Annotated in this window: 253 protein-coding genes and 2 pseudogenes; 169 read left to right on the forward strand and 86 right to left on the reverse strand. The window is 70.6% G+C overall.

From position 1 onward, the window contains the following. The first annotated feature begins 84 nt into the window (after positions 1-84). The 3 genes from V6N00_RS12450 to V6N00_RS12460 are packed head-to-tail and all read left to right on the forward strand — an operon-like array spanning position 85 to position 812. Positions 85-330 (forward strand): hypothetical protein, encoded by a 246-nt coding sequence (locus V6N00_RS12450; RefSeq protein ID WP_334232755.1) that lies wholly within the window; start codon positions 85-87, stop codon positions 328-330. Then, complete coding sequence (locus tag V6N00_RS12455) at positions 327-680, forward strand: hypothetical protein (protein ID WP_334232756.1); 354 nt, start codon at positions 327-329, stop codon at positions 678-680. The genes V6N00_RS12450 and V6N00_RS12455 overlap by 4 nt, the downstream gene beginning before the upstream one ends. A 9-nt stretch (positions 681-689) precedes the next feature. After that, the gene (locus tag V6N00_RS12460; protein ID WP_334232757.1) at positions 690-812 is read left to right on the forward strand and encodes a hypothetical protein; all 123 of its coding nucleotides are present in this window, start codon (positions 690-692) and stop codon (positions 810-812) included. 8 nt (positions 813-820) lie between these two features. Here the strand turns inward: V6N00_RS12460 and V6N00_RS12465 are convergent, their stop codons facing one another. Further along, positions 821-1,507 carry an 8-oxoguanine DNA glycosylase OGG fold protein gene (locus V6N00_RS12465; protein ID WP_334232758.1) on the reverse strand — a complete coding sequence of 229 codons (687 nt, stop codon included), beginning with the start codon at positions 1,505-1,507 and terminating at the stop codon, positions 821-823. 109 nt (positions 1,508-1,616) lie between these two features. On the opposite strand from V6N00_RS12465, the gene V6N00_RS12470 reads away from it, so the two are divergent. The 23 genes from V6N00_RS12470 (at position 1,617) to V6N00_RS12580 (ending at position 18,737) form a co-directional block, all read left to right on the forward strand. Then, positions 1,617-1,922 carry a helix-turn-helix domain-containing protein gene (locus tag V6N00_RS12470; protein ID WP_334232759.1) on the forward strand — a complete coding sequence of 102 codons (306 nt, stop codon included), beginning with the start codon at positions 1,617-1,619 and terminating at the stop codon, positions 1,920-1,922. 98 nt (positions 1,923-2,020) lie between these two features. Continuing rightward, positions 2,021-2,362, forward strand: a complete 342-nt coding sequence (locus V6N00_RS12475; RefSeq protein ID WP_334232760.1) for a hypothetical protein — start codon at positions 2,021-2,023, stop codon at positions 2,360-2,362. 1 nt (position 2,363) lies between these two features. Next, positions 2,364-3,065 carry a hypothetical protein gene (locus tag V6N00_RS12480; RefSeq protein WP_334232761.1) on the forward strand — a complete coding sequence of 234 codons (702 nt, stop codon included), beginning with the start codon at positions 2,364-2,366 and terminating at the stop codon, positions 3,063-3,065. A gap of 68 nt (positions 3,066-3,133) precedes the next feature. Next, on the forward strand, positions 3,134-3,682 hold the full coding sequence (locus V6N00_RS12485) for a hypothetical protein (RefSeq protein WP_334232762.1): 549 nt from the start codon (positions 3,134-3,136) through the stop codon (positions 3,680-3,682). Positions 3,683-3,764: 82 nt separating this feature from the next. Continuing rightward, positions 3,765-4,097 carry a hypothetical protein gene (locus V6N00_RS12490; RefSeq protein WP_334232763.1) on the forward strand — a complete coding sequence of 111 codons (333 nt, stop codon included), beginning with the start codon at positions 3,765-3,767 and terminating at the stop codon, positions 4,095-4,097. 178 nt (positions 4,098-4,275) lie between these two features. Continuing rightward, complete coding sequence (locus V6N00_RS12495) at positions 4,276-4,569, forward strand: hypothetical protein (protein WP_334232764.1); 294 nt, start codon at positions 4,276-4,278, stop codon at positions 4,567-4,569. A 44-nt stretch (positions 4,570-4,613) separates the two neighbouring features. Next, positions 4,614-5,057, forward strand: a complete 444-nt coding sequence (locus tag V6N00_RS12500) for a hypothetical protein (RefSeq protein ID WP_334232765.1) — start codon at positions 4,614-4,616, stop codon at positions 5,055-5,057. Further along, the gene (locus V6N00_RS12505) at positions 5,054-5,599 is read left to right on the forward strand and encodes a hypothetical protein (protein ID WP_334232766.1); all 546 of its coding nucleotides are present in this window, start codon (positions 5,054-5,056) and stop codon (positions 5,597-5,599) included. Before V6N00_RS12500 ends, V6N00_RS12505 begins: the two co-directional genes overlap by 4 nt. Then, positions 5,596-6,003: a hypothetical protein gene (locus V6N00_RS12510; RefSeq protein WP_334232767.1), complete on the forward strand. Its 408-nt coding sequence runs from the start codon at positions 5,596-5,598 to the stop codon at positions 6,001-6,003. The genes V6N00_RS12505 and V6N00_RS12510 overlap by 4 nt, the downstream gene beginning before the upstream one ends. Positions 6,004-6,137: 134 nt before the next feature. Beyond that, positions 6,138-6,725, forward strand: a complete 588-nt coding sequence (gene orn / locus V6N00_RS12515; protein ID WP_334232768.1) for an oligoribonuclease — start codon at positions 6,138-6,140, stop codon at positions 6,723-6,725. Then, the gene (locus V6N00_RS12520) at positions 6,722-7,597 is read left to right on the forward strand and encodes a nucleoside triphosphate pyrophosphohydrolase family protein (protein WP_334232769.1); all 876 of its coding nucleotides are present in this window, start codon (positions 6,722-6,724) and stop codon (positions 7,595-7,597) included. Before orn ends, V6N00_RS12520 begins: the two co-directional genes overlap by 4 nt. Before the next feature lie 29 nt (positions 7,598-7,626). Continuing rightward, on the forward strand, positions 7,627-8,124 hold the full coding sequence (locus V6N00_RS12525) for a hypothetical protein (protein ID WP_334232770.1): 498 nt from the start codon (positions 7,627-7,629) through the stop codon (positions 8,122-8,124). Positions 8,125-8,169: 45 nt separating this feature from the next. Then, on the forward strand, positions 8,170-8,511 hold the full coding sequence (locus tag V6N00_RS12530) for a hypothetical protein (RefSeq protein WP_334232771.1): 342 nt from the start codon (positions 8,170-8,172) through the stop codon (positions 8,509-8,511). Next, positions 8,508-9,119 carry a hypothetical protein gene (locus V6N00_RS12535; protein ID WP_334232772.1) on the forward strand — a complete coding sequence of 204 codons (612 nt, stop codon included), beginning with the start codon at positions 8,508-8,510 and terminating at the stop codon, positions 9,117-9,119. Before V6N00_RS12530 ends, V6N00_RS12535 begins: the two co-directional genes overlap by 4 nt. Then, positions 9,116-9,997, forward strand: a complete 882-nt coding sequence (locus tag V6N00_RS12540) for a hypothetical protein (RefSeq protein ID WP_334232773.1) — start codon at positions 9,116-9,118, stop codon at positions 9,995-9,997. Before V6N00_RS12535 ends, V6N00_RS12540 begins: the two co-directional genes overlap by 4 nt. 80 nt (positions 9,998-10,077) lie before the next feature. Beyond that, positions 10,078-11,376: a Fic family protein gene (locus tag V6N00_RS12545; protein WP_334232774.1), complete on the forward strand. Its 1,299-nt coding sequence runs from the start codon at positions 10,078-10,080 to the stop codon at positions 11,374-11,376. A 324-nt stretch (positions 11,377-11,700) separates the two neighbouring features. Further along, on the forward strand, positions 11,701-11,949 hold the full coding sequence (locus tag V6N00_RS12550) for a hypothetical protein (RefSeq protein ID WP_334232775.1): 249 nt from the start codon (positions 11,701-11,703) through the stop codon (positions 11,947-11,949). Positions 11,950-12,030: 81 nt separating this feature from the next. Further along, on the forward strand, positions 12,031-16,695 hold the full coding sequence (locus tag V6N00_RS12555; protein ID WP_334232776.1) for a helicase-related protein: 4,665 nt from the start codon (positions 12,031-12,033) through the stop codon (positions 16,693-16,695). A 26-nt stretch (positions 16,696-16,721) separates the two neighbouring features. Beyond that, a complete protein-coding gene (locus V6N00_RS12560; RefSeq protein WP_334232777.1) occupies positions 16,722-17,003 on the forward strand; it encodes a hypothetical protein in 282 nt (93 codons plus the stop codon). Positions 17,004-17,041: 38 nt separating this feature from the next. Then, the gene (locus V6N00_RS12565) at positions 17,042-17,353 is read left to right on the forward strand and encodes a hypothetical protein (RefSeq protein WP_334232778.1); all 312 of its coding nucleotides are present in this window, start codon (positions 17,042-17,044) and stop codon (positions 17,351-17,353) included. Positions 17,354-17,357: 4 nt separating this feature from the next. Continuing rightward, positions 17,358-17,930, forward strand: coding sequence for a metallophosphoesterase family protein (locus V6N00_RS12570; RefSeq protein WP_334232779.1), 573 nt, complete (start codon positions 17,358-17,360; stop codon positions 17,928-17,930). Positions 17,931-17,951: 21 nt separating this feature from the next. Beyond that, positions 17,952-18,365 (forward strand): hypothetical protein, encoded by a 414-nt coding sequence (locus V6N00_RS12575; RefSeq protein WP_334232780.1) that lies wholly within the window; start codon positions 17,952-17,954, stop codon positions 18,363-18,365. A gap of 21 nt (positions 18,366-18,386) precedes the next feature. Further along, the gene (locus V6N00_RS12580; protein ID WP_334232781.1) at positions 18,387-18,737 is read left to right on the forward strand and encodes a hypothetical protein; all 351 of its coding nucleotides are present in this window, start codon (positions 18,387-18,389) and stop codon (positions 18,735-18,737) included. Between the two features lie 4 nt (positions 18,738-18,741). Here V6N00_RS12580 and V6N00_RS12585 read toward each other — a convergent pair whose 3' ends face one another. The 3 genes from V6N00_RS12585 to V6N00_RS12595 are packed head-to-tail and all read right to left on the reverse strand — an operon-like array spanning position 18,742 to position 21,595. Beyond that, positions 18,742-19,296: a hypothetical protein gene (locus tag V6N00_RS12585; RefSeq protein WP_334232782.1), complete on the reverse strand. Its 555-nt coding sequence runs from the start codon at positions 19,294-19,296 to the stop codon at positions 18,742-18,744. Between the two features lie 2 nt (positions 19,297-19,298). Then, positions 19,299-21,236 (reverse strand): alpha/beta hydrolase, encoded by a 1,938-nt coding sequence (locus V6N00_RS12590; protein ID WP_334232783.1) that lies wholly within the window; start codon positions 21,234-21,236, stop codon positions 19,299-19,301. Beyond that, complete coding sequence (locus V6N00_RS12595) at positions 21,236-21,595, reverse strand: DUF6507 family protein (RefSeq protein WP_334232784.1); 360 nt, start codon at positions 21,593-21,595, stop codon at positions 21,236-21,238. Before V6N00_RS12595 ends, V6N00_RS12590 begins: the two co-directional genes overlap by 1 nt. A gap of 137 nt (positions 21,596-21,732) precedes the next feature. Between V6N00_RS12595 and V6N00_RS12600 the strand changes: the two genes are divergently transcribed. The 12 genes from V6N00_RS12600 (at position 21,733) to V6N00_RS12655 (ending at position 25,706) form a co-directional block, all read left to right on the forward strand. After that, positions 21,733-22,020: a hypothetical protein gene (locus V6N00_RS12600; protein WP_334232785.1), complete on the forward strand. Its 288-nt coding sequence runs from the start codon at positions 21,733-21,735 to the stop codon at positions 22,018-22,020. Positions 22,021-22,026: 6 nt separating this feature from the next. Continuing rightward, the gene (locus V6N00_RS12605; RefSeq protein ID WP_334232786.1) at positions 22,027-22,569 is read left to right on the forward strand and encodes a hypothetical protein; all 543 of its coding nucleotides are present in this window, start codon (positions 22,027-22,029) and stop codon (positions 22,567-22,569) included. Positions 22,570-22,638: 69 nt separating this feature from the next. Continuing rightward, positions 22,639-22,920, forward strand: a complete 282-nt coding sequence (locus V6N00_RS12610) for a hypothetical protein (RefSeq protein ID WP_334232787.1) — start codon at positions 22,639-22,641, stop codon at positions 22,918-22,920. A gap of 56 nt (positions 22,921-22,976) precedes the next feature. After that, entirely contained in the window at positions 22,977-23,282 is a 306-nt protein-coding gene (locus V6N00_RS12615) for a hypothetical protein (RefSeq protein ID WP_334232788.1), read from the forward strand. Further along, on the forward strand, positions 23,279-23,647 hold the full coding sequence (locus V6N00_RS12620; protein WP_334232789.1) for a hypothetical protein: 369 nt from the start codon (positions 23,279-23,281) through the stop codon (positions 23,645-23,647). The genes V6N00_RS12615 and V6N00_RS12620 overlap by 4 nt, the downstream gene beginning before the upstream one ends. Positions 23,648-23,650: 3 nt before the next feature. Continuing rightward, positions 23,651-23,947, forward strand: a complete 297-nt coding sequence (locus V6N00_RS12625) for a hypothetical protein (RefSeq protein WP_334232790.1) — start codon at positions 23,651-23,653, stop codon at positions 23,945-23,947. Between the two features lie 59 nt (positions 23,948-24,006). Then, positions 24,007-24,285: a hypothetical protein gene (locus V6N00_RS12630; RefSeq protein ID WP_334232791.1), complete on the forward strand. Its 279-nt coding sequence runs from the start codon at positions 24,007-24,009 to the stop codon at positions 24,283-24,285. Then, positions 24,282-24,521 (forward strand): hypothetical protein, encoded by a 240-nt coding sequence (locus V6N00_RS12635; protein WP_334232792.1) that lies wholly within the window; start codon positions 24,282-24,284, stop codon positions 24,519-24,521. Before V6N00_RS12630 ends, V6N00_RS12635 begins: the two co-directional genes overlap by 4 nt. A 10-nt stretch (positions 24,522-24,531) precedes the next feature. Further along, the gene (locus V6N00_RS12640; protein ID WP_334232793.1) at positions 24,532-24,861 is read left to right on the forward strand and encodes a nucleoside triphosphate pyrophosphohydrolase; all 330 of its coding nucleotides are present in this window, start codon (positions 24,532-24,534) and stop codon (positions 24,859-24,861) included. After that, positions 24,858-25,073 (forward strand): hypothetical protein, encoded by a 216-nt coding sequence (locus V6N00_RS12645; RefSeq protein ID WP_334232794.1) that lies wholly within the window; start codon positions 24,858-24,860, stop codon positions 25,071-25,073. Before V6N00_RS12640 ends, V6N00_RS12645 begins: the two co-directional genes overlap by 4 nt. Then, a complete protein-coding gene (locus V6N00_RS12650; protein WP_334232795.1) occupies positions 25,070-25,357 on the forward strand; it encodes a hypothetical protein in 288 nt (95 codons plus the stop codon). The genes V6N00_RS12645 and V6N00_RS12650 overlap by 4 nt, the downstream gene beginning before the upstream one ends. A gap of 91 nt (positions 25,358-25,448) precedes the next feature. Beyond that, the gene (locus tag V6N00_RS12655) at positions 25,449-25,706 is read left to right on the forward strand and encodes a hypothetical protein (RefSeq protein WP_334232796.1); all 258 of its coding nucleotides are present in this window, start codon (positions 25,449-25,451) and stop codon (positions 25,704-25,706) included. 21 nt (positions 25,707-25,727) lie between these two features. Here the strand turns inward: V6N00_RS12655 and V6N00_RS12660 are convergent, their stop codons facing one another. The 5 genes from V6N00_RS12660 to V6N00_RS12680 form a co-directional block, all read right to left on the reverse strand. Beyond that, a complete protein-coding gene (locus V6N00_RS12660) occupies positions 25,728-26,390 on the reverse strand; it encodes a hypothetical protein (protein WP_334232797.1) in 663 nt (220 codons plus the stop codon). An 11-nt stretch (positions 26,391-26,401) separates the two neighbouring features. Further along, positions 26,402-27,031: a hypothetical protein gene (locus V6N00_RS12665; RefSeq protein ID WP_334232798.1), complete on the reverse strand. Its 630-nt coding sequence runs from the start codon at positions 27,029-27,031 to the stop codon at positions 26,402-26,404. A gap of 28 nt (positions 27,032-27,059) precedes the next feature. Continuing rightward, on the reverse strand, positions 27,060-28,319 hold the full coding sequence (locus V6N00_RS12670) for a pentapeptide repeat-containing protein (RefSeq protein WP_334232799.1): 1,260 nt from the start codon (positions 28,317-28,319) through the stop codon (positions 27,060-27,062). 71 nt (positions 28,320-28,390) lie between these two features. Next, entirely contained in the window at positions 28,391-29,038 is a 648-nt protein-coding gene (locus V6N00_RS12675; RefSeq protein ID WP_334232800.1) for a hypothetical protein, read from the reverse strand. Then, a complete protein-coding gene (locus V6N00_RS12680) occupies positions 29,038-29,694 on the reverse strand; it encodes a hypothetical protein (protein ID WP_334232801.1) in 657 nt (218 codons plus the stop codon). The genes V6N00_RS12675 and V6N00_RS12680 overlap by 1 nt, the downstream gene beginning before the upstream one ends. Before the next feature lie 159 nt (positions 29,695-29,853). Between V6N00_RS12680 and V6N00_RS12685 the strand changes: the two genes are divergently transcribed. From V6N00_RS12685 to V6N00_RS12725, 9 genes are all read left to right on the forward strand, one after another. Next, on the forward strand, positions 29,854-30,213 hold the full coding sequence (locus V6N00_RS12685; RefSeq protein WP_334232802.1) for a hypothetical protein: 360 nt from the start codon (positions 29,854-29,856) through the stop codon (positions 30,211-30,213). 82 nt (positions 30,214-30,295) lie between these two features. Continuing rightward, positions 30,296-30,490, forward strand: a complete 195-nt coding sequence (locus V6N00_RS12690; protein ID WP_334232803.1) for a hypothetical protein — start codon at positions 30,296-30,298, stop codon at positions 30,488-30,490. Next, positions 30,487-30,918 (forward strand): hypothetical protein, encoded by a 432-nt coding sequence (locus tag V6N00_RS12695; RefSeq protein WP_334232804.1) that lies wholly within the window; start codon positions 30,487-30,489, stop codon positions 30,916-30,918. The genes V6N00_RS12690 and V6N00_RS12695 overlap by 4 nt, the downstream gene beginning before the upstream one ends. Then, positions 30,915-31,238: a hypothetical protein gene (locus V6N00_RS12700; RefSeq protein WP_334232805.1), complete on the forward strand. Its 324-nt coding sequence runs from the start codon at positions 30,915-30,917 to the stop codon at positions 31,236-31,238. The genes V6N00_RS12695 and V6N00_RS12700 overlap by 4 nt, the downstream gene beginning before the upstream one ends. 121 nt (positions 31,239-31,359) lie before the next feature. Beyond that, on the forward strand, positions 31,360-31,632 hold the full coding sequence (locus V6N00_RS12705; protein ID WP_334232806.1) for a helix-turn-helix domain-containing protein: 273 nt from the start codon (positions 31,360-31,362) through the stop codon (positions 31,630-31,632). Beyond that, on the forward strand, positions 31,629-33,029 hold the full coding sequence (locus V6N00_RS12710; protein ID WP_334232807.1) for a type II toxin-antitoxin system HipA family toxin: 1,401 nt from the start codon (positions 31,629-31,631) through the stop codon (positions 33,027-33,029). The genes V6N00_RS12705 and V6N00_RS12710 overlap by 4 nt, the downstream gene beginning before the upstream one ends. A 126-nt stretch (positions 33,030-33,155) precedes the next feature. Then, positions 33,156-33,455, forward strand: a complete 300-nt coding sequence (locus V6N00_RS12715; RefSeq protein WP_334232808.1) for a hypothetical protein — start codon at positions 33,156-33,158, stop codon at positions 33,453-33,455. Between the two features lie 16 nt (positions 33,456-33,471). Then, complete coding sequence (locus V6N00_RS12720; RefSeq protein WP_334232809.1) at positions 33,472-33,756, forward strand: hypothetical protein; 285 nt, start codon at positions 33,472-33,474, stop codon at positions 33,754-33,756. 119 nt (positions 33,757-33,875) lie between these two features. Further along, positions 33,876-34,256: a hypothetical protein gene (locus tag V6N00_RS12725; RefSeq protein WP_334232810.1), complete on the forward strand. Its 381-nt coding sequence runs from the start codon at positions 33,876-33,878 to the stop codon at positions 34,254-34,256. A gap of 62 nt (positions 34,257-34,318) precedes the next feature. Here the strand turns inward: V6N00_RS12725 and V6N00_RS12730 are convergent, their stop codons facing one another. Next, a complete protein-coding gene (locus V6N00_RS12730; RefSeq protein ID WP_334232811.1) occupies positions 34,319-35,074 on the reverse strand; it encodes a hypothetical protein in 756 nt (251 codons plus the stop codon). 1,830 nt (positions 35,075-36,904) lie between these two features. Between V6N00_RS12730 and V6N00_RS12735 the strand changes: the two genes are divergently transcribed. The 14 genes from V6N00_RS12735 to V6N00_RS12800 all read left to right on the forward strand — a co-directional run bounded on the left by V6N00_RS12735 (position 36,905) and on the right by V6N00_RS12800 (position 55,055). After that, positions 36,905-39,367, forward strand: a complete 2,463-nt coding sequence (locus V6N00_RS12735) for a type IV secretory system conjugative DNA transfer family protein (protein ID WP_334232812.1) — start codon at positions 36,905-36,907, stop codon at positions 39,365-39,367. After that, a complete protein-coding gene (locus V6N00_RS12740) occupies positions 39,367-40,779 on the forward strand; it encodes a hypothetical protein (RefSeq protein ID WP_334232813.1) in 1,413 nt (470 codons plus the stop codon). Before V6N00_RS12735 ends, V6N00_RS12740 begins: the two co-directional genes overlap by 1 nt. 44 nt (positions 40,780-40,823) lie before the next feature. After that, positions 40,824-41,006: a hypothetical protein gene (locus tag V6N00_RS12745; protein ID WP_334232814.1), complete on the forward strand. Its 183-nt coding sequence runs from the start codon at positions 40,824-40,826 to the stop codon at positions 41,004-41,006. Beyond that, entirely contained in the window at positions 41,003-41,737 is a 735-nt protein-coding gene (locus V6N00_RS12750) for a nuclease-related domain-containing protein (protein WP_334232815.1), read from the forward strand. The genes V6N00_RS12745 and V6N00_RS12750 overlap by 4 nt, the downstream gene beginning before the upstream one ends. A gap of 53 nt (positions 41,738-41,790) precedes the next feature. Next, entirely contained in the window at positions 41,791-47,124 is a 5,334-nt protein-coding gene (locus V6N00_RS12755; RefSeq protein ID WP_334232816.1) for a hypothetical protein, read from the forward strand. Positions 47,125-47,224: 100 nt separating this feature from the next. Continuing rightward, positions 47,225-48,403 carry a Fic family protein gene (locus tag V6N00_RS12760; protein WP_334232817.1) on the forward strand — a complete coding sequence of 393 codons (1,179 nt, stop codon included), beginning with the start codon at positions 47,225-47,227 and terminating at the stop codon, positions 48,401-48,403. A 65-nt stretch (positions 48,404-48,468) separates the two neighbouring features. Continuing rightward, on the forward strand, positions 48,469-49,326 hold the full coding sequence (locus V6N00_RS12765) for a metal-dependent hydrolase (protein WP_334232818.1): 858 nt from the start codon (positions 48,469-48,471) through the stop codon (positions 49,324-49,326). 48 nt (positions 49,327-49,374) lie between these two features. Continuing rightward, positions 49,375-51,774, forward strand: a complete 2,400-nt coding sequence (locus V6N00_RS12770) for an RCC1 domain-containing protein (protein ID WP_334232819.1) — start codon at positions 49,375-49,377, stop codon at positions 51,772-51,774. Positions 51,775-51,860: 86 nt separating this feature from the next. Next, complete coding sequence (locus tag V6N00_RS12775) at positions 51,861-52,553, forward strand: helix-turn-helix domain-containing protein (protein ID WP_334232820.1); 693 nt, start codon at positions 51,861-51,863, stop codon at positions 52,551-52,553. Between the two features lie 52 nt (positions 52,554-52,605). Beyond that, positions 52,606-53,142 carry a hypothetical protein gene (locus tag V6N00_RS12780; protein ID WP_334232821.1) on the forward strand — a complete coding sequence of 179 codons (537 nt, stop codon included), beginning with the start codon at positions 52,606-52,608 and terminating at the stop codon, positions 53,140-53,142. 19 nt (positions 53,143-53,161) lie between these two features. Next, the gene (locus V6N00_RS12785) at positions 53,162-53,752 is read left to right on the forward strand and encodes a hypothetical protein (RefSeq protein ID WP_334232822.1); all 591 of its coding nucleotides are present in this window, start codon (positions 53,162-53,164) and stop codon (positions 53,750-53,752) included. Continuing rightward, positions 53,749-53,979 (forward strand): hypothetical protein, encoded by a 231-nt coding sequence (locus V6N00_RS12790; protein ID WP_334232823.1) that lies wholly within the window; start codon positions 53,749-53,751, stop codon positions 53,977-53,979. The genes V6N00_RS12785 and V6N00_RS12790 overlap by 4 nt, the downstream gene beginning before the upstream one ends. Continuing rightward, a complete protein-coding gene (locus tag V6N00_RS12795) occupies positions 53,976-54,344 on the forward strand; it encodes a DUF4326 domain-containing protein (RefSeq protein ID WP_334232824.1) in 369 nt (122 codons plus the stop codon). The genes V6N00_RS12790 and V6N00_RS12795 overlap by 4 nt, the downstream gene beginning before the upstream one ends. Before the next feature lie 57 nt (positions 54,345-54,401). Continuing rightward, complete coding sequence (locus V6N00_RS12800) at positions 54,402-55,055, forward strand: hypothetical protein (protein ID WP_334232825.1); 654 nt, start codon at positions 54,402-54,404, stop codon at positions 55,053-55,055. Here V6N00_RS12800 and V6N00_RS12805 read toward each other — a convergent pair. Genes V6N00_RS12805 through V6N00_RS12820 form a run of 4 tightly spaced genes read right to left on the reverse strand, consistent with a single transcriptional unit; the run spans position 55,041 to position 57,733 of the window. Further along, entirely contained in the window at positions 55,041-56,081 is a 1,041-nt protein-coding gene (locus V6N00_RS12805; RefSeq protein WP_334232826.1) for a hypothetical protein, read from the reverse strand. The two genes, V6N00_RS12800 and V6N00_RS12805, sit on opposite strands and share 15 nt — an antisense overlap. Beyond that, positions 56,078-56,515, reverse strand: a complete 438-nt coding sequence (locus V6N00_RS12810) for a cytotoxic translational repressor of toxin-antitoxin stability system (protein WP_334232827.1) — start codon at positions 56,513-56,515, stop codon at positions 56,078-56,080. The genes V6N00_RS12805 and V6N00_RS12810 overlap by 4 nt, the downstream gene beginning before the upstream one ends. After that, complete coding sequence (locus V6N00_RS12815) at positions 56,512-56,922, reverse strand: hypothetical protein (RefSeq protein WP_334232828.1); 411 nt, start codon at positions 56,920-56,922, stop codon at positions 56,512-56,514. The genes V6N00_RS12810 and V6N00_RS12815 overlap by 4 nt, the downstream gene beginning before the upstream one ends. Positions 56,923-56,965: 43 nt before the next feature. Then, positions 56,966-57,733 carry an SOS response-associated peptidase gene (locus tag V6N00_RS12820; protein ID WP_334232829.1) on the reverse strand — a complete coding sequence of 256 codons (768 nt, stop codon included), beginning with the start codon at positions 57,731-57,733 and terminating at the stop codon, positions 56,966-56,968. An 86-nt stretch (positions 57,734-57,819) separates the two neighbouring features. Here V6N00_RS12820 and V6N00_RS12825 point away from each other — a divergent pair, with 86 nt between their 5' ends. From V6N00_RS12825 to V6N00_RS17230, 12 genes are all read left to right on the forward strand, one after another. Then, positions 57,820-58,422, forward strand: coding sequence for a 5' nucleotidase, NT5C type (locus tag V6N00_RS12825; protein WP_334232830.1), 603 nt, complete (start codon positions 57,820-57,822; stop codon positions 58,420-58,422). 1,108 nt (positions 58,423-59,530) lie between these two features. Further along, entirely contained in the window at positions 59,531-61,477 is a 1,947-nt protein-coding gene (locus V6N00_RS12830) for a RecB family exonuclease (protein ID WP_334232831.1), read from the forward strand. A gap of 71 nt (positions 61,478-61,548) precedes the next feature. Then, a complete protein-coding gene (locus tag V6N00_RS12835; protein ID WP_334232832.1) occupies positions 61,549-62,190 on the forward strand; it encodes a hypothetical protein in 642 nt (213 codons plus the stop codon). Between the two features lie 133 nt (positions 62,191-62,323). Continuing rightward, a complete protein-coding gene (locus V6N00_RS12840) occupies positions 62,324-62,869 on the forward strand; it encodes a hypothetical protein (protein ID WP_334232833.1) in 546 nt (181 codons plus the stop codon). A gap of 21 nt (positions 62,870-62,890) precedes the next feature. Further along, on the forward strand, positions 62,891-63,952 hold the full coding sequence (locus V6N00_RS12845; RefSeq protein WP_334232834.1) for a hypothetical protein: 1,062 nt from the start codon (positions 62,891-62,893) through the stop codon (positions 63,950-63,952). Positions 63,953-63,958: 6 nt separating this feature from the next. Continuing rightward, a complete protein-coding gene (locus tag V6N00_RS12850) occupies positions 63,959-66,547 on the forward strand; it encodes an ATP-binding protein (protein WP_334232835.1) in 2,589 nt (862 codons plus the stop codon). A 112-nt stretch (positions 66,548-66,659) separates the two neighbouring features. Next, a complete protein-coding gene (locus tag V6N00_RS12855; protein WP_334232836.1) occupies positions 66,660-68,369 on the forward strand; it encodes a hypothetical protein in 1,710 nt (569 codons plus the stop codon). Positions 68,370-68,419: 50 nt separating this feature from the next. Continuing rightward, positions 68,420-70,657, forward strand: coding sequence for an ATP-dependent DNA helicase (locus V6N00_RS12860; protein WP_334232837.1), 2,238 nt, complete (start codon positions 68,420-68,422; stop codon positions 70,655-70,657). A 114-nt stretch (positions 70,658-70,771) separates the two neighbouring features. Next, positions 70,772-71,059: a glutaredoxin domain-containing protein gene (locus V6N00_RS12865; protein WP_334232838.1), complete on the forward strand. Its 288-nt coding sequence runs from the start codon at positions 70,772-70,774 to the stop codon at positions 71,057-71,059. Between the two features lie 105 nt (positions 71,060-71,164). Further along, positions 71,165-71,638, forward strand: coding sequence for a helicase associated domain-containing protein (locus V6N00_RS12870; protein ID WP_334232839.1), 474 nt, complete (start codon positions 71,165-71,167; stop codon positions 71,636-71,638). Next, positions 71,635-72,768 (forward strand): site-specific DNA-methyltransferase, encoded by a 1,134-nt coding sequence (locus tag V6N00_RS12875; protein ID WP_334232840.1) that lies wholly within the window; start codon positions 71,635-71,637, stop codon positions 72,766-72,768. The genes V6N00_RS12870 and V6N00_RS12875 overlap by 4 nt, the downstream gene beginning before the upstream one ends. Before the next feature lie 16 nt (positions 72,769-72,784). Beyond that, entirely contained in the window at positions 72,785-73,102 is a 318-nt protein-coding gene (locus V6N00_RS17230; protein WP_416385088.1) for a zinc-ribbon domain-containing protein, read from the forward strand. Here V6N00_RS17230 and fabG read toward each other — a convergent pair. Beyond that, on the reverse strand, positions 73,099-73,812 hold the full coding sequence (fabG, locus tag V6N00_RS12880; protein ID WP_334232841.1) for a 3-oxoacyl-ACP reductase FabG: 714 nt from the start codon (positions 73,810-73,812) through the stop codon (positions 73,099-73,101). The genes V6N00_RS17230 and fabG overlap by 4 nt on opposite strands. A gap of 93 nt (positions 73,813-73,905) precedes the next feature. Here fabG and V6N00_RS12885 point away from each other — a divergent pair, with 93 nt between their 5' ends. The 4 genes from V6N00_RS12885 (at position 73,906) to V6N00_RS12900 (ending at position 78,337) form a co-directional block, all read left to right on the forward strand. Continuing rightward, positions 73,906-74,982: a zinc-ribbon domain-containing protein gene (locus tag V6N00_RS12885; protein ID WP_334232842.1), complete on the forward strand. Its 1,077-nt coding sequence runs from the start codon at positions 73,906-73,908 to the stop codon at positions 74,980-74,982. 81 nt (positions 74,983-75,063) lie between these two features. Beyond that, complete coding sequence (locus V6N00_RS12890) at positions 75,064-75,363, forward strand: hypothetical protein (RefSeq protein ID WP_334232843.1); 300 nt, start codon at positions 75,064-75,066, stop codon at positions 75,361-75,363. A gap of 7 nt (positions 75,364-75,370) precedes the next feature. Next, entirely contained in the window at positions 75,371-77,659 is a 2,289-nt protein-coding gene (locus V6N00_RS12895; protein ID WP_334232844.1) for a DEAD/DEAH box helicase, read from the forward strand. A gap of 72 nt (positions 77,660-77,731) precedes the next feature. Beyond that, positions 77,732-78,337, forward strand: coding sequence for a hypothetical protein (locus V6N00_RS12900; protein WP_334232845.1), 606 nt, complete (start codon positions 77,732-77,734; stop codon positions 78,335-78,337). A gap of 3 nt (positions 78,338-78,340) precedes the next feature. Here the strand turns inward: V6N00_RS12900 and V6N00_RS12905 are convergent, their stop codons facing one another. Further along, positions 78,341-79,000: a DUF2637 domain-containing protein gene (locus tag V6N00_RS12905; RefSeq protein WP_334232846.1), complete on the reverse strand. Its 660-nt coding sequence runs from the start codon at positions 78,998-79,000 to the stop codon at positions 78,341-78,343. 610 nt (positions 79,001-79,610) lie between these two features. Here V6N00_RS12905 and V6N00_RS12910 point away from each other — a divergent pair. Then, positions 79,611-79,838 (forward strand): hypothetical protein, encoded by a 228-nt coding sequence (locus tag V6N00_RS12910; protein ID WP_334232847.1) that lies wholly within the window; start codon positions 79,611-79,613, stop codon positions 79,836-79,838. 214 nt (positions 79,839-80,052) lie between these two features. Continuing rightward, the gene (locus V6N00_RS12915) at positions 80,053-81,876 is read left to right on the forward strand and encodes a MarR family transcriptional regulator (RefSeq protein WP_334232848.1); all 1,824 of its coding nucleotides are present in this window, start codon (positions 80,053-80,055) and stop codon (positions 81,874-81,876) included. A gap of 45 nt (positions 81,877-81,921) precedes the next feature. Here the strand turns inward: V6N00_RS12915 and V6N00_RS12920 are convergent, their stop codons facing one another. Together V6N00_RS12920 and V6N00_RS12925 are read right to left on the reverse strand one after the other, a co-directional pair. Next, positions 81,922-82,632: a hypothetical protein gene (locus tag V6N00_RS12920; RefSeq protein ID WP_334232849.1), complete on the reverse strand. Its 711-nt coding sequence runs from the start codon at positions 82,630-82,632 to the stop codon at positions 81,922-81,924. A 2-nt stretch (positions 82,633-82,634) separates the two neighbouring features. Then, entirely contained in the window at positions 82,635-83,297 is a 663-nt protein-coding gene (locus tag V6N00_RS12925; RefSeq protein ID WP_334232850.1) for a ParA family protein, read from the reverse strand. Positions 83,298-84,286: 989 nt separating this feature from the next. Here V6N00_RS12925 and V6N00_RS12930 point away from each other — a divergent pair. The 7 genes from V6N00_RS12930 (at position 84,287) to V6N00_RS12960 (ending at position 91,715) form a co-directional block, all read left to right on the forward strand. After that, positions 84,287-85,000, forward strand: coding sequence for an HNH endonuclease family protein (locus V6N00_RS12930; RefSeq protein WP_334232851.1), 714 nt, complete (start codon positions 84,287-84,289; stop codon positions 84,998-85,000). Positions 85,001-85,111: 111 nt separating this feature from the next. Further along, the gene (locus tag V6N00_RS12935) at positions 85,112-86,173 is read left to right on the forward strand and encodes a hypothetical protein (RefSeq protein WP_334232852.1); all 1,062 of its coding nucleotides are present in this window, start codon (positions 85,112-85,114) and stop codon (positions 86,171-86,173) included. Between the two features lie 5 nt (positions 86,174-86,178). Beyond that, a complete protein-coding gene (locus tag V6N00_RS12940) occupies positions 86,179-86,598 on the forward strand; it encodes a hypothetical protein (protein WP_334232853.1) in 420 nt (139 codons plus the stop codon). Positions 86,599-86,681: 83 nt separating this feature from the next. Beyond that, positions 86,682-87,008, forward strand: coding sequence for a hypothetical protein (locus V6N00_RS12945; RefSeq protein WP_334232854.1), 327 nt, complete (start codon positions 86,682-86,684; stop codon positions 87,006-87,008). Positions 87,009-87,081: 73 nt separating this feature from the next. Continuing rightward, on the forward strand, positions 87,082-87,522 hold the full coding sequence (locus V6N00_RS12950) for a hypothetical protein (protein WP_334232855.1): 441 nt from the start codon (positions 87,082-87,084) through the stop codon (positions 87,520-87,522). Then, complete coding sequence (locus tag V6N00_RS12955) at positions 87,519-90,974, forward strand: tripartite tricarboxylate transporter TctB family protein (RefSeq protein WP_334232856.1); 3,456 nt, start codon at positions 87,519-87,521, stop codon at positions 90,972-90,974. Before V6N00_RS12950 ends, V6N00_RS12955 begins: the two co-directional genes overlap by 4 nt. Before the next feature lie 12 nt (positions 90,975-90,986). Continuing rightward, positions 90,987-91,715 (forward strand): hypothetical protein, encoded by a 729-nt coding sequence (locus tag V6N00_RS12960; RefSeq protein ID WP_334232857.1) that lies wholly within the window; start codon positions 90,987-90,989, stop codon positions 91,713-91,715. 61 nt (positions 91,716-91,776) lie between these two features. Here V6N00_RS12960 and V6N00_RS12965 read toward each other — a convergent pair whose 3' ends face one another. The 11 genes from V6N00_RS12965 to V6N00_RS13015 all read right to left on the reverse strand — a co-directional run bounded on the left by V6N00_RS12965 (position 91,777) and on the right by V6N00_RS13015 (position 103,381). Then, positions 91,777-92,487, reverse strand: a complete 711-nt coding sequence (locus V6N00_RS12965; protein WP_334232858.1) for a hypothetical protein — start codon at positions 92,485-92,487, stop codon at positions 91,777-91,779. A 102-nt stretch (positions 92,488-92,589) separates the two neighbouring features. Further along, positions 92,590-94,602, reverse strand: a complete 2,013-nt coding sequence (locus V6N00_RS12970) for a CHAP domain-containing protein (RefSeq protein ID WP_334232859.1) — start codon at positions 94,600-94,602, stop codon at positions 92,590-92,592. 41 nt (positions 94,603-94,643) lie between these two features. Next, positions 94,644-94,943 (reverse strand): hypothetical protein, encoded by a 300-nt coding sequence (locus tag V6N00_RS12975; RefSeq protein WP_334232860.1) that lies wholly within the window; start codon positions 94,941-94,943, stop codon positions 94,644-94,646. A gap of 42 nt (positions 94,944-94,985) precedes the next feature. Next, positions 94,986-95,504: an HNH endonuclease gene (locus V6N00_RS12980; RefSeq protein ID WP_334232861.1), complete on the reverse strand. Its 519-nt coding sequence runs from the start codon at positions 95,502-95,504 to the stop codon at positions 94,986-94,988. Positions 95,505-95,630: 126 nt separating this feature from the next. After that, a complete protein-coding gene (locus tag V6N00_RS12985; protein WP_334232862.1) occupies positions 95,631-96,134 on the reverse strand; it encodes a single-stranded DNA-binding protein in 504 nt (167 codons plus the stop codon). A 150-nt stretch (positions 96,135-96,284) separates the two neighbouring features. Then, complete coding sequence (locus V6N00_RS12990; RefSeq protein WP_334232863.1) at positions 96,285-96,800, reverse strand: hypothetical protein; 516 nt, start codon at positions 96,798-96,800, stop codon at positions 96,285-96,287. After that, positions 96,797-96,961, reverse strand: coding sequence for a hypothetical protein (locus V6N00_RS12995; RefSeq protein ID WP_334232864.1), 165 nt, complete (start codon positions 96,959-96,961; stop codon positions 96,797-96,799). The genes V6N00_RS12990 and V6N00_RS12995 overlap by 4 nt, the downstream gene beginning before the upstream one ends. A 5-nt stretch (positions 96,962-96,966) precedes the next feature. After that, positions 96,967-97,182 (reverse strand): hypothetical protein, encoded by a 216-nt coding sequence (locus V6N00_RS13000; protein ID WP_334232865.1) that lies wholly within the window; start codon positions 97,180-97,182, stop codon positions 96,967-96,969. A gap of 61 nt (positions 97,183-97,243) precedes the next feature. Beyond that, a complete protein-coding gene (locus V6N00_RS13005) occupies positions 97,244-101,827 on the reverse strand; it encodes a PHP domain-containing protein (RefSeq protein ID WP_334232866.1) in 4,584 nt (1,527 codons plus the stop codon). 121 nt (positions 101,828-101,948) lie between these two features. Next, a complete protein-coding gene (locus tag V6N00_RS13010) occupies positions 101,949-102,500 on the reverse strand; it encodes a hypothetical protein (protein WP_334232867.1) in 552 nt (183 codons plus the stop codon). After that, entirely contained in the window at positions 102,497-103,381 is an 885-nt protein-coding gene (locus V6N00_RS13015) for a hypothetical protein (protein WP_334232868.1), read from the reverse strand. The genes V6N00_RS13010 and V6N00_RS13015 overlap by 4 nt, the downstream gene beginning before the upstream one ends. A 100-nt stretch (positions 103,382-103,481) precedes the next feature. Between V6N00_RS13015 and V6N00_RS13020 the strand changes: the two genes are divergently transcribed. Genes V6N00_RS13020 through V6N00_RS13030 form a run of 3 tightly spaced genes read left to right on the forward strand, consistent with a single transcriptional unit; the run spans position 103,482 to position 105,995 of the window. After that, positions 103,482-104,087, forward strand: coding sequence for a hypothetical protein (locus V6N00_RS13020; protein WP_334232869.1), 606 nt, complete (start codon positions 103,482-103,484; stop codon positions 104,085-104,087). A gap of 38 nt (positions 104,088-104,125) precedes the next feature. Continuing rightward, positions 104,126-105,328 carry a DUF2958 domain-containing protein gene (locus tag V6N00_RS13025; protein WP_334232870.1) on the forward strand — a complete coding sequence of 401 codons (1,203 nt, stop codon included), beginning with the start codon at positions 104,126-104,128 and terminating at the stop codon, positions 105,326-105,328. Positions 105,329-105,383: 55 nt separating this feature from the next. Further along, entirely contained in the window at positions 105,384-105,995 is a 612-nt protein-coding gene (locus V6N00_RS13030; protein WP_334232871.1) for an NUDIX hydrolase, read from the forward strand. 22 nt (positions 105,996-106,017) lie between these two features. Here V6N00_RS13030 and V6N00_RS13035 read toward each other — a convergent pair whose 3' ends face one another. Continuing rightward, positions 106,018-106,212, reverse strand: a complete 195-nt coding sequence (locus V6N00_RS13035) for a hypothetical protein (protein WP_334232872.1) — start codon at positions 106,210-106,212, stop codon at positions 106,018-106,020. A gap of 214 nt (positions 106,213-106,426) precedes the next feature. Between V6N00_RS13035 and nrdI the strand changes: the two genes are divergently transcribed. Then, the gene (gene nrdI / locus V6N00_RS13040) at positions 106,427-106,813 is read left to right on the forward strand and encodes a class Ib ribonucleoside-diphosphate reductase assembly flavoprotein NrdI (RefSeq protein ID WP_334232873.1); all 387 of its coding nucleotides are present in this window, start codon (positions 106,427-106,429) and stop codon (positions 106,811-106,813) included. A gap of 29 nt (positions 106,814-106,842) precedes the next feature. Next, the gene (nrdE, locus tag V6N00_RS13045) at positions 106,843-108,969 is read left to right on the forward strand and encodes a class 1b ribonucleoside-diphosphate reductase subunit alpha (RefSeq protein ID WP_334233156.1); all 2,127 of its coding nucleotides are present in this window, start codon (positions 106,843-106,845) and stop codon (positions 108,967-108,969) included. Between the two features lie 71 nt (positions 108,970-109,040). On the opposite strand, the gene V6N00_RS13050 is transcribed toward nrdE, so the two are convergent. After that, positions 109,041-109,574: a hypothetical protein gene (locus V6N00_RS13050; RefSeq protein ID WP_334232874.1), complete on the reverse strand. Its 534-nt coding sequence runs from the start codon at positions 109,572-109,574 to the stop codon at positions 109,041-109,043. A 119-nt stretch (positions 109,575-109,693) separates the two neighbouring features. Between V6N00_RS13050 and V6N00_RS13055 the strand changes: the two genes are divergently transcribed. Next, a complete protein-coding gene (locus V6N00_RS13055) occupies positions 109,694-110,602 on the forward strand; it encodes a hypothetical protein (protein ID WP_334232875.1) in 909 nt (302 codons plus the stop codon). Continuing rightward, on the forward strand, positions 110,599-111,009 hold the full coding sequence (locus V6N00_RS13060) for a hypothetical protein (protein WP_334232876.1): 411 nt from the start codon (positions 110,599-110,601) through the stop codon (positions 111,007-111,009). Before V6N00_RS13055 ends, V6N00_RS13060 begins: the two co-directional genes overlap by 4 nt. 11 nt (positions 111,010-111,020) lie before the next feature. On the opposite strand, the gene V6N00_RS13065 is transcribed toward V6N00_RS13060, so the two are convergent. Together V6N00_RS13065 and V6N00_RS13070 are read right to left on the reverse strand one after the other, a co-directional pair. Next, positions 111,021-111,500, reverse strand: coding sequence for a DUF4429 domain-containing protein (locus tag V6N00_RS13065; protein WP_334232877.1), 480 nt, complete (start codon positions 111,498-111,500; stop codon positions 111,021-111,023). 78 nt (positions 111,501-111,578) lie between these two features. Next, positions 111,579-112,058 (reverse strand): hypothetical protein, encoded by a 480-nt coding sequence (locus V6N00_RS13070; protein ID WP_334232878.1) that lies wholly within the window; start codon positions 112,056-112,058, stop codon positions 111,579-111,581. Between the two features lie 112 nt (positions 112,059-112,170). Between V6N00_RS13070 and V6N00_RS13075 the strand changes: the two genes are divergently transcribed. The 4 genes from V6N00_RS13075 to V6N00_RS13090 all read left to right on the forward strand — a co-directional run bounded on the left by V6N00_RS13075 (position 112,171) and on the right by V6N00_RS13090 (position 116,059). Continuing rightward, positions 112,171-112,803, forward strand: a complete 633-nt coding sequence (locus V6N00_RS13075; RefSeq protein WP_334232879.1) for a hypothetical protein — start codon at positions 112,171-112,173, stop codon at positions 112,801-112,803. Beyond that, positions 112,800-113,648 carry a DNA adenine methylase gene (locus tag V6N00_RS13080; protein WP_334232880.1) on the forward strand — a complete coding sequence of 283 codons (849 nt, stop codon included), beginning with the start codon at positions 112,800-112,802 and terminating at the stop codon, positions 113,646-113,648. Before V6N00_RS13075 ends, V6N00_RS13080 begins: the two co-directional genes overlap by 4 nt. 97 nt (positions 113,649-113,745) lie before the next feature. Further along, on the forward strand, positions 113,746-114,720 hold the full coding sequence (nrdF, locus tag V6N00_RS13085) for a class 1b ribonucleoside-diphosphate reductase subunit beta (RefSeq protein ID WP_334232881.1): 975 nt from the start codon (positions 113,746-113,748) through the stop codon (positions 114,718-114,720). 67 nt (positions 114,721-114,787) lie between these two features. Next, entirely contained in the window at positions 114,788-116,059 is a 1,272-nt protein-coding gene (locus V6N00_RS13090; protein WP_334232882.1) for a M50 family metallopeptidase, read from the forward strand. A 12-nt stretch (positions 116,060-116,071) separates the two neighbouring features. Here V6N00_RS13090 and V6N00_RS13095 read toward each other — a convergent pair whose 3' ends face one another. Next, positions 116,072-116,803, reverse strand: a complete 732-nt coding sequence (locus V6N00_RS13095) for a Fic family protein (protein WP_334232883.1) — start codon at positions 116,801-116,803, stop codon at positions 116,072-116,074. A 248-nt stretch (positions 116,804-117,051) separates the two neighbouring features. Here V6N00_RS13095 and V6N00_RS13100 point away from each other — a divergent pair, with 248 nt between their 5' ends. From V6N00_RS13100 to V6N00_RS13175, 16 genes and pseudogenes are all read left to right on the forward strand, one after another. Then, on the forward strand, positions 117,052-117,654 hold the full coding sequence (locus V6N00_RS13100; RefSeq protein ID WP_334232884.1) for a hypothetical protein: 603 nt from the start codon (positions 117,052-117,054) through the stop codon (positions 117,652-117,654). After that, positions 117,651-118,091, forward strand: coding sequence for a hypothetical protein (locus V6N00_RS13105; RefSeq protein WP_334232885.1), 441 nt, complete (start codon positions 117,651-117,653; stop codon positions 118,089-118,091). The genes V6N00_RS13100 and V6N00_RS13105 overlap by 4 nt, the downstream gene beginning before the upstream one ends. A 470-nt stretch (positions 118,092-118,561) precedes the next feature. Then, entirely contained in the window at positions 118,562-119,149 is a 588-nt protein-coding gene (locus V6N00_RS13110) for a hypothetical protein (protein WP_334232886.1), read from the forward strand. A gap of 141 nt (positions 119,150-119,290) precedes the next feature. Beyond that, entirely contained in the window at positions 119,291-122,086 is a 2,796-nt protein-coding gene (locus V6N00_RS13115) for a hypothetical protein (RefSeq protein ID WP_334232887.1), read from the forward strand. Between the two features lie 65 nt (positions 122,087-122,151). Further along, positions 122,152-122,966: pseudogene (locus V6N00_RS13120) on the forward strand (thymidylate synthase). 164 nt (positions 122,967-123,130) lie between these two features. Further along, the gene (locus tag V6N00_RS13125) at positions 123,131-123,607 is read left to right on the forward strand and encodes a hypothetical protein (RefSeq protein WP_334232888.1); all 477 of its coding nucleotides are present in this window, start codon (positions 123,131-123,133) and stop codon (positions 123,605-123,607) included. 232 nt (positions 123,608-123,839) lie between these two features. Continuing rightward, positions 123,840-124,835, forward strand: a complete 996-nt coding sequence (locus tag V6N00_RS13130; RefSeq protein ID WP_334232889.1) for a hypothetical protein — start codon at positions 123,840-123,842, stop codon at positions 124,833-124,835. Then, complete coding sequence (locus V6N00_RS13135) at positions 124,832-125,431, forward strand: hypothetical protein (RefSeq protein WP_334232890.1); 600 nt, start codon at positions 124,832-124,834, stop codon at positions 125,429-125,431. Before V6N00_RS13130 ends, V6N00_RS13135 begins: the two co-directional genes overlap by 4 nt. A gap of 79 nt (positions 125,432-125,510) precedes the next feature. Continuing rightward, positions 125,511-125,744, forward strand: coding sequence for a hypothetical protein (locus V6N00_RS13140; RefSeq protein WP_334232891.1), 234 nt, complete (start codon positions 125,511-125,513; stop codon positions 125,742-125,744). A 7-nt stretch (positions 125,745-125,751) separates the two neighbouring features. Then, the gene (locus tag V6N00_RS13145; protein WP_334232892.1) at positions 125,752-126,069 is read left to right on the forward strand and encodes a hypothetical protein; all 318 of its coding nucleotides are present in this window, start codon (positions 125,752-125,754) and stop codon (positions 126,067-126,069) included. A 27-nt stretch (positions 126,070-126,096) separates the two neighbouring features. After that, positions 126,097-126,585, forward strand: coding sequence for a hypothetical protein (locus tag V6N00_RS13150; RefSeq protein WP_334232893.1), 489 nt, complete (start codon positions 126,097-126,099; stop codon positions 126,583-126,585). Between the two features lie 70 nt (positions 126,586-126,655). Continuing rightward, the gene (locus V6N00_RS13155; protein WP_334232894.1) at positions 126,656-126,958 is read left to right on the forward strand and encodes a hypothetical protein; all 303 of its coding nucleotides are present in this window, start codon (positions 126,656-126,658) and stop codon (positions 126,956-126,958) included. Further along, positions 126,955-127,425, forward strand: coding sequence for a hypothetical protein (locus tag V6N00_RS13160; protein WP_334232895.1), 471 nt, complete (start codon positions 126,955-126,957; stop codon positions 127,423-127,425). The genes V6N00_RS13155 and V6N00_RS13160 overlap by 4 nt, the downstream gene beginning before the upstream one ends. A 247-nt stretch (positions 127,426-127,672) precedes the next feature. Continuing rightward, complete coding sequence (locus V6N00_RS13165) at positions 127,673-128,203, forward strand: hypothetical protein (protein WP_334232896.1); 531 nt, start codon at positions 127,673-127,675, stop codon at positions 128,201-128,203. Positions 128,204-128,223: 20 nt separating this feature from the next. After that, positions 128,224-128,403 (forward strand): hypothetical protein, encoded by a 180-nt coding sequence (locus V6N00_RS13170; protein ID WP_334232897.1) that lies wholly within the window; start codon positions 128,224-128,226, stop codon positions 128,401-128,403. A 91-nt stretch (positions 128,404-128,494) separates the two neighbouring features. Beyond that, the gene (locus V6N00_RS13175; protein WP_334232898.1) at positions 128,495-129,733 is read left to right on the forward strand and encodes a hypothetical protein; all 1,239 of its coding nucleotides are present in this window, start codon (positions 128,495-128,497) and stop codon (positions 129,731-129,733) included. Between the two features lie 76 nt (positions 129,734-129,809). Here the strand turns inward: V6N00_RS13175 and V6N00_RS13180 are convergent, their stop codons facing one another. Continuing rightward, complete coding sequence (locus V6N00_RS13180; RefSeq protein ID WP_334232899.1) at positions 129,810-130,883, reverse strand: DUF4113 domain-containing protein; 1,074 nt, start codon at positions 130,881-130,883, stop codon at positions 129,810-129,812. Between the two features lie 248 nt (positions 130,884-131,131). Between V6N00_RS13180 and V6N00_RS13185 the strand changes: the two genes are divergently transcribed. The 3 genes from V6N00_RS13185 to V6N00_RS13195 are packed head-to-tail and all read left to right on the forward strand — an operon-like array spanning position 131,132 to position 135,106. Beyond that, entirely contained in the window at positions 131,132-132,172 is a 1,041-nt protein-coding gene (locus tag V6N00_RS13185) for a tyrosine-type recombinase/integrase (RefSeq protein ID WP_334232900.1), read from the forward strand. Continuing rightward, positions 132,169-132,525, forward strand: coding sequence for a helix-turn-helix domain-containing protein (locus V6N00_RS13190; RefSeq protein WP_010155374.1), 357 nt, complete (start codon positions 132,169-132,171; stop codon positions 132,523-132,525). Before V6N00_RS13185 ends, V6N00_RS13190 begins: the two co-directional genes overlap by 4 nt. Beyond that, on the forward strand, positions 132,518-135,106 hold the full coding sequence (locus tag V6N00_RS13195) for a hypothetical protein (protein WP_131940745.1): 2,589 nt from the start codon (positions 132,518-132,520) through the stop codon (positions 135,104-135,106). The genes V6N00_RS13190 and V6N00_RS13195 overlap by 8 nt, the downstream gene beginning before the upstream one ends. 225 nt (positions 135,107-135,331) lie before the next feature. On the opposite strand, the gene V6N00_RS13200 is transcribed toward V6N00_RS13195, so the two are convergent. From V6N00_RS13200 to merA, 5 genes are all read right to left on the reverse strand, one after another. Beyond that, positions 135,332-136,252 carry a cytochrome c biogenesis CcdA family protein gene (locus tag V6N00_RS13200; RefSeq protein ID WP_006947554.1) on the reverse strand — a complete coding sequence of 307 codons (921 nt, stop codon included), beginning with the start codon at positions 136,250-136,252 and terminating at the stop codon, positions 135,332-135,334. Between the two features lie 3 nt (positions 136,253-136,255). Continuing rightward, positions 136,256-136,774, reverse strand: coding sequence for a TlpA family protein disulfide reductase (locus tag V6N00_RS13205; RefSeq protein WP_006947551.1), 519 nt, complete (start codon positions 136,772-136,774; stop codon positions 136,256-136,258). Next, positions 136,771-137,010: a hypothetical protein gene (locus V6N00_RS13210; protein ID WP_010155370.1), complete on the reverse strand. Its 240-nt coding sequence runs from the start codon at positions 137,008-137,010 to the stop codon at positions 136,771-136,773. Before V6N00_RS13210 ends, V6N00_RS13205 begins: the two co-directional genes overlap by 4 nt. An 89-nt stretch (positions 137,011-137,099) precedes the next feature. After that, positions 137,100-137,750 carry an organomercurial lyase MerB gene (gene merB / locus V6N00_RS13215; protein WP_010155369.1) on the reverse strand — a complete coding sequence of 217 codons (651 nt, stop codon included), beginning with the start codon at positions 137,748-137,750 and terminating at the stop codon, positions 137,100-137,102. A gap of 20 nt (positions 137,751-137,770) precedes the next feature. Further along, a complete protein-coding gene (merA, locus tag V6N00_RS13220) occupies positions 137,771-139,195 on the reverse strand; it encodes a mercury(II) reductase (RefSeq protein WP_334232901.1) in 1,425 nt (474 codons plus the stop codon). A gap of 104 nt (positions 139,196-139,299) precedes the next feature. On the opposite strand from merA, the gene V6N00_RS13225 reads away from it, so the two are divergent. Beyond that, positions 139,300-139,689: a heavy metal-responsive transcriptional regulator gene (locus tag V6N00_RS13225; RefSeq protein ID WP_334232902.1), complete on the forward strand. Its 390-nt coding sequence runs from the start codon at positions 139,300-139,302 to the stop codon at positions 139,687-139,689. A 105-nt stretch (positions 139,690-139,794) separates the two neighbouring features. Here the strand turns inward: V6N00_RS13225 and V6N00_RS13230 are convergent. Continuing rightward, positions 139,795-140,046, reverse strand: a pseudogene (locus tag V6N00_RS13230) (Y-family DNA polymerase); the annotation flags it as partial. Beyond that, positions 140,046-140,477, reverse strand: coding sequence for a LexA family protein (locus V6N00_RS13235; RefSeq protein WP_334232903.1), 432 nt, complete (start codon positions 140,475-140,477; stop codon positions 140,046-140,048). The gene V6N00_RS13235 and the pseudogene V6N00_RS13230, both read right to left, overlap by 1 nt. A 158-nt stretch (positions 140,478-140,635) precedes the next feature. Between V6N00_RS13235 and V6N00_RS13240 the strand changes: the two genes are divergently transcribed. The 3 genes from V6N00_RS13240 to V6N00_RS13250 all read left to right on the forward strand — a co-directional run bounded on the left by V6N00_RS13240 (position 140,636) and on the right by V6N00_RS13250 (position 144,663). Beyond that, positions 140,636-141,343, forward strand: a complete 708-nt coding sequence (locus V6N00_RS13240; protein WP_334232904.1) for a hypothetical protein — start codon at positions 140,636-140,638, stop codon at positions 141,341-141,343. A gap of 51 nt (positions 141,344-141,394) precedes the next feature. After that, a complete protein-coding gene (locus tag V6N00_RS13245; RefSeq protein ID WP_334232905.1) occupies positions 141,395-142,684 on the forward strand; it encodes a hypothetical protein in 1,290 nt (429 codons plus the stop codon). 158 nt (positions 142,685-142,842) lie between these two features. Then, entirely contained in the window at positions 142,843-144,663 is a 1,821-nt protein-coding gene (locus tag V6N00_RS13250) for a zinc-ribbon domain-containing protein (RefSeq protein WP_334232906.1), read from the forward strand. Positions 144,664-144,683: 20 nt separating this feature from the next. Here V6N00_RS13250 and V6N00_RS13255 read toward each other — a convergent pair whose 3' ends face one another. Then, a complete protein-coding gene (locus tag V6N00_RS13255; RefSeq protein WP_334232907.1) occupies positions 144,684-145,709 on the reverse strand; it encodes a hypothetical protein in 1,026 nt (341 codons plus the stop codon). A gap of 40 nt (positions 145,710-145,749) precedes the next feature. After that, positions 145,750-147,009, reverse strand: coding sequence for an ATP-dependent Clp protease ATP-binding subunit ClpX (gene clpX, locus V6N00_RS13260; protein WP_334232908.1), 1,260 nt, complete (start codon positions 147,007-147,009; stop codon positions 145,750-145,752). Between the two features lie 680 nt (positions 147,010-147,689). Here clpX and V6N00_RS13265 point away from each other — a divergent pair. The 8 genes from V6N00_RS13265 to V6N00_RS13300 are packed head-to-tail and all read left to right on the forward strand — an operon-like array spanning position 147,690 to position 152,043. After that, complete coding sequence (locus V6N00_RS13265) at positions 147,690-148,619, forward strand: PDDEXK family nuclease (protein WP_334232909.1); 930 nt, start codon at positions 147,690-147,692, stop codon at positions 148,617-148,619. A 35-nt stretch (positions 148,620-148,654) separates the two neighbouring features. After that, positions 148,655-149,026 (forward strand): hypothetical protein, encoded by a 372-nt coding sequence (locus tag V6N00_RS13270; protein ID WP_334232910.1) that lies wholly within the window; start codon positions 148,655-148,657, stop codon positions 149,024-149,026. Beyond that, positions 149,023-149,178: a hypothetical protein gene (locus V6N00_RS13275; protein ID WP_334232911.1), complete on the forward strand. Its 156-nt coding sequence runs from the start codon at positions 149,023-149,025 to the stop codon at positions 149,176-149,178. The genes V6N00_RS13270 and V6N00_RS13275 overlap by 4 nt, the downstream gene beginning before the upstream one ends. Next, entirely contained in the window at positions 149,171-149,518 is a 348-nt protein-coding gene (locus V6N00_RS13280; protein ID WP_334232912.1) for a hypothetical protein, read from the forward strand. The genes V6N00_RS13275 and V6N00_RS13280 overlap by 8 nt, the downstream gene beginning before the upstream one ends. A 32-nt stretch (positions 149,519-149,550) precedes the next feature. Continuing rightward, on the forward strand, positions 149,551-150,021 hold the full coding sequence (locus V6N00_RS13285; RefSeq protein WP_334232913.1) for a hypothetical protein: 471 nt from the start codon (positions 149,551-149,553) through the stop codon (positions 150,019-150,021). Then, positions 150,021-150,224, forward strand: coding sequence for a hypothetical protein (locus tag V6N00_RS13290; RefSeq protein ID WP_334232914.1), 204 nt, complete (start codon positions 150,021-150,023; stop codon positions 150,222-150,224). Before V6N00_RS13285 ends, V6N00_RS13290 begins: the two co-directional genes overlap by 1 nt. Then, positions 150,221-151,528 carry a hypothetical protein gene (locus V6N00_RS13295; protein WP_334232915.1) on the forward strand — a complete coding sequence of 436 codons (1,308 nt, stop codon included), beginning with the start codon at positions 150,221-150,223 and terminating at the stop codon, positions 151,526-151,528. The genes V6N00_RS13290 and V6N00_RS13295 overlap by 4 nt, the downstream gene beginning before the upstream one ends. Beyond that, positions 151,525-152,043, forward strand: a complete 519-nt coding sequence (locus V6N00_RS13300) for an HAD domain-containing protein (protein ID WP_334232916.1) — start codon at positions 151,525-151,527, stop codon at positions 152,041-152,043. The genes V6N00_RS13295 and V6N00_RS13300 overlap by 4 nt, the downstream gene beginning before the upstream one ends. Here the strand turns inward: V6N00_RS13300 and V6N00_RS13305 are convergent. Beyond that, the gene (locus V6N00_RS13305) at positions 152,040-153,674 is read right to left on the reverse strand and encodes a hypothetical protein (RefSeq protein WP_334232917.1); all 1,635 of its coding nucleotides are present in this window, start codon (positions 153,672-153,674) and stop codon (positions 152,040-152,042) included. The two genes, V6N00_RS13300 and V6N00_RS13305, sit on opposite strands and share 4 nt — an antisense overlap. 46 nt (positions 153,675-153,720) lie before the next feature. Continuing rightward, positions 153,721-153,843, reverse strand: coding sequence for a hypothetical protein (locus tag V6N00_RS13310; protein WP_334232918.1), 123 nt, complete (start codon positions 153,841-153,843; stop codon positions 153,721-153,723). Positions 153,844-154,144: 301 nt separating this feature from the next. Here V6N00_RS13310 and V6N00_RS13315 point away from each other — a divergent pair, with 301 nt between their 5' ends. Then, complete coding sequence (locus tag V6N00_RS13315) at positions 154,145-154,309, forward strand: DUF4236 domain-containing protein (protein WP_334232919.1); 165 nt, start codon at positions 154,145-154,147, stop codon at positions 154,307-154,309. A 15-nt stretch (positions 154,310-154,324) separates the two neighbouring features. Here the strand turns inward: V6N00_RS13315 and V6N00_RS13320 are convergent, their stop codons facing one another. The 3 genes from V6N00_RS13320 to V6N00_RS13330 form a co-directional block, all read right to left on the reverse strand. After that, the gene (locus V6N00_RS13320; RefSeq protein ID WP_334232920.1) at positions 154,325-154,654 is read right to left on the reverse strand and encodes a histone-like nucleoid-structuring protein Lsr2; all 330 of its coding nucleotides are present in this window, start codon (positions 154,652-154,654) and stop codon (positions 154,325-154,327) included. A gap of 83 nt (positions 154,655-154,737) precedes the next feature. After that, complete coding sequence (locus tag V6N00_RS13325) at positions 154,738-154,881, reverse strand: hypothetical protein (RefSeq protein WP_334232921.1); 144 nt, start codon at positions 154,879-154,881, stop codon at positions 154,738-154,740. Between the two features lie 10 nt (positions 154,882-154,891). Further along, positions 154,892-155,065: a hypothetical protein gene (locus V6N00_RS13330; protein ID WP_334232923.1), complete on the reverse strand. Its 174-nt coding sequence runs from the start codon at positions 155,063-155,065 to the stop codon at positions 154,892-154,894. 86 nt (positions 155,066-155,151) lie between these two features. Between V6N00_RS13330 and V6N00_RS13335 the strand changes: the two genes are divergently transcribed. From V6N00_RS13335 to V6N00_RS13365, 7 genes are all read left to right on the forward strand, one after another. Then, positions 155,152-155,937 carry a hypothetical protein gene (locus V6N00_RS13335; protein WP_334232924.1) on the forward strand — a complete coding sequence of 262 codons (786 nt, stop codon included), beginning with the start codon at positions 155,152-155,154 and terminating at the stop codon, positions 155,935-155,937. After that, complete coding sequence (locus tag V6N00_RS13340; protein WP_334232925.1) at positions 155,934-156,767, forward strand: hypothetical protein; 834 nt, start codon at positions 155,934-155,936, stop codon at positions 156,765-156,767. The genes V6N00_RS13335 and V6N00_RS13340 overlap by 4 nt, the downstream gene beginning before the upstream one ends. A gap of 5 nt (positions 156,768-156,772) precedes the next feature. Next, the gene (locus tag V6N00_RS13345; protein ID WP_334232928.1) at positions 156,773-157,519 is read left to right on the forward strand and encodes a hypothetical protein; all 747 of its coding nucleotides are present in this window, start codon (positions 156,773-156,775) and stop codon (positions 157,517-157,519) included. Between the two features lie 19 nt (positions 157,520-157,538). Next, on the forward strand, positions 157,539-158,312 hold the full coding sequence (locus V6N00_RS13350) for a hypothetical protein (protein WP_334232930.1): 774 nt from the start codon (positions 157,539-157,541) through the stop codon (positions 158,310-158,312). Between the two features lie 17 nt (positions 158,313-158,329). After that, complete coding sequence (locus V6N00_RS13355; RefSeq protein ID WP_334232932.1) at positions 158,330-159,157, forward strand: hypothetical protein; 828 nt, start codon at positions 158,330-158,332, stop codon at positions 159,155-159,157. A 32-nt stretch (positions 159,158-159,189) separates the two neighbouring features. Next, positions 159,190-160,080, forward strand: a complete 891-nt coding sequence (locus V6N00_RS13360; RefSeq protein ID WP_334232934.1) for a hypothetical protein — start codon at positions 159,190-159,192, stop codon at positions 160,078-160,080. Positions 160,081-160,234: 154 nt separating this feature from the next. Next, entirely contained in the window at positions 160,235-160,519 is a 285-nt protein-coding gene (locus V6N00_RS13365; protein WP_334232935.1) for a hypothetical protein, read from the forward strand. Here V6N00_RS13365 and V6N00_RS13370 read toward each other — a convergent pair. Then, positions 160,510-160,809: a hypothetical protein gene (locus V6N00_RS13370; protein WP_334232937.1), complete on the reverse strand. Its 300-nt coding sequence runs from the start codon at positions 160,807-160,809 to the stop codon at positions 160,510-160,512. The two genes, V6N00_RS13365 and V6N00_RS13370, sit on opposite strands and share 10 nt — an antisense overlap. 140 nt (positions 160,810-160,949) lie before the next feature. Between V6N00_RS13370 and V6N00_RS13375 the strand changes: the two genes are divergently transcribed. From V6N00_RS13375 to V6N00_RS13405, 7 genes are all read left to right on the forward strand, one after another. Next, positions 160,950-161,195, forward strand: coding sequence for a hypothetical protein (locus tag V6N00_RS13375; protein WP_334232939.1), 246 nt, complete (start codon positions 160,950-160,952; stop codon positions 161,193-161,195). A 93-nt stretch (positions 161,196-161,288) separates the two neighbouring features. Next, positions 161,289-161,741, forward strand: coding sequence for a dUTP diphosphatase (gene dut, locus V6N00_RS13380; protein WP_334233159.1), 453 nt, complete (start codon positions 161,289-161,291; stop codon positions 161,739-161,741). 10 nt (positions 161,742-161,751) lie between these two features. After that, a complete protein-coding gene (locus tag V6N00_RS13385; protein ID WP_334232941.1) occupies positions 161,752-162,261 on the forward strand; it encodes a hypothetical protein in 510 nt (169 codons plus the stop codon). A gap of 21 nt (positions 162,262-162,282) precedes the next feature. Next, complete coding sequence (locus V6N00_RS13390; RefSeq protein ID WP_334232942.1) at positions 162,283-162,471, forward strand: hypothetical protein; 189 nt, start codon at positions 162,283-162,285, stop codon at positions 162,469-162,471. 34 nt (positions 162,472-162,505) lie between these two features. After that, positions 162,506-163,216, forward strand: coding sequence for a helicase associated domain-containing protein (locus V6N00_RS13395; RefSeq protein ID WP_334232943.1), 711 nt, complete (start codon positions 162,506-162,508; stop codon positions 163,214-163,216). A 46-nt stretch (positions 163,217-163,262) separates the two neighbouring features. Next, complete coding sequence (locus V6N00_RS13400) at positions 163,263-163,550, forward strand: hypothetical protein (RefSeq protein WP_334232946.1); 288 nt, start codon at positions 163,263-163,265, stop codon at positions 163,548-163,550. A gap of 212 nt (positions 163,551-163,762) precedes the next feature. Next, a complete protein-coding gene (locus tag V6N00_RS13405; protein WP_334232948.1) occupies positions 163,763-165,517 on the forward strand; it encodes a P-loop NTPase family protein in 1,755 nt (584 codons plus the stop codon). A gap of 75 nt (positions 165,518-165,592) precedes the next feature. Here the strand turns inward: V6N00_RS13405 and V6N00_RS13410 are convergent, their stop codons facing one another. The 13 genes from V6N00_RS13410 to pilM all read right to left on the reverse strand — a co-directional run bounded on the left by V6N00_RS13410 (position 165,593) and on the right by pilM (position 182,363). Continuing rightward, the gene (locus V6N00_RS13410) at positions 165,593-166,468 is read right to left on the reverse strand and encodes a hypothetical protein (protein ID WP_334232949.1); all 876 of its coding nucleotides are present in this window, start codon (positions 166,466-166,468) and stop codon (positions 165,593-165,595) included. 117 nt (positions 166,469-166,585) lie between these two features. After that, complete coding sequence (locus V6N00_RS13415; RefSeq protein ID WP_334232951.1) at positions 166,586-167,680, reverse strand: hypothetical protein; 1,095 nt, start codon at positions 167,678-167,680, stop codon at positions 166,586-166,588. Further along, complete coding sequence (locus V6N00_RS13420; protein WP_334232953.1) at positions 167,680-170,892, reverse strand: hypothetical protein; 3,213 nt, start codon at positions 170,890-170,892, stop codon at positions 167,680-167,682. Before V6N00_RS13420 ends, V6N00_RS13415 begins: the two co-directional genes overlap by 1 nt. Positions 170,893-171,209: 317 nt before the next feature. Further along, positions 171,210-173,687 carry a CAP domain-containing protein gene (locus V6N00_RS13425; protein ID WP_334232955.1) on the reverse strand — a complete coding sequence of 826 codons (2,478 nt, stop codon included), beginning with the start codon at positions 173,685-173,687 and terminating at the stop codon, positions 171,210-171,212. Between the two features lie 182 nt (positions 173,688-173,869). Further along, positions 173,870-175,228 carry a hypothetical protein gene (locus V6N00_RS13430; protein ID WP_334232957.1) on the reverse strand — a complete coding sequence of 453 codons (1,359 nt, stop codon included), beginning with the start codon at positions 175,226-175,228 and terminating at the stop codon, positions 173,870-173,872. Beyond that, entirely contained in the window at positions 175,225-177,399 is a 2,175-nt protein-coding gene (locus V6N00_RS13435; RefSeq protein ID WP_334232959.1) for an FG-GAP-like repeat-containing protein, read from the reverse strand. The genes V6N00_RS13430 and V6N00_RS13435 overlap by 4 nt, the downstream gene beginning before the upstream one ends. Continuing rightward, the gene (locus V6N00_RS13440; RefSeq protein WP_334232961.1) at positions 177,399-177,572 is read right to left on the reverse strand and encodes a hypothetical protein; all 174 of its coding nucleotides are present in this window, start codon (positions 177,570-177,572) and stop codon (positions 177,399-177,401) included. The genes V6N00_RS13435 and V6N00_RS13440 overlap by 1 nt, the downstream gene beginning before the upstream one ends. Before the next feature lie 74 nt (positions 177,573-177,646). After that, positions 177,647-178,126, reverse strand: a complete 480-nt coding sequence (locus tag V6N00_RS13445) for a type II secretion system protein (RefSeq protein WP_334233161.1) — start codon at positions 178,124-178,126, stop codon at positions 177,647-177,649. Positions 178,127-178,251: 125 nt separating this feature from the next. Then, positions 178,252-179,514, reverse strand: coding sequence for a type II secretion system F family protein (locus tag V6N00_RS13450; protein ID WP_334232963.1), 1,263 nt, complete (start codon positions 179,512-179,514; stop codon positions 178,252-178,254). Positions 179,515-179,612: 98 nt separating this feature from the next. Continuing rightward, positions 179,613-179,735 carry a hypothetical protein gene (locus V6N00_RS13455; RefSeq protein ID WP_334232964.1) on the reverse strand — a complete coding sequence of 41 codons (123 nt, stop codon included), beginning with the start codon at positions 179,733-179,735 and terminating at the stop codon, positions 179,613-179,615. Continuing rightward, positions 179,732-180,457: a hypothetical protein gene (locus V6N00_RS13460; protein WP_334232965.1), complete on the reverse strand. Its 726-nt coding sequence runs from the start codon at positions 180,455-180,457 to the stop codon at positions 179,732-179,734. The genes V6N00_RS13455 and V6N00_RS13460 overlap by 4 nt, the downstream gene beginning before the upstream one ends. Beyond that, complete coding sequence (locus tag V6N00_RS13465) at positions 180,454-181,308, reverse strand: hypothetical protein (protein WP_334232968.1); 855 nt, start codon at positions 181,306-181,308, stop codon at positions 180,454-180,456. The genes V6N00_RS13460 and V6N00_RS13465 overlap by 4 nt, the downstream gene beginning before the upstream one ends. Continuing rightward, positions 181,308-182,363, reverse strand: a complete 1,056-nt coding sequence (gene pilM / locus V6N00_RS13470; RefSeq protein WP_334232970.1) for a pilus assembly protein PilM — start codon at positions 182,361-182,363, stop codon at positions 181,308-181,310. The genes V6N00_RS13465 and pilM overlap by 1 nt, the downstream gene beginning before the upstream one ends. Positions 182,364-182,544: 181 nt before the next feature. Here pilM and V6N00_RS13475 point away from each other — a divergent pair, with 181 nt between their 5' ends. Both V6N00_RS13475 and V6N00_RS13480 read left to right on the forward strand, forming a co-directional pair. Beyond that, complete coding sequence (locus V6N00_RS13475; RefSeq protein WP_334232972.1) at positions 182,545-184,224, forward strand: GspE/PulE family protein; 1,680 nt, start codon at positions 182,545-182,547, stop codon at positions 184,222-184,224. A gap of 53 nt (positions 184,225-184,277) precedes the next feature. Continuing rightward, the gene (locus V6N00_RS13480) at positions 184,278-185,417 is read left to right on the forward strand and encodes a type IV pilus twitching motility protein PilT (RefSeq protein ID WP_334232975.1); all 1,140 of its coding nucleotides are present in this window, start codon (positions 184,278-184,280) and stop codon (positions 185,415-185,417) included. Between the two features lie 38 nt (positions 185,418-185,455). Here V6N00_RS13480 and V6N00_RS13485 read toward each other — a convergent pair whose 3' ends face one another. Beyond that, complete coding sequence (locus V6N00_RS13485) at positions 185,456-186,136, reverse strand: hypothetical protein (RefSeq protein ID WP_334232977.1); 681 nt, start codon at positions 186,134-186,136, stop codon at positions 185,456-185,458. Between the two features lie 138 nt (positions 186,137-186,274). On the opposite strand from V6N00_RS13485, the gene V6N00_RS13490 reads away from it, so the two are divergent. Further along, on the forward strand, positions 186,275-186,931 hold the full coding sequence (locus V6N00_RS13490) for a prepilin peptidase (RefSeq protein ID WP_334232978.1): 657 nt from the start codon (positions 186,275-186,277) through the stop codon (positions 186,929-186,931). 118 nt (positions 186,932-187,049) lie between these two features. On the opposite strand, the gene V6N00_RS13495 is transcribed toward V6N00_RS13490, so the two are convergent. Further along, the gene (locus V6N00_RS13495) at positions 187,050-187,223 is read right to left on the reverse strand and encodes a hypothetical protein (protein ID WP_334232980.1); all 174 of its coding nucleotides are present in this window, start codon (positions 187,221-187,223) and stop codon (positions 187,050-187,052) included. Between the two features lie 208 nt (positions 187,224-187,431). Between V6N00_RS13495 and V6N00_RS13500 the strand changes: the two genes are divergently transcribed. Beyond that, positions 187,432-188,217, forward strand: coding sequence for a hypothetical protein (locus V6N00_RS13500; protein WP_334232982.1), 786 nt, complete (start codon positions 187,432-187,434; stop codon positions 188,215-188,217). Positions 188,218-188,232: 15 nt separating this feature from the next. On the opposite strand, the gene V6N00_RS13505 is transcribed toward V6N00_RS13500, so the two are convergent. The 4 genes from V6N00_RS13505 to V6N00_RS13520 form a co-directional block, all read right to left on the reverse strand. After that, positions 188,233-188,769, reverse strand: a complete 537-nt coding sequence (locus V6N00_RS13505; RefSeq protein WP_334232983.1) for a hypothetical protein — start codon at positions 188,767-188,769, stop codon at positions 188,233-188,235. A gap of 46 nt (positions 188,770-188,815) precedes the next feature. After that, positions 188,816-189,583 carry a deoxynucleotide monophosphate kinase family protein gene (locus V6N00_RS13510; RefSeq protein WP_334232984.1) on the reverse strand — a complete coding sequence of 256 codons (768 nt, stop codon included), beginning with the start codon at positions 189,581-189,583 and terminating at the stop codon, positions 188,816-188,818. Positions 189,584-189,708: 125 nt separating this feature from the next. Further along, positions 189,709-191,511: a hypothetical protein gene (locus V6N00_RS13515; RefSeq protein WP_334232986.1), complete on the reverse strand. Its 1,803-nt coding sequence runs from the start codon at positions 191,509-191,511 to the stop codon at positions 189,709-189,711. A gap of 100 nt (positions 191,512-191,611) precedes the next feature. Then, positions 191,612-192,760: an ATP-binding protein gene (locus V6N00_RS13520; RefSeq protein WP_334232988.1), complete on the reverse strand. Its 1,149-nt coding sequence runs from the start codon at positions 192,758-192,760 to the stop codon at positions 191,612-191,614. Between the two features lie 21 nt (positions 192,761-192,781). On the opposite strand from V6N00_RS13520, the gene V6N00_RS13525 reads away from it, so the two are divergent. Beyond that, the gene (locus V6N00_RS13525; RefSeq protein ID WP_334232990.1) at positions 192,782-193,861 is read left to right on the forward strand and encodes a hypothetical protein; all 1,080 of its coding nucleotides are present in this window, start codon (positions 192,782-192,784) and stop codon (positions 193,859-193,861) included. Between the two features lie 200 nt (positions 193,862-194,061). Continuing rightward, positions 194,062-194,259, forward strand: a complete 198-nt coding sequence (locus V6N00_RS13530; RefSeq protein WP_334232992.1) for a hypothetical protein — start codon at positions 194,062-194,064, stop codon at positions 194,257-194,259. Here V6N00_RS13530 and V6N00_RS13535 read toward each other — a convergent pair. Further along, positions 194,256-194,669: a hypothetical protein gene (locus tag V6N00_RS13535; protein WP_334232994.1), complete on the reverse strand. Its 414-nt coding sequence runs from the start codon at positions 194,667-194,669 to the stop codon at positions 194,256-194,258. The genes V6N00_RS13530 and V6N00_RS13535 overlap by 4 nt on opposite strands. Before the next feature lie 54 nt (positions 194,670-194,723). Between V6N00_RS13535 and V6N00_RS13540 the strand changes: the two genes are divergently transcribed. Further along, on the forward strand, positions 194,724-194,918 hold the full coding sequence (locus V6N00_RS13540) for a hypothetical protein (RefSeq protein WP_334232996.1): 195 nt from the start codon (positions 194,724-194,726) through the stop codon (positions 194,916-194,918). Positions 194,919-194,987: 69 nt separating this feature from the next. On the opposite strand, the gene V6N00_RS13545 is transcribed toward V6N00_RS13540, so the two are convergent. Continuing rightward, positions 194,988-196,301, reverse strand: coding sequence for an AAA family ATPase (locus tag V6N00_RS13545; protein WP_334232998.1), 1,314 nt, complete (start codon positions 196,299-196,301; stop codon positions 194,988-194,990). A 119-nt stretch (positions 196,302-196,420) separates the two neighbouring features. On the opposite strand from V6N00_RS13545, the gene V6N00_RS13550 reads away from it, so the two are divergent. The 5 genes from V6N00_RS13550 to V6N00_RS13570 are packed head-to-tail and all read left to right on the forward strand — an operon-like array spanning position 196,421 to position 201,490. Continuing rightward, positions 196,421-197,572 (forward strand): hypothetical protein, encoded by a 1,152-nt coding sequence (locus V6N00_RS13550; protein ID WP_334232999.1) that lies wholly within the window; start codon positions 196,421-196,423, stop codon positions 197,570-197,572. A 40-nt stretch (positions 197,573-197,612) separates the two neighbouring features. Then, positions 197,613-199,229, forward strand: a complete 1,617-nt coding sequence (locus V6N00_RS13555) for a vWA domain-containing protein (protein ID WP_334233001.1) — start codon at positions 197,613-197,615, stop codon at positions 199,227-199,229. Further along, positions 199,222-199,983, forward strand: coding sequence for a hypothetical protein (locus V6N00_RS13560; RefSeq protein WP_334233004.1), 762 nt, complete (start codon positions 199,222-199,224; stop codon positions 199,981-199,983). The genes V6N00_RS13555 and V6N00_RS13560 overlap by 8 nt, the downstream gene beginning before the upstream one ends. Continuing rightward, positions 199,980-200,930 carry an RNase H family protein gene (locus V6N00_RS13565; protein ID WP_334233006.1) on the forward strand — a complete coding sequence of 317 codons (951 nt, stop codon included), beginning with the start codon at positions 199,980-199,982 and terminating at the stop codon, positions 200,928-200,930. The genes V6N00_RS13560 and V6N00_RS13565 overlap by 4 nt, the downstream gene beginning before the upstream one ends. Beyond that, entirely contained in the window at positions 200,927-201,490 is a 564-nt protein-coding gene (locus V6N00_RS13570; protein WP_334233007.1) for a ribonuclease H family protein, read from the forward strand. The genes V6N00_RS13565 and V6N00_RS13570 overlap by 4 nt, the downstream gene beginning before the upstream one ends. A 14-nt stretch (positions 201,491-201,504) precedes the next feature. Here the strand turns inward: V6N00_RS13570 and V6N00_RS13575 are convergent, their stop codons facing one another. Further along, positions 201,505-201,855 (reverse strand): hypothetical protein, encoded by a 351-nt coding sequence (locus tag V6N00_RS13575; protein ID WP_334233009.1) that lies wholly within the window; start codon positions 201,853-201,855, stop codon positions 201,505-201,507. 55 nt (positions 201,856-201,910) lie between these two features. Here V6N00_RS13575 and V6N00_RS13580 point away from each other — a divergent pair, with 55 nt between their 5' ends. The 10 genes from V6N00_RS13580 to V6N00_RS13625 all read left to right on the forward strand — a co-directional run bounded on the left by V6N00_RS13580 (position 201,911) and on the right by V6N00_RS13625 (position 206,747). Further along, positions 201,911-202,456, forward strand: a complete 546-nt coding sequence (locus tag V6N00_RS13580) for a hypothetical protein (protein WP_334233010.1) — start codon at positions 201,911-201,913, stop codon at positions 202,454-202,456. 99 nt (positions 202,457-202,555) lie between these two features. After that, entirely contained in the window at positions 202,556-202,891 is a 336-nt protein-coding gene (locus tag V6N00_RS13585) for a DUF3846 domain-containing protein (RefSeq protein WP_334233012.1), read from the forward strand. Positions 202,892-202,958: 67 nt separating this feature from the next. Next, the gene (locus V6N00_RS13590; protein ID WP_334233014.1) at positions 202,959-203,156 is read left to right on the forward strand and encodes a hypothetical protein; all 198 of its coding nucleotides are present in this window, start codon (positions 202,959-202,961) and stop codon (positions 203,154-203,156) included. A gap of 97 nt (positions 203,157-203,253) precedes the next feature. Further along, entirely contained in the window at positions 203,254-203,706 is a 453-nt protein-coding gene (locus V6N00_RS13595; RefSeq protein ID WP_334233016.1) for a DUF7680 family protein, read from the forward strand. Next, positions 203,703-204,569: a hypothetical protein gene (locus V6N00_RS13600; protein ID WP_334233018.1), complete on the forward strand. Its 867-nt coding sequence runs from the start codon at positions 203,703-203,705 to the stop codon at positions 204,567-204,569. Before V6N00_RS13595 ends, V6N00_RS13600 begins: the two co-directional genes overlap by 4 nt. Before the next feature lie 31 nt (positions 204,570-204,600). Further along, positions 204,601-204,864 carry a hypothetical protein gene (locus V6N00_RS13605; RefSeq protein ID WP_334233020.1) on the forward strand — a complete coding sequence of 88 codons (264 nt, stop codon included), beginning with the start codon at positions 204,601-204,603 and terminating at the stop codon, positions 204,862-204,864. Positions 204,865-204,922: 58 nt separating this feature from the next. Beyond that, entirely contained in the window at positions 204,923-205,636 is a 714-nt protein-coding gene (locus V6N00_RS13610) for an ATP-binding protein (RefSeq protein ID WP_334233022.1), read from the forward strand. Between the two features lie 5 nt (positions 205,637-205,641). After that, positions 205,642-205,890: a hypothetical protein gene (locus tag V6N00_RS13615; RefSeq protein WP_334233024.1), complete on the forward strand. Its 249-nt coding sequence runs from the start codon at positions 205,642-205,644 to the stop codon at positions 205,888-205,890. Then, the gene (locus V6N00_RS13620; RefSeq protein WP_334233026.1) at positions 205,887-206,342 is read left to right on the forward strand and encodes a hypothetical protein; all 456 of its coding nucleotides are present in this window, start codon (positions 205,887-205,889) and stop codon (positions 206,340-206,342) included. The genes V6N00_RS13615 and V6N00_RS13620 overlap by 4 nt, the downstream gene beginning before the upstream one ends. 90 nt (positions 206,343-206,432) lie before the next feature. Then, a complete protein-coding gene (locus V6N00_RS13625; protein ID WP_334233028.1) occupies positions 206,433-206,747 on the forward strand; it encodes a DUF7455 domain-containing protein in 315 nt (104 codons plus the stop codon). On the opposite strand, the gene V6N00_RS13630 is transcribed toward V6N00_RS13625, so the two are convergent. The 3 genes from V6N00_RS13630 to V6N00_RS13640 form a co-directional block, all read right to left on the reverse strand. Beyond that, complete coding sequence (locus tag V6N00_RS13630) at positions 206,740-207,360, reverse strand: RES family NAD+ phosphorylase (RefSeq protein ID WP_334233030.1); 621 nt, start codon at positions 207,358-207,360, stop codon at positions 206,740-206,742. The genes V6N00_RS13625 and V6N00_RS13630 overlap by 8 nt on opposite strands. Further along, positions 207,357-208,274, reverse strand: coding sequence for a PRC-barrel domain-containing protein (locus V6N00_RS13635; protein WP_334233032.1), 918 nt, complete (start codon positions 208,272-208,274; stop codon positions 207,357-207,359). The genes V6N00_RS13630 and V6N00_RS13635 overlap by 4 nt, the downstream gene beginning before the upstream one ends. A 64-nt stretch (positions 208,275-208,338) precedes the next feature. Then, positions 208,339-209,001 carry a recombinase family protein gene (locus V6N00_RS13640; protein ID WP_334233034.1) on the reverse strand — a complete coding sequence of 221 codons (663 nt, stop codon included), beginning with the start codon at positions 208,999-209,001 and terminating at the stop codon, positions 208,339-208,341. 183 nt (positions 209,002-209,184) lie between these two features. Between V6N00_RS13640 and V6N00_RS13645 the strand changes: the two genes are divergently transcribed. Then, positions 209,185-209,376 (forward strand): hypothetical protein, encoded by a 192-nt coding sequence (locus V6N00_RS13645; protein ID WP_334233035.1) that lies wholly within the window; start codon positions 209,185-209,187, stop codon positions 209,374-209,376. 19 nt (positions 209,377-209,395) lie between these two features. On the opposite strand, the gene V6N00_RS13650 is transcribed toward V6N00_RS13645, so the two are convergent. From V6N00_RS13650 to V6N00_RS13685, 8 genes are all read right to left on the reverse strand, one after another. Next, positions 209,396-209,926 carry a DUF1643 domain-containing protein gene (locus V6N00_RS13650; protein ID WP_334233036.1) on the reverse strand — a complete coding sequence of 177 codons (531 nt, stop codon included), beginning with the start codon at positions 209,924-209,926 and terminating at the stop codon, positions 209,396-209,398. After that, a complete protein-coding gene (locus V6N00_RS13655) occupies positions 209,841-210,335 on the reverse strand; it encodes a hypothetical protein (protein ID WP_334233038.1) in 495 nt (164 codons plus the stop codon). The genes V6N00_RS13650 and V6N00_RS13655 overlap by 86 nt, the downstream gene beginning before the upstream one ends. Positions 210,336-210,440: 105 nt before the next feature. Next, the gene (locus V6N00_RS13660; RefSeq protein WP_334233040.1) at positions 210,441-211,280 is read right to left on the reverse strand and encodes a helix-turn-helix domain-containing protein; all 840 of its coding nucleotides are present in this window, start codon (positions 211,278-211,280) and stop codon (positions 210,441-210,443) included. Next, on the reverse strand, positions 211,277-211,945 hold the full coding sequence (locus V6N00_RS13665; RefSeq protein ID WP_334233042.1) for a hypothetical protein: 669 nt from the start codon (positions 211,943-211,945) through the stop codon (positions 211,277-211,279). Before V6N00_RS13665 ends, V6N00_RS13660 begins: the two co-directional genes overlap by 4 nt. A gap of 28 nt (positions 211,946-211,973) precedes the next feature. After that, complete coding sequence (locus tag V6N00_RS13670; protein WP_334233044.1) at positions 211,974-212,450, reverse strand: hypothetical protein; 477 nt, start codon at positions 212,448-212,450, stop codon at positions 211,974-211,976. A gap of 28 nt (positions 212,451-212,478) precedes the next feature. Further along, positions 212,479-213,078, reverse strand: coding sequence for a 3'-5' exonuclease (locus tag V6N00_RS13675; RefSeq protein ID WP_334233046.1), 600 nt, complete (start codon positions 213,076-213,078; stop codon positions 212,479-212,481). A gap of 136 nt (positions 213,079-213,214) precedes the next feature. Next, positions 213,215-213,394 (reverse strand): hypothetical protein, encoded by a 180-nt coding sequence (locus V6N00_RS13680; protein ID WP_334233048.1) that lies wholly within the window; start codon positions 213,392-213,394, stop codon positions 213,215-213,217. 157 nt (positions 213,395-213,551) lie between these two features. Further along, on the reverse strand, positions 213,552-213,893 hold the full coding sequence (locus V6N00_RS13685) for a hypothetical protein (RefSeq protein ID WP_334233051.1): 342 nt from the start codon (positions 213,891-213,893) through the stop codon (positions 213,552-213,554). A gap of 180 nt (positions 213,894-214,073) precedes the next feature. Here V6N00_RS13685 and V6N00_RS13690 point away from each other — a divergent pair, with 180 nt between their 5' ends. From V6N00_RS13690 to V6N00_RS13700, 3 genes are all read left to right on the forward strand, one after another. Next, positions 214,074-215,591, forward strand: coding sequence for a type I restriction-modification system subunit M (locus V6N00_RS13690; protein WP_334233052.1), 1,518 nt, complete (start codon positions 214,074-214,076; stop codon positions 215,589-215,591). Then, the gene (locus V6N00_RS13695; protein WP_334233054.1) at positions 215,584-216,822 is read left to right on the forward strand and encodes a restriction endonuclease subunit S; all 1,239 of its coding nucleotides are present in this window, start codon (positions 215,584-215,586) and stop codon (positions 216,820-216,822) included. The genes V6N00_RS13690 and V6N00_RS13695 overlap by 8 nt, the downstream gene beginning before the upstream one ends. Before the next feature lie 87 nt (positions 216,823-216,909). Continuing rightward, the gene (locus V6N00_RS13700) at positions 216,910-219,954 is read left to right on the forward strand and encodes a type I restriction endonuclease subunit R (RefSeq protein WP_334233056.1); all 3,045 of its coding nucleotides are present in this window, start codon (positions 216,910-216,912) and stop codon (positions 219,952-219,954) included. A gap of 31 nt (positions 219,955-219,985) precedes the next feature. On the opposite strand, the gene V6N00_RS13705 is transcribed toward V6N00_RS13700, so the two are convergent. The 3 genes from V6N00_RS13705 to V6N00_RS13715 form a co-directional block, all read right to left on the reverse strand. After that, the gene (locus tag V6N00_RS13705; protein WP_334233058.1) at positions 219,986-220,948 is read right to left on the reverse strand and encodes a restriction system modified-DNA reader domain-containing protein; all 963 of its coding nucleotides are present in this window, start codon (positions 220,946-220,948) and stop codon (positions 219,986-219,988) included. 81 nt (positions 220,949-221,029) lie between these two features. Next, positions 221,030-221,434 carry a hypothetical protein gene (locus V6N00_RS13710; RefSeq protein WP_334233060.1) on the reverse strand — a complete coding sequence of 135 codons (405 nt, stop codon included), beginning with the start codon at positions 221,432-221,434 and terminating at the stop codon, positions 221,030-221,032. 24 nt (positions 221,435-221,458) lie between these two features. Continuing rightward, complete coding sequence (locus V6N00_RS13715; RefSeq protein WP_334233061.1) at positions 221,459-221,884, reverse strand: hypothetical protein; 426 nt, start codon at positions 221,882-221,884, stop codon at positions 221,459-221,461. Positions 221,885-221,955: the final 71 nt, after the last annotated feature.

Genomic DNA, 221,955 nt, shown 5'->3' on the forward strand with positions numbered 1-221,955 from the left:
GCAACACGCTCTTACCGAACACCTGACCGACGTCAGGATTCACTGACAAACGTCGCTGGGGTTCACCGCCAAAGCCAGCCGCTCATGGTCACCCTCACAGCCACGTCCAACCCTTACCTCGCGCCCAGGCTGCCACTGCGGGGCCTGCTGAGCGTGCACGAAATGCGCACCAGCGGGTACGCCCAGCCGCGCAAGATGACCTTCCAGACCGTCGATGCGGACGGGAACCTGGTCGGGTCCCGGGTGGCCGTGGACGACGCCGAGTTCACCTACGCCCAGCCCCGCCCCGGCGAGGAGCGGCCACTGCCTACCACCGCCTCCGACCGGTGAGCCCGCGCAACGCCACGGCGTCAGCACCGTGGAACGTCCCGGCACCCGTCCCGAACGAGACGGCCCGCCGCTACCGGGTGCGCGCCGACATCCCCGCTTCGGGGCTGACCGCCGGCGACATCGTGATCGCCCTGCCCTGGGCCGAGCGCGCCGACGGGGCCATCACCGACCAGGCGGTCACGGTGCTGTGGCGCGAGGACACCGCCGAGCCGTGCGACGCCCGGCTGTCCTGGTACGAGATCCAGCGCGTTCCCGGCCGCATCCCCGTCACCCGATGGAACGACCGCTGGGTGCCCAACACCCTCACCCGCAAGCCCACCGCCCGCGCCCGCCGCTGGCACCACCGATAGGAGCACTCCATGAGCACCGTCATTGCCACAGCGGCAGACGCGATCCGCACCACTAAGCCGATGCTGATCATGGCCGCCGCGGACCTCTCCCTTCTCGCCGCGGCGCGCGTGATCGAGGTGGTCGCCGGCTGATCGCCCGCTCAGACCCGGTAGTCGACGAAGATCGACTGCTCGACCTCGTCGGGGCGGATGCCCAGCTGCTCAGCCCAGTCGGCAATCGCTGTCGTGTACCGCTCGTAGCTGGCCGGCGCCAGCCAGGAGGGGTTGAGCCTGCGGATCTGCGGGGCGTGCCTGGCGAACCAGTTCTTGACGATCTTGTCCATGATCGTGGTGATCGGCACGGTCCCGTGACGGTTGGCCGCGATGGTGGCGAAGCTGATGAACTTGGTCCCGAACGCGGCGTTCCACTGCGCGAAGAACTGCGGGTCGGCCTCTCGCCGCACCGTCGCCCACCGGTAGGCGGCGACGCCGCCCTCGGCCTGGGCAATCCCGGCGAGCTCGAGCAGGTCTGCGGCGAAGTCGCGTCCGTCCCCGGTGTTCAGACGCAGGATCCGCGCGGCGCGGGAGGCGTTGTACCCGGCGTTCGCCCACCCCCAGACGTAGGTGGCCAGGAATGCGTCGAGCGCGTCCTGCTTGGTGTCGATGTCCTCGAAGTAGCCGGTGACCACGGCCCGGTCGATCGGATCGGCCAGCGTGGCGAGCATCGGCTGGTCCGGCAGGGTGCGCACCCACCGCTGCCGGTCCCACCCGAACGCCGGCTGTGGCGGGCGGCCCTTCGCGTCCCACGCCTCGAACCGCTCCCGCAGGTCCGGCGGTACTTCGATCATCGGTCGTCTCCTCTGCGGGCAGATGCTCAGAATCCGAGCACAAATAATGGCGGCGAATGTACGCAAAGAGTACACTAATAGGGTAGAACAGCCCCGTAAAGGAGGAGCAATGGCTAGGCCGACCGCCCGTCCCGTGCTCAACGCCGCCAAGGAGATCGGTGACCAGGTGACCACCTGGCGCAAGCTTCTCGGCCTGACCGCCGAGCAGGTGGCCGAGCGTGCCGGAATCTCTCGGGAGACCCTGCGTCGCATCGAGCACGGCGACCCCGGGGTGAACTTCGCCGCCGTCCTCTCCGTCAGCCGCGGCCTCGGACTGCTCGACCGGATCGTGACGGCCACCGACCCGTACGAGACCGACCTCGGTCGCGCCCGGGCCGATCAGGCGCTGCCGCAACGGGTCCGACGGTCGGGATGACGGCGTTGCGGGCAGTCGCCGGCTGACGATGCGCGCATCGGCGTCCGTGCCGCACACATGAGGGGTATCACCTCGTGAACGAGCCCCAGGAGCACCCCATGACCGCCACCGTCATCGACTTCCCCCACCGCACCCGCACCAACGCCCCGGCCACCCACCGACAGAACCAGGCGACCGCCCGCGCTGCGGCGCCGAGCCCGATCCACGAGCTGCTCCGCCTCGCCGTCGTCGCCTACCGGGCCGGGTCGATGCGCACCGTCGGCACGGTCGCCAACCGGCACCACCTCGAGGTCGCCTACGCCTACCTGCACGCCGTCGCCGTCGTCGTCGAGAAGCCCGGCGTCGAGCTGGAACTGACCCGCCTGCTGGCCGCGGGCGTGTTCGACATCCGCCGCCTCGTCTTCACCGCCCACAACTGGGACGGCCCGGACGCCGCCTGAGATGCCCGCCTCCCCCACCGCCACCACCCCGGCCGCTCGGGCCGTCTGCGACTGCTCGGCCGACCACCAGCACGGCACCCGCGACATGTACGGCTACCACCGCTGCCGCTGCGTCCCGTGTGCGTCCGCCAACCTCGAGTACGGCCGTCGCGCCACCGCTCACCGTCGACGCCGGGAGATGGCCGACGCGGTCCCGGTCCGCGCCCGACTGCACGAACTGCGGATCGCCGGCTTCCACATGCGCACGATCGCCGAGGTCACCGGCATCAACGCCAAGGTCCTGGACTACGTCCTCACCGGCCGGAAGGGCCGCCTACCCTTGCGGGTCTCCGCCATTCACGCCCGCGCGATCCTCGCCGTCGGCTACCGCGACTTCAACGCCCAGACCCTCACCGCAGGGTCGAAGGTGAGCGGAGATGCCACCGCCGTCCGCGTCCAGGCGATGGTGGCCGCCGGCTGGACCGTCCGCTACCTCGCCTCGGAAGGCGGCGTCAGCGAGAGCACCCTGTTCAGGATCCTGGGCGGGAACGGGACCACCTGTGACGTCGAGCGCGCGGTCGCCTCGCTCTACGCCCGGTTGCGCGGCAAGGCCCCCGAGGCGAACACCATTGCCGAGGCGCAAGCCCTGATCCGCAGCCAGGTCAGAGCCGCGAAGCACGGCTGGACACCCGGGATGGCCGAGGACCTGCCCGCCGCCGCCTGACCCTGCGCGCGCGCCGGCCCTGTCCGCACACATGACGGTGGTCCCCGCCCCCGATCGAGGAGAGAACCATGGCCCGTCACCCCGCCGTCGGCACCATCCTGGACGGCATCACCCGCGCCATCGAGAACCACGCCTTCCACAGGACCGGCACCGGCGTCCTGACGGTCTGCACCCACCCGCAGTGCTCCCGTACCGGCGAAGAGATGCTCACCATCCTGGGCCGCAACCGTCACGTCGCCAACTCCGTCCTGGACGTGATCTCGGCCCATTTGAAGGACGATCCCGACTTGTACGACGAGCCGCCCACGCCCGAGGACTGGGAGGCCATGCGCCAGGACGATGAGGAGCTGCTGGAGGCGCTGTTCGGCCGCACTCTGACTCTGCACCTGCCCGGTCAGGAGCCGGCGATCCCGGCAGTGCCCGGGGCGCTGCTGCGCACGGCGGACCTGCAGCCCGGGGACCGGGTCGAGGCGCGCAAGGCCGGGGAGCCCCGCATCATGACGGTCACGGAAGCCGCCTCATCCCGGGACGGTGGCTGGTTCACCGACAACGGTGTCATCGCGGGTCACGAGCGCGTCACCCTCCTCGAGCGTCCCGCCGGCCCCGCCGCCTCCTGATCCTGCGCGCCCCGCGGGCGTCCGGGATGGTGCTCGATACGCTGTGCGGGACGGGAGCGGCCCGTCCGCACACATGAGGGGCATGAGCACTGACATGACCGACATCGACACCTCCGGCATCGGCACCACCCGGTCCGCCCGGCTGCAGATGCGCCTGGCCGACCTGCTGGACCGCGCCAACGCGCACCTGGACGAGCCCATGTCCGCCGACGTGCGCGGTCTGATCTTCCGTGCCGTCGAGTCCCCCACCGGCATCAACTGGATGCGAGCCCGCCGCTACGCCATCACCGAGGACCACTCCCTGTGGCAGGCCCTCGTCGACACCGGCATGGACGTCAACCGCACACCCTATGGCCCGGAGATCGTCGACGCCATCGAGGCGCACCTGGACCGGCTCGACACCGCCGGCGACTGAGGCGGCCATGCCGGCGAACAGGCGTGAGGCGGAGGTAGCGGCCCTGGCGGTGACGATCGAACGGAGCTTCCGTGCCCTCGCCAGCGGCACAGGTCCTTCGACCGCAGGGCGCACCCGCAGCACCCGACGACGAGGCTCACCGTCGACGGACAGGCGAACCGCCGCACACATCGGAGGCATGATCGATCTCTCGCCTCTGATCAACGCGATCGCCGAGGCCTCCTTCGGGCACCGCATGGTCCAACGCGTCAACGCCCCCGGCTGGACGTGCAAGAACCCCGACTGCGGGTCCCCGGTGATCATGAACGTGCTCGGACGCCGCCAGCACGTCGCCAGCATCGCCGTGGGGAACCTGCGCACCGTCCTCGGCCCGGGAACCGAGCTGACCGACGACCAGGTCATCGCCCTGCTCACCGAGCTCACCGGCCGCACCGTCACCCTCGCCCCGTCCGAGGAACGGCACGCCGCCTGACCAAGCTGTCGAAGGGCGCGGCCGGTGCCGCACACATGGGGGCCATGAACGATGACAAGCGCGCCCGACTGCAGCGCGAGAAAGCCGGCGAGCCCTACCCCTATCCGGAGGCTGAACCCGAAGGCGAGCGTCGGCGCTGGTTCGGGGACCCCGCCAAGACGATGGTCGCCGCCATGAGCGTAGGGGCAGCCCTCATATTTCTGGCCTACACCTACGTCTTCTTCGTTCTCAGCGGCAATCCCCCGGCGGAGTCGCAGCGGGCCGAGGCCACGAAGATCTCCTCCACCTACGACGTGCGAGTCATCGACGAGCACGCATCCAGATTCCTCAGCTCCGGAATGAACGTCGTCCCGGCCGACACCCCGACCGTGAACGGCACCCAACAGTCCATCTTCTGCTCGTACCTCACCAACGGTGACGTCGATCGTGGGGAGCCTCTGCGCTGCGACGGCGACCGGATCATCAACCCGAAGAAGGCGACCCGATGAGCGACCTGCACATCGAGAAGCTCCCCGCCCGGATCGCTCGATCCGCGTGCCAGGTGCTGACTCTCGCCGCGCCCACCGACCAGCACGTCACCTCTGACCTGTCCCTGTCCGGGGCCGTCCGCTTCGACCCGAACGACCGTTACCCCGAGTACAGCAACGACGCCGTGATCGCCGCCTACAAGGAGGGCTGGGAGTCAGCGTTCCTCACGGCCGGCGACGCAGTGCGCGCGCTCGAGGCGGTCGCCGCCGAGCTGACCGCCATGCGCGCCGATGGGTTCCGGGCCGCCGACGCCGCCGACCGCATCGACCGGGCCATCGGCCGCAGCCTCGACGCGCCGACGCCGGGCCCTGCGATCGAACCGGACACGATCGAGGAGACTCCCGACGATCTGACGGACGACCAGCGCGCCTGGGCCGCCGTCCGATCGCTCCGCGACGACCTCACCCGTTCACACCCCAGCCCCGCCCCGTACACGGTCGAGTCCACGGTGATCGACCGGCTGGGCGCCATCCTTGACGACCCGAAGGAGTCCTTGCTGTGAGCGACGAAGGCCTGGCGTTGAAGTCTGGGTCCTCCCTCACCGGACCCAGTCATGCGGCCAACCTGACCCGTCGCGTCCACGACGCCGACCAGGCAGCCACGGAAGGACCGTGGAGGCGCAGCGTTGACAATGACAATGAGAACGAAATCGTCGCTCCCGGCCCGAAGGAGACCGATTGGGTTACCACGGTGGTGCGGGACGTCGACGCGGACCTGATCGCCCTCTACCGGACCGCCGCCGAAGTGCTGGCCGACATCGTGGACGACATGCTCTCCCGGCACGTGCTCGCGTGGCGCGAACTGGCCGACGGCAGCCGTGTGCAGGAGTGCCAGGGGTGCCAGATGGCTTGGCCGTGCAACGACGTGCTGGCGGCCGAGCGGATCGCGAAGAAGGCCGAGTCGTGAAGGAGGACGTGCGCGAGGCGGTCCTGTGGACAGGCGGGCCGTGAACGCACCGCCCGACCAGCGGAAGTCCTGTCGGCGGCCGGTGAGATGATCGGCCGCCGCTCAACGACCCAATCCACCACCAGGAGGAACCCATGACCACCCCTACCGCCGCCGATCGTCTGTTGTGGCTCGACGTCGAGACCACCGGCCTGGACCCCGCCGGCGGGCACCGGCTGCTGCAGGTCGCCGCGATCGTCACCGACGTGCCCGGCAACCAGCTCTCCGACGAGTTCGAGCGCGTCGTCCACCACACCGCGGCCGAGAAGCAGGCCGCGTGGGACATCACCGGCGACTTCGTTCGCGAGATGCACACCAAGACCGGCCTCTGGGACCGGCTGGAATCCGGCACGCCCCTCGCCCAGATCGACACGGAGCTGCACGCCTTCCTCACCGAACACGCCCCGGGACGCCGGCAGGCGCGAATCGCCGGCAACTCCGTGCGCCTGGACGCCAATTTCACCGACGCCAACCTGCCGACGACGGCCGGGCACCTGCACTACCGGGTCGTGGACGTCTCCACCATCGCCTTCGTCGCCGAGGCCCGCGGCTGGGCGCCCGGCCACTTCGAGAAGAAGACGACGCACAACGCGCTCGACGACATCCGCGAGTCCCTCGCCGAGTACCGCTGGCTGAACGGGCACATCGAAGGCGCCATGAACCTGCTGCGGCCCGCGTCGTGAGCACCGCGCCACTGAGGGTCTTCGTGGCCACCGGCGTCGTCCATCACGACGCCCACGACCCGGCGGAACTGAACGGGAAGCGAAGGACATACCTGGTGGTCGCGCGCCACCGCGCCACGGCGGCCCTGATGATCGCGAACACCGGCCCGCACGACTTCCGCGAATCGGACCTCAAGCTGCTCCAGGAGGTGTGGGGCAGCACCGCTGCGTGGCTCGCTCAGTCAGGGGTCCTGGACTACAACGACGACGCGGTGCTCGCATTCGCGGGCCTTCCCGGAGCGCGAGTCACGGTCTTCGCCTGGGCGGGGGTCGCCTGGCATCGCCTCGGCACATTCACCCCCGGGCTGGACGGTGGCGCCGGACACTTCGAGGCCACCGGCTACGTCATGGTGGACCCCGAGAGCGGGACGAGCCGCCCCATCGTGCCCTCGCCCAGGCTCGCGGGTGCACCTGACGATGTCGTGACGATCGTGCCGGCCCGTCCCTCCCTGGATCGGGACCAGTTCGTGGACTCGATCCGTCAGATCGTGGCGGTCGCCGCAGCGAACAACCGGGCCAGCGGCTTCCGGGACCGGGACGAGGTCCTGACGACCGGCACGCCGGAGGAGGTGCTCGAGCACTTCGCCCTGTCGCTGCTGATGGTCACCGGCGAGATCAACGAGGCGCTCGACGAGCTGCGGGCCGGGCGCGCGCCTGACGAGACGTACCTCGGTGCGGGCGGCAAGCCGGAGGGCTTCCCGACGGAGATCGCCGACGCGGTGATCCGCTGCTTCGACGTGGCCGACAAGGCCGGCTTCGACCTCGGCGCCGCCATCGTGCAGAAGCTGGACTACAACCGCACCCGCCCGTACCGGCACGGCAAGATCGCCTGACCCACCGCCCCGAGCACCCCGGAGAAGACATGAGCACCGCCACGACGACCAGGCCAGCCGTCGCCCAGTACGGCGTGGACCAGTTCCGCGAGCAGCCTACACAGCTGGTCGCCAGCGAGCTCGGCAGGCGCATGGCCGATGCGCGCCACGGCGGCACCGAGATCGCGTCGACGCTGGAACTGATGGACGAGCTCGGCATGCGGGACGCCGCTCCCCCGCAGCAGCAGGTGGTGACGCGGGTGGAGATCTGCGCGCTGGCGCTGGCTCGTGCGCGGGCGGACCGGGTCTACGACAGCGAGGCCGCCCAGGCCACCCAGGCGTTCACCGAGGTGCTCACGGAGACGTTCGGGCCCACCATCTCGGTGCGCGGCTGGATCCCCGGCGAGAGGATCAGCGTCAACGGCGAGAGGTTCGAGCTGACCGGGCGGCCCTGCGAGAAGTGCGAGACGTGCCCCGAGGCGTTCGGTGTCGGTGCCGGCATCCGCTGCGTCGACCAGGCCGGCTGCGGGCACTCGTTCTGCTACTGACCACACCCGTCGCCTGAGGCGGCCAGTGCCGCACACATGATGGCCATGAGCGACACCAACGTGCCCACCGGCGCCCAGCCCCTGCTCACGTCCGCAGCCCGGGCACAAGCGATGACTGCCATCGAGTCCGCCGTCAAGCCATGGTCCACCAGTACGGACATCATCCCTATCCTGCACGGTCCGATGGCGCGGATCACCGCCGCCGCCGTGAGCGCCGTCGCGCCAGTCATTGCCGCCGCGGCGCTCCACGCAGCAGCCGATGGTATCCGTCGCGCCGACCGCTCCCCCGGATCGGACGCGCAGCGCATCGCTGACCAGCTCGACCGGAACGCCGAGGCGATCGAGGCCACCGCCGCCGCGCTGGCCTCGACGGGAGTCGGATCGTGAGCTTTGAGGACGCCGCGACGCACGTCCAGATCCGCGGCCCGCTACCGCTCGACGTCGCCGGCACCCTGCTCAACGCCATCGGCCGGGTCTACCCGAGCACCCGCGTGGCCCCCGTCGACTACGGGGACGCCCTGCACCTGGTCATCCCCCGCGGTGATCGGCCGGTCGACGCCGACCTGTCCGAGGGGTTGCCGGTCGAGGTGCTCCGGCTGGACCCGTCCGGGCTGTCCCTGACCACGCCCCGCGAGATCGCGGTGATGCTGGCGACGGTGATGGAGGACGCGTTCGCGGAGAACGAGCCGGAGAACTACCTGGAGTTCACGATGGAGGTCCGCCCGACCTCGGGCCGCGGCCGCCGGTACGCGATGGCCTTCGCCCGCAGCCGCGAGCAGACCCCCGCCCAACTGCGCGAGACCGCCGAGCGCAAGCTCGAGGAAGCCAACGCCCGGATCGCCGATCTCGAAGCGCAGGTCGCCGCGGTGCGCGCCCTGGAATGGCCCGCCGATCAGCGAGCCGCCGAGGACTACCAGCGTGGGCGTCGGGACGCCTTCGACGCCGCCGTGCAGGCCATGGACGATGCCGCCGAGAACGTCCAGGAGAAGCCGTGACCATCGCAGAGAGCGCCACTCCCAAGAAGGCGACGGCCGGCGACGTGCTCGACACGCTGGAGCGGTCGTACTCGCCGAAGAAGGACTGGCCCTCGGGGCTGTTCATGCGCGAGGTTGGCGCCCCGGACGGGAAGCGCCGCGCGGACGCACTCTGGCTGCCGGCCGCGGTGTCCGGCGCCGTCGGCACCGGCATCATCGGCCATGAGGTCAAGGTCTCACGGGCCGACGTCGTCGTGGAGCTGTCTGACCCGTCCAAGGCCTGGTCCTGGCAGCGGTACTGCACCCAGTGGTGGCTGGTCATCCCGGACGCCAAGCTGATCGACGGGCTCGAACTGCCCGTCTCGTGGGGCGTGAAGGTGGCGCCGACCCGGGTCAACGGCCGCACGTTCACCGTCCTGCGCGACGCCCCGATCCTCGAACCGGAAGACCTCTGCCCCGCCCTGGCCCGGATCTCCACGAAGCTCGCCTTCGAACGGGTCAAGAAGGACGCCGCGGTAGCCAAGGCCGAGCGGATGCAGGCCTACGCCGAGGGCCGACTCGAACGCGCCGAGCAGGACGCAGCGCGCCAAGGCCAGGCCACCCTCAACCCGCTGACCCCGTTCATCGAAGCCGTCGACGCAGAGATCACGAGGCTGCGGGAGCAGAACCCGAGCCGAAACCCGCTGTGGTCCATCCGGCACATCGACGCCTCCGACGTCGCCCAAGCCCTCCTGGACCTGCATCAGACCAGGGCGCTGACCACGGACATCAGCCACGTGGCCAACGGCAAGTTGCGGCAGCTCGAACTGCTGCTGGGCGATCTGCGCGACTCGGCGGTGCTGCGAGATGCCAGCCGGGTGCTCGGTGAGCTCAGCGAGAAGGAATCCCGAGCGGCGTAGTCGGAATCCATACCACGGTATTCCGATTTGGATATGCTTAGTCGGAATAACTAGCGTCCTATTCCGAGAAGGGAGCTTCGGTGCCATTTCAGCCCGACCAACATCCTCGCGGCGCCAACCCCGCCAACCGGGGACAGTTCGGCGCCGTCGTGCACTCCGAATCCGCCGCCCGCCTGACCCCCGACGCGCAGGTGCAGATCGACCCCCACGAGACCAGCGCCGAGCCCTGGCAGCAAGCGTTCCGTGGCGGCACGGCCGAGGACCGGAAGCTCAGCTCGGTCGACGTCTCACTGCCGCCCCGGATCGCCGACTTCAACCCGAGCGTGCCGCCGGCCCTGGCCGCCGAGGCCGAAGAAGCGATCCGCGTGATCACCACCCTGGACGCCACGCACGGTGAGCACCTCGCCCCGCTGTCCACCTTGCTGCTGCGCGCCGAGTCCGTCGCCTCTTCGAAGATCGAGCACGTCGAGGCGACCCTCGACGACTACGCGCGAGCCCTGCACGGCAGCCGCGCGAACGCTTCGGCCTCCTCCATGGTCGCCTCCACCCGCGCCCTGGACGACCTCATCCACTCCGTCACCGGCGGCGGAGACATCCACCTGGACGCCATCCTGCGCGCCCACCGCACCCTGATGGCCGACGACCCCAACGAGCAGCCCTACGCCGGGCGCGTCCGCGACATGCAGAACTGGATCGGCGGTTCCGACCACGCCCCACGCATGGCCCTCTACGTCCCGCCGCCGCCCCAGACCGTGCCCGGCTACCTGGAAGACCTCACCCGCTTCGCCAACCGCGACGACCTCGGCGTCATCGTTCAAGCCGCGGTCGCCCACGCCCAGTTCGAATCGATCCACCCCTTCACCGACGGCAACGGCCGCATCGGGCGCGCCCTGATCAACACGATCCTGCGCCGACGCGCCACCACCCACCACGTCGTGGTGCCCATCGCCTCCGCCCTGGTCGCACGCCGCGAGACCTACTTCGACGTCCTGGGCGCCTACCGCGACGGGGACGCCGGCCCGATCATCCACTCCCTCGCCGAAGCGTCCACCATCGCCGCGGACGAGTCCCGCACCAGCGCCCGTCGGCTGGCCACGATGCCGGAGGAGTGGACGGAGGCAGCAGGCCGGCCCCGACGGACCAGCGCGACCGCCCGCCTGATCGGCCAACTGCTGGACGAACCGGTGTTCTCCGCCGACGAGGCCGAGCTGCACATCGGTGGCGCCACCTCCAGCGTCTACACCGCCATCGAGCGGCTCCACGGCGCCGGCGTCATCCGACCGCTGACCGCCCGCACCCGGAACCAGGTGTGGGTCGCCGCGTCGCTGGCCGACGAGCTCGATGATCTGGGACACCGAATCGCCGCACGAGCCCGCTGACGCGCGACGCGGCAAGAGAGCAGGCAGGGTCAAAGGTCAGACATCGACTGGTGTCCCTCGTATTGCATGGGAGATCCACGAATCGGCACTTGGTACTGCACAAGCGCACCGGTCGTGCGAGGGCGCGGTCGTGGACGGCCATTTGCTGTCTGGGAGCATCACAGAAACCAGCGGAAGGGCGAATCCCAAGTACGAGAGCCACGCCCACGTTGGTGGGTCCGGATAGATCAGCCCTAGTCCAAGCGTCCCGGCCAGGAGCGCCCCCGGTGCGACCCCCCAGCGCATGACGGCTCCCCACCGATCGGTCTGGACGATGAACGCAGCTTGAAGGGCAACGCCGACGAATGGGTACGCCAGCGGCAGGAGGAACTGCCAACCGTCGTCGACGGTGAAGCCTTCGTGGTCAGGCTCAAGAAACAGAATCGCTCCGGCTTTGAGGACCGCGACAGCTGCACCCAGGTTGAGGAAGAACCCGATCATCCTCGGGCCGACGATCTGGACCATCCACGACCTGAGCCTGACCCCCATCTTCGATCCTTCCCCCCGATGTCGCTGATGCACGGGGAAGTCTAATCGGCAGGTCGACGTGTCCAGAGCCGCCAGCGTGTCCGCACACATGGGGTGTGTCACCGACCCCGAGAGGACACACCGACGATGGCCCCCACCCTGACCGCCGCCCGAGCCGGTCTCGCCGCGCTCACCCTCGCCCACCAGCTCGCCGAGACCGGCGCCGTCCCGTCGCGGGAGCAGGCCGACGTGCTGGCCGGGTGGACCGGCTGGGGTTCCCTCTCCCCCGCCTTCGCCCCCGACGCCACCGGGGGGTGGTCCGCGATCGCTGAGGAGTTGGCCGGGCTGCTGACCGACCGGCAGCTGCACACCGCCTCCACGTCGCTGGACGTCTCGTTCTTCACCCCGCACACCGTCATCGACGCCGTCTACGACATCCTGACCGCCACCGGCTTCACCGGCGGCCGCGTCCTCGAGCCCGGCTGCGGGACGGGGGCCTTCATGCACCACGCTCCCGCGCACCTGGACCTGGACTTCGTCGGCGTCGAGCGGGACGAGACCAGCGCCCTGATCGCCGGACTGCTCGCCCCGAACGCCCGCATCCTCACCGGCGCCCTCGAGGACACCCATCTGGCCGCGGGGTCCTTCGACGCCGTCATCGGCAACGTCCCCTTCGCCGCCGGCCACGTCTACGACCCGGCCGCCGAGATCAGCGCCCCCAGCCTGCACGAGTTCTTCTTGCGCAAGAGCCTGCACGCGCTCCGGCCCGGCGGGTACCTGATCGCCCTGACCTCCCGGCACACCATGGACTCCGACTCCCTCAACGCCCGGATCCTCAAGCCCCACGGCGGCCAGTTCGTCGCCGCCATCCGCCTGCCCCGGGAGGTGTTCGCCGCCGCCGGCGCCGACGTCATCTCCGACATCGTCATCATCCGCCGCGCCCCCGCCGGGGACCGGGCCTACGCCTCGCCGCGGCCGGTCATGTTCGAGAACACCGTCGAGGTCAACGGCTGGTGGGAGGTGTATCCCGAGCTCGTCGTCGGTCGGATGCAGACCACCGGCCAGTTCCGGTGGCCGCTGACCGCCACCAGCACCGACGTGCCTGCCGACCTGGCCGCCGCCGTGGCCAGCGCCAAGACCTTCGTCGCGAACATGCCCTGGCTGCCCGCGGCCACGATCGCCCCGATCGAGGTTCAGGAGAGCGAGCACGGGTACAAGGAGGGCTCCTTCCAGCTCCTCGACGGCGTCGTGCACAAGGTCACCGCCGGGGCCCTGACCCCCGTGGCCCGGCCCGGCAAGAAGCTGCTCGCTCTGATCGGGCTGCGCGAGGCCGCCTTGGCCCTGCTGGCCGCCGAGACGGACACCGCCACCCCGGACGCCGACCTTGACCCGCTACGCACCACGGCCCGGGAGGCGTACGAGGCGTACGCGGCCGCGCACGGGCCGATCAACGCCGGATCCCTGCACGAGGGCAAGACCGACCCCGAGACCGGCATCCCGATCCTGACCTGGCGGCCGGGCAACCTGGCCGGCTTCCGCTCCGACCCCGACTTCCACCTGGTCGCCTCCCTGGAGCGCTATGACCAGGAGACCGGGGCCGCCGGCCCCGCCCCGATCCTGCTGCACCGCGTCAACAGGGCCCCGGTACCGGTCACCCGCGCCGACACCCCTGCCGAGGCCCTGGCCATCACCCTGGGCGAGACCGGCACCCTGGACCTGGCCCGGGTCGCCGGGCTGCTGGGGATGGCCGACGATGCCGCCGCGGTGACTGCCCTCGGGGACCTGGTCTTCGCCGACCCGGCAGCGCACGGCGCGTGGACCCCGGCCCGGGACTACCTGGCCGGCAACGTTCGTGCCAAGCTGGCGGCCGCCCTGGCCGCGGCCGCCACCGACCCCGCGTACGAGCGCAACGTCACCGCTCTGACCGCCGTCGTGCCCGCCGACCGGGACGCCACCAGCATCCGGGTCAACCTGGGCGCCCCGTGGCTGCGCCCGGCCGACTTCGCCGCCTTCGCCCAGGAGGCCTTCGGCCTGCAGTACACCCCCACCATCGAGTACGTGCCCGCCCTGGCCCTGTGGGACACCCCCGACACGGGCGGCTCCGCCGAGGCGAAGCTGGCCTACGGCACCCCGCACTACGAGCCGATGGCCCTACTCAAGCTCGGCCTGAACAACCGGGCACCGGTGGTCAAGACCTGGGACGGGCACAAGGACCCGGAGGCGACGGCGGCCGCCCAGGAGAAGCTGGACGCGATCCGGGACGCATTCGCCGAGTGGATCTGGACCGACGCCGCCCGCGCCGACCGCGTGGTGGAAACCTACAACGACCTGTTCCGCTCCCACGTGGCCCGCCGCTCCGACGGCTCCCACCTGGTCTTCCCCGGCATGTCCACCGACCTGATCCCGCACCGGTGGCAGCGCGACATCGTCGACCAGATCATGTCCAGCCCCGCCACCCTCTGCGGCCACGTGGTCGGGTCCGGCAAGACCATCTCCATGGCCCTGGCGGCCGTGAAGCTGCGGCAGACCGGGCTGGCGAACAAGCCCGGCATCATCGTGCCCAACCACCTGCTCGAGCAGATCAGCCGCGAGATGCAGCAGGCGTTCCCGGCCGGCAAGTTCCTCATCGCCACCAAGGAGGACCTGACCCGGGAGAAGCGCCGCGCCTTCGCCGCCCGCTGCGCCACCGGCGACTGGGATGCCGTCGTGATGACCCACCAGGCGTTCACCTCCCTGCCCGTGCACCCGATGGTGGAGGAGGCCTGGTTCGCCGAGAAGATGAACGCCCTGACCGCGGCCATCTACGAGACCGGCCGGTACGGCAACAACGCGCGGGCGATTTCCCGCAAGAAGCGCTCCTACGAGGGCAAGCTGGAGAGGATGCGCGCCAACGCGCTCACCGACACCGACCAGGTCTTCTTCGAACAGCTCGGCATCGACTTCCTCGCCGTCGACGAGGCTCACGCCTTCCGCCGCCTGGACATCGAGACCATGTCCGGGTGGGCGCCGGGGGCCTCGAAGCGGTCCACCGACCTGCTGCTGAAGGTCAACCACCTGCGTGCCACCCGCCCCGGCAAGCCGGTGCTCGCCCTGTTCACCGGCACCCCGCTGGTCAACTCCCTCACCGAGATCTTCGTGTGGCAGACCTTCGTCCAGCCCGAGGCCCTGGCCGAGGCCGGCCTGACCAGCTTCGACGCGTGGGCGGCCACGTTCGTGAAGTTCTCCTCCGTCATCGAGGTCTCCCCCGAGGGCGGGTCCTTCCGCACCGTCACCCGGCCCGTGTCCATCCGCAACGCCGGGGCCCTGCGCTCGATGTTCCTGCGCAACGCCGACATCCTCACCGCCGAGGACATCGGCCTGGAACGCCCGGCCGCGGCCACCAACTCTGTGACCCTGCAGCAGACCCCCGCCCAGCGCGCCTACACCGACCACCTGGTCACCCGGGCCGAGCAGCTGCGCCACGGTGGCGGCACCACCGAGGACAACATGCTCGCCGTGTGCGGGGACGGCCGGAAGGTCGCCCTGGACCCGGCCCTGGTCGGGCTGGCCGAGGCCTCCGTGAAGGTGGAAGCGATCGCCGACGCCGTCGCGGAACGCTACCGTGCCGGGGCAGCCACCACGTTCCCCGGTTCGACCGAGACCGGCACCCTGCAGCTGGTCTTCTGCGACCTGGGCACCCCCAGCCAGGCCAAGGGCTCCCAGACGTACGGGCGCATCCGGGCGGCTCTGATCGACCGAGGTGTGCCCGCCGGCCGGATCCGATTCATCCACGAGTCCGCCGACGACAAGTCTCGCGCCTCCCTCTTCGCCGCGTGCCGCGCCGGGGCCGTCTCCGTGCTGCTGGGCTCGACGATGAAGATGGGCACCGGCACCAACGTCCAGGCGCGCCTGTCCGACGTCCACCACGCCGACGCCCCGTGGACCCCGGCCGACTACGAGCAGCGCGAGGGCCGGGCCCTGCGCCCGGGCAACGGCAACGCCACCGTCACCCTGCACCGGTACGTCGTGGAGGGCACCTTCGACGCGTACATGTGGCAGACCCTGGAACGGAAGGCCCTGGCGTTCCGGATCCTGACCTCCGCGTTCGACGACGACGTCGTGGAGCTGGACGACATCACCGAGACCGCCCCGACCTTCACCCAGATGAAGGCACTCGCCTCGGGCAACCCGCTGCTGCTCGCGCACGCCGAGGTCGCCGACGAGGTGAAGCGGCTGCGGGTCCTGCGCGCCGTGGACACCCAGTCCGTCAACGGGCTGCGGAAGAAGGCCGAGGCCGACACCGCCGAGGCGGCGTCGCTGACCCGTCGGGCCGAGCGGATCGAGGCTGCCCTGCCGGGCATCACGGCCTCATCCACTGTCCACGACCGAGTCGACGTCGCCCGCAGGCTCGGCCACGCCGCCAAGGAGGCCCGCGCGGACCGCTACGGATACGGCCGCGGTCTCGGCTACCGCGGGCTTGAGGTGAGCCCGCGCAAGGACCGCAACGTGCTGGTCCTGGCCCTGCTGGACGGGTACCGGGAAATCGGAACCCTCCAGGTGGGCGGCAAGTCCGTGGTCGGGAACGTGGTCACGGTCGGCGACAGGCTGCTGGAGCTCGTCGACGCCGAGATCGACGCACTGCCGGAGTCTGTGACTCGCGGACTCGCCCGGGCTTCTGAACTGCGCGCGGAGGCCGCCGAGACGAAGGCCGCAGCTGACGCCTACCGGTTCTCCCGGCAGGACGAGCTGGACGCCGCGGAGGCGGAGTTGGCCCAGATCAACCGCAAGCTGGAGGCCGCCGCCGACCAGACCCCCGAACTAGCCGCCGCGTGACGGCCACCCCGACATCGAGGAGAGCCATGTCCAAGCCCACCCTGACCGCCCGGCAGCGCGACGTCCTGTTCGTGGTGTCCCAGAACGAGCCCGCCTCGGCGAGGTACGTCGCGGAGTCGGTGCTCTCGTACGCAGATGCCGCGCGGTCCCGGCTGGACCGCCTGTGGCGGCGAGGCCTGCTGGACCACCAGTACGGCGGCCTCCCGTCCGGAGTGCGCGTCGGCTTCGTACTGACCGCAGCCGGCCATCAGGCCCTTGAAGCTCTCGATCTGCCGGAGGACTACGAGCCGGGCGACGACGTCGACTGACGGTGCAGGAGGCGGTCCGGTCCGCACACATGGGGGTCATGACGAAGAAGATGAGCGCCAAGACCGCCCGGCAGTGTCTGGAGGCTGTCGCCGACTGGCTCGGCCCGCAGCTGGGCTACACCGGGCCCGCCCCCACCGGCTCGGACGCCGCGCGGTCGGCCCTGGGCCCGGAGCTGAACATGGCCTGGGACTGGCCGAACACGCCGACCCCGACGATCCTGCTCGAGGGCGGACCGGATGACTGGGCGATCCGCGCCGCGGCCGACGAGACCCTGACCACCCGGTTCGCTGAGCTCGGAGTGTTCGCCGAGCCGTACGCCAGCTACGCGCTGTGCCTCTACCCCGCCTGAGGCGATGAGCATCATCTACTACTGGTCCGACCTGCACCTCGGGCACCAGCTGGTCGCGACGCAGCGCGGGTTCGCCACCGTCGCCGAGCACGACGCCCACGTCCTGGACACGTGGCGGAATCGGATCGGCCCCCGGGACACCGTCTTCGTCCTCGGCGACCTGACCATGGCCAACCTCGGCCCCGCGCTGGCCGTGCTGGCGGACCTGCCCGGCACCAAGCACCTGATCCTCGGCAACCACGACGCCGGCCACCCCATGCACAAGCGCTCCCTCGGCCAGCAGCGCCGCTACCTGGACGTCTTCGCCACCGTCGGCACCCAGGCCCAGCGCCTCATCGCCGGGCACCGGGCCCTGATCAGCCACTTCCCGTACGCGGGCGACCACGACGGGACATCGGACCGGTACACGCAGTGGCGGTTCCGCGACGAGGGCAGCTGGCTGATCCACGGGCACGTGCACGAGGCGTGGACCGTCCGGGAGACGCAGATCAACGTCGGCGTCGACCGGTGGATGGACGGGCCCGTGCCCGAGTCCCGCATCGCCGAACTCATCGACGCCGGCCCCGCCCACTACTGACCGCACCGACAGGAGATCCCCATGGCCTTCCGCAGCCCCTTCACCACCGAGACCGACGACCAGGAGCGCGCCCGCCTTGCCGCCGCCCCCGAAGGCTCGACCAACCATGAGCTCTCCGGCCTGCCCGTGCTCAATCCTCACCCCGCGCGCGCCCAGGTGCTGGAACTGCCCCGGCCCTACGACGGGCACCGGATGGTCGTGATGCCGCTCGAGTTCAGCCCCGGCGCCACCACCGGCGCCGACTGGTGGAACACCGCGCCCGAGGACCGGCCGCTGCGGCGGCACGACGGCTCCTGGTACTGCATCGTGCTGGCCTCCACCCACAAGGCCTACCCCGTCGGCGGTCACGACCTGGCGATCTCGGTCTCCGAGCTGCGCCGGGCCCGACCGGTCGACCTGCTGGCGACCTCGATCCCCCAGCCTCACCAGTCGTAACCCATCCGAGAGGAGACCGTCATGGCCTACGGCCAGCCGTCCTTCATCGCCGTGCATCTGCTCGGCGTCGATCACCCCGACCTGCCTCACGTCCAGCAGGTCGTCAGCCAGACCGCCGGCTACCCGCACACCGCTGGCCCGCACCTTGACCGGGTTGGCGGCCGCGCCAACTCCATCTTCACCATCACCGCGATCACCGTGAATCGCGGCATCGTCTACTTCGCCGATGACAATTACCTCGGCTGGGCCGACGAGCTCGCCGACGTCGCCGAGCTCTCCCGGTGCTTCCCGCGGATCACGACCCGGATGCCGGGCCTGCACACCGATCCGGAGGGTTGGCCGCTCACCGCCCCGCCGACCCGGATGCGCTGAGACGTCAGGGGGACGGGCTGGAGCTGCCCTTGCCGTCCTCGTAGCTGCCGCCCGTCCCGTACTGCGGGTCGAGCTTGTCCCGGTACAGCTTGTAGCTCTCGGGGTGGTCCCGGCACGGAGCACGAACGACGACCTCCATGCCCCCGTTCATCTGGCCGACGGCTTGGATGGACAGGTCGGTCTTCGCCCAGCCCACTTCTCGCTCGGTGCCGGCCACATCCTTGCGCTTGTCGAAGCCGTGGCTCTTCGCCCAGGAGTCGATACGACCGATCAGGGCATCGGTCTCCGCTCCCTTCTTCGTGTTGAAGCGGAGGCCGGCGAGCCAACTGGACCTGGTTTGAGGGTTGGGCTGGTCGGGGTTGACGCACGTCCGATCGCTGAACGACTCGATTGTCATGGGCCCGTTCAATTCGTCGAGCCCGGTCACGACCTCGCGCACGGCGGCGGCATCGCCCTCGGCGGACTGGCTGTCGTCTGGACTCGACGAGGGCACGGCGCAGCCTCCTAGGACGACGGCCATCACGAGCGCCGTCAGCATGATCATCGGTGAACGGCTCATCTTCACCGTTCGAGACTATCGACCGGGACCCACTCGAGGCGCCCGTCGGTGAAGTCCCACGGCCGGGTCTGGATCGGGCTTTCGTATCCGGATGCCGTGTGCTCGTCCGGGACGTACTTGACCACCTTGCCGCCTTCGATGACGCCCTGGATGACGCGGGCCGAGGTGGAGGACTGTTGGAAGTACTCGTCGTGCCCGTGCAGAAGGGACCGTGGATCCATGTCGTCGGCGAACCCGGTCTCCAGGCGTTGCGGACGCATCGAGTACGGTTCAGCTCCTGCCAGGAACCCGGGGCCGTGCTGGTCCCCGGCTGCACCTTGCGCCATCGCGATGGGGTCGTCCCTGGTCTGCAGCCAGTAACGGTGAGCATTCGGACTCGCCGTGTCTGCTGGGCTGGCAACGCCGTGACCGGGGCCGGCGGGGGCGACGTAGACGATGTTCGTGGCGGTCAGACCGTGCTTCTCCGCGGTGCCGAGCAATGGTGCTCCTGCGCTGTGTGCCACGTACGTCGATCTGGTGCCCGGGTTGGATTCCAGATCGATAGCGTGATCGAAAGCGGCCAGCAGCGGTGCCCCCTCGTCGTCGAAGCGGGGAGTGAGGTTGTCGGAGATGACCTGGTTGGGCATGTCGGCGCCTTGCCAGTAGAACGACACCCGGTCCGGCCCCGGGGTCCCGTCGATCGCGTCCAGGTCCTCCAGCCGGGTGTTGAGCTTGCCGAGATCCGAGGTCGTTCCGGGAACGTAGGTGGCGACCTTGTTCGTGGCCTGCGTGAAGGTGCCCTTCATGGCGACCACCCGGCCATCCCCGTCGGCGCTCACCATCACCAGGGGCGTTCGGTTGTTGACCGCGTAGTCCAGTCCGGTCGCCACGCTTTCCCGGTCCTGAGCCTCCAGGGACGTCCGCCGGAGACGGGCTGGATCTCCTGTCCACGAGCCGGCCACCAAGACGGGCGCCTTCTCGCGGACGTCCTGCCGGTAGGCGACGACGTTGATGCTGTTGGCCTTGACCCGGGCGGCCATCGGGATGCCGTTGAGCGCGCCGAGCGCCCCGGCGTAGGTGAGCAGCATCCGATCCTGCTCACCCGGGGGTAGCGACAGCCAGGCGGCTCTGACCGCGTCGATCCGGGCGAACGGGTCGTCGGGGTGCGAGGACGCAGCTGCCCCCAGGACCCGCTCCCCCGACCCGGCCGGCGCGAACAGCTCCGCACCGCCGGTGGGAAGCTGCTGGTGCGCGAGGACCTGCGCGAGTTCCGGGTTGGCTAGCGACCAGTCCATCAGCTCATCCCGGGGCAGGCCTTGGACCTGCCCGTAGAGCGAGGCGGCCGTCGGCTTGACCCCCAGCCGGGTGTCCCAGCTGGTGGTGACCGCGGCGAATCCGGCCGCCGGCAGCGCCCCGGGTGCACCAGCCCCAGCGCCGTCGGGGAGCAGGTCCTCTTCCCCGCCGGCGATCCCGGACAGGGCGTCGGCGGTGCGCTGCTTGAGCTCCTCCCAGCGGGCGGCCAGGTCGGTGGCCTGTTCGTTGAACCCGGTCACGGTGGCCCGGTCGGTCGCCCGCTCATCGTCGGTGCGGGACTGATCGGTCGCGTCGTCGGCGGCGGACCGCACGCGGGGCAGTTCCGCCTCCAGGGCGCGGGACTGGCGGGTCAATTCGCGGCCCTGCTCGGCGAAGTCGTCCAGGGTGGTGCGAGCAGTGCGGGCGGCCGTGACCCAGGCGTCGGCCGGAGGGGCCAAGTCATCGAGCGCGGCGTGCACCTGTTGCTCGGTCTCGGGGTGCCGGTACGCGGCGTGCAGGCCCCGCCAGTCGGCGGCGGCGTCGGCCAGGAAGCCGCGGACCAGTCTGGCCTCCCGTTCCAGGTCCTCGGCGGCGATGGTCACCGCCGCCCAGTCGACGTCGATGTCGGGGATCGCCGCTACGGCCAGCGGGGTCGTCGTCGCGGTCATCAGTGCGGCTCCGGTCCGCCGGCACGACGGTCGAGGGCCAGGTCGGCGTTCACCTGGGACATCGCGGTGGACGCTGCAGCGCTCATGGCACCGTCCGCCTCCGCGAACGCGGCAGTGGCGTCGACCACGGCGTCGGACTTGCGCAGCAGGTTCCGCGCCAGCCGGTCACCCATGTCCTCCCGGGGGCTCAGGAACGCGTCGAAGGCGTCCGCCACGACCCCGCACCGGCGCAGCGCCGCCTCGGCGCGCCGCCCGGCCGTGCCGAATCCGCGGCCCGCGGCCGCCAGCGACTCGGCGTGCCCGGCCACACCGGACAAGGCCAGGTACACCCCGGTCGGGTCGATCTCGTAACTGGTCATGCTGGCGATCCCCCTCGCCGCTGGTCGGTCCGGTCACCCACACCGTAACCACATCGCACCCTGATCCGGGAGGGTATCGGGGCAGCTCAAGGGGTTTCCCTCCCCCGGCGGCCGGAGACGCGGTAGCGTCCGCACACATGGGGGCCATGACCAAGGACAAGCTCACCGTGCGCTTCTTCGACATCAACACCACCGGCGACGTCACGCGCCGCCGTGCCCAGCTGGCATCCTCGATCGGCTGGCTGGAGACCAGCCTCCGTGCCCTCAAGGACGCGCTCGAGAACGGCACCGACCTGCCCGACGCGGTCAGTGTCGCCCAGCGGGCCGGAACCGTCTCGGTCGACACCGCCCGGTACAAGGAGGCCCTGGAGCGGCGGAACATGTTCGAGGCCCTCACCGGCCGCGCGGACGCCGCGGAGGCCTGATCCGCCGTGACGGCCTTCTACCTGGTCGCCTACGTGCTCGTGGCCCTCGCCGTCCTCACCGGTGCCGTGCTCACCGCGGTGCGCCCGGTCCGCGACCGGCGACCGGTGCCGGATCGCACCGGCCACCCCGAGGACTGGCCAGTGCCCGCCCCGCCGACCCGAGACGCAATCGGCCGTCGCCGCACCATCGAGCTCATCCGCCTGGCCCTCGTGGGCGCGGCCATCACGGTGATGATCGCCCAGCCGATCCTGCAGGGCTTCAGCGCGGTCTCCGGGATGTTCCACCTGGTGTGCGCGGTCGGGCTGGTGTGGTGCGCGTCCGACGGCATCACCCAGGCCCGCGTGCAGGAGAACCCGTTCGAGGGACTGGTGACGTTCCCCCTGTCGGGCTGCCTCGCCATGTTCGTCGTCGCGGTCGTCGGCAAGGCCCCGGCCGAACCGTTCAACCCGTGGTGGCTGGTCCCCACCGTGCTGCTCGCGCTCAGTGCGCTGGTCGGCGTCGGCAAGGACCCACTGCCCGCCCACAGGATGGTCCGGACCGCGTACTGAGCCCTTCTCCCGACCGTGCCGGAGGGTCGTGGTGTTGAAGACTCCGGCCATGCCGTACACACGGGTTCCATGAGCGAACAGGCCAACATCCCCGACACCATCCCCACCCCCGCCGTTGGCGACGTCGTCGCCTGGGAGGTCCCGGCGAAGCCGGGAGCGGACGAGCACGCAGCGATCGGCCTGGTGGCAGAGGTCACCGACAAGCACGTCATCGTGGACGGCGGCTACTACTTCGGCCGTGACGACCTGATGATGGTCGGCACCGACGTCGAGGTGCGGCTCTGGCCCGGCACCTCGACGGAGGGCAAGCGGATCATCCAGCGGAGCAACACGGGCCACTGGCGCCGCTAGGGCACCGCGGCTCGGGCGGTGCGTCGGAGGCCAGGATGTCCGCACACATGGGGGGCATGACCACGACCCCCGTCGCACCGCTCACCGATCCCGCCACCCTGCTCGCCTTGACCGACATGCTCGACGAAGCCACCGACGTGGCCGGCGACCGGCTCTCCGCCGACGCCCGTGCCCGGATCTTCGCCGCCGTCGACACCGGCACCGCCGAGCACTGGAAGGCCGCCCGGTCCGCCGTGGTCGCCGCCCCGATGACCACCCTGTGGCAGGCCGTCGTCGCCGTCGGCTGCCCCGAGACCGCGGTACCCACCCGCGCCCAGATCCTCCTGGGCCTCGAGCACGCGATCGCCGAGGCGTACGCGTGATCACCGTCGCCGGGCAGACCCGGACCATCATCGAGCACCTCCCGTACCGCACCATCACCTGCAACCTCGGCTGCCAGCACGTCGAGCACCACCTCGTGAAGCGGACCGTCACCGTCACCCGCCTCTACCGCGCCACCGACCCCCGCCGTCGGTACATCAGCAGCTCGTTGGCCGTGGTCATCCCCCTCGCCAGCTTCCTCGAAGCCGTCGACACCGACGGCACCGTCTGGACGCGCTGGGAGATCCGGGGCGGCCGCCGCGAACTGCCCTGGCACGCCGGTGACCGGCGTGCTGCCCCCTGGTTCACCGGGTGGAAGCTGCGCAAGAACCGCGGCATCCACACCTACACCCTCACGGAGGCGTGACCGGTGGACGCCCTGAGCATCCTGGTGCACATCGACCGGGTCCGGCCCCGGCTGGGCCACTACACCCTCACCCCCGTGCCCGGGGGTTGGACCTGGTCCTGGGTCAAGGACGGGGAAGGGTTCCGGCCCGCCGTGCCGTCCCCCGACCTGCCTGCTGTGCTGCGCGCCGTCGAGAAGGACCTGATCCACCACCACACCCGCTCACTCGCCCGCCCCGCCCTCGCCCAGGTGCGGGCCATGCTCGCCGAACACGACATCACCCCGGCCGCAGCACCGCTACCCGCCGGGGCGGCCGCATGACGGACCGGCCCAGCGGTGCCTTGACGCTCGAGGTCGGGGCGTCCGCACACATGGGCGGCATGAGCACCGAGACCACCAGCCTGCCCGCGGACACACCGCCGACCGATCAGCCCCCCACTGAGGCCACGCGCCGGGCCCTGAGCCGACTGCACCGGTACGCCGCCGCCATGGTGATCACCGCAACCGCCCTCCTGGCCCTGACCTCCCTGATGGACGAGGCGCTGCTGATCAACCTGGCCGTCACCGTCGCCACCGTCGGTGGGCTCGCGGCCATCTGGCGGGCCGAGACCCGCCTCCTCGACCAGCTCGAGACCGAGCGGGACGAGGAGGACCGGTGACGGCCCTGCTGCCGCAGACCACGCCCCCTGTGAGTGAGGACGCGTCGGAGGTCGTACCGGTCAACGAGTCGGCCGGCGCCACGATCCTCGCCCTGGTGGCCCTGCTCGGGGCCTGGTTCGTCGGCCTCACCCTGATCGCCTTCGCCGAAGGCCGGTACATCATCGGCGGATGCTCCCTCACCGCCGTCGGTCTGCTCGCCCTGGCCGCCCGTACGCTGCTGTCGAGACCGAACTGAGAGGACTCCGATGGGCAAGCTGATCCGTGACCGGATCCCCGAGATCACGACCGCTGCCGGCGGGATCTGTGGCACCCGCGTCCTGGACGACGACGAGTACGCCTACCAGCTGCGCGCCAAGGTCATCGAGGAGGCCACCGAGGTCGCCGGCGCGCTCGGCCGGGACCACCTGATCGAAGAGGTCGGTGACGTGCTGGAGGTGGTCGACGCCCTGCTCGCGCACGAGGGCATCACCATGGCCGAGGTCCGCGCCGCAGCGCACGCCAAGCGGCAGGCCCGCGGTGGGTTCGCCGGCCGCCTGTTCACCACCGACTACGTCGCGCCCAAGGAGATCCGATGAGCGAGACACGGGAACGCCCCGTTCGACGGTTCGACCGGTACGACGTCGCCGAGTGGGTCGCGACCATCGGCACGATCGCCTGTGCCGTCGGCTTCGCCGTCGTCGCCGTGATGACCGGCCCCGACTCCCTGATGTGGTCGGCGTTCTGCGGCTTCACGTCCGCCATCTCCCTGCTGACGCTGGCCCACTTCAAGTGGGGGTGGCCCGATTGAGCCGGTTCCTCGCCGGCCAGTATTCCCTGGTCGGGATCTGCCGACGCGCCATCCTCGAGCCGGGCACCATCCTGACCCGCACCGTGGTCGGCGCCTGGATCGGAGTCGCGGTGATCGCCCTGTCCGCACTGGGGTGCCTGGCCATCACCACGCTCGCCGCCCTGGTGCTGCGCAACCCTGCCATGATCATCCTCGGACTGGTCGCCTCCATCACATCCGCGTTGATGGCCCTGATCGACACACGCCCACGGTCCGTCCGCTTCCCCGATGAGGACCGCTCCTGACCGGGACGGCGCGACACGCGGACGTCCCGCTCCCCCACCTCGGCAGCGTGCTGGGTGATGATCGGAAGGCCACTGATCGAAGGGGGCCCTCATGCTGTTCACCGTTACCCGTGAGACGACCGGGTACCGGCTGGTGGGGCACCGCTGCGACGGGACCACCGAGGAGATCACCGACGGGTTCGCGACGCTGGACCGGCTCGCCGCCCACCTCGTCCACCTGCACGAGACCAGCCTGGACTGGAAGCCGATCAGCCGGCCCGACGCCGAGCGGCTCGTCCGCTACGGCCTCACCGGGTACCTGCGCCTCGTCGACGGTTACCTCGAAGCCACCGCCCTCGCCACCGCCTGACGTCGGACCGCGCCGGCCGTGTCAGCGGACGGTGTTCAGGACGTGGCGGCGGGTGCGGTTCATCCCGGCCAGCCCGACCAGCCACGGGCGGGAGTCGAATGAGGACGCGGCCTGGGTGAAGACCAGCGGGTCTCCCATCCGCCGCTGACGGCCGAGCAGGAACGGCTGTCCGTACGGGTTCTCGGCACCGAGGTCGGCCAGCAGTTGCAGGACCGCCGGGGTGAGCGCTGTGACGGCCGGGGCCTTCTCGTCCGGGGTGATGACCAGCGGCACGGACTCGGCGAGGGCTGCGAACCGGGGGTCCGGCTCGATCACCGGCTCGGAGGCCTCGTGGATTCCGCAGCCGAAGGTGACCTCCGGGTGCTCCGGGCTCGGCAGGGCGATCGTCGGCGTACCCTTGTCGAGGACCCGGACCAGGTCGGTCATCCGGACGGCCCAGGTGCCGATCATCACCGGCTCCATGACCACGCCGGCAGGCTCGGTGATCGGGGTGAAGGTGCGGATGAACACCGTCCCGTCGGTCGCCTCGATCACCAGGGCGTCGTTCTGCACGAGCACCCGGAACGCGCGCCGGTCCTCGGGCACCCGGTGGTTATCGCCCACCAGCAGCACCGCGCGCAGCGCCTGGTTCAGCGTCCCGGGGTCGACGGTCAGGACGGTGCGGGTCATGGTCGGTGTCGTCATGGTGGCGCTCATCAGCGGGTCGAGAGGCGGTCGGGGGCTCTGAACAGCTCGGCCATGCCGGTCAGCCACGGGCGCGCATCCATCAGGGAGGACGCTTGCGAGAAGACCAGGCCGGGGCCGACCGGGAACATCACCAGCGGGTGGCCGGCCGGGTCGATCTTGCCGAGCTCGACGATCTCGCCCATGATCCGCGGCTGGAGCTGCATCACTCCGGGCCTGACCCTGCCGCGAAGCAGGGCGTCGAGCATCCTGGCGCGCTGGGCGAAGATGGTCGCCTCCTCCAGGACCGGCGTGGAGGCGAGCGGCGTCTCCCCGCGCATCGCGATCAGCCTGGTGGTCGCTCCGTCGGCGATCTGGAGCGTAACCGGACCGTCGAGGGCGTACCCGTAGATCAGCGAGGCCATGTGCGTGTCGATCGCGACCGGCCCGAACGACGCGGTGGTCTCGGCGGTCAGCGTGGCGAAGGTGCGCACGAACAGGCGCTTGCCTACTACCTCGAGCACGAGCGCCTCGTCCCGCACGAGCAGACGAACGCCCTGCGCGTGAAGCGAGTCGCGGCTGACCTTGAGCGCGGCGTCGAGCGCACGAGCGAGCTGGGCGCCGTCGACAGTGATGGTGGGGCGGGTCTGGGTAGTGGTCATGACCCTCATGTGTGCGGACACCCCCGCCTCACCCGCCGGAGTTGGGTGGCACCACCGTAGGCGGCCACTTGTCCGACTTCACGTTCGCCGGCTTGCCTGACTCGTCATCCCAGTCGAACACCGGGCCAGGATTCCAGGCTGTCGGGCTATCGAACGAGATTTTGCCGGAGATTGAGAAGCGGGCGCGCTCGAACCAAGTTCTTCCCGAGAAACGGGCGCGGTCGAACCAGGTGTGCCCGCTGAAATGGGTGTCATGGAATGTGGTGGTACCGAGAAATTGAGCAGTGATGAACTCGATGTCTCCGTCGAATCGGGCGCCGTCGAAGGTGGTCCTACCCGAGAAGTCGGTGCCTACGAACGCTGTGGGGCCGATGAAGTGGGCACCGTCGAACTGGGTGTCCCCGGCGCATATGGACTTGGCGAAAAGGGTAGTTCCGATGAAGCTGGCCCGGTTGAATCGGGTCATCCCAGTGAAGTGGGTGGAAGAGAAGTCGACTTCCTCCAGAACAGCGCCGCGGAAATCGAGGTTACACCCAACCCAATTCGGTGTTGCGTTGACCATCAAATGCTGGGCAATGATCGCTTGGATCGTCTGGCGTACCTGGCGATCGTTGGCGCGTACGGTGTAGGTGCTCTCCCACCCCACTTTGTCGGCCTGCTTCTTCTCGGCCAGCCCGCTCGACCCGTGATCGGGGTCGTAGGGGAGGCGGAGGTAGCCGCAGAGGACGTCGATGCACTGCTGCATCTGGGCGGGCGTGCCTTCGTCCGCGACGCCGGCCATGGCATACACCCCTGAGATCCGCACGGCGGGGTCCGAATCGCCCAGCTGTTTGGCGGCCGCGCCGAACCTCTCCACGAACAGACCGTCCTCGTGGACGCGTTGCCGTCGGTAGGCGACGACCAGGGCAACGACGCCGCCGAGCCCCGCTGCAGTCCAAAGGGCAAATTGGACCGCGTATTGTGCCGCAGTTTCTCGCAGGAGGGCGATGTAGAAGCCTAGCGACAGCAGGACGACGAGCACTGAGATGGCGCCCATCCCGATGACCGCCCCCAGAAGCGAGGTGCTACTAATTGACCGACGCAGGGCTTCACGTGTTCGAGATGACAGCAGCGCGGCTACAACGCCCACTGCGGTAATACCGAGTACGACCAGAAGCTGACCCAGGATACGGTCGGACCCCGGCATGAGGGCGGACGCAAGGCCGAACACGGCAGCCCCGAGAAGGATCGGAACGGCCACTCGTAACGCGATGCGTCTCACTCGTCGCGGGTTCCCCTCGTTCGCCATGGAAGGACGGTACGACACCGTGCGCCCGGCGTCTCGGATGCCCGCATCGTGGCGCGGCCGCGCCCGGTCGCTCAGGCGTTGATCGGCGCGAAGGGCTGCTTCTGGGTGGTGACGTACAGGCCGGTCACCCACGGGTCCTCCTGCTTCGGGCCGCGGTGCTCGAAGACGTGCGGGTTCAGGACCCCGTGCTCGACCCGCCGCACGGTCAGCTCGCCGACACGGGACCGCAGGGCGGTGATCCGGCGCAGCGGACCTGCGATCGTCGTCGGAGCCGCAAGCACGCCGTCCTGCAGCACATGGGCGGTGCGGGCGGTCTCCTCCATCCTCAGCAGGACCTGCACCGGGATGAACCGGTACTCCTCCACGGTCTCCAGGTCGACGGTTCGGTCGCCGACGTCCACGTGCACCTCGCGGCCGCCGTCGCGCAAGGCGAACACGACCGGGTCGATGGTGCCGATGAGCTCGACCAGGCGCCGGGCCTCGGCCACCGGCAGCGCGAACGCCGGGACCTCCTTGCGGCCATCCACAGTGGTGTCGCCGCCGTCGGCGTGGACGAGCAGGAAGGTGTCCGTGCCCGCAACGGACACCGTCCCGTCGGCCACGGTCAGCAGCACGAAGCGGACGCGGTCCATCGTTCCCCGGGCGCCGGCGACGACCAGGGCGGCCTTCAGGGCGCGGGCGAGCTCGCGGGGCTGGGTAGCGGTGAACGTGGCGACCATCAGATCAACACCGTCTGCTCGGCGGCCGGGGCGGCGTACATGCCGATCAACCACGGATCTTCGTCCTCCCGAGCGCATGTGAAGGCGCTGCGGATGGTCGACCTCGTCTGCACGTTGGCGATGTGCAGGTTGCCCGGCGTCGCCGTCAGGCGGCTGATCCGGCGCAACTGCAGCGCGATCCGGGCAACGGCGTAGCGGACGGTCAGGTTGACGATCGGGGCGCCGTCCGATTCGACGAGCTCCTCGAGCTGCGCGTCCATCACGAGGTCGTGGGTTTGGGCGGGGATCGCGAGGCCGAAGTCGCGGACACCGAACCCGAAGGCGACCGTCAGCAAGGGCCCGTCGACCCAGCATCGAGCCGTTCCACCTCGGCCGAGGAAGGCGACGAGCTGGCGCACCTCCGACACCGGCAGCACGAAGTCGACGATGTCGGCCCACGCTTCCGCGGCGCCACCGAGGGCCCGCACCAGGAGTGCCCCGTCGCTTCCGGTCACGGAGATCGACCCGCCGGTGACGGTGGCGCGGACGAACCGCTGATCGCGCTCTGCGTGCGGGGCGCCCGCGGCGACCAGGGCCGCCTTCAGGGCGCGGACGAGCTCGCGCGGCTGGGTGGCGGTGAACGTGGGGGCCTCGTGCTGGGGCTCGTTGGCGGTCATGGCACCCATGTGTGCGGCAGTGCGGCGCTCCCCCGGCCACGGATCGTAGGAGATCGCTGGGGGTCGGAACGGCCGTGTCAGGGGAGGCGGCCCGGTCCGCACACATGGCGGGCACCGCGTCGGAACCGCCGACGCACACCGCGAACGGACTCACCCGCCATGGCCACCGACCAACTCACCGCCTTCCTGACCGACCGGCTCGCCGTCCAGGGCGTGAACAGCTTCGTCATCGAGCACCTCGTGGCCGACCTGCGCGAGCAGTTCGACATCCGGGAGAAGGTCGTGGTCCCGAAGGAGGCGCCGGCGCCGGCCCTCGGGCAGGTCTGGCGGAACAAGACCAGCGACCGGCTGGTCCGCATCATCGTCCTTCCGGGCCAGTTCATCCTCACGGAAGATGGCCGCAGCATCCGCACCGACTCCGTGCACTGGGAGGCGCTCACCGGGCGCGGCCCGAAGACCGGTAAGGTCTACGCGCAGAACTGGGACAGCCGCTTCGAGTTCGTCTCGGACGCAGCATGACCGTCCACGCCCTCCCCCGACTGGCCGGGGCCCGGACCAGCGCCCGCGCCTTCGCCGCTGCATTCCCGACCCGGCCGACGGGATGATCACCATCGACGCCACCGGCATGGCGGCCGCGTCCCAGTCCTTCGCTGACGAGCTCGTCGTCCAGCTGCTCCGTGAGCGACCCACCACGCATCTGACAGTGCTCGGCCCGACCGAACGGTTCGCCCGACACCTCACCGCCACAGCCGGGCGCCTCGGTGTGCAGGACCGGCTGACCATCGCCCCGCGGTGAACGCGCGACGTCGCGCACCTCGGCTCCTGGCCCCGACCGTGGTCCTCGGCCTCGACCTGGCCGCCATCATCTGCGCCGTGCACTTGGTCGCCGCGCTGCCCACGGGCGTGCCCGTGCTCCTCGTGCTGGTCCTTGCCGCCCTCGGTCTCGCCGGCATCGCCGTGCTCGTGCTGGCCGGCGCCGGCGTGCTCACCCCGCGGCACCCGGTCGACGGACTCGGTGCCTCGACCGGGATCCTGTTCGCCGCCGCCCTGGTGGCCGCCGCGGTCAACCTCTACGGCCCCGCCGGGGCGCTTGCGCTCCTGCTGGTCGCCGGGGACCTCCGAACCTCCGAAGCTCGGTGCTCGAGCGGTACAGCCGTCCGCACATGGGAGGGGACAAGAGCCGGCACCGTCGGCGCCCTGACCATCCGGGGGAGGACCCCATGAACCGCAACCGCCCGAGCATCACGCCCCGCCGGGCCGCCGCCGCTGTCCTGGCCGGTGCGGTTGCGCTCTCCCTCACCGCCTGCGGCGGTTTCGACGGCGACGCCACCGTGACCGGCAAGGCCTACAACGCGCCCTACCCCCTCACCCAGATGATCTGCAATGGCAAGGGGTCTTGCACCCCGGTCATCACCTGGATGCCGGAGACGTGGACGCTTCACACGTCCAAGGGCAACCTCGACGTCATCCACCTCTGCTACGACGCCGTCAAGGTGGGGCAGACCGTGACGCAGGCCTACCTCCACCACACTTGCGGGCGCTGACCCCTACCGCCGTTGCCCGACAAGACAACCGGGAGCTCGCAGCAGCGCCAACGTTGCTACAGCAACGCCTTATGGTCGATATAGCAACGCACAAGTACAGTTAGACGATAGGATGGAAAGCATGGACCTTCTCGGCGAGCACCTACGCCAGTGGCGGATCATGCTCGGGCTCAGCCAGGAGCTGGCCGCCGAACGGGCCGACATCTCCGTCCCCACCTTGCGCCGCATCGAGCGGGGTGAACCCGGGGTGAAGCTCGGCAGCTTCCTCGCCCTCGCCCGTGTCCTGAACCTCGACAAGCGTCTCGAGGAGGCCACCGACCCGCTGAACACCGACCTGGGCCGGATGCGTGCGCACGCCCTCGGCCGGCGGCGGGCCAAGAGGAGCACTCCGTGAGCCCGCTCGAGGTGTGGCTGGACGATCGGATCGTCGGCACCTGCGTCATCGAGACCCGGCCCGGGTTCTACAAGCCGTCCCTCACGTTCACCTACCACCTGGACTGGCTGGCTGACACACAGGCCTTCCCCATCTCTCCCGACCTCCCCCTGGGCCGGGGACCGCTGACGCCTGCCCCGCACCGGAGCACCTTCCTCGCCTTCGATGACGCCGCCCCCGACCGGTGGGGACGGAGACTGCTCGATGCGGACCTGCGCCAGGCGGCCAGGCAGCGAGGCGACCGGTTCGCGTCCCCCTCCGAGATCGAGCTGCTCCTCGCCGTCAGCGATGACACCCGGCAGGGCGCCCTGCGGTTCCGCCGCGACGGGCAGTTCCTCGCGCCGCGCCACGCGCGCGCCGGCGTGGGGGACCTGTCCCGCCTCGCGGCCGCCGCGGATCGCTTCACGGACACTGGGGAGGTGGATGAGGACGTCCAGGAACTGATCGGTGTGGGGTCCTCCCCCGGTGGCGCCCAGCCGAAGGCCTGGATCCAAGATCCCAACGGCGTCATGCACCTGGCCAAGTTCCCCCGCACCTCGGACATCGGCGACGTCTCCGCCTGGGAGATGACCGCCATCCGACTCCAGGCGCGGGCCGGCATCCAAGTCCAGTCATCGTCCACGATCCCGCTGGGCCCGGACCGGTCGATCTTCCTCACCCGACGGTTCGATCGCGACGGCGCCAAGCGGATCCCGTTCATGAGCTTCCGCACCGCGTTCCAGATCGACGAGTACGACCACCCGGACTACGCGACCCTCGCCGCACGAGTCGCTTCCATCTCGAGCAGACCGGACGCCGATGCCGCGGAGCTGTTCTCGCGGGCGGCCATGGTCGCCATGGTCAACAACATCGACGACCACATGCGCAACCACGGACTACTGCACCGGGGTGGCCGGGGGTGGCAGCTGGCCCCGTCCTTCGACGTCAACCCCTCCCGCGGGGGCTCCTCCGATACGCCGCTCACCCCGGAGGACGACCCGGCCGACCGCGACATCCGGCTGCTGCTGGAACACCGCGACGCCTTTAGGCTGACCCACGAGCACGCCGTCGAGCGTCTGCGCGCCGTCGACGCGGCCGTCTCCCACTGGCGCGAGGACGCTGTCGCCAGCGGAGTCGAACCCGACGCGCTCGACTTCATGGCACGAGCCTTCGAGGGGCCGAACCGAGCCGCGGTGGCCGCTCTGACGACCCGGCGCCCCACGGCTCCCCCGGCCGTCGGCTTGGCACAGCAGGCAACGAACCCGAACCCGGCTCCTGCCGGACGCGCCGCCGCCGGACCGGGTGACGTGTGGGTGCGCCCTCACACTCGCCGGGGCCGGACGGTCGAAGGCCACTTCCGCCGCCGTCGCATCCGCTGATCTGGCCGCCGGCGTCGCTCCTCCCAGGCCGCCCCCTCGGCGACGTCGGGCACGGCCGCCGGTGCCGCACACATGGTGATCGCCAGCACCGGACCCGCCGGTGACCGCCGCACCGAGGAGAACTCCATGACCGCCGGCCGCCTCGAGATCGAGCTGCCCGCCCGTGCCGTCGGCCGTGACGCCGCCGTCGACCTGCTCCCGACCGACCTGCCCGAGATCGTCGTGATCGACACGCACACCCTCACCGACATCCTCGACACTGAGTTCCTCCTCGAACTGCTCGAACGGGTCCTCGGCACCTCCAAGAGCCGCAAGCTCTACCTGCGCGGCCTGACCGGGCACCAGGCCCAGGGCGTCTACTACGCGCTGCCCTTCTGCGAGTTGGACGTTGCCTCGGCTGCCGCGCGCGTGAAGTTCATCCCCTGACCCGATGGAGGTCACGATGCCAACCCCGATCCAGACCATCGTCCTGCCCGCCCGCGTCGTCGGCCGCGGTACGGCCATCGACCTGGTCCCCGGCACGCTGACCGGCACCGTGGTCATCGACTGCGAGGCGGTGACCGCCTTCGACGACGAGTTCTGTGCCGAGCTGCTGCACCTGACCCTCGACGCCCACCCGGGCACCCGCCTGTACTTCCGCGACCTGGGCCGCCCCATGGCCGTCCCCCTGGCCGACGCCGCCCGCGCCGGCGGTCACCGCGACCGGGTCAGCACCGACCTGTACTGACCCGGCCACCACACCGTCGCCCTTCCCGGCGACGTCGTGCACGACGGCCGGCGCCGCACACATGAGGGGTATCAACCCCCGGGACCACCCGGGCACCCCACCTGGAAGGACGGACCACGATGACCACCACCACCATCCCCGCCGACCTGGACGTCGCCGCCGGCAAGCGCACCCTGGCCGACCACGCCGCCGAGACGGCCGCCGTGCTGCTGGCCGCCCCGGCCACCTGGTCCGGTGCAGTCGCCCTGCAGGCCGAGCTCACCGGCCGCCCCGGACCCGGCACGGCCATGACCCTCGCCCTGCTGGTCGTCGGCCTCGCCTTCGCCGCGCTCTGCCTCCCCGGCCTCGGCGCCGCCCGGGCCGTGCTCGCCGCGACCACCATCGCCTCGTTCGAGCTCTTCCTGATCGCCGGGTTCAGCGGCGGGGACTGGTGGGTCACCCTGCTCGCCGCCGTCGCCGGCCTGACCACCGGCGTCGCCCTGATCCGCACCCGGGACTGACCTCATCGACCCGGAGGCACGGGCGCGCATCCACCCGGATGCGCGCCCGTTCCCGTCCCCGGCTACTTCGCCGGAGCGGGCAGCGGGATGCCGTTCTCCTCGCCGGGCGTCGTGACCTTGCCGAGGAACGCGCCGATCCGGGCGCTGGTGATGTTTGCGAGGTTGCCGTTGGGGTGCTTGGGCGTATAGGTGCCGTCCAGGTAGAACACCACCGGCACCGGTCCCCAGTGGTTGCTGTTGGTGAAGTTCGGGGTCATGAGGAAGCCGCCGCTGCCAGCGTCGTGGCAGACCGCCCCGTTCCCGTAGCCCACACCCATCACCCGGTACTTCGTGTCGACGGGGTCGTCCTCCAGAACGCTGCCCTTCCTCCCGGAGCCGAGGACCCACTGCCAGCTTGCATTCGGCGGAGAGTCGAATCCTCCACTGTCGTTGTCGATCGACAGCGACCCGTAGACCACGTATGAGGTTGCTGCGACCACCTTCTGATCCGTCGCCCCCTGAATGACCATCGACGTATCGCCACACGGGTCCGATCCGCTACCGCCGACCGCCGCCCAACCGCGCTGGAGTGCGTCCGCGTCGTCGCCCCGCAACCCCGGATACAGGGTCAGGTGCGCCCGCTGCTTGTAGCCCTGGTCGAACTCCATGAGCAGCTCGTGCTTCTGCCCCTTGGCCAGATCGAAGGGCGGCTGGCTGTCCGCCGCGGGCGTTGACGCTTGACCGGGCGGTGGAGTGATGCCGCCGTTGGGCGGAAACCACTCGCCTTCCGTAGAGGACGGCGACGGAGACGTGTCCCCCGTACCCTCGGTCGGGTCCACGGACGGCGAAGAGAACGCCGACTCGGATGACTCCGAAGACATTGGCGAGGAGCTCGACGACTCCGTGGCCGCCGGCGAGGCTGCGGCCGTCACGGTCACCGTCACAGCTGACGTCGCCCCTCCCCCGCACCCCGTGAGAGCTACGGCGAGCACTCCCGTCGACACTACCGCCGACCACCGAACAGACTTCGACACCACCATGCTCATCACCCCTGGGCCCTTGACTTGCCAACGGTCCACCCCCACATGGTGGGCACATCCTATGAACTGCCGCGGCCGTTGGCCAGCGCCCCCGGCGATAGCCGCAAGACCGCAATCCGACAACAGTGGCCGACCGGCGCCGCCGCCCTGCCCCGCGCCGCGTAGCGGTGCGGTGGGCCGGCGATAGCCGCCGACCGCAGTGACCGGCCAGCCTGCCGGCCGGCCTGGCGACGGTGGGGTGGCCATATAGAAGAAGGTCGGGACTTCGTCCCTCCCGGCGCCTGCGGCGCGGTCCCGTGGCGTTGGCCGTCTCGGGGGCCGTTCCGTTGACCGTTTCGTTGACCTGTTCCGTTGTCCGTCCCGTGGTCGCCTTCGGCTCCCTCGGTTCGTTGACCTGGGCCTGCTCGCTGGCGCTCACCTGCCCGGGTCGTGGTGGTGGCCGTGACGGTCCCCGGTGTGGTGGCCGTGACGGTGGTGACCGGTGCGTACGGTGCCGACGTTCCGCTCGTGGTGACCCGTGGGCGCGCTGCGCGCGCGTGCGGGCTTCGCCCGCGGGCGCCGTGGCGTGGCCTTCGCTGGTGTTCGCTTCGCCGCACCGGTCTGGTTCGCTGGCGCTCACGTCGTTCCGGTGGCGTCTTGCTGCACGGCTCGGGCCTCGTCACGGCGCACCGGCTGGGGTGGGTGGTGGCGGTGGGTTGACCGGGCTCGTTGTTCCAGCCGGGGCCGTCCTCCTGCCGGTGACCGGGTGGTCGTGGGGTGGGTGGTGCTGGAGTGGGCGCCTGCGGCGCCAGGGATCGTGGGGCCGGGTGGGGCGTCTCGGGTGCCGGTTCGTGGGCCGGGGCGGTGACCGTGGCGATGTTGGCCGATCCGTCGATGGCCGGGGCTTCATGATGCGGCTGGCCTGGACGTCGGGGCTCGTCATGGTGACCGGCTCGGTGACCGGTGCGACACCCGGACCGGCAACCATCACGTTGCCCATCCCTGGGTGAACCGGCCGACCATGCGCACGCCATCATCGTCACCATCACGGTGACCGGTGCGACACCCAGACCGGCAACCAAACCGTTGCCACTGCCCGACCGCCAGGACGACCCCTCAGACCGGCACCCGTCACGCACACCCCTCGCATCACCCGCCCGCGCCGCAGGCGCCACACCACCCCCAGGCTCAACCCTGGGCACCCACCCCCACCAGACACCCCCTGCGGGCGCAGCCCGCCACACCCACCCAGCACCCCACTGACGGTGCGGGACCCGCACCACGTCGCCGCAGCCGGCCGAGGCCAGGGACACCGGAAGAGGCCGCCCCACGGCCGAAACCGGTGCGGGGACGAAGTCACCGAAGGCGGAGCCGTGACGAAACCAGAAGCCGCCGTACACAACCCAGATAGCACCACGGCGCACTGGTGAGTCCACGCTCCGCCCCCTGGCCACGACCGGCGAAGGCGACACCCGGCAACCACGGTGCACTGGGTGGGTGGAAGTGGCGGGCTGGCCGATCTGGCCCGCTTGCGGCGTTTCCCGCCATCCCAGACCCGATAATCCGCATCGTGGAAACGTGCGAAACCCCGGGTACGGGCATTCTGGCCTGATCCGGGCTGATCAGGGCTGTCTACGCATGTCCGAGGGCATGAACACTCTGCGCGCGTACCGGATGGCCAAGGCCTCCTCCGTGGACACCAACCCGATGCAGTTCAACCAGCGCACCGCCGCGTTCGCTGCCGCCGCCACCACCGCCGGGCCCGCCACACTCCTCGCCCGCCGCGACGAACGCGGCCTGCACGGGTACCTGATCGTGAGCGAGAAGGCGGCCGTGTCCAACCCGCAGCTGACCCTCGCCCAGGCCGTCGGCGCCCGCGCCGAAGCCGAACCGGACCTGCCCCACGACCTGGTCAACACCCCCGTCATCGGCCGGCTCCTCTACCACCGCTCCCCCGTGCTGCGCGAGACGCAGGCCGGGATCGACCCCGCCGAACTGCCCCGCATCCTCGGCTCCGTCATGGCCGAGGGAACCTGGGTGGCCGTCGGACTGCGCAAGCCCCGGGACCGGGAACGGAGCCGGTACGCCAAGTGGCTCGGGTACCGGCTCGGGGTGGCCGTGCCCACCCACCACTCGATGGGTGCGAACACCGTGGTCGCCACCTTCACCGCCGGTGGCCGTGACCAGCAGGACGTGCACAGCCTGCTGACCGCGATCGCCGCGGCCATGCCCGGCTTCGACCTGCAGACCCGCATCGACTACCCGTCCCGGTTCCACCGCGCCGTCGCCGGCATCCCGCTCGGGCTGGCCCTGGCCGCGGCCACCCTGTTCGGGATGCCCGCCCTGCCGGCCGAGGTCCACCCCTACGTCGCCCCGCTCACCGGCGCCCTCTACGCTGCCGCCGGGATCCTCGCCGTCGCCGGGATCGCCGCCGCGGCCGGGGTGCTGCACTCCCCGCTGACCCGCATCCGCCGCCGCCTGATGACCGGGCAGGCCCCCGCCCCGGCCATCCGCACCGGCCGGCCGCGGCCACCGCACAAGGAGTCCACCCACACCGTCCCGTTCACCCGGTCCGACGGGTCCCAGGGCACCCGCACCCGCATCGTGCCCGCCTTCGACGGGGACTACCCGCTGACCGCCGACACGTTCCTGCTCGGCCCGACCGTGATCGCCGGGCTCGTCTCCCCGCACGCCGGGGCGATCTCCGGGGTGACCACCACCGCGGACCGTCCCACCCCACCGGACGTGCTCGCCCCCATCGGCCCGATGATCGGGACCACCGCCGACGGGCACGCCCACCTGGAGGCCGCCGCCTTGAACCTGGGGGTCGCCATCGTCGGCCAACCCAACTCCGGCAAGTCCCTGCTGGTCCGCTCCCTGTTCGGCTTCTCCTGCCTCGAGCGGGTGAACCCGTCCGGGCAGCCAGGGCACGCCGGGGCCCGCAACACCCTGATCGCGTTCGAGTCCAAGGGCGACGGGATGGCCAAGTACGTCAGCTGGGCGTCCACCCTCGGTGACCGGGCCTTCCCCATCGACGTCACCGACCCGCACACCCCGCGCATCGACCTGTTCGCCGTGCCCGGGGACAACGCCGCCCGCGCCGCGTTCTTCACCAACGCCATGCGCTACGCGTTCGGGGAGAGCGCCATCGGTGACCGCTCCTACGAGACGCTGGTCGCCGTGCTGACCGCCGGGCTGGCCGTCACCGACGCGATGATCGAGGACATGGAACTGGAGGAGACCGAGGCCCTGGTCATCACCGCCGGCCAGTCCCCGCTCTACTACGCGCACCTGCTGCTGGGCGGCCGGTCCGACAACGTCGGCATCCGCCTGGCCGACGGCATCCGGTCCCTGGCGGTGAAGCTGCGCGAACGCGGCACCCCCGACCACGCGCTCGAACTGGCCACCGCCTCCCTGGCCCCGCTCTACGACGGGGTGACCCCCTCCGCGCGGCGCCCGTTCATCGAAGCGCCCCGCAACAAGGTCTTCGCCCTGCTCGCCCTGGACTCCTGGTGGGACCCGTCCCGACCGGCGGCCACCTTCGGGCAGATCCTCGACGGGCACCGCGCCGTCGTGATCAACACCGGCTCATCCCCGACCGGGGTCATCCTGGACGACTCGGCCAACCAGCAGATCTCCTCCATGCTGATGTACACCCTGCAGAACGCGATCAAGCGGCATTGCTCCGGGTGGCTGGAGGCGGGCCGGTACCTCTCGATCTTCTCCGACGAGCTGTCCTTGCTGGCCGGCACCTCCCCGGAGATCCTCGGCTGGCTGCGCGACCAGGGCCGCTCCTTCGGGGTGCAGCCCATCCTGGCCACCCAGCGACCCGAACAGCTGCCCCCGGGCCTGCGCAACAACCTGCTCACCTACGCCACCCTCATCTCCTACGCCCAGACCGACCCGGCCACCGCCCGGGAAGTGGCCGAAGCGGTCGGCGCCGCGTGGACCGCCGAGGACATCCACCACCTCGAGCCCTACACCGCGGTCATCCGCACCCAGGTGACCGGGCGACGGCAGGACGGGTTCGTCGCCGCCATCCCCAATTTCGAGGCCGACATCCCCGGCTACCCCGCCACCCAGGGCCGCACCCCGATGCTCGGAGCGGCCTGATGAGCGCCCCCGCCCTGACCCGCCCGCCGGTGCGCGGGCCCCGCCGCAAACCCGTCGACGGGATCCCCACCGAGATCATCCCCTCGGCCACCCCACTGCCCGAGGCCGCCGCCCACGAACGGTCCGACCCGTACTGGGACCGGCTCTGGGCTGTCGGCTCGACCGCCCTGTGGGCGACCGCCGAGATGACCCGGGCCCGCGCCGGGGCCGGCGGGAAGACGGACCCGCGGATGCTGACCACCCCCGAGGAGGCGCACGAGAAGCTGGCCGACCCGCGCGGGCGCACCGACCGGCACCACCTGTGGGCGGTCCTGGACTCCTGGCGCACCGTCTCGGCCGAACAGGCCGCCGCCCTGACCGGGCGCAAGGCCCTGCTCAACCCGTACAGCGCCGCGGTTCTGCCCTCCTTCCAGACCGGGGTCATCGACTTCGGCATGTACTCGAACTGGGCGAACCCGCACCCGACCACCGACCGGCACACCCTGTACCGGCCCGGGACCGCCGGCGGCTTCGACACCCACGTGCGCGACGCCCTGACCTGGCCCGAGTGGGTCACCATCACCGGCGGCTACCCGTGGTCCGGCGGGGGCCAGTACGACCGGCACAACCTGCTGGCCACCGAGCTGGGCCTGCGCGCGGCCGAGTACTTGAGCGTGGGCACTGTGCTCGGGGAGAAGCTGTCCACCGTGGACCTGCTCGCCGGCACCGGGCTGGGCAAGAGCATCACCACCCCGGACAACCGTCGCGCCGACGGGACGATCGTGCGCACCGACGGGCTGCGCATCGTCTTCGAACTGACCGCCACTGCCTCCCCCTCCTTCGAGTCCAAGGTCCGCCGGTGGGCGCAGATCCTGCGCGACCGGCCCCTGGAGTCCTCCGGCCTGGTCATCGTCTTCATCGCCGCCCCGCACCCGGACCGGTCCCGGCACGACACCCCGGACCCGGTGCACGACATCCGCCGCACCATCGTCAAGGTGCTGCGCGAGTTCCCCGGCACCAGCCCGGACTCCCCGGCCGCCCGGCTGGGCCTGGCCCACTGGGAGGACTGGTTCCCTGCCGCGCGGGAGGTCTCCGAGCAGTTCTTCTCCCTGACCACCTCCTTCCCCACCGGCCGCGGCCAGGGCCCGGACCGGTGGCGCTCGACCGGGCTGCTGACCGACTACGCGTTCACCCCGTGGACCGGTTTCGACGCCACCGCGGTGATCGAGAACGCCGCCGTCCTGCTGGCCACCCCCACCTGGCTGCGCCCGCCCAAGGACCGCACCCGCATGATCGGCTCCCCCATGTCCCGGTCGGGCCGGCTCGTCCCCGTCCCGGCGCTCACCCAGCCCGAACGGGCCAAGGGCCGCCGGCTCGGTGCCGGGGTGGGCAACGCCAAGGACACCCGCCTGCCGGCCCGGCTGCGGGTCTGACCAGACCGTCCCTTCCGGAGCGGTGACCGGGCCCGGGTCTACGCATGTCCACCGGCATGGACAACGACGAGAAGACCGCCCGCCGGTTCCTGGACCGGATCACCCAGCCCCGGGACGAACAGGCCGAGGGGCTGCGCGACTTCTTCGCCAGCACCGCCGGGCGCCTGACCGTGCTGGCCGTCTTCGCGGCCATCGCCGTCTGGTTCGTGGCCGGGCTGTTCTGGTGAGCGTCCGCACCCACCCGGGGATCACCGGGGTGTACGGCAGTGCCGCCACCGGCCTGTCCGGGGACACCTCCTGGGCGGCCAACGCCACGGTCGCGCGCATCGGCGCCGACGGGGAGCGACGCACCGAAACGGTCCTGAACCAGCATGCCGACCGGATCGCCGTCCTGCACGACCTGCGGGTGCCCATCCGCGGCGGCCGCGCCAACATCGACCACGTCCTGGTCGCCGGCAACCGGGTCTACCTGCTCGATTCGAAGGTCTGGAAGCCGGGCTTCTACTGGACCCTGGCCGGGGTGAACCGGCGCGGGACCACCCGGGTGGACCACACCGCCAAGGACATGACCTGGGTGCGGGACGCGTTCGTCAAGCACCTGGCCGGCACCGGGGCCACCGTGATCGGCCCCCGCCTGGTCATCTGGTCCTCCTCCACCCGGGCCAACCCCACCCTGTGGGCGCTGCGCCTGAACGGGGCGAGCCGCCTGGCCGGGACCGCATTGCCCTCCGCCGCCGCACGCATCGCCGGAACCGCCGGGCGCACCGGAGCCGACCCGGCGATCGTGCACCGCCTCTCCACCCTGCTGGTCCGGCCCACCCCGGTACCCCTTCCGGTCGCCGCCGGCGCCGAACACCTCAGCACCCGGCCCCTGGCCCGACCCACGGCACGGACCGGGCCGGGCCTGCGCGCGGTGCCCACCACCGTCGACCCGCTCGAGGACGACCCGTTCGCCTGACCGGCACCCCCACCACGACGACCCCCGCCCTGACGTAGACGAGGACCCACCCCATGCCCGCTCGCGCCGCCGCCGGACCCGGCAAGCCCATCACCGGGTTCATCCTGCTCATCGCCGTCGGCGTGGCCGGGGCCGGGACCTGGTACGGCTACCCCGGCCTGGTCGCCCTGTGGGCCGGTGCGGTCGCCGCCGCGTTCCTCTTCCCGTCGGCCATGCTCACCGGCAAGAAGGACGCCCGCGGGTACGCCACCGCCGCCCACCCCGGCGAGCAGAAGCTCTACGACCAGTCCCGGTACTGGGGGCGGATGAAGATGGCCCTCATCCTGCCCGGCACCGCCTGGATGCCGGGCCTGAAGGTCCAGCTCTCCTTCCTGGTCGCCCTGTGGGCGGGCCTGGCCGCCACCCTGATCCCGGTCCACGACCAGTACACGGCCCCGAACGGGCCGTGGCTGAACGCCGCCGCTGTGTTCGTTCTCATCGCCGCGGCCGCCCGCACCCGCCGGGCCACCCTCGTGCCCGACGACGTCAGCCCCGGCACCACGGTCGCGGACCTGATCACCCTGACCCGGGCCAACACCAAGCTCGTCATCATCCTCACCATCGCCGGACTCGGGCTGGGCGCCTTCGCCGGCACCCTCGCCGTCTCCTTACTGCCCCTGGCCACCGACGCCGCCCACGCCCCGGCCATCCCCGAGACCCCGATCTGGGCGCTCTGCCTGACCGGCGGGGTGCTGGCCACCCTGGCCGGCCCGTGGATCCGGCACGCCACCGAGGCGTGGAAGCTCGTCGTGGCCGCCCGCGCCGAATGGGCACCCCGGTGGACGATGCTCAAGATCGACCCCGCACCCCGGCTGGTGGCCCGGCGCACCGTCGGGAACGCCACCATCGACACGTTCGACGCCCCCGCGTCCCTGGGCGCGGTCGGCATGTGGACCATGGGCCCGAAGATCACCCCCACCGTCGGGTCCGGCTCCCGCATCGCCGTCCTGTCCGTGCCCAGCACCGACGCCACCGGCGCCCCGATGCCCGGCACCAAGCACCCCATCCGGTTCGAGGTCGCCGCCTGGCCCTCCGGCGCCGAACCGGACCTGACCGACCCGGCCACCACCCCCGAGGTGGTGCGCGAGTTCGCCCGCGCCGTGCTGGTATGGACCGCCGACGAGGGCGGGCTGGGCCGGCCGATCGCCGAGGACGCCCACCTGCTCACCACCCCCGGTGAAGGCCCGGCCGCCTGGCTGATCAGCTGGTCGATGCCCGACGGCCCCAACGCCGAGTACCTGCGCACCAACGCCCGGGCCGGCATCGCCGCCAACGCCGGCACCCAGGCCCTCATCGACCACCGGGCCATGTCCGGGATGGGCAGCCTCTACCTGGGCGCACTCACCGACCCGAACACTCCCTGGGACCAGGCGGCCGGGGTGAGCACCGAGACGATGCGCAACCTGGCCGAGGACGACACGTGGGCGCACCGGTGGAGCGTGGACCTGGGGCTGGGCCCGAACTACCCCAAGCGGGAGGTCGGCACCCTCAAGACCGCGGTCCTGAAAGGCGGCCGGAAGATCACCGCCGTCGCCTTCGTCAACCGCAACTCCATCACCCTGGCCGACATCCGCAAGCTCGAGCCCAAGCTGGGCGCCTCCATGAACGGTGCCCCGTTCGTCTCCGTCACCGGCTACCCCGGCGCCAAGCCCGGGGAACGCCACCCGCAGGCCTTCACCGTGTCCTGGTCCGAGGACCCGCTGCCCACCAAGCCCGACGACATCGCCCCCGTCCCCTCCCCCGAGGGCCCCAAGCTGCTGCTCGCCGGGCTGGTCAACGACGCGTTCCGCATCGCCCGGCTGGCCGACCGGCCCGAGGTGCGGATGGTCACCTGCCTGAGCCGGGACGAGTCCCGCAAGCACATCTGGAAGATCGACCTGGACCTGCACGGCGGGGTCACCCTCGCCGAACTGCGCGCGGTGGCCGGGAAGATCCGCCAGCACTGGGGCTCGGAATGGCTGCGCATCGCCCACGCCGAGGACGGCACCATCTCCATCGTCGCCGGCGCCTCCCCGGCCAAGGCCAAGCTGAAGCTGCCCAGTCACGAGCAGTACCTGGTGCGCCTGGACTGGGATCAGGCGTTCCTGGACTCGAAGGTCTTCGGGGTCGGCGGGCTCGTCCCGGAGCTGAAGGCGGTGACCCACCTGCCGCACAACGAGTCGGTGCTGCAGGTGGACTTCGCTCTGCCCCCGGGCCTGGACTACGCCACGGTGAAGGCGTCCACCGAGAAGCTGAAGACCGCGACCAACAACGCGTTCATCGAGGTCCGCCGCGTCGACAGCGCCGAGATGGTGCGCCTCCTCGTCGCGGAGTCCAACCCGCTGCCCGAGCGCACCGACTTCGACTTCGCCGTCGTGGACGGGTCCGGCCGCGAGGTCCCGTTCGCCGTCGGCATCGACGGCGAACCGATCACCTGGGACCCGGTCATCTCCCCACACGCCCTGCTGGCCGGTGTGACCCGGTCGGGCAAGTCCGTGATGGCCCAGGCCTACGTGTACGGGATGCTCGCCAAGGGAGCAGAGGTCTACATCGTCGATCCGATGAAGTCGGCCGCCGACTTCATGTTCGCCAAGCCCTACGCCCAGGCGATCGCCGTGGACATCTTCGAGGCCGCCGCCGTGGTGGAGGCCGTGTACGCGAAGGTCACGCAGCGGAAGAAGGTCAACGCCGCCCACGGTGTCGGCTCCTACCACGAGCTGCCCGACCCGCCGGCGCCCCTGGTCGTGCTGATCGACGAGTTCACCTCGCTGATGACCCTCGAACCGGTCCCTGCCCCCAGCGACGACCCGGATGAGGACGCCGAGCGCGAGGAGGTCCTGGCGATCAACGCCGCCCGCAAGCGGATCGGCATGTTCACCGGCAAGCTGGCCCGTGAAGCCGCCTCCGCCGGCGTGAACCTGCTGCTGGGCACCCAGAAGCTGACCGCGAAGATGCTCGACACCCTGCCGGGCGGTGCGGACATCAAGGACCTGAGCCTCGACACGCGACTGCCGGTCCCGGTCAGCGAGAAGTTCCCCACCGGGTGGGCCCGCAACGAGGACCTGCAGATCGGTGACCTGCTGTACACCCCCAGCGGGCGGACCACCCCGATCATCCAGTTCTCCGAGACCTTCACCGACAACGACGTCTACGCCGTCACCTTCGATGACGGGCAGACGGTCAAGGCCGGAGGCGGGCACCTGTGGATCGCCTCGGACGCGGCGAGCCGGCGCAAGCACGACCGGACGGGTGCGGTGCGCCGATTCGGGCCCGAGCGCATCCAGCAGATCCGCGCCCTGGCGGAGACCGTGGAGGACGGGGCGCTCTGCACCCCGGCCGAGCTCGCAGCGATGGTCGGGTACGCAGGCACGGGAGCGATCGAGCGGATCGCCGTCGAGTACAACCTGACCCGGTTCCACCTCGACCACCTCGGGTCCCCCACCCCGTACATCCGACCCCGCGGCACCGCCCCCGTCTCCTTCGACCTCGCGCACGCCAAGACGACCCTCACCGGTCGGCCCGGAGCCGAAGCCCTGGAAACCCTCGACCGGCCGTGGGCGACGGCCCGGGAGATCGCCGAGACCATGGCAGGCCGACCTGTCAGCCCCAGCACCGCCGGCAACCTCGGCCAGACGCTGAAGGCCTCTCGTTGCCCCGCCCGGGCCGGTCACCACCCCGGGTACTCCTACCGCACGGCCGATGCCCTGCGCGCCGTGGCCGAGCACTGGGCGTCGATGTGGGGCCGCGACCGGGCAACGGGGGCACCGACGGCTCGGGAGCGGCTGGTCACCACCGAGGAGATGGCCGACGCACTGGCGACCAACCCGAAGGCCGGGTGGGCGATCCGCAACGCCGCGGCGTTCGACGGTCCCGACCTGCCGCTTCCGATCGACCCCTACGTGCTGGGGGCGTGGCTCGGCGACGGCAGCTCCGGGTCCGGGATCATCACCTCGTCGGCAGCGGCCTCCTGCACCGATTCCTCCGGCCTGACGGACCAGGAGCACATGCTCGCCCAGCTGACGGCGGCTGGCTTCGACCCGCGGGTTCTCGCCTGCTCCGACCAGCTCATCGGAACCCGTGGGCTCAAGGGGCGCCTGCGCGCACTCGGGGTGCTCCACGACAAGCACATCCCGGCGGCCTACCAGCGCGCCTCCCGCACCCAGCGGATCACGCTGCTCCAAGGGCTCATGGACACCGACGGCACCCTGTCCACCAGCGGCCACTGCTACATCGGCCAGGTCAACCGCACGATGGCCGAGGGCATCCTCGAGCTCGCCCGCGGCCTGGGCCTGAAGCCGGGCTGGAGCGAGTGGCCCGCCGGGTACACCCCGGCCGGAGCCACCGAGAAGAAGATCACCGGAACGGTGTACACGGTCTCCTTCGGGGCCGACTTCCCGGCATTCCGCCTGGCCCGCAAGGCCGCCAAGCAGAAGCCGGCGAGCACGATGGACAGCACCCGCCGCCGGGCTATCGTCTCGATCGACCGGGTCGAGACGGAGCCGACCCGGTGCATCGCCGTGGCCGACGAGGAGCACCTGTTCCTGGTGGAGGGCTTCATCCCGACCCACAACACCAACCTGGCCCGCACCCTGCTCGGTTCGGCCTCCCCTGGGGATCGGATGAGCGCGCTGCGCGACTTCGAGAGTGCCCCGCCGATGGGGACCCCGATCCCGAAGGGCCGCGGCCTGTGGGAGCCGCTCGATCACTCGGCTGTACTGATGCAGGTGTGGTACGCCAGCCAGGAACGGTTCACCGCCGAGCTGGCCTCCCGGCTCTCCCCGCTGTCGGAGGCCGAGAGGACCGACATCGCCCCGTTCTTGCGCCGTCCGGCTGGGCACGACCGGCCGCTGCCCCACGACCTGGCACCGGTCGAGCCGACGGTGATCGATCTGGGCGACCTGGACCTGGACCTGAACCTCGACGACCTGGACCTGGGTGATCTGGGCCTGGGCGACTTCGACCTCGGCCCCGACGACCAGCCCGCGGGCCCGGTGGAGGCTGAGCTGGAGGCGGCGCTGCTGAACGAGCCCGACGGGGCGTTCGAGGTGGCCGAACCGGTGTGGCAGACCCACCGGCGCGAGATCGAGCCGGTCGACGTCGAGCCGGCACCACCGCTGGTGGACCCGTTCACGCCCGCGGGCCTGGACCTGGACGGGCTCGAGCTCGCCGCCGTCGTGGACCCCTTCGCCGTCGGCCCGGTCACCGCTGCGCCGCGCCCGCAGACCCCAGCACCGCGCGAGGCCGCCACGCCGGTCCCGACGACTCCGGCGATGGTGCAGCAGGACGATGACCCGTTCGCCGCCACCCCCGCCCGCGTCGCCGCACGCCGGCCGGCGGTCCTCCTGGATGACGAGGACCCGTTCGCGTAACCCGGAATGTCGTTTGCAGGTCACCGCGGTTCTGGACAGATAGACTGGCATCTGTCCAGATCCGCAGTCATGATTCCCACCTAGCGACCAGGAGCTCACCATGGCCCTTCCCGACGCCAACGTCCTCGGGTCCGGCTCCTGGCCGCGCGTCGGCAAGCTCGAGATGACCTGGACCAGCACCCACCCGAACCACCCGGACAACGGCCGCACCTACCGGCCGGCCGTGCCCGCAACCATCGCGCCCCTGTCCTACCGGCCCGACCCGGCCACCGCCACCCTGCTCGACGAGGCCACCCACCAGATGGCCCGCTTCGACGAACGCCACGGACGCCACGCCGCGACCATGCTGCGCGCCGAGTCGATCGCCTCATCCCGCATCGAAGGGATCATCGCCTCCACCGAGGACGTCGCCGCCGCCGAGCTCGGCATCGACACCGGGCTGCCCGCGGCCGCCGTCGTCGACGACGTCAACGCCACCGAACACTCCCTGGGCGACGCCGATGGCTTCAGCAGCCAGACCATCCTGGACAGCCACCGGCTGCTGATGGCCCACGCCGACCCGCGGCATCCCCGCGGGGCCTGGCGGACGCAAGCGGTGTGGATCGGCGGGCACTCCCCCGTCGGAGCCCATTTCGTCCCGCCCCACGCCACCTGGATCGAGGAGGTGCTCCCCGACTTGGACGCCTACCTGCGCCGGATCGATCAGCCCGCACTCGTCCACGCGGCGATCGCCCACGCCCAGTTCGAGACCATCCACCCGTTCACCGACGGCAACGGGCGCACCGGCCGCGCCCTCACCCAGGCGCTGTTTCGCCGCGCCGGGGTCACCGAGCACCTGGCCGTACCGATCTCCGCCGGCCTGACCCGCCACACCGACGACTACTACCGGGCACTGACCGCCTACCGGCACGGCGACGTCGAGCCCATCCTGCAGGTCACCGCCGAGGCGGCCCTCACCGCCGTCCACCACGGGCACGAGCTCGTCCGAGAGATCGAGCAGATCACCGCTGACTGGGCCGGCCGGATCTCCGCGCGCCGCGACGCCGCCGTCTGGGCAGTCCTGGACCTGCTCGCCCTCCACCCCGTCCTCACCCCCGGCCTACTCCAGGACCGGCTCGGCCTGGAGCCCCGCCGGCAGGCCCGCGCCATGGGCCCACTCGAGGACGCCGGGATCATCACCGCACACGAGCAACACCGGCGGGACCGTTCCTGGCGCGCCCACGAGCTGTTGGCCGCCGCAGACACCTACCTGCTGCGGGCGGCCCAGCGCTTCGGCTGACCGGGAGGCGGCCCGTGCCGCACACATGACGGTCGACACCCCGACACCGAGGAGACCCGACCGCCATGATGGGCGCCCACCACGCTGCCTGCGGCGCCGCCGCCTGGCTGGCCGTCACCACCCACCTGCACGTGGACCTGACCGCCGTGCACCAGCACTACCCGGCCGCCCCGACCGGCTTCGACATCGGCCTGGGCCTACTCGACGTCGGCCCCTCCGGCGTCATCATCGGCGCCCTCGTGTGCGCCGGGGCGGCCCTGGCCCCGGACGCGGATCACCACAACGCCACCATCGCCCACGCCCTGCCGCCCCTGTCCAACATCGCCTGCACCGGCATCGGCCGCGTCGCCGGCGGGCACCGGCACGGCACCCACGCCATCGTCGGGGTCATCGCCTTCACCGTGCTCGCCTGGCTGGCCGGACTGTGGACCATCCACACCGACGCCTTCGGCACCGTCTACCCCGCGGCCGGAGCCCTGTCCGTCCTGCTCATCGCCTTCGCCGTCAAGGCCCTGCAGATCATCCCCGACACCGTCCGGAAGATCCCCTGGGTGATCGGCCTGGCCGCCGGGACCCTCATCGCCCTGGCCGCCCCCGAGCAGCGCACCTGGTTCGTCACCGCCGTCACCCTCGGGGTGCTCGTGCACATCGCCGGGGACATGCTCACCACCGGCGGGGTGAACCTGGTCTGGCCGTTCACCATCAAGCCGCCCAAGGTGCTGTCCGGTATCCCCGTGCTCAAGGAGTGCTGGAAGGAGAACGGCTACCTCGCCTTCCCGGTCTTGGGCAACGCCGGCTCCTGGCGGGAATGGCTCATGCTCGTCCCCATCTCCGCGTACGCGATCTTCGGCATCGGAACGGTCCTCGTCGCGCTCTCCCGCACCGGCATCGACCACCTGATCGCCACCGTCGGACTGCGCTGACCCCGCACCCCTAGTCGCCGGGCCGCCCGCTGCGGCACACTGACCCGCATGACGGGGGAACGCAGCGAAGACGAATGGGTGCAGGTCCTCATCGAGGCCATCAAGACCGGCGTACCCGTCGATCCCGGCGGCGAGAATCCCGGCATCCTCGACGTCGATATGACCGTGGCAGCGACCATCGCCCCCGACGACGATGAGGTCGAGCAGTGGGGGCAGCTGCGGACCATCCCCGCCCCTGCGGTCCGCCGAGCGCTCCTCGCAGGCGATGTAACAGCAGACCCGCACGGGTTGCAGGTTCATGGGTGCAAGATCACTGGCACTCTCGACCTCGTCGGGGCCCATGTCGACTGCCGGGTCATCCTCTCCCGCTGCCTACTGGAGAACGACTTGCGGGCTCAAGGACTGCAGATCTCCGTGCTTGGCCTAATTGGATGCCGTACCGCTGGAATCGACCTCGACGAGGCCCGGGTGGACGGTGGAGCGTTCTGGACGGCACTGCACGCGGCCGGGGAGGTGCGCGCTGTCGGTGCGCACATCGGCGGACAGTTGAACCTCGTGGGGGCGGTCCTGGCCAGCCCCGAAGGGAGGGCCCTGAGCCTCGATGATGTCCAGGTGGGCGGCAACGCGTACTGGTCCGGGCTGCATGCGGCCGGAGGGGTGCGGGCGATCGGTGCGCACATCGGTGGACAGCTGATTCTGACAGGGGCGGTCCTGTCCAACCCCGACGCGATCGCGTTGGCCCTCGACCGTGTCCGGGTGGACGGCAGCGCGGCTTGGGGCGGACTGCGCGCGAGCGGGGAGGTGCGCGCAACCGGCGCGCACATCGGTGGACAACTGAACCTTTGGGGAGCGGTCCTGTCCGGCTCCGAGGTGGCCCTCAGCCTCGACGGAGCCCGGGTGGACGGTGGAGCGTTCTGGACGGCACTGCACGCGGCCGGGGAGGTGTACGCCGTCGGGGCCCACATCGGCGGACAGTTGGACCTCGAGGGGGCGATTCTGACCAACCCCGAAGGGAGAGCATTGACCCTCGACGGCGTCCAGGTGGAAGGCGCGGTGTTCTGTACCGGGATGCGCGCAACCGGAGAGGTGCGCGCCCTAGGCGCGCACATTACCGCGCAACTAAACCTCCGCGGCGCGTTCATCTGGTCCGGCCCGGGCCAGGATGCTCTCAACGTGGACGTCATCAAGGTGGACGGCGAGGCGTATTGGGAGGGCCTGCAAACGATTGGGCGCGTGCGGGCCACAGGCGCGCATTTCAGCCGGCAGCTCGATCTGGAAGTGGCCGTCTTATTCAACGCTGATGGGGACGCCCTCCGTCTCGATGGTGTCCAGGTGGACGGCGGGGTCTTCTGGGATGGGTTGCACGCGACCGGGGAGGTGCGCGCTGTCGGTGCACACATCGGTGGGGGGCTTGCCTTGCAAAAGGCAGTTCTGTCCAACCCCCGCGGGAACGCACTCAGCCTCGATCGAGTCCGGGTGGACGGCGGATCTTATTGGAGAGGGATGACCTCAGTCGGGAAGGTTCGTGCCCCAGGTGCCCACATCGTCGGCCAGCTGCAACTTGAAGCGGTAGTGTGCCGCTCGTTCCCATCTGACGAGGATGAGGCGGTCAACCTCAGAAACTCAGTGATCGGATCCGTCTTCATCGGAAGGACGGAGGCGGGGCTGGATCTGCATCTGGCTCAATTCGAGGTGCTCGTCCTGCAGGACAACGCCCCAAATCCCGGCTTGGACGCGACCGGATGGAGCGTCACTAGCCTCCGCTTCAATGCCATGCCCCATGGCCAAGGTAGGCGCGACCTCATCCTCACCCAATGGTTGGACACGCAGGAGGGGTTCGTGCCGCAGCCGTGGCATGAAGCGGCCGACGCGTTGGCTCGTGACGGGTACATGGAGGAGTCGACCCGGTTGCGGATCGCCGCGGCGAAGCGGTCCACCAAGCAGCTTCGACCGGTTGGACGACCGACCTGGTCGGTGCGCGCGGTATACCAGTGTGGTGCAGGGTGGGTGCGGTGGTTGCTGCGCACCCTGTACGGGCTCGCCGTCGGCTTCGGTTACCGCCCCCTGCGCGCCGGGCTCTGGCTGGCCGCCTTCGGGGTCGCCACCTTCGTGATCGTCGCCATCTGGTCCTCCCAACTGGAGCCCGCCCGGCAGGCACGGCCGCTGACCACCTCAGCCGCCGTGCTGGCCGTCGCCCAGCACGGTCCCCTGACCGGTGCCACCGGCTGCCAGGCCGCCCGCGAGGGCTGGGACTACCCGTGCCTGAACAAGTGGCTGTACGCCGCCGAGACCGCCCTGCCGGTCGTCGGAACCGTGCAGTCGTCGGCATGGGTGTGGAGCCCAGGCGCGTGGCTCGCCGCGGCGGTCGTCACCGCTCTCAAGGCGCTGTCCTGGCTGTTCACTGTCCTGCTCCTCGGTGGGGTCACCAACCTGCTCCGCAAGACCTGATCGCCACCGTCGGACTGCGCTGACCTGCGACAACGCTGGTGTGTGCGATTGGCACAATGGTGCTCATCGGGGGGAGAATGGAGCCCATGAGCGTCATCACGGTCTCGGAGGCCGGGCGGGTCCTCGGCATCTCCCGGACCGCCGTGCGCCGGCTCATCGAACGTGACCGACTGACCGTGACCGGCCGCTCCGGCAAGCTGCTGCTCCTGGACGAGCAGCAGGTGCGGGCCCTGGCCGAGACCGGCCGGCGACGCGGGCGCCCGTGGGCAGGCGCCACAGCGTGGGCGGCCCTGTGCCTGCTCTCGGGCCAACGGGCCGACTGGCTCAACCCCGATGCCCGGTCCCGGCTTCGCGCCAAGCTGCGCCGCTACACCGTCGAGGACGTCCATCAGCTGGCCCGACACCGCGCCACCGTCAGCCGGTGGATCGCCCCCGAGCAGGCCCGGGACGCCTTGCCCGACCTGCTGACCCCCACCGGGGACACCGCCCTGGCCGACCCGGCGATCGCCGCGGACCTGGACCTGGAGGCGGGACCGAGCGCCGTCATCGACGGGTACACCACCCCCGGCGGGGCCACCGACCTGGCCGACGGCCTGGACCTGACCGCCACCGCCAAGGGCGGCGTCATCCTGCGCGACCCGCCCCTGCAGGCACCCTTCGCCGCCGGGCACACCCCCGCGGCCGCCGTCACCCTGGACCTGATGGACTACCCCAACGCCCACCTTGCCGCCGCCGGCGCCGACGCTCTGGACCGGATGCTCTCCGAGACCACCGACTGACTCGGCCCCTCCGCGGGTGCGGAAGAGCCGTGGTGCCGCACACATGGGGTGCATGACGACCTCCGCGATCATCGCCTTCCCCGCCACGATCACCCTCGCCGACGCCGACCCGATCGACGATGCGTTCGAGCAGGAGAACGGGCTCGAAATGCTCGCCCAGCTCGAAGCCCTCCCCCAGGTCAAGCGGGCCTGGGACAACGACGCCGACCACGCCATCGAGGCCCTGCGCGAGACGTACCCCGAGTACACCGGGGTCCCCGCCGACGCCGAGCGCCGTCCCGAGGTCCTGGCCGGCCTGCGGGCCCTGTTCCCCGACGTCGACGCCACCGAACTCGACCGGCTCATCGCCCTGATCCGGTACGCCGTGCACGTGGAGATGAAGCACTGGAACAACGACTCCTTCGTCATCGCCCTCGACTACGGCCACGAGCTGCTCATCAGCCCGGACAACTACGACAGCGACGACGAGCTCGTCGACTACGGCAACGACCAGAACCGCGAGAAGTGGCAGGACCTGACCAACCTCGCCGCCCACCGGGCCTGCGCCCTGCAGGCCGAGACCGCCCACACCGCGCCCCTGGCCGCCTGAGACCTGGAAGGACCACCCCATGACCGCGTTCACCCCCGGCGGCCACTACGCCATCGTCCACGCCCCGTTCAGCTCCCGCCGCACCGCCACCACCTGGCGCAAGCGAGAGGCCCTGCCGCAGCTGGGCAACATCATCGAGGTCGACTCGTTCAACGGCGTCGAGGCCGTCTTCGACGAGGACCGCGTCATCGCTGCCGACTGCCTGAAGCCGGTCGCCCAGCTGCTCACGCCGGGCGCCTTCGTGCGCCTCGCCGGCCTGGGCGGCCTGTGGCGGTGCACCGGCGAGCTCGTCGACGGCATCGCCACCCTCACCCAGGGGCAGGACGATCTGACCCGCCGTCCCGTCACCGATCTGCAGTTGGTGCGCGTGCCCGGGGCACCCGACTGGACCGATCTGCCCGACCACGGTCTGGTCATCGCCTCGGGCTACTGGCAGAACGGTGACTCGTTCGACCGAGTGCCGTTGCTCATCGACGCGGCCGACCCGATGATCCTGCGCGGCCTCGAGCCGCCGGCCCCGGGAAAGGGCGCCCCGACGGTCACTGCGCTCCGCACCGCGATCGTCTCCTGGGGCCCCGCCACCGTCGTGCCCGTGCAGGATGTCCCGTGAGCGAGTCGGAGATCGACGTCCGCCTGTGGCGGCGCCCTGTGCTGGCCCGACTCCTGCTGCGCAAGCCCCGATTCCGGCTCGCCCTGGTCATCCGGACCGTCACGTACAGCGCCGAGGCCGAGACTGTGGAGGACGCCTGGAGAGCAGCCTGCCGCTGGGCCCACTTCATGGGCGGGATCACGGTCACCACCCCCTGCCCCTTCGGCGCGGCGGGGGAGGTGCTGTGAGCGCGCCCCGCCGGGTGCAGCGTCGCCCCGGGACGCCAGTGCTGGACGGGTCGGTGTTCGTCGGCCGCGGCGCCTTCACCAACCCCTTCGCGCCAGCTCGAATCCCCGGCTGGTCCACCGCCTCCCGCCACCGCGTGGTCGAGGACTACCGGCGGTGGCTGACCGAGGAGTGCTGGCAGGACCCGCGCAACGGCATCTTGCGCTCGGTCGGCGGCTCGCACCCCGACCTGCTCGGCGTCCCGTACACCGGCCGGCCGTCCCTCGAGGCGATCCGGGCGCACCTGGCGGGGGTCGACCTGGCCTGCTGGTGCCCCGAGTCCCAGCCTTGCCACGCCGACGTCCTCCTCCACCTCGCCAACGCCTGAACCGGCTATTCTGGCGCCCGCACCGCCAACAGCGAGACGTCCGAGGAGTCGACGACCATGTCCAGCCCCGCGCACCTCACCACGCTCCACTGGGTCTACTACCAGGACGACTTCAAGGCGTCGAACAACGCCTTCCGGCAGGCAGCACGCGAGCACGGACTGCTCGGGCCCAACAGTGAGCACGCCTGCTCCACCGGCCCACAGATGGAGGATGCCATCAGGAACATCGCCACGGAGGAGACGGAGCCCTACATCCTCGTCATCAGCGGCCACGGCATCCACGACCCGGACGACGACGACTGGAATCTGCGGGGCAACCTGAGACACGCCACGGCCGTCTACCCGCGGGTGGAGAACCCGCCAGCTCTGCTCGTGCTGAGTTCATGCTCCTCCGCTGATGCGACGCTTCGCGCTCCGGGTGGCTTCTGGTCACAAACCCTCCCCGCCGGCACCCCCGTCATCGGCGTCGAAGGAGAGCTGAGGAAGGGCAAGAAGCTGGATGGCAGGTGGGCGTGGTTGGGGTGGAGTGCACTCTACGAGGGCATCGTCCCGGACCTGTGCATTCCGGCCAGCAGCTCGATCACACTTGCCGTGGCGCAGCGGATCGTCGAGTCAACCCTCGAGCGTGACCGCGATGCTGGCAACACGGACGTGATGCCGTGGCTTGCATTCGCCGTCGAAGACCTGACGGCGGACTCAGCGGCGGCCTAGGGTCGGCAGCCCACCGGAGACGATCCGCACGTAGATTGGCCGGGCGGGCCTCGGCGACCGCACCGGAGCGCAGTCGGCGGCGGCCAGCGGGTGGGCGATGCTGGCACGCTCGTCTCCGGTGCCGTCCGTCCAAGACTTCGAAGACGGCTCCGCGGTGCCGCGAAGCCGGTACCGGTTCATCCGGCGCTGAAGCTCACGCGCTGCCTGCCGCCTCGCCCTCGGCCAACCTTCGTTCGGCCGCCTGCGCACTCGTTGACCCAACTCCTCGACCAGGGTGGCGACGTCGCGCTCGAGGCGCGGGAGCTCCGGGTCGACCACCCCGCGGAACGTCAACAGCTCGAAGGCGGTCCGGATCCGCTCCAGCTCGCCAGAAGTCGCAGGCCGAGCCGCGACAGAGCTGGTCGTTGAGTGCTTCGGTTCACGAGGTCGGATGCCTGCCCGGGTAGCCCACTTCGCCAGATCACCGATCAGCTCAGTACATGCCTCACGCCGGGCGCGACGGGCCGCCTTCGGGAGCCAACTCGGCGTCTGCTGCTGAAGCGCGCGAAGGTCATCGCGAACCTCGGCCCACGCCCTTGCTACCGGATCATGACCGAGGACCGCTGCGACGTCGCTGCGCAGCGCTTTGAGCCGGAGGTCGAACTCTGCGCCTTCGCTCATCGCCCCGACTTCCGGCCGAGGGTCGGCAGGCCTGCGGAGACGGTGCGCACGCTGCGCCGGCCGGACTTCACCACTGGCACCCCCCCTGGCCCTGATCACCACCGGCTCGGCTGCCTGTTCGCCGACGCGGTGCTTGCGCTTGCGCCGCGGCTTCGCCGTCACCCGGTCAGGGTCCAGGCCCCGGGCGCGCATCCACCGCTCCAGCTGCCCGATCAGGAGGTTGCGCTCGGCCAGGGAGAGCGGGACCGACGGTTGGCGCAGTTCGCGCAACAGGGTGACGGCGTCGCGCGCGCCGGGCCGGTCCTCGACTCGTTGACGTACCTGTAGGGGCAACCGGAGCCGGGCCGGGATCGTGGCGCGCTTCACGCACCACCGCCCGCGCCATAGAAGTCGGCGAGCCGGGCGAGAGCCTGCGCGCGGGTCATCGCCCGGACCTCGTGCTCCGGGATTCGTGCGTTCACGATGAGGGTGCGGATCACCTGCGCGGGGATGGTCTCGGCGGGCGCCGGCGGCCTGCTGCGTTGCGGGATGGCCCGGTCCTCGACGCAGGCCCAGAACTCGGCGTCGCTCACCTGCAGCTGCTCCCGCAGGATGTGCGCCCAGATGCCCGGCCCGTAGTCGGTGCGGTTGACGGGGTGGCTGATCCGGGTGAACAGGATGCGCCCGTCGGGCAGGGCGAGCTCGTAGTTGACGTGGTGGGTGCCGGTCGATCCGGTCGCGCTGGTGCGCGCCGTCCAGCCCTCGGTCTCGCAGAAGTCCTGGTGGTCCACCCTGCGCGCGACGCGGCGCTTGGGGTTCATGCGGTCAGCCAGGCGGCCAGCTGCTCGTCGGTGGAGAGCATGACCAGTTGGACCAACTCCCAGTGCTGCTCGTGGTTCGGCGCCGTGCGCAACCGGGCGGACCAGGCCTGCGCGTAGTCCCGCAGGGCCAGGACCATCTCGACGATGGCCTCCTCGAAGGTCGCCCCGTCGGCGGCGATCGGCCGGCCCGGCAGCAGGACGGAGAAGCCGCCGGCGTCGGGCACCACCTCGGCGTTGGCCGGGCACGCGACCGCCAGGTGGTGGCGCAAACGGTCAGCGTCCAGGACGGCCACCGTGTGGGCGCCCCTGGTCACCGTCGCGGGCACGCCTCGCTCGGCGGCGTCGAGCAGGTCGCGGAAGTGCTCGCGCCCGGCGCGCGCGCTCGGGTAGGCGATGGGAGTGCTCACGGGGTCTCCTCAGACGGATGTGTACACAGCGTACACGGTGCAACTACGTTGCCTCCGCGTCGGTCTCGGCGGTGATCTCCGGTGCCGGCTTGAGCAGGTCCGGCCCGTTGTTGCGCACGTTGTTCACCAGCGTGCTGATCGCGTACATGTCCAGCGATCCGAGCTCGGGGGCGGCCATCAGATCCTGAGCGGTGGCGGCGTCGGTGGCGGGGTCCAGCCACGCCTCCCAGTGCTCGGCGGTGACCGCCATCGGCATCCGGTCGTGCACCCGCCCGACGTCGTCGGTCGCGGTGGTGGTGATGACCGCGTACGTCACCAGCCACGGGTCGGTCCCGTCCTCGGCGTGGTCGTCGTGCCAGTACTCGAAGATCCCGGCCAGCGCGAGCGGCTCCTCGGGGTCGGCAGGGTGGATGAAGTAGGGCTGCTTCAGCGGCTTGCCGCCCTTGCCGATCCGCTCCGTGGGCAGCCACTCGTAGAACCCGTCCACCGGCACCAGGGCCCGACGGGAGGAGAAGGCCCGCCGGTACGAGGGCTTCTCGGCGACCGTCTCGGCACGCGCGTTGATCATCCGCGACCCGATCGCCCGATCCTTCGCCCACGACGGCACCAGACCCCAGGTCAGGTTGCGGACCTGCCGCTCGGCCGGCGCGTCCCGGTCCTCCCGGGGCGGCTGGGCGATGATCACCGGCGCCCGCTTGGTCGGGGCCATGTTGTAGTCGGCCGGCAGCTGCGGGTCGGTCCGGTCATCGCGCACGTCGAAGGCACGCGCGAGGTCGGCGACGGGACGGGTGGAGGCGTAGCGACCGCACATGCGCCCCAGCCTAGATCCCGCGCCGCGCGCGGCGCCGCCGGCGTCGAGCGTCGAGCGTCTACGCATGATCCGCACACATGAGACCCATGAGTGCACCTGCTGACCTGTCCCGCGTCGTCCTGCTCGACATGGACGAGACCCTCTTCCGCTACGGCCCGGCCCTGAACCGGCGCCTGCTCGAGCTCGACCCGCACTACCCGATCGTCGCCGACGAGGACCGCCTCCACTACGACCACCTGGCCGGGCCCGGCGGATCCACGGAGACCCTGCTGGCGGCCATGAACTCGGTCGGCCTGTTCACCGACCTGCAGCCCGAGGTGGGTGCGCTGGCCGCGGTCGAGGAGATGCTCGCCGACGGGCTGAACGTGTTCCTGTGCACCTCCCCCACCATCGGCAACCCCACCTGCATGCAGGAGAAGGCCGCCTCGATCGCGAAGCACTTCGGTCCCGCCATGGTCAAGCGGACCATCTTCACCTACGACAAGACGCTGGTCCGCGGCGCGGTGCTGGTCGACGACAAACCGGAGATCACCGGGGCCATGAGCCCGGTGTGGACGCAGCTGATGTTCTCCCGCCCGTTCAACCGGTACGTCACCGACCACCCGCACCGGCTCGAGGCGTGGGCGCACTGGCGGGAGGCGGTCTACCCGCTGCTGGAGAACGCGGCCCGCCGGCTCCCGGCGGCCTGAGCCAAGGACGCGAAGAGCGCCCCGTCACCATGCCGGTGGCGGGGCGCTGCTTCGTTGAGGGCGCTGACTGGGCCACCGGGCTGGGAGTGCCAGCCCTCGCCGATCATCGATCCCGGTGTCCGGGCAAACGTGGAAGTCCCGGGCGGGTGACGTTGACGCCATCGGCCGCGCCCTACGCACGGGGTGGCCTCCCCACCCATGTGTGCGGACTGCCCCGCCTCCCTCGACGGGCCTGCGCAGCTGCCGGCAGGGTGCAAGAACGCCCCGCCGCGAAGTAGCCGGACGGGGCGCTCAGGGTGCTGGCACCAGCCGGGGGGACGGGCGGTGCCAGGGCGGGTCCGGACCCGCCGTACACGCGCCCCGGGACACCAGGGGGGTCGGTCCCGGAAGCGCCCGTCCAGTCTGGTCGACGTCGCGGCGATCCGGTCGCCAGCGACACGCGACCGTGCCCAGACCGCGGCGAGAGGTATCTCACCGTGCAGTGCGAGAAGTGGCGTTGAGGCCGGATACGGAGGTGAACGCCCGCGGAGCCGGTGCCGTGACCGTTCGATGGTGCCGAACTCGGGTGTACGCGATGGTGAGGGCCGGAGGGGTCAGATTCCCTCGTGTGCTACGCCCCGAGCCTCCTCGGCGGACTCGTCTTCCCGGAGCGTAGCACACGCGAAAAAACCCGCTTCTCTCATGGGCGAGCCGGGCGCGCCGGATGGCCACGGTCCGGGCGACCCGCTGATCGGGGGTGGAGGGGCCTGCTTCCCAGTGTTGGCGCGGTTTTTGCTGCTGCTGGCCGACCAGCCGACCTTGCCGACCTGAAAGGTACGGCTATATAGGGGGAAGAGTGTGTTTGTTGGAAGGGAGGCACATATAGGGGGGTCCTATATGTAGTAGTAGTTGTAGGTAGGACAAGTAGTAGTAGTAGTAGTAACCCCCTTGCTTCCCAGTGATGGCGCGGAAGTTGCTGGCCGACCTCCTGGCCGACCACCCCCGATCCTGGTCGGCCACCTCGCCCAGGTCGGTCGCCCGACTCTCCGACCGATTCCCGGCCCATCACCGGCCGCCCGCGACCGGGAAAACCTGTCAGCTCTCAGGGGTCGGCGCGCATAGACCTACTATGAGCACCCGCACCTCGCTGCTTGGCGACAAGGTCGCCTGGGACGGCAACCGCCTCCAGGTCACCGACGAGTCCCTGATCGACAGCACGCTCCGACGCGCCGCCCTCTCCCCCTCCACCTCCAAGGCCATGCAGAGCTGCGGTGCCCGGTGGGTGGCGGAGAAGCTGCTGCACCAGGACGCCGGCCCGTTCGATGCCAGCTCCATCGGCACCAGCGCCCACGCCGTGCTCGAGACCCTCTACGGCCTGCCCGCCGCCCAGCGCACCCTCGCGACCGCCGAGGCCCTCACCCGGCGCGGGGCAGCGAAGCTGTGGGCCGAGCAGCCCGAGTGGGATGACGCGACCCGCGCCCAGAACCGGATCGACAAGGCCCTGTGGATCAGCGAGGTCATCGCCGCCCTGCAGGGCATCTTCACCATCGAGGACCCGACCCGCATCGTCGTCTACGACCGCGAGATGCGCATCGACGGCATCGAGATCGACGGGGTGCCCGTGAACGGGTTCATCGACCGGATCCGCTACACCAAGATCGACGGCGTCGTCGGCATCAAGGCTGAAGACTTCAAGACGGGAAAGGCCAAGACGAGCGAGTACGAGCTTCGCAGGTACGGCGACGATCATGGCGATCAGGTGCGCCTCTACCAGGCCGCCCTCGAGACCATGGACCTGGGCCTGCCGGTCTTTCCCGGCTCGCTGCTCTACACCCGCGAGGGGATCGAGCGGCGCGTGGACGGCTCCCCGGAGAAGGTCGCCGCGACCGTGAAGGTCTTCAAGAACTCCTGGTACCGGCACAACAAGTACATGTCCACCGGGGTGTTCCCCACCAAGGTCTCCGGCCTGTGCGGGTGGTGCCCGCTGGTCAACGCCTGCCCGGCCGCGGCCGAGGCCGGCAAGACCCTCTCCCCGAAGAAGCTCGACGGCGCCCCCTCGGCGGTCGCCCTGGGCATCCCCACCCTGCGCCCGCAGCCGGCCGCCGAGCCCGAGGACGCGGTCTGGTTCCCGCCCGAGGAGGAGCCCGAGGACGAGGCGCCCGCCCCGGTCACCGAGCAGGCTGACAGCACGGGGCCCGAGACGGACCCGGACGATGACCCCACCGACCCGGACGGCGGCGGGGCCCCCACGGGCGCCGGCGAGAGCGCCGAGGAGACCGCGGACGCGTCGGAGGAGGTGGCCGATGCCGCACACATGGGAGAGGACACGACCACCGAGCAGGGCACCGGAAAGGACCCCGACATGCCTCGCATCATCGAAGACAAGCCCTGGGAGCAGTACACCGCCGATGGCGTGCTGAACCCCAACTCGTACACGGCCACCGGCCGGTTCGGCACCGCCGAGCTGGCGGTCGAGCAGCTGTTCGAGCACGGCCAGCCCCTCAACCCCACCAACGTCACCGCCCTGAACTTCACGCTGCGCCGGGTGCTCGAGACCGTCCAGGCCTCCTGGACCGGCTCCACCGTGGAGAACGACGGTGCGGCCACCCGTGTGCGCGGTGCCCTGCGCACCGTCCTGAAGACCATCCCCCTGCCGTTCGGGCAGGACATGGACGCCTGGGACCTGTGGGTGGAGGCCGCCACCCGGCGGTGCAAGTCGATCGTCTCGGTGGCCACCACGGAGCGGTTCGAGGGCATCGGCGACCCGTGGGAGGCGCTGGCCACCACCAGCCGCTCCGTCACTGGCGCGCCCGACGACACGGAGACCGGCCAGGACGAGACCCCGGCGGCGCCGGAGGAGGACGACGAGCCCGAGCAGCCCCCGGTCGTCGGCGACGAGGACGAGGACGAGCAGGACGAGGACGAGGCCCCGGCCGCACCGGTCAAGGCCAGCCCCGCCCGCAAGGTCGCGCCCGCCGCGACCGCCCGCCCGCGCGGGGCCAAGACCCGCCCCACCAGCCGGCGCGCTTCCATCAGCGCCGAGGACCTCGACGAAGAGGGGTTCGACGCCGCCTGATGAGCACCCCCGACCTCTGACCCGACCCCACCGGCACCCACCAACTCCGACTTCGAGAAAGCGAACACACCATGGCCGAGACCAAGGCGCCCCTGACCACCGACCAGCGCAACCAGATCATCCTGGCCGCGATCAACATGAGCGGCGCCGTGCGCGACGTCGTCATCGACCCCGCCGACGTCATTGCCGCCAACCCCGACCTGGCCGGGAACGACCAGCAGCTCAAGGCTGCGGTCGCCAGCGCCCAGCTGGCTGCCCGCGAGCAGGCACAGGAGGACTGGAAGCACGGTCTGAACCGCAACCTCAAGCAGATCACCGTCCTGCTCAACGACCAGTCCTCCGCGTCGAAGATCGTGGACATGATCCACAACGCGAAGCCGGTCATGGGCGTGCTGCTCTACGTGACGAAGGAGGCCAGCTCCACCCGCGGCTTCATCGGGCTCAAGACCCGCGAGTCCAAGTGGGCCAAGGACGGCATCGAGACCGCCCGCACCGAGCGGACCGACACCAGCCCCGAGGCGCTCGAGTTCTGCCGCCAGCTGCGCGCCCTCATCGGCCACCGGGTGCTCGTGCGCATCGACATGCAGGAGTACGACGGCGGCAAGCTCCGCGTCGCCCAGCACGTCGAGGATCTCGGCCCGGCCAAGGACTTCGACCCCGCCGAGGGCAAGGAACTCACGATGGCCAAGCTGAACTCGCGCGACCGCGACTGACCCACCCACCAGGACCCCGCCGGCCCGCGACCCGGGCCGGCGGGGTCCTGCTGTTCCCGGCGCGGGCCACCAGCGCCGGTCTACGCATGTCCACCTCCGAGACGCACCACCCCGATCGAGGAGCCACCGCACCATGAGCGAGACCCTGACCCTGCCGGAGCCGACCGAGACGGTCGAGCACGATCAGGCCACCACCACGGGCCCCGCCACGGCGGCCAAGACGGGGGCAGGCAAGTCGAACCAGGCGCGCATGGCCGAACGCAACGCCAAGGCCAGCATCCGGCGCATCGCCGGCAAGGCCATCGAGGTCGAGCGGGCCGCCGGACCGGTCCGCGCCCTGGCTGCCTCCCTGCTCGGCGTCGCGGACGACCCGGTCGAACTGACCGCCCAGATCCTCGGCTCCACCCGCAAGCCCGGCACCGCCCTGGAAGACCTGAGCGAGATCACCGCCGCGATCGCCGAGAACAAGATCGAGGCCGCGATCCTCATCGCCGCCATGGAGCGGCCCGCATTCCGGGACGTCTGGTCCCTGCTGCACACCCTGGGCGCCCTGTCCTCCCTGACCATCCCGGCCGCGATCACCAAGTCCGCCCTGGCCCTGCTGACCGCCGTCGAGGCCCTCGACGAGGACGCCCGCGCCAACCTGGCCGCCGCCAGCGACCTGCTCAAGCGCTCCTGACCCGAAGGGACCAGTCACCCCATGCCGCTCACCGCCCGCCGGTCCAAGCCGGACCACGGCCCCGCCTGGCTCGATGACGTCGAAGAAGCCCCCCGCGCCGGGATGGAGGACGTGCGCCGGAAGAACCGCATGTACGCGGCGACCCGGCGCATCCTCACACTGATGCCCTGGATGTTCGCCGTCCTGGCCCTGATGTACCTGTCCACCTTGCCGCGCCTGCTCGAACCGGCCGCGGCCGCGCCGGCGGCCGCCGCGCAGATCGACTCGCCCACCAAGGCGGTGGCCATCCAGGCGGTGCAGAACTGGCTGGACGCGGACCCCTCCCCACTGCCGGGCGGGAAGATCCTCTCCTGGGACGGGGCGAAGGTGCAGGCCGACCCGGCGGTGACCACGAACAAGGACAACGGCCAGTCCACCGAGGTGCAGGGCCTGCAGCTGAACACCCTGACCCTGACCAACGGCTCCGGGCAGATCTTCACCACCACCGTGCAGGTGGGCTACTCCCCGATCCGAGGCGCCCAGGTGATCGGGGCCCCCACCCTGATCCCGCGCGCACCCGATGACACCCAGCAGTGGCCCAACCTCTCCTCCTGGCCGGGCCTGACCAAGGTCTCGGCCACCGACCCGGTCACCCAGGCTGTTACCGCGTGGGCGAAGGCCTACACCTCCGGGGACCCCAACGCGCTGCGCCTGGCGGTTGGGGACACCTCCACCGACCACGCCTACATCCCGCTGGCCGGGGCCACCATGCACGGAGTCACCGTCGAGGACGCCGCCACCAAGACCGCCACGGCGGACGGGTCGCCGGCGGTCACGGCCTCCGACGTCGTCGCCCGGGTCAGCTTCGGCATCACCTGGCAGGGCCAGAAGATCGGCCGGGACGCCACCCCCTCGAAGGTCACCTACGACGTGCTGATCACACGCGCCGACACCGCCTCCCCGCAGGTGGTCGCCTGGGGCGGTGTGGGCCAGGGCCCGGACCTGAGCCCCTTCGCCAACGCCGTCACCGGCCGCACCATCACCGGTCCCGACACGCCCACCACCGCGCCCACCGGCCCGGCCACCACGACCGCGGGGAGCTGACCCACCATGCCTTCGACGAAGAAGAAGCCGATCTCCACGTTCGGGATGCTCGACCAGCTCCCGGACATGTCCGTGCCCACCATGGTGCGCAACCGGCTCTCGGACGGGCGGCTGCTCGGGGTGGACGGGTCCATGTGGCTGCTGCGGCGGGTGCCGCTGAGCCCGGTCAAGGACGCCCGGACCATCGCCGAGCGGATGAACGCGTTCATGCCGTTGCTCTCGGCCTACGAGGAGCTGGCCACCATGGCCCCGATCGCCGGCGGGCGCCGGTCCCTGGCCCGGAAGAACTACCGGCGCACCCAGCTGCTGATGGTCAACCTGCACCGGCTCTACACCCCTGGAGCCAACCACCCGATCGGTGGGTACCTGCGGGAAGTGTTCCCCAATCAGGCCACCGAGGAGCGGGTGCTGCTGATGGCGGTCAAGCTGAACCCGGTCGTCGGCGGCAAGTCCGGCTTCAAGGCCGCAGTGGACTCGGTCGCTGAGACGATCATCTACGGGGGCGCACCCCTGTCCGATTACGACGCGGACATGAAGAAGGTCGACGAGGCCCTGGTCCGGTGCGGGTTCTCCACCCCCTCGGACCGGGAGATCGGCTTGGCCAACTCGTGGTGGAACCTGGGCCAGTTCCCGGACGTGGTGACCTTGCCGCACGCGGACCACCTGCACATCTTCACCGACGGCACCGGGGCGCGCATGGCCGATGACGCCGGCAAGGACGACTGCAGCACCTGGCCGGCCATCCCTGGCGCCCGGTCCCTGTCCTTCGCCACCGTCGAGGGCTTCGACTTCGACTTCGTGCCCGCCAACGCCGGGGTCTCCAACTGGGCGCTGGGCCTGCTCTCCGACGACGCGGTCGCCGTCTCGATCCGCGCCATGATCGAGCCGTCCAAGATCACCCGCCAGGAGCTGCGTCGCCAGCGCAAGCGCTACGTCGACGACATCAACGAACGGCTCCGGCAGAACAAGATGGAGAAGGCCGAGCAGGAGGAGATGCTCCAGACCCTCCAGGAGGTCGAGAGCGTCTACGGCACCCAGGGCGGCTCCCCGACCCTGGTGGACACCTCCGTGCTGGTCGCCTTCGACGGGCAGGTCGAGGACATGAGCCAGGCCGGTGGCCTGTCCGCGGCCCGGCTGCGGTCGATGCACTTCCGGCAGCTGCAGGCCCTGGGCGAGATGATGCTCGCCTCCCGGTTCACTGCCAACCCGAACCTGCTGGACCTGCCCTCCCAGACGGTGGCCTGCTCCGGTATCCAGTCCCTGTCCCTGGTCGGTGACCGGGTCGGTGCCCTGCTCGGCTTCACCGAGAACGACCGGCAGCCGGTCTCCCTCTCCCCCACCGCGGCCTCCTCCGCCGACGGGCTGCCCCTGATGCTCGTCGCCGGCGCCACCGGCTCGGGCAAGAGCCAGGTACTGCTGTGGCTGGCGGTGCAGATGAACAAGATCCGCAACGCCGCAGGCAACCGCACCCAGCAGGTCATCATCGACCCGAAGCAGGGATCGGACCACTCCCCCACCGTCCAGGCCCCCGGCGTGGACGGGGAGGTCCTCTCCCTGGACCGGCTCGAGTCAGCGGACGGGGCGTTCGACCCGATCCGCTTCGCCCTCACCCCCGACGTCGGTGTCGAGCTGGCCGTCTCCATGCTCGCCGCGATCAACCCGTGGGGGGCCGGCAACTGGGAGGTGCCCCTCTTCCTCGCCCTCGACCACGGGGTGAAGGTCGGCGGGGCCACCTGCATCGGGCAGGCCCTGACGTACGCCCTGGACCACGGCAAGGCCACGCACGAGCTGGTGGACCCGATCCTGGACCTGGCCAAGGCCTCACCCCGGTTCCGGGCGTGCGTGGGCATCGACCCGACGGCGACCGCGCTGAACGTCTCGGACGGGATCACCCTGATCAAGGTCGGGGACTCGACCCTGGACCTGCCGTCCCCGAACGTCGACCAGCGCACCGCCCCGCTGATGCAGCGCATCTCCCTGGCCCTGGTCCGCATGATGGTCTTCGGCACTGCTATGGCCATGACCGGCCGCGGCGGGGTCATCCACCTGGACGAGGCGTGGGTGTTCCTGGGCGCCGGCAAGGAGGAGGTGGACCGGCTGGGCCGCCTGGCCCGGTCCCAGAACGTGCTGCCCATCCTGTACACGCAGCGGGTCTCCGATGCGGTGGGCGCCGGACTGTCCGGGTACATCTCCCGGGGCCTGATCCTGCCCATCGAGGACAAGACCGAGGCCGAGGCCGCGTGCGCGCTGTTCAAGCTCGAGCCCACCGCCGAGCGGATCGAGCGGATCACCGCCAAGGCCACCATGGGCGACGGGGAGTCCACCGCCCCCAACTGGAACGGCATGCGCGCCCTGAAGGACCCCTTCACCGACAAGGTGGTGCGCGGCTCGATCGGCATCCACGTGGACCTGGCCGGCCGGGCCGTGCCCACCGAGATCGTCCTGTCCCCGGCGTTCCTGAAGCTGTCCTCCACCACCCCGGAGGACATCCGACGCCGCGAGGTGGAGGCCGCCGCGGCCGCCGTCGCCGCCCAACGGGTCGCCGACCAGGCCGCCGCACACGCCGCGCAGCTGCTGGAACGCTCCGCCGCCTGACCCGGCGGACCCCCCGGGCGCAGGACCGTGACCCCGTCGTCGCGCCCCGCGCCCGGGGCACCGGTGGGCGGTGTCGTCGACAGAGGCCGACGATGCCGCACACATGAGGGTCGTGCTACTTGCTACCCGTTCCGTCGACGCCCGCTGCCAGCAGATCGCCCTCGATCACCTGGCCGGCAACGTCGCCTCCTGTGCTGCCCGCCAGCAGATCCTCGCCGAACTGCACGGCGCCCGGATCTCCGAGACGACGGCGCGCCGCCCTGAGCTGGGCCGGCAACGGGTCATGGATCTGCGGCAGGAGATGGATGAGCTGCTGATGGTCAAGACCATGCAGGAGACTCCCGGTGGCCTGGACCTGGGCCTGATCGCCGAGGGCACTTCCGCGTGCGGGTGGGCCCGCAACCTGCTCACCTCAGCCCGGCCGTCGTTGCTGCGCAACCTGCACACCAACACCACCGCCCGAATCTCCCTGGTCGACCCGCGTCCCCTGACCCCGTTCGAGGCCAACGCCGGGGAAGGCCCGGGGCAGGTGTGGTTGACGTTCCACACCGCCACCAGCGCCGAGACCTACGACGAGGAGAAGCTGCGCAAGCTGCAGACCGCCGCCGACTGGCTGCAGTCCAAGCAGCGGGGCCTGCGCCAGAACGCACGGGTCGCCGCGAACGCGGCAAGCCTGCAGCACGGGCTCGGCGTGCCGGCACTGGTCCGCCCGTCCCTGGAGGAGCGGCGCCGGCTGCACGCCCTGCTGCAGCACAACCCCGACCTCGCGTGGCGTTCGGCGGTGGCCATGCGCGACATCCTCGACCAGGAGCCGGTCACCCGCCGCGTCGACGAGGGCTTCCTGGACCTGTGGGGCGACTACGCCTACACCCACCTGGACGACGTCGCCTCCGCCTCCCCGCGGGTCGCCCTGGTCCTGGTCGAGGCCGCCCTGACCGACCGACCCCGCCCGGCCCGGTCGGTGCAGCGCTCCTTCACCGCCGCGGTGCGCGCCCTGGGCTCGGGGGTGGGGTGGCCACGTCTGGCCATCCAGCTGACCGAGACGTACCTGGCCCTGGAGTTCGAGACCACCTCCAGTTTCGACACGATCAAGGGCGAGGAGCACCGGCGCCAGCGGGCGATCGGCCGACGCATCGCGATCCTGCGCGCCCCCGACGTCTTCGAGCGCGCCATCCGCCACCCGGACCAGCGGCTGGGCCGCACCGAGGCGGAGATCACCGAACAGCTGGACCGCCTGATCACCTCCCTGACCGACTCCGAAGTGAGAGCCCCCGATGAGCCCCGTCTCCCGCACCCGACCCTCCCGACGCGCCCCTCGCCCCAGCGCCCCGACCAGCCCGGCACCGTCCCGGAGCTCGTGGCGGCCGGGGTCCTTCCGGCCGGCCCTGGCGTGGGTGGCCTGCGGGATCACCGGGGTGGGCTGGGTGCTGATGATGCTGCACCTGCCGTACAGCCCGAGCACGTTCGTGTGGCTGTTCCCGGCCCTGATGCTCACCCCGTGGGTGGTGACGGCGATCGTGCTGCCGGGCTCGTGGCGGCGCTGGTACCGGTGGGCGGCGCTGCTGGGCCTGTCGCTGACGTCGTACCCGGACTCGATGGTCCTGGTGCTGGGCGTCGGGATCACGTGGGCGCTGCACCGGTCCTGGGTGGTCGAGTGGCCCGGGTTGCGGACCTGGCCCTGGACCGGGGCCTGGAGGAGCGGCTGGCCGGGTGGCTCGACCCGCTCACCGCGCTCGAGCGCCGCGCGTCGCCCCAGCGCCGGCACACCGAAGCCCAGCGCGAACTGAACCGCCGCCAGCGCCGTCGCCTGGCCCGCCAGTGACCGCCCCGACGACGCCGACGACCACCCCGATTCCCGAGGACACGACCACCATGATGATCGAGACGCTCACCGAAGCGGTGCGCGCCACCACCGGCATCCCCTACGCCCTGCCCCGGCCTGGTCAGCAGACGTTGACCGAGCACATCGAGGCCGCCATCGACCAGAACGGGCAGGTCCTCGGCATCGCCGCCACGGGCGTCGGCAAGTCGTTCGCGCTGCTTGCCCCGGCGATGGTCGCGGCCACCTACGGGCAGCGGACCATCGTCTCGACCGAGTCCCTGTCCCTGCAGGCCCAGATCATCGACAAGGACGCCCCGGTCGCCGCCGCGGCCTGTGAGAAGGTCACCGGCACCCGCCCCCAGGTGGCCCTGCTGAAGGGCTTCTCCAACTACCTGTGCGCGATGGCCGTCCGGGATGCCGCCGAGGCGGTCACCGGCACGACCGGGATGCGCAAGTCCACGGCCTCCCTGCGCGCCGCGGTCGCCCGCGTCCGGCCCGGCGCGAAGGTCGACGGGCGCCCCTTCGACGCGACCAACGGGGCTCCCCTGCTGGACTGGGCCCTGGGCATCGACCCGGACGCGACCGGGGACAAGCAGTCCTACCCGGGCACCATGACCGAGGAGCTGTGGCGCACCGTCTCGGTCGGCCCATCCGACTGCATCGGCACCAACTGCCCCCTGCTGGAGGTGTGCAAGCCGCGCGCGGCCCGCGCCAAGGCCGCCGAGGCCGACGTCGTGGTCACCAACCACTCGATGCTGGCCGTGCAGGCCGCCAAGGGCGTGCCGGTGCTGATCGGCAACAAGAACCTGGGCGAGTTCCATATCATCATGGTCGACGAGGCCCACGCCCTACCCGAGAACGTGCGCAACGCCGGCGCCTCCGAGGTCTCCCCCGTCACCGTCTCGGCGCTGGCCCGCGCCATCCGCAACGTGCTCGACGAGTTCGACGCCGACACCGAGCGGATCGTGCAGGAGGGCCTGGCCGCGGCCGCGGAGCTGGGCGAGGAACTGGCCGGGTGGGGCCGCAACGCCCGACCCGGCGAGGAGGTCAAGCTGAGGGACGGGGAGGACCCGGTGGAGCGGACCGGACTGATGCTCATCGCCTGGGCGAAGTCGGTGAAGTCCCGGCTGGAGTCGGTGAAGAACTCGGCCTCCATGAAGCAGCAGCTGGCCGCCCGCCGCCTGGACGGGCGCCTGGACACGTTCATCGCCAACGTCACCCAGGTGAGCATCCACCGGGTCGGCACCGCCCGCTGGGTGGCGCAGAAGACACCCGGCCCGGAGGCCAAGAACCAGGCCCCGTACTGGTCCGCGGCCGCCTCCCCGGTCAACGTCGGCGGCCTGCTCAAGGCCAACCTGTGGACCGCCCCGGAGCTGATCGACGAGGAGGACGAGGAGGTGATCGCCGCGAAGGAGGCCGGGGAACCGGTCGAGCCCGGCTCCTACGACCTGACCGTGATCGCCGTCTCGGCGACCCTGCCGGCCCGCTTCGGATACCAGATCGGCCTGGACGCCCCGAACGTGGAGTACCCCTCCCCGTTCGACGCCGCCTACGACGCCTCCGCCCTGTACATCCCGCGCCTGGCCGAGCAGGACGTCGCCGCCCTGTACCCGGACTGGGCGCCGGGCCGGGGCCGGGCACGCTTCGACGCCCGCGCCCACGAGGGGTGGGCGGCCAAGCGCAACGTGGAGCTGGTGGAGGCGAACCTCGGTTCGGCGCTGATCCTCTCGGCCAAGGCCGAGTCGGGACGACGGTACGCCGCCGAGCTGCGCACCGCGGCGATGGGCCGCTGGAACGTCTACTCCCAGTGGGACGGGCTGCCCACCCGGGTGCTGATCTCCCGCTGGCGGGAGGACGAGTCCGCGGTCCTGGTCGGCACCAAGTCGCTGATGACCGGGGTGGACGCCCCGGGCCGGACCTGCTCCCTAGTCACCGTCGACCGGATCCCGCGCGCGGCCGGCAATCCGGTCGGTGACGCCCGGGTGGAGGTGCTGATGGAGGCCCTGCAGACCGACAAGTGGGGTGCGGACCGGCTGGTGTACGGCTCGGACGCGGCCCTGCTGCTCGAGCAGGCCGCCGGCCGGCTGATCCGCAGCGTCAAGGACGCCGGCATGTTCGCCCTGCTGGACCCCAGGATGCTGACCAAGGGCCCGGTCTCCTACCCGGAGCCGACCCGGCTGGTCTACAAGCGTGCGGTGCGCCGGTTCGCCCGGGTCATCGTCGACACCGGCACGGCCGAGGCCTTCCTGCACGCCCAGTCCGGTCAGGGTCTGGACACGGCCGCCTGACCCCGACCCGCGGCCCTTTTCGTTCCGGCGTCCGCGCCGTACACAGTCCGGTTACCCCACGATTCACCCCCACCACCCGCCCCACAGGCTCGCCTCGAAGAAGGAACCATCACCATGAGCAAGACTTCCCTGACCGTCATGTCCCAGCCCTCGTGCGTGCAGTGCACCGCCACCTACCGGGCCCTGGACAAGAAGGGCCTGCCCTACGAGTCGATCGACATGACGGTGGACGCGGAGGCGCACGCCCTGGCCAAGTCCTTCGGCTACATGCAGGCGCCCGTCGTCGTCGTCCGTGACGAGGCCGGGACGGTCCTGGAGCACTGGTCTGGGATGCGCCCGGACAAGATCAGCGCCTACGCCCAGTCGCTGGCCACCGTCGAGCCTGAGCTGCTGGCCGCCTGAGCGCCACCACCCCTCTCCCGGGTCCCGTCACGCGCGTCGTGGCGGGACCCGAGCCGTATCCCGGGCGTGGCGACCTGTCAGGCCCCCGGGCGCATAGACCCTCACATGGACCTCGACGCCCGGCCCGATGACCGCGACCAGCTGGACCACCTGTGCGACTTCGTCACCGCCCACGCCCGCTGGCCATCCCCCGCCAGCGGCCCGGGACCGGAGCGGCTGCTGGGACGGTGGCTGGCCCGGCAGCGCGTGGCCGCGGCCGCCGGCACCATGGACCCCTTCCGCCGGGCCGCCCTGGACACGCTCACCCCCGGCTGGGACCCCGGCCCGCAGGAGCGGTGGCTGGAGACGGCCCGCACGGTCAGCGACCAGATCCTGGCCACGGGCACCGTGCCCGGTTACGGACAGGGCGAGACTGCCGAGAGTGTTCTGGGGCTCTGGCTGCGCACCCAGCGCACCCTCGCCGCGGCCGGTTCGCTCAGCGCCGGGCGCCGCGACTGGCTGGACGCCCACTGCCCCGGTTGGGATCGACCCCCGGCCGCTCACCCGAAGACCGTCACGGAGAGGCCCCGAACCGCGTGAACCTGCTGCTCGTCGGCGACGCCCGCACCGCCCTGACCGACCCGGCCCTGACCGGTGTCGCGAAGCTGGCGTACCTGGACCCGCCGTACAACACGGGCAAGCGGTTCACCCAGTACAACGACACCGCTCCCCTGGCCCGCTGGCTGGGCATGCTCGAGGACGTCTTCACCGGCGTGCACGGGGCCCTGGCCGAGGACGGCAGCATCTGGGTGCACGTGGACGACACGTACGTGCACCGGGTCCGGGTCCTGCTCGATGACGTGTTCGGGCCTGCCAACTACGTGAACACGGTGGTGTGGGAGAAGAAGAACCGGGCCAGCTTCCTCAACGCCCACATCGCCTCGGTCACCGACCAGATCCTCGTCTACGCCAAGGACCGCACCCGCCTGGCCCCCTTCGTGCACACCGCGACCGCGGTCGGCAAGCGGATCCCCGTGCACAACAAGGCGAACAAGCCCTCCCAGCTCTCCTTCCCGGCCGGGTGCATGAGCTTCAACTTCCCGGACACGACCGTGCCGGCCGGACCCATGAACACCGCCACCATCACCTCGGCGCTGCTCGACGACGTCGTCATCGAGAACGGGGTGAACGTGAACGCGTTCCGGATGACCGGCCCGTTCCGGTACGGGCAGGAGGCGATCGAGAAGATGGCCGCCAGCCCCGGCGCGTTCGTGTGCCCCCGACCGATGATGCGCCCCTCCTATCTCTCCCAGGAGGCGCGCGGCAAGGTGCTGACCAACCTGCAGTCCTTCCGGGTCAACGGCTCCCCCACCAACGAGGACGCCCGAGCCGAGTCCGAGGCCCTGTTCGGGCATGGCACCGACTTCGACACCCCCAAGCCCGAGGGGCTGCTGGAGCGGATCATCGGGGCGGCCACCGCACCGGGCGACACTGTGCTGGACGCCTTCGCCGGCTCGGGCACCACCGCCGCGGTGGCCCAGAAGATGGGCAGGTCCTGGATCGCCGTCGAGCAGAGCCCGGAGACGGCGGCCCGGTTCATCGGCCCCCGCATCGACGGGATCCTCGCCGGTTCTGACCCGCTGCCCCTGCCCGGCTACACCGCCTCGGCCGAGGGGTACGAGGTGATCGAAACGGCTGATGAGCTTCCGGGAGCCGAGTCCGCCGCCTGAGAATGGGACCGTGCACATGAGTCGCAACGTCCACCCTGCCGTCGCCGAGCTGGGTCAGCTGCGCCCGGTCAAGCCGGGCCGTTCGCTCGCCGATCAGCGACCGCTTTTGTCCGCCGAGTGGAACCGCGAGCTGAACGGTGGGGCGACCCCAGCGGAAGTCGCCCTATCGGCAAACCTGCGCGCTTGGTGGAACTGTCCAGCTGGTCACGAGCCCTACCTCGCTCTGATCGCCAACCGGTCCCTGGTCGGAACCGGGTGCCCACGGTGCAGGGCGGTCAACGGCGGTCGCACGACGTCGGCGGTGTGGCGAGAGGCAAGAGGCGCATCGGCCTAGTGGCCCATGCTGGCGCCGCCGTCGACCGGGATCAGGGCGCCGGAGATGTAGGCCGCCTCGTCGCTGGACAGCCACCGGACGACGTTCGCGATCTCGGTCGCGTCGGCGAACCGGCCGGCGGGGATGTCGGCCAGGTACTTGGCCTTGACCTCATCGCTGACGGCGTCGAACATCTCGGTGAGCACGACGCCGGGCATGATCACGTTGGTGGTGATGCCGCGGGAGGCGAGCTCCCGGGTCAGGGACCGGGCGATGCCGATGAGGCCGGCCTTGGAGGCGGAGTAGTTGACCTGGCCGGCCGCCCCGTAGATCCCGGAGACGGAAGAGACGAGCACGATACGACCCTTCTTCGCCCGGATCATGCCCTTGATGGCGCGCTTGACGGACCGGAACACCCCGGTGAGGTTGACGTCGATGACGTCGGTGAAGTCCTTCTCGCTCATCCGCAGCAGCAGCTGGTCGTTGGTGATGCCGGCGTTGGCGATCAGCACCTCGACGGGCCCGTGCGCGGCTTCGACCTCGGTGAAGGCACGGTCCAGCGACTCGGGGTCGGTGACGTCGGCCTGCACGCCGAGCACCCCGTCGGGCAGATCGGAGGCGCCACGGTGGGTGACGGCGACCTTGTCGCCGTTGGCGACGAACGCCGCGGCGATGGCCGCCCCGATGCCCCGGTTGCCGCCGGTGATGAGGACGCTGCGCGATGCGGTCATGAGGTGATGTCCTTCCAGTTCTGAGACCAAGCCCCACCACCCTAGCCACCGTCCCCGGTGGAATGGTCGAAGGCCGGATGGGGTGCCGCACACATGAGCGCCATGCCCAGCACCGCGCCCGCCAGCAGCCCCGCCCTCCAGCTCGAGCAGTCACTGGCGTGGTTGTGCCCGGACCTGGCCATCGAGTGGCACAGCGCGCGCAACGGGCACCTCATGCCCTCCTCGGTGGCCCCGACCGCCCGGGTCACCGCCTGGTGGCTGTGCCCAGCCGGGCACGGGTCCTGGGAGGCGAGCGTGGTTGCCCGCGCCGAGGGGCTCACCTGGTGCCCGGACTGCGGCCCGTGCCCCGACCCGCGGGCCGTGTCGCCGGAGGATGGCCCGGGTTCTGCGGCTCGCAATCACATCCTCAGCCGCCAGCTAGCCTCCACCGCACACCTGCCCCGGGTGAACTTCGGCCGGTCGCTGGCTCGGCTGTACCCGGACGTGGCCGCGCAGTGGCATCCGACCCTGAACCGTGGCGTGAGTGCCGAGTCGGTCGGCGCGTCCTCACCGCTGAAGGCGTGGTGGGACTGCCCCGAGGGGCACGCCCCGTACGCGGCGAGCATCCGGGCCCGCACCTACCACGGCTCCGGCTGCCCGGTCTGCGGGAACGAACGCAGCGCGTTGATGAGGACCGCGGCGTGGCGGGAGGAGAACGGCTGGTCCCTGGCCGACCGGTTCCCCGACGTCGCCGCCGAATGGGATGGCGCACGCAACGGGACCGCGGTGCCGGCCGGGGTGTCGGCGTCAGCGAACTGCTTCGCTTGGTGGTTGTGCCCGTCCGGCCACGGCTCGTACCGGGCCCGCGTGCACAACCGCACGAACTCCCGCACGGGCTGCCCGCGATGCGCGCTGGTTCGACGGTCAGTGCCGGGCCCGGGCCTGTCCCTCGCGGACCGATTCCCCGAGGTGGCCGCGCGGTTCGACCTGCGGCTGAACCGTCCGGACACCCCGCAGACGGTCCTCCCCGCTGCACGCGGCAAGAGGTACTGGTTCCGGTGTCCCGGGTGCGACACCGCGCTGCATCTGCTGATCGCCTCGGCGACCGCCAGGCCGCCGGCGTGCCGGACATGCCGGGAGGCAGGACTCGACGTCGTTTCGGCAGCACCGCTGGAGCTGCTCGCCGCCTGAGATCGGGGCCGGAGACGGCCGCGTCCGCACACATGAGGGGTGCCGCAGCAGCGGTGCAAACCCACCCCGAATGGAGCAACCGTGGCTTGGATCGAGACCGTCGCCGGGACCCTCGTGCAGGACGTCACCCACATCGCCGTGGTGCACCAGGACCGGCAGTCCGACCCGTGGGAGGTCACCGTCTCCGCGTCCTCAGCACCGGCCTCCTTCGCCACCGGCCTCGAGTCCCGCACCGTCGCCCGAGCCTTGCAGCGCCGGCTCGCCGCGGCGATCACCACCGCGGATACCGCCCCGGTCCCGATGCTGATCACCTTCGAGGACGCCACCGGCGAACTGGTCCTCGAGCCGCTGGCGGCACCTGTCGGTACCCCGGCCGCATAGGAACACCGTGAGCATCACTGCGACCCTGACCGGCAACCGCCGCGTCCCCGAGCTGCGGGTGCGCCTGCCGTGGGGTGCCCGCATGGCCAACGGCGCCGACGCCCAGACCTGGATGAAGAAACGGGTCCCCGGCCGCTACTGGGACGCCTCCGCCAAGTGCTGGGTCATCACCGGCACCGGCACCCACCCGGACCGGTTCTTCGCCGAGCACGGCGTCGAGGTGGACTACTCCCAGGCCGACGGTGACCTCGCCGGACTGGACTCCCTGAGCTCGCTGTACATGCCGCTGGTGAAGCGCTCGACCCGGTTCCCGCACACCGCGTTCGTCCGGCCCCGCCTGGTCGGCTTCGAGAAGGTCTCCGAACGGCTCGGCCCCGGCGCGGTGTGGGACAAGAAGCTGGCCCGCTTCGAAGTCCAGCTCGCCGACCTGGTGGAGAACGGTGCGGCCAAGCGCGGCATTGACCTGGACGCCGACACCCTCGCCGCCGCCCTGGCCACCCAGGCTCCGCGGCCCCTCCCCGCCCATGTGCAGGACGCCGCCCGCGAGCTCGCCGCCTCCACCGCCGTCGAGAAGGGTGGCGACCAGAAGGTCCCCTCGGCCCGCACCCTGGAGCTGATCGAGACGGTCGCCGAGCACACCGGCCGCCTGCCCGACTGGTTCGGCCTGGACCTCTTCCCGTTCCAGCTGGCCGGCGCCTACGGCGTCGCCGCCGGACACCGGCTCCTGGCGGATTCGCCTGGTTGCGGCAAGACTCGCGGTGCGCTGGCCGCTGCGGCGATCGTGCGCGCCGAGCGGATCGTCATCGTCGTCCCACCCTTGGTGGTCACCAACTGGGCGCGGGAGGCCGACGCCGCCCTGGGTCCGTTCTTCGCCGCCGGGCACCCCGTGTCGACTCCCCCAGCCAGTGGGACCGGGCGCAAGGGCCGGGCGAAGCGCAAGGTCAAGGCCCCGGAGTTCCCCGAGTACGTCGTCCCCATCCGCGCCGGACGGAAGGTCCCGCCCTTCCCTGACCGCGGGATCGTCATCGTCGCGGACTCCCTGATCGCCTCTCGTCCCGCCCTTCTGGACGAGATCATCGCGTGGGCTCCGGACGCTGCCCTGTTCGACGAGGTGCACCGTGCCCGCACGTTTGACGGTGTGCGCGCGACCGCCGCCCGCAACCTGGCCTGCTCGGTCGGCGACGGCCTGCGGATCGCGATCACCGGCACCCCCATCCTGCAGAGCCCCGTCGAGGTCACCAACGCCCTGGCCATCGCCGGAATGCTGGACGCCGAGTGGGGCGGACCGAGCGCGTTCATCGAGCGGTACGCGACGAAGAACCGGTTCGGCGCGTGGCTGCCGCGCCGGAAGATGCTGCCCGAGCTGCAGCAGCGGCTGAGCAAGTCCGCGTGGGTGCGCCGGAACAAGGCCGACGTGCTCACCCAGCTGCCACCGAAGCTGCGCACCTACCGGATGGTCGACATCGACCCTCGCGGGTTCCGCGCCGCCCACGACGCCCTGTGGGAGAAGGTCGAGGAGTGGCTCGATGAGCACCTGGCCGAGCACGGGAGAGTCACGGAGGCGGACATCGAGGAGTTCGCCAAGTCCCGGATCGAGTTGATCACCCCGCTGCGCGCGGCCGCCGGCGTGGCGAAGGTGCCCGCGGCGATCGAGATCATCACCGACTGGCTGGCCTCGAGCACGGAGATCGGGCAGGACGGGGCGAAGATCTACACGCGCCCGCTGATCGTGTGGGTGCACCACCGGCCGGTGATGGAGGCACTGCGCGCGGCGATCCCCGAGGATCTGGCGGGCATCGACGTGATCGACGGATCTACACCCGATCACCGGCGGCAGGCCGTGGCGGACCGGCTGCAGAACGGGGAGATCGGCGCGATCATCTGCTCCATCGGGGCGGCCGGCTTCGGTCTCACCCTCACCCGGTCCTCCGACGTGCTGTTCGTGGAGACCGACTGGACCCCGGCGAACGTCAGTCAGGCCGAGGACCGCGCGCACCGCGTGGGGCAGACGGAGACGGTGATGGTGACCACCCTGATCGCCCCGGAGACCCTGGACCCGCACATGCGGGCGATCCTGCGGAACAAGGCCAAGGACCTGAACGTGCTGATGCCCGGCGCCGACAACAACGTCACCGACATCACCGCCGTGCTCAACGAGGCTGAGGGCGTGTACGAGCAGGTGACCGTCGAGGAGCGAGAGCTCGAACGGGACTTCAAGTCCATCGCGGACATCGTCGCGCGGATCGTCACCGACGTCGTCGAGTCCCGGTCGACCAGCCGCCGGCGGGCCGCGTGAGAGAGCCGGCCGGTGCCGCACACATGAGGCCCATGAGCGTCTCCCTGCCCTCCTTCCGCCCGGCGGTGACCCGTGCCTAAGCAGACGTGGCTCGGCGTCAAGGACGGCGTGGAGGGGGCCGCGGAGGCGGCGAGCCTTGGTCTGGCCCTACTTCGGAAGACCAAGCAGAACACCTGGGCCGAGTTGGCGGCCGCCATGGATGCCGCCGACCCCCAGGTGGTCCGCGCGTTCACGACCGTGTCGCTGACCGGTCGACAGCTGGGCCTGCTGGACGGTGAGCAGCTGATCCTGCAGGCTCTACGGGTCTCCCCAGCCGCCATCCCGGCGATCTGCCCGGTGTGCGGGTACTGGGTGCTGGCAGACTCCGCCGCCCCACCGTCATCCTGCCTGGTCACCCGCGGGTGTTCGGGCAAGCCGGCGAAGGTGGTCGCGGCCACGGCCCGGGACACCGCACCGGACGACTCGGTCGACGCGCCGGTGGACGAACCGGCCGCAGCCGAGCAGGACCTGGACGCCCAGCCGGAGGCCGACGGCTACGCCGAGGTCCTCGAGCCGTGGGACAACGAACTCCCCGGCCCGGACCCGGCCGACTTCGAGGACTTCGACGACGCCGACTTCACCGCGGTGCCGACCCGACCGGCCCCCTCGCCGGCCGTGGACGAGGACCCGTTCGCCTGAGCCCTATGAGCTGACCGTGGTCAGCGCACGGGCCACCGACGTCTTCGACACGTGCAGCTCCTCGGCGATCGCACGCTGCGACCGGCCCTGGCGGGCGAGCTCGCGGATCCGGGCGACATCGACCTCACCGCGCGCCTTCTTGGCTGGCTCGGGGACGCTCTCTACCTGCTCGACCGGGTGCGCGGCCTCCTGCACCGCGCGGGCGCGCCGTCGGCGCGCGGCGACCGACCCGTGGGGCGGGGCGACGGCGAGCTGGATGGTCGTCTCGGTGGCGAAGAACAGGGACACCGGCATGATCGCGGCGAGCCCGGCGCCGAAGAGCATGGTCGGGGTGATGGCCCCGACGTCGCCACCGGGTGCGATCACGTGTGCGGCGTTCGCGGCGACGGAGACGAGGGTGAAGAAGGCGACGGCCACCCAGGACAGGCGGGTGGACTCACCGCGGGCGCGCTGCACGGCGGCGGCGATCGCGTAGACCAGGATCGTGGAGTCGACGACGATCGGCACGAGCCACCGCAGCTGCTCGGGAATCCCGGCCCAGGCGGCGACCTGGATGAGGCCGAGGAACGAGAGGGTGAAGCTGGCGGCGGCGAGCACGCCGACGAGGCCGACGGAGAGCAGCACGACGGGCCGGCTGTCGGGCTCGAAGCGGACGGCGCTCACGGTTCCCCCATTCCTCCGCGACCGGAAGGTAGACCGGTCCACTGTTGGATCGCCCAGTCTGCCACGGGCCACCGACAGTTCCCACGGGGTGGTCCATCCGGTGGTCCCCGAGGTGGTCCATCGGGTGGTCCAGGACCGGTCCGCGGGGTGGTCCGCCGCGATCGACGTGCTGGTCCATTCTCTGGTCCATTCCGCGCGCATGGACCACCCTCAACCGTGCTCTGACATGGGACGATGCAAATGGACCACCCCCAAAAGGACCACCCAAAGTCGGGTCATGGACCACCGCATGGACCAGCTGCGGACCACCCGATGGACCACCGCATGGACCACCCGATGGACCACCGCTCTAGGAGCGCCGTGCGCGGGAGCCGGACGGCCGTTGGACGTATGCCGGATGCGGCATCAGCAAGAGATAGAGGGGCCCGCGCGCGCAAGGGTTGATGCGCGTTCGATCGCCCGACACGCCGATGTGCTTTCAGAAACGCAATACCGCAGATCCCGGTCGGACGCTGTTAGCTTTCTGAAATAGGCGGATGCCCGGGCCACCGCGGTCGCCGCCGAGATCACCACCGAAGCCAGCCCCAGTGGCAGAAGGACAGTGAGGACCATGGCACCGCAGAAGTCTCGAGTGGGTCGCCCCTCCAAGGGGCCCCGAACCGTCCGCACCTTCCGGCTGCCCAACGAGCTGCTCGCGAAGGCGGAGGAAATCCAGCACGCCGAAGGCTACGAGTACTTCAGTGACTTCGTGGCCGCGGTGATGGCCGAGAAGGTCATGACCACCGACCTGTCCGAGGTCCGCAACCAGGGAGAGCTGCCTATCGGCAAGATCGCCTAAACGCAGAGAAGGCCCGCACGAATGCGGGCCTTCAAGCCTGTGACTCTCAATCGTTCTTCAGCTTGCCGGCGGTCCGAACGAGAGTCCACTTACAACATCCCTTCCCGGTTCAACCGGGACGGTCCCTTTCCTTTACCCGAAGCGAGGCTCCGGAGGAGGTAGCTCCATAGTAGAGCAGCGCCCAGCAGCAGTTCCAGACTTCGGAAGTTCCGGCGTGTCGCCCACCCTCGTGGCCGATGCCCCGGCCGACGTCTGGTCCGCTCTCGCACCCCTGCTTGCCGGGCAGGCGCGTGTACGGCTCTCCCGTGACGGCGGACGCTCCTACCCCCAGCGGTACGAGCGTGACCTGACCTCCGGGCTGCCCACCGTGCCCGCGGCCGTGCGCATCTTCTCCCGCACCGGCACCTGCCGCACTCTGTGCCTGGACTTCGACTCCTCCGTCGGCGGTACCGACCTCGTCGACGCCGACGTCGCCCGCGTCCGGGACTGGCTCACCGGCCTGCACGTGCGCTGGATCGAGGACCGCTCCCCCTCCGGCGGGCGCCACGTCTACGTCCCGCTGCGCGAGTCGATCCCCTTCGCCGAAGCACGCGACGTCGTCGAGGCCCTGGGCAACCGGTGCGCCTCCCTGGACCGCAGCCCCCACCAGAACCTGCAGCACGGGTGCATCCGTGTGCCCGGCTCCGCCCACAAGCTCGGCGGACACCAGGTCCTCGTCGGCTCCCTCGCTCGCGCCTACGACGTCGCCCGCCGACCCAACGGCCCGGAGTCGTACCGGCGGCTGCACGCCGACCTGGTCAACGAGATCGCCGCGGTCCGCGCCCTGCGCGCCGAGCAGGCCTGGACGCCGGCGCCCGAGCAGTCCCCGCAGGACGAGGCCTTGGCCGCGGGCCGGATGTCCCGCACGATGGCCAGGATCGCCGCTACGGGCCTGTACGACACAGGCCGGTACGCGAGTGACTCCGAGGCGCGCCAGGCCGTCCTGACCGGCGCTGCGGCCGCAGGGATGAGCCTGCTGGAGGTCGACCGCCGGATGAAACAGGGCATCTGGCCCGGGCTCGCCTCCTTCTACGCCCGCTACCGGGCCGCGCACCGCATGGGCGCCCTCAAACGCGACTGGACCAAGGCCGGCCAGCACCTCGCAAAACCCAGACCAGACACCAGCGGGAAAAGCCATGACCACAGATCCACCACGAGCGAGCTCAATACACAGCCGCAGGGGTTACACGGCGGTCATTCGATCGCGCTGACGAATCCGGACGACGAGCACCGGTTCATCCGCACATGGCGGAACGCCCTGTACCTCAGTGAGCACCGGTACCAGGACAGCCGGGACGGGTTACACCGTCGGATGCTGCTGCGCGCGCTCGGGGAGGCCGCCCACAAGATCGGCAACCGGTTCGTCGAGTTCGGATCCCGCGCTCTGGCCGTCGCGACCGGGCTGGACCACACGACCGTCGTCGCGCACCTACACGCGCTGCGGGACGAGGCCGAGCCGCTGATCGCGCTGGTCGAGCGGGGCCGCGGCAAGCGAGGCGACCTGTACCAACTGCAGATCCCCACCGGTGTGCGCGACTCCGCCGAGGCCCTCCCCTGGCGCGCCGGCCGGCAGCACGCCCTGCGCCCCGTCTTCCGCGAGCTCGGCGTCGTCGCCGCCTTGGTCTACGAGCAGCTCGAGCACTCCCCCGCCGCGACCACCATGGACCTGGTGAGGGCAACCCGACTGTCCCGCACCGCGGTCAGCGCAGCGCTGGAGGACATGGCCGCATGGCGGCTGGTCGAACGGGTCGACGGCCGGTGGAAGGTCGGGGCGGCAACGAGCCTGACCGTCGTCGCCGAGATGTTCGGGGTACTCGAGGCCGTGGCCGCACAGGTCGCCCGCTACCGGGCCGAGCGTGCCGCGTGGCACCTGTGGCTGGCCGCGCACGCCGCGGCCGGAGTTCTACTGCCCCAGCCCGAGGAGGACTACCCGTGGGAGCTGTTCGAGGGGCCACCGGATGAGATGACCCTGGTGCATGCCGCCCTCAGCGGCAGGTGAATGCCGAAGGTGCGAGCCTTCGAACTTCCGAGGTTCGGTAGCTCGTCAGTACCGAGGGGGCAGGCCGACGCTGGCACGCAGCTCGTTCTCGGTGCGCCCGGCCAGGTCACCGCGACGCTGGGCGAGCAGGTCCAGTGCGATCCTCACGAACGTGTTCTCGGTGATCCGCTCCTTGTCACGGCCACGCAGCATGGGCTGCTCGACGTTGAGCTCGCTGATCATCGCCAGCTGGTCGTCGAAGATCCGCACGTCCTTGCGCGCCAGGGACAGGTAGTGGGGCCGCCCGAGGGCGGTCGGGCCGTGGGTCGGCACCGGGGCGGATGCTGCTGGCTGTGCCGGGGGCGCCGTCGCAGCCTGTTGAATCACCGGCGGGGCCGGCGCCGCGGTCTCGACCTGACTGGTCGGTGTGTTCACCGTGGCCGGCGCGGCCGCGGCCGAGGCCGAGGGAGCCGGGGTCGGCGCGGCAGTGGTCTCGGGCTGTAACGGGGCTGCGGAGGGTGCGGCACCTTGGGGGCCGTCCGGCTGCGGGTCGGTGGCCGGTTCGGCGGCCGGCTGAGCTTCCTGCGGCGGGGCAGCAGGCTGATCCCCACTCCCCTCCCCCACCGCGGCGGACGGCACGGTGACCGGGGTGGCTGCCGGTGCGGTCTGGGCGGCAGCCTGCTGGGCGACCTCGACTTCGTGGACCTGCTCCTCGAGGATCCGCATGGCGGAGCTGTTGCCGCCGAGCAGGTCCTTCATGCTCCTCTTCACCACCACGGTCAGCTCCTCGTCCCGTTGGCCCAGATGCTCAGCAGCTCGTTGGCAACGTCCTTGAAGTCTCCGGCGGCCTTGATCGCGTGCCTGGTGGACTCGTAGGTGGTGGCGGCCTGACCGGCCAGCGGGGCCCGTTCATGGACCTTGTAGCTGCGCACGTAGGACTTGCACACCAGCAGGCCTGACCCACGCAGCAGCTCCTGGGTGTCGGCAGCATCGGTGAGGGAGCGCGAGTCGACCTTGGTGATGACGACCCGGTAGTCCACCCCCGCGGGCTCGACCACGGTGCGGTACGTGTTGATCAGCGGCGGCATCGACAAGGGGGCCGGCTCGGTAGGCATGACGACGAAGTCGGAGGCGTTGGCCACGGACTTGAGCACGTCGACCTCGACCAGGTTGCCCGGGGTGTCTACGACGATCGTGTCGTACTCGTCCACCTTGCGCATGTCCTTGAGGACGTCCGGGTCTGTCTCGGAGACGACGTCGAAGGAGAGCCCTCCCCCGTCGCCGGCTTCCTCGGCCACCGTGGCCCAGAACGTGGCGGACTTCTGGGGGTCGACGTCGACGAGCAGCACCCTGGCATGCTGGCTGAAGATGGCGGCCAGGTTGACCGCCATGGTGGTCTTGCCCGTCCCGCCCTTCTGATTCACGACTGAGACGACTCGCACCGCTCGGCCTCCTTCCTCCGGTCGACGCCGACGACACGGATGAGGCCCCTCCCCCGCGTTCAGGCATCGCGAGGTTCAGGAAAATGCGCCGGCAAGCTCCCCACAAGGTAGCAACGCCACCGCAGCCGAGACGGTCACGACACACGGAAGTGCGGTACCTCGGAACTTCGGTGCGCCGATACTCCGAACTACCGAAGAACGGAGCCACGGAAGATCGGGACATCGGAGCGACGGACGTACCGACGCACGGAAGTCCCGGAGTACGGTGCATCCGATCCTCCGAGGTGACGATCGTACGAAGTGCGGAAGTTGGAGCTACCGAAGTACCGAAGTACGGAAGGTGCGAACATCCGACACTCGACGCCGGATGAGCAGCGTCGCCCGACACCCTGACTGTCGAAGTTCGGAACCTCGCAAGGCTGTGCAGTCGGCTGGGGTGCTCAGTGAGTGCCAAGGCTCCGAACTACGGAAGTCTGCCGTAGAGAACCCAGCCCGGCGTGAGGCCGGCGTGTGCCCTGGGGTCCGGCGTCGACCATCACCGGGCCGCCGTGCCAGACGTCTCGCGTTCTCCGCGAGATCCGAACCGGCCGCGGCAGTGCCGAAGTTCGGAACTCCGCGACGCAACCGGCGATCACGATCTCGGGCCAGAGTAGCCCGTGGTGAAGCTCCGAAGCTCCGAAGCTCCGAAGCTGCGAGCATGAACACTGCCCAGGACGGGAGACGCCAAGCCACCGAAGTACGGAGGGACCGAACCATCGCGGCTCCGAAGCTGCAACGTACGGAGTGACCACAGCACCGAACGACCGAACTACGAAGCAATCGACGCACCGAGCGTACGAGGTTCGGCAGTTCGGAGGGTGCGAGCCACGGTCCTCGCAAACGTCCGAAGATCGGAGGTACGGAAGGACGGAAGATCCGAGCCTCGAGAAGCTGAGGGACATGGTGTGACCGCGTCGTGCTCCGCGGCCGCCGCCGCACACATGGTGGTCATGAAGACCCCCAAGCTCCTGGCCATCGCGATTCTCTCCGCCCTGATCCTGACCGGGTGCGGTGCGGCAGGGGACACCCAGGCCGCCGGCTTCCTGGACTGGTTCAAGCCCAAGGCCTCCACCTCCGCGGGCGGGGCCGCCACGGCGAGACCGGCGCAGATCGCGGCAGCTCGCACCCAGCTGGCTGGCATCCCCGCCAAGGGCCGGGCGCCGAAGACCGGGTACACGCGGGCCCGGTTCGGGCAGGCGTGGGCGGACGTGGACCACAACGGGTGCGACACCCGCAACGACATCCTCAAGCGCGACATGACGGGGGAGCGGTTCGCCCCCGGCACGCACAACTGCGTCGTTGCCTCCGGCACCCTCGCCGACCCCTACACCGCCCGCACCATCACCTTCACCCGCGGTGCCCGCACCTCCTCCGCCGTCCAGATCGACCACCTCGTCCCGCTCTCTGACGCTTGGCAGAAGGGCGCCCAGGGGTGGACCACCGCCAAGCGCACCCAGCTGGCCAACGACCCGAACAACCTGCTCGCCGTCGACGGGCACTCCAACACGGCCAAGTCCGACAAGGACCTGGCCACCTGGCTGCCAGCCAACCGCGGCTACTGGTGCACGTACACCGCCAAGATCGTCGCCGTGAAAGCCCAGTACGGGCTCTGGATGACCAGCGCCGAGAAGGCCCGCGCCGCCGCCATCCTCAAGGGCTGCTGACCCGCCCACCCCAGCCCGAATCCGGGTCCACCGACGCGGGTCGCAGAGCGATCTGACCGCGGTTGGGGGAGGGGCGATGCGTTTTCGATTCGTGCCGCACACAGAGTGGGCATGACGACGAACACGCAGGCCCAGGCCCGCATCCTCAAGGGCGTCCGCGAAGCCGGACAGTTCACCTCCACCAGCCACGGCGACGCCGCGGTCATCCTCACCACCACCACCGGCCAGGGCCAGCTCGGAGAGCTCGGCGACTCCAGCCGGCTGCTCGCCATGGCCAAGGACGCCGCCGACTACTGGCAGGAGCGCTACCAGCAGAAGGGCAAGTCCAACACCGTCAGCGCCGACGACATCGCCCAAGAAGCCCTCGTGCGCTACTTCGAGCGCGTCCGGACCGGCAAGCCCATCAGCGATCACCGCCAGCTCATCAACTCGATCGCCGCCAACGTCACCGTCCGCGCCACGGAGAACGTCTTCCGTGCCGAGGACCGCCGCGCCTACCGGCGGTTCGACGAGAAGCGCACTGCGGCCGAGCACGAGCTGAACCGGTCCCTGACCCCCCGTGAGCAGGACCGGCTCGCCCAGCAGGTGCTCGACGAGTGGGACGACCCCCGGCACAAGCCGTCCAAGGATTTCCGGATCGCCCGCACCGTGGACCGGTCCCTGAACGTGGGCATCGGTGAGGACGGCGGCATGACCCTGGGCGACACCCTGGTCGCCGCCGAGACCGACGATGGCGTCGCGGAGGACTCGCACATGGGTCAGGCGCAGAAGGCGCTCATGGACGCCGGCCCCGCCGGGTTCGCCCAGGCGCGCCGCCTGGCCTGGAACGCCCTCGCCGAAGCCCGCGAGGCCGAGCAGGGGGAGGAGACGCCGCTGGCCCTGGCCGGGATCCTCACCTCCCGCGAAGCCACCCGGAACCGCGCCCTGGTCACCGGCAAGGGCGCCCCCGGCGTCCTGGCCGCCTGCAAGGCCTGGTCCAAGGGCACCGACGACGAGAACGTCACCGCCGCCCTGTTCGCACCGTTCGGCCCGATCGGGTTCGCCGACCAGGAGCGCGTCGTCGACCAGCTCGAGTCCATCGGCCGCCGAGTCGGGCCCGAGAAGGCCGACGACATGTGGTCCAACACCGTGTCCTACGCCGCCACCAAGCCCACCACCCAGGGAGGGGAGTGAGACCCATGATCAACCGCATCCACGCCGGTCAGGAAGGCGCAGGCCGGTTCACCCACTCGCTGCACAGCGAGGCGTCCGTGACCCTGTCCGCCGGCCAGGACTTCCCCGACGTCACCACCGCCGGGCCCTCCGACGTGGCCCTGATGGTCCGCGACCCCGACCCGCTGGTGCGGGCTGAGGCCGCGGCCAGCGTCTACGTCACCGACGAGGACCTCGCCCTGCTCGCCGAGCCGGACCAGCCCGAGGTCGTGCGCATGGCCGCCGCCGGCACCGGGTTCGCCGGGACCGCCGACCGGGCCGCCACCGACCCCAACCCGCTGGTGCGCGCGACCGCGGCCACCGGCTGGGACCTGTCCGCCCGCCACCAGCAGGCCCTGGGCAAGGACCCCGCTGTCCAGCGACTGCTCGGGCAGCTCGCCGTGTGACGGCGACCCCGCCCGGATCTACGCATGTCCACTCCCGAGACCACAACCGGTGAGACGCCTCACCGCAACCGAAAGGCAACACCATGGGATCTCACCTCATCGCACCGATGGGCGCCGTCAACCTGCGCGCCGGGTGGGGCAGCTTCTGGAACGCCATCACCTCCGGCGCCCCGCAGATCACCACCCTGCTCACGATCGTCGGTGTCGGCCTGCTGGCCTTCGCCCTCGTGAAGTGGGCCTGGGACCGCCGCCGGCAGGGCATGGGCGGCAACCACCAGAACCTGCTCGGCGCCCTCATCCCCGGGGCCCTGCTGTGCGCGCCGGCGATCATCATCCCGATCCTGCTCAGCGCCCTGGACTGGGTCGCCAACATCGGGGTGTCCCTGCTGAACGCCGTCGGCTGGAAGTAGCCACACCGCATCACCCCCGAGCCGGGGCCCGCACCGGGCCCCGGCTCACCCCACTGCCGGAAGGAGAGGACCGATGAGCTCGATCAACTCGCTGTACGACCTGACCGCCATGACGGGCCGATCCTCCGGCTCCGAGCGGACCACCGTCATCGGCACCGTCGAGATGCGCTGGCGGACCCTGTGGATCAGCGTCATCGGCTTCGTCCCGGCCCTGGTCATGTTCCTGGCCACCATGGCCTTCCTGAACGTGTGGGCCCTGCTCTGGTTCCCCTTGACGATCGCCGCAGCGTTCTACCTGCTCGAGCGGCGCACCTCCGAGGGCCTGCAGCTGCGCACCTACCAGTCCCTGTTCGACAGGAAGCGCTCCAGCGTCAACGAGTTCTACCTGTGCGGCCAGCCCATCGACGTCGCCGGCGCCGGGTTCGGCTCCATCCGCACCGTCACCGGTTCGCTGCCCGCCCGGCCCGACCGGCCCGAGACCCTCGAAGAGTACGAAGAGGCCCGCACCGCATGAAGACCCTGATCTCCCGGCTGGGCGCCCTCGTCCTCATCCTCGCCGTCCTGCTGATCGGGGGAGCGGGCACCGCCACCGCAGCCATCACCGCCCCGGCCACCGCCCTCTCGGCCCCGCGCCTGACCCCGGCACCGAACCCCAATAGCGGCAACGTCACCTCCGGCTCGTCCTCCGCGTGCGGTGTCACCTCGACCTCCCCGATCTCGGTGGCCAAGTCGGACCTGCTGCCGGTCAACCGGTGGACGGACGCGACTGCGAAGATGCAGTCCAACCTGGACAACACCTTCGCCATGGCCACCGCGCAGAAGGTCCAGCGCGACTGGCTGATCAGCTCCCAGATGGGCCTGGGCAACATGATGTGGAACCTGTCCACCTCGTGGGCGTCCTCGGCGATCAACTTCTGCGTCCTCAACTCCGCCGGCGGCGCCGTCGACACCGTGGTCGCCACCATCGGCAACGCCATCATCCACTCCCCACTGCTGGCCGGTCTGGTCGTCATCGCGGTGATCGGGCTGCTCTGGAGCGGGTTCCGCCGCGGCGGTGGACGGCCGTGGAAGGCGCTGCTGATGAAGGGTGCCGTCGTGGCCCTGCTGGTCGCGATGGTGACCGGAGCCTCGGCATCGACCGGGGGCGGCAAGGGCGACTCGGGCAACCCGTACGACTCGAGCGCGGCAGGCAACTACAAGCCCGGCGTGATGTCCCCGGGCTGGATGGTCACCAAGCTCAACTCCGTGGTCAGCTCCCTGGCCTCCCTGCCGGCGGCCGCCCTGACCCTGCCCGCCGTGGCGAGCTCGAACGGGCAGGCGACGGCCGACGTGCTCTCCTGCGAGAACTACACCGCCCAGATGCGCAACGAGTACGTGCAGCGGTACGGCGGCGCCTCCGACCAGTCCGCCGCCGCGGTGCCGGTCACGCTGAACGACATGTGGACCAAGACCGGGCTGCAGGCCTGGCGCAACGCCCAGTTCGGCACCAACGGGCTCGACGACGCGTCCTGGTGCCGACTGCTGGAGATGAACGCGAGCTCCCAGACCATCACCCCCGGCTCCAACGGTGAAGCCGTGGATGCCAACACCTCCGGCACCGTGCGCAGCATCATGAACCGTGTCCTCGGCTCCGGGTACGGCATGCACACCACCTATGAGACCCAGGCGTTCCAGCCCACCAGCAACGAGAAGACCGAGCGGTCCCTGATCGGGTGGGCAGCCTGCCAGCTCAAGGACCGCAACCTCGACCCGCGCCTCGAGGGCTCCTGGCAGATCCGGCCCGCGTTCGCCGAGGGCGACAAGGACCACAAGGCGACGGAGAAGGACTGTGCGAGCTGGTGGACGACGGTCGGCGACGACCTCGGCGCCTTCGGCTGGCCCAACCACATGGACGACCTGGTCAAGCGGACCACGACCAGCAACATGACCGCGGCCCTGCATGTGCGCGACTTCGTCGGCACCCTCAACGGCAACCTGAACAACGCCGGGTTCGCCGCCGGGTCGGGCTACCTGATCTCCTCCCTGGCGATCCTGGCGGTCTTCGGGCTGATGTCCCTGGCCATCGTCGCGGCCAAGATCTTCGTCCTCGTGCTCATCCTGGGCCTGTTCTTCGCCGCCCTGATGGCGCTGCTGCCCGGCGCCGGGTTCGAGAAGGTGACCAAGGCGTTCACCGCCCTGCTCGGCGTCATCTTCTTCACCTTCGGCGCCCAGCTGCTGCTGGCGGTCATCACGATCATGACCTCGATCCTGCAGACCGTCGGGGCGTCCTTCATGGGCGGGGCAGGCTCGCTGGCCGACATGGTCTGGACCGGCCTGTCCCCGGTGATCGCCGTCATCCTCATGCACCTGCTGTTCACCAAGATCCTCAAGATCGCCTCCCCGTTCAAGATCTCCGGCGGCCTGGCCTGGGCCGGCGCGGCAGGTGCTGCCGGCGGGGCTGCCGCCCACGGCCTGGGCTCCCTGATGGACCGCGGCCAGAACCGGGCGACCCGGGCGGTCAAGGGTGCCGCCTCCCGTGGAGGCAAGAGCGCCCTCTCCGCCGCCACCGGCGGCCGCTTCGGCGGACCCCGCAAGGGCAAGGCCGGTCTGGCCACCGACGGTGCCGGGCAGAAGGTCAGCGCCGAGAACACCGGACCGTCCACGGGGCGGAAGGGCAAGGCGAAGGACACCCTGCTCAACCCCGAGAACACCAGCTCGACCACCACGGAGAACGCCGCCGGAGTAGGCGAAGGTGTGGGGGCCGCTGCGGCGGTCGCCGCGACCGCCGGTTCGGCCAGCGCGGCCACGAAGGCACGCAAGGGCCGGGCCGCGGCCGACGCGGCCGGCCGGGCCATGGACGCCGGGGCCAGCCACGAGGATCTGCTCAACTCGGATGTCGCCAACTCGCAGCTGGGTCGGGGCAAGATGTCCGGCGCCGAGCGGCAGGCGATGGCCGGACTGGCCAAGGACGAGCGGGCCGCCGCACAGGCGTGGGCCGACGACCGGGACGCCAGCCTGGGGATCAAGCCGGGATGGGAGGCGGGAGCCTTCAACGCCGCCGGTGCCGGGATCGCCGGTGCGGCCGGCATGGCGGCCACCGCGGTGCGCCACCCGGTCCGGTCCGTGCAGGCGACTGGCGCGGCGATGAAGAATGTCGCCACCGCCGTCCCCGGGTTCGTGCGCACGGCCGGGTCGGCAGCGAAGACCGCCGGCTCGAAGGCGTGGCAGGGGACGATGGCGGAGAAGGACCGCTGGTCTTCTGTCCCGAAGGCCGCGGCGCGCGCCGGTCAGCTCGCGGCCGGCGGTGCGAAGGGCGGTTGGAAGGTCACCGGAAAGGCGCTCACCGCGGCCCGGTACTCGAACGCGATGGACCAGTTCAGGGCCAAGCCGTTCAAGACGTCCGCCAAGATTGCCGGCGCAGGGCTGCTGCTCGCAGCCACCGCACCCGCTCCGTTCATCCCGGCCGCGATCGGCGCCGGCTACGTCGGCAAGAAGCTGCTCGGCGAGGCGAAGAAGCGCACGGTCGCCAGGAAGCGCATCAGCGACGCCCAGGTCGCCGACTACCGCTCCGCCATGCAGGCCGAGCGGGACCGCCGCGAGGCCGCCGCCAAGAAGGCCGCGTTGCAGGCGGAGAAGGCAGCCAACGAGACGGAGAAGGAGCAGGAAACCGGTCCCGCAGACTCCGGCACTGGAGAGACGGAACGCGAGAGTTCCAGTTCGCTGGATTCGGTTGCGAGGCATCTTGAGGATACCTCGGAAGCGTCCGGCCTCGACTCAGTGCACCGACCGGCCCGGGGGAACGCTGGTGGCGACCACTCGGCTACGGCGAAGATCGCCCTCGCTGGAGCTCTACGGCCAGGCAGTGTCGATTACGCGCGGTCGGGCGCGACGGCGCGCGAACTGAGCGGCCGTACCATCGGTGGAGAGGCTGGCCTGGTCCTGACCCAGGCCCCGAAAGCCACGATCAACGACCCCCGCGAGAGCTAGGAGAAGCAGAGCGTGAGCGAGGACCAGTACAACCGCCACCAGGACGGGCGATTCGCCGAGACCGTCCACGGTGAGACGAGCGTGCAGCTCTACGACAGGACCGACGGTACGTTCTTCTATCCGTCCCCGTTCTCCAACGCGGAGAGCTGCGTCGCGTTCTGGAACACGGTCGACGTGCCTGACGAGATCGTCGACCAGCTGGTCAACGCATATCGTGCCCGCCACCAGGCGCAGGTTGCGACCGACGACGCGGAGATCGATCGGCTGATGCTCGCGTGGGCCGACGAGTGGATGGCGGCCAACCCGGAGCCGGGTCGGTGGACGCCCAAGGAGGAGAAGGTGGCCCACCGGGAGCGGTACGAGGCGGACTTCAACGCGCACCGGGCCGAGATCGAGCCGCAGGTCCGGACCAGCCGAGCCTCGAGGATCAGCGCGTATGACGGACGCCAGCTGGTGCGTGTGCTGAAGATGGAGGCCTACCGGCCGAATCCCGACCGATACCCGGAGGAGTCGCTGGCCGTACTCGACAAGCACCCGGTCGAGCTGTACGACGAGACGCTGACGGTTCGGCAGATCGAGCAGAAGTACGGGCTCCTCGAGCTGCACGGGGTGACGATGAAGATCAACCCGGTCACCGACCAGGGCGTCGTGGACATGCTGGACCTGCTCAACGATCGACTCATGAACGCCAACGATGCGCTGGTCGCGATCCGGCAGAACACCACCCAGACCCAGTACTGACCCAGACACGCGATGGGCCGCCCACCAGATCGGTGGGCGGCCCTTCCTCGTACCTCGAGGGCTACCGTCGGGGTCCGAAGGTGGTGATCCGCCAGGAGCCGTCCGGCTGGGCGAGCATCGCCAGGCCGATCTCCCCGCCGCCGTTGAACCTGACCCACGCGAACCGCTTGCTCACGTTCACCGGGGTGTTCTTCTCGATGTTGCCGGCGTTGGTCGGGACCGCGGCTGGCACGTTGCGGATGTCGCTGGCCGTCAGGCCCTGGTACACCTCGTCGGTGACCATGGGCCGCAGCCGAGCCAACCAGGCCGCCTTCCCGACGGACGGGTCGGCCCACGCGGTGGCGAACGCCATGGCCGCAGTCTCGTAGTCCTGCAGCTGGGGGGCCTGCGGGCCGGTGCCGGCGACCTGGCCCGTGTAGTTCGGGTCCGGGGTGATGACCCCGGACGCGTCCGTGTGCCACGCGCTCGGGCCCACCCCGGTCGGGGACGCCGACGCGGCCGCCGTGGCAGGGTCGCTGGTGGCCGGGTCCATGGTCGGCTCGCTCGAGGCGACCGGGGCAGCGCTCTGGTCTGCCGCCGTCGCGATGTCGGTGGGGGAGGGGGATGCTGCGGTCGCCGTGGCCGCTGTGACGTGCACGGTGGGGCGCACGGTCGGGGAGGGTCCGGCCTGCGGGGCGGCCGGGGAGCACCCGGACAGCAGCAGGGCCGCGGCGGCCACGCCCAGCACGGTGGTGGTCAGGCCCGCGCTGCGGCGGGCGGGGGTCGAGCTCATGGGAGGGGCCTCCTGGTCGGTTCGGTGTTCGGTGCCCCGATCGGGGCGGGGTAGAGCTCAGCGCTCATGTGTGCGGCACCCCGGTTCACTCTCGGCACCAGCTCATTTCAGGTCAGCGACGTGGATGAACGCGTTGGGCCAGTTCGCCGCCCCCTTGGGCAGGTGCCACACCGAGTAGGCGTGCCACTTGGGGCCGGCGTTGTACTGCTCCATGTCAATCGACCCGTCCGGGTACTTCTTCTTCACCTCGCCCACGTGCCCGGCCTCACCGATGCCAGGGGCCCCGTAGCTGCCGTACCAGGCGATCGAGCCGGGCGTCGGATCGTTGTCCGCCTTGTACCCCTTGGAGGTGAGCCCGTCGCGCCAGTACTGGGCGTTGCCGCGTCCGGCCAGGTTCATCTTGGCCATGGTGAACGGGTAGTCCGCACCCTTCTTCCAGCCCATCTGCTGGTTCATCCGCCACGCCACGAAGGAGACGCACTCGGTGACGTACAGGCCCCACGGATCGGCGAAGCTGTCCGGCTCCGCGCTCTTGTACGGGTAGTCATCGTCCTTCCCGGAGGCACCGGTACCGATCCCGGTCACCCCGCCACCGGAGCAGCCCGAGGAGTCGGCGGCGCTGGCCGGAGTGTCCGCGGCCGGTGCCCCCGTCGCCCCGCCCGTCGGCTCCGGACTCGAGGTGGCCGTCGCTGAGGGGTCCGCACTGGCCGTGGCGGTCGGGTCCGGGCTCGGGGTGGCCCCGACGGTCGGCTTCAGGTCGTGCACCAGCTGGGTGGCGATCGGCTCCCACTTCGCGTACGCCTCCGGGAACGCCGAGCTCTGCACCCGCTGGGCGGCGACCGTCACCGGCAGCGACTCCCACCCGGGGATCGCCTTGAGCGCGTTGAGGAAGAACATGGCCGACCGGGTCGGGCTCATCGCGTCCTGGACCGTGCCCCACGGGAAGACCGCCCCGTGCACCTGCTGCTGGAACAGGCCCACCGAGTAGGAAACGGCACCGCCGAGGTTGACCAGGTCGAAGCCGCCTTGCGGCCCACCGTCGGAGAGTTCCTTCGACCCGGGCACCGCCGCGTTCCAGTACATCTGCAGGGTCGACTCCTGCAGGGCGGTGGAGATCGCGATGATCGCCGCCTTGGAGGGCAGTCCCATGGCGGCGGTCTGGTTGATGATCGCCTGCGCGTACTTCTTCTGCTTCGCGTTCAGGTCCCCGGCACTGGTCGTCCCACCCATGGCGACGTCGCCGTCCAGGGCCGTCCCGCCGCCGGTGCAGCTGCTGGCCTGCCCGAGTGCCCACTGCCGGGCCGTTGTGTAGATGTCGTCGGCGGCGCCAGGGTTGCCGGCCAGCGGCAGGGACCCGATCGCGGCGACCCACTGCTTGCGGGACTCGGCGGCATCGGCCTTGCCCTGGTCATCGGAGGGCTCCTGCCGGACCATCGCCCCGGTGTCGGTGGTGTGGTCGACGGCGGCGACGTCGAGCTCTCGGTTGGGCAGGTTGTCCACCGTGGTGGTGGCCTTCGCGGCCAGTTCGGCGGCGATGAAGGAGGCGGCCTTGGTCAGGTCCTTCGCGTCCGTCTCGGTGATCTTGCCGTCGGCCTTGTCCAGGTCGATGCCCATCGGCCCGGTCGCCCCGTCCGGGGTGCTGACCGATTCGACCTGGGCGATGGCCCCGAGCACCTCCCACGGGACGCCGCGCTGCTCACCGACGTCGCGCAGCACCTCGTAGTACTGGGCGCCGAGCTTGTCCAGGTCCGCGCTGGCCATCGTCACGGTCAGCGACTCGTGCACCGTGCTGGCCTGGGTGGCTGAGGACGGGGAGCCGGAGACCATGCCCACGATGAGGGCGGCCACCAGGACGATGACCCCCAGGGGGATCCCGACCGCGGTCAGCAGGGCCTTGCGGCCGCGCCGGGACTTGAGGATCTCCGTGCCGAGCCCCTTGGCCAGGCCGACCACGGCACCGGGCACACCACCACCGGCGGCAGCCCCGGCCGCGGTGGAGCTGGCGATGCTGCTCACCGACCGGGCGGCCCGGACCGCTCCGGCCGCGGCGGTGGTCGCCTTCGCAGCGGTCGAGGGTGCGGCAGATTCGGTCGGCTCCGGTGGGGTGACGCTCATGCCCGGGGACATGCGTAGACCGGGCAAGGCCCGGGCCGCGGTCAGGGGCCCAGCAGGGGTGCGATCATGGCGGCGCCGGCGCTCTGGTAGGCGCCCAGTTCCTCCGCCCAGGTGGTGTCCAGCCCGTGGGCGGCAGCGAGGGCGTCGAAGATGTCGGCCCAGTGCGCGCCCACCGTCGTTCCGGGCTCGTCGACGACCGGGGTGAGGCCGGTGACCTCGAGGAGGGTGTACTCCCCGTGTCGGCGGGCCAGGACCGTCCACACGTCATCGGACCGGTACACGGCGTGGGTGTGCGGCCCGGTCACCGGGTACATGGTGCCAGGCGTCGGGGGAGTGCTCACGGTGGGTGGGGTCGGCCTTCCGGTCGGGACGAGAGGTGGGGGTCAGGTCTGGACGAAGACGCGGCCGGCGTGCACGTCCAGCCCGTCGGGAAAGTAGCGGCGCCGGCGGCCCTGCAGCCGCATCGTCGACCAGGCCGAGGGCATCTTGGCGCCCTTGGAGGTGTTGCAGGTGACACACCCGGCCACGAAGTTGTCCAGGGAGGTGGCCCCGCCCTTGGACCAGGGGATGTGGTGGTCCCCGTGGTGGGCGGGCCGGCGGCAGCGGATGAACGGCATGATCTCCATCTCGCACCGATTCCCGGCGCGGGTAAAGCCTTCGGCCCGCTGGGCGGCGGTGAACATACGGGTGGGGTCCTTGATGCCGCGCCCTCGCGGGGTGGACACCCAGGTGGCGATCCGGCTGAGCACGAGTACCGCCAGGATTCCGAGGACCACGACGGTGGGCATGGGGTAGGCCGCGTAGCACTGGCCGATGAACGCCCCGAGACTGTCGGTCGCCTCGCGCAGCGCGCCGAGGGTCACCGCCACACCATCGGTGGTGGCGGGCGTGCGGCTGGTCATGGGTGTGCTCCTGGCGGGGTCCGGGCTTCCGGTGCGGGACATGCGTAGACGCGACGGAGCCCCGCCCACCTCGGGGGAGGGGTGGACGGGGCTCCGGTCAGGGCTGGCCCGAGGTGGACCCGACGATCAGAACTCGTCGTCGGCGACCGCGGCGGCCGGGGCACGGCGCGTGGTCGCAGCGGCTCTCGGGGCGGCCTTGGCGCGCGGCGCCTCGTCCTCCTCGACGTCCTCCTCGACGCGCGCGACACCGCGCGACGGGTTCTTCGTGACCTCGGCGGTCGCGAACATCAGGTTCGGGCCGACCGCAGCAGCCGTGAAGCTCGTCATGGTCGCCTTGCTCGGAACGAGCTCGCCGTCCTTGTTCAGGACGTGGACGTCCTTCTCGTAGGAGCCGGGGTAGGCCTGGATGATGACCGCGGAGCCCTTGCCGAGCGACTCGACGATGTTCGCGGCCAGGTTGCCGTAGGCCTTGATCGAGTAGAAGTCGGACTTCTCGTTGTCCGAGCCGCGCTCACCGGAGTTCACGCCGACGTTGAACAGGACGTACGGCTTGCCGCCGTTGCGGCCCTCACGGAGCACGAGCTCCTTGGTGGCGATGTTGCCGACGATGCAGACCGGGGTGTTGGCCATGGGTGGTGCCTTTCGTCAGCCCCCTAGTCGGGGGCGTCTGGTCCGGGCCCGGAAAGTCTCCGGCGACCGGGGTGGTGCATGGTCAGGACGAGGCGTCCTGCTACCTCTCATGTGTGCGGCATCGCCGCTCTCTCGCGACACCGCGGCCAGTCAGGCGGGGGTGCCCGGGTCGGCCGACATCTGCCCGGCCGCGACCAGGCCCAGGAACTGCTCCCGCAGGTGCGCGATGGTCTGCTGGTGGGTGGTGTTCGCCGCGATGGAGGTCATGTCCAGCAGCGCCAGCGACGTGTTGAGCAGGCCCCGGATGAGCTGCTGCCCGTCCGTGGTGTCGAGCAGCACGTTCAGCGCGTCGAAGTCGCGAACGGCGAACCGGTCCAGGACGGCCAGGGCGGCCAGGGTGCTGTCGGCCTCGGGCGGGGTGGACGGGGACGGGGCGGGCATGATGGGGGTCTCCTTCGGAGAGTCAGTGGTCAGGTACTCCAGCGCCCAGACCGGGTGCAGGACGATGGGCTTGCGCTGCCCGTCAAGTCGGACGCGCAGGTGGGCGGTGCCGGCAACGGTGCCGGTGATGGTGCCCTCGATCGGGGTGGCGCCCCCGGTGTAGCGGACCCGGGCGCCGCGACGGGCCGGGACGGCGTAGGTGCGGCGGATCAGGTCCAGGCTCATCGCAGTCCCTGGTCCTGGGTGCACGCCTCGCAGTAGTCGACTCCGTCGGCCCGGCGCCAGTTCGCGGCCTCCGCGACGGTCAGCAGCTCCTCCTCGGTGACCGGGGCGACCTCGAGTCGTTCACCGCAGGCGTCGCAGCGGATCAGGGAGAGGGTGGCCACCGGGCTCAGGCCGCCAGCAGCTGGTCGCTGTGCACGGCCTTCAGGTCCAGGGCCAGGTCCAGGACGCGGACCCGGTCCGCCTCGTTGAGGGCGGAGGAGACCCCGCGCAGGTGCTCGAGCTCGTCGACCGTGTGGTTCTGGGCCAGGTCCTCGGACCAGTGACAGTCCAGCTCGGCGCGGGTGAGGCGGCGGGAACGGGTCGGCTTGCGGGCGGTCTTCACGATGGTGCTCCTTCGGTACGGGGGTGTCCGAGCCTCATGTGTGCGGACACCCCCGCCTCTCTCAACCAGCCAGCAGCACGGGGGCGAGGACCGGGGTGGAGGGCATCCGGTACCAGAGAGCCTTGGATGCGCTGCTGCGCGCCGGCAGCCCCACCCATGCCTCCTCCGGGGCGCTGGTGGCCGCCGCGGCGGCCGCACCCAGGTCCAGGTCCTCGGACTCGGTGATCAGGTACAGGACGTCACCGGCGTCGGTCACGCACCGGTAGGTGAACCCATCGACCGCTCCCTTGGGCTCGGGCAGGTTCTCCATCGCGTGCCGCTTGGCGACCGCGTTGTCCCCGGTGAGGCGGTACCCGGTGGCGCGGGTGGCGAACTCGTCGACCACGATCACCGCGACACCGGGGTCGCGTCGGGCGATCCGCTCGACGATGTCCACGACGACCGCCTCCACTGGGACCGGCTGCGCCCCCGACTCCGACGCGGCGGTGGCGCGCTCGGGGGCCGGAACGGCAGTGGGGCTGGGTGAGGGCTTGCGGGTGCGGGCCGGCTTCGCGTCCGGGTTGGCCGGACCGGAACGCAGCGCACGGTACCGGGCAGCGAAGTCGATCACCGTCGCGGGCGGGGCCACCACCGGCGCCGGGGCCTGGGGGACCGGGAACCAGACGTCGTCGACGGAGAGCTCCTTGACCGTGATCGTCTCGACCACCTTGTCGGCGGCCACCTCGGCTTCCAGACCGTCCTCGGCGTCGGCTTCGTGGTCATCGCGGGCAAGTTCGATGGTGCGGACCTTCACCCGGCCGGCGACGGCGACGATGTCACCGACCTTCGGCACCGTCCCGCCGCGGCGCAGCTTGGACAGGGTCCGGTCCCACACCACCCCGTTCATCGAGACCTTGGAGGACTCGAGGCTGAAGTTGGCGCGCCGGCCCCCGGCGTACCCCTTCTCAGCCCACGCGGAGATCACCCCGACGGTCATGACGGTCTGCCCGTCCTCGTCGGCGATCCGGTGCAGCGGGACCAGGGGGGATCCGGCCGGGGCCTGCCAGGCCTTGAGCGCGCCGGCCAGGGAGGTGAGGGGGTGCTCACCCAGGCCCACCCCGAGCCGGAACCGCTGACGGGCGTGACGCTCGACGGCGTGCCACTCGGCGTCGGTGACCTCGGTGGCCCCGCCGCGCATCGCACGGAGGGACATGGTCTGCCCGAGCCGGGGCCCGAAGGCGTCCATGGCACCGGATTCGATCAGGGCGTTGGCCGCGGTCACGGAGATCCGCGCCACCGAGCCCTTGTCGCCGGGCACCTTGACCCGGTCCAGCAGGTCGGCCATCCCGGTGAACGGGCCGCCGGCGTCGCGTTCGGCGACGATGTGCGTGGCGGCCGCCCCGACGTCCTTGATCTCGGACAGGCCGAGCATCACCGTGCCCTCCACCGGGGCGGTGCTGATCCCGGAGAGGTTCAGGTCCGGGGATCCGACCGGGATGCCGTCCTCGCGCAGCGCGGAGAGCGCGGTCAGCCGCTTCTCCTCCTTCTCCGCGACAGCCAGGATCGCCGCGGCGTACTCGACGGGCCAGCCGGCCTTCAGGTAGGCGGTCCAGAACGCGAGCAGGCCGTACGCGGCTGAGTGGCTGTTGTGGGAGACGATGCCGTTGACCACGAAGTTGTGGTCGGTGCCTTCGGCCATCTCGACGTCGTAGGTCATCTCCTCGCCCGCAGCGGTGATCGAGACGATGGTGTCCAGCCCCGTCGCTGAGCGCAGCTGGTCGCCGGGCTGGAGGTCCTCGACGTGCACGTAGTCGGTGCGGCCGAGGAGCCGGTGGTTGCCGGTGGCCTTGATGCTTCGCCCCGATGCGCATGCGATCCGGAAGACCGGCTTGACACCGTTGCGGTGCACCGTCTTGACCGGCTGTGCGGTGATCTGGCCGGCTGCGAGGTCGTAGGCGAGCAGATCCAGGCTCAGGATCGCACCGGTGCGGGACTGCTCGTACAGCGACTGGACGCTGATGCGGGCCCCACCCGGGCCGTGCAGGACGGCGTCGCCGGTGATGCACTTGTTGAACAGGTACTCGGCGGCGCCGGCGATGAAGTCCCACAGCCGCTGGGCGGTGGACTCGCTGAAGGCGGGGGAGATGAGGGTGCCGTTCTCGTCGTGGAACTCGCGCGGCGCGCCGACCACCCACATCTCGTAGACGGCGTCCATCTCGGACTTCTTCTTCTTGCCCATGGCCTTGCGCAGACGGGAACGCTGGGCGGCGTCGAACCCGGCGACCACGGTGCCCAAGCGCATGATGGTCTCCTGGTAGATGGCCATGCCCTGGTCGTCGCCGAACACGGAGGAGATCCACTCGGTCTCCACCGGGTCGTGGGTGAACGCGGTGTAGGAGACGGACTCGCGGCCGGCCTTGCGGTTGGCGTACGAGTCGGGCATCTTCGCGGCCAGCGGGCCGGGCCGGAACAGGGCGACGACGGCGGAGAGATCGTCGAGGGACTCGGGGGCCACGTCCTGCCCGACCCGCGTCATCCCCGCACCCTCCATCTGGAACACACCGGAGGTCTTGCCGGCGCCGATCAGTGCGTACGCCCCGCGCACGGTGGGGTGGTCGATCGCGGACGGGTCGGGGATGTCGCCGAGGCTGAACCGCTCCCCGGTGGAGTCGGCGATGTAGTCCAGGGCGGTGGCGGCGATGTCCAGGTTGATCAGCCCGAGCACGTCCATCTTGAGCAGGCCGATCGCCTCACAGTCCCCACCGTCCCAGCAGATCACCCGCGGGTAGGCGGGCTTGCCGGCGGCGTGGGACTTCCACCGCATCGGCACCAGCTCGTCCAGCGGCTCGGGGGAGATGATGAACCCGCACGCGTGGATCGACTCGGCCTTGGTGATCCCCTCGAACGAACGAGCCAGCTCCAGGATCTGCTGGGCCTCGCCCCCGGACTCGTCGACCAGGGTGCGGAACGCGTCCCCGGAGGGGTCGGTCGTGTCGTCGAGCTTGGCGAACGGGTACGGCTTGCCCCCGGCGGTCGGGATCAGCCCGGCCAGCTTCTCGCCCAGGGACACCATGTGGCGGGCGGCCTGCGGGTCGGCGGTGGGCTGCAGGATGCGGGCGGCGTCCTTGATCGCGGCCTTGGACAGGGCCATGCCGAAGGTGCCGATGTGGGCGACCCGGTCCTGACCCCAGCGAACGGCGAGGAAGGCGAACACCTCGTCGCGGCGGGCGCCTTCGAAGTCGACGTCGATGTCGGGCATCCCGGCCCGACCCGGCTCGAGGAACCGCTCGAACAGCAGGTGGTTGGCCAGCGGGTCCAGGCCCACGATGCCCAGGGCGTAAGAGACCAGGGCACCGGCCGCGGAACCACGTCCGGGGCCGACCAGGATCGGCTTCTTCCGCTCCCGGGTCGCCTCATCGAGCACCTCCCCGGCCTGGACGCGGACCCAGTCGGCGGCGGTGTAGTCGCTGCGCGCCCAGGAGATGACGTCCCACACGATGAGGAAGTAGTCGGGGAAGCCCATGGAGACGATGACGTCCTCCTCGCGGCGGGCGCGCTCCTTCACCTCCTGCGGCAGCTTGGCCCCGAACTTCTCGATCAGGCCCTCGCGCACGAGGTGGTGGAAGTAGGCGGCCGAGTCGGCGAACCCGTCCGGGACGGGGTAGCGGGGCAGGCGCTGAACGGGGTCGGGGATGACCCTCTCGGCGCACAGGTCGGCCACCATCACGGTGTTCGCGCAGGCCTGCCGCCACGCGGCCGCGGCCTCGGCGTTGCCGATGTTGCCGAGCACGTCGAGCATCTGGGACTCGGACTTGATGAAGTAGTCGGGGGTGCCGTTGAAGGCGAACCGCTTCGGGTCATCCAGGTTCTTCTTCACGCCGACGGCCAGGAACGCGTCGTGGGCGTGGGCGTCCTCGGCGTGCTCGTAGTGGCAGTCGTTGGTGGCCACCAGCGGCAGACCGGTCCGCTCGGCGAGGGCGCGCAGCTCACGGAACGCGTGGGCCTCGGCGCCGATGCCGTGGTACATGACCTCGATGAAGACGTGCTCGCGCCCGACGGCGCCGATGAGACGGTCCAGGTTGGCCTCCGCTTCGGCACGGAACGCGACGGCAGACGCTGCGTCGCCGGCCTTCTCGGCGGCGCCGGCACGGGAGAGGGGCCCGGCCACGGGCCCGCCCAGGCACCCGGTGAGCACGATCAGCCCGTCGCCGTGCTCGTCGAGCAGGTCCAGGTCGATCCTCGATTTGTACCAGTAGGACTCCTCGGCCTTGTTGTGCAGGGCGAGCAGGTTCTTCCAGCCGGTCTCATTGCGGGCCAGCACCGTCAGGTGCAGGTACTTCTTGGTCTTGTCCTTGCCCTCGTCGGCATCGGAGGCGTTCTCGTCGTCGTTGACCACGGTCTCGACGTTCCGCTCGAACCGGGAGCCGATGGCCAGGTATGCCTCCATGCCGATGATCGGCTTGATCCCGGCCGCCAGGCACGCGTTCTGGAACTTGAGGGCACCGGCGAGGGAGCCGTGGTCGGTGATGGCCATGGCCTTCTGCCCGAGAGCAGCGGCGATCCCGGGCATCCGCCCGACCCGGGACAACCCGTCCAAGCTCGAGTTCTCGGCGTGATTGTGGAGGTGGACATAGCCGCTGCCGTCGGCGCTCACGGTCTCGGTCACGGGGTCCTCCTGCGGGTGGTTCGGTGTGCTGGCGCCGGGTGGCGCGAGGGTGCATTCCCCATGTGTGCGGCGAACCCCGCCTCCCGCGCATGCACCCCGGTCCCGGCGCGGCCGGGTCGGCTCAGGGGTGGCCGGGCAGGAGGGTGGAGAGCTGCCGGGACAGGTCCTTGACCAGGCCGGGCAGGTCACCGTGCCCGGTGGCCATGCCGATGACCTGCCCGGCGGCGAGGACCACCGCCAGGACGACGAGGACGAACAGGACCTCACGGGCGCGGGAGGGGCGCGGCCTGGGCCGGCGTGGTGGCCGGGGGCCTGCGGACTGCTCCAGGTCCCAGTCCTGCCGGGCCTGGGGGTCCAGTCCGTGCAGGTCCAGGCCGAGGGGACGCCCGTCCGCCGTGGCCGGGCGCCGGGCTGGGGCGGGGGTGCGCAGCGGGAAGACCGACCCGTCGGCTTCGAACACGTCCTGCAGGATCGTGCCGTCGGGCTGCTCGGTGTGCATGACGACACCGCCACGCATCTGCGCCCACCGGTGCAGCATCTGCCGCGCGTCCGCACCCGACAGGCCCGTGAACCCGGGCACCGGCACCCCGTCCTGCAGCAGGTCGACGGTGTCGTCCAGGTTCAGGCGCGCGTCGACCCGGTCGTACTGGGCCGCGACCGGTTCGGCGCTCACGCGTGCTCCAGCTGCTGCAGCTCGGCCACGGCCGGCCAGTACTCCTCGCGCACCTTGTACAGCCACTGCGAGCCCGCGTGCACGGGCCCGTCGGCGAACGCCTCCCGGGACGCGTAGATGCCTTCGCCGGCCTCCAGGCTCAGCCCGGACCAGAAGGAGGCGGCACCGTCACCGTCGGTGGGGATCTCGGCCAGCTGCGCCTCGGCCATGGTGGCGATCACGCCCACGGCGTTGCGGTACGAGGTGAGGTCCTCCTCGTCGTCGGCCTCGTCGAGCTCTTCGATGAGGGAGTCGGCCAGCAGGGCCCACTGGGCGTGCTGCATGTCATCCTCCAGGCCCATGGCCGAGACCAGCGCCCAGTGCGGGTCGGTGTCCAGGCGCAGGTAGGGCTCCAGATCGATCGAGTCGAGGATCTCGTCCGGTGCGCCGGCCTGCCAGGCGGCCACCCGGTCCAGGTCGGTGGGCCGGTCGATGTCGATGCCGGAGGCGGCCAGGATGTCCACCCACCCCTCGGCGTTGTACAGGCCCGACGCGGACAGTTCCAGGGCGATGCGGATGGCCCGGATCGCGTCCGACTCGGCGATCGACTCGCCGCCGTCGGGGCTGGGGATCATGAACCGGCCGGCCAGCCGCTTGGGAAGCCAGAACAGGGGGTGCCACAGTGCCGCGGGGTTGACGTCGGCGAACCGGCGGCCGCCGTCGGGCATCGGACCGTAGATGGGCAGCGGCACGGTCAGGATCGGGTTGAACGTGAAGCTGGACGGGTCCATGCCGGTGGCGGCGCGCCACTCGACGAAACGGAGCACGGTGTCGGCGGCCGAACGGGTCAGCAGCAGGGAGTCACCGTCGTGGGTGAGCAGCTGCCGGCGGGGGACAGTCATGGGTCTTGGCACCTCGAAGTGGGGTCGTGATGAACGGTGGCCTCTGCCCGTTGACATGCGTAGACCTGGGCCGGTGCGGCGACCGGGCCCGGATCAACGCATGTCCTGGGCCATGACCAACAAGTCCAAGGACAAGGGCGACCGGTTCGAGCGCGAGGCCGTCAAGGTGCTGATCGAAGCCCTGCCCGGCCTGACCCGCCCGAAGGCGATGCGACTGCTCGGCGCCGGCCGGAAGGAAGACGTCGGGGACCTGGCCGTCCTGCCCGACGCCGCCATCCAGGTGCGCGCGAAGAAGGACATGGGCGCCTCGATCAGGTCGGCGGCCGTCGACTCGGTCACCCAGGCCGGGCACGGGGACATGCGGTTCGCCCTCGGCATGGTGCCGATCCTGGGCACCCGCGCCCACCAGGTCCGCTGGATCGCCACCACCGTGCCCGAGGCGTGGCCGGTCCCGGTCACCCCGGTTGCCGAGTTCGCCATGGTCTCCCGCGCCCTGACCTGGATGCGCGACGACGCCGGCCCCCACGGGTACCGGGTGTGGGAGCGCACCGAACGGATCGGGCTGCTCGCCGGGCCCGGCCCCACCGTCCTGGTCGCACCCCTGGAGGCCTGGGCGGCCGCCTACACGACCGCCTGCGGGCGCACCCCGGTCCTGCCCGTCGACGTCGAGCCGGGCACCACCGTCCCCGAGCTGGTGGCGGTCTGAACCGCGCACCGCGCGATGCCGCCGTACACAGGAAGAGCATGAGCACCCCCACGATCCCCAACCGTCAGCCCGCCGGCGCCCCCAACCACACCGGTGGCCGATTCGCCGAGACCGCGCACACCGAGGCCGATCTCACCCTGACCGCCCCGCGCCCCGTCCTGACCGAGACGCTGCGCGAACGCCGCGGCCACGACTTCTACCCCACCGAGGCAAGCTCGTGGCCGGCCCTGTACGCCACCGACGGCACCAGCGGCATCGAGGACAAGCCGTTCGTCGCCCACTACTTCCGGGCCGGAGCCGACTGGTACGTCGCCGAGTTCGACCCGGTCGAGCGGGAAGCCTTCGGGTACGCCGACCTGGGGCTGGGCCACGGCGAGTACGGGTACATCGCCCTGGACGAGCTCGAGCAGCTGGACGTCGACGGCGCCGTCGTCGAACGGGACCTGGACTTCGTGCCCGGCACCCGCGCCTACGAGTGCATCGAGAAGTACCGGCGCGCGGCCCCGCGGGCCCGCACCACCTCCGACCCGGCCTGGCACCACAAGCTCTACGGCGAGACCGCGGCGGGGGAGGAGAAGCGCTCCTACGCCCAGTCGGCGATCACCGACGCCTTCGCCGCCGACGAGTTCGGTGTGGTGTGGACCCCGGATGAGCAGCGCGCCATCTTCGCGGCCTGCTTCAACCCCGACACCCTCAACGAGGCGATCGAGACGGTCGGCGCCCAGGCCATCGAACCGCAGCACACCGGTGCGCACCTGGCCGACGAGGTCAACCGGATCCGGCTGCACCGGCAGGCCGCGGAGCAGAAGTTCATGCGCAACCACCACGACACCCTCACCGAGGCCCAGCAGATCCCCGTCGACCTGACCGATGAGCAGTACGCCGGCGAGCTGGTCCGCGCCCTGCCGTTCGCCAGCCCCTTCACCCGGCAGAACGCGGTCGCGAACCGGCACATGCCGGTGACCGGGGCGCAGTCGCTGCGCGCGGCCGCCATCGACAACGAGGTCCAGGCCTGCCGGAACCCGAACCGGTCCCGAGCCAGCACCGCCGGCAACCCCGACTTCGCCACCCATCCGATGACCGAGCTCGAGTACACGATCGACCGGATGATCGTGCGCGGTCAGGACCCGACCACCACCGACAACCTCGAACACCTCTCCACCCACCAGGGTTACGGCGACGGGGCCCGCGTCGTCGCCCAGATCGTCGACGGCCGCCTGGCCGCCCGCCGCACCCCCTGAGATGACCGCGGGCCACGGACGGCCCGATCCGAGAGCACCACGAAGGAGCACACGCGTGAGCATCACCGTCCCCGGCATGGCGCCGACCGCTACGAGCACCGACCCGGACCCGGACCGCATCACCCGCCTCGGCGGGGCCACCACCCTGGCCAACGCCTACCTGCGGGTGGACACCGACGACGTGATCTTCCCCGACGGCCGGCCCGGCACCTACAACACCGTGACCGTGGCCGAGGGCAACGGGGTGGTCGCCGTCCCCACCACCCGGTGGCGGGGCCTGGGCTACGTGGGCCTGGTCGAGCAGTACCGCTACCCCCTGGGCCGGGCCACCCTCGAGTTCCCCCGCGGCGGCTCGCTCGACGGCTCCTTCGAGGAGGCCGCCCGGGAACTGGTCGAAGAGACCGGGCTGGTCGCCACCACGGGCCGCAAGCTCGGCGTCGTGCACCCGGACACGGGGATCCTCACCAACGAGGTGAGCGTGTGGCTGACCAGCCACGAGACCGGGACCCTGCACCCGGCGCACGTCGAGCCCGAGACCGGTGCGCGCTTCCGCTGGTTCGGGGTGGGCGAGTTCGACGGGCTGATCGCCAACGGCAAGATCACCTGCGGAATCACCCTGGCCGCGTTCGCGATGCTCGGCATCCGCAACATCCCGCTCTTCGACTGAGCCGCGCCGGGGGCGCCGGGTCTCAGGCCGCGCGCGGCACCTTCGGGGCCAGGCGCGCGTCGATCTGCGCGGTCAGCAGGGTCAGCCCGGCGCGCATCTCGACCAGCTCGGAGTCAAAGAGGCGGCTCAACGCCCGGTGCAGCGCCTGCGGGTCCTGACGGGTCGCAGCCTCCAGGGCGGCGAACTGGGCGGGCATCGGTGCGGGCATCTGAGCCATGGCAGAACTTCCTGGTGCTGGTGCTGGTGCTGGTCGGTCACCACCCATGTGTGCGGCACCGGTCCCGGCCGTCCACAACCCGGCGTCGGGGGAGGCCGACGGCGCCGCACACATGATCCATCGCCGGCCATCCGGTGACCTGTCCGGTGCTTGACCGCATAGGACGAACACGGGCCCCGCCCACCACGACCCGAGACGCCCAGGAGGGAACAGCGTGCATATCGTCTACTTCTCCTCGGTCTCGGCCAACACGCACCGCTTCGTCACCAAGCTCGGGCTGCCCGCGGACCGGCTGCCCCTGCACACCCGTCAGGACACCGTGCTCGCCACCGAGCCGTACGTGCTCATCACCCCCACCTACGGGGACGGGCAGGGCTCCGGGGCGGTGCCCAAGCAGGTGATCAAGTTCCTGAACGTGCCCGGCAACCGGGCACTGATCGCCGGGGTCATCGGCACCGGCAACACCAACTTCGGTCAGACGTACTGCCTGGCCGGCGCTGTCGTCGCGGCGAAATGCCGTACACAGCTTCTTCACCGAGTCGAACTGATGGGCACGGTCGACGACGTCGACCGGGTCCGCGAAGGAATGGAGTCCCTATGACCGCCGGCTTCCTCACCGAGGAGATCACCATGCCCACCCGATTCGAGGGCCTGGGCTTCCACGAGCTCAACGCGATGCTCAACCTCTACGACGCGGACGGGCACATCCAGTTCGACGCCGACAAGGAGGCAGCGCGCCAGTACTTCCTGCAGCACGTCAACCAGAACACGACGTTCTTCCACGACCTGCAGGAGAAGCTGGACTACCTGGTCAAGCACGGCTACTACGAGCGGCAGGTCCTGGAGCAGTACCCCTTCGTGTTCATCAAGGACCTGTTCAAGGCCGTCTACGCCAAGAAGTTCCGGTTCGCGACCTTCCTGGGCGCGTTCAAGTACTACACCTCGTACACGCTCAAGACGTTCGACGGCTCCCGCTACCTGGAGCGGTTCGAGGACCGGGTCGCCATGGTCGCTCTCACCCTGGCCCGCGGCGACCAGGCCATCGCCAGCCACCTGGCCGAGGAGATCATCTCCGGCCGGTTCCAGCCGGCCACCCCGACCTTCCTGAACGCCGGCAAGGCCCAGCGCGGCGAGCTGGTCTCCTGTTTCCTGCTGCGCACCGAGGACAACCTGGAGTCCATCTTCCGGGTGATCAACTCCTCCGGTCAGCTCTCCAAGCGCGGCGGCGGGGTCGCGGTGTGCCTGACCAACCTGCGCGAGCACGGTGCGCCGATCAAGCAGATCGAGAACCAGTCCTCCGGCGTCATCCCCGTGATGAAACTGCTCGAGGACACCTTCTCCTACGCCAACCAGCTCGGCCAGCGCCAGGGCGCCGGCGCCGCCTACCTGCACGCTCACCACCCGGACATCCTCCAGTTCCTGGACACCAAGCGGGAGAACGCGGACGAGAAGATCCGGATCAAGACCCTCTCCCTCGGGGTGGTCATCCCGGACATCACGTTCGAGCTGGCGAAGAAGAACGCCGACATGTACCTGTTCTCCCCGTACGACGTCGAGCGGGTGTACGGCATCCCGCTCTCCGACGTCAACGTCACCGAGAAGTACGACGAGATGGTCGACGATGCGCGGATCAAGAAGACCAAGATCAACGCACGCGAGTTCTTCCAGACGATCGCCGAGATCCAGTTCGAGTCCGGCTACCCCTACATCATGTTCGAGGACACGGTGAACCGGGCCAACCCGATCGAGGGCAAGGTCATCATGTCGAACCTCTGCTCGGAGATCCTGCAGGTCTCAGCGCCGTCGGAGCTGAACGAGGACCTCACCTACGCCTCGGTCGGCAAGGACATCTCCTGCAACCTCGGCTCCCTGAACATCGCCAACGCGATCGACTCCCCGGACTTCGGGCGCACCATCGAGACGGCGATCCGCGCGCTCACCGCGGTCTCGGACATGTCCTCCATCGACTCGGTGCCCTCCGTGCGCGACGGCAACGCCCGCTCCCACGCCATCGGGCTGGGGCAGATGAACCTGCACGGGTTCCTCGGCCGGGAGCGGATCTTCTACGGCTCGGATGAGTCGGTCGACTTCACCGGCGTCTACTTCGCCGCCGTCGCCTACCACGCGCTCCGGGCCTCCAACCGGATCGCGAAGGAGCGCGGCGAGGTGTTCGACGGGTTCGAGCGCTCCGACTACGCCACCGGGGAGTTCTTCCACAAGTACGTGTCCCGGGACTGGCTGCCGACCACCGCCAAGGTCGCCGCCATCTTCGAGACCGCAGGGATCACCCTGCCGACCCGGGCGGACTGGGCAGACCTGGCCGCCGACGTCGCCGAGCACGGCATCTACAACCAGAACCTGCAGGCCGTCCCGCCGACGGGCTCGATCAGCTACATCAACAACGCCACCTCTTCGATCCACCCGATCGCCTCGAAGATCGAGATCCGCAAGGAGGGCAAGCTCGGCCGGGTCTACTTCCCGGCCCCGCACCTGACCGAGGAGAACCAGGAGTACTTCCAGGACGCCTACGAGATCGGCCCCGAGAAGATCATCGACGTGTACGCCGCGGCCACCGAGCACGTGGACCAGGGCCTGTCCCTGACGCTGTTCTTCCCGGACACCGCGAGCACCCGCGACATCAACCGGGCCCAGGTCTACGCCTGGCGCAAGGGCATCAAGACGATCTACTACATCCGCCTCCGCCAGCTCGCCCTCGAGGGCACTGCCGTGGAGGGCTGCGTCTCCTGCGCACTGTGACGTAAGTCACACATCGGAGGTGGGGCTCGGCTCGGTCAACGGGTCGGGCCCCACCTCGTTCAGAGCCTTGCTCAGGCGGCGGTCAGCCTGGACTGGTCGAGCCTCAGCAGGTGAGGCAGTAGGTCGACGGGCTGGTTTCCGTAGACGCGCAGGGCCGCGGCGAAGTCGGACCATGTCTTCATGGTCGGGAGAACCGACGAGTCAGTGCTGGCCTCGAGCCAGCCACGGCAGTGGCCGTAAGGGGTGGTCAGCAGGAGAACCGGGCAGCCGTCTTCGGCCATGTGGTGGAACTGGGTCTGCGCCCCGGGACACCCGGTGCGGCGGCAGGCCCCCTTGGTCATGTTGGTCTGCGCGGTGCGCGACTTGACCTCGAGGTGCACGGCGGGGCGGCCGTCGGTCAGCCCGACGACGTCGCCGTCATGGCTGCGGTTGAACCGCCACTGCTCAGCGGCGATGCCGGTGAAGGTGACGGCAAGGCCGTCCAGCTGGATGATGCAGCTCTCGACGATGGCGGTGATGACCGCTTCGACTGGCCCGTGCTGGCCTTCCAGATCGAGCATGGCGAGGTCGTCTGCGATGTGGGTTGCGGTGTAGTTGGTGATCATGCCGGGGAAACTAGCTTTTCGGTGTTCGGGAACGACGCCAACCTTCAACCAGCGGTTGATGGTTGGGCAATTCGATCCCTCGATGCCGGGGGAGGCGGCCTGCCGCACACATGGTGGTCATGACGATCACCCCACCGACCCCCACTCCGGCACTCGCGCCGACCACGACCATTACCTTGGCCGAGTTCGAAGCCCTCTGGCCGCCGGCCCGCCGCGCCACCGCGACCGAGATGTTGCTCTCCCAGTCCTCCGACGGGGTGAACTACGGGCGCTACTGCGCGGTCATCATCGACCCGGCCGCCGACGGCGTCACCCTCGTGAAGTCCGCCCGCGGCGACAAGCTCAGCTGCGCGATCGCCCCGCAGATCAACGCCGAGACCATCGGCGCCCTGCGCGCCCTGCGCGACGCCCCCTACGGGCTGACCAACGTGTGGGTGCTCGAGCGCACCCCGGTCACCTTCGAACCCCGGCACGAGCCGGTCGCCCGCGACGCCTTCCACGCCGACCTGCTCGGCGCCCCGACGGAGGACGGGAGGGCCATCAGCGGCATGATCCTGAAGCGTGAGGCCCGCGAAGGCGTCCGGTTTCCCGACCCGGCCGGGATCCACCCGGCCCCGTTGCCGCCGGCCAGGACGAAGGTGGCCACCCCGGCCTGGGTGAAGACCACCGAGCTGGTCGACGACGAGTACGCGACCGCGGAGAAGAAGCGCCGAGCCCTGGCCGCGTTCACCCGCTTCGTCGACTCCGGGTTCGAGGGGGAGCGGTTCACCCGGGCCGTCTACGACCTGCTGACCGTCCGGCTCGACTTCATCGCCCACTACGACCTGGGCGGCTTCTTCGCGTACTACTTCGAGAACGGGCCCGCCGGCGTCCGCGAGTTCTTCGACGAACTCCACCACGCCATCGGCGTTCGCGCCTCCACCAGCATCACCCGACGCCCAGACTGGGACCTCGCCCTCGCCCTGGCCGACGGTCCGGGCGCCGCCTGGCTCACCGCCGCGATCAACCGGAACGGAATCCGCGCGTGAGCATCGACCTGCGCCGTGAGCTCGACACCGGCGGAGCCGCGGCCGCCGTCCTGGCCGCCGAGGCCATGTACGCCCACGAGCACCAACTGCCCTGGATCGCCGCGGCACCCGAGATCCGCGACCGGTACCTGACCCTGGCCGTCATCGCCGTCCGCGAGGCGCAGCAGGTGCTCGCCCTGCAGAACGCGGCCGTCCACCTGCAGCGCATGGAGTACGAGTTCTCGCGGTTGCGGGGCTCGTACGGCGGGGCGAACACCGGTGCCGTGACCAGCCAGCTTGAGGACGACTTGCGCCGGGCTGGCGACCTGGCCAGCACCTTCCTCGAGCGGGCCACCGCACGTGCCGACGCCACCATCGGCGACGGGCCGGGGTGCCCGCCCGTCGACGGTGTGCCTACGAAGGGCTGATCACCGGGCTGTCAGAGCCGGCCGAGCAGCTCCGTCTTCTTGGCCTCGAACTCCTCCGGAGTCACGACGCCCGAGTCGCGGAGCTGGGCGAGCTTGGCCAGCTGATCGGTGACGTCCGGCTGGGCCGGCTGGGCGCCGTGCCCGGCGATCCGGGCCGCCAGCGCCTGGTCGAGTACCTGGCGCAGGTGAGCGAACTCGGCTTCCTGCTTCCTGGTGAACATCACGCTGTTCTCGTCGTTGACCGCGCTCATCGCCTGGGAGCCGAACTGGCTCTTCGTTTCGCTGCTGCCGGAGATCACTAGCTGCAGGAACCCGTTGGTCAGTCCGCCGGCGGGTCGCCACTGCGTGCCCTGCAGTGCGGAGATCGGGATCCGCTTGTCTCCCTTGCCCACGGTGAGGCGTGCCCGCATGCCGGTGCGGTGGATCGTGATGAACGTCCCGTCGAACTCGATCGCCCCGGTGTAGCCCTTGACCATGATCGGCTCGCTCATGCCTGCCCCCTCGTGTGTGCCTTCGTTGTCGGGTCCAGCATGCCCCACGATCGGCTACTTGGTGCTCGAGGTCCCAGGTCAGCCGTTCAGTTCGGTGAGCGCACCGGTGTTCAGGTCGACGTCGAAGACCCGTCTGGCGCGCCGCACCTTCAGGTCCTCCAGACGCCAGGTCCACCAGGTGACGCGGACGAGGCCGGGGCGACCGTAGATCAGCTCGCGGGCAAGAGACCCGGTGTCCTGGAAGGAGCCGTCGACGGGTACACCGAGATGGTCGGCGACGACCTGGCGGGGGTCGACCGGGTGCACACCGGCTGCGATGGCGGCGACCCGCTTGAGCAGCTCGTCACCCGGGGCGGCGTCGGTGAGGTCGACGATCTGAGCGAGACGGTCTGCGAGCTCGTAGACCGCTGCCGCCAGCTCAGGAACGTCGAAGTGGTTCGCCAGGATCGAGTCCGGGAACGGCTCGTTCAGATCACGGTAGTTCTGCACGGTGCCGTCCAGGGCGGCGCGGTCGTACTCGACGGTGGCCAGGACGCGATCCAGCTGCTCTTTGCTCATGAGCCCCATGTGTGCGGCACGAACCGCCCGGCGCGACCTCGAGGGGTCTCGGCCCGTCTCGCCCTCCGTCGCGCCCGCGCAGGAGGCTGATCCCGCCGCACACATGGGGCTCATGAGCAACTCAAGCCCCTTCGACATGGCCCGCGCCCTCGAAGCCGACGCCCTCAACCAGCTGAACGGCTACGTCGCCGAGCACGAGATGACCGTGCTGCACGACGACGGTCTGTACCGGCACCTGCGGTTCCGTTCGCCTCACACCGGCATCGGCTGGTTCGAGCTGATCACCTGGCCGGGAGCCATCACGATCAACGGCGACCTGGGCACCTTCGCGTTCCGCCGGCAGGAGGACATGCTCGCGTTCTTCCGGCACCCGCTGGGGTACGTCAACGCCGGGTACTGGGCCGAGAAGTGCGTCGCCCGTGGCGAGGACCTGCAGGGCTTCTCCGCCGACATGCTGCAGAAGACCATCACCGCCGAGATCGAGGAGGAGTACGCGGACGACCCGGCCAAGCGCGAACGGATCCTCGCCGCGCTCGATGACGAGGTGTTCGGCGTCGAGGACCGCGACACGGCATTCGAGGCGCTCGGCGACTTCACCGGCCACGAGTTCACCGACCTGATCGGCTACGACTTCGACGCCTACAGCCACCGGTTCCTGCTGTGCCTGCACGCCATCGTCTGGGGCATCCACCAGTACGACGAGGCGAAGGCGACGGCCGACCCGGCCGCGGCGCCCGCATCGTGAGGCGCCGTGTCACCATCTCCCCGCTGCGGTGGCCCGGCGGCAAGGGACAGCTCTACGCCCCCGTGCGTGCCCTGCTGCGCGAGCATGGTCTCACCGGTGGGCACGTCGTCGAGCCGTACGCCGGCGGCGCCGGCCTGTCCCTGGCCCTGCTGGTCACCGGCCAGGTCGAGCGGATCACCCTCAACGACCTGGACCCCGCGGTGTACGCCTTCTGGGCTACCGCCGTCGCCGAACCGGACCGATACGTCGACGCCGTGCGCACCGTGCCGCTGACCATCGACGAGTGGGACCGACAGAAAGAGATCTACCGGTCCGGGACGGCCAGCGGGTTCGACCTCGGGTTCGCCGCCTTCTATCTGAACCGGACAAACCACTCGGGGGTGCTGCGCGCCAACCCAATCGGCGGCCGCGACCAGACCGGCCGCTGGCTGATAGACGCCCGCTTCCCGCGCGAGGGGCTGGCCGAGCGGTTCCGTCTGCTGGGCCTGTACGCGGAGCGGATCACCGTCACCTGCCGCGACGGCGCCGACGTCGTGCGCGAGAGCGCCCACGACCCGGACACCTTCTTGTTCGTCGACCCGCCTTACGTGACCAAGGCCGACACCCTCTACCGGTCCCACTTCGCTGACCAGCACCACGTCCGGCTGGCCGCGGCCCTGAACGAGCACGCCGACGCGAAGTGGCTGCTCACCTACGACGACGAGCCCCCCATTCCCGACCTCTACCGGGCCCGGCACCGAGCACCACTGCCCATGCGGTACTCCGGACACCGGCCCGGGCACACCACAGAGCTGGTCATCTTTTCCGATGCCCTGGCACGCGTCGCGGCCGCCGACGTCGCGTGAGGCCGACGCCGCCGCACACATGACCGACGGGATGCGCCCGGGCACGCCCGGCTCTACGCATGTCCCTCACCACCAGCACCCCTCGATAAGGACCCGCATGAGCGCCACGACCACCCGCCTCGCCCCCGTGCAGCCGATCAACTGGAACCGCATCCAGGACGAGAAGGACGTCGAGGTGTGGAACCGCCTCACCGCGAACTTCTGGCTGCCCGAGAAGGTGCCCGTCTCCAACGACATCCAGTCCTGGGCGACCCTCACCTCGGCCGAGCAGCAGCTGACCATGCGGGTCTTCACCGGCCTGACCCTGCTGGACACCATCCAGGGCACCGTCGGCGCCATCAGCCTCATCCCCGATGCCGTCACTCCGCACGAGGAGGCCGTCTTCACGAACATCTCGTTCATGGAGAGCGTGCACGCCAAGTCGTACTCCTCGATCTTCTCCACGCTCTGCTCGACGAAGGAGATCGACGAGGCGTTCCGCTGGTCCGCCGAGAACGAGCACCTGCAGCGCAAGGCCGACATCATCCTCGAGCGCTACCAGGGCGACGACCCGCTCAAGAAGAAGATCGCCTCCACCCTGCTCGAGTCCTTCCTCTTCTACTCCGGCTTCTATCTGCCCATGTACTGGTCCTCGCGGGCGAAGCTGACCAACACTGCCGACATGATCCGCTTGATCATCCGTGACGAGGCCGTGCACGGCTACTACATCGGCTACAAGTTCCAGCGCGCCCTCGAGACCGTGTCCGCGGCCCGCCGGCAGGAGCTGAAGGACTTCACCTTCGAGCTGCTGTTCGAGCTCTACGAGAACGAGATCGGCTACACCGAGTCGCTCTACGACGGTGTCGGGCTGACCGAGGACGTGAAGAAGTTCCTGCACTACAACGCCAACAAGGCGCTGATGAACCTGGGCTACGAGGCGATGTTCCCGTCCACCGTCACCGACGTGAACCCGGCCATTCTCTCCGCCCTTTCCCCGAACGCCGACGAGAACCACGACTTCTTCTCGGGCTCCGGCTCCTCCTACGTCATCGGTAAGGCTGTGGCCACCGAGGACGAGGACTGGGACTTCTGACCCGCCCCGGTGCCCGTCACGCCACCCGTGGCGGGCACCGGCACCCCCACCCTGAAGGGACCGCCGCGTGATTGTGCTGCTGTTCGTCATCGGCGTCGTCGCCGTCATCCTCGGCCTGGCCGCCTCCATCGCCCTGCACGAGCTCGGGCACCTGATCCCGGCCAAGCTGTTCGGGGTGCGGGTCAGCCAGTACATGATCGGCTTCGGCCCCACCCTGGTGAAGATCCGGCGCGGGGAGACCGAGTACGGGATCAAGGCCATCCCCGCCGGCGGGTACATCGCCATGGCCGGGATGACCCCACCAGTGGCGCCCCTGCCCGAGGGGGTGAAGCCGTCCCTGTTCCGGAGGATCGCCGACCGGGCGCGCGCCGCCCAGTCGGCTGAGGCGAAGCCCGGGGATGAGGCTCGCTCGTTCTGGGCGCTGCCGGTGCACAAGCGCATCGTCATCATGGCCGGCGGTCCCGCCATGAACCTGCTGATCGCCGTCGTGCTGACCGGTGTGCTGATGGTCGGCATCGGCACCACGCGCACCACCACCACGGTCGGGGCGAACCCGGGGCCGGGCACCCCGGCAGCTGCGGCGGGCCTGCGCACCGGGGACCGGGTCACCGCCTTCGACGGCACCCCCGTCACCTCGTGGGCGCAGCTGAGCTCGATGATCCGCGCCCACGACGCCACCCCCACCAGCATCACCGTCCAGCGTGACGGGACCCAGGTGGACCTGACGGTCACCCCGCAGCTGAAGGACGTGGCCGTGCTCGATGAGGCCGGCAAGCCCGCGGCACGCGCGGACGGCACCCCCGTCACCACCCGGGCCGGTCAGATCGGCGTCGCCTTCGCCCGCGAACGGGCTCCCGAGCCGGTCACCGCGGTCCTGCCCGCCGTCGGGGAGACCATCGTCTCGATCGCCGGGGTGGTCATCGCCCTGCCCGTCCGCCTCATCCAGGTCGCCACCGCCCTGGTCAGCCCCGCCCCACGGGACCCCAACGGACCCATCGGCGTCCTCGGGGTCACCCGCATCGCCGGGGAGGTCGCCGCGACCGACCAGATCGACCGCACCTCCAAGGCCGCCGGCATCATCGGCATCCTGGCGAGCATGAACGCCGCCCTGTTCGTCTTCAACCTCATCCCGCTGCTGCCCCTGGACGGCGGACACATCGCCGGCGCCCTGTGGGAAGGCCTGCGCCGCCGCACCGCCGCCATGTTCGGCCGGGCCGACCCGGGCCCCGTCGACGCCGCCAAGGCGATGCCCCTGACCTACCTGGTGGCCGGGCTGATGCTGTGCATGAGCGTGCTGCTGCTCATCGCCGACATCGTCAAACCGGTCCGCCTGTTCTGAGTCGTTGCCCGCTCAGCCTCGCAGCGCGCACTCGATCAGGAACCGCATCAGGACAGTGGCGTCGGCCTCTCGGTAGAGGGTGACCAGGTGCCGGTCGAACTCGGGGCGCCTGGCGACCGGGACGATGATCGGGTCGTACCCGCAGCGCATCAGCTCGCCGTTCATCATGATCCGCGAGGTGCGCTTGTTGCCGTCGAAGAAGAACTGGTGCCGGGTGCCCAGGCAGAAGTACGCGGTTGCCCGCTCCACCGGGTGTGAAAGCCGTTCGAGTGCCGCGATTCCCGCCGTGAATTCGGCACGCAGCGCGGCACCGTGGTCTGTGGCGCTGGTCGCGGAGTACACGCCGCGCCCGCCGAGGCGGACGTGCCCACCGCCGGTCACCGAACCCTCGCCGCGGAAGTGCCCGGATTCGATCGCCTCGTGCACCGCGACGATGCGGTGCAGTCGGTCTGCGGTGGCCTTGGCCAACCGGAAAGACCCGGAGCGGACCTGGCCTGCAAGGTGGTGATGGGCTGCCACGAGGGCCAGCACCTGCTGTTGATCGAATCCGGGATCGGCCGGGGGAATGGCGAAGAGGCTCGCTACCTGGTCGGGGGTCAGCGGGTTGTCCTCGAGGGCGGCGGCGTTCCAGACGTGATCGAGCAGGCCCTGCTCCAGGTGGTCGAGCGCAGCAGGCGTACCGACCTTGTTGACGGAGTCCCACGGGACCGCGTCGTGTGTCCAGGTGAAACTCAGCTCGGTCATGGCTCCATCCTCCCTTCTGGGCTCGCTCATGTAGCCCTCATCGCCTCGGCCGTCGACCTCTGGGCAACCCCGAGGGCGGATCCACCAGCCTCATCTGCGTCGGCGGCGGACTGGTCATCGGTCTGGTCCCCGGGATCCCGCTGATGCTCTCCTGGTACGCGCACCGGCGCCGACGAGGTGGTCTTCGCCGCACACATGGGATGCAGCCGCCGGGAACCGCCCGGCCAACGGGGAAGGAATCCCGCCCCATGAAGATGAACCTCAAGGCGCCGATCGCGCTCGTCCTGATCTCTCTCGCTGCCCTGTCGCTGACCGGGTGCACCGCGTCGCAGCAGGCCAGCCAGGAGGTCAACACCAAGGCCGAGAACCGGTCCCCGTACATGCCGCAGAACGACGTCGAGTACAACAACTACAACGCGGCCCAGAAGATGTACGACGATCCGAACTCGATCATCTGGTGCACCACCAGCTTCCCGAACAACTCCAGCCCGCTGGTCACCATCCCGATCCGGTCGAAGCTGACCAGCTCGTCGGTGAGCTACTTCCGCGGCACCGACTCCAGCGGGTACGACCAGCGGTCCGTGGACGGCATGTACCACGGCAACCCGCCCGGGTACCGGTACGGGTTCACGCCCTCCGGGGACTACGTCGACTTCTTCGGTCTCAACGTCCTGTGCTCCTCGAAGCTGCAGAACTACCAGCGGCAGGAGACCAAGGTGTCCATCACCGGCAACTCCGACGCTGTCACGCAGGCGCAGAAGGACGCCGAGGAAGCCCTCAAGCGAGGGGACACCTCCAAGGCCACCCAGCTGCTGCAGGACGCCGTCAAGAACGCAGGGGCCACCAAGTGAGCACCGGGCTGAAGGTCCTCGGCGGCATCGTCGCCACCGTCCTCGTCATCGGCGCCCTCGTGGTCGCCGGGCTGGCGCTCGGCTGGTTCGGCCGCGGCGCGCACGTCATCTCCGCAGGCAACGTCGAGAAGCAGTACGGGGTGGTGATCGGCCAGTACAACGACATGATCGCCGCCGCGGAGAACGCCTGCACCGCCCAGGCCTCGGCGAAGAAGACCACCAGCAAGGACGACGCCCAACTGTTCGAGGACCCCACCACGGCGCGCGCCGCCACGTTCCGGTCCCTGGTCGCCAAGTACTCCGCCACCGTCGACAACCCGTTCGAGGGGCAGATCGTCGTCCCGCCGGGCTACCCGACCTCCGCCGGGCTGCACGGCCTGGACACCAAGGACTGGTGCACGGTCTCCGGCCAGCTGCAGGAGCTCCGCGGCCGCTGATCGGGGGCTGTCGCGAGAGGACGCCCGTGCCGCACACATGGGGTGCAGCACAGAAACGTAGGCCGGGTCAGGAACCCGGCAGGGCTGACGGTCACCCCGCCCACACGGGGGCCGGTTCGATTCCGGTGAGCCCACGCTGAGTCGTCAACGCGCCGACGACGACTCGTCACCAGCACGGGTAGCTCCCGGGTGCATGGCGGTGGCGAAAATCCCCGACGGCGACGCCCGAGCTGCGATAGTGCCGCGTGCGACTGAAGGCCCCCGACGGCAATCGGGGATCGATGGAGGAGCACGGAAAAGAGATGGAGCGGTGACGAGGTCTGGCGACCTCCCGGGTGGAAGCCCGGTCCCCCGGCTTGTCGGCAGGGGGAGGGTGGGTTCGACTCCCGCCCACCGCACAAGAGAACACTCCGCCCGACCGCCGTCGCCACCACCGACGACCAGTCGATCGCCTCCAGATGGGACACAACATGATGATCGCCGGAATGCCCGACCCGCGGATCCTCCAAGGTCACGCCCCATCCCTGGATGAGTTCCTCGTCAGGGTCTTCCTGGCAGGAGGAGTCCTCATCGCCGTCCTCGCGATCCTGGCGCTCATCGCGCGGGCAGGTTCCGTGGTCTACCGGGCAGGCCAGCGGCGGAAGTTCCGTGTCGCGATGGCCCAGGAACCAGCCCGCCTGCGCACCATCTCGGAGCACCGGCTGCGCCGGTACCGCCGGTCGCTGATCGACTTCGGGACCGCCGGGCAGACAGACCCGCGGGTCCAGGCGCAGATCGATGTCCTCGAGGCGGAGAGTGCGCGACGGAAGATCGAGGCGGAAGCCGATGCGGTGTCCAAGGCGCGGACGCTCGTCGCCACGACCGACGACCAGATCCGAGACGCGACGGATCGAGAACTGATCACTCTCGACGCCGACGCCTGGGTCCGGTACCTGCTCCCCTTCTCCGAAGAGGCTCTGAGCGACGAGGTCGGCTCCCTGAAGAGGCGGGTCAACACCGAACAGGAACGTCGCCGCGTCGACGCCGCGCTCGGCACGACGGCAGCACGCCGGGCCTGACCTACCCTCCTGGATTCGCAACCGGATCAGCCGTCGCTGCCGCACCCCTCTATCGGCCCGGCAACTCGCCCTCGGCTCGACGACCCCCAGTACCTCTCGAGCCTGACGCCGGCGGCAGGCCATGCCGCACACATGAGGGGCATGACCGAGATCGAACCGGCCGCAGCTGAAGCCGGCAACCTCGTGCCCCGAGGGCAGGACGCCGTGACGATGCGCGCCTCCGTGGCCACCAGCCGCGCCGAAGTCGCCCGCCAGCGCGCCGCACTGCAGGCCCAGCAGCAGGAGATGAAGGACGACCTCGAGCGGCAACGGCAGGAGCTCGAAGCCGCCTTCCGCGCTCGGCAGGCCGAACTGGACGCCCAGATGGCGCCGCTGAAGGCGGAACTGAAGAAGCTGGAGGAGGTGTCCTGGACGGTCGACCTGTACCTGGGCCGAGACGAGTCCCTGACCCTGGTCCGTGACGGCGCGCCCGCGCCGGCCGACACCCCGCTGACGATCCGGCAGAAGGTCCTCGTCATGGCCGAGGAGTCGCTCATCCTGATGGACCGCGGTGCCACCGGTATGGACTACAAGGACATCAACGCCTTCGTGACGTGGCTGATCGCCGCACCCGAGAACCTGGACCGGGTCCTGCCCGAGCCCAAGGGCGTCGTCGTCCTCATCCCCACCCGTGTCCCGTCCTGCTCCGGGAACATCTGGGAGGACTCCGCCAAGAACGCCTACAACGAGGCCTCTTACTGGCTCCTGCGCAACGGCGAGAAGCTCTACGTGCTCACCGTCGACGAGAAGCTGAAGATCGCAGACCGGGTCCTGCCCAACCGCACCGAGTTCACCGACGTCTTCGGCCGCCGCCTCTTCGGCGTCGACATCGGCAAGCCCGTCGTCCCCGGCTCCGAGGAATGGCTCGAGATGCAGGAGGAGGCCGACGCCCGGCGCCGGCACTTCATGCGCATCGTGCTGGTCCTGCAGGGCATCATCGACCGCACCCCCGTCTGGCACCCCATGCCCGAGACCGGACTGAACCTGCTCTCGGTCGCCGACCAGGACGCCGGCCGAGTCGTCCTCATCCAGGACGGCGACACGTCCCTGCAGCTCGGTGACGGGCACGAGACGTTCGCCGCCTGGCAGCGACGGTTGAACGCCCAGATGCGCCCGGGGCTGCGCATCGCCGGCGACTGGCGCACCGAAGGCTTCAACGACCTGTGGGGCAAGGACTGGCGAGGGCGGTCCGCGCACACCCGCCTGAACCCGCCGAACGTCGACAGCCGCCCGGCGACCGACCAGCCGCACCTCATTGAAGGTCGCCGCGACGGCGGGTTCGTCATCCGGTTCGAGCGCACCGACCAGGTCTGGCGCAAGTACACCGAGCCTGACCCGGACAAGCCGGGCTGGGTCTACCACCGGGACCGACTGGAGACCCCCACCCAGCGCGCCTCCTGCGTCGTGAAGACCCACGATGACTGGGTGCTGCCCTTCGACCTGGCCACCCGGGCCGAGATCGCCTACTTCCTGAACAGCCGGGAAGAGCGGTCCAAGCACTTCCTGTCCATGGTCCCCGCCCTGCGCGCCGTCCTGGCCGCCAAGGACGCCGAGGCTGCGACGGAGGCGCCGTTCCGTGGGCTGCTGGCGCGGATGCTCGAGGCCGAAGGCGAGCCGGCCGAGACGGTGCCCGCCACGCTGGACGAGCTGGTGCATTGGTGGAAGGTCGCCCACACCTGGGCCCGGCCCTTGAACGGTGAGCCGAAGCACGAGGCGAAGGCCGCCGAGCAGATCATCACTGAGTACCGGGCTCGGCGCGCCGCATCCGAGGACGGCCGCGCCGACCGGATGGTCGCCGCCGGCCGCCGCGTGCCCGGGGTCATCGCCGTCGCGGCCAACCGGCAGGGCAAGTGGTTCGCCTACGCCCCATCCACCCCGGCCCATGACACCGGCGTGTTCCTGGACATCACGCCGATCCGGGCCAACGGCACCCTCGGGCCGGTCAAGACATGGCAGCGGGTCGCCCCGCGCTCGGCGAGCCTGCTGCAGGTCGCCTGGTCCACCGAGGCCTGGGCCACCTGGAAGTTCGCCGCCAACCCCAACCACTACCTCACCGCCCCCGAGCGGGAGGCCCTGGTCGCCGAGCTGGTCAACGGAGCCGAAGGCATCCCGCTGGCGGTCACCGAGATCTTCGACCCGGTCGACCCGACCAGCCGCACCCTCGCCCTCTACACCTGGCGCACCGGCACCCCCGAGGGCACTGAGGTCCGTTCAACCGACGACCCCTACTCCTGGCACTACCGGGGCGACACGGCGCTGATCACCGGCCGCGGCCGCGCCGTCGTCAAGGACACCGACGGCGCCCGGCTCGGGGACCCCCGACGGATCGAGAAGACCTACTTCGGCGGGTACCTCGGCGGCAGCCGCTGGGGCGACACCCCCTGGTGGCCCGACGAGGCACACCGGTACAGCGACGTCCGACCGCGGCTGGCCTGGGCCGACGAGCACGCGCTCGACCGGATCAAGGCGTACGCCGACCGGTGCGGCGCGGCCGCCAAGACCGAGCAGGCGGCTCGGCGTGCCCGCGATGCCGAGGCGTACCGGTACTCCCGGCCCGTCGAAGCGCTCATCCGCGCCGAGATCGAAGCGGCAGCCAAGGAGCGGTTCTTCGAGGACTACGGCGCCGGCGCCGAGGACCTGTGGGAGGCGCACCTGAAGACCCTGCCGCAGCGCCAGCCCATCCACCCGCGTGAGCTGTGGGGACTCGTCGCCATCGCCCTCGACCACGGTCACCCCGTCGTCGGGCAGAGCCTAGACCAGCTCGCCGACCACGCCTGGTCCCACCGCAACAAGGCGCCGGGGGAGTGGCACCCCGCCCGCGGGCGTATCGACCTGAAGGGCTATGGCCACATCATCGTCCCCGAGCCTCCCCCCGTCGGCGACGAGGACCAGCGGTGACTGGGCTCCCGTCGCGCTCTACGCATGATCCGCGACAGAAGCAGACCATCTCACCAGGAGCAGCCATGAGCATCCCCACCCCGTACGAGGACCTCCTCGCCGACGTCCTGGCCAACGGCGTCCGGCGTGCCGACCGGACCGGCACCGGCACGATCGGCGTCTTCGGCCGCCAGATCCGGTACGACCTCGCCGACGGCTTCCCGCTGATCACCACGAAGAAGGTGTTCACCCGGGGCATCATCGCCGAGCTGCTGTGGATCCTCTCCGGCGACACCAACGAGCACACCCTCCGCGACCAGAACGTGCGCATCTGGCCGAGTGGGCCGCCGAAGACGGGTCACTCGGCCCGGTGTACGGCCACCAGTGGCGGTCCTGGACGTCCGCCGACGGCGGCATCGGCCAGATCACCGGCCTCCTCGAAGCCCTGCGAACCGACCCGTTCTCCCGCCGCCACATCGTCTCCGCCTGGAACGTCGGCGACGTGCCCAAGATGGCGTTGCCGCCGTGTCACACCATGTTCCAGTTCCACGTCACCCCCGACGAGCACGGTCGGCCGGCCAAGCTGAACTGCCAGCTCTACCAGCGCTCCGGGGACCTCTTCCTTGGCGTGCCGTTCAACATCGCCTCCTACGCCCTGCTCACCCACATGATCGCCGCGCAGGTCGGGCTCGAGCCCGGCGAGTTCGTGCACACCTTCGGCGACGCCCACATTTACGAAAACCACGTCGACCAGGTCCGGGAGCAGCTGACGCGCAAGGCCCGGCCCTACCCGACCCTGCAGCTGGCCCACCGCGACTCCCTCTTCGACTACAGGGTCGAGGACGTGAAGATAGTCGGCTACGACCCGCACCTGGCCATCAAGGCCCCGGTGTCGGTCTGATCGGGACGACTACGCGCGGCGGCGCGCCCACCGCGGGAGCCGTCGCACGCCGTCCCACCAGATCAAGCACGAACCGCGCCGCCCGCACCAGCTGACAGCGCCGCGGTGCGGGTCGCCACCTCTGCCGCACACATGAGGGCCACAAACGACCAACGGAGATCCTCATGCCTCGTCTGCCTGACGCCCAGCAGTGCGTCCTTGACCGCCTCGCCGCCGGCGAGACCGTCCTCATCCGCGACGTCCACCCCGCCACCTTCGAAGTCCTGCGGCGCCGGGAGATGATCACCTGGAGCGGCAGCGGCGGCGCAGAGTCCCCGCTGCGGCTGACCGACCTCGGACGCGAGCCGTGGCGCGCCGTCGACGACGTGCCCACCGACATGTTCCTCGTGGAGGCCCACTACCTGGCCGCCGACGGCACCTGGCTGGGCACATACCGGCGCCGGAAGCTGTCGAAGGCTGGCGCCGAGGCCTACGCCCAGCTCCTCCTCGAGGGCTGGGAGCACGTGGTCCGCGGCCATGAGGCGGACGAGGTCTACTCGCGGCCGCCGGCCAGCGAGGTCACCATCCGCCAGTGGTTCGGCCACGACTGGGGTTACCCGCGCCGGGTCGAAGCGGCGGGCGCAACGGCGGACGCGGCGTGAGCGCGTACCGGCTGATCACGATTCAATGCGACTCGTGCGGCGATTGGATCGACGCGGGCGTCGGTGACACCGCGGCCGACGCCCGGGCCGGGCTTCACGGCACCGGGTGGGTGCTGAACGTCCGCGACGCCGACGGCGGCCGGATGCGGCGCGACTACTGCCCACGGCACGCGGGGGAGGCGGGCGAGTCCGCACACATGGGTGTCACGACCCCTGACCTAGGAGAACCTCCATGCTGACCCACACCGTCCTTGCCGCCAGTGATGCCGCCCCGGCGATCCCGGTCGGCATCACTTCGCTGCTCCGATTCGCCATGATCGGGATCGGCGCCCTGCTCGTCATCACTGGGGTCTACCGCAAGGTCACCAACCCCTACTCCGGTGGCACCGCGCCCATTGGTGCAGGGGTCATGCTGATGATGGGGGCTTTGCTGTTCGAACCGATGATGAACTTCGCCCTGGACCTCGCACGGATGGCGTCCGGGGAGTCCGCCGGTGCCCCGTCCTCGCGAGCCAGCGCCACCCCGACGCCGTCCGCCCCGACTACCCCCGCCGCGGCTTCGCAGCCGGTGGACATCACGGGGCTGCTGAACATCCTCGGAGTCGTTGGCGCGGTCGTCCTGCTTCTCGCCCTGGTTGCCGGGATCGGGTGGCTGATCCATACCAAGGTCGCGCCCTCGCTCCGGGCGGCCCGCTCCGTGGCGACCGAGCAGGCCGCCCGACTGTCCGCTGCCCACGTGGAGCTCAAGGCGCTGCTGGCGCGGCAGGCCGAGTACGCCACCGACCTGCGCCTGCAGATCGACTACCCGATGATGACCGACCCGGCCGACGTCATGGTGCGGCGATTCGTCACCGCCATGCGAGAGGCCCTCGGCCTGCGCGATGCACTGCCGGCCAAGCCCATCGCCGAGCAGGTTGCCCGATTCCAGGCCTCCGTGGGCGACTTCGCCGCCTCCTTCGACGCCGCCGAGCAGTACGCGCACCGCATCGCCCAGTCCCGGTTCAGCGTCGACGAGCGGCGCCGCCTCAAGGACGCCCGCATCCTGCTGGACCAGATCGAGGACGCGGGCCTGCACGAGGCCCAGCGCAACGCCTCCTACCGGCGGCTGGCCAAACTGCTGGACGGGCTCATCACGATCACCGAGCCGATCCGCCTCGCCCTCGCCGCCCACGTCCCCATGCTCACCCTCGAGGCGACCACCTCCCGCCCGAAGGAGACCGCCCGATGAACTTCCAGCACCAATCCGCCCAAGCGACCGAGCCACACGGGTCCGACCAGCGCACGTTCCACGCCATCGCCGCAGCCGCGATGTACGTGCTCGCTGTCGCGCTCGTGTTCCCGATGCTCCTCCCTGCCCTCCGCGACTCCGGCGTCGACGAGCGAGCAGTCGGACTGGTCTTGCTCTTCGGCGCTCCGGTCGTCTTCGGTGCCGTGCTCCTCGGCGGGTGGCTTCGATCCCGCCGCCACGCGAAGCGACTCGCGACGGCGAGCCTCCATCGGTGCAGCGTGCTCGACGCACCCCATCCCCGTCTGGCCGGAATCCGGGACCGCCTCTCCATCGTCGACAAGCGGTGGGCCGTCGACGGCCGCTACGTCTTCGAGGTCGAACAGTCCGCCTGGTCGCCGCCGGAGCGCGGCGGGCTGGTCGCCGAGGTCGACGAACGACTCGCACCCCTGATCGCCCACGCCCCGGCCGACCTCCGCGCCCTGCTCGCAGCAATCGACGCCGTGGATGCGTGCCTGGACCAGGAGCCGGCCGGCGGTACCGTGCCCGTGGCCGAGATCCGCCACGCCATCGACAACGCCCTGCACCTGCACCGATGACGTGCAAGATCCCTCGGTCCGCACACATGACCGCCGACACGCCGTACACGTCCACCACCCCGACACGCAGGAGAACTCCATGAAACCGCCGAACCTTCTCGAGTGGGCCGTCGCGCTCCTCATCGCCGCGATCGTCATCCCTGCTGTGATGCTGGCGACGGCTTTCGCGGGCCCCGATCACCTCCACCTCACGCCGGACCTCATGACAGCCCTGGTCGCGGTCGCGTCGGTCTCGATCCTGCTCGCCAGCGCGAGCCTGCTGTGGGTAACTGCGGCTCTGCGCCGCTCCGGTCGTCAGCACCCTGAAGCCTGAGCAGGTCGTGCCCCACTACACCCGCGTCGAGGACACCCGCGCCCACCAGCACAGCGGTGAGCCCGAGCGGTGGGTCGGACAGCGCCTCGTGAAGAAGTGGATGGTGGACCTGGACGGCACCGGTGAGTGCGCGCTCTGCTGGTACCGACTCGACCCCCACCGCGCGAGCCTGCGGCTGGAAGCCTTCCACGACGGATTGGCTGCACTCGGCGCGCATCGTGAACTGCTGGATGACCTGGTCGTCGCCGGCAACATGGGGTGGCACGAGATGGCCGGACTCCTGTCCCGGCACGGCATCGCCGATCACACGCACCTGTTCGACTGATCAGGCGTCGCGCCGTACACAGACCGGGTGACCGATCCGATCACCGCCCCGAAGGACCCCACCATGAGCACCCCGATCCGGCACCTGCGCGGCGCCGCCGCCAGCCAGGGCGGCCAGTTCAAGGCCACCGAGAAGACCGACGCCGGCGTCAACCTGCGCGCCACCGGCCGGACCCTGTGGCAGGACAGCGAGACCGACCCGACCGACCACCCGTTCGTCGGGGAGGGCGACGTCTACGAGGCCCAGTCCGTGCGCCTGCACACCGACCAGGACGGCGGCGTCCACGGGGAGGCCGTGCTGCACGACTACGAAAACGAGATCGAGCACACCCTCACCTGCGACCTGACCACCGGCGACGTCGCCGTCCTTCAGGACGGGCAGGCCCTCGAGGGCTTCAGCCGGGACAACGTGCTGGCCACGATGCTCGAGGACTTCCGCGCCGAACCCGACGACGGGGACCACGAGCAGAACGTCCGGGACATCTTCACCAGCATCCAGCACCAGGTCGGCGCCTGAACGCCGGTCGTCGCCCCGCGTCTGCGTATGTCCCCTGGCAACACCACAACTGCACCACCGGAGGGCCCCCATGAGCACCAGCACCCTGAGCGCCGAGGATACCGCCATCGGCCGGCCGATGGACCTGACCGGACTGACCGCCGGCGGGGAGCCGGTGGCCCGGCCGTGGGGCCCGGACGATCACGACCGCCTCTTCCCCGACGCCGACGCCCTGGTCGAACATCTGGTCACCGTGCACGCCGCGGGGCAGGAGGAGATGGATCGGATGCGTGCCTCCGAGGCCGCCCGTACCGACCGGACCGGGGTGGATCAGACGATGGGGCTGCTGCGGTACGTGCACCGGCTCGCCCGGTCCCGGCAGGCCGTGGCGTGAGCGACTACGCCCGCACCACGACGGTCACCGTCGAGGCCTCCCGGGCCGAGATCGAGAAGGCCTTGCGCCGGTACGGCGCCACCGGCTTCTCCTACGGCTGGTCCGAGACCCGTGCCCAGGTCCAGTTCGAGGCCAACGGCCGGCGCATCCGGTTCGCCCTGGCCATGCCGGACCCGAACGAACGGCGCTTCACCCACACGCCGAGCCGCGATCTCCGGCGCACTCGCGCGGAGACGGAGAAGGCGTACGAGCAGGCGACCCGGCAGATCTGGCGCGCCCTGGTGCTGGTGATCAAGGCCAAGCTGGAGGCCGTCCAGTCCGGGATCGTCACCTTCGAGCAGGAGTTCCTGGCGCACATCGTCATGCCCGACGGGTCCACCGTCAGCGAGTACATCGCCCCGGCCATCGAGTCGATCTACGAGGGCGGCCAGGTGCCGCCCCTCCTCGGGCTGCCTCCGGGACGGTGACCGGAGGGCTCAGCGATGTGCGTGTCCGAACGGCAGCCGCCCACCGTGCGCAGCCTCGAATCCGAGGGTCAGGTCGTTGTTCTCGAGGAACGGATCAGGTGGGTGCCGGACGTCTTGTGGACGCGGCTCCAGTTCCCGAACCGGGAGGGCATGGCGGCGCTCTGATCGCGGCCGAGCCCGCACGCCCAGCCCCACGGCCTGTGCGCAGGCCTCATACTGGTTGACCCGGCTGAGAGGAGCACCACCGTTGACGATCGCCCCGCTGACCGCCCGATCCCGCTCGAAGGTCCGTCGCTACCTCCCCGCATCCGCCGCCTTGGTCGGTGGCCTCCTGGTCGGTTACCTGACCGGCCACGTGGTCGGATCGGTTGACCTTCAGGGCGGTGGCGCATTCTGGACGTGGGTGGACGGATGGCTGCACTCCCCGGGATTCGCTGGCACGGCCGCGGTCCTGGCCGCCGGCGTGGCCTATCTGGCCGCCCGCATCAACGCTTCGGCTCAGCGAGAAGGAGTGGCTGCCCAGCGGGAGAACTCCGAGCGGCAGGACGACGCCGCCCGGGTCGACCGCTGGTGGGACCAGATGAAATGGGCGATCGAACAGATCGACGGCGACTCTGAGAGCCAGTACCTCGGCATCGAAGCCCTGCAGCAGTTCGCCGAGACGGCGCCCGGCGACGACGAACTCAATCTCGCTCTCCGGATCCTGAGCCGGCTCGGTGTTCAAGAGCCGGCGACGGACCCGTCGGTGGACGACGAGGACGAGGACCCGGCAGAATGACCGCAAGGAAGGGAGGCGGAATGGCTACCCCCAACAAGAAGACCTCTGCAGCGACGCGATCGGCCACGACCGGACGATTCGTGGCGAAGAACGAAGAGAACCGTCTCGCGGCTGCGCGTGCCTACGCCAAGGTCGCCGAGAAGAGGGGCCGCTCCGTTCCCGCGGACATCCAGCGCGTCATTGACCGGAAGGCTGGCTGAGCCCTTCGGTCCTCCCAACGCCCAGCTGCGGCGCTCGGTAGCCTGATCCCGTCGCGGTGGCGCAGGGGGCGCCGGCGGAACGGGGGACGGCATGCCGTTGGTGGGGTTGGTCAACGGTAAGCGGGTTGCGAGCACCGACCTGAGCGCCGATGAGTTCGACGCGTTGAAGGCCGATGTGCGAGCGAAGCGGAGGGTCCTGACGCTGCCCTGTGGGCTACCCGGCCACGGGAAGGTCAGCAAGCTCGGCACCCAGTACTTCGTGCACAACCCAGGTGGGGACGGCTGCAGCGCCCGTGAGACGCCTGAGCACCTCCTCGCCAAGTCCATCATCGTGAAGGCCGCCCGCGCCGCCGGGTACGACGCCGAGCCCGAGGTCCGCGGGCACACCGACGTCGACGGGGTGGCCGAGGAATGGATCGCCGACGTCATGGTGACCAACCGGCACGGCCACCGCATCGTCTTCGAAGTCCAGTGGAGCCGCCAGGACGAGCAGGCGTACCGAGCCCGGACAGCCCGGTACGCCGCGGCGGACATCTCCCGCACCGCCTGGTTCGCCCGCCGCGCCGACCATCTGCCCCCGGCTGGCAAGGAGATACCCATCTTCGATCTTCGAATCGAAGGCACCGACGCCGAGGTCGCCATCGGCGGGAAAGTGATGCCGCTGGCCGACGCGGTCCACGGGCTGCTGACTGGGAGAATCCAGCACCGCACCCACCTGGCCGACACGGGTCCGTCCCGCACCGAGCTAATCGTGGTGGGCGATGACTGCTACCGATGCAAGCGCGAGTTCGCGGTCTGGGACGTCCAGCAGACGATCGTCACCGGACGGTGCGGTGTCGAGGCGCGCAGCGCGTTCCGGCCCAGTCTCTTCGCCCCGGACCGGCCCGAGTCCGATCCCGTCGTGCGGGCGGCCGCCGCGGCACAGGCGGACGCCATGGGGCTGCGGCTGGCGCGGCTGGACACCCGGACCTCCAAGACCTCCGGGGGCGCCTACCTGGGGTTCGTCTGCCCATGGTGCAACCAGCTGTCCGGCGACTTCTTCATCGACCAGCTCGTCCGCGACGCTCGCATCTACGGCGACCCGAAGATCATCACGGTGACCACCGCGACCACCGCCGTGAAGCACCCGCACTGGTGCGTCGGCGGCGCGGCCGGCCCATGCGAGAACCCCACCCCGGCCATCCTGGCCAAGCTCGAGCGAGAGCGGCAGCTCGTCGACGGCCCACCCTCGGTCGACGTCCCGCAACCGGACCGCGCACCCATGAGTCCGGAGACTGCCCGCCGCATCGCGCGCCGTATGATGCGCGGCTCTATGTTCCCGCGGTATTGAAGACCAGCGTGAGCCGTCGCAAAGCAGCGCGGCGCGACGTCGGCACGACCTAGCACCCGAGACTTCTACTCCGTCGTCAGCCGGCCTTGACGGTGAGCAGCTCGTCCCACTCGGTGGTGTACCGCGGGGACATCCGGTCTCGCTTCATCGTCCACTCCGGTGGTCGGGTCATCCCGGCGCGGCCGAGGCCCAGGGTGTGGGCGCCGAACCGGGCGTTGACGTCGGCGAGGACCCGGCCGATGTCGCGCTGCTCGTGGACGCTGATGAACTGGTCGAACACGGGGGCGGCTCCGGCCGGCTCCAACCCGGTCAGCATCACCCCGGCCTTGACGTAGGGCGCCCCGTTGACGACGCGGGCGCGGATCGTCTCGATCGCGGCGCGGGACAGCAGCACGGGGTCCGCGGTGGGGTTGGGCATCCGCACGGTCGCCGAGACGATCGAGGAGACGACGTCGTCGCGGAACCGGCTGGTGGAGGCGAACACGGTCATGATCTTGGCGACCTGCCCCTCCTTGGCCAGGCGCGCGGCCGCGGACTGGGCGTACAGGCCCATCACCTGGGCCATCCGCTCGGCACCTGTGACCGGGGTGGAGAAGGAGCGGCTGAAGATCATCTGCTGCTTGTCCGGTCTGACGGGCTCGAGCTCGATGCAGGGGGTCCCGCGCAGCTCGAGCACGGTGCGCATCACGACGACGTTGAACCGGTCCCTGATCATCACCGGATCGGCGTCGCGCAGCTGGGCGACCGTCTCGATGCCGAGCAGGTTCAGCCGCTTGCCCAGCCGGGAGGCAATTCCCCACAACCCGGTCACCGGCACACGGGCCATGATGGCGTCCACGTGCCCGGCCGGCATGGCCTCCAGGTCGCACACCCCGCCCAGATGCGGATTCTGCTTGGCGATCCGGTTGGCGAACTTGGCCAGGGTCTTGGTGGGGGCGATGCCGACGCACACGGGCAGTCCGGTGTGCTTCGCGACGGCGGCGCGGATCACCCGGCCCTGCTCGGTGTAGGCGCCGCGGCGCGCGTCCAGCCCGAGGAAACTCTCGTCGATCGAGTAGACCTCCTGCCAGGCGGCGTACCGGCCCAGCAGCTCCATGGTGCGGGAGGAGAGGTCCCCGTAGAGCTCGTAGTTGGAGGAGCGGGCGATCATGCCCCATTCCCCGCGGTATTGCATCAGATGCGAGATCCGAACGGGCGTCTGCGTCAGAAAGGCTATCGGTCGTTTCGATAGCCCCGCGATTTTCCGCGCGACGAGGTCTGACGGGCTGATAGATTCGCATCTAATGCACGATTAGCGCGTTATGTGGATGGATTGGGTGGTTGATGGGACGAGTTCCACACGGTGCGTCGTCACTGTATCTTGCGGGCGGGGTGTCGTTCCTCAACGCTCATGAGGCCGTGTTTGAGGCGATGATCGAGGGCTGGCGGATGCAGCAGATCGGTGGCCGACATCTCAAGGAGGATTCGGTGTCGCGCGCTTTGGGCGTGGTCCGGAGGTTCGAGTCGTACGCGGGCAAGAAGCCGTGGGAGTGGTCCGCGGGCGACTTTGACGAGTGGATGGCGCTGGTGTCGCAACGGAAGGTCGAAGCGTCGACGATCCGGTCGTACCAGGGGGCGGTGCGCGCGTTCTGCGATTACATCTGCTCGCCGCACTACGGCTGGGTTGACGAGTGCATGGAGCGTTTCGGGACGCACCCGGTTCAGGTCTGCCATGAATGGAACACGCTCGCGCACCTGCAGGATTACGAGGGCAAGCCGGGGCGACGCCCGTTGACGCGGTCGGAGCTGCAGCGCTTGCTGGATCATGCTGACGCCGAGGTGACGCGGTTGCTGGACGAGCGCCGCAAGGGTGCTCTGCCTGCGTTCCGGGACGCGACGCTGTTCAAGGTCGTCTACGCATGGGGGATGCGGGCGAGCGAGGCGGTTGGGCTTGATGTGACCGACTTCTACAGGAATTCGAAGGCTCCACAGTTCGGGGAGTTCGGTGTGATGCAGATCCGGCACGGGAAGTCGTCGCGGGGCGGGCCGCCGAAACGGCGGGCGGTCGTGTCGTTGTTCGGCTGGGCGGTTGAGGCTCTTCAGGAGTATGTCGAGCAGGTGCGTCCGTTGATGGTCCGGGACGGGTCGCCGGCGCTCTGGGTCTCGGAACGCGGGACGAGGCTGCGCACGCGGGAGCTGGCGTCGAGGTTCGCCGTCTACCGGACGGCGCTGGGGCTGGATGAGGTGTTGACGCCGCACGCGCTGCGTCATTCCTACGTGACCCACCTGATCGAGTCCGGGGTCGATCCCGCGTTCGTGCAACGTCAGGTCGGGCACCTGCACCAGTCGACGACGGCGATCTATACGGGCGTGAGCGCGGACTACATGAACACGATGATGAGTCAGGCGATCGAGAAGACGCGGCACAGGCCGCGCGATGAGGAAGAGAGCGGGCGATGAGACTGATCGGGTTTGAGTGGCGGCTTCGGGAGGTGATGGCGGCGGCGGGAATGTTCTCCACGACGAAGCTGGTCCCGCTGCTGGAAGAGCGGGGCGTCTACTTGTCGACGAGCCAGGTATATCGGCTCGCCGCGGAGAAGCCGGAGCGGATGAACATGCAGGCGCTGGTCGCGCTGCTGGACATCTTCGATTGCACGTTCGAGGAGCTCGCGCCGCGGGTGGTCCTCGGCAGCGCGGTCGCAGCGACCGGGACGACCGATCCTGGGCCGGAGCGGGGCGATTCGGCGACGAACCGACTCCGGGAGTCGGGCCTGAAGCCGCGTAGGGCGCAGATTCTCCCGCCGGATGCTTGACCCGGTCTTCGCCGCGCTGACCACGCAGATCGCCGCCGTCGAGCAGGCTCTTCCGCGTGAGCGGATCGCCGAGATCGTGAACGGCTCGTTCCGGCAGCTGCCGGTTGCCCGCCGGACGCTCGACCTGGTCACGCAGGCACCCGGGCTGCTCACCGCGGCGGATCCGCAGACCACGCCGGCTCTGGCAAGTCTGTTGCTTCGCCTCCACGAGGCTGGAGCGCGGACTGTCCGACCGCCGCGTTGCGCACACTGCGGCGGGCTGCGGAAGCTGCTGCAGCGCACGCCGACCGGGCGGATCTGCGCTCCATGCGGTCGCCGTCTCGCTTCCAGGAGCGGACTCTGTGATCGTTGCGGGCACACCCGCCGCGTGCAGACAGGGCCCGGTGAGAGCGCGTACTGCAAACGATGCTGGGTCGACATGAAACCCGAAGCGGCCGAGCGCATCGTCGAGCAAGTCCGCCGCCATCGCCGTGTCGCGACCGCGACCATCCTTCGAGCGGTGGAGCAGATGGCGGCGGACGGGAGGGACCGCCGAGTGCGGCTGATGCTCGAGCTGCAGGCCCACGGCGCGGAGTGGTTCTCCGACCCGGCCGCGGGCTCTGTGCTGTTCGGCACGTTCTACGACCTTCTCCACGCGGACGGCGCGCGTCTGCCCGAACGACGCTGCGGAGGCTGCGGCACCACGCGCACGCTCACCGAACGCGTCGAGGGACGAGTGAGCTGCCGACGCTGCTACCGGATCGCGCACCATGCCCCCTGCGATGGCTGCGACGACGTCACCAACCTGGAGCGGGTGCTCTCCGACGGGCGGCGACTCTGCCAACGCTGCACGAACAAGCTCCCCGACGAGAACGCCGTCTGCGTGAGCTGCGGCAACCATCGACTGATCGCCTACCGCAGCCCGGAGGGCCCGCTGTGTTCAACGTGTCGGAGCTCCTCCCGGCTGGACACCTGCACGGACTGCGGGGAGCTTGCGCCCTGTTTGTTCCACGGCAGCGAGAAAGCGATCTGCAAACCCTGCTCCGACAAGGCCAGCGTCGACACCTGCACGATCTGCGGGAACGAGCGGCAATGCCGCTGGCCGGGAACCGCGCGCGCCGCCTGCGAGCAGTGCTCCAACCCTCGCCAGCCCTGCGTGAGCTGCGGGGAGGTCCGGCTGCGCCACAAGCGCACCGAAGACGGCTCCGGCTATCTCTGCTGGGCCTGCGTTCCGCCGATCATCGAGACCTGCACAAGCTGCGGAGACGCTCGGATAGTGAACGGCCGGATCGAGGGCCGGCCGTTCTGCCCGCTCTGCTATCCCCGCCAACCGGAGTCGTTCCGCCCCTGCACCAGCTGCGGGACCATCACACGGCTGATCGCGAAGCTCTGCCCCCGTTGCCGAGCCGATCAGATGATCCGGGAGATGGTGCCCGACGAGCTCGCCGCCTCCGATGCACGCATCGCGCATCTGCGAGAGCGGTGGTTCCAGGGTGCTCCGTCGAAGATCGTCTACGCCTTCGAACGCGGCACCGTCGCCTGCACGCTGATCACCCGAGTGCTCACCGCCCCATCCCTGCGCACTCACGCCTACCTCGACCAGGCCGGCTCGGAGTATCAGACCCGAGCGGTTCGGTCCGTGCTCATCGACCACGGGCTGCTCCCACCGCGGGACGAGCTGCTCGCCCGGTTCGAGCTCTGGCTCGACAGCGCACTTGCCGAGATCCCCGACCCGGGTGAACAGCGCACCGTCACCCAATACGCGCGATGGCGACACCTGCGCGCACTGCGCCGCAACACGATGCCGTCCCGATCAGGCCAGCTGTCCTGGCGGCGGCTCGAGATCGCGGGGATCATCGAACTGCTGGAATGGATCCATACCCGCGGAGGTTCTCTCGTGTCCCTCACCCAGGCGGATGTCGATGAATGGCTCACCGGCGGCCGACGCCCGTTCCTGCACCACTTCCTGACCTGGACCGCACGGGCCGGCGCATCCCGACCGCTCACCGCTCCACGCCCGCCATCAGGAGCCTTGAGCCCGCAAGCCATGAGCGACGAGGAACGCTGGCGGCTGCTCGCCGATGTCACCTCCGACCCGTCCATCAACCCGCACACGAAGCTCGCCGCGGGGCTGATGCTCATGTTCGGCGTCCGGGCGGCGAAGATCGTCCAGTTGCGCGCGGAAGACGTCACCGTCACGGACCAGGCCGTGGTCGTCCGCCTCGGCCAGGAACCTCTCGTGCTCCCCGCCGAGCTCGCGCCGGCGGCCGCGGGAGCCGCCAGCAACCGCACCGCGCCTCGCATGTTCGTGGAGAGCATCGAACAGGAGTGGGTCTATCCCGGAACCCGGGCCGGGCATCACATGGCCCCCGACACGCTGAATACCCGGCTCCGCGCTGCCGGCATCCCGCCGCGACTTGCCCGCACCGGCGCGCTGATAGCGCTCGCGCAGGAACTCCCACCCGTCGTTCTCAGCCGGCTGACTGGCCTGGACATCTCCTCCGCGATCGCCTGGTCCAACGCGATCGGCGCGAACAGCACCGCCTACGCCGCCGCGGTCGTCGAGCGCGTCGGCATGCCCCTCCCAGTCGTCCTGCACTGAAATCTGACGATGACGTTTCCAGGGATGTCACGTCGTGAGAATCGGGCGGCACCGATTCTGCTCGGCGGTCAACTCGTCTTGATCGTGGCCGCGCTCTCCTTCGACATAGGCCACGAACAACACCCACGCCGTGTCCGATGATCGGCGTCGGGTGGGAGGGCGTCTGGTGTCCGAGTTCGTCGTTCCGGTCAACCACGTCGTATGACCTTGACGTGCAGGAGCCGCTCAATGCCGCTCGGTCGGCACGCTCGGCCGGTCCCCGGGAGAGTGCGTCGACTGAGGGTCGCAGCAGTCCTCCTCGGTCCTCCGTCCGGAGTTCCGACGGCGTTGATGAAGGAATCCGCTTAGTAGCACGATGAGCACCACGGTGGTAGACAGGCCGGCGATGACGCCGGTGTTGCTTTGGAGCCAGTTCGATATCGTCGCCGAGACAGCGGCGACGTCGGTGCGCCCTGCGGAAGGGGCATCGCCGACGACAACTGGAAACCAGTACCAAGCCAGGTAGACGCCGGTGAGGATCAGGACGGCGGCGGTGACCTTGGGAACGAATCGTGTCAGTGCGGCGATCCGCCTGGACAGCACAGAACCGGCTACGGCGGCGACCACGGCGACAAGCAGCAGGACGGTGGCGGAGCCGGCGGCATAGATGGCGAAGACGAGGAGCAGCCCGACGAAACTGGCTGTCGCCTGGGCCTGGGCGATGACCGCGAGGAGTACGCCGAAGGTGCACGACAGCGAGGCCGCGGCGTAGCCGACGCCGAAGACGACCATGCGCACGGCGCTGGGCAGCCGTTCGATTGCGCGGCCGGGTATGCCGGGAAGCCGGAGGGACATAGAGCGTCCGGCTAGCATCGCCCCGCCGAGCAGCACCAACAGGATCCCGACGGCGAGGCCGAGGGCTGGGGCGGCCTGGATCAGGCCCCGTGCGCCGGCGCTTACCGCGACGCCAGCCAAGGCGAGCGTGCCCGCAAACCCGATCGTCAGCGCGAGGCCAGCCCGTAGGGCGCGCAGCAGGCGCACCGGGGCTGAGGAAGAGGCGGCGTCGCCCAGCGCATGGGTGATCCAGGCCGGGAGCAGCGCGAAGCCGCAGGGATTGACGGGGGCGATCATCCCGGCGGCGAAGGCAAGGGCGAGGAGGCCGCCCATCGCTCAGGCCCCGGCCTTGTGGAGCGCGGAGACGATCGTATCGGCGTCGGGGTCGGTGGCGCGGAAGGTCACCTGTCCGTCACTGTCGACGATGATCAGTGTAGACAGCGCGGCGACCCCGAAGCGCTGGGACAGCGCCGCGCCCTCGTCGATGGCGGCGGGGACATGCACGGCGTCGACGTACTCCATGAACCTCTGAATGGTCTCGGTAGGTTCGCGCGGATCCATGTCGACGGCGAGGAACTGGGCATCGATGCCGGCCTCCTCGGCCGCGGCTGCCGCCTGACCGAGGGATCGGACTCCGCCGACGCATTCGCCGCAGCCGACGGAGAAGAAGAACACCGCGGTGGGCTTCCCGGCGGCGGGCAGGCTGATCCGCTGAGCGTCGATGCTGGTCACCGTCGCGGCGGTGGCAGTCTCGGCAGAGACGGGATCCTTATCAACGGTGCCGCAGGCGGTCAGGATGAGCGAGCCTGCGAGCAGGAGGGTGGCGAGCGAACGACGGGCGCGGGAGCTGATCATTGGTTCTGTTCGCCCTTCGGGTCGGTGCGGTGAGCGGATTCGGTGGGCGGGCAGCAGTCAGGTTCGACACGGCCGCGGCGGGTTCGGCGGCGGACGACGACGAGCAGCACGATCGCGAGGAGCGCAATGCCCACGCCGATCACCCACGGGTTGCCGAGAAGGAGCCCGCCGATGCCAGTAAGCATTCCGCCGGCGATGAGCACGGGCAGCGCGCAGCAGATCGTCATGAGGAGCACGGCACCGGCTCCCAGGAGTAGGCCACCGCCTCGCGTTCGGTCGTCGTGTTTGGAGGTCATAGCGTTCTCGAATCCTTCTGTGTCGCGGGTCAACAGCAGCGGGGACAGTCGTCGGCCACCGGGGTGTCGTCCTGAAGCAGGTCGAGCAGGCTCGTTGTGAGCTCGTTGCCGATCCGGTAGGCCTCGGCCACCGACACCACCTCGGCACCGGGATGCTCAGAGAGCCACCCGGTGGCGTCGTCGACGGAGGCGAAATAGTGCACCTGGTTGCAGAAGGCCGAGCGGATCGAGGTGATCTGCTCCAGGTTCACCAGCGACACCACGGCGCTCGGGGGTGTGACGCCGGTGACACCGGCAACCGGATCGATGGTGACGCGGATCGTCTCTCCGCTGGCCGGGGAGACGGACTCCACGCGCGCTGGGCGATCGAGGAGGGCCGGGAAGATGAGGGTGTCCAGGGCGCACCAGGTGTAGAGCTCCTCACCGTCGACGGTGAACCGGTGCGGTGTAGGGCGCAGCGTGAGGCCCTGGCCGACGATTCGGCCCTGGTCGTCGTACTCGGTGTCCTGCATCGCGGCCAGTCCGAGCCGTACCTCGTCGATCGTGCGGCCCGCAGCCACGGACAGCTGTTGGACGGTGACGGGGTCACCGTCGGCGAGCAGCCGCAGCAGCGGGATGAGCAGGCCGGTCTCTCCCAGTCGGCTGAGCCGCTCGGGCAGTTGCATGCTGAGGTCAGACATCGTGGGTTCCTCCAGTTCGTTCACGCGCAGCACGACAGGAGCGACGGGTCGGTGGTGAAGGCCTTGGCGGCGATCCGGATGCCCTCGGCCATGGTCAGGTAGGGGGCCCAGGCGTCGGCGACCTCGGCGACCGTCTTGCCGAGCACGTGGACCCCGGCGGCGGCGAGCTCGCCGGCGTCCTTGGCGACGGCGGTGATGCCGAGGATCTTCCCGGTGTCGGCGTCCACGACGATCTTGACGAAGCCGCGGGTGTCGCGGTTGACCAGTGCGCGGGGCACGTGGTGCAGGGGCAGGACGCGGCAGTCGCAGCGGATCCCGGCGGCGACGACGTCCTTCTCGGTCATCCCGACCGCGCCGATCGCCGGGCCGGTGAACGTCACCCTCGGCAGTCGGGCGTAGTCCACGGCCCGATCGGCGTCGGCGAACGCGTTCTCGGCGACGAGGGTGCCGTGGTGGGCGGCGACGTAGACGAACTCGGGGTGGCCGGTCACGTCGCCCGCGGCCCAGATCCGCGGGTGGGAGGACTGCATCCGGTCGGAGACGACCACCTCGCCGAGGTCCCCGGTCTTGACCCCGACCCTGTCGAGGCCGAGCCCATCGGTGGCCGGTCGTCGTCCGAGGGCGACGAGCACCTGGTCGGCGCGGAACTCCTCCCGGCCGCCGGCGACGTCCGCGGTGACGACGGCCTGCCCGGTCGCGGCGTCGCGGGACACCCGCGTCGGCAGCGCGCGGCGGACCACCCGGATGCCCTCGTCGGCGAACACCTCCTGCAGTGTCCGGGACACCTCCGGCTCCTCCTTCGACGCGAGCCGGGACCGCACCAGCACGGTGACCTGGGAGCCGAGGCGGGCGAACAGCTGCGCCTGCTCCAGGGCGACGTAGCCGCCGCCGAGCACCAGCATCGACTCAGGGAGTTCGGTCAGCTCCATCGCCGTGGTCGAGGTCAGGTACCCGGTCTGGTCCAGGCCGTCGATCGGCGGGGCCCACGGCCGAGAGCCGGTCGCGACCAGGTAGTGCCCGGCCTCGATCGTCTCGGTGCTCCCGTCGTCCCCGGCGACCTGGAGGACCGGTGCGTCGGGGGTGCCGGCGAACGCGGCGTCGCCGCGGCGGACGGCCCAACCGTAGGAGTCGGCGACGTCGGCGTACTTCTCGCCCCGCAGCGACTCGACCAGCGCCTGCTTCCCGGCGATCAGGGCGGGCATGTCCACTGGCCCCGCCGTCGTCGCGATCCCCGGGAACCGGTCGGCGGCGTCGGCCGCGGAGTGCCGTGCGTCGGCCGCGGCGATCAGGGCCTTCGACGGCACGCAGCCGGTGTTCACGCAGGTGCCACCGAGCGTCCCGCGCTCGATCATCACCACCGACTTGCCGAGCGTGGTCGCGCGGATCGCGGCGGCGAACGCACCACCGCCCGATCCGATGATGGCGAGGTCGTACTTCGTGGGCATCGCAGCTCCCGTCACTTGGGTTTCTCTTCTTTCTCGGCCATAGTGGACCTTCCAGTGCAGGGGAAGGTCAAGAAGGCTTCTGCCGAAAGAAAAGGGGGCCTGCGATGCGCATCGGGGAACTCGCCGAGCGGGCGGGAACGACGGCGAAGACGCTGCGGTTCTACGAGGAGCAGGGCCTGCTGCCCCCGGCCGAGCGCACGCCGTCCAGATACCGCGACTACGCGCCCGAGACGGCCGCCCGGATCGACTTCGTCCACCGCGGCCAGGCCGCGGGCCTCACCCTCGCCCAGATCCGCCAGATCCTCGACATCCGCGACGGCGGCGCTGCTCCCTGCGAGCACGTGCGCGATCTCCTCGACGCGCGCCTCGCCGAGATCGAGCAGCAGATCGCCCAGCTCACAGCGCTCCGAGACACCATCGCCGAGCTCAGGCACGACGCCGCGCAGCCCGACCCCGACTCGTGCAGCGCGGACCAGGTCTGCCGGTACCTGTAGCTCACGGAAAATCCTCTCAGCTCTCCCAAGCGACGAGAACGGAAAGTCGTGCAGAATCCCCCGTCCGCCAAATAGCGCCAAATCAAATAACGCGCACTACCAATAGGAGCGGGCGCGCGCTGCCAGCTGGAACCAGGGGGTGCCATTGTCGACCCCGAGCTTCTTCACCTCGTCACTCCTGGCGACGACGCAGCCGTCGTTGTTGGACAGGACGACGACGGGGATCCCAGCCAGGGTGGGGTCGAAGGCCCTCTCGCAGGAGACGTAGAAGGAGTTCACGTCCACCAGGGCGGTGCGGTGACCGGCCCCGAGCGGCGGACGGTCCGCGGCTGCGGCTGGGAGGGGGTCATCGCCCATCAGAGGTGGTGGAGACAGGTGGTGGCGACGCCCCAGATGGACAGGTCTGCCAGCTCGGGCACGCGCACGTCGGGGTAGTCGGGGTTCTCGGCCTGCAGCACGACCCCGAAGCGGGTGATGCGCATCCGCTTGACCGTGAGCTCGCCGTCGAGGATCGCCACGACCACCGACCCGTCCACCGGTTCGCGGGCCCGGTCCACCACCAGCTCGTCGCCGTCGCTGATCCCGGCGCCGGTCATCGAGTCCCCGGCCACCCGCACCACGAACGTCGAGGTCCGGTCGTGGATGAGGTGCTCGTTCAGGTCCAGGCCACCGTCGTAATAGTCCTGCGCCGGGGACGGGAAGCCGGCCGGAACGGCCACCGGGGCGAGCGGGATCGCGACCCGTTCGACTTGGTCGGGGAGGGTGTTGATCTGCACGACGACGGACATCGCGAAGCCTCCCGATTAGAACACATGTTCGATTACCGGATCACGGTAGCACCGGGAACCGACAGCCGGCGACGGCGCGATTGAACCGCCGTGACGCAGTGGCGGATCGCCGTACACAGACCTGGTGAACCACCCCGTCGCGACATCCAGGAGACCCGATGGCCATCACCGCCCGCGCCCGCGTCCAGCGGGGCGTACCCGAAGGCGGCGAGTTCGCCGCCACCAGCCACGGCGAGCCCACCATCAGCCTGAGCGCCCCAACGACGCGTCAGGCCGCCGATGCGACGCGCTACGCGGTCGACCAGCACCGTCAGCTCGAAGCCATCGCCCAGGCCAACAGCACCCGGATCGGTGTCATGGCGGCCCAGGGTCTGGCTGCCAGCATCCGTGGCCGGCACCCGGAGGCGACGACCATCACCTTCACGGCGCCCGACGATGACCGGCACGAGTACGCCCTGGAAGGCGTTCAGGACGCCGACGGCAACGAGCTCGACGTCGAGTTCGAGACCGACGAGATCGAGCTGGGCTATCAGGTGCGCCGGTGCCTGGGGGAGGCCGACTTCATCGACTCGGACTACAACCACGAGCTCGACCGGAACGTCGCCACCGTCGACATCGACGCCGCCCTCGCCTACCGGCCCGAGCAGCAGACCGCTGCCGAGCGCGGGGAGGACATCGTGACCGCCTACGCCGCCACCCAGTACGGGGTGCACGAGGAGGTGGACGACCGCATCATCGTCCGCGACCTGCTCACCGACCTGCACCACTGGTCCGACCGCGAAGGCGTCGACTTGAACGAGCGCAACGAGGCCGCCGGGAAGGTCGCCTGGGAGGAGACCGAGCTCGCCAACTGGTCCGACGACTGAGCCCCGCAGACCCCAACCCCCGACCATCCCAGGCCTAGGAGCGACCACCCCATGAGCACCACCACCGTCCGCGCCCGCGTCCAGCGAGGTGTCCCCGAAGGCGGCGAGTTCGCCGCCACCAGCCACGCCGAGCCCGCCATCAGCCTCATCACCACCGCGCCGGCAACTGTCCCGGCCACGATCGAAGAGGCCCGGGTCGCCGGCTACCAGGCTCGCTATCCGCACCGCGATCTGGAGCAGGCCAACGCGGTGGCCGACCGGCTGCGCGCGGCCGCGGACCGGGACTGGTATGTCGTCGATGAGGTGGAGAGGATCGCCGATGACGGCGACTTCCCGGCCCGCGAAGTCTGGGACATCCGCGACAACCTCACGGACCTGCCCTCCGGGGTGCGCGACCGCGGGCCGTCATTCCGGCGCGGGCCCGCCGCCGCCGACGTGCTCGCCCTCACGGCCTCCGGCGCGACATTCCGCAACTGCTACGACGACCGGACCGACGGGACCCTGACCGTGAACACCGACGGCGTCGGCGCGATCCGAGTCAAGGCCGACGAGGACGGACGACTGCTCATCGGCCGGACCGAGGAGGACGGCACCGAGGTGTTCGTCGGCGGCGGGTCTGAGCTGACCGACGCACAGCTGTGGGCACAGGAGATCACCGGCCGCGTCGACGCCCAGGCCATGAGCACCGCCTCCGCGCACACGCCGCAGACCGGGCAGCTCGACGGCCACTTCGACGACGAGACCGGGGAGGCTCGGTTCACCTGGCGGGACGGCACGCACACCGTCACGGACACCGAATCGACCTTCGAGCCCAGCGGCCGCACCGTGGACTTCCACATCGACGCCAAGGGGGAGGCGCACTTCGAATACGATCAGAGCGCCGAGGGACACGAGCGGACCGCTGACGCTCTGGTCGCCATGTACAGCGGGACAAAGACCGCCGCGGAGGCGCACCACAACCTGACCAGTCTCGCCCGGGAGACCCGGGACCGGATGATCTGGCACCCCGACGTCGCCGGGCTGCGGTTCGCCCACCGCGAGGGCCCCATCCGCGACGGGATCGAGGGCATCCGGTACCGCGACAGGATCGAGAGCCAGCTGCCTGACGGGGTGAAGCTCGGCACTACTCGCGGCGAAGCGGTCCTGTGGGCCGAAACCGCGGACTGGGCCGCGCGCGTCCAGATCGCCCCCGACGGCACCACCCGCTACTTCGTCAACGGACAGCAGACGATCGGCCTGGACCCGACCAAGCGCAAACAGATGACCCTGGACCGTGCCTTGGCCGAGCAGCGGGAGAAGCTGACTGTGCTCGCGACGGCCGCCTACCGCGGCGTCGCCTGACACCTGCCCGAAACGCTCAACGCCCCGGTGCCCGTGATGGGTGTCGGGGCGTTCCCGGCCCCGCCTCCGGGTACCTGCTGAACGTCGGCCCGATAATGAGATCTGCCGCCGAACCCTGACTCAGCAGGACGGCGACGATCAGGATGATGGGGGAGATGGTGAGCGTCACCAGCACGAACAGGCCGACGGCCACGGGGCAGATCTGCTCGACCGGCGGGTGTGACAACGAGGCCGCCTACAAGACGCGCTCGAAGCCGGCCTACTGCTTGGACTGCATCGACCTGATCCTCCTCACTGGAGGACTGAAGCCAGCCGAGCCGTTCACCGGGCCCGACGACTGGCGGCTGACCACCTGCCTCACCTGCGGCTCCCGAGCTCACTACAGGCTGGCCTACACCCTGGAGAAGAACGCGCAGGGCGAGGCGACCTGCCGGATCTGCCACTGGACGGAGTGGACGGCCGCCAACGGGCCCTCCAGCGACTACGCCGCGACGTTCGTCCTCTCCGCAGACCAGGTGACCGCGAGCCTGGGCGCGAAGGGCTTCGAGCTGGTGAGCGCAATGCAGGACGGCTTGAACGTGGACGACCCGGTTCTTGTGCGCTGCCGATCCTGCCTCCGGATCACGGCGAACCGCCTGAGCGACGCCACCGGCGGCCACAAGTGCGCCAGCATCACCCCAGCCACCCCGCCCCCCGCGGCACAGCCCAAGACGACTCAGAACATCAGGTCGGAGCACCCGACTCGCCCTCGACGCGCGGGCGTGCTCCTGTCCGAGAGCGGGCACGCAGCTCTGGCGTGGTGGGATCACGACCGCAACAGCGAAAGAGACTTCCGCACCGTCACCATGCGCGCGAGCCGCACGTGCCAGTGGGTCTGCCCCGACTGCGGGCTCTCCTTCGCAGCGAAGGTGCTGGACATGACCGCCCTCCGGCCGACCTGCCCGGACTGCGAGGAACGGCGCCACGCCGAGTGGGAAGAGAGGTACGAGCGGCTCAAGCGCACGCCGATCTCTGACGTCCCTGAGCTGCTCGCCGCCTGGGCGGACGACGCCGACCCCCGGACAGTGATGGTCGCAGACTTCGAGCTCCGACGGTTCCGGTGCCCGGCCGGGCACCACCCACGGGTCAGCCCGACGCGGTTCCTCGACGCAGAATGCCCCAGCTGCCGCTCCGCCCGCACCCGCCAAGCGCAGAAGGACTGGCTGGCCGACATCCTGCCCGAGATCGCCTCCCAGTGGCACCCCACGCTCAACGGCAAGCTCACCCCCGACAAGGTGGTGTGGGACTCGAAGCGGGTGTTGTGGTGGAAGGCGGAGTGCTGCGGGCACGAGTGGCAGGAGAGTCCTCGCTCCCGCGACAAATACGCCAGGCTCCACTGCCCCAGCTGCGGCACCATTCTCGGCTCGCTCGCATGGCAGGATCCGGGCCTGGCCGCCGAGTGGAGCTCGGCGAACCCGCTCACGCCCTGGCAGGTGCGGCCCCACGCGAAGACGTCCTTCGTCCCTGCCTGGGTGTGCGCCACCGACCCCGCGCACGTGTGGCAGCAGTCGCTGAGTGCCCGGTCCAACGGAGCCGAGTGCCCCGAGTGCCGGCAGGCCGGCAAGTCCAAGGTCGAGCTGGCGCACCACGCCGCCGCTGCCGAGGTGTTCCCCGGTGCGCGCTCCGGCGCGCTCATCCGGGACGAGGCGTTCGAGACGAGGAAGTCCTGGACGGCGGACATCAGCGCTGACGTCGATGGCCGCACCGTGGTGATCGAGTACGACGGCGCCTACTGGCACGCGGCCGCGGCGAAAGTGCTGGTCGACCAGAGCAAGACCGCCGACCTGCTGGCGGCTGGGTTCCGCGTCGTGCGCCTGCGCGAGGACCCCTTGCCGCCCCTGGCGCTCGAGCACGAGGATTACAAGGAGATCCGCGTCTACGCCACGGCGCCGCGACCGGAAGCGGTCATGGCGCACATCCGGGACTGGCTCAGCAACTGAGCCTGACCCCCCGGCGGGGGTCAGGCTACGCCTTCGCGCTTCTTCTTCGCCGCGACCTTCTTGGCGATGATCTCCTCCTGCTCCTCCCGGCTGGTGCCGTGCTTGGCGACCAGGGCGTCCACGAGCAGCCGCTGGGCCTCCTCGACGTCGGCGACGTACTGGTGGTCGCCTCGCTGGGCGTGGCGGGCGTTGTCCACGTGCTCGCCGACCAGCCACTGCACCGCTGAGGCCTCGGTCGTGAACGACTCGGTCTCGTTCCAGCCGTTCGGGTGCGGGGCGATAAGGACCAGGGGGCCGCCGTCGGGGCCGGCGATCGCCTTGGCGGCCTTGGCGTGGGCCTTCTCGACGGCCTTGGCCTCTCGCTCGCGCCGGGCCGCCTCCTTGGAGACCTCGTCGTGGGAGAGCATCTTGGTGGGCAGGGTGTGCTTGTCGCCGATCGGGGCGGACGGGTAGCAGGTGGTGCACGCCCGGTAGCCGGCGGCGGCCACGATGTCCTCCTCCGACTGGTCCGAGTAGTCGGTCATCCACTGGAACTGGGTGGCGGACTCGCCCCGGTTGCAGGTCGGGCAGCGCATCGAGGAGTGCACGTGCCCGTCGGAGCTGGTGGCCAGGAACGCGCGCGGCCACGGCCGGGCCGCATACTCGACGTTCAGCGGTTCGATCACCGCGGCGATCTCTTCGACCTTGGCGACCCGCTCGTCGTAGAACGCCAGGTCCGCGTGCTCCGGGTTCTTGGCAGCGACGACGTCGTAGGCCTCCTGGTCGGTCATCTTCCACGGGCCCCGCCCGTACGGGCCGGTCTTGCTGTCGCCAGCGGTGTAGTGCAGGCCCCTCGCAGCCCCGGCGACCCGCTGCTTGGCGGTGCTCAGCTCGCTGTACAGGCCGGCGAGCTCGACGTCGATGTCCTGCGGCTCCCGGTGCGCGTGCGGGCGCGCCGGGACGGGGGAGAGGCTCAGGGACGGCTCGCCGTGGGCGGTCGTGCGGAACTGGCCGCCGGTGCTGTCGGCGGCACCCTTGAGGTGACGGGAAGGCAGTGAGGTGCTCATGCCCCTCATGTGTGCGGCAACATCCCCCGGTGGCGAGAGGTCAGGCGATCTTCTTCGCCTCGGCGGCGGTGAGCATGATCGGGTCGGCTCCGGTGGTGATCGTCTCGGCGGTGAGGATGACCTCGGCGATATCTGAGCCGGGCACGGCGTACAGGGCCGGTGCCAGTGCCTTCTCCATGATGGAGCGCAGCCCGCGCGCCCCGGTCCCGCGCGCGGTGGCCAGGTCGGCGATCGCCTCCAGGGCGTCCGGTTCGATGACCAGGGTCGCGCCGTCCAGTGCGAGCAGATGTTCGTACTGGACGGTCAGGGCGTCCTTGGGGTCCGTGAGGATCCGCACCAGGGCGTCCCGGTCCAGGGGCTCGACGGCAGTGATCACCGGCAGCCGGCCGATGAACTCCGGGATCATCCCGTACCTGACCAGGTCCGCCGGCTCGACGTCGCGGTGGGACCCGGTACGTTCGGCCGCCGTGGCCAGTTGGGCGCCGAAGCCGATGCCGGAGTGCCCGGCCCGGGCCCCGACGATCTCCTCGAGCCCGGCGAACGCGCCGGCAGTGATGAACAGGATGTTGCTGGTGTCGATGTGCAGCATCTCCTGGCCGGGGTGCTTGCGGCCCCCGTGCGGGGGCACCGCGGCGACCGTGCCTTCGATGATCTTCAGCAGGGCCTGCTGCACCCCTTCGCCGGAGACGTCCCGGGTGATGGAGGGGCCTTCGGCCTTGCGGGTGATCTTGTCGATCTCGTCGATGTAGACGATGCCGTGCTCGGCGCGGGCGATGTCCCCGTCGGCGGCCTGGATGAGCTTGAGCAGGATCGTCTCCACGTCCTCCCCGACATACCCGGCCTCGGTCAGGGCGGTGGCGTCGGCGATGGCGAAGGGCACGTTCAGGCGCCGGGCCAGGGACTGGGCCAGGTGTGTCTTGCCGCACCCGGTGGGCCCGATGAGCATGATGTTGGACTTGCCGATCTGCACCGGGTCACCGGTCGCCGCGGTGTCGGTCCCGGGGCGCGGCCAGATCCGCTTGTAGTGGCTGTAGACGGCGACGGCGAGGGCCCGCTTGGCGGCGTCCTGCCCGATCACGTACTCGTCCAGGTAGGAGTTGATCTGCCGGGGCGTGGGCAGGTCGGTGGGCGGTTCGACAGCGTCTTGTTCGTCTTCTTCGGCGATGACGTCGACGCACAGGTCCACGCATTCGTCGCAGATGGCTACCCCGGGTCCGGCGACCAGCTTGTGCACCTGGTCCTTGGTCTTGGCGCAGAACGAGCAGGTCAGCTGCTCCTGGTCAGGGGTGCGGGATGCCACGCGAGCCGTCCTCCAGGCTGGTCAAGGGTTGTCGGGTCCCGATCGTACCGAGTGGCCGGTTTCTCTCATCGGCCCTCAGCAGCGTGCGGGATGGTCGTGAACGGGGTGGTCCGGAGCCGGGTGCAACGCCACGGGCCGGCGGGGTGTTCCCGACAGCGTCGGGGGCGGTTCGGGCTCGTGTGCTACGCCCCGAGCCTCCTCGGCGGACTCGTCTCCCCGGAGCGTAGCACACGCCACCAAATGCACAAACCTGGTGGGCGAGCGAATGGCGCCGAACGGCCACCATCCGGGCGACCGGCCACGACGGCCTCAAAAGCCCTGCTTCCCAGCGCCGGCGCGGTTCTTGCCGCTTCTGGCCGACCAGCCGACCTCGCCGACCTGAAAGGTACGGCTATATAGGGGGAAGAGTGTGTTTGTTGAGAGGGAGGGTATATATAGGGGGTCCTATATGTAGTAGTAGTAGTTATAGGTAGGACAAGTATGTAGTAGTAGTAGTAACCCCCTGCTTCCCAGTGATGACGCGGAAGTTGCTGTCCGACCTTCTGGCCGACCACCCCGGGTTCCTGGTCGGCCACCTCGCCCAGGATGGTCGCCCAGCCCCACCACGCCGCCCCGGGCACCGGCCGCCCCGATCGTGCTCGGGGCGGCGCACCCGCCTGGATCTGCGCATGTCCCCGGGCATGAGCGATCGACGCAACGCCCGGGCTCGAGCCACCCCGAAGAGCGCGAGCACCCCGCGCGCGGGCCGCGGATCGAAGGCCACCTCCGCGAAGGCGCCCCGCGCCGGGAAGTCTCGCGCGGCGCAGCCCAAGCCGGCGGCCCGCAAGGCCAAACCAGCGGCTGGCTTCACCGCCACGCCGCCATCCGCCACGAGCCGGAAGGCGTCCCCCAGGAAGCCGGCGGCTGCCCGACGCCCCTCCCGGGCGCCCAAGCCCCGCGGCCTCGAGGTCCTCTACTCGGGCAAACTGTTCCGCTCCCGGCTCGAGGCGCGGTGGGCGATCCTGTTCGACCAGCTGGGCATCGACTGGGATTACGAGCCCTGCCACTACCGGGTCGGGGCGGACCTGTGGTACCTGCCGGACTTCTACCTGCCGGGCCACCGGCTGTGGGTCGAGGTGAAGGGCGCGACGTTCCTGGACGCCGAGTCGATGGCCAAGTGCCTGGCCGCCGTCGCCGGGCCCACCCCGATCTCCCAGCGCGAGGCACCCCACGACCCAGCCGATCGGCTGCTGCTGGTCAGCGCCATCGACCGCGACCGGCTCGGACGCCCGGTCCACACCATGATCACCCCGGATGCCCCCGGCCGTGCGGCCCTGATGTACGCCACGTTCGGGCCCGAGGGCGCGATCCCGGTGGGGGAGCCGTTCGACGTCGTCCCCGCCACCGGGATCAAGGCAACCCGCCGACCGTCCCCGGCCCGCACCGCGGTGCTGCTCGACCCGGCACCCGCACCGGGAACCGTCCCATCCGAGCTCGCGTCCGCGTACCGGTTCGCCGCTACCGTCACCTTCGACGAGACCACCCGGCAGGTCTCCTCCCGCAACGACCCGGCGATCCTGACCCGACTGGCCCGCCGCCGTGCCGGCCGCCCCCTCGGTGCCGCCGCGTGAGCGGAGAGCCGGTGCCTGCCGCACACATGAGTGCCATGGCCAACCAGACCAAGGACCCCGTCCGCGAACTCCGCTACGAGCTCGAATGCGCCGTGGCCACCGCCACCCACGCCACCGCCGGCCCGTTCACCATCGACGACGACGAGCACGTCTTCTACGTCCGCGAGTCAGGCAACAGCCTGGCCGTGGCCGGGGAGTTCGACTACGGCCCCTACGAGGGCTCCGCCGACGCTGCCCTGTTCGCCGAGGCCCGCGACCGGGTGCTCACCCTCACCGCCGCCGTTACCGCCGCCCTCGACCTGGCCGACGAGCTGGACCGCCACGAGGACATCGTCGCCTCGGCCTTCGCCACCGAGATCCGCAACCGCATGCTCGCCGCGATCACCGCCGCGAAGACTGCCCAGTGAGCGCCCGCACCGGGGACCGCCCCGCCGAAGACGATGGCGCCGCCGACGTGCTGGACGCGCTCGGCGACCCGGCCCGGGGCCGCGACCTAATCGCCGCCTCCCTCGATCACGCCAACACTCAGCGCACCCGTCAGGAGACCCATCGTGGCTGAGATCGTCGCCCGGTTCCTGCCTACCGGGATGGAGCCCGATCATCCGCACGTCGAGCACTACGCCGTCACGGTCATCGACCACGGCGACGGCACGTACGCCGTCGGGCACGGCAGGAAGCGGCTCACTCGCAGCGGACGCTGGGCCGACCGGGACCTGCTGCCCGCCGCGGTGTACCTGCGCACCACCCGCGCTGACGCAGAGGAGTCGGCACGCCGCGTCGTGGAGAAGGTGCGCCCCGGCGGTGGCCTCACCTGGGCCGAAAGCGTGGTGTTCGAGGCGGAGATGCGCGGCGAGGTGTCGTCCCTGGCCGGTGCCGCACACATGACGGGTGGCCGGTGAGCACCGGACGCCCGATCAGGAGGAGACCGACGATGAGCGAATTGCGCGAGGCACTGGACCGGATGCTGCGCCCGGGCCGGGTGGACACCCGAGCCCTGGCTGAGGTGCTGGCTGACGTCGCCGCTGGCTACGGGAACGACACCGGTCTGGCCCGGCGCCGGGCCGTGCTCGAGGACGGGGTGGGCGCCGTGGAGCGGTACTGCCACCGCCGCGCGGTCCGCGCGGGCCTGCGCCTGGGCTTCGCGGAGGCCCGCGACTGGTCCGGGGTGAGCGCGGACATCATGTTCGCCACGGTCAACCTGGTGCTCGCCCCCTTGGACGCCCGGCAGGACTTGCTGCGCATCCAGTCGCTGCAGGAGAAGATCCTCACCCGTGCCGCGGTCCGGGTCGTCGACGACGAGTTCGCCGGGATCCTGCAGGCCGTGGTCGAGACCGCGATCCTCGGAGTGGTCGTCGCCGACGCCGCCCCCGCCGTGACCGCCCCGGCACGGGTGGCCGCCTGATGTCTCGGTCGAGGAAGCGGACCGGCGACCTGTCGGTGCTGGACTGCATCAGCTGTTCGAGCGGTATCGCCGACGAGTCCGGTGCCCACACCGTGTGCGCCCTGTGCGCCCTGGCCGCCGAGGAGCAGGCCCCCGCCACGGTCACCGTCCTGCCCGCCACCCTGATCAGCCCCGTCGAGGCGGTGCAGGGGTGGGCGGCGTGAGCCCGGCGGTCGTCCGCCAGCCCGCGGGGATCCCCGAGGGTGGACGCTTCGCCGAGGTCCCGCACACCGAGCCCGATGTGCAACTGGCCGCCGAGCGGCGCCCGCGGCCGGAGGACCCCTGGTGGGTGATCTCCGAGATCAGTCACCACCTGGCCCCGCCGATCGGGTGGCTGCGCCTGGCCCGGAGCGACGGGAAGCCGACGAAGCCGTGTCTGAAGGCGCTGCGCGCCCGTACCGGCATCGCCGCGGACGCGATCGCCGGGGACGCCGACCCCGGGGTTCGGGACTGGGTGCAGCGACTGCTGCGCGCCGAGTTCGAGCCCTACGCCCGGAAGCTCGCTGACCCGAACAGTGCCGCCTACCTCGATAGCACCGTCAAGCCGATGGACGAGATGTGCGCCCGGCTGGGGGAGAAGATCGGGGCGTTCTTCGCCGCGGGCTGCCCCATGGTCGCCGCCGGCGGCCACCGACTGCAGGGGACGCATGAGTACCGCAGCGTGCTCGACGTCGAGGGTCGGGTCGTGCACCAGGTCCGCTCCCGCGCTGACAGTCGCCCCGAGGACGCACCCGACGGCACCGCCGCGATCATCACCTACGCCGACCGGTCCGTCACCGAGACGCACTACCGGGACGGGCGCCTGCACGACGGCACCGGGGACACCCCGACGAGGGTCACCCGCGTGCCCGGCGTCATGACCACGACCACCCGGGGCGTGCGGCACCCCCGGTGGGGCTGGATCGTCGACCAGGACTCCCCGGACGGTCAGCCCGCCTGGGTGCGCCGGTACGACGACGGCGAGGTCGAGACCACCCACTACACCGCCGACCATCGGCAGGACCCCCGGCCGGGTGTGCCTGCCCGGGTCGTCGCCTACCCGGACGGCCGCCGGACCACCATGCACTACCCGTTCGGTGCCGCCTCCGACCTGCCCGACGGGACGGCCTGCGAAGCAGAGTACGCCCCGGACGGCCGGCTGACCCGGCAGGTCCGTCGGTACGACAACTGGGCCTGGGACGGTGACGACGGATCGCCGGCCCTCGTCGAACGAGACGAGTCGTGGAGGACGACACGGGAGAAGCGCATGTACTTCGGCTCGCCGCTGGACGGTGCAGACGGCACGCCCGCCGAGCGCATCCTGCACGACAACGGCGAGGTGTCCGGAGTGCAGTCCTCCCGGCATGTGCCGCACGGCGGCACCCGGCCGCGGCTCTACCCGGCCGGCCGGTCCTGGCACGAACGCACCACCCGCGCCGAGGAGTGGCCGAACGCCCGCACCGAGCCGGTCGAGAGGCTCGAGCCGTGATCGCCGTCTACCTGGACGTCGACGGGGTGCTCAGCCCACTCCCCGCGTTCCTGGTGCCCCCCGAGTCCGCGTGGAAGGGCCGGTGGGACCGGGAGGACATCGCTGGGTTCCGTGACGTCGCCTTCCACCCGGCCATGATCGGCGCCCTGAACCAGGCGGTGACCCGGCCCGGGGTGGCACCGCGGTGGCTCACCTCATGGGAGGAGCACGCCCCGGGCGGATTCGCCCCCGCCACGGGCCTGGCCGGCCGTACCTGGCCGGTGCTCGACGGGGTGATCGGGGACGCCCCGGGGGACTGGTGGAAGCTGCGCGCCATCCGCGCGGACGTGGCGGCCACCGCCCCGGATGCCGTGGTGTGGGCCGACGACGAACTCGCCCGGCAGGAGGAGTCGACCCGGTGGCTGGCGTCCCTGGACATCCCGACCCTCGCACTGTCCCCGAACGAGGCGCTGGGCCTGACCCCGGTGCATGTTGCCCAACTGGCCGCCTTCATCGACGAGAACACGGACCGCTAGTCACCCACCCGGTACATCGGCCGAGAGTCGTAGTAGTTCCTGGCCTGTTGGTGGTTTGGGATGGTGACGAGCCTGGGTTGGGATGGGTCGTGCAGCGCGGTGTAGTCGGGCTCGCAGCGCGGCCAGTACTTCGGGCCAACGACCGCCTTCGTGCAATCCCAGGCGACGCCCGCTGGGAAATACCGCAGCGCGTGTTGCGCATACATCGGGCAAGCATCGTCAGGGTACGGGCCAAGACACATCGTGTAGTCAGTTGCCCCGGGGACGTCGGCACCGAAGAAGCCGTCGTGGTTGCCGGCGAGGATGTGACTCTCGATCACCCGCGCGTCCGGGATCGCCTTCTTCCACTCTGCGGCGACGAAGCAGTCGAAAGGGCCAAGTGGCCGACTCTGCGGGCGCCCGAGTTGGTCGGCCGCAGCGACCGGGGTACCCCGCGTGCACCACTTGCCGTTGAGTTCGGCCGGCAACCCCGGGATGATGGACACCGCGGCCGGCGGCCGGATGACGATCTGGTACCCGTTCATTATGGTGGCCGTGTCGATCGCCGCCTTGATGCCGTTGATGGCCGTCTCGATGCCTCCTGCGATCCAGGCGAAAGTACTGGCGATCACGACGGCAACGACGTCCAACAGAACGCCTTTCGCAAGCTTCTTGAACACCTTCCCGGTGCAGGGCATCACCGTCTTGATCGCGGTCGTAAGGTAGTCGGCAGCGGCCACGGCGCTGGTGACCTGGGCGGTCGACATCGACTGGAGCCCTCCTGCGCAGTCGAGGGCGTCCATGCCTTCGGAGATCTTGACGAGGTCGACCTTGCCCACCTTGGACCACGCCATGGCGGCCGTCTGGACACCAAACCAGAGTGCGGTGGCGAGGTAGGCCGGAGGTGATGGGTCGACCTTGACCCCGACAGTGCTGGCTGAGGCACCGAGCCGGTATTCGGCGGTCTCTCCGGGTCCGAGGATGTCCACTGCGTTGCCGGGCTTGGACGGGCTGGTCGTGATCTTGCCAATTAGCTTCTGGAACCCGTCGCCGATGTTCTCACCTCGCCGGGTCATGGTGAGTCCAGGGGTCCGCTCGAGGCTCACGCCGTAGCTTCTCGAGTTGTTCACCTTCAGAACCGTGCTGCCGTCCGGGCTCTTCCCCACGCACCACTTCACCCGGTCCCCGCTTCCACTGGTGACCTTCAGGCCGCTCGCCATCGCCTCGGACTCCCGGTCGCACTTGGGGTCACCGCCGGCGGTCGCGGACAGCATCTTCTGGGCGTGGTCCTTGGCCCACCCCATGAGCCAGTCCCAGCCGTCGGTGAACCAGTTGGAGAAGTGGGTGCTGGTGACCACGACGTCGGATCCGTCGACGTGCGACTGGACGTCGTAGCTGATCGGGTCGCCCGGGTTCTCGTTGAATCCGACCAGCGGTGCTGGCTTCCCCGGCGTCACCGCGTTCCTGAACCGGATCGTCGCCGGCCCGGTCAGCTGGGCGCCGGCCAGACTGATGTGCCACCCCTTGCGCCCGTCGGGCCCGTCCGCGGGAGCGACCGAAAGGCTCCCTTGTCCGGTAGCGGCGCCAGCAGGGATAGAAATCTCAGGCGAGCCGTTCGAGGAGCCCAGGACCGTGTCGACTCCGGTCTTCACCTCGGCGGATGGACTCGCCGATGCCGGCGGAGGATCCGTTCTCGCTTCAGCGGATGGGCTGCTCGATGATGGGGTCGGGCCCGTTCTCGTCTCCGGGCTTGAACTCGTCGACGTGGGGGACGGCGGACTGTTCTGGCCGAACAGGCCGCACGAGCTGAGCGTCAGGCACCCGGCCAGCATCGTCGCCACCAGCAGGTTGTGCCGCGCGTTCGAGAAAGCCCGCATCGAGGTGCCTCGCTCCACCGACTCCGTGGAGGGAACCTAACGCCGGGGACCGGCCCCCTGGCCAAGGCACTCGGTGTCCCTCGGAAATAGTGCGCTCAGCATAGAGTTACGGCGGCCGTACCGGAAGCAGTGAATGCGTAGACCACTGCAGGCCCATGTCAGTGGTGCGCAACAGAGGGCCGGGTTGCCGCACACATGGGTGGGGACGGGCCGGAGCGACTGGCCTGCGAACGGAAGGACGCCTGATGGCCCTGCAGTACCGCCGACGCCAGAACCTCGGCAACGACACCTGGATCAACTACTCCGGCTCCGGAGCGTCGGTCTCGAAGCGGTTCGGCCCGTTTACCATCAATTCGCGCGGGCACGTGCACATCCGGCTCGGCGGCGGGTTCTCCTGGCGGATCCTCTGATCCGCGGCTCCGCCTCTAGTGGGCGGCGGCGTACTGGTCCATCACGGACTGGAAGATCCGGCCCCGCTCGTTGACCGCGATGCCCTGAGCCTTCGCCCAGTCCCGCACCATCTTGGCGGGTGCGCCGGCGGCATTGGTCGAGCTCACCCGGCTGCGGCTGGAGGTGCGGCGCCCGGTCTTGCGGGCTGCCTTCAGGTACGGGCTGAGCGCGTCGGTGAACGCCGCGGCATTCGCTTCGCTCAGGTCGATCTCGTAACGCGCGCCGTCGACGGTGAACGTGATGGTCTTCTCTGCCGGGGACCCATCGAGGTCGTCAACGATTTCGATCTGCGTGTGCCTGGACATGCTCCGAACCTATCGAGCCGGGCGCATTCTTCGCGCCCTTCTTCCTAGGCGTGTCCGCGATTCCCGGCAATGACGTCGAGCAGCTATCTCTGCGCGCGCAGGTCTTGCAGTTCCCAACCGTCGGGGATCTGTTCGATCAGCCGATCGCGGGCCTCCTCGTAGGTGTCCGCCTCAACCACGAGCTCCTGCGTTTCCCTTGACCGCACCCGGCCCACGACCTTGATCACGGGACCGAGCCTACGGGCTGGGCGATGAACGGCGGACGGACGTGCCCAACAGGGCCGCCACCTCGCGCAGCACCCGGGGGTCGGAGATCCGCTCCGGAATGCCCTGGGCGGCGCAGGTGGAGCGGACCCAGTTCGCGACCGCGGCTTCGGACGTCTCGGTGTTCCCCGTGCTCGGCTTCGTCATGGCCAGCCAGCCTACGGGCTGCGCATCTCGGGTTCTCGCCGTACACAGTCCGGATAGCAGCCCGTCCGACGTCCAGGAGCACCCCGATGAGCAACACGATCCAGCCGCACAAGCCCGCCGGCGTGCCCGGCGCCGGCCAGTTCGACACCATGCCGCACACCGAGTCCGCCGTCAGCCTCGCCGCGACGGCCGAGCCGCGCCGCCCGGAGCTGGAGGGCTGGCCGGAGTCCCTGCCCGAGCCGGAGGTCGACTTCGACGTCCAGGAGGATGGCAGCGTCAACACGACGGTCAAGGTCGGCGACGGCGAGATCTGGGTGTACCGGGGTGGCTATGACCTCACCGCGAACCTCGATCTGGCCCCCAAGACCGAGGACGCCGCGCTCGACTGGGCCACCACGAAGCACCGCATGATCCAGCAGGTCATCAGCCAGGAGATGAGGGCGGCCGCCGACCGGGTCAGCGCCCGGGTTCTCGCCCAGGTCACCGGCAAGACCACCGTCATGACCGACGAGCAGCTGGAGAGCCACGCGATCGCACTCGACCAGGCCCGCAACGCCGCCGAGGAGCAATCGCAGCTCGCGCACGCCAGCCTCGGTGCCCGGGCGATCCTGGCCGACTACCCGACGGCGGCCTACGTGGAGTTGGACTCGGACGAGTTCAGCAACGGGACCTTCTACACCGAGGCGCACATCCGTGACACCGACGGCAACCAGCTGGGCTACCTCGACAACGAGACCCCGGCGATGGGGGAGCACCTCAGCAACCTGCCCGTCGACCGTGACGCCTTCTGGACGACCTTCGGCGGCAGCCACGAGGGACAGATGGACCGCCTCGACCTGCGGGCGGCAGCGGCCTGGAACCCCGGAGCGTGACCACCATGGGCACCCACACCCAGCCGCACAGACCCGCCGGCGTGCCCGGCGCCGGCCAATTCGACACGGTGCCGCACTCCGAGGCTGATGTCAGCCTCACCCCGACGGTCGTGCCGCGGCGCGCGGAACTCGACGGGTGGCCCGAGTCTTTGCCGGAGCCGGAGCTGAGCCTCGACGCCGGCAGCGGACCGCGGGCCGCGATGGAGGTGCGGTTCGGGAGTTCGGCGTTCGAGGTGTGGGAGCCGTCCGGTTCCGACGACCCGGGCACCGACGCGGGCAACGACTTTGAGGACGGCGCGTTCGGGGTCGACTACACGGATCTGCAGGCTGCCGTCGCCTGGGCGCGCGGGAAGCACCGCCAGTTGCAGTGCGACCTGCAGACGGAGCTGAGCAAGACGGCCGAACTCGCGGCCCCTCGCCTGCTGGCCAAGCTCACCGGCAAGGCCCCGGCCATGGATGACGACGACGTGCTCCTGCACGCCGCCGACCTTGAGCGGGCCGCCGACCGGATGCGCGAGGAGGCCGAGCTGAGCGACCTCAGCTACGTCGCCCGCACCATCCTGACCGAACACCCGACCGCAGCCACCGCCGTGTTCACCCCGGTGTTGGGGACTCGCCGGCACCCTCACAGCCAGGCCGAGATCCGCGACACCGACGGGAACCACCTGGCCGTCGCCGGCGACGACGGAGCCATCCCGCTCTATTACCTCTCGAGCTTTCGCCACGACCCGACCGCCGCTCAGCCGTACTGGTACCGCTTCGGTTCCCGCGCCGCCGACGGCGACCACCTCGACCTGAAGACCGCCGCCACCTGGAACCCCGGAGCGTGACCACCATGAGCACCCATACCCAGCCGCACAAGCCTCGCGGCGTGCCCGGCGCCGGCCAGTTCGACACCATGCCGCACACCGAATCCGGCGTCAGCCTGACCGCCAGCTCGGTGCCCACGAGTGCGGAATCCGCCCGCCGTGTGCTCGCCGACGCCGGGATTGCTGGGCCTATCGACGGGCTGACCGTGCGGCGGCAGGGGCTTGAGGTGGGCCGCATCGAACAGGGCGGTCACGCCTTCGGGCTGGCCGTGTCCCCGCAGGGTGTGGACGTGTGGTCCGAGGACATCGGGCCGGACGCCGACCCGGAGCATGATACGGACACCGCCTCGTGGGTGCCGATCGACGCGACGACTGACACCGCGACCGCGATCCGGAAGGCGCTGGCCGCCTCCACTGCCACGGCCGCCCGCGTCAAGGGCTGGGTGCAGGCCGGTCCGATCCGAAGCGGCACCTTGACCCGGTGGTCCCTGCCCGAACGCACCGCTACTGGGGACGCGCGCCTGGACATGCGGGCCCTGGACGCCCGGCACCTGGACGTCTCCTACGAGCTGACCGTGCCCGCCGACGGGGGACCGCTGCGCCTGGTCGACGACGAACTGCGGGTCCTGGACCAGGACGAGACCGACCGGATCATCGCTGCCGCCACCTGGCCGTACGGGGAGGCCGAGCTGCGCGCCCAGGCCCTGGCCGCCGCCAACGCCATCACCCCCGCCCTTGCCGACCCCGCTGCTGATCGCCCGGTCGCGGCCTGAACCACCGAGGATGGAGACCATGGACCAGAACCGCCACCCCGCGGGCGCCGCCGAGAAGCGCGGCGGCCAGTTCGCTGCCACCCCGCGCATCGAGTCGCCCGTCAGCCTCACCGGCACCGGCCGTGCCCTGACCGCCGACGCCGAGATCGCCAACACCCACCCGGTGATGGTCGACTCCATCGCCAAGGCAGGCCTGACCGGCACCCTGACCACCGACGGGGAGACGATCACCTACACGGTGCCCGGTGGCGAGCACTCCTTCAGCATCGAACCGGGCGAGGAGTACACGCTGATCCGGGCGAATCAGATGCCCCTGCAGTCGGCGGGCCTGGATGACGAGTACGACGAGTTGGCTTCCACTGCCCCGGAGACGACCGGCACCGACCTTGCCACCCTCACCTGGATCTCGCAGACACGGTCCGCGTGCACGCTGAACGTCGACGGCGGCCACGCCACGCTCGGCGACTTCCGCGTCGAGCGCAACGACGACGGGTCCCCGAGGATCGAGATGATCATCGACACGGTCAACGGCGACGTCGCCGACATCACCTACCAGCCCGCGACGGGGAAGGCCTGGATCTTCACCGCCCACGGGGAGCAGACCGACGACGTGGACAGCGTCCTGGCCCGCTTCGACGGCCTGGAGGAGCTGATGGCCAGCACCGGCCTGGACGCCCCCGGTGAGACGACCTCCGACCGGCTGCGCTGGCACATGGACCGTTCCTTCGCCGACGCCGCCGCCAAGCCCGACGCCCCCGCCTGGGCCGCCACCTACCCGCACGTCGCCGACTGAGCACGAGGACCACCACCATGAGCACCGCGACCGCACCCCGCGCCCGTCAGCCCGAGGGCGCCCCCAACAGCACCGGAGGCCAGTTCGCCCGCATCAACCACGCCGAGCCGGCTCTCACCCTGCCGGCGACCCAGCCGGACCGGCCGGCGGCGCTGGCCGGGTGGCCCGAGACCCTCCCGGACCCGATCGTGCGCATCCAGTACGACCACGCCGCCGAGGACCGGTCCCCGACCACGATCGTCACCATCCCCGACGGGGACCTGTGCATCGAGGTGGACACCCGCACCGACGGTCACGGCGGGTACGGTGCCACCACCCGTGGGGAGGGCGGGCTGAGCGACGCCGAGCTCGGCGACGCCGCCTCGTGGGCCGAGTCCACCCATGAGAAGGTGCAGGCCGCCATGAACACGGCCATCCAGGCCGTCATCGACGAGAAGGCCGCCACCCTGCCCGCCGAGCTCGTCGGCACCGGCAGTCCCGTCGAGGACGAGGAGGACCGGCCCGAGGAGCTGGACGGCTGGCCCCGTGACCTGCCCGCCCCGGTGGTGAGCATCGCCTACGACCACGCCGCCGGCGACCGGGCCCCGACCACCACGATCACCGTTCCGGGCCACGACCTGGTCATCGAGGTGGACACCCGCATGGACGGGCACGGCGGGTACGACGCGACCGCGCGCGGCACCCGGGGGCTGGGCTGGGAGGACGTCGCCGCCGCTGAGGAGTGGGCCGAGAACGCGCACGAGCAGGTGCACGAGCAGATGAGCAGGAGCATCCAGCGGGCCGTCACCACCACCGCCCGGCAGATCTACACCGACCTCGGGTGCGGGGCCCGCCCGGCGGCGTGACGCCACGGCCCCTCGCCGTACACAGCAAGGGCATGAGCACCCCCACCACGGCCCGCCACGCGGCCGGCACCAGCGACGGCACCACCAGCGTCGGCGGCCGGTTCCGCGCGACCACGCACACCGAGCCGGTCATTGCCCTCGGAGCCCCGGTCGCCTCCACCGAGTTCGTTCAGGATCGGCTGGAGGCCGGAGGCTTCGGCGCTCTGCTGGGCGAAGCGGAGATCGGGCAGGTCACGAGCCGGCTCAACGCCGCCCGCACCTTCGCCGACGAGGACATCGAGCGGGAGGCCGAGGCCGTCTACCGGGCCCGGGCCGGAATCAGCCTCCGCGACGGTGCGAACGCCCGCAGCGCCGTCTTCGTCCTGCGCGGCGAGGGGCACCAGGACCTGGCCGAGGCCGTCGACCGGCTGTTCAACACCCGCACGCACGCCACTCCGGAGGGCAGCACCCACCAGCCGGTGCCCGCCGAAGACCCCCGCGTGCAGGACGGGCAGGTCTTCGACACGATCACCGTCGAGGGCACCACCTTCCACCGGCTGCGTCCCGGGGTGGAGGCCTCAACCCCGTACCGCCTGCGCCTGCAGACCAACCGGCCTATGACCGATGCTGAGCAGCGGAACCTGGCCGCCCTGACCGGGTACGCGTACAAGGCCGCGGTGCGCGGCGAGCCGCTCGGTGAACCGGAGCGGGACAGCCCCTACTCGTTCATCGTCGACGCCGACACCACCAAGTCCCGCGTCGACGATCTCGGCGCCGCGATGAGCGACTTCGTCGAGACGCTGCCGGCGATGCTCGAGGACGGCTCCCCGATCCGCACGACCAACCAGAAGGGCGCGGGCACGGCCGGAACCCGTCTGGTGCCCGGCTTCGGCGAGCCCGATCTGAGGGTGGAGATCTACGTCGACGACGCCTGGGGGATCTGAGGCGGAGGAGGGAACGGGTGCCGCACACATGGGGGCCGAACCCCTGCCCGAGCCCGTGGAGACCCGTCTCATGCCCAGCCTTAGCACTGACCCGCCCGACCCGACTGCCGGGCAGGGGAGTGAGAGTGCCCGGTGCCGGGTGTGCCGGCGGACGATGCGCCCCCGCGGGGTCCTGAAGGAACACGCCCCGGGCACCGTGGCCACCGGCACCGTCGGCCGGTGCAAGTCCTGCTCCCAGCCCAACACCGGCCTGTACCAGCGACGTCAGGCCCAGAACCAGGCGAACGCCGAGACGTCGTCCGGGCAGCGACCGGAACGCCCGGCCACCCCGCAGGAGATCGACAGCGCCGTGCTGGGACTCGAGGCGTTCATGGCCCGACGGCACCGGCGGGTGGGCCCGGAGAAAACCAGCCCGATCGTGTGGCGTCGCTACGCCTGAGCCGACCTGGCCGGATCGGACTGCAGGTGCACCGCCAGGGCGGTCGCCTGCGCGCGGGCGTGCCACATCGCCACTGGCCCCGTCTCGCTGAACCGGGCCACCGTGCCGGCCAGGTCGAGCTCGTACCGCACCCGGACCACCGCCTCGGCCCAGTGCGCCAGGCACACCGCCAGAAGCCGCACCACGGACTGCTCGACCTCCTCCACGAGCAGACGCGCCCAGATCAGGACCGCACGGTCGGTGGGCTCCCCACACACCGTGCAGGCCGCCGTCTCGGTCGACGTCCCCATCGGCGGCCTCCCTCCCGCATTCCGGCCCGGTGCCGGTCAGCCTACGGGGACGCCCCGACAGCACCGCCGATGGTGGCGGCCGCGGGCTGTGCCGCACACATGGGGGTCATCGAACCGATCCACCCGTGAGGAGCCTGACCATGCCCGCCATCCCCGTCATCGACGAGACGATCCTGCACCGCGCCCCCGTGCTCGCTGCCATGGACGAGACGACTGTCCGGGCGATCGCCCGACGCGTGCACGACTCCAAGTGCCGGGCCGGCGGCGGCTGCGGCCGCCGGGACTCCCACGCCCTGGACAGCCACGGGAACACGGTCCGCCAGATGCTCAACGCCATGGCTGACGCCAGCGAAGCCCACGAGCTCAGCGACGTCGCCCCCTTCTGACTTCACACCGCTCACCGATTGGAGAACACCGTGCGCCAGGACCCGTGGGACCCGCCCCGCAAGCCCGCCCCGCCCCGCCCGCCGCAGCCGGAGATCGCCGTCCGCCTGCTCGACGACAACATCGAACTGCCCGCCTACGCCCAGCCCGGGGACGCCGGCGCTGACCTGCGCACCCGGGTGGACGTGCAGATCCCGCCGGGAGAGCGCCTCCTGGTGCCCACCGGGGTGGCGATCGCCCTGCCGGCCGGGTACGTCGGGCTCATCCACCCCCGCTCCGGTCTGGCCGCCCGGCACGGGCTGTCCATCGTCAACACCCCGGGCACCATCGACGCCGGCTACCGCGGGGAGATCCAGGTCGCCCTGCTGAACACCGACCTGCGGCACGAGATCGTCCTGCGCCGTAACGACCGGATCGCTCAGCTGGTCATCCAGCGGGTCGAGCAGGCCACCTTCACGATCGTCGAGGCGCTGCCCGAGTCGGTGCGCGGTGCCGGTGGCTTCGGCTCCACCGGCGGGGCACACCCGCTCGACGGGGCCGATGGCTGAGAATCGGGGCATGGACGAGCACGAGGAGGCGGCCCGGATTCTCGGGCGCGCCCTGTCGCTGCTGGTCGTGCTCAGTCTCGTGGCGGTCGCCGTCGCCGCGGTCATGGCCGTGCTGCCGGCCCCGTTCTGGCCGTGGGTCGGCTCCTGGCTGATCCCCTGGGCACAGACCCCCGGCTTCGCCGGTGCTGCCGCGCTGGTCGGCGGTCTGGCCGCCGTGGGGGCTGCCTGGATCGCCTACCGGGGCGCTCGGCGTCAGGCGATCGAGACCCGCCGCAAGACCGACCGGGACGCCGCGGCCGCCCGTAAACAGGAGACCTGGAAGCGCGCCCAGTGGGCTTTCGACTTGATGCACAGTGGGGACAGCCTGAGCCGGGAAATCGCCTTGACGACACTCACGGCCCTTGTCGAGGATGGAGAGCTCACCGACGAGGCCGATGGTCGCCTGATCGCGCGCGTCGCCACGATCAGCGTCTCGAACTGGGCGGCGGACGCCCAGGACAGCCCGGACGAGGAGGAGTAGCCTGTGCACCAGGAGGGAACCATGGCGAAGAGCACCTCGCTGCGCTCCGGCAGCAGCACCAACAAGGACGCGATGCGGGCCAGTGGCCGCGACCCGGTGAGCCGGGGTGAGGCGATCGCTGCCGCCCGCGCCATCGTCGCCGTAAACACGAAGATCCTGAAGAAGGACACCGACCCCGCCATCCTCCGGCTCGCCAAGAGCGCACGGTAGCGACCACCCCTCACGCGGGCTTCCCAGAGAGCGCATGAGCCTGAACGTGGGACTACGCCCACCCCCACGCGTCATCGCGGACCCGGATTGCGCCGAGTTCGGCTGCACCCACCCGCACCGCAGCATCGGTGAGTGGGTGCAGATGTGGATGGCCGGGCTCGAGTCGGCCGAAATCGCCGCCCTGTGTGGGGTGGGGCGCTGGGACGTCCAGCAGGTCATCGACCGCCGTGTCCGCCGCGACCCGACCCTGCCGGTGCGCCGCCTGAAACGGCACCTGCACCCGGCCCCGGCCACACACGCTCAGCGGTACGGGTTCGATCAGAAGCTGGCCGAGTACCGGTGGTGGCTCGCTACGACCGGCCACCAGCCACGCGAGCACGGCCACACCGATCTGGAGCGCACGATCGCGGGTTGGATCCGCCGGCAGCGCGCCGCCGACCGGGACGGCACCCTGACCGCTGACCGGAGGGCCGCCCTGGACCAGCTGGGCCGGTGGCAGCGCCCCGCCTTGGGCGCACCCAAGGACGGGCACTTCGCGGAGCGGGTCGACCAGCTGGCCGCCTTCGTCGCCGAACACCACCGGCTACCCACCCGCTACGGCGACCCAGGCGTGGAGCGGGTCCTGGCGGTCTGGCTGATGGGAGTGCGCGGTGTCGCCCGCGCCGGGACCCTCACCGAGCAGCGCCGCACCGCCCTGGACACGGCCGCGCCCGACTGGCTGCCCAGGGTGCCCACCGGCCCCTGATCGGCGGCGGTCGTCAACCCGGGCTGGTGCCGCACACATGGTGGGCATGAGCACGCAGCTTCGCGAGGCCAACGGACGCTTCGCCACCCCCACGCACACCGAATCGGCCATCGAGCTGCCCGCCATGGAGAGCGAAGCCCTCGGCGACGACGGCGGCAAGGGCCTGTGCGACCGGTGCCACGAGGAGGTCGACATCACCGACGAGCCACTGTGCTGGTCCTGCCAGGACAAGGTGTGCACCGAGTGCGGTGAGCTCAACGACGACGGCGAGGGCTACGACGGGCTGTGCGGCAACTGCGCCGACCGCGCCGACGAGAACGGCGACTGGGACTGACGGGTGCCGGAGAGAGCAGCATCAGGACGCTCAAGCCTCCGGCCGGAGGGCCTCCTCGGCGACCGGTGCGACCTGCCCGGCCAGTGACTGGTCGTTGAGGAACACGTTCAGGTCGGCGAACTCCTTCGGGGTGCCCCGCGGTCAGGTCAGCCGCCTGCCTGGCCTCTACGCATGTCCCCGGTCAGAACACCACGCTGACCGAGGAGCCACCCATGCCGTCCAGCACCGAGCGTGCACGGATCAAACTGCCCGCCGGGTTCGACCCGTCTGTTCACGGCACGAAGGCGGAGCGGTCCGTGCTCGTCAAGGCCACCGAGACATACGGGGAAGGCTTCGAGCTGGAGTCCTACGAGGAGACCGTGCTCGAGGACGGAACCCCCGGCTGGGCCGCGGTCGTCACCCGGCACGCCGCCGTCCTGTCCGTGCGCGACAGCAAGAGCACCAAGACCAAGGAGGTGCGGCTGCCCAAGAGCGTGAAGCCCTCCGACGGGGAGAAGCAGGCCGCCAAGCTCGCCGACCAGCACGGCGACGGCTGGGAGATGACCCGGTTCGAACCGTTCCTGGGCAAGGCCGTGCTCACCAAGCTCACCGATGACGAGGCCCGGTGCCGCGGCGCGGTCGCCGTCGCGCTCGGCGTCAAGCCCTGGGATGTGCAGGTGTCCTCCCGCCGCGACGGTGGCTTCGACCTGGAGCTGCCCCGCACCTACCAGCCCTCCAAGCACGAGTCGAAGCTCGAGGACGTCGCCACCACCGTGGTGGGCCGCGACGGCTGGTACGTCAAGGCCGACGCCAAGGCTCTGCGCGCGTCCCTGATCCCCTCGGACCCGCCCACCTTCCCGGAGGGCATCCCGTTCCCGCTCGGTCGCCTCGGCAAGGGCCATCTGGACAGGACCCCCTTCGGGATGACGCTCCCGGCCCCGGGTGAGGAGCTCGGTGAGGAGATCAGCCTCGATTGGACCGCCTCTGCGTGGTGCCTTCTGGCGGGGACGCCAGGGTCGGGAAAGACCGTGGCACTCAGTGCGATCATCGCTGATGCTCTGTCCAACGGGTCGGCCCTCGCAATCGTCGACGATGTCTCCAAGGCCATCGACTTCCAGTGGGCAAAGCCGTTCTGCCGCGCCGGCGGATGGGGCTGCGACTCCCTCGAAGCCGGCGTTGCGACCCTGGGCCTGATCCGGGAAGAGGGAGCACGGCGGGCGAGGCACCTCAAGGAGCTGGGGATCAACAACTGGCTGGACATGCCTGCCGGCAAGCGGTTCCAGCCGATCCTGGTCATCATCGACGAGGTCTCCGCCCTCGTGGTTCCCGACCCGGTGCCCAAGGGCATCCCGAAGGATCACCCGCTCTTCATGGAGATCGCCGAGCGCAACCTCGCGCGGGCGATGATCCAGTCCTACATGCGCAAGATCATCGCCGAGCTGCGGTTCGTCGGCGTCCGGATGGTCATCTCCACCCAGGCCACCAACGCCAACACGGGCGTCGACCCGGGACTGCGGACCCTGATCGGGCACAAGATCCTCCAGGGGGTGAACCCGTCCCGGGCGGCCCGATCGCAAATCTTCGCCGACGAGACCGCGGTGCTCGGCGTGCCTGAGAACGTCAAGGCCGGCGGCAAGCGGGCCAAGGGCGTCGGCGTCGCCGCGTTGGAGGCGGTCTCCCCGGCCGTCTACAAGTCCTACTTCGCCACCACCGACGACTACCAGCGCGCCCTGCGGCGGCTCGGGGTGGCGGAGCGCGAAAGCGCGGCTCCGACGTCGGCCGAGATCGAGCGGCATCTGCCGACCCTGGACATCAACGCCGCCCGCGACGAGCGCGAGCAGACCGCGGCGCGGCGCGAGAAGATGGGCGACCCGATGGCCGCCATGATGGGCGACTCGGGGCTGGACGAGAACGGACACCCGCTCAAGGGTGCGGCCCTGGCCGCGGCCCAGTCCGCCCACCTGCAGCGCCTGGCCAAGGCGTCCTGAACAGACCCCGCAGACGAGAAGAAGGCCCCGCCCGGGATCCGGGCGGGGCCTTCCCCGTTGGTGGCAGGCTGGGTCTCAGGCAGCCGCCGGCGTGGTCATCGTCGGAGCGAACGGGTCCTCGACCTGGGGGTCGTCGTTGCCGTCCACCTTCGACCCGTCGTCGAAGGTGAGGCCGCTCATGTCGAGGATGACCGGGTCGAAGGGGTCGGAGTCCTGCGGGTGGGTGAACGGGACGGCCGGCTGCTCCTCCAGCGGGCCGGCGTCGGGCTCGAGGAACGCGTCGATGCCGGGCAGGTCATCGAGGTCGGCGAACGGATTCTGCACCTCGCCGGTGCCGCCCTGCTGGTCCGCGCTCTGCTGACCGGTGGGAAGCTGGTCGGCGCTGACGCCGAGGGCGGTCTGGGCGAGATCGACGGCCCGGGCCAGCGGCAGGTCCGGGTGGTCCACGGCGATCGCGTCCAGGATGCGGGCGGAGTCGACGCGGGCCTCGGTGCGGGCGGCCGCACGGGTCTGCTCGACGGCGGTGCTCAGCTGGGCGCTCATCTGCTCGAGCCGCTCCTTCAGGTCGGACGCGTCGTCCCGCACGGACTGCTCGGCGGCGACGCGGGCGGCGTCCCGCTCGGCGGTGAGGGCCGCGAGCTGGGTTTCCAGCTCGGTGTTGGTGTCGGCGAGCTCGGCGTTGCGGGCCTGGTCGGCGACCCGGCCCTGTTCGAGCTCGGTGACGGTGGCGCGCAGGTCGGCGATGGTGGCCTCAGCCGATTCGAGCTCGGTGATCCGGCCCAGGGCGGTGTCCAGCTGGGCCTGCAGGTCGGTGTTGGCGTTCTGGGCGTCCTGCAGCGCGGTGATGCTGGCGGTGACGGCGTCCTGGAGTCGGCCGAGGGAGGCGTTGACCTCGTCGCGGACCTGGTCGAGCACGTCCTGGGTGGTCGTGGTGCTGGTGGTGGTGTCCAAGGTGAGACCTTCGGTTCGGTGGCGGACGGGGGTCAGGGGTGCTGCAGTGTGCTCAGGCGGGCACGCCGAGGGGACCGCGGGCGCAGCACTTCGCATGTGTGCGGCGCCGGCGCTCTCTCACGACGCGTTCGGGTCGGTGAAGGTGAGCCCGACGGTCATGTCGTGCTCGTTCGCGGAGATGGACTGGGAGGCCAGCCACGTCGCGGACCCGGTGTTGGAGTCCTTGGCCATCTCCCAGTCGAACTGGTTGATCTTCGCCGAGACCAGGGGCTGGTTCACGGAGGGGATGTTGGCGACCAGCCCGCCGGGGTTGGCCCCGATGCTCTGGGAGCCGGTGGCCACCCAAGACCGGTTGAGCAGCACGTCCATGCCGGGGTCGAAGATCCGTGCCGTGCTGGTGGTCTGGGCCCCCTTCAGGGTCGTGCCGCCGACGGTGGCGATGGTCTTCTCGGTGGAGGCGATCCGGTAGCTGGCCAGGCTCAGGTCGATCTTGGTCTTGTCGACCCCGCCGGTGGCGAAGTGCCCGGTCCAGGTTCCGCCGTCGGTGCTGGTCCCGTTCCAGGTGGTGCCGTCCTTGAAGCCGAAGGCGGAGCGGGTGAACGTGGCGGCAACCGCGGTGCGGTCCGTGACGGCGGTGGCGGCGTCCTGGCCGGGGTTGCGCCACATGGTGGCGTCCTTGCCGTCGCGGCTGCGGTACCCGGGGACCTGGCTGAGCGGCTGGGTGGGGTGGACGGGCTTGTCGACCCACAGGGGCGAGATGGTGACGACGGTGCCCTCGACGCTGACCCGGTCGCTCTTGACGGCGATGCTCTTGGCCCATTCGCCGACCTGGACGGCGGACTGGGCGTCGGGCGCCTCGAGGTAGACCTGCCGCAGCGCCCCGGTGCCGGTGATGTTGCGCTTGACCGGGTCGGGCCCGTGGGAGTAGCCCAGCCCGACGAGCTTCAGGTCCGCGGGCGGGGCGGCCAGTACGAGGGCGCGGTCGGCGGTGTACATGCCGGCGACCTTGGTCCACCAGTCCTTGCCGGCAGGGGTGAGGACCGCGGTGTCCGAGCTGGCGGGGATGAGGTCCGGGATGCGGGAGGGCGCGGCGTTCTTGATGCCGGCCCCGATCAGCAGGGCCACGACGGCGGCCGCACCGACCGCAACCGCGACGACAGCGCCGACGATGAGGAGGGTGCGGCGCCGCGGCCGCATGGCGAGAGTGCTCATCACTTCCTGGGGTCCTTGCCCGTGTACCACATCGGGCGCTGGTCGGGGTTGAGGTTGTCGCAGGTCATGCCGGGCACGTACCCGTAGCAGGCCATGGCCGGTTCGACCATGTTGAACCAGGTGGCTCCCTGCGGTGCCGGGTTGCAGTCGGGGTACTGGGCGAGCTGGGTGGTGTAGAAGTCCACAGACATCGAGTCCGGGATGGACCCGGAGCCCTTGCCGGCGATGCGGAACCCGTTGGAGTTGCCGTAGAAGTAGGCGGTTCCGCCCTGGTTGCGCCAGATCCCGGGGGAGGTGCCCTGGGACTGTTCGCGGTTGTTGGGCACCGGGGTGGAGGAGGTCTTGGTGTTGGCGATGCCGAGCACGGTGGAGCCGTTGCGCACCCCGTACTGGGGCTGGTTGTCCCAGTTCTGCAGGCCGCCGCCGGTGAGCTGGTTCGGGTCGTCGACCTTGGGGTCGGTCTGGGTGCGGGTGCCGCTGCACACGACGATGACCTCGCCGTGGCGGGGGAAGTCGGCGGGGGTGGCGATGTCGCCGCCGGTGACGGGGCGCTTGAGCCCGTTCTGCCCGGTGACGGTGAGGTCGTAGTGGTAGACGATGCCGGGGGCGGCGACGTCGTCGGCGTAGCCGGTCTCTCCGGTCTTGGTGGTGGACAGGTCGTGGGTGGCGGGCAGGTACTCGGTGGTGTCGGTGCTGATGGCCTCGTTGTTGGCGGGCACGGAGCGGCGCGCGGTGACGCTGGCGGCGCCGGTGGCCCCGGACCAGGTGACGGTGGTGTAGCCGTACTGCTTGGTCTGCTGGGTGGTGTCCTGCGGGGTGCCGTCGACGTTCTGCCAGGTCAGGTTCATGCGCCGGGAGGCGTGGTTGTTCACGTCGCCGCGGTGGACGACGACACTGGGGGTGCCGGGGTAGGTGTTGACGTCGACGCTGTCGGTGTCGGACCAGCCCCCGTTGGTGATGGCGTCGTTCTGCGATCGGGCGGTGTAGCCCGTGGTCTGGCCCTGAGCGCTGAGAACCCCGGACCAGGTCACCTTCGACCCGGTGGCCTGGTACTGCTGGCCGATCGACTTCGTCGTGGTGCGCAGCTCGTACGCGCAGGAGGCGTTCGTGCAGAAGCTGTTGGAGGAGTCGTTGCCCGTGTCGCCGTTGGCGGTGATCGCCATGGCGGCGCGATCGTCCGTCAGGCTCGGGGCGGTCTGCAGCACCAGAGACGGCGTGGCGGGGCGTTGGGTGATGCGGGCGGAGGAGGAGTAGTCCACGCTCGGCCCGGTCCGGTTGTACGCCTTGACCCGGTAGTCCCGCTGGGAGCCGGCCGGGACGGTCTTCTCCACGTAGGACAGGGCGGTGGTCCCGCCGCTGGCGGCGCAGGTGCCGGTCAGGCAGGTGGGCACCTTGGTGGTGGGGGTCAGGCGCTGGACGGTGTACCCGGTGGCCGAGGCCGCGGCGGACCACCGGACCGTGTTGGACCGGTCCGCGTTGTCCTGGGACCCGCCGGCGCTGACCGGGGTGATGGCCGGGATGGGCGGGTACTGCAGCTGCGTGACGACGGAGGCGGCCGGGACTGCGGTGGCCTCGGGGTTGGCGCTGGACCGGTTGGAGGTGTCGGTGCTGGTGCTGCCGGGCAGCAGCCCGCGCGGGCCGGCGTTGATCGCGGTCACGTAGTAGCTGAAGGTGCTGCCGTAGCCCGCAGCCGCGTCCGTGAAGGTGGTCGAGGCGGTGGTACTGAGCACGTCGACCGAGCCGCTGACGCCGGACGTGTAGCGCCAGATCCGGTAGCTGGACGCCGTCGGCACGGCGTCCCACGTGAGCACGTTCTGGCCGGTGGTGTTGCGGGTCGCACCGGTGCCGTACTGGGCGCTGACGCGCACGTTGGTCGGGGTGGCCGGGTGGGTGGCGGTGTGCACGTGCAGGGAGTCGGCGGACTCACCGGAGCGTGCGGTGGCGCGGATGTACCACTCGTAGCGGTGCCCGTACCCGCCCCCGTCCCACTGGTAGCTGGTGCCGGTAGTGTAGCCCGGTGCGGCGGTGAAGTTGCCGGTGCCCAGGGGCGTGCCGGAGGAGAAGTCGACCTCGCGGTAGAAGACCTGGTAGCCGCTGGCACCGTCAACGGCGTTCCATCCCAGGTTGATGCGCGGGGCGGTCAGGGCGGTGGACTCCCATCCAGTGGTGTCCTTGGATCCGGGGACGTTGGGGTCCTTGACGCTGGGCGGGCCGGTGGTGACGGTGGCGGTGGTCCAGTCGGGGGCGACGATCTCGGCGCGCCAGATGACGGGCCGGCAGCCGGCGGACTTCGCCCCGTTGGGGTACTTAGCGATGACGGTGTAGGCGACGGCCTGCCCGGCCGTGGTCTGCAGATTGGTGTCCTTCCAGGCACCGACCTGAGCGGACGGGTCAGTGGTCACGGTGGCCACCAGCCCGGAGTTGCGGTAGATGAGGTAGGTGGTGGAGCCGGAGACGGTGTTCCACCGCAGGGCGGGCGCGCCGGTGGAGTGCGCGTCCAATGCGCTCTGCGGGCACACGGCCGCGGCGGCCGCGCCGTCGGAGACCCCGCCGGTGGCGTTGCGCACGGCGATGGCGGTCTGGTGCTCGGCGTTGCCGTTGGCGAGAAGGTCGGTCTTCAGGTGCACGTCGATGCGGCGGATGGCCGTGGTAGTGCCAGCCTTCGCGCTCAGCGCGGGGGAGGCGCTGATCGGCTTGCCGTCCCGGTCGAAGTAGGCGAACACCGCGGTGACGTCGGCCGAGACGTCGCGCACCGAAGTCCGCACCGACTGGGTGCCGCCGCCGGGGCCGGGACGGTCTCCGGTCTGGCTGGTCGCCGGCCAGGCCGTGTCGTTCCCGTACGGGTAGTCGGCCGGGGCGGATCGCCAGATCGACTGGTAGAGGGCGGTGTTCTCCCGCACCCACCGCGTGTACACCCGCTCCTTGGTGGTCGGGTCGGTGCTGGCGGTGACCAGCTGGTTGGGTGCGGCCACCAGGATCGTGGAGGCGACCTGCACGTTCTGGGAGACACGGTCGATCGTCTGGGTGATGGACGTGTTGGACGCCTCGAGCGCGGCGGACTTGGCCTGGCTCTGGTTGGCGGTGAAGTAGAGGGCGGCCATGCCGCCGACGATGATGGCACCCAGGGCGATGCCGACGATGGTGCTGACCATGCCGAAGCCGCGGTCGCGGCGGCGGCCCAGACGGCTGAGCAGGAGCTCGAGCAGACTCATGATGTTCACACCTCCCCTGTGTACGGCGGTCGCCCGTCACGCACATCAGGGCGCTCGAGCACTTCCACCCGGGGACATGCGTAGACACCCGGCAGGCCCCCGATCCGGGGCGTGGACGCCGGTGGTGCCGCACACATGGGAGGGGTGAGAAGGAGCCCGATCCCCGCCGGAGACGGCCGTCCGGCACCGGCTCAGACCACCACTCCACCCACCCTCAGCGACCGCGCAGCGCCGTGCCCGCAGGCCCGTGGGACGCCGCTGGCCGGCCACCCGGGGTGGGTGACCGGCCAGCGGGACGGTGCGGTGAGGGCAGCGTGTCAGCCGATCTTGTAGGAGCGCCAGCCGCTGCCGATCCAGGTGCGGGTGTCGAAACCGCCACCGGTGTGCAGGGGGTAGGCCCACTGGCCGCCGGCCGGGTCGACGCCGAGGACGACGTTGCGCCCGTTGAGGGTGTGCGCGTAGTAGGCGTAGCCGCCCCACCCGTAGCCCACGATCGGCCGGTACTGGCTCAGGAAGCGGCCGCGCCCGTCGGTGCGGTAGACCAGTAGCTGGCCACGACCGTTGCGCACCAGCAGGTCGGGGGTCCCGTCGTTGGCCCAGTCGGTGATGATGAACGTCAGGCCCTGCCAGCCCGAGCCGATCTTCACCCCAGGGGCCATGAACCCGCCAGAGGGGTTGCCGTACCGGTAGAGGGCCCCGCTGGTGGAGCGGGCGATGATCTCGGGCCGGGACGCGCCACGGACCATCTTGCCCACGGCGATGGTCATGGACTGCCATCCCCGCCCGATCACGCTCATGGTGAACCCTCCGGTGCGCACACCCCGGTAGAGGCGGATCTCCCCGGTGTTCCACTGGGCGAGGATGTCGGGCACGCCGTCGGCGTTCCAGTCGGTGTCCACGACCGTGGTCGCGCCCTGCCAGCCGGTGCCGACGCGGGTGCGCGACCCGATCTGGTTGTGGTAGTTCCACAGCACCCCGGCCGGATCCACGGCGATCACGTCACCGAGGCGCAGGGTCGGACCCGACGGTGCCGGTGCCGGTGCCGGGGTGGGGGCCGGTGCGGCGACCGGGCCGAGCGGGGCGGTGGCCGCGGACTGGCGGGTGACGCTGGTGTAGCCGTCGGAGGCGGTGACGGCGACCATGAACCGGTGGCCCATGTCGGTGCTGGTGGTCAGGTAGACCGGCTGGGTGGTGGAGGGACCGACCTTCACCCCGTCCCGGTACCACTGGTAGTCCAGGCCCACCCCGGCCGGCCAGGTCCCGCCGTCGACCCGCAGGTAGCCGACCCCGGTCAGGGTGCCACCGATCGTCGGGGTCCGCGTCGTCCAGGTCATCGGGACCGGGGTGACGTATCCGCCGGAGAAGGCGGAGACGGTGGACGGCAGCTTCTGATCCTTCGTCGCGGTGACGTCCACGTAGATCCGGGTGTTCAGGTCAGCGTCGGTCAGGGTGTAGGTCGTTCCGGTTGCCCCGTCGATCGGGGTGCGGTCGCGCCGCCACTGGTAGGTGAAGGTGGTGCCGGTCTCCCAGGTGCCGGGGTTGACGGTGAGGGTCTTGCCCACGACCAGCTGACCGGTGATGGTCGGCTCGGTGGTGTGGCTGACCACGGCCGGGTCGGTGACCGGCATCGTGGGGCTGGAGACGTAGGACTTGGTCAGGTCGAAGTAGGTGCCGGTCTGGCGCACGCTCATGGCGTGGCCGACATCTGCGGTGGTCAGCAGCAGGGATGTGCCGGTTGCGCCAAGAATGTCCACACCGTCACGCAGCCACTGGTAGGTCACGACCGTCTCGGTCGGGGACCACTGCACCTGCGCCGCCTGCAGAGTCTCCCCGGCCTGCGGGTTGCCGGTGATGATGCTCCACCCGGTCGCACTGGGCTGGCCGGACCAGATCTGCGGGCCGGCGACGTTCGTGTCCAGGGGCCGGTAGCCCGGCGCGGTCGCGACGACCCGGACCTGGACGGTCTGGGCCACGTCGGCGTCGCTGAGAGTGTAGGAGGCGGCTGTGGCCCCGGTGCTCGGGGTCCGGTTCCGGTACCACTGGTAGGCCAGGGTGGTGCCAGGAGTGGTGAACCCGGAGGTGGTCGCCGTCAGGGCCAGACGCTGCTGCGGCTTGCCGGTGATCGCGACCGTCCCGGCGGTCAGTTCCGGCTTGGCCAGGTAGGCGAAGTAGTCATCCGGGGTGTCGAAGACGTTGGTGGGCAGGTTCGCGTACGTGTAGAAGTCGGCCATCGCCAGGGAGGAGAAGGCCGGGTCGTCGGTCATGTAGCCGATGCCGACGACGTTGTAGGACGGGCCGGACATGTTCAGGTTGTGATCCGGGGAGCCGATCCACCCGTTGACGGCGTCCTGGCCGCTGGTGGTCTGCCACCCGGCCAGGTTCTCCGCGCCACCGCTGATCTGGTCCGCCACCCGCGGGTCCGTGCCGAAACCCTTGTTGTGATCCGGGACCGCCATCTGCGAGGCGGCCACGATGCCGTCCTGGGCGACCGCGCCGGCGGCGGCACCGAGCTTGAGCTTGGGCAGCCCCTTGGAGGCGCGGAAGTTGTTGATGCCGTTGAAGATGTCGGTGACCTGCTGCTTGTAGGCAGCGGACGGGCCGGTGATCGGGCCGGCAGCCGTGACCGTCGTGGCCGTCGTCGCGGTGGTGCGGGTGAAGGTGCTCGCCGTGGAGGTGAGCGTGCCAGCCGGGGCTGCCGGGGCGGCGACCGCGGTGGAGACCGTGCCGATGGACAGGGTCAGAGTCAGGGCGGCGGCCAGCAGGGCGCGGGCCGCCTTCGGGTGAGACCGGTTCATGATCGTGTTCGCTTTCTCGTCGGTGACCGCCGACCGCCCCCAGTCGGTGGCCCGCGAGTCGCCGTCATATCATCGCTGATCAGCGGCTTCATCGGGAACACCCAGCCTGTGTCGGGTCGGGCTATCTACCTCCCATGTGTGCGGCACCACGTCCCGTCCACGACGAGCACCCGAACGGGCGGTCAGCCGTCGCGCGAACCGGAGGGCTGGTCGTAGTCCACGAGGTACCAGACGCGGGCGTTGTACGTGTTCTGGTCCAGGACGGTGCCGCCCTGCGCGGCGGTGACCGAGTCGTTGTCCCCGCCCAGGGCCCCGACCGGGGTGGTGCCGGTGAGCTTGCCGGCGACGTTGACGCTCGCGCAGGCCAGGGAACCGGTGAAGTCGAAGCCGACCGTGCTCGAGCGGTGCACCCCGGAGGTGCCGGTGTCGGTGGTGCAGGCGGCGGTGGGGGCGTAGATGAAGGTGTTCTGCACGGTGACCGTGGACTCGGTGGCTGCGGCCAGGTTGAAGGAGACCTGGTTGCCGCCGGCGTAGATGTTCAGTCCCGACGGGGAGACCGGGTCGGTGCTGGCGCTGATGGAGGCCGAGATGGTGACCGTGCCGGTGACGAAGGCGTTGAACGCCCCGGAGCCGGAGATGGTGGTGGGCACGTCGAAGACCATCGACTTGTAGCAGCCGGCGTTGCCGTTGGCGACCAGGATCCCGCCGTGCTTGGAGGCGACCCACGTCTCGCCGTTGTCCACGGTCCCGTACTTGCCCGAGCACCAGTCGGCGTTCTCGGTGACGAACTTCGCGTCCAGCTGCAGGCCGGCCGGGACCCGGGTGGCGGGGGTGAGGGGCAGGCTGGCGGTGTTCGCCCCGTACAGCATGTAGGTGATCGGGTTGTTCACCGTGGCGCCGGTGCTGGTGGTGATGGTGGGTGCGGTGCCTAGGACCCCGATGTTGCCGCTGAGGAAGGGCTGCCCGGAGGTGGTGTCGACGTTGATGCCGTCGGTCAGGGTGGTGTCGCGGGCCAGGACGGTGTGCCCGAATGCGCTGTACGGGGAGAGTTCGTAGGTGATCTGCTGCCCGGAGGTGGCGGTGAACCCGCCGACGATCAGGGACTGGGCCTTGGCGGTGGCCCGCCGGGTGGTGCCCCGGTAGTGGCCCTCGGCGTGGATGACGGTCTGCATCCGCCCGGCGACCGTGGTGGGCGCGTCCACCCACCAGGACCAGTCCTTGACCCCGTCCCCGTCCTTGTCGGTGGCGGCCACACGCGCGGTGCCGGGGCTGGTGGGCAGGGCGGCGAGGTTGCCCTCGTTGACCTGGTAGGTGGCGTCCTGGACGGCGACGTCGGCGAGCTGGCCGCTGATCGTGAAGTTGCTCGTGGCGGTGGCGGTGACGGTGGCCCGGCCGGCGGTGGCGGTCATCAAGAAGATGGCGCCGGAGAGCAGCAGGGCGACCAGCATGGCCGAGACGAGGGCGAAGCCGCGGTCCCGGCGCCCGCGGGCCACCGCGTCCTGGAGGACGGTGCGCACGCGGGCGGTGAGCGTATGGATCATCCCTGCTGCAGCGCCTTCCGGATGGTCGCCCCGTCCCACAGGAACAGCTTCCCGTAGTCGGCGCTGGAGGACTGATTGTTGATCTCGGACAGGTCGGGGATCCCGTCCCCGTCCAGGTCGCCGAGCCCGTACCACCGGCTGGCGCCGTTGAGGGTGGTGCGGGGCACCTGCACCGCAGAGGCGAAGGTGCCCCCAGTGCCCTTGCCCTGGTAGAAGAACAGCTCGCCGGTGGACTTGACGCCGAGCAGGTCCATCTTCCCGTCCCCGTCCAGGTCCTTGATCGGGACGACGTAGGTGAAGTTGTTCCAGCCGGGGCCGACCTTGATCCCCGGGGCGAAGCCGTTCTTGCCGTCGCCGGCGTAGAAGAACAGGTCCCCGGCACTGTTGATGGCCAGCAGGTCGGGGTTGCCGTCCTTGTTCAGGTCCCCGGGGTAAAGGACCTGGGTGTAGGCGCCCCACCCGCTGTTGCCCATGGTGACGGCGGTGCCGAAGGTGCCGCTGGAGGCGATGGTCCCGGTGCCGGGGTAGTTCAGCAGGGCGCCGGTGCTGTCGACGACGGCGACGTCCTGCTTGCCGTCCTTGTTCCAGTCGGCCCCGCCGATGAGCTGGGGCAGGTTCGTGGTGGACCAGCCGGAGCCGATCTGCACATGGGTGCTCTTCCAGCCGGCGGAGTTGCGGGTGTACAGGTACAGGCCCTTGTCGGTGGAGTCGTTGCCGAGCACGTCATCGCGCCCGTCCCCGTCGAAGTCCCCGGCGCCCTGGACCCGGTAGGTCTGCCAGCCGGAGCCGATCTGGGTGGAGGAGGGGACGGCGGGCTGAGCGCCGATGCTGACGGTGGCGGTGTTGGAGTAGTCGGAGGCGGCGGGGCCCTGCAGGGCCTTGACGCGCACGGCGAGCGGCTGGTTCCAGGCCCCGGTGACGGAGATGCTGGTGCCGGTCTGGTTGGCCGCGGCGGTGGTCCAGGCGGTGGTGCCGACCTGCTTCTCGACCAGGTAGCCGGTGGCCCCGGAGATGGTGTTCCAGGTGAAGGTGGCGTTCTGGCTCCACGCGGCCCCGGTGCCGGTGACGGTGGGGGCGGCGACCAGGGGCAGGGCCACGGAGGCGGTGTTCGAGTTCGGGGAGGTCATGACCCCGGCGATGGTGCGCACCCGGGCGTTGAGGGTCTGGCCGGGGTTGCCGGACAGGGTGATGGTGGTGGCCTGCTGCCGGGCGGCGGCGGTGGTGAAGGCCCCGGAGTCGACGGAGGACTCCACGGTGTAGGCGTCGGCCCCGGCGATGGCGGGCCAGGTGAACGTGGCGTGGGTCGCGTCGGTGAGCGTGCCGGTGACGGTGGGGGTGGCCGGTACGGCCGGCATCGTCATGGTCACCGTGTTGGAGTCCTCGGAGGCGCCGACGGCGTTGATCGCGTTGACGTGGATGCTGATGCTCGCCTGCGGGGGTGCGTTGACGGTCAGGGTGGTGCCGACGGTGGACTGCAGCTGCCAGTCCCCGCCGTTGATGCTGTAGGCCAGCCGGTAGGAGGTGGCGGTGGGCATCGAGGACCAGGTGACCTGCACTCCGGGTCCGGAGACGAGGGCCCCGGCGATGGTGGGCGCGTCGGGGACGTTGGGCACGAGGGTGCCGTCGTTCAGGCGCACCTTGGAGGGGGCGACCTCGCCGATGCCGGGGGTGACGGTGGCGGTCTCGAGGTGGGTGTGGGCCTGCCCGTCGCCGGTGCGGTCGTTCCAGGTGACCTTGACGATGACGATCTTGGTGCCGAACCCGGAGGTGGCGGCCCCGGCGGTGGGGGTGGAGGCCCAGCCGACCGCGGTCTGGACGGTCACCGGGGTGCCGCGCATCTGGGTGGTCGTGGTGGGAACCAGCGCGTAGCCGCTGCCGGTGATCGCGGACTGGGCGCCGGTGAGCATGCCGGTGGCGGGGGCGGTGTTGGTGCCCAGTTTCGCCCATGGGGTGGACCGGGCGGTCTCGATGACGCCCTGGGCGAGCTGGGTGGCCTGGGAGGCGTTGACGGAGGCCCGTTGGATGAGCTGGGAGTTGGTGGCCGAGACGGCGAACCCGGCAGCGACGGCGCCCATGACGCCCAGGGCGATGAGCGCGTCGATGAGCACGAACCCGCGGTCGCGGGCGGCGCGCACACGCCGGTGAAGCGCGGTGGCGATCGCGGCGAGCATCAGTCGCCCGTGGCGGGGGTGAAGGTGACGGCCGCGCCGGCGCGGAAGCCGTCCAGGTCACCGAGGGTGGTGCCGGACCGGTCGATGAGCTGGTTCTGGCAGGGCAGGGCCATCAGCAAGGCGGTGCCCATGTCGCCGGCGGTGCGGGCGACGGTGGCGGTGGTCTCGTCCATGCTGGTGGTCTCCTTCCAGGGGTGGGGTTTCGGGGTGGTGGGGGCCGGGGCTGGTCCGGCCCCCACCGGGTCGATCAGGACGTCGGGCAGGACCCGGACGGGTGGGGGTCCCCCTGAGCCAGGGCGGCGACCTTGACGCCGCCCTGGCTCGAGTCGTACGTGACGGAGTAGTGCGTCACCGAACTGTTCACGCCCTGGATCGAGAAGTCGCTGCCGCTGGCCGACGTCGCGAAGGAGGTGCCGGTGTCCTTCTTGATGCCGCATGCCGACGCCAGCACCTGGGGGCCGTTGAACACGGCGGAGCCGGTCAGCGAGTTGTCCGAGATGGTGGCCTGGGCGGCGTTGGAGACCTCCTGGGAGAGGTTCTGCACGGCGGCCCGCTCGAAGTACTTGCCGAACTGCGGGAACGCGGCCAGGGACAGGATCGCCACGATCGCCATGGTGGCGATCGTCTCGATGAACCCGAAGCCGGCGTCGCGGCGGCGGCCGGTCTCGGAGGGGACGCGGCCGAGCGCGCGGGCGCGGAACTGGGCCGGGTCCAGGAGCTGGAGCATGGTCTTCACGAAGAACCTCATTCGGGGAACGGGACCTGATGGTCGAGGGGGTGAGATGGGTTGGGGATCTCGACCGGGGACATGCGTAGACGCGGCCGGCCTGCCCGCACCGGGGCAGTGCCGGATCAGTACGGGGAGATCAGGTCGCCGAGCTGGAAGGTCGGCAGGTAGACGGCCAGGCCGACGATCAGGACCATGACGCCGATGACGATCATGAAGATCGGGTTGAGCAGGGCCTCGATGTTGGTGATCATCGCGTCGGCGTCCCGGTCGTAGAGCCGGGCACTGGCCCGCAGGGAGGGGGCGATCTTGCCGGTCTCCTCGGCGACGGAGAGGAACTGCAGCAGCATCTTGGGGAAGAGGGGCTCCTTGCCCAGGGACTCGACCATCGACTCGCCCCGGTTCTTCCCGTCGCGGGCGGCCAGGATCGCCTTCTCCAGGGGGATGTTGTTGACCGCGGCCGCGGTGATCTCCAGCGCCTCGGTGATGTGCACCCCGTTCTCGGACAGGGAGGCCAGCGTCTTGCAGAACCGGGACAGGGCGATCAGCTTGAACAGGTCCCCGACCCGGGGCAGCTTCATCAGCAGGGGGTCCACGATGGCGCGGACCTTCTCCTCGCGCATGTTCCGCCGGTACCAGAGCACCCCGAGCACGACCAGGACCCCCACGACGGGGGTGATCCAGCGCATCTGCTCGGAGATGCCGACCACGACCAGGGTGATGGTGGGCATCTTGGACATGCCGCCGGGGAAGCTGGCGAACAGGCTGGTGAACTGGGGGACGACGACGAGCATGAGCAGGACGAAGACCAGGGAGAATACGACCAGGACGACGATCGGGTAGTTCAGGGCCTTCTTGATCCGGGCTCGCTGCTCGTCGGCGGCCTCGAGGTCATCGGCGGCCTGGCGCATCGAGGAGGGGATGGTGGAGGACTTCTCCCCGGCGGCGAGGGTCTCGACCATCAGCGGCGGGAAGATGTAGGGGTGGCGGCGCATGGCCGCGGACATCGTCGAGCCCTGCTCGCGCATCTCCTTGCGCACCTCGTCCAGCCCGAAGGTCAGCACCCGGTCCCCGACCTCGCCCTGGGAGAGGACCTGGTCGATGGCGGTGAGGGAGTCCATGCCCACTTCCATGCACAGGGCCAGCTGCCGGGTCGCAGCGACCAGGGACTTCAGCTTCGGGGCGGCCTTGGACCCGACCTTGGCGGCAGCGGCGGAGAGGTCGCGCACGTCCAGAACGGACTCGTAGTCGGGGTTGCGGGTGAGCCGGGCGATCAGGGCACCCCGGGTGGCCGAGGTCGCCTTGCCGGTCTCGACGCGCCCGTCGGTGCGGCGGACCCGGTAGCCGAACTCGGGGGTGCGGGTCGCCGCGATGGTGGGGGTGGACACGGGGCCTCCTGCTGGTCGGTGACGTCCCGCCGCGCGGGGTGGTCTCACCGTCAGGACATGCGTAGACCGGCACCGGGGCCCCGCCCCGGGCGGAGGCGTCAGGGCAGGATGGCCAGCAGCGTGCTCAGGGCCATGACGGCGACGACGGCGAGCACCGTGTACCGCTGCCAGGCCGGTGTCCGGCGCGCCGGGCCGGTGCGGGCCTTCTGCCCGTAGCTCACTGGCCGGCCCCGGTTGTGGTCGGGTCGGTCAGCGGGGCGACGAAGAAGGACGTGGCGGTCAGGGACAGGGTCTGCTTGGCCTCGTCCCCGCCGAAGGCGAAGGTGCGGATCATGACCGGGCGGGAGAGCTTTTCGAGCCGGGCCACGAACGCTTCGAGCCGGTCCAGGCCGCCCTGGGCGTTGATCGTCAGGGAAACGGTGGCCAGTGTGGTGCTGGCCGTCGGGGCCGCGGCGGTGGGCTTGCCGGTGACCTGGGTGGAGGAGAGGGCGGCGTTGCCCTGCCCGTTGGCCTTCGCCGCGGCGGCGGCGTTGACGTCGGCCGCAGCGGCAGCTGCCGTGCTGGACCCGGCCGCGCCCGCGGCGCCGGACCCGGTGGTGGTGGGCACCGCGGCGTTCAGCCCGGTCAGCTCCACCCCGGCCGCTGCGGCGGCGGTGTTGATCTCGGCCATCAGGTCCGTCTGGGATGCCCCAGCCGGGAAGGATGAGGTGAACGCGGCGACCTGCTGCTTCAGGGCCGCGGCGTTGCGCTTGTTCCGGTCGATGACGTCGATCTTGGTCTGCAGGGACGCGTTGTGCGCTTCGGCGGCCTGCACCTGCTGGTCCAGGGCCTGGGTGCGCTTGGCCTGGGGCAGGAAAAACATCATGACGACCAGGCCGATCACCACCGCAGTGATCAGGCCGGCCACCACATAGGGGGCTGTGGGGCGGGGCTGGGTGTTCACTGGCCGGCCTCCTGGTCGGTCGGAGCGGCCGCGGCCTTCTCCTCGTCGGTGGGCGTGAACTTCGCGCCCTTGAAGCTGTAGATGTCGGCGGTGAAGCCGACGGTCATCTTGAACGTGCCCACCCCGTCCCGGTGCGTGGACTCGGTGACGTACGGGTCGGTCAGGTTCTTCTTGGCGGCCCCGATCGCGGCGGCGAGCCGGCCGACGTCGGCCAGGTTGTGCACCCGGCCCTCCACCTGCAGGCACCCGATCGCGGTGGAGGGGGTGAATACGTTGCCGCGGGCGCACGTCTGCCCGTCCCCGGTGGAGGCGATCTTGGTGAACACCGCCCCGACCGTGTTCGCGGTGTTCATGGCGTTCAGGGCGCTGGTGTAGGCCAGGTCCCCGTCGAAGGCGCCGGCGACGGCGGCCTTGCTGGCCACGAACCCCTCGTAGTACGTCTCGAACCCGGTGTTGGCGGCCAGGTACTGCTCGTGCTGGGCGGTGATCTGCTGTTGGGCGGCGAGGCGGCCGGCCGCACCGGTGGTGCCTCTGGTGACTCCGGCGTAGGCGATGCCGGTCAGGGCGAGGGCGGCGATGGAGAGCAGGGCCGCGTGCCGGGAGGCGCGGCGGCGGGCCCGGGCGCCGCGCAGCTTGGTCGGCAGCAGGATGAGACTGGGCCGGACCGGGTCCGGCCACGGGGCGGCCTTCGGTTCGGCGCGGTGCTTGCCGGTGCCGTCGGCGATCGCCTCCGGTGCGGGTGCTGGGGCGTCGGCCTTCTTGCCGCGCGGTGCCCGGGGTGGGCGGGGGCCCTTGCCCAGGCGCAGCCGGCTCGAGGTGGGGGCCTCGGTGTCGGGGGTGAGGATGGCCACTACGCTGCCGCTCCCATGGTCAGGCCCACCGCAACCGTGAAGTCGGCGGACAGGTTGGAGACGTCCTCGTACCGGCGCGGTGACCCGTCGATGCCGGGGTCGAAGTCGCTGGCGATGATGGTGGGCACCTGCAGGACCGTTTCGATGGCGTCCCGTAGCCCGGGCAGCAGGGCCCCGCCGCCGAGCAGGGTGAGCCCGGCGATCTGCACGGGCACCCGGCGCCGGTCCAGGTAGGCCTGGATGGCGGCCCGGACCTTGTCGGCGGTCAGGTAGGCGTAGTCCTGGATGGCGTCGCGGACCCGCTTGTCGCGGCCGATGACGGTCTTGGCGCGGGTGATCGCGTCCTGGTGTTCGTTGCCGATGGCCCGGCCGATCTGCTGGTCGGCGCGGGCACCGCCGGCGTCCTCGGCCAGGCTGATCGAGTAGGGGCGCCCGTTCTCGTGGATGAGGACGGTCAGCACGTCCTGGCCGACGTCGACGATGACGTCGAGGTGGTCCACGGGGCGGGGCACCAGGGGCAGGGCGCGCAGCACGGCCAGCCCGGAGACGTCGGCGCCGATGACCCGCAGCCCGGCCTTGGTGGCGATCGCGGCGAGCCGGTCGACCAGTTCGGGGCGCGTACCGCACAGCAGGGCGTCCACCTTCCGGGCCCCGTCGGGGTCCAGGAAGTCCTCGAAGACGACCGCGTCCAGCAGCACCCCGTCCGGGGCGCCCAGCAGCAGAGACGTGTCGGCGGCGATGTCGAAGCTCACGGCCCGCAGGTAGTCCTTGGGCGGGTGGTACGGGGTGGTGGACCGGTCCACGAACACGTCGTTGACCGAGCCCAGGCCCACGATGGCGTCCCGGGCGGTGATCTTGCGCTCGGCCAGGGCGGCCTTCAGGGCCGCGGCGACGTCGGGGACGGCCTCGGCGGTCGGGGCGCCCTTGACGATCAGACCGGGGTCCAGGGGGATGAACACCTGGTCGGTGATGGTGGTGGCGCCCTTGTGGACGCGTGCGACGGCGAGCTTGAGCCCGGAGGACCCGAAGTCGATGCCGAGGACGGTGTCGGCCACAGGGTGCTCCCTTCTGGACGGGGACGGCGGTGGGTGTTCCTGCCCGGTGACATGCGTAGACCTCGGCCCCGGGCCCGCACCGGGGCCCTGAACACCGGCCGGGGCGGCCGATCGGCGGCGTTCTACGCATGTCCCGGGGCAGAACCGCACCCCCATGTCGCCCCGCCAGAAGGAGCCCGCCGTGGCCCCCGCCACCACCATCACCGTGCAGGAGGCGCGCCTGCGCGCCCACCTGAAGGCTCAGCACGGGCTGACCGAGGTCGAGCTGGACGCCGCCGCGGCGGACGGTCCGCTGCTGACCTCCCTGGTCAAGGCCGGTCGGTTGACCTACGTGCAGGCCAACACCGCGTTCGCGTACACGCGTGGGCACGTCTACCGGCAGCTGGACTCGAACCTGTTGGTCGAAGACGAGGTGCTCGAGCTGGTGGACGCGGCGCTGGCCCGCGAGCACCTGGTCCTGCCGTTGAGCCTGGACGGGGACACCCTCACTGTGGCGATGGCCCAGCCCGGGGACTTGAACGTGTTGCGCATTCTGCGCGGGTCCGGGCACGGGGTCAGCGCGGTCTGGTCCCCGAAGCCGGAGTTGGAGAAGGCGGTCGCCCGGTTCTACTCGACGTCGGCCGAGGCCCGCAAGGCCGGTGCCCGCGCGGCGAAGGCTTATGCCGGGGCTGCGGTGGTGGCCAGCGACCAGGGCGTGGACGCGGGGGAGATCCCGGCGACCTTGAACATCATCATCGAGGGGGCGTTGCGGGCCGGGGCCTCGGACATCCACCTGGAGCCGGCCGAGCACTACCTGTCGGTGCGGTACAGCGTGGACGGGCGGATCGTGCCCGAGGCGCACCAGTCCAAGGTCATCGGACCGCGTCTGATCCAGCTGATCAAGACTCGCGCGAAGCTGGACGCGGCGGAGCTGCGCAACCAGGACGGGGTGCTCACCCACCGGTTCGAGGGCGTCAACCACGAGATCCGCGTCGCGGTGCTGCCCGCCCAGTGGGGCGAGTCGGTGACGCTGCGCCTGGGCGCGGACCAGTCCCGCACCCTGGACGGGATCGGCTTCGCTGCCGACACCGAGGCCCGGTGGCGCCGTGCCCTGGCCCAGCCCAACGGGATCGTCCTGGCGGTCGGGCCGATGGGCTCGGGCAAGACGATGCTCAACTACGCGTCCCTGGTGGAGTTCATCGAGCAGGGCCGCAAGATCGTCACCCTCGAGGACCCCGTGGAGCGCCGCTTCCCGGAGGGGGTGACCCAGGTGAGCATCAACCCCGACCAGGGCCTGACCTGGGACGCGGCGATGGCCACCACGCTGCGCTCGGCGGCCTCCGTCCTGTTCGTCGGGGAGATCAACCGGGAGTCGATCGCGCACACGGCGATCTCGGCGGCCCTGTCCGGGCACACCGTCCTGTCCACCCTGCACACCAACGACGCCCCGACCACGGTGGTGCGGCTGCGGGAGATGGGGATCCGCCCCTCGGTGCTGGCCGACTCGTTGCGCGCGGTGTGCGCCCAGCGCCTGCCCGCCCTGCTGTGCCCGGCGTGCAAGATCCCCACCACCCCCACCCCGGACCTGGTGCGCGAGTTCGGTCTGGACGAACAGGATCTGGCCGGCGTGTTCTTCGACGCCCGTCCGGGCGGGTGCGAGGCGTGCGGTGGCCGTGGGTTCGCCGGCCGTGCCCCCATCCACGAGCTGATGACGTTCGGGCGGGAGGTGCGCGAGCTGATCACCGCCGACGCCCCGATGAGCGCGATCGCCGCGGCCGCCTCGGCCGCGGGGATGCGCACCCTCGCCGAGGACGGGCGACGCCTGGCCCGGGAGGGGCGCACCAGCCTGACCGAGCTGCGACGCCACATCCTGCTCGACTGACCGACCCCGCCCGTCACCCGTACCGACGTCGCCCGCTCCTGGAGGAGACCCCGATGACCGTCACCGCCCCCGCATCCGCACCCACCGCCAGCGCCGCACCGACCGTGACGGTGACCCAGTCCCCGACCCGGCACATCGACGGGCTGTTGGACCGCACCCTGGACATCGGCGCCTCCGACCTGCACCTGGCCGCCGGCACCCACCCGTGGGTCTCCTTCTTCGGTGAGACGATCCCGATGGAAGGCATGGGCCGCGTCCTGAGCGGGGAGGTGCTCTCGGCGATCCTCAAGCCCATGGTCACGGCCGAGCAGTGGGCCAGGTTCGGGCGGGAGAAGCGCCTGGACTTCTCCTACGCCACCGACCGGTCCCGGTTCCGTGGCCACTTCGCCGTCGCCGGCAAGCAGCCGATCGCCGTGTTCCGCACCATCCCCAACGAGGTGCCCGAGTTCGACAGCCTCGGCCTGCCCGAGGTGGTCAAGTCGCTCATCGGACTGGAGTCCGGGCTGGTCGTCTTCGTCGGGGTCACCGGGTCGGGCAAGTCCTCCTCGATGGCGGCCCTGATCAAGGAGGTCAAGCGCGAGTTCGCCAAGAAGATCGTCACCATCGAGTCCCCGATCGAGTACCGGCACGTGAGCGATAAGTCCCTGATCGTCCAGCGCGAGGTCGGCGACGACGTGGACACCTTCGCCCTCGGGGTGGAGGACGCGATGCGTGAGGCCCCGGACATCATCGTCATCGGTGAGATGCGCGACCCGGCGACCATGCAGGCGGCGATCAGCGCCGCCTCGTCGGGGCACCTGGTGCTGACCACCATCCACGCCTCCTCCAGCGCCGACGTGCCCACCCGCATCCTGGACTCGATGCCGGGGGAGCGGCTGGCCGACGTGCGCGCCCAGCTCTCCCGCACCCTGCAGGCGGCCGTCTACCAGAAGCTGCTGCCGGTAGTCGGCGGGTCAGGCCGGGCCCTGGCAGCGGAGGTGCTGGTCGCCAACGACGCGGTGCGCAACGCCATCCGCACCAACAACCTGGAGAGCATCACCGACCAGCTGCGCAACCAGGGCTCGGGCTCGATCCCGTTCGAGGTGTCCCTGGCCCGCCTGTTCGCAGACCGGAAGATCAACGAGTCGGTGGCCCGGCGCGCGGAGATCCGCCCGGGCAGTTTCGACCAGCAGAAGGGCAACACGTGGCGCTGAGGCCCGCGCCCCCGGCCCCGAGGGACCCGCTACCGCGCTCAGGCGGCGAAGTGGACCGGTTCGGCTGTGAACGTGGACTGGACGAAGGCCTGCCGGGCGGCGCCGCGGCGAACGGCCGGCTCGGTGTGGGTACCGGTGCGGGTGAGCGCCTCGGTGAGCATCAGGTGGGCCACGCGCAGTGCAGCCAGGGTCTGATCCCCGGTGATCAGCCCGTCCTCGGCGTGGTGGGCGGTGAAGGCGGACCGGTCCGCGCCGATGCGCGAGTTGGCGGCGTCCTCCTCCATGCCCCGCTCCTGCAGGCGGGTGGACAGGGCGGCGAGCTGGTCACCGCGGGCCTGCTGGTGGGCGGTGAAGGCTTCCACGGTCAGCCCGCCGGTGGTGTGGGCGGCGAAGTCGCCGGCGGTGGCCGGGTCGAGTTCGAGGTCGGGCAGGGTGATCTCGGGGACGCGGGCGACGAAGGCGGTCCCGAGCCCACGCGCGTTGAGCGCGTCGAACAGGCCGGTGCGGAAGGCGTTGATCGCCTCGTGCAAGGTGGCGGTGGCCAGGTTCAGGTGGTGGACGGCGGTGATGTCGATGATCGTGTCGGGCCGCTCGGTGAGCAGGTCGCTGAAGACGGTGGCGTCGCAGGCCATCTGGGCGCACAGGGCGTCCCAGCCCCGGCCGTCCTGGGCCGCGGTCGCGGCGATGGCGCTGAGGGTGTCGGCGGCGGTTCCGGTCATCGTGGCACTCCTTCTGCCGGGTGTGCCGGCACCCCACACGGTGCGTGCACGGCCCGGGGGAAGGCCGCGACGTTCTCACGCGGTAGTGTAGCAGGTAAAGCAAATGAAAATGACCAGTTGGACGGAGAAGATCGACCCATGAGCACGACCACCGCCCCCACCGCCGCCGACGTCGACGGCACGGAGCTGAGCCCGGATGTGGACGAGCCGTGGGCGCACCGCCTGACCGACCCGGTGATCGCCGGACCGGTCGCCGGGATCGCCCTGATCGTGGCACTGACCGCCGGCTGGGCGAACGCGGCCGCCGGCCCGGTCGGGGCACTGCTGGCCGCGGCGCTGGGAGCGATCCTGGTGGTGCTGACGGCGATCGACCTGCTGGTGATGCGCCTGCCCGACGTCATCGTCCTGCCCGCCTACCCGATCGCCGCGGCGGCGGCCGTGACGATGGGTGCGCTCGGGGAACGGTCCTGGTCCCAGGTCGGGGGTGCGTTCGCGGCTATGGTGATCGCCTACGTGATCGCCTGGCTGCTGGCCGCCTTCACCGGCGGCTTCGGGTGGGGGGACGTGAAGCTGGTCGGGCTGCTCGCCCTGGTCTTCGGCCTGCACGGTCCCGGCCAGACGGTCCTGGGGGTGTTCATCGTCCCGGTGCTGTTGGGCAGCCTGGTGGCCCTGCCGATGATGATCGCCGGCAAGCGGGACGCGGCGATCCCGTTCGGCCCGTTCCTGGCCGCCGGCGCCCTGGTCGTCGTCTACGTCGGGGACCCGCTGGTGGCCTTCCTGCTCAACCCGGCCTGACTCCGCCCGCACCCAGGAAGGCCCCGCCGGCGTGACGCTGGCGGGGCCTTCTGGGTGGGCGCACCGGTGGGGCGGTGCGCCCGGTCGACATCGCCCCCCCGGGGGACGGGCGATGAAGCTACTTGCTGACCGGGGCGACGGTGGCGGTGTTGACCGCGAACGGGTCCCAGGTGCCGGAGGCGAGCAGGCCGAGCACGACGAGGGACCCCACGATGAGCACGCCGAGGACGGCCTTGCGCGTGGTGGTCATCGCGGCCCACTCGGAGGCGATGCGGTTCTTGAAGGCGTTCATGCGGTTCTCCTCGAGGAGGTGTGGACGGGTGGTCAAAGACGATGGTCGAGCAGCACAAGCGTAGCATGTGCGGAGACGTTTAGGACAAGTGAGAAATACCACCTGATGGGCGCTCGGCCCGGCCCGGTGGTGGTCATATTCGTTTGCCGCAACGGGGTAGCGGGACGTACGCTGGAAGGGTTGATGTCAACGAGGGAAGGGGGCCACGATGCCCACGCGCGATGTGCCCTTGCCCGCCGCGGCGATCGCCGAGCTGGACGCGGCCTGGGCCGCGTACCGGACCGCGCTGCGCCAGTCGGACCGGTGGACCCTGGACCGGCTCGCCCCGGTCGTGCAGGCCGCGGACGCCGCCGGCTGGTCCACCCGACGGATCGCCGCCGACTTCGACCTGACCCGCAAGCACGTGGGCATCCTGCTGGGACGGCCCGGCGGACCCGACCCGGCCCTGGCCGGGGCGAGCGAGGAGGCCCTGAACCGGGCCTGGCGGCGGGCATCGGCCCGGGTGGCCAACCGCCGCGAACGCGCCACCGCCCACCTGGCCACGGTGCTGCGCGCCGGCAAGGCCGCCGGCTGGTCCTACCGGTCCCTGTCCAGCACGCTCGGGGTGACCGCCGAACGGCTGCGCCAGATCGCCACCGACCCGATCCCCTCCGAGGCGACCCCGGTCACCTGCTTCCACCGCGAATCCGGTGACCCGTCCCCGGAGGAACGGTTCACCCAGCTCAGCGCCGAGGAGACGGCCACGTTCCGGGCCCTGGCGGACCAGGCCCGCACCAACCACACCGGCCCGGAGTCGGCGGTGGCCCGGGTGGTCTCCGAGCGGCTCTCGGCGATGATCCATGAAGCCCGCCAGCGCGGGGTGCGGTGGGTCGAACTCGATGAGGCGTGCGGGTACGCGCCCGGCAGTGCCCGGGCTCGGGCCGCCAGGCACGGGTACGAGCGGCTCGCCCCGTCCCGGCGCGCCTACGCGCCGGTGCCCTCCGCCTCGTCCTGACCGGCGGGGCCGGACTCAGTCCTGGACCGTCTCCGGTGCGGTCACCACGGTGAGCGCACCGAGCCCGGCCAGCCCCTCGAGCAGCGACGTCTCGGTGTGCGGGTCCAGCCACAGCACGTTGCCGGTGGGCCGGTCCACGCCCGTGTACGGGGCGTAGTCGAAGGCCACCAGCACGAGGGTGACCGGGTGGGACCACTCGCGCGGGGTCAGGACTCGCTCGTCCCGCGGGGAGAAGATCGCCGTGAGCGTCTCCTCCTTCTCCACCGCCGGGTTGAACGTGCCCGCCTCCGTCGCCTCGGCGGCCAGGACCTGCTGGTGGGCGCCGGCGACCTGGACGGCGAACCGGTACCGGTCCAGCAGGGCCGCGTCGTCCCCGTCCTCACCTTCGGGGTGCTGGTCGTAGCCACCGATCAGGGTGGCGACCAGCTCGGTGCGAGTGTCGGCCAGCACGGTCTGGGCCGGGGTGAGCATCACGAACGGGTAGACAGTGCCGTCTTCCCGGGTGGGGACCTCGGTCAGGGCGGTCTCGGCGTCGACGATCAGGTAGGACATGGGTTTCCCTCCAGGGGGTCGGGGCGGGTGCTGCTCTCACCTTCCCCTATGCGGCCAGGTCCTGCGGTGCTGACAGGTTTGCCACCGCGGTGTCCAGGCGCTGACCCAGCACGGTGATCGAGCTGTCGTTGCGGATGGTCGCCGCGATGTACGTCGGGTCGATCCCGGCCTCGGAGGCGTGCCCGTTCACCGGGACGGTGCCGGGCCGGGCGACCTCGAGCACGAACCCGCCCTGGCCGGTGATCCACTCGGCCTCGGAGTCGAAACGGACGTCGGTGATCACGACGTCCCGCGCCCGGGCGGTGCGGATCTGGGTGGCGAGCAGGTCCACCCACACGGTCGGGCCCCAGGTGGCGCGGGCGACCTCCGTGCCGTAGGCCTGCAGCAGGCGCCGGACCTCGCCGCCGTCGAACCGGTCGTCCTTGGCGCCCTCCCACCCGTTGTGCCGGGCCAGGACCGTGCCGATCGACTCCCGGCCCTCCAGCATGGGGTCCAGGGTGAGCAGGTCGTCGACGAGCTCGGCATCGGTACGGGTGTCGCCGAAGACGTCGCGGACGGTCGTGGCGTACCGCTTGAGCAGCCCGCGCACCTCCGGCCCCCAGATGCGGTGCTGGGTGAGGGCGTCGAATCCGCCCTCGATCTGGCCCAGTGCCATGGTCAGCGAGATGGTCCCGCCCAGGCGGGGGTCGAAGGCGGCCATGTGGTTCTTCAGGTTGTCCCCGAAGGCGAACCGAGCGCACCCGTGGGTGTGGGTCAGGTGGGCGCCGGCGGTGTCCTTGCCGGACCGGGCGTGACCGTGCAGGCCGATGAGCATGGGATCTCCTCGCAGGATGAGGGGTGGGCGTGTTCACCGGTGTCTATGCGGACCGGGCACCCACAGGTGACGGGTCCACCCCGGCCAGCAGCAGCGGACCGGGGCGGACGGGGATGGTGGTGGGGTCAGGGGCGGCGTCGGGCGTCGGCGTCGGCGATGCGGGCCAGCTTCAGGGCGTTCTCGTTCGCCCAGTCGGCCATCGCCCCGGCCGCCGGGGTGGAGGAGCTGAACGTCTCCACGGGCCGGCCGTTGAAGAGCCGGTGCAGGTTCCCGTCACGGTCGACCTCGACGGCGGCCTGCCAGGAGTCGCCCTTGACCGAGGCGCGCACGGAGCCGCGCCGATCCGAGACCAGCTCGCCCCCGGCGGCCCGGGCACCGGCGGCCAGCGGGGCCCACTCGGCCCGGTACGCGGGCAGGCTGTTGATCGGGTTGTGCAGGTGCGCCGGGACCGGCCGCGGCCGCGCGGGAGCGTCCGGGTTCGCCGGTTCCGGGGCCGGGGCGGGTGCAGGGGTGACGGGCTGGACGTCGACGTAGCCCTCGCGCAGGGCGTTGACCGTCACGGTGCTGTTGTACCGGCCCGGCCCGTACCCGACCTTGAGCACGGCCCGGTTGTCGGGGTGGTCGAGGCGCTCGGGTTCGAAGGCCTGGATCTGCATGAGCTTGCCGTCCACCCACACGTCGGTGCCCGGCTTGAGGGCCATCAGCACGCCCATGCGCCGGCGAGCAGCCTGCAGCTCCATCTTGCCCAGCCGGGCCGGGGGGACCGGCTGACCGGTGCCGGTGACCGCGGCCTGCTTCAGGCGCGCGACCCGGGCGGACACCTCCTCGACCGGCACGGCCGGACGCTCCGGCTTCACCTCCGGCTGGGGCTGGGGCTGGGGGGGCCGCGTGGTGCCGCCCAGTGCGTGCGACCAGGCAGCGCCGGCGGCCTTCGCCGCGGCCGTGTGCTCGGCGCCGATGCCCGAGGCGTCCTTGTGGTGGCTCGCGCAGGCGTGCCCGACGGCGACGGCACTGAACCGGCCGCACTTCTCGCACCGGGTCACCTGGGCTCGGGGCGCCCCGCGGACCAGCTGGTTGAACAGGGTGCCGGGCCGGTCCGCGTCCTTGACCTGCTGGTAGACCTCCTCGGGCACCCGGTGCCCGTAGGTGCGGTCCCCGTACTTGGCGTCCTTGATCTGGGTGGCCATGATGCCCGAGGCCCGGTCGTAGCCGACCGCGGCGATGAAGTGGCTGGTCACCGCGTTCAGCTCGGTGCCGACCTGAGCCTTGCGCAGCCGCGCCTTCTCCAGCAGGTCCTCCACCCCGACCAGGGCGCGGGAGGGGCGGCGGGACTCGAGCACGGAGGCCACGGCCTCACCGATCCGCGCCGAGGTCGCATCGTCCCCGCCGCCGAGCACGGTGGTGGCCCACTGGTCCGGGCCGGTGCGGGTGACCCGCACCCAGCCCTGCTTGGCCTCACCGCCGTGCAGCGCCACGGAGATCGGCACGTCGAAGGTCGGGTTGCCGTTCTCGGCCGAGTACCGCTTGATCGAGGTGACCGAGGGCATCCGCAGCTGGACCTCGCCGTTGCCGTACCGCATCCGGTGGGTGCGGCGGTGCCCGGACAGGGCGTTGCCGTAGTGCCGGGACGGGGTGTAGTCGTCGGGCATCTGCGGGAACGCGGTCCCGTCGGCCCGGTACTCGGCGGTGGCGAACTCCTGACCCCACCACTGCTCGATCCGGTCCCGCCCGTAGGGGGACTGGACGGCCGGCACCGCGGTCGCCGGGACGTAACCGGCGGCGGTGAACAGCTCCGCGCGCTCGGCCATGGTCTGCCGGGTGCGGGAGGCGGGGGAGAGGGAGACCAGGGCGTCGGCGAACTCGGGCGGCGCCCAGCGGCCGCCTTCACGGCGTCCGGCGGGGTGGCGGGGCTGGGCAGTGGTGCTCATACCCCCTCTGTGTGCGGCGCGAACCCGAAACGCATCGCGCCGGCCCCTCCGAAGAGGAACCGGCGCGAGTCGGGTCCGGGCCCGTGTACCGCCCGGGGGCTCAGGCCGCGGCGGCCTCCGTGTCCACGACCTCGGGCGCCACCCGGTAGGTGGAGCGCTGGACCAGGCCCCCGAAGGCCGGGGTGAACCCGCGCGGCTTGGCGGCGCCCTCGGGCCGGTGCGGGAACAGGCGGGTGACGAACGGGCCGGCGAAGTCGGGCTTGCCGCCCTCGGCGCAGGCGACCATCAGCTTCATCGCCGGCTTCCACTGGTCCGGGTCGTTCAGCACGATGCTGGTCACCGCGTTCAGCAGGGCGAACAGGCGGTCGGGCCGGTCATCGGACCACGGCACGATCGAGGGGTCTGCCAGGGCGGCGACCGGGTCGATCAGATCCTGGGCGCGCAGCCACGTCTGGTACTCGGCGGCCGCGCCCTCACCGACCAGGCCCTTGATGACCAGGGCGTGGGCCTGCACATCCTCAGCGTGCAGCCGGGAGAGCGTGTTGATCGCCTTCGTCCAGGACCGGGGCGAGGGCCAGGCCAGGCCGGCCGCGACCGGGTCCGCCGGCGGGCCTGGGTTGAGCAGGTGGGTGCGGGTGCGCAGGAACGCGGTCACCGAACCGGCGACCTGGGCGCGCCGCTCGTCGAGGTTGGTCACCAGCAGCTGGTCCAGGGTAGGGTACTGGACGGCCTCGAACCCGGAGCCGACGTTCTCCAGCCACTCGGCGGTGTCGAACACCCAGTCCAGGTGCAGGATGCGGTTGGCCACCGGGGAGCGCAGGTCCTCACCGTCCACCGAGGACTCGACCGGGTTGGCCGCGGCGACGATGGAGACCGACTCGTGCAGCGCGGTCTCCCCGACGACGCCTTCTTCCAGGATCCGGACCATGCCCTTCATCGCGGCGCCGGCGGTGTTGAACTCGTCGAAGAACAGGGCGGAGAGCGGGGCGGCGTTCAGCCGCTTGACCCACCCGAACTGGCGGTAGCTGATGACGTCGTCCTCTTCGACCATGACGCCGAGGAAGTCCGAGGGCTCACGGGTGGCCCCGATGATGGTCTCCACGTGCCGGCCCCAGGCCTCGAGCAGTCCGGTGAGCTTGGCGGTCTTGCCCTCACCGGGCGGGCCCCACAGCACGACGGGGACCCCGGCGTCCACCGCGGCGGCGAACGCCCGGTTGAACGGGGTGGAGACGAATCGAGTGCGGGCCATGACGGGGTGTCCTCTCAGCTGGTGGCCGGGCGTGCGCCGGCGTTCTCCCACCCCATGTGTGCGGACACGGCTCCCGCCCCCGACGCGGAGAGCTGGCAACCGAACTGTCATTGCCGGGCGATACCGTGGAACCATCCGCTGCCGACCGAAGGGCCCCCGATGTCATCGCTGGATCGCCTCACCAACGCCATCGCGACCGACCCCGAACTCGAAGCAGCTCTCCTCGCAGTGAACGAGCAAGGTGAGACGACGGCACACACGCTCGCGAACGATCTGGGGATCGGGCCGGCGGAGGCCATCCACCGGCTGGAGGAGCTGAGGGAGAGGGGCCTCGTTGACAGCGACTCGATCGCTGCTGGACTGGGGGTGGATCCGACGCATAGGGGGCGGGCTGTCCACGAGCGACTCAAGCGCATGTACGGCGCCACCGGCAGCGGGCTGCGGCTGCACGCCGTCCGCCGCGGGATCTTGATGGCGATGTCAGGGGAACGGCGTGTCGACTCGGAAAGTCTCGCCGAGGACTGGCCGAGCGAGCGACCAGACCCTTCGCCGACCGCAACCGAGGTGCAGGACGGGTTCGAATACCTGAAGGCGTCGGCGCTGATCAAGGCAACCGGGACGATGCAGGGGCTCTGGATAGGCCTGTCCATCACCGGCAGCGGCCGCGACGCGCTCGGATCCAACCGCTTTCTGGTCGACGAGCAGGAGACGACCAGCTACTCGTACTCCAGCACCGACCAGTCTCAGACGATGAACAACTACGGCCCCGTCGGAGCGGCCTCCCAGGGGTCCCACAACACGGTCACCGGGACGGTGAACGTGCTGAGCGCCGAGCAGGCATCCACCGTGCGCGACCTCGTCGACGAAGCACTCGACCTCGTCGACCAGCTGCCCGAGGACTCCCGCGACGACGTCCAGGTCGCCCTCGAGGACCTGCGCGACTCCCTCGACACGCCGGAGCCGAAGAAGCACACCGTGCGCAACCGCTTCCGCTCACTCACCTCACTGCTGGGCGGCATCGGAACCGGCGCTGCGGCCGCCGTCGACATCATGGCTGTCGCCGACCGGATCGCCCCGATCATCAGCCAGATCCCCGGGTAGCCGGTTCCGCGGCGGCGAGCGTGAGAGAAACCCGCCGGTGGCTACGATAGGCGTGCCCGCTCCCGCTGGGAGGCCGGGAAGTCGAGGCCAGGAACCCCGCCCGTTGACGGGACCTGGCCTTCGCGCTGCCCGGCGGAGGCCGCCGCACACATGACGGTGGACACTGCCACGCCGACGAGCCCTGGAAGGAGGTGAGGATGATGAGCAAGCCCAAGCGCCCACGGGTCGGCTTCGCCCTGCCCGAGGACCTCGTCCGGCAGCGCGTCGCCTTCGCCGCCTCCGGAGCCTCCGGTGTGCACGCCGATCAGCGTGCCCGCAAGCACCGCACCGGCGCGACCAACCGGGTCGGGAACCGCTCCGCGCGCACCCGCGCCGCCATCCGCTTCGACGGCCGCTAGGCCCGCGCGAGCTCGGCGATCCGGCTCCATGGCAGGTGCCGGCGAAGGAGCGCAGGCCGCTTCCTTGCGTTCGTCTCGGCTCGAGCCGCATCAGCAGCCGCCTCCACCACCGCACGGTCCTCGCCGAGGGCTTCTGCCATCCACAAGATGGCGGCCGGAGCGAGCAGCCGGTTGTACGTCGTCCGCGCGCTCGTGTTGCGGGCCCTCCGGGAGTACGCGCCCGAGCCGTGCGAGTCCTGGCTCTCGAACCACCGGACCATGTGCTCCCGCTGGCTCGTCCACCACGTGCCGCGCAGCTGCGGCAGGTCCCGCTCGAACGCATCGGAGAGCGGCAGATGGGCCGCCAGCGCGCGCAGCCGTCGCGCGAACTCGACCGTACTGAAGTCGTCCTCCACCGGACTGGTCAACATGGTCGCGATCATCCCACGCCGGGGCAGTGGGGGCTGCCGCACACATGGGGGGGCATGAACAAGCGAACCGCTCAGATCCTGCTCCTGACCACCGCCCTGGTCCTAGGCCTGGCCGCCCCGGTCTTCAACGGCGCCTCCCTCCTGGCCCTCGTGCTGGTCACCGGTGCCGGGCTGATCGCCCTCCGGTCCCGCCGGGTCCGCCAGCTGCACGCCGTCGACGCCGACGAGGACACCCGCCAGGCCGCCTGACCGCCCACCTCAACGACGAAGGGGAGGCACCCGCACCGGGTGCCTCCCCTTCTGCTGTTCCCGGCGGCGCTACTCGGCGGTCAGGGCGCGGCGGACCTTCTTGCCGAGGCGGGCCTCCTTCTTGTCCAGGTTCGGGTTGGAGAGCTTGGCCTCCCACTGCCCGTCGTGCACCCACACCAGGCAGGCCGTGTGGCGGGAGGCCATGACGCACAGCCGGCCCGGGAACGTCTGGAACTCTCCGGCCTCGTCCATTCCCGCCAGCGGGTCCAGGGCCACAACTCCGGCCCACTGGCCTCCCTGCATCGAGTTGGCGGTCCCGACGGCGATGTCCGGGTAGCCCTCCTGCCGCAGCAGGGCGGCGACGGCGGTGACCTGCGCGTTGTGCGCGACGACGACCGCCACGTCCTGCTGCCCGAGGCGGCGTGTGGTGCGCACCCCGTCGGGGCCGACCTCGACGTGCTCGACACCGACCATGTCGGCCGCGTAGTCGGCGACGGTGCGCATGGCGTCCAGGTCATCGACCCGGGTGGGGGCCGGGACCTGCACGGGAACGATCTCGGCGATCCGGTTCCCGGTCGGGTCGGCGACCCACCGGTCCGGGCGGCCCGAGTCGAACGCGAACCCGTACAGGGGGGCGATCGCGTCCACCGTCTCCTGGCCCAGCCGGTAGGTGGTGTCCATGGACAGGACCGTCGCGTAGGGGCGCCGCTCGTACACTTCCGGGGCCCGCATGTGCGGGGCCTCGCTGCGGCCGCGGAAGATGTCCACGTTGGCGCTGACCACCGGTCCGATCTGCCCGGGGTCCCCGACCATGAGGACCTGCTCGGCGTCATCGGTGGCCTGCACGACGTCCCCGTAGGTGGACTGGTACGCCTCCTCGATGATCATCACGTCGCACTTGGGTCGGGACTGGCCCTTGCAGGAGGCGATGGTGCGCACCACGGGGGTGCGGTCACTGGTGAAGTGGTCGACTGCGGACGGTTCGGACTTCACGCCCTCGATCGGCTTGGCGTCGCGCAGGGCAAGACGGATCTTCGGGTCCTCCTTCGTCGACCCCAGGGCGGCGGCGCATCGGCGGGCCACGTCGACCGCGCCGCGGCGGGTCGGGGTGGCGACCACGACGGAGAGGTCGGACCGCTCGGCCAGGTAGGTGATGACCTGGACGATCAGGGTGGTCTTGCCGGCCCCGGGCGGGGACTTGACGATCACCACCGGGGTGCCGTCCCACACCTCGTACAAGGCGCGGGCGAGCACCGAGCCGGGCACGAGGGTGCGCCCGTCCGGTGCATCCGCTGCGTCATCCGGTGCCAGCGGGGGCAGCAGGTCGGGGTCGTCGAGGTCATCCAGGCCGAGGCTGCCCAGGTCAATGCCGATGGTCGTCATGCCCCTCATGTGTGCGGCACACGCCACCCCTCCCGACCCGGACGACGGGAACCGCCTGCCCAGCACCGGAGCCGGCCCGAGGTTGGGGGGAGGGGCGGACTGCCGCACACATGAGGGCCATGACCAGTGCATCGCCCCGTGAACTGCTGACCGCCCACCGCGCCACCCGGCGGGAGGCGGCCATGAACGCTGCCCGCCCCCTGATCCGCGGCCACCTGCCGGGCCTGACCCGCACCCCCGGTGCGGTGATCTACCTGCACGCCGGCAAGCTGCGCCTGCACCCGGTCGCGGGTCGCTCCCAGCTGCTCACCGCCACCCGGCTGCTCGAGCGACTGCCCATCGAGGCCGCTGACGCCCCGGCGCCGGAGGACGGCAAGAAGCGGGTCCGCCCCGACGCGGGGGATTCGATCGTGCTGGCCGACCGCGGTACCCGGGCCGCCCTGCTGCGCTGGGCCGACGATCTGGGCGATGACCCGGACAGCGTCATGCTGCGCCGCATCGTCCAGGTGCTCGGCGGTCTGAACGCCTCCCAGCTGATGCCGGTGCTCACCCAGGCCCTCGAGCACCGGTTCTGGCTGCCCGAGGGGCTGAACCCGCACTCCCTGGCCGACTGGGCCGAGGCGTTCGACGTGCCCACCCACACGCCGGGCCCGCTGATGACCGCCCTGATCGCTCACGCCCGCACCGCAGGCAGCCCCCTGGACCCCGACTCCCTGTCCGCGAAGGACCTGACCGCCCTGACCAACACCGAGCTAGACCTGATCCGGGTGTGCCGGTACGGCGGGATGAACGCGGACCTGCAGCGGTACGCGATGACCGAGGGGCACACCGCCCGGTTCGCGCGTGTGCGCGCCATGGACCCCGGCCTGCTGGACGAGAACCTGATCACCGGGGTCCTGTCCGAGCTGACCGTCACCGGTTACACCGACGGGGTGACCATCGGCACCGTGTCCTCCCCGTTCAAGTTCCGGCCCGGCAAGGGCGTGAAGATCACCGACCTGGTCAGCGAGGTGGGCATGACGCTGGACGAGGTGACCATCGAAGGCGATGACCGGGTCGTGGCCCTGGGCCAGGTCACCGGCCGCACCAAGGCCCACGCCCTGATCGCCGCGGCCCGGGTCGCCAACTGGCGCCTGTTCGTGATGGAGCCCCTGTTCGACCTGCGCACCCGGAAGCTGGACCGGCGCCGGTGGCTCGGCGGTGACGTCGAACGGGTGCGGGGCCGGGTCGTGCCGATGGACGTGCTGGTCGCCGGTTCGCCCTCGGACTGATCCGTCGCAGGCGGGCCGGGACGCCGCACACATGAGGACCATGAGACTTGCGCCCCTGACCCCGGACCAGCTCGCCCACCTGCAGGCGTGGCGGTGGCAAGCGGTGGAGAAGATGCCGTACCTGGCCACCCTGCTGCACTCCCTGCGGCCGGTGGCGACCACCGCGGTGGACACCTTCGCCGTGGACAAGCACTACCGGCTGTACGTCAACTTCGACCGCTGCATCGCCAAGGGCCCCCAGTTCTGCTCCGAGGGGCTGCTGCACGAGGCGTTCCACCTGGTCGCCGACCACGCCGCCGCCGCCGCGCAGGCCGGGGTCACCCCCGACGAGGCCGCCGCCTGGAATGTCGCTTCCGATGCAGCCATCAATGATGACCTGCGGGATGCCGGGTGCGACCTGCTCGCCGCGCACGGTGTCCTGCCCGCCCGCCTGGGGGAGCCGGACTACCAGACCGTCGAGCACTACATGGCCAAGCTGCGCGCCCTCATGGCCAAGCAGGCCGAGCGCACCCCACCGCCCGTCGCGGACGACGAGGCCGGCAACGACGATGCTGACCCGAGCGCGGATACCGAGACCGACGACCCCGACGATCAGCCCGAGGAGGACGAGTCGGGTCAGGACGACGTCGACGACGAGCACGAGGACGACGAGTCGGATCATCAGGACGACGAGTCCAGCCCCGAGGACGACGCGGACCCCGAGCGTGACGGCGAGGGCGACGACTCCGAGTCCGACGACGAGCCCGAATCCGACGCGTCGGACGAGCCGGGCACCGGCACGAGCTCCCGCCCCGGCTCCGGGGCCGGCCGGTCCGGTCAGGGTCAGCCCAACAGCCAAGCTCCCGCGCAGGTCCCCGACACCGGCTGCGGCTCCGCGGCCACCGGCATCCCGGCCGGCTACGAGCTGGACGTCAACGACGACCTCGACGGGGCCGCACCGGCGGCCACCGACATGGACAAGGACCTCGTCCGCGCCGCCGTCGCCCAGGCCATGGCCGCATACCAGCAGGCCAACGGCATCGGCTCGGTGCCCGGCGGCATCATCGACGTCATCCAGTCCGTCCCGGCCCCGTCGCGCACCCCGTGGCAGCGGGTGTTCGCCCCTCTGGTGCGCCGGTGCGTGAACCGGGCACCCGGACAGGACCACCCCACGTACACGCGCCGCAACCGCCGTCGGATGAACGAGACGCTGCGCGACGTCGCGCGCGGCACCGAGTCCAAGATCATCGTCCCCGGCCGGGTCAAGAACACCCCGCGCATCCACTACTACCGCGACACGTCCTACTCGATGGACGACGCCCAGCTGGCGCGCACCACCGCCGAGGTCATCGGCATCGCCAACCAGCTGGGCATCCGCGGTGACGACCTGCTCGTCAGCGGCATCGACACCGTCGTCCACGGCACCACCCGGTTCACCGGCGCCGCCTCCATCGGACACGTCTCCGGTCGCGGCGGCACCGAGATGGGGGAGGCGATCGCCCACGCCTGCAGCCTGCGCCGCAAGCCCAACGTGATCATCATCGCCACCGACGGGGGCACCTACTGGCCCGAGCAGCGGCCCCCGATCCCGGTGATCGTGCTGCTCATCCCGCACCCCCACTACCCGCCCATGCCCGTGCCCGACTGGGCGATCACCGTGGAGGTCACCAGTGTCTGAGCCCCACGTCACCCGCGGCTACCGGGTCACGAGCCGGATCACGTACCAGGCCCTGGCCGACCACCTGGCCGACCTGGTCGCCCCCGCCCGGCGCACCCTGGATCACCGGGCCGTCGCCGGCCTGGTCGCCCACACCATCGACGCGGCCGACGTCGCCGGCACCGCCCGACCCGACGGGGTGCTGCTCACCGCCATCGGCGAACACCGCGCTCACCTGGAGGCGATCTACGAGGGGGAGCACGACTGCCCGGACCCCACCGTGCGCATCGCCGTGCTCCACGACCCGGCCCACCCCCGCGAGCTCTACCTGCTCGCCTTCCACCACCACGACGAGTACGCCCGCGCCCTGGACGAGTCCCCGCACCTGCAGTGGTGGCCCTACTGGGATGAGGCGGCCGAGGACGAACAGCGCCCCCTCGGGACCAGCACCAGCGAATGGGCCCACCGCGGCGCGGTGTGGGACCGGGTCCTGGCCGGACGGGACGCCGACCGACCGGACCGGGTGTGGGAGATGGAACTGACCGGCCCCTGGCCGGACGAGGCCGGCCTCTACGACGAGGCGGTCGAGATCCTCGCCCGCGTGCCGGATCGGCAGGCCCGCGCCCAGCAGGTCGCCCACCAGTTCGTGCACGAGCAGGCCGACGCGGACGGGGTCACCCCACGCGTGATGGAACAGGCCAACGTCCTGTACACCGTCGCCCTGCAGAAGCTGCAGCCCATCACCTTGCCGGACCTGATCGGAGGCACCCTGTGAACGTCATCCCCCTGCCCACCCCACCGGCCCGCCGGTTCGTTCCGGCCGCCGACCGGCTCGCCACCCGCACCGGGGTGACCATCGTGCTGCACCGGCTGCACAACCTCTCCCGCTGGGCCGTCACCGGGCTCGGCCTCGACGGGCAGCCGGCCACCCTCACCGGGCCCGTCCCCGGGGCACCGGTCAACCCCAACAACCCGGAGCTGGCCGCCCAGATCACCGCCGCCGTGAGCGTCCTCAGCGAGCCCGGCCAGACCGTGTTCGCCTCCGACCACGACTGCGCCCGGTTGCTGCGCGAACACACCGACCTGATGGTCAGTGACCTCTCCGCCCCCGCCGGGGCCGTTGCCGCCGGGTCCGAGGCGATCCGCCGACTGGACCGGCGCATCATCGCCAACCTCACCCTCGCCTGCGACGCCTCCCGGGCCACCGGGGGAGCGGTCAACGGCGTCGGCTGGGTGCTGGCCTACTCCACCGGCGCCGAACCGGCCCTCGGCTCCGGTCACACCCTCAGCCCCAAGGGCGGCATCCTGGCCGGGGAGCTCTCGGCCATCCGCAAGGGTCTGGCCGCGACGATCCGACTGCACCCGAGCCTGGCCGACGGGGCCGGGTCCATCCGCGTGATCACCGATTCCCAGGACGCCCTCGCCCTGATCGCCCGTCTTCAGCAGGGCCAGCCCCACTCGGCCGTCAGCGGGGATGCGAACACGGAGGCGCGCCGCATCGTGGAGATGACCGGCCGGATGCGGATCCGGTTCGACTGGGTGCGCGGGCACAACGGCAACACCCTGAACGAGTTCGCGGACCGGCTCGCTGTGCTCGGGCGCCGCAACCACGAGATGGGGGTCGATGAGGTGACCACCGCCCGCATGGTCGCCGGGATCCGCCGTGAAGCCCGCGAATGCCTCACCCGCCCCGTCACCGCGGTCGAACCGGTGGCGGCATGAGCACCACATCCCCGGTCCGGGCTCTGGCCCGGCCCCTCGAACTGGTCACCGCGGCGTCCTTCGACGGGCGGACCCGGCTCACCGGCTGCGGGTGGGTGCTCGCCCACCCCACCTCGACCCGATCCTGGCCTGGCGGCAGGTACGTCGACGTCGGTGCGCACACCGCGGTGGAGGCCGAACTGCTGGCGCTGCGGGTGGGGCTGGAGGCCGCGTTCGCCCGGTTCCATGGCCTCGCCGACGGGACCATCCCCCTGGTCGTGCACGCCAGCTCCCACACGGTGGCCCGACTGGTGGGCGACCCGGGCCGGGCAGCTCGACGCTCCACCGGCTTCCTGGCCCAGCGGGTCGCCACCTTGATCGCCGGTGCCGACGTCGCCGTCCGCGTCTGCCGTCCGGCGCACCGGCTCACCGTGGGCGCCGAACAGCTCGCCGCCCTCACGCGATCAAACCGGGCGGCGCGGCTGGGGGTCACCGCCTGCCGGGTGCAGTACGAGCAGCTGTGTGCGTCCATCGTCGCCGGGTACGGCCAGCAGTCGACCGTGGTGGCCCGGGCAGCCTGAGAGGCGGGCCCCGGTCAGGTGCCGGTCGAGTGGGCGGCGGGATCCGAGGCAGGACCGAACCGCGCGGACCGAAGCCGCCGTTCGACGATGTCGGCCTCAGCGCGGGCCACCTCGACGTCCGCGCCGGCCTGCACGCACAGTCGCTCCGCGTCCGGCGCCCACCAGGCGTCCTGCGGGTCGGCCCGGTACCGGCCGCGGAAGGTGCCAGCCACGACGCCGAGCAGGTCCGCGCGCCCGCCGGCGACCTCCCGCACCGCGGCCACCGCATCGGAGAACTCGCCCTGTCGGGAGGCTGCGTACCGGGAGACCACCCCGGTGATCGTGGCGACCGCCAGGTCGTCGCTGCTCGAGCCTCGATGTCCCACCGCCCCAGCATCCCACCCCTGAGCTGACCCGACTGTATGGGGGTACCATGCGGCCGTGGAGGAACGGATGATCGACGGCCTGGTCGACGAGCAGAAGCGCCTGGCGGAAGCGTCCGAGGAAGCCCGACAGGCGATGCTCCGTGCCGCCGAACAGCGGCAGGAGGCGATCTTCGCGCTGCACGCCGGCGGACTGTCCATCCGCCGCGTCGCCGAGCGACTCGGGATCAGCAACAAGGTCGTCCAGGACGCCATCGCGATGGCCCGCCGCCGAAGGCCGCAGTTGGACCGCCGCGAGGACCGGGTCGCCTGGGAACTTCACCGCGCCGTCGCCGACCAGCTCCGTGCCGACCCTGCTCACGTCGTGAAGACAGCCCGGCGCAACCTCGAGCGGATGCGGGATCGGCCGCGCAGCCAGATCGCCCAGAGCTGGCTTGACGAATGGGACCAGCTGCTCAACGCGTCGGAACCCGAAATCAGGGCCCGCATGCTCGCCACCGACGAGCGCGCCACCGACCTGCGCCAGATGAGTCCCTTCGCCGGTGCCCTCAGCCAGGACCAGCGAACGATCGCGATCCTCAAGGCCGGCTCGGCGGCGCGCTGAGCCCCGGTGCCTCACGCGTTCGGTCCGAGGGGCGGCGCGCGCCGCACACATGGGAGTCGAGCGCGGGCAGTCGGCCCGCCGACCCCGTGAAGGAGCATCATGCGCGCCCTGATCATCCCCGCCGACGGGTCCGCCCGGTTCGAGGACATCGACGCGGAGCTGGAGACTCTCCAGCGACTCGTCGACGGCCACATCGAGGCCGTGCCGGCACGGTTCGGCGCCAACATGTATCTCAACGAGGAGGGCAAGCTCGCGGGGTTGCCGCTGAACCTGGCCGCCACCAGCGCGGTCGACGAGCGTGTCTCTGCCTCCGACGTCATCGTCGGTCCGGCCGTGATCCTCGGTGGTGTCGACGAGATGGGCGGCGACACCGGGCTGGACGACGAGCAGGCCGCTCAGTTCACCCGCCTGCTGGGTCTGCGCGGTGCCGCGTGAGCGCGCAGGTGACGCTGCGGGCGACGGCGGAGAAGGCGGCACGAATCCGGTACCGAGTGGACGTCCGATGAGCACGCCCCTGCCGCTGGCCGAGTTCATCCGCCGCTACGAGGAGATCGCCGGGGCTGGCGCCGAGCCGCTGCCCGAGCACCTGTGGGCTCACATCCAGACGGTCACCGTCCGCGAGGCGGCCGAGGCCGACTCACGTGACGCCGCCGCGCGGCTCTCCGTCCAGCGGGCTGAGGACGCCCTCGCACGGACGTGAAGGCGACCGCCAGCTTCCGATACCTGGCCGGGCTCACGGACACGTACGAGCCGCCGGCGGGGTGAGCGAGGCCGCGGGTGCCGCACACATGGGGCCCATGAGCGCAGAACCCCTCCTGTACGTCAAGGACTTTCACCTCGGCTTCACCGAGCACGACCTCGTCATCACCCGCTACCAGCGTCCCGTCGGCTGGGGCGAGCACCGTCGCGAGGCGCGCTTCGAGGAGGTCTCTCGCATCGACCGCGGTCAGGCGAACCTGCTGACGGCCACGATCGGTCGGGCTGTCCGCAAGGGCAATCACCCGCTGGCCGCCATCAAGGAGGCCAAGCGCACCCACGAGCCGATCTCGATCACCCAGGACTCCGGGATCCTGCTCACCCTCCTGGTCCTGGCCGCGCGCGACCGCACCCCGCAGTCCATCGTCGACCTCGCCTCCCAGCTCGAGGACCTGAGCATCGAGGAGACGTACTACTGGTTCGCGAAGTACGAGCGGCACGGCTCCCGGGCGATCGACGCGCTGCGGGCCCTGTTCGGGGCGGAAGCCCGATGAGCACGACGATCCGCAACGGGTACCGTCTCGCCCAGGGTGCCGACCCGTTCGCCATTATCCCCATCGTGCGGGAGGCCCTCGACCCGATCCGGGACCAGCTCGACGCCACCATGTTCGCCGAACTGGTGATCACCACGATCGACGATGCTGACCTGCGCGGGGAGGACCGACACGTTCGCCCCTTGGTGGACACCTTCACCGAATGGAGGAAGGCGCAGAAGGGCCTCGACCATCTCGACCGTGAGCGCGACCCCAACTCGGTCGGGCTCTCCTTCGGCCGCGACCCGGCCACCGGGCGCATCCACGCGCTGCTGTCCTCGGACCAGCGCGAGTACACCGAGCCCTTCGAAGCGCTGCCCGGCGTGGAGCCCTACCCGTACTGGAACGACACGGATCGACCCGACGACGTCACCCGGGCCGAATGGGGTCAGCGGCGCGAGGCCTGGGACCGGGTGCTGCCCGGCATCGGCGTGCCGGCCGATACGATGCTCACCTTCAGGCTTCGGCCCGAGATCGACGGGGGCCTGTTCAGTGCGATCTCTCTCCGAGGCGGGGAGGAGTCGCTGATCCTGCGGTCTGTCCCGACCCGGCGCCAGCGCGCCCGGCGCATCGCCCGGAACGCCTACACCGAGCACCGGATCAAGGCGGCCCCTGAGCCCAACGACCCGTTCAGGATCGTCTTCGAGGCGATGCGCGAGACCAACCGGTGGGAATCGGCAGCCCTGGCGATCGAACCGCGACTGGCCGAGCCCACCGTCGACCTGTTCGCCGACGGCGCGGGTGAGCACCAGCTGACTGGCCTGCGCGAGGAGCTCGCCGCGCGGTTCGCCCGCGAGGACACGGAGCCCGTCGCCGGGGACTGACCGGCGCGGCGGCCTACGCATGTCCACGGGCATGACCCCACAACACCGCCACCGGTTCCTCGCGCGCCACGGCACCGTCCTCATCGAGCTCGCCTACCGCACCCCGCGACGATCCCGCCGCCAGCGCCTGCGCCGCGCGCTCACCGGGCGCACCGACCCGCACCCCGCGGCCGTAGTGGACGCCGACGCGTTCGACCGTGCCGTCGGCCTGCTCGCCGCCGGAGACCTGCCCGCCGCAGCCGGCGCCTTCGATGCCCTCGGCTACCACGTCGACGCGTGGCCCGCCGCGGCCTGAGTCGATCTACGCATGTCCAGCGAACAGACACACCCGTCACCGACAGGAGCACACCCGCGTGAGCGCACCGCCGACCACCCCGACACCCGGGACGATCATGGGCACCGACCGGGCCGGGGCACCGGTGAGCCTCGGTCGTGACCAACACCTGCTGATCACCGGCGCCGCCGGCAGTGGCAAAAGCCACCTCGCCGCCACCATCGTGGCCGCCCACCTGGACGCCGACGCGCACGTCTACGTCGCCGGCACGCAGCGGACCCTGGCCGACTACGCCCCGTTCGCGTACCGGCTCGCCGGCATCGCCACCACCGCCTGGGACGCGCACACCCTCATCCAGTGCGTCCGCACCCTCACCGACAACCGCCTCGAAGGCGGGGCCAACACCGACGACCCGGTGCTGCTGGTCATCGACGACGCGCATGTCCTGCTCGCTTCGGACCCGACCACCACCCCGGCGCAGCTCGTCGACCTCGACCGGCTCCGCACCGCCCTGACCGGCCTGCTCACCGCAGCCCGCGGGGTGGCCGTCCAGGTCGTGATCGCCACCCAGAGCCCGTCCCGCCAGCTCGGGCTGCCGCCTGCGGCCACCTTCGACGCCCGGGTCAGCCTCGGCCCCACCACCGGGCTGGCCCGGGTCGCCCTGTTCGGTGCCGGGGGAGCGCCGGCGGTCGCCGGCCGCCACGACGCCGTCATCCAGATCGGCGACCAGGAGCCGCACCGGATCGACCTCGCCCACGCCCAGACCCACCTGCCCGAGTCGAAGGCCAGCTGAGGCGCATGCCCGCCCTCACTGCACCGGTCCTCGCGCCGCCACGCGCCCCACGGGAGGACCGGCGCCGCCCCCTGGCCGCCGGCCTGTTCCGGTTCCTGGGCGAGCACCGGCTCACCGTCACCTCCGGGATCCCCGGCTGCGGCTGCAGGCAGACCTGGCCCGGGCCCCTGTACGCCGCCGAGCTCGCTCACCGCCAGCACCTGGCGGACCTGATCACCGACCTGCTGTACCCGCCGACAGGAGTCTTCCCGTGAGCACCACCGACACCCCGACCGCCACGACCACCGTGAACGTGCCGCTGATCCGCATGCTCGCCGGCGCGAGTCTGGGGCTCCTGTTGGCCGCGGCCGCCCTCATCCGCCTCTTCGTGGTGATCGACCCGGACCCCGACCAGCTGACCGCACTGACCCTGGCCGGCTCGAGCGCGCAGATCGAGGCCTGGACGGTGGTGATGCTCTCCGCCGTCGTCGGGCTGATCGTGGCCGGGCAGGTCATCGGCACGGTCACGGTCCGGTCCCTGATCGGCTTCCGCCACCCGGTCGAACCGATCCTCGGCGTGGCCGCCCTGGTGCTCAGCATCGCCGCCCTCGTCTCTGCGCACCCGGCCATGTTCGGGGTGCCGGGCCTGGCCCTGGCGATCATCGCGCGCGGCGTCATCGAGCACTACCGCCCGGCCGCCGTGGAGATCGCCACCGACCCGTCCTAGACGAGGCGGCTGCTGCATTTGTATCGCCTGACTGATACAAATGCAGCGGTGCCGTGCGGGGAGACTGCCGGTGCCGCACACATGGGGACCATGAGCACCCCCGTCATCGAGCCCATCGCCGTCCCGGCCGACGTGCAGGCCCCCGCCTCGTTCACCGAGCTGGTCCGCACTGCCCTGACCGGCCAGTCCGAGGACCTGCGCCCCGACCTGAACGACCGATGCGACCAGTGCGGTCCCGCCTCCGCGGCCGCGGCCGTCTTCGGCTACGCGTCCGGGGAGCTGATGCTCTGCGCCCACCACACCCGCCAGCACCTGCCGGCGATCCTGGCCTCCCGGATGCTGTCATGGTGGATCGACCCCGAGGCCCTCTGGCACCTCGACCTCGAGGAGCCCGCGGCTACGTGATCTTTCGGTAGCTGGAACTGTGGCCCGGCCCGTCGACGACCTGCAGACCAGATTCGGTGCAGGCGGTCGGTCCGTCGATCATGCTGATGGAGGTGATCGATGGGTCTGCTCCGGCGGGGCCGTACAGTGCCCACGCGTTCGGCTCCCCGAGGGTGAACCGCGTCGGATACCGGACGCCGTCCAACTTCGCCCTGTCCTCGAAGGCGTGCGCCCAGGTCTGGGTCAGGTCGTAGTCCGTGGTGGTCAGCAGTTCTCGGATCACGTCGAAGCGCTCAGCGGTGCGCGAGCCGAGGTCGGCGTAGTTCTTCCCTTCGGGCAGTGTGATCTCGGAGACGACGAATCGCTCCGCCAGCTCCCTCTTGATCTTCCGGCGTCCGCGAAGAGAGGGCCCGACGTACTCGCGCGTCGCGGTTTCGACGTCGTCCGCCGAGTAGAGGGTGCCGAGCGGTTCGGCAAGGTCGAACCGGCCGTCCCCGCTGCTTGAGTACCACCCGGGCCCAAAGTCGGCCGAGTGGGCGCGATGCCCGCTGTCGAGGGCGCAGGTCACTGACGGGAAGGCACTGAAGTCGAGGCTGGGATCCGGCTCGTCCTGGAAGGACTGATCACGGGTCACCTCCGCCACGGTGCACCGGCCTGCCGGGCGAGGCGGATCACATCGTCCGAGCGGCCAGTGCGCAACACCTCGGCAGGAGTCAAGCCGTCAAGATCGTCGCCAGCGGCGTTTAGCCATGCAGCGGCTTGCCACGGCCCGTACTCTTTCTCCTCCGGCAGAAGCTCGAGCACTTCTCGGAGCCGCGGAATCCCATCTCCGTGCTCGTCGAACTGGAAGGACGGGTACAGCCGGTGGTTGTCCGAGGTCTTCAGGCAGAGCAGGTCCCCGCGCTTGACTCGCTGGTCGATCGCCTGCCGGCTGAGATCGAAGCGCTTCCTGAGCCCAGCGGTGTCGTAGAACGGGCCGACCTCCTCGTCGAACGGTCCAGCGGTGGGAATCGCTGCGATCATCCGGTCTGCCAGCGCCTCGATGGATCCGGCATGACCGATCATGGGTCCGAGGTTGAGGTTGGCGAACCGAGATTGGAGCGCTGAGATGAGGCCAGCAGTCGCGAACCTGGACACGTCCATGCCGTTCAGCACGATGCTGGCCACGGCGCTACTGGCCGCAGCGGCGGCTGTCGATGTCATTCCGTAGTAGCGGAACAGGGCCAGCTCCTGGGGCAAGGTGAGCCGTTCCTCGTCTGGGTCAACTGCGGGTGCGCGCACTACCGTCGACGTATCGAACGGCACGTGCAGGCTGTCCTGGTCTTCGCCTGCGTCTGCACCCCCGAGCGGGATGAAGGTTTCCCGAGTCCCGAAGGCGCCGATCTTGACCGCGATCCAAAATGGGCTGCCCGTCGATTCGTCGACGTACACCTCACTGATCTCGCCGATGCGGTCACCACTCTGGTCGACGACCATGATGTCGTCGCCCGGAGGCAGCCCGACGTAACGCGGAATCTCGGCGCCGTCGACCAGGCCTGCGTCAGCCATCGTGTGTACCTCCTCGGATGTGGGGTGATGCCACCTTACCCGGCGTCAACAGGGTCAACAAGACTCAGTCCCGTGGGGGCAGGGTCTTGACGTCGGCGTACCGGGAGCGGGCGCGGCCGACGGCGACCTGGGCGTCGATCGGGGTCTCGGCGCCGTACTGGCGCAGGTACCGGTAGAGGGTGGCCCGGGACCAGCCGACCGCCTTGGCGACCCGCTCCCCGGTCTTGCCGTCGGCCAGCATCTGGCGGGCGAGCTCGACCTTGTCCTGGACGGTGTCGGGGTCCACCGGCTTCTGCCCGAACCGCACGCCGCGCTCCTTGGCGGCCATGATGCCGGCGCGGACCCGCTCGTTGGTCAGCTCCCGCTCGTACTCGGCGAGGGTGGCGAACAGGCCCAGCTGCAGTCGGCCGGCCGGGGTGGAGGGGTCGATGTTGTCGACCAGGGACCTCAGTCCGATCTTGCGTTCGGTGAGCAGGGCGACCGTGTTGAGGATGTCGAGCATGGATCGGCCCAGCCGGTCGATGCGGTAGACGACGATCTCATCGCCCTCGCGGGCGTACTTGAGCAGCTCGGACATCGCCGGCCGTTCGCGCGCCGACTTCGCCCCGGTGATCTGGTCGAACCAGATCCGCTCCTCGGCCACACCGTAGGAGGTGAGGGCGTCGAACTGCAGCCGGCCGTGCTGGTCGGTGGTGGAGACACGTGCGTAACCCAGGAGCATTCCCATGGCCCGGACTGTAGCGGTCGCCTGTGTCAGTTCTCCTTGTAGAGCCGTGAGATCCGCCCATGAGACCGGGTCGGTGAGACAACCAGGGGGTCGTGGAGGGGCCCGCGAGCCCGGATTCGGGGTGGCGCGCCAAGGTAGTGTCCGTGAGACGGGCGGGCACCGCCCGACGCCGGGGGGGGGAGCATGGGGATCGAGGCGACGGCGACCCGGGGCGGGCGCTGGTGGTTCCTCAAGGTGGAGGGGCCGTTCGAGACCGCCACCCAGGTGCGACGGCTCAAGGACGCCCCGGCGATGGTCAAGGACTCGATCGTCACCCTCTACGAGCTGAACCCGTCCACGTTCACCGTCACGGTGCGGCAGGACGAGGGCTCCTGACCGCCGCGCTGGGCGACGGCTAGTTCCGCGTCGGGGCGGTCCGCCGGCGGTTGCTCGGCATGGTCACGAGGCCGGCCCACGGGACGGGGACCGTGTCGGCCCGGATGTACAGCGGGTGGCCCGGCGCGCCGGCGGCGGTCAGCTTCAGCGCCTCCGCCCGGTCCCCGAGCAGGGCGTGCACCGCGGCGACTCGGTCGGGTCGGCCGTGGGCGCCCCAGGCGACGATGACCCGGTCCGCGGCGGCCGCTGCTTGGGCCAGGTGCTCGTCGCAGTCAGGGCCGACCGGGTCGGCCGCGCGCCACAGGTCCGCGGGCTTCGTGGCGCGGTAGGCGTACAGGTTGGCCACGGTGAGGCTGCCGTGGCCCCAGGCGCGGGCGAAGCCGATGCACCGGCGGATCGTCGGGTCGTCCACCGTGTGGTCGGCGGTGGACGGGTTGAGCATGACGAACAGGACGGTGCTGCCTTCACCCCAGGTTCGGGTCAGCCGGTACCGGTAGACGCCGTCGGCGGAGAGGACCGCGTCCCGGTGCACCGCGTCGGCGATCGCCATGTTCAGCTCTCCTGGTTCTGCTCGTGTTTGCTCTGGATCCGATCATGCCCGAGGCGCGCCGCTCACCGGCGCGCCTCGGGCTGGTCCGGGTGAGGAGGGCGCTGATGCGCCGGAGGACATGGCGGTGGTCGCCTGCGGCCGGGGTCGTGCTGGTGAGGTGGTTGACCAGGGTGGCGAGCGTGCCGATGGCCTCATCGATGACCGGCCGGTCGGACGCGTCCAGCGGCCGGGTGTGGGCGGAGAGGGTCTCGAGGTCGCGCACAATTGCGCTGAAGCGGCCGGCCGGGGCGTCCTCATCGATGAAGCCGAACCGGCGCACGTCCTCGGCGGACGCCTCGAACTCGTTGCCGTTCTCGAGGCGGACGATCAGCGTGCCGGAGATGGGCCGGTCGAAGGTGGCGGTGTGCATGGGGCCCATGTGTGCGGCACCGCGCTCGGCGCAGAACAGGCTCCGGAACGGCCGAGCGCGCCGTCCCCGGTGTGGGTGACGGCGCGCCCGGATGGAGAGCCTGAATCAGGCGGCCTCCCGCTCCAGCCGCTCCAGCCGATTGACGGCGTTGGTGATGGACTTGACGTTGACTCCGAGCTCGGCACCCACCTGCGGCCAGGTCTTGCCCTCCGCGCGCAGCTTCCGAGCCGCCTCGATCATCGCCGCCGGGGTCCCCGCGGGGCTGAACTTCCTCCCGGTGTCCAGCGCGCGCTCGACCGATGCGCTTGCCACACCGAGCTTGCGGGCGATGTCGGCCACGCTCATGCCCTCGGCGTGCAGCTTCCGGACGCGGGAGGCGCGCTGGGTGGACAGGGCTGGCTGCCGCCCACCCTTGCCCTTCGGAGCCGATGCGGCGACCTTCTGGGTGCGCTTGGCGGCCAGCTGGTCGAGCGCTTGCGAGGGCCACAGCTGCGGCGAAGCGTGGGTGGTGAGCAGGCTGGTGAGGTCGGTGAGCAGCTTCTCTGGAGCGGTGGTGGACTCGGACTTGAGGTACTGGGACAGGGACAGCAGCCAGGTGTGCACCCCGGTGGCCAGGGCCTCGCCGCCGGCGTCGAGGATGGCCTGCCGGTGGGCGGAGGCCGGGTCCTGCAGGAGAGGCCCGACGAGGCCGAGGACCTTGCGGCCCAGAAGCTCGTGATCAGCGCTGGCGACGGCAGCCGGTGCAGGCTCGGCGACCGGGGCGGAGGTGGAGACCTGGTCGATGGGCTGGTAGCCGAAGCGGGCGACGTCCTCGGCGGTGGCCGGCCACTCCTCCCCGTTCTCGAGCTGGACGGCGAGGGTGGCTTCGATGGGGCGGTCATAGGTTGCGGTGATCATGGCCCCCATGTGTGCGGCGTCGGCCGTCGCTCCCGCACCGGTGCTCACGCGGCCACCAGCAGCCGGGCGATGCTGGCCGCGGGCACGCGGTACAGGTCGGCGATCTGGGTGACGGTGCGGCCCTCACTGTGCAGGCGCCGGGCCTGCCGGACCTGCAGGGGGTCCAGGATCTGACGGCCGGACCCGCGCGCGTCGAACAGGTCGGCGATCGCGCCCACCGGGGCGCGCAGCTCCGTCCCGATCTGCAGGAAGCTCAGCCCGGACCGGCGCAGAGCGACTGCGCGCTGCAGCTCCTGGCCCGTCAGGGGTCGGTCCTCGATGGCCGGGACCGGGCGCTTCCGGGTGGGCGCGGCGGCCGGGGCTGGCATGCCCAGGATGTCACCGACGTTGTGGTGGATCGCGGTGAGCAGCCGGTGGGTGCCCTCGTTGAGCTGGTGCCGCTCGACCTGGCCGATCGCCCAGACCAGGTTGAAGATCTCGGTGGCCACCTGCGTGGGCGAGAGCGGCACCGGCTCCGGATCGGGCTCTGGGGCAGGCTCGGGCGCCGGGTGCTCGAGTGCCGTCATCGCCTCCGGTTCGGCGGCCGGTGCGGGGCTGGTGGGGGTGTAGCCGAAGCGGGCCAGGTCCGCCTCGTCGGCGGGCCAGTCGTGCCCGTCCTCGAGGTGGACGTGCAAGGTGGCGGTGACGGGGCGGGGATAGGTGACGGCGGTCATGGGGCCCATGTGTGCGGCACCGCCGGCCTCACCCGTCGGCCGGGACCGGCTCCCACTGGACGGGCGCACCGCGTCGGACGACGATCCAGTCGGTGACGGCGCTGCGGTTCTTCGCGCGTGCCGCGCAGCGGGCCTGGGCGAGGCTGATGTGCGGGTGCACCTTCTCGGGCTGGGAGGCGCGGGCGATGCCGTACTGGTAGCGGGCCGCCCCGGGCGCGACGGCCTCGGTGGTGGGGGCGGGCATATACACCTGCTCGAACTCCTCGATCGGGACCAGTTCGTGGCTGGCGACCGTCCCGTCGGGTCCGATCTGCTCGAGGAGGACGATGTCACAGACCCTGGCGGTGAGCCGGTGGCCGTAGCGCATGAACGAGTAGGTGCCCGTGGCGAAGGGCTCGTCCCGGTAGGTGTCCCACCAGTACGCCAGGGCGGCCGCGTCGTCCAGGCGCGTGGCGCGGGATGCCAGTGCCGGGCGGGGGACGTAGGTCCCGTCGAAGATGCTCATGCACCCCATGTGTGCGGCAGCGCACACCTCAGTCGCGGCGGACCCGCTTCTGGCTGGGCCACAGGGTGCTCCAGTGGTCGTAGCCGCCGGCGTGGGCGAGGTGGATGGCCAGGTTGGCGCAGGCGACGGCGTCCTCACCGGCGTCGTGGTGCCCGAAGTCGGGCAGGCCCAGGTGGTCGACGAGCGTGTTCAGCCGGTACGAGGCCAGGCCGGGGAGCCGGTGCTTGGCCAGGGTGTGGGTGCACAGGTAGGCGAAGTCGGGGGCGGCCAGGCCGAGCGCCTCGGAGCCCTGCACGATCACGGAGCGCTCCACCGAGACGTTGTGCCCGACCAGGGGCAGGTCACCGGTGAAGCGGACCAGCCGGTCCAGGATGTCGCCGAAGTGCGGGGCGCCGACCAGGTCGCGGGCGGTGATGCCGTGGATCGCCACGTTGCGGTGCCCGAACTCGCGGTGACCCGGGGGAGGGGTCACGTAGGAGGTGAACGTCTTGGTGATCACCCCGTCCAGGACTTTCGCCACCCCGATCTGGCACACGGAGGCGCGCTTGGGGTTGGCGGTCTCGAAGTCGATGGCCACGAAGTCCAGGCCCGGGATCGTGACCGGCTCGGCGGCCAGGGCGGTGGACATCGCGGTACTCCTCAGACGGGGCGGTGACGTTGGCGGCAGACCCGCCAGGGGCTCTTGGGGCGCTCCCCGGCAGGTCCGCGTGCACCCCATGTGTGCGGCAGGCCCAGCCTCCCGCGCACAGACGGTGCGGGCCGGGTCAGTGGTGCTGCAGCTGGGCCGGGGTGCGCTCGGCCAGGTAGGCGGCCGCCCGCTCCCGGGCGCGCACGCGCACCTCGGCGCGGCGGCGGGAGATGAGCACGACGGCGACGGCGAGCAGGACGAACGCGGCGAAGATCGGCGCGGCGAACGCGACGTAGAACGAGACCAGGGACCCCATGGACGGGACGCTACCGGCGCCGGCGACGGCACGCCCGTCGTGTCCGGTAACGATCGCGTACCGGCAGCGCCCCGGACCGGCGAGAGGCCAGTCACGACCGGCCCAGGGCGCCGCCGTTGCCCGGGGACATGCGTAGACCCAGGGCTCGTGGGCGGTCTCAGACGGCCCGGCCGGAGATGTAGCCGGCGTACAGCTCCCGGTCCGTCGGCACGACGTCCCAGACGATGAACGCCAGGACCGCGGCGCACACCAGGTTGCACACCACCTCCGGTCCCACCGGCAGCGGAACCCCCGTGAGCATCGGGGCAGCCACCCTCGCCAGCAGCGACCCGCCGACCAGGGAGATCGGCACCGACAGGGCGATCAGCAGCCCCGAGATCAGGTAGCGGACCTGGTTGTTGATCTGCCCTGACGTGCGCAGCGCGTACACCAGCGACCAGACCGCCAGCAGCGCCAGGACACCGCCGAGGCCGACGGTGGCGATGATGGCCCAGACCATGGGGATCCTTCCGGGTTCGACGACGAGCTCGGCGGGGGACATGCGTAGACGGCCCACCGGCGAATGAGGACAGGGCAGCTTGGCGTCGACCGATAACGTGGATGCCGCACACATGGTGGACGAACATCGACCACCAGCGGCGCCGGCGCGGCCGACGGCCATCAGGAGAACAGGACGAGCGTGACGCTTTCATCCACCGAAGCCGGGCACTTGACCCAGCAGCAGCTCGAGTCGACCCTCTGGGCGGCCGCCAATGCTCTGCGCGGGCCCGTCGACCCGGGCGACTTCAAGGCTTACGTCTTCCCCGTCCTGTTCTTCAAGTGGATCTCCGACAACTGGGACCACGAGCACGCCGAAGCCGTCGACGCCCTTGGCGAGGACATCACCGCCGAGGTCGAGGCCGAGTTCCACACCTTCACCCTTCCCGACGGGTGTCACTGGGCTGACGTCATCGGCACCGCCCAGAACACCGGCGTCAAGCTCGACTGGGCGCTGCAGCGCATCCAGACCGCCAACCCCGACACCCTCCGAGGCGTCTTCGGCGACGTCCAGTGGGCCAACACCGAGCGCCTCCCCCAGTCGGCGCTGATGGCGTTGCTGAACACCTTCCAGGGCGTGCGCCTGGACCCCGACTCCGTCAACGGCGACATGCTCGGCTCCGCCTACGAGTACCTGCTGCGCGAGTTCGCCGAGGCGTCGGGGAAGAAAGCCGGGGAGTTCTTCACCCCGCGCCACGTCGTCCACCTGCTCGTTCAGCTGCTCGACCCCCGCCCTGGGGACGAGATCGCCGACCCGGCCTGCGGGTCCGGGGGCATGCTGATCGAAACGGCCCTGGCCGTCCGTGAGGCCGGCGGCAACCCGAACACGCTGCGCCTGAACGGTCAGGAGATCAACCTGACCACCAGTGCGATCGCCAAGATGAACCTCTACCTGCACGACCTGGAGGACTTCACCATCGTCCGCGGCGACACCTTCCGGGAGCCCAAGCTGCTGTACGGGGCGCGGCTGAAGCGGTTCGACGTGGTGATCGCCAATCCGCCGTTCAGCCTGCAGAACTGGGGCGCCGACACCTGGGCCACCGACCCCTACGGTCGCTCCACGTTCGGGGTGCCGCCGGCCAACAACGGCGACTTCGCCTGGATCGAGCACATGCTCACCACCATGAAGCCGGGCACCGGCCGCGTCGGCGTCGTCATGCCCCATGGCGTCCTGTTCCGCGGTCAGGGAGCCGGCAAGATCCGCGAGGAGATCCTCAAATCCGACCTGCTCGAGGCCGTCATCGGGCTGCCCAACAACCTGTTCTACTCCACCTCCATCCCCGTCTGCCTGCTCATCTTCCGCGCCACCAAGCCGCTGGACCGGGCCGGTCGCGTGCTGATGGTCGACGCGTCCAAGCGGTTCGTGCCCGGCAAGAACCAGAACACCATGAGCGAGGACGACGTCGAGGCGATCAGCGCCGCCTACCACCGCGGCGAAGACGTCGACGGGGAAGGCGGCCTCAGCCTCCGCCTGGTCGACCTGGACGAGATCGCAGGCAACGGGTACGACCTGAACATCGGCCGATACCTGCGAGCCGAGACCGCCGCCGAGGCCAACGTCGAGGAGGCCCTGCTCGCCTACCAGGAGGCCCGCGAGAAGCTCGCGACCGCCGAGTCGGTCCTCGCCGAGAAGCTGAAGGCGGCCGGGTTCAATGCGTGACGGCTGGGCCAGGGTCCCCCTTGGTGATGTTGCGACCCAATGGGTCTCTCCCGTCACGCTGGAGGCGGATCACCAGTACCGCAATCTCGGTGTCCGCTGGTATGCCGAGGGGACGTTCCTTCGCGAGCCGAAGCGCGGGTCCGAGATCAAGGCGGAGCGGCTATTCCGAGTCCAACCCGGCCAGTTCGTGTACAACCGGCTGTTCGCCTCGGAGGGATCGTTCGCGCTTGTAGACGCGGCGGACGCTGAGGCTGTCGCATCGAACGAGTTCCCGGTGTTCGATCTTGACGCCGGTCGGATCGTGCCCGAGTATCTCGCCCTGCACTTCCAACAGCGGGCCGTCTGGGAGCAGGTGGCCGCTGAATGCACGGGTACGACCAAGAGCCGGAAGCGGTGGAAAGAGGCTCAGTTCTCTGCTCATCGCATCGGTCTGCCGCCGATCACTGAGCAGCGGCGCATCGTTGACCTGATCGGTGCCCTCGACGACACCATCACCGCCGCCGAGGGAAGACGCACTGCGGCGACGGCGCTGCAGGCGAGCGTGTTGCAGGACTCGATCATGGAGGCAATGGGCGAAGAGAAGCCGCTCGACGCCTTGTTCAGCTACGTCATCGGCGGGTCATGGGGGAGTGCGCCTGGCGCCGAAGAAGCCGCGGTGACCGCGCTCGGAACCTCCGCGTTCACCGACGCAAGAACCGAGGTGGAACCCTCCCTCGGTACCCTCCGAAGCCTCTCCCGCAAGCGTGCCGATGCGCGAACCCTCCAGGCCGGCGACATCGTGCTCGAACGCTCGGGCGGCTCGCCCACTCAGCCGGTTGGCCGGGTGATCCGCATGGCTGAAGACGCCGCCAGTGTCGTGCCGTCAGACTTCATGCGGCTGCTCCGACCGAACTCAGAGATCGTGGACCCGAGTTTCGCCTTCTGGCTCATGTGGAGCAGCTACGAGGCCGGCCGCGCCGCGCCATACCAGAAGTTCACCACCGGCATCCGAAACCTGAACATCCCGAACTACCTCGCCAACGAGACGATTCGCGTGCCAAGCCGCGAAGAGCAGCAGCGGATCAGCGCGCTGGGCGATGCCCTGCTCGAAGATGTCCGGGCCGCGTCCGCCGTCCGGCAGTCTCTGGAAGACTCCCGCACCGAGCTCCTGTCCGCGTTGCTCTCCGGCGAGCACGAGATCCCGGCGGCGTACGACGAGCTGATGGGTCAGGCCAGCGACGCCGCAGCGTGACACCTCTGGTGGGGATCGTCTGCGCATGCTCCCGGGCGGTGAGCACATAGGCTGACCGGGAGTGTGACCTGCGACGACGGGGGAATGATGGCGGGGTTCAACGAGACGACCACGGTGCAGAAACCGATCCTGGATCTGCTCGTCGGTATCGGCTGGGAACACGTGCGCGGTGAGGATCTGGACCGGAACCGCGAGGACGTGTTCGTCGAGTCCGACCTGACCGCGGCGCTGGCTCGCCTGAACCCGGCGGTCGCCGAGGACCCGGCCCGGGCGGCCGAGGTGCTCGCCCCGCTACGCGCGATGGTGCTGGCCGCCCGTGATGACGGGCTGGTGGTTGCCAACCAGCGGTTCGTGCCGTGGCTTCGTGGGCAGCAGACGCATCGGTTCCAGGGCCGGGACGGGTACGAGCCGGTGAGGCTGATCGACTACGCGGACCCGGCCGCGAACCGGCTGGTCGTCTCCGACGAGGTGACGATGGGCACCCCCGGCCACGAGTGCCGGTTCGACCTCGTGCTGTGGGTCAACGGCATCCCCCTCGTGGTGATCGAGACCAAGTCCCGCACCTCCACGGGCAAGAAGATCACCTGGCTGGACGGCGCGAAGGACATCCACGACGTCTACGAGCCGGGCTGGCCGGAGTTCTTCGTGCCCAACGCCTTCTCGATCGCCACTGAGGGCAAGGAGCTGCGGTACGCCGGGGTGCGCACCGACCTGGAGCACTGGGGCGTGTGGGGCGCGACCACGGACCCGATCACCGCGCACGGGTGGGACCGGGTCAAGCGGGCCGTCGAGCTGCTGCTCACCCCCGGCATGGTGCTCTCGGTCGTCAACGACTACACGGCGTTCGAGCTGAAGGGCCGGCACGCCGGCGCCCCCACCCTGGTCAAGATCGTGCCCCGCTACCCGCAGGTCGAGGCGGTGACCGCGATCGTGGCGCGGGCGCTGCACGGGGTCAAGCGGCAGGGCCTGATCCACCACACCCAGGGCTCCGGGAAGACCCTGGCGATGCTGTTCGCCGCGGTGCGGCTGATCAACGAGCCGGCCCTGGCCAACCCGTCGATCATCATGATCGCCGACCGGGTGCAGCTGGTCACCCAGATGTACCAGCAGTTCGCCCGGGCCGGGATGCCCACCATCGAGGCCCCCGAGACCGCCGAACAGCTGCGCGCCGCCCTGTCCGCGGACAAGCGCGGGGTGTTCTTCTCCACCGTGCACAAGTTCCGCAACGCCGGGGTGCTGAACGAGCGGTCCAACATCATCGTGCTGATCGACGAGGCGCACCGCACCCAGGAGGGCCAGCTCGGCACCCACCTGCGCCGCGCCTTCCCCAACGCCCGGTTCTTCGGGTTCACCGGCACCCCGATCGCCGATGCGGACCGGAACACGTTCGAGCTGTTCGGTGACCCGGACGACCCCGGGCATGTGATGAACACCTACGGCTCGGACCGGTCCATCGCCGACGGCAACACGGTGCCCATGCATGTCTCCCCGCGCCTGGTCGACTTCCAGATCCGCAGCGCCGAGCTGGACGCCGCGTTCGAGGAGCTGGCCGATGAGGAGGGCCTGAGCGAGGAGGAGCGGGACGCCGTCGCCGCCCGGGCGATCTCCACCCGCACGTTCTTCGCCAACCCCGAGCGGATCCGCAAGATCTGCCAGGACATCGTCGAGCACTTCTACGCCACCGTCAACCCGCTGGGCATGAAGGCGCAGGTCGTGGTGTTCGACCGGGGGCTGTGCGTGGCCTACCAGCAGGAGCTGACCCGGCTGCTGGCCGAACGTGCCGGTGACGGGGCGCCGGACGAGTCGGCCGTCGTCATGTCCGTGTCCTCGAAGGACGACCCGGACTGGCAGCAGTACAAGCTCACCGACGCCGCCGAGGACCAGTTGCTGGGCCGGTTCCGCGCCTTCGGAGACCGGTTGAAGTTCCTCGTCGTCACCTCCAAGCTGGGCACCGGGTTCGACGCCCCCATCGAGGGCGTCATGTACCTGGACAAGCCGCTGAAGCTGCACACGCTGTTCCAGACCATCACCCGCACCAACCGCAACTGGAAGAACCCGGCCACCGGGCAGGAGAAGCTCTACGGCCTGATCGTGGACTACGTCGGCCTGGGGGACGGGTTCGCCCGCGCCATGAGCCCGGCCAACCCCGAGACCGCCCGCAAGGAACTGGACACCGCGACCCTGGTCGCCCAGTTCGACGCGGAGCTGGCGACCGCCTTGGACCGCTTCGCCGGCATCGACCGCACCTCCGCCAGCTTCGAGTCCCTGCAGGCCGCGCACGAGCGGATCCCCGACACCGCCGCGCAGGACCGGTTCGCCGCCCAGTACGGGCTCGTGCAGGGCATCTGGGAGGCCTTGTGGCCCGACGAGGGCCTGGAGGCGCACCTGGAGGACTACCGGTGGCTGTCGAAGGTCTACGCCTCGGTGATGCCCTCGGACGTCAGCCGGGAACTGCTGTGGGCGCGGCTCGGCGCCAAGACCACGCAGTTGGTGCACGGCCACATCGGTGAGGTCTCCGTGAACAAGCCCGGCGTCGACGTCGTCATCGCCGACGAAGGCACCATCGCCCGGTTGATCGCCGCCGGCATCATCGACCCCGACGAGGAGGACGAGATCGAGAAGGGCGCCAGGACGCTGACCGCCTCGGAGGTCCTCGACTCCATCGCCGCGCGCCTGAAGCGCCGCCTCGAGGGCGGCAACGGCACCCACGCCGTGTACCTGTCCCTGGCCGCCCGGCTGGAGAAGTTGCGGGATCGCCAGTTCGCCCGAGCGCAAGAGTCGATCAGCTTCCTGCAGGAGATGCTCGACGTCGCCACCGATCTCACCGCCGCGGAGAAGGCTGAGGACGGCGCGGGCCGGGACGGGCTCGACCTGATCCCCGACCCGCACATCGGAGCCCTCACCCAGATTTTCAACGAGTACAAGCCCGCCGACACCCCGGTCATCCTCGAGAAGGTCGTGACCGACATCGACCAGATCGTCACCGAGGTGAAGTACCCCGGCTGGGTCAACACCAAGCGCGGCGACCGGCTCGTGCGCACCTCGATCATGAAGGTGCTCGGCCAGTACCGACTGCCGGTGCAGGGCGAGCTGTTCGACCACGCCTACGCCTACATCGCGGCTAACTACTGACGACTGCTGCCAGCCCCTGCCGAATGCCGGGTCAGCGGCCGGAGCTGCGCACGGCGTTCATCAGCGCCACGAGACCTTGGTCCTGCAGCAGCCCTGGGTCGACGATCTGTTGGTACTCCTGACCGGTCATGTAGTCCCCGCCGCGGCGGTTCTGGACCGGCTCGAGCCCCTCGATCAGGACGGCCTCCATAGTGCCGACCACCAGGTCGGTGCCGAACGTCTCGGCCGCCTCGCCCAGCGTTCCGTCGACCAGGACGGGCCGCAGTCCGAACCAGGAGAACCGGTCCCAGCGTCCCGAGAGCCGATCCTTGGTGTGCTCGAACAGGCGGCGGCCGAGCCTGGGTTTGGTCACCCGGCCGACGTAGGTGGTGCGTGCCCCGTCATGCAGCAGGTACACGCCCACCTGCTCGGAGAAGTCGACCTCGATGTCGGACCCGGCCAGGTGACCGTGGAGCGGAGGGGCGGAGGATCGGCGCCAGTCCACGCTGTCCCGACGCCAGAACATCCCGAAGGCGGCGATCAGGCCCGAGCTCTCGGCCTCCTCCAGGTCGGCCGCCTGCGGGACGGTCGCGTCGGACGGGTCGGCGACATCCTGCAGCTCGTCGGCGGACCCGTCCAGATCCACCGGCGCCGCGGACGCCACACCGCGAGGCTGCTCGAGCTCTTGCACGGCAGACGCCGACGTAGAGAGCTCGGCGCCGGCCTCGTACTGCTTCCGCAGTTCCGTCAGCCGCACACGGCTGTCCCCGCGGATGACGGCCCAGTTGTACCAGCCGTTCGTTTCCGCGCCCTCGCGCAGCGCTTTGCCGGCGGCGGAGGGGGTCTTGTAGGCGACGCCGTCGTAGTTGACGGTGCCGTCGGCGTTCACGGAGGCGCTGCCGGCGTACCCGGTGCGCATGAAGACGAGGCGTTCCCCGGGCCGGACCAGTCCAGCGGCGATCAGATCGGCGATCGTCGTGCTGTGCATCTGCCGCTGTCCTGGTGCCTCGCTCATGCTCGCCCTGCCTCGCCTCGTCGGATCGTCGCGCTGGTCGGAGGCCAGCCTATGTGCTCGGCGGGGCGGCCGAGCTGCCGGTCAGGGGCGCCAGGCGAGCTCGCGCAGCAGCACGATCACCGGGTCCGGAGAGCCGCCGCAGGCCAGCCAGTCGATCGGTGTCTGGCCGGCTGTGGCGCGGGCGGGGACGACCATCAGGTCATCGACCAGCAGGGGGTCCAGCCCCGGGTCGATCGCGGCGACCACTTCGCGCAGCCACTCCGGTGACGTGCCGCCGGACGGGTCGGTGATCGCGAACTGCCAGGCCGGGTACCGGATGCCGCTACTGGTGTGGGCCCGGTACAGCAGGCCTGCGTGATCCCACGCCTCGACCTCCTCCGGCGTCACCGACCGCACCTGGGCGACGTCGTCGACGCTGAGGGAGCGCAGCGTCAGCCACCCGTCGTGCTCTTGGTCCACCGGCGCGCCTGGGCCGAGGTCGTCCATGCCCGACAGGCTACGCGGGACCGATCAGTGGGCTGCGGAGGCGGCCGGCCAGGGGTAGAGCGTGTCCAGTCGGGTGAAGCCGGTCGGTCGGCCCGTCTCGTCGGTGACCAGCCCGGAGTGTTCGTGGGAGCCGGCGGCGTGCGCGAGGGCCGCCAACAACAGATCCAGGTGCTCCCGGTCCAGGCCCGGCAACGCCTCGGCGAGGTTCACCGGTTCGGCCCCGAGCAGGGAGACGACGATCGCCACCAGGCGCCGCTCACCGCCAGACCAGGCGCCCGAGCCGTCAAGCAGGGCATCCGGGTCCAGGGCGGCGCGCGAGTCGCCGGTCGGAACGATCCACGGGGCACTCGCGTACACGCCCAGGTTCGCTCGGATCAGCAGCTCCACCGCCGCCTCGGTCGCGTACATGCCCTTCGCCCACGCGCGCAGCGCCTCCGCCGTCTCACCCATGCCGGCCACCTCCCTGTCAGTTGCGCTCAGGCTACCGGCACGGTGTCGGCGCGGGGCGGTACGGTTCGACC

Origin of the sequence: Tersicoccus mangrovi, assembly GCF_036881825.1 — a bacterium.
Taxonomy (GTDB): Bacteria; Actinomycetota; Actinomycetes; order Actinomycetales; family Micrococcaceae; genus Tersicoccus; species Tersicoccus mangrovi.

Coding starts and splice junctions, on each gene's coding strand:
- V6N00_RS12450 (WP_334232755.1), top strand. CDS start 85: ATGGTCACCCTCACAGCCACGTCCAACCCTTACCTCGCGCCCAGGCTG.
- V6N00_RS12460 (WP_334232757.1), top strand. CDS start 690: ATGAGCACCGTCATTGCCACAGCGGCAGACGCGATCCGCACCACTAAG.
- V6N00_RS12465 (WP_334232758.1), bottom strand. CDS start 1,507: ATGATCGAAGTACCGCCGGACCTGCGGGAGCGGTTCGAGGCGTGGGAC.
- V6N00_RS12470 (WP_334232759.1), top strand. CDS start 1,617: ATGGCTAGGCCGACCGCCCGTCCCGTGCTCAACGCCGCCAAGGAGATC.
- V6N00_RS12475 (WP_334232760.1), top strand. CDS start 2,021: ATGACCGCCACCGTCATCGACTTCCCCCACCGCACCCGCACCAACGCC.
- V6N00_RS12480 (WP_334232761.1), top strand. CDS start 2,364: ATGCCCGCCTCCCCCACCGCCACCACCCCGGCCGCTCGGGCCGTCTGC.
- V6N00_RS12485 (WP_334232762.1), top strand. CDS start 3,134: ATGGCCCGTCACCCCGCCGTCGGCACCATCCTGGACGGCATCACCCGC.
- V6N00_RS12490 (WP_334232763.1), top strand. CDS start 3,765: ATGAGCACTGACATGACCGACATCGACACCTCCGGCATCGGCACCACC.
- V6N00_RS12495 (WP_334232764.1), top strand. CDS start 4,276: ATGATCGATCTCTCGCCTCTGATCAACGCGATCGCCGAGGCCTCCTTC.
- V6N00_RS12500 (WP_334232765.1), top strand. CDS start 4,614: ATGAACGATGACAAGCGCGCCCGACTGCAGCGCGAGAAAGCCGGCGAG.
- V6N00_RS12505 (WP_334232766.1), top strand. CDS start 5,054: ATGAGCGACCTGCACATCGAGAAGCTCCCCGCCCGGATCGCTCGATCC.
- orn (WP_334232768.1), top strand. CDS start 6,138: ATGACCACCCCTACCGCCGCCGATCGTCTGTTGTGGCTCGACGTCGAG.
- V6N00_RS12525 (WP_334232770.1), top strand. CDS start 7,627: ATGAGCACCGCCACGACGACCAGGCCAGCCGTCGCCCAGTACGGCGTG.
- V6N00_RS12530 (WP_334232771.1), top strand. CDS start 8,170: ATGAGCGACACCAACGTGCCCACCGGCGCCCAGCCCCTGCTCACGTCC.
- V6N00_RS12555 (WP_334232776.1), top strand. CDS start 12,031: ATGGCCCCCACCCTGACCGCCGCCCGAGCCGGTCTCGCCGCGCTCACC.
- V6N00_RS12560 (WP_334232777.1), top strand. CDS start 16,722: ATGTCCAAGCCCACCCTGACCGCCCGGCAGCGCGACGTCCTGTTCGTG.
- V6N00_RS12565 (WP_334232778.1), top strand. CDS start 17,042: ATGACGAAGAAGATGAGCGCCAAGACCGCCCGGCAGTGTCTGGAGGCT.
- V6N00_RS12570 (WP_334232779.1), top strand. CDS start 17,358: ATGAGCATCATCTACTACTGGTCCGACCTGCACCTCGGGCACCAGCTG.
- V6N00_RS12575 (WP_334232780.1), top strand. CDS start 17,952: ATGGCCTTCCGCAGCCCCTTCACCACCGAGACCGACGACCAGGAGCGC.
- V6N00_RS12580 (WP_334232781.1), top strand. CDS start 18,387: ATGGCCTACGGCCAGCCGTCCTTCATCGCCGTGCATCTGCTCGGCGTC.
- V6N00_RS12585 (WP_334232782.1), bottom strand. CDS start 19,296: ATGAGCCGTTCACCGATGATCATGCTGACGGCGCTCGTGATGGCCGTC.
- V6N00_RS12590 (WP_334232783.1), bottom strand. CDS start 21,236: ATGACCGCGACGACGACCCCGCTGGCCGTAGCGGCGATCCCCGACATC.
- V6N00_RS12595 (WP_334232784.1), bottom strand. CDS start 21,595: ATGACCAGTTACGAGATCGACCCGACCGGGGTGTACCTGGCCTTGTCC.
- V6N00_RS12600 (WP_334232785.1), top strand. CDS start 21,733: ATGGGGGCCATGACCAAGGACAAGCTCACCGTGCGCTTCTTCGACATC.
- V6N00_RS12610 (WP_334232787.1), top strand. CDS start 22,639: ATGAGCGAACAGGCCAACATCCCCGACACCATCCCCACCCCCGCCGTT.
- V6N00_RS12615 (WP_334232788.1), top strand. CDS start 22,977: ATGACCACGACCCCCGTCGCACCGCTCACCGATCCCGCCACCCTGCTC.
- V6N00_RS12630 (WP_334232791.1), top strand. CDS start 24,007: ATGAGCACCGAGACCACCAGCCTGCCCGCGGACACACCGCCGACCGAT.
- V6N00_RS12640 (WP_334232793.1), top strand. CDS start 24,532: ATGGGCAAGCTGATCCGTGACCGGATCCCCGAGATCACGACCGCTGCC.
- V6N00_RS12645 (WP_334232794.1), top strand. CDS start 24,858: ATGAGCGAGACACGGGAACGCCCCGTTCGACGGTTCGACCGGTACGAC.
- V6N00_RS12655 (WP_334232796.1), top strand. CDS start 25,449: ATGCTGTTCACCGTTACCCGTGAGACGACCGGGTACCGGCTGGTGGGG.
- V6N00_RS12660 (WP_334232797.1), bottom strand. CDS start 26,390: ATGACGACACCGACCATGACCCGCACCGTCCTGACCGTCGACCCCGGG.
- V6N00_RS12665 (WP_334232798.1), bottom strand. CDS start 27,031: ATGACCACTACCCAGACCCGCCCCACCATCACTGTCGACGGCGCCCAG.
- V6N00_RS12670 (WP_334232799.1), bottom strand. CDS start 28,319: ATGGCGAACGAGGGGAACCCGCGACGAGTGAGACGCATCGCGTTACGA.
- V6N00_RS12675 (WP_334232800.1), bottom strand. CDS start 29,038: ATGGTCGCCACGTTCACCGCTACCCAGCCCCGCGAGCTCGCCCGCGCC.
- V6N00_RS12680 (WP_334232801.1), bottom strand. CDS start 29,694: ATGACCGCCAACGAGCCCCAGCACGAGGCCCCCACGTTCACCGCCACC.
- V6N00_RS12685 (WP_334232802.1), top strand. CDS start 29,854: ATGGCCACCGACCAACTCACCGCCTTCCTGACCGACCGGCTCGCCGTC.
- V6N00_RS12690 (WP_334232803.1), top strand. CDS start 30,296: ATGATCACCATCGACGCCACCGGCATGGCGGCCGCGTCCCAGTCCTTC.
- V6N00_RS12700 (WP_334232805.1), top strand. CDS start 30,915: ATGAACCGCAACCGCCCGAGCATCACGCCCCGCCGGGCCGCCGCCGCT.
- V6N00_RS12705 (WP_334232806.1), top strand. CDS start 31,360: ATGGACCTTCTCGGCGAGCACCTACGCCAGTGGCGGATCATGCTCGGG.
- V6N00_RS12715 (WP_334232808.1), top strand. CDS start 33,156: ATGACCGCCGGCCGCCTCGAGATCGAGCTGCCCGCCCGTGCCGTCGGC.
- V6N00_RS12720 (WP_334232809.1), top strand. CDS start 33,472: ATGCCAACCCCGATCCAGACCATCGTCCTGCCCGCCCGCGTCGTCGGC.
- V6N00_RS12725 (WP_334232810.1), top strand. CDS start 33,876: ATGACCACCACCACCATCCCCGCCGACCTGGACGTCGCCGCCGGCAAG.
- V6N00_RS12735 (WP_334232812.1), top strand. CDS start 36,905: ATGAACACTCTGCGCGCGTACCGGATGGCCAAGGCCTCCTCCGTGGAC.
- V6N00_RS12740 (WP_334232813.1), top strand. CDS start 39,367: ATGAGCGCCCCCGCCCTGACCCGCCCGCCGGTGCGCGGGCCCCGCCGC.
- V6N00_RS12745 (WP_334232814.1), top strand. CDS start 40,824: ATGTCCACCGGCATGGACAACGACGAGAAGACCGCCCGCCGGTTCCTG.
- V6N00_RS12755 (WP_334232816.1), top strand. CDS start 41,791: ATGCCCGCTCGCGCCGCCGCCGGACCCGGCAAGCCCATCACCGGGTTC.
- V6N00_RS12760 (WP_334232817.1), top strand. CDS start 47,225: ATGGCCCTTCCCGACGCCAACGTCCTCGGGTCCGGCTCCTGGCCGCGC.
- V6N00_RS12765 (WP_334232818.1), top strand. CDS start 48,469: ATGATGGGCGCCCACCACGCTGCCTGCGGCGCCGCCGCCTGGCTGGCC.
- V6N00_RS12770 (WP_334232819.1), top strand. CDS start 49,375: ATGACGGGGGAACGCAGCGAAGACGAATGGGTGCAGGTCCTCATCGAG.
- V6N00_RS12775 (WP_334232820.1), top strand. CDS start 51,861: ATGAGCGTCATCACGGTCTCGGAGGCCGGGCGGGTCCTCGGCATCTCC.
- V6N00_RS12780 (WP_334232821.1), top strand. CDS start 52,606: ATGACGACCTCCGCGATCATCGCCTTCCCCGCCACGATCACCCTCGCC.
- V6N00_RS12785 (WP_334232822.1), top strand. CDS start 53,162: ATGACCGCGTTCACCCCCGGCGGCCACTACGCCATCGTCCACGCCCCG.
- V6N00_RS12800 (WP_334232825.1), top strand. CDS start 54,402: ATGTCCAGCCCCGCGCACCTCACCACGCTCCACTGGGTCTACTACCAG.
- V6N00_RS12810 (WP_334232827.1), bottom strand. CDS start 56,515: ATGAACCCCAAGCGCCGCGTCGCGCGCAGGGTGGACCACCAGGACTTC.
- V6N00_RS12820 (WP_334232829.1), bottom strand. CDS start 57,733: ATGTGCGGTCGCTACGCCTCCACCCGTCCCGTCGCCGACCTCGCGCGT.
- V6N00_RS12825 (WP_334232830.1), top strand. CDS start 57,820: ATGAGTGCACCTGCTGACCTGTCCCGCGTCGTCCTGCTCGACATGGAC.
- V6N00_RS12830 (WP_334232831.1), top strand. CDS start 59,531: ATGAGCACCCGCACCTCGCTGCTTGGCGACAAGGTCGCCTGGGACGGC.
- V6N00_RS12835 (WP_334232832.1), top strand. CDS start 61,549: ATGGCCGAGACCAAGGCGCCCCTGACCACCGACCAGCGCAACCAGATC.
- V6N00_RS12840 (WP_334232833.1), top strand. CDS start 62,324: ATGAGCGAGACCCTGACCCTGCCGGAGCCGACCGAGACGGTCGAGCAC.
- V6N00_RS12845 (WP_334232834.1), top strand. CDS start 62,891: ATGCCGCTCACCGCCCGCCGGTCCAAGCCGGACCACGGCCCCGCCTGG.
- V6N00_RS12850 (WP_334232835.1), top strand. CDS start 63,959: ATGCCTTCGACGAAGAAGAAGCCGATCTCCACGTTCGGGATGCTCGAC.
- V6N00_RS12860 (WP_334232837.1), top strand. CDS start 68,420: ATGATGATCGAGACGCTCACCGAAGCGGTGCGCGCCACCACCGGCATC.
- V6N00_RS12865 (WP_334232838.1), top strand. CDS start 70,772: ATGAGCAAGACTTCCCTGACCGTCATGTCCCAGCCCTCGTGCGTGCAG.
- V6N00_RS12870 (WP_334232839.1), top strand. CDS start 71,165: ATGGACCTCGACGCCCGGCCCGATGACCGCGACCAGCTGGACCACCTG.
- V6N00_RS17230 (WP_416385088.1), top strand. CDS start 72,785: ATGAGTCGCAACGTCCACCCTGCCGTCGCCGAGCTGGGTCAGCTGCGC.
- fabG (WP_334232841.1), bottom strand. CDS start 73,812: ATGACCGCATCGCGCAGCGTCCTCATCACCGGCGGCAACCGGGGCATC.
- V6N00_RS12885 (WP_334232842.1), top strand. CDS start 73,906: ATGAGCGCCATGCCCAGCACCGCGCCCGCCAGCAGCCCCGCCCTCCAG.
- V6N00_RS12910 (WP_334232847.1), top strand. CDS start 79,611: ATGGCACCGCAGAAGTCTCGAGTGGGTCGCCCCTCCAAGGGGCCCCGA.
- V6N00_RS12930 (WP_334232851.1), top strand. CDS start 84,287: ATGAAGACCCCCAAGCTCCTGGCCATCGCGATTCTCTCCGCCCTGATC.
- V6N00_RS12935 (WP_334232852.1), top strand. CDS start 85,112: ATGACGACGAACACGCAGGCCCAGGCCCGCATCCTCAAGGGCGTCCGC.
- V6N00_RS12940 (WP_334232853.1), top strand. CDS start 86,179: ATGATCAACCGCATCCACGCCGGTCAGGAAGGCGCAGGCCGGTTCACC.
- V6N00_RS12945 (WP_334232854.1), top strand. CDS start 86,682: ATGGGATCTCACCTCATCGCACCGATGGGCGCCGTCAACCTGCGCGCC.
- V6N00_RS12950 (WP_334232855.1), top strand. CDS start 87,082: ATGAGCTCGATCAACTCGCTGTACGACCTGACCGCCATGACGGGCCGA.
- V6N00_RS12955 (WP_334232856.1), top strand. CDS start 87,519: ATGAAGACCCTGATCTCCCGGCTGGGCGCCCTCGTCCTCATCCTCGCC.
- V6N00_RS12965 (WP_334232858.1), bottom strand. CDS start 92,487: ATGAGCTCGACCCCCGCCCGCCGCAGCGCGGGCCTGACCACCACCGTG.
- V6N00_RS12970 (WP_334232859.1), bottom strand. CDS start 94,602: ATGAGCGTCACCCCACCGGAGCCGACCGAATCTGCCGCACCCTCGACC.
- V6N00_RS12980 (WP_334232861.1), bottom strand. CDS start 95,504: ATGACCAGCCGCACGCCCGCCACCACCGATGGTGTGGCGGTGACCCTC.
- V6N00_RS12985 (WP_334232862.1), bottom strand. CDS start 96,134: ATGGCCAACACCCCGGTCTGCATCGTCGGCAACATCGCCACCAAGGAG.
- V6N00_RS12990 (WP_334232863.1), bottom strand. CDS start 96,800: ATGAGCCTGGACCTGATCCGCCGCACCTACGCCGTCCCGGCCCGTCGC.
- V6N00_RS13015 (WP_334232868.1), bottom strand. CDS start 103,381: ATGACTGTCCCCCGCCGGCAGCTGCTCACCCACGACGGTGACTCCCTG.
- V6N00_RS13020 (WP_334232869.1), top strand. CDS start 103,482: ATGTCCTGGGCCATGACCAACAAGTCCAAGGACAAGGGCGACCGGTTC.
- V6N00_RS13025 (WP_334232870.1), top strand. CDS start 104,126: ATGAGCACCCCCACGATCCCCAACCGTCAGCCCGCCGGCGCCCCCAAC.
- V6N00_RS13035 (WP_334232872.1), bottom strand. CDS start 106,212: ATGGCTCAGATGCCCGCACCGATGCCCGCCCAGTTCGCCGCCCTGGAG.
- nrdE (WP_334233156.1), top strand. CDS start 106,843: ATGCCCACCCGATTCGAGGGCCTGGGCTTCCACGAGCTCAACGCGATG.
- V6N00_RS13050 (WP_334232874.1), bottom strand. CDS start 109,574: ATGATCACCAACTACACCGCAACCCACATCGCAGACGACCTCGCCATG.
- V6N00_RS13055 (WP_334232875.1), top strand. CDS start 109,694: ATGACGATCACCCCACCGACCCCCACTCCGGCACTCGCGCCGACCACG.
- V6N00_RS13065 (WP_334232877.1), bottom strand. CDS start 111,500: ATGAGCGAGCCGATCATGGTCAAGGGCTACACCGGGGCGATCGAGTTC.
- V6N00_RS13070 (WP_334232878.1), bottom strand. CDS start 112,058: ATGAGCAAAGAGCAGCTGGATCGCGTCCTGGCCACCGTCGAGTACGAC.
- V6N00_RS13075 (WP_334232879.1), top strand. CDS start 112,171: ATGAGCAACTCAAGCCCCTTCGACATGGCCCGCGCCCTCGAAGCCGAC.
- nrdF (WP_334232881.1), top strand. CDS start 113,746: ATGAGCGCCACGACCACCCGCCTCGCCCCCGTGCAGCCGATCAACTGG.
- V6N00_RS13095 (WP_334232883.1), bottom strand. CDS start 116,803: ATGACCGAGCTGAGTTTCACCTGGACACACGACGCGGTCCCGTGGGAC.
- V6N00_RS13100 (WP_334232884.1), top strand. CDS start 117,052: ATGAAGATGAACCTCAAGGCGCCGATCGCGCTCGTCCTGATCTCTCTC.
- V6N00_RS13110 (WP_334232886.1), top strand. CDS start 118,562: ATGATGATCGCCGGAATGCCCGACCCGCGGATCCTCCAAGGTCACGCC.
- V6N00_RS13115 (WP_334232887.1), top strand. CDS start 119,291: ATGACCGAGATCGAACCGGCCGCAGCTGAAGCCGGCAACCTCGTGCCC.
- V6N00_RS13125 (WP_334232888.1), top strand. CDS start 123,131: ATGCCTCGTCTGCCTGACGCCCAGCAGTGCGTCCTTGACCGCCTCGCC.
- V6N00_RS13130 (WP_334232889.1), top strand. CDS start 123,840: ATGCTGACCCACACCGTCCTTGCCGCCAGTGATGCCGCCCCGGCGATC.
- V6N00_RS13135 (WP_334232890.1), top strand. CDS start 124,832: ATGAACTTCCAGCACCAATCCGCCCAAGCGACCGAGCCACACGGGTCC.
- V6N00_RS13140 (WP_334232891.1), top strand. CDS start 125,511: ATGAAACCGCCGAACCTTCTCGAGTGGGCCGTCGCGCTCCTCATCGCC.
- V6N00_RS13155 (WP_334232894.1), top strand. CDS start 126,656: ATGAGCACCAGCACCCTGAGCGCCGAGGATACCGCCATCGGCCGGCCG.
- V6N00_RS13170 (WP_334232897.1), top strand. CDS start 128,224: ATGGCTACCCCCAACAAGAAGACCTCTGCAGCGACGCGATCGGCCACG.
- V6N00_RS13175 (WP_334232898.1), top strand. CDS start 128,495: ATGCCGTTGGTGGGGTTGGTCAACGGTAAGCGGGTTGCGAGCACCGAC.
- V6N00_RS13180 (WP_334232899.1), bottom strand. CDS start 130,883: ATGATCGCCCGCTCCTCCAACTACGAGCTCTACGGGGACCTCTCCTCC.
- V6N00_RS13190 (WP_010155374.1), top strand. CDS start 132,169: ATGAGACTGATCGGGTTTGAGTGGCGGCTTCGGGAGGTGATGGCGGCG.
- V6N00_RS13195 (WP_131940745.1), top strand. CDS start 132,518: ATGCTTGACCCGGTCTTCGCCGCGCTGACCACGCAGATCGCCGCCGTC.
- V6N00_RS13200 (WP_006947554.1), bottom strand. CDS start 136,252: ATGGGCGGCCTCCTCGCCCTTGCCTTCGCCGCCGGGATGATCGCCCCC.
- V6N00_RS13205 (WP_006947551.1), bottom strand. CDS start 136,774: ATGATCAGCTCCCGCGCCCGTCGTTCGCTCGCCACCCTCCTGCTCGCA.
- merB (WP_010155369.1), bottom strand. CDS start 137,750: ATGTCTGACCTCAGCATGCAACTGCCCGAGCGGCTCAGCCGACTGGGA.
- merA (WP_334232901.1), bottom strand. CDS start 139,195: ATGCCCACGAAGTACGACCTCGCCATCATCGGATCGGGCGGTGGTGCG.
- V6N00_RS13225 (WP_334232902.1), top strand. CDS start 139,300: ATGCGCATCGGGGAACTCGCCGAGCGGGCGGGAACGACGGCGAAGACG.
- V6N00_RS13235 (WP_334232903.1), bottom strand. CDS start 140,477: ATGTCCGTCGTCGTGCAGATCAACACCCTCCCCGACCAAGTCGAACGG.
- V6N00_RS13240 (WP_334232904.1), top strand. CDS start 140,636: ATGGCCATCACCGCCCGCGCCCGCGTCCAGCGGGGCGTACCCGAAGGC.
- V6N00_RS13245 (WP_334232905.1), top strand. CDS start 141,395: ATGAGCACCACCACCGTCCGCGCCCGCGTCCAGCGAGGTGTCCCCGAA.
- V6N00_RS13255 (WP_334232907.1), bottom strand. CDS start 145,709: ATGAGCACCTCACTGCCTTCCCGTCACCTCAAGGGTGCCGCCGACAGC.
- V6N00_RS13265 (WP_334232909.1), top strand. CDS start 147,690: ATGAGCGATCGACGCAACGCCCGGGCTCGAGCCACCCCGAAGAGCGCG.
- V6N00_RS13270 (WP_334232910.1), top strand. CDS start 148,655: ATGGCCAACCAGACCAAGGACCCCGTCCGCGAACTCCGCTACGAGCTC.
- V6N00_RS13285 (WP_334232913.1), top strand. CDS start 149,551: ATGAGCGAATTGCGCGAGGCACTGGACCGGATGCTGCGCCCGGGCCGG.
- V6N00_RS13290 (WP_334232914.1), top strand. CDS start 150,021: ATGTCTCGGTCGAGGAAGCGGACCGGCGACCTGTCGGTGCTGGACTGC.
- V6N00_RS13315 (WP_334232919.1), top strand. CDS start 154,145: ATGGCCCTGCAGTACCGCCGACGCCAGAACCTCGGCAACGACACCTGG.
- V6N00_RS13320 (WP_334232920.1), bottom strand. CDS start 154,654: ATGTCCAGGCACACGCAGATCGAAATCGTTGACGACCTCGATGGGTCC.
- V6N00_RS13330 (WP_334232923.1), bottom strand. CDS start 155,065: ATGACGAAGCCGAGCACGGGGAACACCGAGACGTCCGAAGCCGCGGTC.
- V6N00_RS13335 (WP_334232924.1), top strand. CDS start 155,152: ATGAGCAACACGATCCAGCCGCACAAGCCCGCCGGCGTGCCCGGCGCC.
- V6N00_RS13345 (WP_334232928.1), top strand. CDS start 156,773: ATGAGCACCCATACCCAGCCGCACAAGCCTCGCGGCGTGCCCGGCGCC.
- V6N00_RS13350 (WP_334232930.1), top strand. CDS start 157,539: ATGGACCAGAACCGCCACCCCGCGGGCGCCGCCGAGAAGCGCGGCGGC.
- V6N00_RS13355 (WP_334232932.1), top strand. CDS start 158,330: ATGAGCACCGCGACCGCACCCCGCGCCCGTCAGCCCGAGGGCGCCCCC.
- V6N00_RS13360 (WP_334232934.1), top strand. CDS start 159,190: ATGAGCACCCCCACCACGGCCCGCCACGCGGCCGGCACCAGCGACGGC.
- V6N00_RS13365 (WP_334232935.1), top strand. CDS start 160,235: ATGCGCCCCCGCGGGGTCCTGAAGGAACACGCCCCGGGCACCGTGGCC.
- V6N00_RS13370 (WP_334232937.1), bottom strand. CDS start 160,809: ATGGGGACGTCGACCGAGACGGCGGCCTGCACGGTGTGTGGGGAGCCC.
- V6N00_RS13375 (WP_334232939.1), top strand. CDS start 160,950: ATGCCCGCCATCCCCGTCATCGACGAGACGATCCTGCACCGCGCCCCC.
- V6N00_RS13385 (WP_334232941.1), top strand. CDS start 161,752: ATGGACGAGCACGAGGAGGCGGCCCGGATTCTCGGGCGCGCCCTGTCG.
- V6N00_RS13390 (WP_334232942.1), top strand. CDS start 162,283: ATGGCGAAGAGCACCTCGCTGCGCTCCGGCAGCAGCACCAACAAGGAC.
- V6N00_RS13395 (WP_334232943.1), top strand. CDS start 162,506: ATGAGCCTGAACGTGGGACTACGCCCACCCCCACGCGTCATCGCGGAC.
- V6N00_RS13400 (WP_334232946.1), top strand. CDS start 163,263: ATGAGCACGCAGCTTCGCGAGGCCAACGGACGCTTCGCCACCCCCACG.
- V6N00_RS13405 (WP_334232948.1), top strand. CDS start 163,763: ATGCCGTCCAGCACCGAGCGTGCACGGATCAAACTGCCCGCCGGGTTC.
- V6N00_RS13415 (WP_334232951.1), bottom strand. CDS start 167,680: ATGAGCACTCTCGCCATGCGGCCGCGGCGCCGCACCCTCCTCATCGTC.
- V6N00_RS13420 (WP_334232953.1), bottom strand. CDS start 170,892: ATGAGTCTGCTCGAGCTCCTGCTCAGCCGTCTGGGCCGCCGCCGCGAC.
- V6N00_RS13425 (WP_334232955.1), bottom strand. CDS start 173,687: ATGAACCGGTCTCACCCGAAGGCGGCCCGCGCCCTGCTGGCCGCCGCC.
- V6N00_RS13430 (WP_334232957.1), bottom strand. CDS start 175,228: ATGATCCATACGCTCACCGCCCGCGTGCGCACCGTCCTCCAGGACGCG.
- V6N00_RS13435 (WP_334232959.1), bottom strand. CDS start 177,399: ATGCTCGCCGCGATCGCCACCGCGCTTCACCGGCGTGTGCGCGCCGCC.
- V6N00_RS13440 (WP_334232961.1), bottom strand. CDS start 177,572: ATGGACGAGACCACCGCCACCGTCGCCCGCACCGCCGGCGACATGGGC.
- V6N00_RS13445 (WP_334233161.1), bottom strand. CDS start 178,126: ATGCTCCAGCTCCTGGACCCGGCCCAGTTCCGCGCCCGCGCGCTCGGC.
- V6N00_RS13480 (WP_334232975.1), top strand. CDS start 184,278: ATGACCGTCACCGCCCCCGCATCCGCACCCACCGCCAGCGCCGCACCG.
- V6N00_RS13485 (WP_334232977.1), bottom strand. CDS start 186,136: ATGACCGGAACCGCCGCCGACACCCTCAGCGCCATCGCCGCGACCGCG.
- V6N00_RS13490 (WP_334232978.1), top strand. CDS start 186,275: ATGAGCACGACCACCGCCCCCACCGCCGCCGACGTCGACGGCACGGAG.
- V6N00_RS13495 (WP_334232980.1), bottom strand. CDS start 187,223: ATGAACGCCTTCAAGAACCGCATCGCCTCCGAGTGGGCCGCGATGACC.
- V6N00_RS13500 (WP_334232982.1), top strand. CDS start 187,432: ATGCCCACGCGCGATGTGCCCTTGCCCGCCGCGGCGATCGCCGAGCTG.
- V6N00_RS13505 (WP_334232983.1), bottom strand. CDS start 188,769: ATGTCCTACCTGATCGTCGACGCCGAGACCGCCCTGACCGAGGTCCCC.
- V6N00_RS13510 (WP_334232984.1), bottom strand. CDS start 189,583: ATGCTCATCGGCCTGCACGGTCACGCCCGGTCCGGCAAGGACACCGCC.
- V6N00_RS13515 (WP_334232986.1), bottom strand. CDS start 191,511: ATGAGCACCACTGCCCAGCCCCGCCACCCCGCCGGACGCCGTGAAGGC.
- V6N00_RS13520 (WP_334232988.1), bottom strand. CDS start 192,760: ATGGCCCGCACTCGATTCGTCTCCACCCCGTTCAACCGGGCGTTCGCC.
- V6N00_RS13530 (WP_334232992.1), top strand. CDS start 194,062: ATGAGCAAGCCCAAGCGCCCACGGGTCGGCTTCGCCCTGCCCGAGGAC.
- V6N00_RS13535 (WP_334232994.1), bottom strand. CDS start 194,669: ATGTTGACCAGTCCGGTGGAGGACGACTTCAGTACGGTCGAGTTCGCG.
- V6N00_RS13540 (WP_334232996.1), top strand. CDS start 194,724: ATGAACAAGCGAACCGCTCAGATCCTGCTCCTGACCACCGCCCTGGTC.
- V6N00_RS13545 (WP_334232998.1), bottom strand. CDS start 196,301: ATGACGACCATCGGCATTGACCTGGGCAGCCTCGGCCTGGATGACCTC.
- V6N00_RS13550 (WP_334232999.1), top strand. CDS start 196,421: ATGACCAGTGCATCGCCCCGTGAACTGCTGACCGCCCACCGCGCCACC.
- V6N00_RS13555 (WP_334233001.1), top strand. CDS start 197,613: ATGAGACTTGCGCCCCTGACCCCGGACCAGCTCGCCCACCTGCAGGCG.
- V6N00_RS13570 (WP_334233007.1), top strand. CDS start 200,927: ATGAGCACCACATCCCCGGTCCGGGCTCTGGCCCGGCCCCTCGAACTG.
- V6N00_RS13585 (WP_334233012.1), top strand. CDS start 202,556: ATGCGCGCCCTGATCATCCCCGCCGACGGGTCCGCCCGGTTCGAGGAC.
- V6N00_RS13590 (WP_334233014.1), top strand. CDS start 202,959: ATGAGCACGCCCCTGCCGCTGGCCGAGTTCATCCGCCGCTACGAGGAG.
- V6N00_RS13595 (WP_334233016.1), top strand. CDS start 203,254: ATGAGCGCAGAACCCCTCCTGTACGTCAAGGACTTTCACCTCGGCTTC.
- V6N00_RS13600 (WP_334233018.1), top strand. CDS start 203,703: ATGAGCACGACGATCCGCAACGGGTACCGTCTCGCCCAGGGTGCCGAC.
- V6N00_RS13605 (WP_334233020.1), top strand. CDS start 204,601: ATGACCCCACAACACCGCCACCGGTTCCTCGCGCGCCACGGCACCGTC.
- V6N00_RS13615 (WP_334233024.1), top strand. CDS start 205,642: ATGCCCGCCCTCACTGCACCGGTCCTCGCGCCGCCACGCGCCCCACGG.
- V6N00_RS13625 (WP_334233028.1), top strand. CDS start 206,433: ATGAGCACCCCCGTCATCGAGCCCATCGCCGTCCCGGCCGACGTGCAG.
- V6N00_RS13635 (WP_334233032.1), bottom strand. CDS start 208,274: ATGGCTGACGCAGGCCTGGTCGACGGCGCCGAGATTCCGCGTTACGTC.
- V6N00_RS13640 (WP_334233034.1), bottom strand. CDS start 209,001: ATGGGAATGCTCCTGGGTTACGCACGTGTCTCCACCACCGACCAGCAC.
- V6N00_RS13645 (WP_334233035.1), top strand. CDS start 209,185: ATGGGGATCGAGGCGACGGCGACCCGGGGCGGGCGCTGGTGGTTCCTC.
- V6N00_RS13650 (WP_334233036.1), bottom strand. CDS start 209,926: ATGGCGATCGCCGACGCGGTGCACCGGGACGCGGTCCTCTCCGCCGAC.
- V6N00_RS13655 (WP_334233038.1), bottom strand. CDS start 210,335: ATGCACACCGCCACCTTCGACCGGCCCATCTCCGGCACGCTGATCGTC.
- V6N00_RS13665 (WP_334233042.1), bottom strand. CDS start 211,945: ATGACCGCCGTCACCTATCCCCGCCCCGTCACCGCCACCTTGCACGTC.
- V6N00_RS13670 (WP_334233044.1), bottom strand. CDS start 212,450: ATGAGCATCTTCGACGGGACCTACGTCCCCCGCCCGGCACTGGCATCC.
- V6N00_RS13675 (WP_334233046.1), bottom strand. CDS start 213,078: ATGTCCACCGCCCTGGCCGCCGAGCCGGTCACGATCCCGGGCCTGGAC.
- V6N00_RS13680 (WP_334233048.1), bottom strand. CDS start 213,394: ATGGGGTCCCTGGTCTCGTTCTACGTCGCGTTCGCCGCGCCGATCTTC.
- V6N00_RS13685 (WP_334233051.1), bottom strand. CDS start 213,893: ATGGTCTGGGCCATCATCGCCACCGTCGGCCTCGGCGGTGTCCTGGCG.
- V6N00_RS13695 (WP_334233054.1), top strand. CDS start 215,584: ATGCGTGACGGCTGGGCCAGGGTCCCCCTTGGTGATGTTGCGACCCAA.
- V6N00_RS13700 (WP_334233056.1), top strand. CDS start 216,910: ATGGCGGGGTTCAACGAGACGACCACGGTGCAGAAACCGATCCTGGAT.
- V6N00_RS13705 (WP_334233058.1), bottom strand. CDS start 220,948: ATGAGCGAGGCACCAGGACAGCGGCAGATGCACAGCACGACGATCGCC.
- V6N00_RS13710 (WP_334233060.1), bottom strand. CDS start 221,434: ATGGACGACCTCGGCCCAGGCGCGCCGGTGGACCAAGAGCACGACGGG.
- V6N00_RS13715 (WP_334233061.1), bottom strand. CDS start 221,884: ATGGGTGAGACGGCGGAGGCGCTGCGCGCGTGGGCGAAGGGCATGTAC.